This is a genomic window from Streptococcus nasisuis (genome assembly GCF_040836615.1).
In the GTDB taxonomy this organism is placed as follows: Bacteria; Bacillota; Bacilli; order Lactobacillales; family Streptococcaceae; genus Streptococcus; species Streptococcus suis_V.
The window spans coordinates 1,845,489-2,072,949 of record NZ_CP162268.1 but is presented as its reverse complement, the minus strand read 5'-3'; the positions used below and the strand labels follow the sequence as shown (position 1 = coordinate 2,072,949).

Genomic DNA, 227,461 nt, shown 5'->3' with positions numbered 1-227,461 from the left:
CGGCGGAAGTTGACTTGGTAGCTGGCTTAACCTACCAAAAACGATTTGGCGAGAAACATCAGCATAGTGTCCAAGTCACCCTGCTGGAGTTGACCAGTCCATCCCTCTATTCTGTCCGATTCTCATCTAATCGAGGCAAGGAAACGATGACCTATCAATTGACTCCTGTAGATGAGGGACATACCGGTATTCAGTATTCCTATGGAGTGGAAGCTGCGGATTTTTTTACCAAGGCTAATTATTTCCTGATGGAAAAATTGATGGCAAAAAGTTTAGAACGGCAGACAGAGGCACAATTAGATGCCTTGGTTCGTTATGCCACACAAGAAGCCGGATAATATTTTTCAGAAATCAAATCATTTGCCCACTAGTTTCATAGAGGTACGTTTTCTGCAAAAGACTATGTTTAGGAATGAATCATGATTTGATTTTCTTTGTCTACAAATTTGTCACAAAACCGTTTAAAGCGGAAGAAAAAAATAAAAAGGAGACAGATTATGTCAAATATTTCTGATAAGTTTATGGAAATATCTGGGAAAATCGGCTCGCAAAGGCATTTAGTTGCGATTCGAGATTCCTTTATTTCTATGATGCCAGTTACCATGGCCGGTTCAGTAGCAGTCTTGCTCAATGTTTTTCTGAGGGACATCCCAAATAATATGGGGTGGACTGGCTTGGCAGAGGCTATGCAACCACTGATAAATGTCAATGGTTATGTCTATTTTGGTACCATTGGTATAATGGCCCTCGTTTTCTCATTTGCCCTGGGCTACAATTTGTCGAATATGCACAAGGTCAACCCTTTAGCAGGTGGTTTGATTTCCTTTGCTTCTTTTATTTCTACTATGCCACAGAGCTTGACAATCTCCACAGCTCTCGATGGACTAGATAATTCAGTTATAACAGCTTTGAAAGACTTGGGGCTGACAATAGCAACAAATGATGGTGCATCTGTACTTGAAACAAGTGAATGGGGAGCCATTGCTTTGAAATATGCGGGAGCTACTGGTCTTTTCACCGCCCTCTTCATTGGCTTCCTATCAACATTTGTCTATGCCAGCCTGGTAAAACGGAATATTACTATCAAGTTACCAGATACAGTACCGCCTGCGGTAAACAAGGCCTTTGTAGCCATCATCCCTGGTACAGCAGCTATTTACGCATCTTCAATCTTGGCTTATGCAGTCTACGCTGCGACTGGTCAAGCCTTGAGTGATGTGATTTCAACCTATATCCAGATGCCATTGATGGGGCTATCTCAAGGTATTGGCTCAGTTATTTTGCTTACCTTCTTGGTTCAGCTTTTCTGGTTCTTTGGCTTACATGGTCACAACGTTTTGGCACCAGTTATGGATGGTATCTACGGGGTTGCCCTCAATGAGAATACTGCCGTTTATGAAGCGACAAGAAGCGCGGCAGACTTACCATGGTTATGGACTCGTGGTTCCTTTGATGCCTACGCTCAAATGGGTGGTTCAGGGGTTACATTGGCGCTCATCATTGCCATCTTCATTTTCTCTAAACGAGAAGAATATAAAACAGTAGCTCGTCTTTCAACACCAATGGGAATCTTTAATATCAACGAACCAATCACCTTTGGTATTCCGATGGTACTGAACCCACTCTTTGTTATTCCATGGTTGATTGTACCGCCTGTTTGTGCAACAATTGCTTATCTAGCGACCTCTATGGGCTTGATTCCGCCTGTCTTCTTAGCGGTTCCATGGATTACACCTCCAGGCTTGTATGCTTACTTGGCAACTGGTGGTAATGTGATGGCAGCCCTTGTATCACTCTTCAACCTCTTCATTGCCTTCCTGATCTGGACACCATTTGTTATTTCAGCAAACAAGGTGAAGGCTGCAACAGAGTAATGTTTAAGAAAAATAAACATCCATTTTTGCTCTCGGTTGGTTTCTTTCTCATTGCAGTGAGTCCACTGTATGGCAATCTCTATCTGAACATCGTTGCAGGATTAAGCCTGATTTTAATCAGCATTCTATGGAAATAACCAAAACTCCCTAGCTTCAATCTGGCTAGGGAGTATCTGTTTATTATAGCTTAGTTCTTAGACCTTATACAATTCCTGTTGTTTTAGGATGACTTCTTGCACTTGGGCGAATTTTTTCAACTGTTTGAGCTCGCTTGGGCTGGATACCAGGGTGATAACCAAGCCCTCCTTGCCCATACGACCGGTACGACCTGCGCGGTGGGTATAGGCCTCCTGGTCAAAGGGAACCTCGAAGTTAAGGACGCATTCCAGATTATCGATGTCAATCCCACGCGCTAGCATATCTGTAGCCAGCAAGAGGTTGATTTCATGGTTTTTGAACCGCTCGATGATAACCTTGCGGAACTTGACGTTGACATCAGATGCCAGCGAGACAGCATTGGCACCGTTGTAGAGCAACTTATCCTCGCTAGCGCCCAGGTCGGATAGGCTGTTGAAGAAGGCAAGGGCTCGGAAATCAGGGATATTGGCAAACTTGCGAAGGACTTCTAGACGATTTCGCTTGTCCACCATCATGTAGCAATGCTGGATATTGTCCAATTTCTTCTCGGACAGGTCCAAGGTCAGCACATCAGGACCAATCTTTTCCTGGTCAAACTTGGCTGTCGCACTCATATAGACCAACTGGTGGTCCCGAGGGACGTAGTTGATAATTTTTTCCACGAAATGGTACTGGGAATCGCTAAAAAGCTGGTCAAATTCATCCAGGATAATGGTGTTAACATTCATTATCTTGATTTTTCTCAGCTTGATGAGCTCAAAAATCCGACCGGGCGTACCGATAAGGATTTCAGGTCCTTTTTTCAGTCGCTCAATCTGGCGCTTTTGACTGGAGCCAGACAAAAAGAGCTGGGCAGTGAGGCCGATCGTCTCCGACCAGGTCTTGCAGACATCAAAAATTTGTCCAGCTAGTTCTGTATTTGGTGCTAAAATCAGCAATTGTTGGGCTTTTTTGGGCGTCAAGGCCAGCAAACTAGGCCAGAGATAGGCCAGGGTCTTGCCGGTGCCTGTTGGGCTGACAGCCAGCAGGGACTGTCCATTTTTGATAGGCTCGAAAGCCTGGGTTTGAACCGGAGTGAAGTCTTCAAATCCGGCCTGTGTCAGCTGGTCCAGCCAGCTAGTTGGAAAGTTGGTTTTCATATCGTATCCGCCTTAAAGGTGATTCCTGCGTCCTTGCGCATGGTGTAAAGGGTTTGGTGGACGGCCTGGGCCACATCCAGCCACTGGTCCGCCAGTTCATGGTTTTGCTCCCGGATGACCCGAGCAAAGTTGACCGCCTCCTCCAGCATGGGGTGCGGAGCTACTTGTACAGGCAGGGCAATTTGGCTACCGTCGTGTTTTTTGAAAATAGCAGAGCTGATCCGTTGGCAACCATCCATGACCAAGGTACCATCGGCTGTATAGATTTCGCTTGGCAGGTCACTGGTCACATTTTTTCCAGCCTGAATGGTCACGAAGAAGTCATCATAAATGAGTTGTCCACTACCGTTCAAATCCAAGCTGGATGGCAATTGCTGGGCTGTGTAGCGAGCAGACTTGGGAGTGCCAATCAAGCCGATAGCCGCATAGAGAGTATAGACACCTAAATCCATGAGGGCCCCACCTGAAAAATCTGTCGAGAAGATATTGGGTGTCTGGTCAGCCAGCAACTCAGGCATTTTTGATGAATACTTGGCATAGCCAAAGTAGCCACCCAAAATAGTCTGATCAGCCAGGAAGTCACGAATAATGGCAAATGCCTCTTCCTGGTAATTACGGGCCGCTTCAAAGAGAAAGATACCTTTTTCCTTGGCTATTTGTCTCAGCCTAGCCAATTCATCAGGCCGTGATACCATGGTTTTTTCGACAATGGCATGTTTACCAGCCTCCAGCACGGCCTTGGCCTGTTCAAAATGAAGGGAATTGGGACTGGCGATATAAACCAGGTCCAAGTCCGATGCCAGAAACTCTTGCATACCTGTGTATAAAATTACATTTTCATAAGGAGCAGAAAAATTTCTGGCGGTCTCGATATTTCTAGACAGGACGGCGCTTAGTTGATAGGCTTGACTTTTTTGAGCCGCTTTAATAAATTCATGAGAAATGGATGAAGTTCCAATAATTCCAAATTTAAGCATAAAATCTCATTTCTTTATGTGTTATTCTTTCCATTATAGCACATTTCGTGTTAAAATAGTATTGATAAGAGAAGGAGTTGATATGACACAGAAACCGATTATTATTGGCGTAACAGGTGGATCGGGCGGCGGCAAGACCAGTGTGTCTCGCGCGATCTTGGATAATTTTCCTGATGCACGAATTTCAATGATTGAACATGATTCTTACTATAAGAATCAATCTCACCTGACATTTGAAGAACGTATCTTAACCAATTACGACCATCCACTGGCTTTTGACACAGATCTCATGATTTATCATATAGGAGAACTGTTAGCAGGTCGAGCAGTGGACATTCCGATTTATGACTATACCCAACACACTCGTTCTGACAAAACCTATCGTCAAGACCCTCAAGATGTCTTTATTGTAGAAGGAATCTTGGTGCTTGAGGATCAGCGTCTTCGCGATTTGATGGATATTAAAATTTTTGTGGATACAGACGATGACATTCGCATTATTCGTCGGATCAAGAGAGACATGTTAGAACGCGGGCGAAGTTTGGATAGTATTATTGACCAATACACCTCGGTAGTGAAACCTATGTATCACCAATTTATCGAGCCAACCAAACGTTATGCGGACATTGTCATCCCTGAGGGGGTTTCCAATGTCGTGGCTATTGACTTGATAAATACCAAGGTGGAGAGTATTTTGAGAGAGCGTGGTTAAGATGCCGAAGCAGAGAGTGTTGCCCAATATCATTTTAGGGATTATGGCTTCCAGTGATAGTATGGTAACAGGAAAACAAATAACAGAGTTCGTCCAGCGTGATTTGGGAGAATTTTGGCAAGTAGCCCATAGTCAAGTCTATCCAGAGTTGAAGCGGATGACCAGCGACCAATGGATTACCTGTCATCCAGTACCTGGTAACGATAAGGAAAAGCAGTATGCGATGACTGAAGAGGGAATGAAAATCTTAGATGAGTGGTTGTCTGTCCCAAATGAAGACACACCACAGCAGAAAGATATTTTCTCTTTGAAATTGTTCTTCATTCGCAACCGCAATGATAAACGGATTCCAGTTTTATTGGAAGGCCAGATTGAGCTGGTTGACAAGCATTTGCGCCATCTAGAAGATCGGAAAAATCACCTGTTTTCTGATAAGGAAGCGATTCGCGAGAATTTCGGAAGATACTTGATTCTAAATCGAGCAATTGCTAGAAATCGTGCCCAACTGAATTGGTTGCAGGATACTTTAGACGATATCTAAAAGACGGTTCAGATTTTTTGAATCGTTTTTTTCTTGTCTCTATCAGGATAGTATGGTAAAGTTGAAGTAGTGATGCTCTGTGAAAATCATCTTCGATGTCAATCCAACTCGATGAATAAGAGCTTGGGCAGGATTGACCGTCGGCCAGATTGAATTTTATTGAGCGAAAGTAGAAAGAGAGAAAAATGGACAGTAAACAAGTTGTGGCCATGCTGTTGTTAGTGTGGAACCTGGTGGTCTTTCTGACTTACGGTATGGACAAGGGCAAGGCCAGAAAGGGTGCCTATCGGATTTCTGAAAAGACTCTGCTCTTGATGTCTTACCTGGGCGGTGGTCTGGGTGCCTGGGCAGGCGGCAATCGTTTCCGTCACAAGACCCAAAAATGGTATTTTAAATTGGCTTGGACAGTTGGGGTCCTGATTGACCTAGCTATCCTCTTGTGGGTGATGAAGTAGGCGCAAGCCTTTTTCTTTTTTACTTGGAACTATAAATGTTCTTCATTCTGTGCTATAATAATTCTATGAAAAATCAAGAAAAAATCGCACAGTATCAACTCTTGCTGGCTCAATTTGAAGCCCTCCTCGACGGAGAAACCAATGCGCTAGCTAATTTGTCCAATGCCTCGGCTCTGCTCAATCAAGCTTTGCCTCAATCTGTCTTTACAGGTTTTTACTTGTATGATGGGCAGGAATTGATTTTGGGGCCATTTCAGGGTGGCGTATCCTGCGTTCACATTGCCCTTGGAAAGGGTGTCTGTGGGGAATCGGCAGAGAAACGTCAGACCATTATCGTAGACGATGTCCGGACCCACGCTAACTACATCTCCTGCGATGCGGCAGCCATGTCCGAAATCGTGGTGCCTATGGTGAAAAACAGTCAGCTCTTGGGCGTTCTGGACTTGGATTCCAGACTGGTTGCGGATTATGATGCCATTGACCAAGAATACCTTGAGAAATTTGTCGCCCTCCTAGTGGACAAGACAAATTGGAATTTTGCTATGTTTGGAGAAAAGCGCTAATGTATCAAGCCTTATATCGGAAATACCGGAGCCAGACCTTTGAGGAAATGGTTGGGCAGGAAGTTGTGGCGACCACGCTCAAGCAGGCCATCGAACAGGAAAAAATCAGCCATGCCTACCTTTTCTCAGGCCCTCGGGGAACAGGAAAAACCTCCGCTGCTAAAATTTTTGCCAAGGCCATGAACTGTCCCAACCAAGTCAATGGCGAGCCCTGCAATGACTGCTATATCTGTCGGGCCATTACCGAAGGAAGTCTGGAGGATGTGATTGAGATTGACGCGGCATCCAATAATGGTGTCGATGAAATTCGTGATATTCGGGACAAATCGACCTACGCACCTAGCCTTGCGACCTATAAGGTCTATATCATCGACGAGGTGCACATGCTGTCGACTGGAGCCTTTAATGCCCTCTTGAAAACCTTGGAAGAACCGACCGAAAATGTGGTCTTTATCCTTGCAACGACGGAGTTGCACAAAATTCCAGCGACCATTTTGTCCCGGGTTCAACGGTTTGAATTTAAGTCTATCAAGGTGACCGACATTCAGGCGCATCTGGCGGCAATTTTGACCAAGGAAGGTCTTGCCTTTGACAGCCAAGCTCTGACTGTCATTGCCCGTCGGGCAGAAGGTGGGATGCGGGATGCCCTGTCAATCCTCGATCAGGCTCTCAGTCTCAGTCCCAATCAAGAAATCACCCTGGCTATCGCTGAGGAAATCACAGGCTCTATCAGTTTGAAGGCGTTGGATGATTATGTGACCAGCCTTCGTCAAGCAGATAGCCTAGAGGCCCTTAGTCACTTACAGACCTTGTTTGACCAAGGCAAGAGCATGAGCCGGTTCGCGACGGACTTGCTCCATTATCTGCGGGACATGCTCGTGGTTCAGACCGGTGGCGAGGATACGCACTTAACCGTAGGTTTTACGGAAAATTTGGCCCTGCCTCAAGCGCGGATTTTTGCCATGATTGAGCAGGTGACTAAGGGCTTGAGCGACATTAAGACCAGTCCCCAGCCCAAGATTTACGCAGAGATGATGACCATTCGCTTGGCTGAGGATAGTTCGTCTTTTTGGGAAATGGCAGAGCTACCAGACGATTTGGCCCAGCAATTGACCAAGCTCCAGCAGCAGGTGGCAGACTTGCAGCAACAATTGGCTAATTTATCTAGTCAGCCTGTCCAAGTCAAGTCGGTTTCCCGCAAGTCACAGGCACCTAAGAAATACAAATTAGACACCAGTAAGGTTCATGCTATTTTGCAAGAGGCCATGGAAAATCCAGCTCAGGCGCGTGAAAATTTGACCCGCCTACAAAATGCCTGGGGCGAGATTATCGAGAGTTTGTCCGGTGCAGACCGTGCCTTGCTAGTCGGTTCACAGCCGGTTGCGGCCAATGAAAATCACGCAATTTTAGCCTTTGAGTCCCCGCTTAATGCTGAACAAACCATGAAACGGGACAATCTCAATACCATGTTTGGCAATATTCTCAGCAAGGCTGCCGGATTTTCACCGCAAATCTTGGCCATCGCCCACGAAGATTGGTTGTCCATTCGGGCGGAATTTTCAGCCAAGGCCAAAGGAGCCAAGGCGCAAACTGTTGAGAAAGAAGAAAGCCCCGTGCCAGAGGAATTTGGATTTTTGGCAGACACAGTGGAAATTGTGGAGGATTAGAACTTCTCTGCTATATAAAAAAAATCAATCAAGGCAGTCTATCATTTTGTTGCCGTGATTGATTTTTGTTTCTTCTTACGATTTGGTTTTTACAAGTTTATCGTTTTCCATGATAAAGAGCTGAGAAGTTTCTTGGTTGTATAATTAATTGAAACAAGAGCAGGACAAAAGTGCCTCAAAAAAAGTATCGCAATTTGGCAATACTTTTCTGAGGTGTTTTTTAATTTGAGCCCATGTTTTCTCAATGGGATTATACTCAGGTGAGTAAGGAGGAGAGGAAGTGGTAAAAGTCTATGCCCCTGCTCCTTGCATTGTCCATAATGATAATAGATAGTCTATCTAAAGTGGGTAGTAAAAATGTTTTAAACCAAGCTTCGAAAAAGTCACTAGTCATGGTTTCTTTGTAGGTCATCGAGGCTATCATCTCACCGTTTATTAGACCTGCAACTAAAGATAGCAGCTGGAATCTTCTTCCAGAGACCTGACCAGTGATTAACTGACCTTTCAAAGATCAACCATATTCTCGATGAAAATATATCTCAAACCCCGTTTCATCAATATAAACAGGTGTCAAGTGACTTAAGTTATTAAATTCTTTAAGGAACTGATTTACTTTCTCAGGGTCTTGTTCATAGTAGGTACAGCTCTTTTTTTTCGAGTATATCCCATAGCTTTGATAGCGTAATGAATAGCTGTTGGATGACAGCCGAATTCAGAAGCTATTTCAGTCAAAAAAGCATCTGGATGAGCTTCAAGATAGTTCTTTAATTTTTCTCTATCAACTTTTCTTGGTTTGGTTCCCTTAACTTGGTGATGAAGCTCGCCTGTACTCTCCATTAATTTTAGCCATTGATAGATGGTGTTGCGTGAAATATCGAAAACAACAGATGCTTCAGTAATACTGCCAGTTTTCTGACAGTATGCGAGAACTTTTTTACGAAAATCTAATGAATATGCCATAAGTACATTATACCACAGATGTACTGTTTTTGTTTCATTGTGCTATAAAAATTCAATGTCGGGCTGTGCAAATTGGAGATTTTTGACATGAAAGATGTTTGTGACACAAAAATCAGCCATTGTCTGAATTTTTTGCTATAATCTATTGTATGAAACTATCACATTTTCTATTTTTAGCATTGACTACGATTTTAGCGACTTATTTTATGAATGCCTCGATTTTGGCTGGGGATTTTTTGATTGCGGGCATCTATGCCTTTATCGTCATCCGCAACCTTCATTTTGCCTATAAGGTTACGCAATTCATACGCCTCTTTAATGGTCCGTCCAAGAAGAAAGGCTGATTTCTCCGCTAGAAATCATTTTGGCCTTGCCATTGTCCAGTTGAATGACCAGGTTTCCAGTATCGGTAACGGCGATGGCTGTGCCCTTGAAAGTCACATTATTTTCGACAAAGCTCACTTGTTGGCCAACGACAAGTGATTTTTCTTTATAGAGGGCAATCAATTCCCGCTCATCTGTGTGGAAGAAGGCCTGCCAGATGGCTGTGATGAGTTGATTTCGGGTAAAGGGTGGTTGGTCCTCAAAGAGATTTCCTGCTGTTTCTTTCAACTCTTTTGGAAAATCATCAATATGCACGTTGATGCCAACGCCGATGATGACGTCTGTAATGGTCTGACTTTCCATGGAAGAAATGGCTTCTGTCAGGATGCCAGCGACTTTTTTCTTGCCCAGGTAAATATCATTGACCCACTTGATTTGTACGTCCAAGTCGCTCAATTCTTGGATAGCTTTTACAACCGCGGCTGCCACCAAGATGGTGTAGGGCTTGAATTCCAAGAAGGGAACATTGGGCGATAGTCTGAGAGACATATAGATGCCACCGGATTTTGAGGCGTAAAATGGGCGCCCGAACCGACCCTTGGCCTTGTTTTGATGGGGAGCCAGATAGAGGGCAGGGATGGGGTGACCGTTTTCGATACCTTGTTTGGCGTCCAATTGGGTAGAGTCGCTATCGGCCTTGATGTAGACAGGAATCTGCAAGGTCTCAGCAATCACATCCGGCAAGAGCAAATCGCCTTCCACCAGCTTGTAACCTCGATTGCGGGCAGCCTCGATGGTCAATCCATGCATTTCCAGCTGGCGGATCGCTTTCCAAACCGAAGTCCGAGAGACCCCCAATTCTTGAGCAATTTCTTCACCGCTGATATAATCCTGTCGCTCGACCAAAAGAAGATAAATTTTTTGATAGGTTTTCATGCTTTCATTATAGCAAAATAAATGGCTAAAAGTGGTATAATAGCCTTACAAACAGGAGGTTTCCATGCAAACAGTAGATTATATTGTAAAATTAACCAATACACCGTCGCCAACGGGCTTTACGACGGACATTATGAACTATATCAAGAGCGAGGTCGAGTCCTTCGGCTATCAAGCGACCAAGACTGCTAAAGGCGGCATTCTGGTTTCGGTGCTGGGGGAAAGTGACCAGCAACACCGCATTGTCACTGCTCATCTGGACACACTCGGAGCAATGGTTCGGGCTATTAAACCAGACGGTCGGATTAAAATGGATTTGGTGGGAGGATTTGGCTACCCTTCTATTGAAGGTGAAAACTGCCTGATTCACTGTGCGAAAAACGGCAAGTTCTTTACGGGGACCATTCTCATGCACCAGACTTCTGTCCATGTCTACCGCGATGCCAATACCGCCGAGCGCAATCAGACCAATATGGAAATCCGATTGGACGAAAAAGTAAGCTCTGCGGATGAGACGCGCGCTTTGGGTATTGAAGTCGGAGATTTCATTTCCTTTGATCCGCGTACGGTGGTTACAGAGACTGGCTTTATCAAGAGCCGCCATTTGGATGACAAGGTTTCGGCAGCCATTCTCATCAACCTGCTCAAGACCTACAAGGAAGAGGGTATCACCCTGCCTTACACCACCCATTTTTATTTTTCAAATAATGAAGAAATCGGCTACGGTGCTAATTCTAGCCTACCAGATAAGGTTGTAGAGTACCTAGCGGTTGATATGGGAGCGATGGGAGACGACCAGCAGACGGATGAATACACGGTTTCTATCTGTGTCAAAGATGGCTCCGGTCCTTATCATTATGAACTGCGTCAGCACCTCGTTTCCTTGGCTGAGAAGGAAAACATTCCTTACAAATTAGACATTTATCCTTACTATGGTTCAGATGCTTCTGCGGCTATGCGAGCAGGTGCAGATGTTAAACACGCCCTTCTGGGTGCAGGAATTGAGTCTAGCCATTCCTACGAGCGTACCCATTTGGACTCTGTGCAGGCGACTGAGCGTATGGTCGATGCCTATCTCAAGTCGCACATGGTAGACTAACATGAGTGAAACACGTTTTTTACAGCTCTTTAATGACTTGGATAAAATCTTGCGCAAGGTCTGCAAGGTTCCAGATGGTGAATACGCCGACGTAGCATCCATGCTTGCCAAGGCCAAGGAACTCAGCCCTCACAATCCAGTCGAGGCCAACTGGGACAAGCTTTATGTAGCTCGTCAGCTCCGTAATCTCTTGGTCCATGAAAATCGCACCAATTTGCAGGAGGTGGCCCAGCCTTCGCAGGAGTTGATTGCGGTTTTGGAAAAGGTCATCGCCCAGTACCAAGAACCCATGACGATTGGTAACTTTTTGCGCCAGATTGAGAAAGTCAAGCCTGTTACCTTTGAAGGCTCTGACAAGCTGATTAAGGCCTTGGAAGTAGTGGACAGGGAGCATTTTTCAAAATTTCCTATCTTCGCTCAAAATACCTATCAAGGCTTGGTTTCGGACAAGGGATTGACCAACTGGCTTGCCAAGGCTAGCAAGGAGACGGGCTCTATCCGAGAAAAATTGGAGCGGGCCAGCCTAGCGGATGTCCTAGCCTGTGAAGATGACAGTATTCGCGTGGTGCAAGTCTCTGCCAAAACCAGCCTTTATGAAGTGATGAGCCATTTTGAAAGCCGCAAGCGGACGACCATCTTGGTCAGTCGCCAAGGTCATGGCAATATTCAGTCTCCAGAAGATCTGATTGGCATTATCACGGCGCAGGATTTGGCGGAAATTTACCGGCTGTTGGATGAATAGAAAGGATATGTTATGTCAACAAATCGTCTAGCTTGGGATGAATATTTTGCGGCGCAGGCGCTTTTGATTGCCAATCGTGCTACCTGCAAGCGTGCCAAGGTCGGTGCGGTCTTGGTCAAGGACAATAAAGTAATTGCGACAGGCTATAATGGTTCGGTTTCTGGTACAGAGCATTGTTTGGAACAAGAATGCCTGATGATAGACGGTCACTGTGCCCGAACCCTCCACGCAGAAGTCAATGCGATTTTGCAAGGAGCAGAGCGAGGTATCCCCAAAGGATTTACTGCCTATGTGACACATTTCCCCTGCCTGAATTGCTCCAAACAGCTCCTGCAAGTGGGCTGCAAACGAGTGGTTTATATCAATGAGTACCGTATGGACGACTATGCCCACTATCTCTACAAGGAGAAGGGCTGTGAACTGGTTCATCTGCCACTAGAAGATGTCAAACAGGCCATTCAAGATGCAGAATTTATATAGAAGAGGAAGAGTTTGTAGACAAAGTCTCCTTTCGGACTTTCCTGAGGTGATGTCGGACGGTAGTAAACTTTCTTGTTTCTGGGTTTACTCCTCAAACAGTCTCCCAGACTGTTTGAGCTACCTTCAGAATTCCATACCTAGCATTTGAGCCTAAGGTCTCAAATACTCTGAGCAGTGAGAAAGTTTCACTTTCTTGATTTCCCACCTTAGACAGTCTCCCAGACTGTCTAAGCACAGCGGAAAGTCTCGGTTTAGACTCGCTCAGCTCGCAAAATAAATCAAATTTAATTTTTTCTTAGCAGAGCTACTCAGTTTATTTACTTAGAGTATAGTCTGTCTACGTTCTGAGAGTTGTAAGGATGCAACTCTTTTTTTACGATTTATTTGTTAAAAAGGTCATGTTTCGGTAAGAAATGTGCTATACTAGAGGGGTTATTAAGTCCCGAAAAGGCAGTCTGAACACTGGTCAATGATTTGTAGAAATGTAAATCATCTTCCTTGCCCGATTTCAAAGAAATCTCGCAAAGAACCAGTCGTAAACGACTGGTTCTTTGTAACTTTTTAACCCGCTAAGAAAATTTCTGTCGCAAGCTCCGTATTTTCTACGGAAACCACTATCCTGCGGTCTTCCTAAGCGGCTTACTAACTTTTCCAAGAAAATAATATCGATTTTCTCGGATTCGTGTCGTAACCCGCTAAGGAAATTTCGTTGAATATGCGACGAAGTCGCAAGGGGATAGTTTCCGCCGTGGTGAAAGTCATAGAATGTTTACATCCTATGACTAGGGCTTGGCAAGACTTAGGTTTGCCAAAAAGAAATGGAACTCCGCAGGAGATCGCTTTCGGCCTGCACCGCTTTAGGAAACTATCGGAAAACAGAAATTCTTAGCAAACAAGATTTATTTAAAAGGGGGACATTTTTATGTCAGAACGTAAGTTGTTTACGTCTGAGTCAGTTTCGGAGGGGCATCCGGATAAGATTGCTGACCAGATTTCAGATGCTATTTTGGATGCTATTTTAGCCCAGGATCCAGATGCCCACGTGGCAGCAGAGACAGCTGTTTACACAGGTTCTGTCCATGTGTTTGGCGAAATTTCGACCACAGCCTATGTGGACATTAACCGCGTGGTGCGCGATACCATTGCTGAGATTGGCTATACCAAGGGCGAATACGGTTTTGCTGCAGAATCAGTCGGGGTGCACCCGTCATTGGTGGAGCAATCACCGGATATTGCGCAAGGGGTTAATGAAGCCTTGGAGGCACGTCAAGATGCCAGTCAAGATCCACTCGATTTGATTGGGGCAGGTGACCAAGGGCTCATGTTTGGTTTTGCGGTAGATGAAACGCCGGAACTCATGCCTTTGCCAATTTCACTGAGTCATCAGTTGGTTCGTCGCTTGGCAGAGTTGAGAAAATCAGGCGAAATTGCTTATCTTCGTCCAGATGCCAAGTCTCAAGTAACTGTTGAGTATGATGAAAATAATCAGCCTGTTCGTGTTGATACAGTAGTTATTTCGACCCAGCACGACCCAGAAATCAGTCAAGAACAAATTCGTCAAGATGTGATTGAGCAGGTCGTTAAAACGATTATTCCGGCAAATTATCTGGATGATCAAACTAAGTTCTTTATCAATCCTACAGGGCGCTTTGTGATCGGTGGTCCGCAAGGTGACTCTGGTTTGACTGGTCGTAAAATCATTGTGGATACCTATGGCGGTTATGCTCGTCATGGTGGAGGTGCCTTTTCTGGTAAAGATGCGACCAAGGTTGACCGTTCAGCATCCTATGCAGCCCGTTATATTGCCAAAAATATTGTCGCGGCAGGATTTGCCAAGAAGGCAGAAGTCCAGCTAGCCTATGCTATCGGTGTGGCCCAGCCTGTTTCTGTCCGTATTGATACCTTTGGCACCAGCACTGTTTCTGAAAGCAAATTAGAGGCGGCTGTGCGTCAGATTTTCGACCTGCGCCCAGCGGGAATTATCCAAATGTTAGACCTAAAGCGTCCGATTTATAAGCAGACGGCGGCTTATGGACACATGGGACGGACAGACATTGACCTTCCGTGGGAACGACTGGATAAGGTGGATGCTTTGAAAGAGGCTTTGGCCTAGTTGATAGGGAGGTCTTGTGATGAAAAAAGCCCTGATTGTATTTGCTCATCCTCGAAAAGAAAGTTTTACCATGTCTTGGTGGCGCGGGTTGAGCAGGCTTTACGCAAAAATGGGATAGAAGTGACTGTGCGTGATTTGTATGCGCTGGGTTTTGATCCTGTATTGCGTGGAGAGGATGCCATCCATATTGAAAATGGTCAGTTTGTTCGCGATGCAGCTGCCTATCCAGCTGATGTTCAAGTTGAGATGGACTTGATTGCGGAGAGTGATTTGCTGGTTTACATTTTTCCGTCTTGGTGGAATGGGATGCCGGCTATCATGAAAGGCTACGTTGACCGTGTTTTTCAGCATGGATTTGCCTACAGCTTTGAATCCGATGAACTGCGCCAGCTATTTTCCACGAAAAAAGCCATGTTCTTTACTCCAACAGGGCAACCGCAGAATGCAGATGGCAGCTTGACACCGATTGACCAAGCCATGAAGTTTTTGACCTCTGATTGGCTCTTCAATAGCAATGACGCCCAAGTTCTTGGCCATGTTTTTTATGGCCGTGTGCCTTATTTGACACGGGATGAATTGGAAGTCTACTTGCAAGATGCAGAAGAGCGTATCCAGAGAATATTCGATTAAAGCAAAGGGGGCCTGCAAGGGCTACCCTTTTCATTTCAAATAACTAGCATTTTCACTAAGCTTGTGGTAAAATAAAACGTATGCCTTTTTGGGCAAAGTTAGAAATGAGAAATTCTAGTATGAGAAAAATTGTAATTCAGGGCGGGAAACCTTTAAAAGGGACTGTTACAGTCAGTGGTGCTAAGAACTCTGTTGTAGCATTGATTCCAGCCATTATTTTATCGGATGGGATTGTAACTCTGGATGGTGTGCCAGCTATTTCCGATGTAGATAGTTTGATTGATATAATGGAGACTATGGGAGCAACGGTCAAACGTGACGGCGAAACTCTTGAGATTGACCCGCGTGGTGTGCAGGATATGCCCATGCCTTTCGGGAAAATCAATAGTCTGCGGGCCTCTTATTATTTCTACGGTTCGCTGTTAGGTCGTTTTGGACGGGCAGTGGTTGGTCTACCAGGTGGTTGTGACCTGGGGCCCCGTCCCATTGATTTGCATCTGAAAGCATTTGCTGCTATGGGCGCTGAAACGACCTACGAGGGCGAATATATGCGTTTGGCGACGGATGGTTCTCGTATCCGTGGGGCTCATATCTTTATGGATGTTGTCAGTGTTGGCGCGACTATCAATACCATTTTGGCGGCTGTCAAGGCTGAAGGGCGGACAGTTATCGAAAATGCGGCGCGTGAGCCAGAAATCATTGATGTAGCAACTCTTTTGAACAACATGGGGGCCCATATTCGCGGTGCTGGTACAGACATCATTACCATCGAAGGTGTTGACCGCTTGAATGGTACCCGTCACCAAGTCATTCCTGATCGGATTGAAGCAGGTTCCTATATTGCACTTGCAGCAGCAGTTGGTGCAGGTATCCGCATTGACAATGTGCTCTACGAACATTTGGAAAGTTTCATTGCCAAATTGGAGGAAATGGGCGTTCGGATGACTGTTTCTGAGGATAGCATCTTTGTTGAAAAACAGGAGCAGCTTAAGGCAGTTAGCATAAAAACAGCGTCTTACCCAGGCTTTGCGACGGATTTGCAGCAACCCATTACCCCACTCTTGCTCAAGGCAAAGGGGACTGGGACAATTACCGATACAATCTACGAAAAACGTGTCGGACATGTTCAGGAATTGTCAAATATGGGTGCCAAAATCATGACCCGCAGCAATCACATTGCCTTTGAAGGTCCAAACAATTTGGTTGGAGCGCCTGTTAAAGCAACGGATTTACGTGCAGGTGCGGCCATGGTCATCGCTGGTTTGATGGCACAAGGGCGGACAGAGATCACCAATATTGAATTTATCCTTCGGGGCTATTCCAATATTATCGAAAAACTAACAGAACTGGGTGCGGACATCCAGCTAGTAGAAGAATAAAAGAAGGAGGCTGGAAGTCATTCCAGCCTCTCAAGATAGATGATGACTATATGGATGGGCTTGGCAGCGACTGCCAGATTTGAAACAGAACGCCTCATCTTACGGCCTTTTCGCTACGAAGATGGGGATGATTTTTACCAGATGGTTTCTAAGCCAGCAAACATGCCTTTCATTTTTCCGGCTTTGCCCGACAAGAACTTGGCAGTAGCGACCATGGTGGAGAAATTCATGCGCCAACCCTTGGGCAACTGGGCTTTGGTGGACAAGGTTTCCCAGCAGCTAATCGGTGCGCTCTGTTTTGAAAAAATGGACGAGAGCAAGCTGACTGCGGAGCTCAGCTATTTCCTTAAAAAAGAAAAATGGAGGCAGGGTCTGATGACAGAGGCCGTGCGCAACCTAGTCTTTTTGGCCTTTTATGAATTGGGCTTGCGTGAGCTGACCATCATCACCCATCTGGAAAATGCTGCTAGTCAGGCTGTGGCCAGAAAGGCTGGCTTTGTGCAGGTTGACCACTATCGCGGGAGTGACCGTTATAGTCACAAGACGCGGGACTACCTGAAATTTAGCTTGAAAAAAGCAGACTTTAGATTAGAATTCAATGAGGAGAACCAATGATTACCATTAAATCACAGCGTGAAATTGATGCCATGAATCGTGCAGGAGACGTCTTGGCTGGAGTGCATATCGGCTTGCGTGAGCTGATTAAGCCAGGCGTTGACATGTGGGAAGTAGAAGAATATGTCCGAAAGACTTGTAAGGAAAAGAATGTTTTGCCCCTTCAAATCGGTGTAGATGGCGAAATCATGGACTATCCTTATGCCACTTGTTGTGGTCTTAATGACGAGGTGGCTCATGCCTTTCCGCGTCATTACAAGCTCAAAGAAGGCGATTTGCTCAAGGTGGACATGGTTCTGAGTGAGCCATTGGACAAATCAGTTGTCGATGTGTCAAAGCTCAATTTTAACGATGTAGCAGCCATGAAGAAAATCACCCAAAGCTATCGCGGTGGTGTGGCGGATTCTTGCTGGGCTTACGCAGTTGGTCAGGTGTCCGAAGAAGTGTCTAAGCTGATGGAAGTGACTAAAGAATGTCTCTATCGTGGAATGGAGCAGGCTGTTGTTGGCAATCGGATTGGTGATATTGGCGCAGCGATTCAAGAATATGCCGAAGGTCTCGGCTACGGTGTAGTCCGTGACTTGGTTGGTCACGGGGTTGGTCCAACCTTCCACGAAGAACCAATGGTGCCTCACTACGGAACAAAAGGTCGTGGACTTCGCTTGCGTGAAGGTATGGTTTTGACTATCGAGCCTATGATCAATATAGGTACTTGGGAAATTGACACCGATATGAAAACAGGTTGGGCTCATAAAACTTTGGATGGCGGTTTATCTTGTCAATATGAGCATCAATTTGTGATTACAAAAGATGGTCCACTTATCTTGACTAGTCAAGGTGAAGAAGGAACTTATTAAACAGACTCATGCTATAAAAAAGGAGGAAAGAAGATGAAGAAGGAAACACTTTTTGAAAAGGTCAAGTCCTTTTTCGGGTCCTTCTTTGCTTTTTATCGATCAGCAGAGGTGGATTTGACCAGCGTGGCAGTGGCCTATTATTTGCTGATTTCAGGCTTTCCCATTTTGCTGACTCTGGCTAATCTTCTGCCCTACTTTCCCTTTGATGTGGAAGAAATCCTGGCCATTCTCAAAGAATTTATTCCAAGTCAGTTTTCTGGGACAGTTTTGCCAACGGTGCGGTTGCTCCTGACCCAACGTTCCTCTTCTTGGTTGGGAATTTCAATTATGACAACGCTCTGGACGGTCTCTAAGAGCATGATGATTTTGCAAAAGGCGGTCAACAAGGCCTACGGTGTCACAGACCACCGCAATGTGATTCTTGCACGGATTGTAGGTGTCTTGATGGGGCTTGGTCTCCAAACCATTCTCATTTTGTCCATTACGCTCTTGACCTTTGGCCAAGCCGTTGTCCAATTTATCCGGTCCAATCTGGGTATTGACAATGATTGGTTGCTGGGGATTTTTAGCCAGGTCCAGTGGATTGCTTATCTAGCCCTGGCGGTTAGTTTGATTATGTTTTACTATGTTTTACCCAATGTAAAAATTCCCAAGCTACGCTATGTTTTGCCAGGACCTGCTTTTGTTCTGGGAGTCTTTATTGGTCTAGGGAATATATTGGTGACCTATGTTCAGCGTTCGGCAGATAAGATGGTCGATGTCCGCCTGGTGACTAGTTTGGTCTTTCTGGTTGTCATGATTTGGTTCATTCTCTTGAGCCATCTTCTCATAGTGGGAGCAGTTCTCAATGCCACTGTCCAGAGCAGACAGGAGGGCGAATTTGAACAGCGGTCGGGAGATATGAAAGAAACCTGGAAGGCCCTGAAAAGATTTTTTACAAGAAAGCAGAGTACATGACCAGCGAGAGTTGGTCTTTTTTGGTGCGTTTTTCTGGATTTTATGAATAATTAGTGATATAGTTATAAAAAAGTTGGATACAGGAGGTTGATATGAAATTTAGCCGAATTTTATTTTTATCCTTGTTCAGTTTGATTCTTGTAGCCTGCGGGCTTAGTCAAGGTCAGAATTCTGCTCAATCATCAGATTCTGAAGCTGCTGTTACTGGGACTTCAAGCAGTGGAGCAGCTGAAACTTCTAGTCAATTGCCTTCAAAGCAAGCATTAGAGGCTGACCCCGCACCCTTGGATATTGCGAGTGTAGTCAATCCTACAAATTTGGGTCAGAATCTGTCAGACGGAGGCTATGTTTTTGTTTTTCGCTATACAGGGGCTGGCGGAGAGCTGACAGCAGTTCCGGAGAATCTACAAGGTCAGGTTATCGATGATGGCCAGCGGATTTCTGATTCTAGCGTAGAAAAGATGGGACTCTATGGGCAAAAATACCGGGATTTAGGGGTAGAAGCTGACCATATCCTTACTTCTGAATATTACTTCGTCTGGCAGCATGCCCAGGCTGCATTCGGGGATAATTTGGAAATCAATCGAGATTTGACAGGGTCCTTGAATTTTTCTGACGATCAGGAATTGGAGCAATCCTTACAAAACTTGCGGAATCGGACCATTCAAGTCCCTGAAGCTGGAAAATCAACGATTTTATTTACCCACCAGGGCAAGTTTGACAAGGCCTATGGCTACTATATTCCAGCAGGGACGACCCTGGTATTCAAGCCGGATGGCAGCAACCAACCCAAGCTCATTGCTGTTTTGACTTTTGAAGAGTTTTTGAATGTATAAATTAGATACTTAAAGCAAATAGGTTTGGACCCGCCAAACCTATTTTGTATGTACGACGGGCATGTCGTACATCTGAGGTGAAAGTCCTCCGTGGACACCCGCTACCGGTGAACCCCAAAGCGACTCCCAAGCCTGACTATCGTGAGGTAGCGGGGAGAGGAAGGGATAGCGAAATCGTGGCTCTACGAACAGAAACGTGATAACAAGGCGTATATAGGGGATGAGGGGGCATACAACTCTAAAGTCCAAAAAGGTAGTCGTAACCTATAGACGTAAATCACGAGAGTAAACGAGGAAAGATGTACGACTTATCCCGTGAGGTCTCATGAGCGTCAAAGACGTAGTAACAACGAATCATGAGAAGTCAGCCGAGGCCATAGTAGCGATGAAACTTCTGTAATAGAGGTGGAGCGAAGGGCTGAACAATTAACCGAAGTATACCTACTTCACTTGTGTCTGTAAAACTAGCGGTCTGATAGAACTGGGTGCGGTCACGTATTGACTAGAGGAAAGTTCACCAATATAAGACGTCCCTCAGACACCGAAACAAGAAAGGAATACGCACATGTCACAGTTACTAGATAATATCCTATCTCGGTCCAATATGCTTGAAGCCTACAATCAAGTTAGAGCCAATAAAGGTTCAGCAGGAATTGACGGCGTAACTATTGACGAAATAGATGACTATCTCCGCAAACACTGGCGTTCAACTAAAGAACTCATAAAGCAGAGGAAGTACAAACCTCAGCCAGTCTTACGAGTTGAAATTCCCAAACCTAACGGCGGAGACCGTCAGTTAGGTATCCCAACGGTCATGGATAGAATGATACAACAAGCTATTGTCCAAGTCATTAGTCCTATTTGTGAACCCTATTTCTCTGAGAGGAGTTACGGATTCAGACCCAATCGGTCATGCGAACAAGCTATTATCCAGTTATTAGAATACCTTAATGACGGTTATGAGTGGATAGTAGACATAGACCTGGAGAAGTTCTTTGATACCGTTCCTCAAGATAGACTGATGTCGCTTGTTCATAACATTATCCAAGATGGAGATACAGAATCTTTAATTCGTAAGTACCTTCATTCAGGTGTAGTCATCAACGGACAACGGTATAAAACACTAGTTGGAACTCCACAAGGAGGAAACCTATCACCGCTCCTGTCCAATATCATGCTTAATGAGCTAGATAAAGAGTTGGAAAATCGTGGACTTCGCTTCGTTCGCTACGCAGATGACTGCGTCATCACAGTCGGTAGTGATGCGGCGGCTAAACGTGTGATGCATTCAATTTGTCGTTATATTGAAAAACGATTAGGTTTGAAAGTCAACATGACCAAGACCAAGATTGTGAGACCGAGCAAATTAAAGTACCTAGGATTTGGGTTCTGGAAATCATCTGAGGGCTGGAAAAGTCGTCCGCATCAGGATAGCGCACAGAGTTTCAAGAGAAAACTCAAGAAACTAACGGCCCGTAAGTGGAGTATTGACTTAGACAGCCGAATTGAGCGACTAAACTGGGTCATCCGAGGTTGGATAAACTACTTTTCTATGACGAACATGAAATCAGTCATGGAAAGCATTGATGAACGACTAAGAACTCGAATAAGAGTTATTATCTGGAAACAATGGAAGAAGAAATCTAGGCGATTATGGGGACTTCTCAAATTAGGAGTACCGAAGTGGATAGCGGATAAAGTATCTGGCTGGGGAGACCATTATCAATTAGTGGCTCAGAGGTCTGTACTGAAACGTGCCATATCAAAACCAGTCCTCGCTAAACGTGGACTGGTTTATTGCCTAGATTATTATCTAAAACGACATGCGTTAAAAGTTAGTTGAACCGCCGTGTGCCGAACGGCACGCACGGTGGTGTGAGAGGGACTAGAAATTAGTCCCTACTCGATTTTTAAAAATAAATAATTTACTAAGGACATAGTTGAGGACGACGACCAAGACCTGCGAAAGAGCAGTTGCGATAGCATTGACTTTTTGAATGTCCTGTTGAACAAATTGGCCGATGATGTGAGGGAATTTTTCGACCAGGAAATAGGCTAGAGCCATATCGAGGGCCAGGGTAGAAATACGGGTACCGATAAATTTGACCAGCCGTCCCTGCCAACCATTTCTTTCCTGCTTGAAGACATAGCGGTCATTGGGCCAAAAGGCAAAGAGAATGGCAACTGTGTTGGCAATCAGAGTGACCATTAAAATCTTGGGCCAGATGTAAAAGAGGCTGGTTCGCGTGATGATATAGACCAGGGTTGCGGCGACGCCTGCGATTAGATAGAGGATGACTTCATTTTCTAAGAATGTTTTTACTAGTTTTTTCATAAGAACTAGTCTATCATTTTTTTGAAAATTATGCTATACTGGAAAATGTTGTAAATACAACCCTTGGGACTTGCTCACTTTACCCAAGCATATTTCAGGCGGTCAACCCGCTAAAGGAGAATTTTTTATGAAGACATCTACCTTTTCTGTCAGAGATCTGGCAGAGATTGCTATCGTTGCGGCCATTTATGTGGCTCTGACCCTCACACCACCCTTGAATGCTATATCCTTCGGTGCTGTTCAATTTCGGATTTCAGAAATGCTGAATTTTCTAGCCTTTTACAATCCTAAATACATCATCGGAGTGACTATCGGTTGCATGATTGCCAATCTGATTGGCTTTGGGGTCATTGATCTATTTGTTGGTGGTTTTTCAACTCTTATCTTCGTGACACTTGGTGTGAAATTATTTTCAAAATACAAGGACCAATATCTTTTCAATGGTTTGATCAATAAGGCTTTCCTCTATTTTTCCTTGTTTTTCTCATTTACCATGTTTACCATTGCTTTAGAGCTAAAGTTCTTGTACGATTTACCATTTTTCCTTACCTGGTTGACAACAGCGGCTGGGGAATTGCTTTCGCTCTTGGTCGGGGCAGTCATTATGGATAAATTGGCTAAGCGATTGAATTTGTAACAGAACGAGTTAATGTGAGCAGGGTCTGGACTGAAGTCCAGGCTCTTTTTGGATGTAAGATAGAATGAGCTCATTCAGTTAATTAAAGACAATACGATTTTCTGGACTATAGCAATAAAAATTGCTCCGCAGACCGAATCTTTGACTCTCTTTTTGAGCTGGTCATGCCTTTTTTCATGGTATAATAGAGCTTATGGAAGAAAAATACATGAAGATTGCCCAAGAATTGGGTGTAAGTTTGAAACAGATTGATACGGTATTGACCCTGACAGCTGAGGGCAATACCATCCCCTTCATCGCTCGTTACCGCAAGGAAGCAACGGGTAATTTGGACGAGGTTCTTATCAAGGCCATTATTGACCGAGATAAGGCTTTGACGGCTTTGGCTGACCGCAAGGCGTCGGTTCTGACCAAGATTGAAGAGCAGGGCAAGCTGACTGACCAGCTCCGTCAGGCCATTGAAGAGGCTGAAAAGTTGGCGGACGTCGAAGAGTTGTACCTGCCATATAAGGAAAAACGTCGGACCAAGGCGACGGTGGCGCGTGAGGCTGGTCTCTTTCCACTGGCACGCTTGATTTTGCAGTATGGTGCAGACTTAGAAACTCAGGCGGCAAGCTTTGTCACTGAAGGCTTCGATACGCCGACCGCTTGCTTGGTCGGTGCAGTGGACATTCTCGTGGAAGCTCTGGCTGAGGACGCCAAACTCCGTGCTTGGGTCTACCATGAAATCCTGACCAATTCCATACTTATATCAGAAGTCAAGGACCAGGACAGCGATGAGAAGGCTGTCTTTGAAATCTACTATGAATTTGCCGAGAAAATTGCGAAGATGCAAGGCTATCAGACTCTTGCCATCAACCGCGGTGAAAAATTAGGCATTCTCAAGGTCGGTTTCCAGCACAATCTGGACAAGATGATCCGCTTTTTTGAATTGCGCTTTCCGCAGCAAAATGCCTATATTCAAGAAGTTATCAGTCAGGCCCTGAAAAAGAAGATTATCCCAGCTATGGAGCGCCGTATTCGTACGGAATTGACTGAGCAGGCGGAAGAAGGGGCCATCCAACTCTTCTCGAAAAACCTCCGCAACCTGCTTTTGGTTTCACCCCTGAAGGGCAAGGTAGTCCTCGGCTTTGACCCTGCCTTTCGTACAGGGGCAAAACTAGCGGTCGTTGACCAGACAGGAAAACTCCTGACGACGCAGGTTATTCACCCCGTCAAGCCAGCCTCACAGGCTCAGATTGCCCAAGCCAAGAAGGATTTGGCGAATCTGATTGGTCAATACCAAGTCGAAATCATTGCCATCGGAAACGGTACGGCCAGCCGCGAATCAGAAAGCTTCGTTGCTGATTTGCTTAAGGACTTCCCACAGGTCTCCTACGTCATCGTCAATGAAAGCGGAGCCTCAGTCTACTCTGCCTCTGAACTGGCCCGTCAGGAATTTCCAGACCTAACTGTCGAAAAACGCTCTGCTATTTCCATCGCCCGCAGGCTCCAAGACCCGCTGGCTGAGCTGGTCAAGATTGACCCGAAGTCCATCGGTGTCGGCCAGTACCAGCACGATGTTAATCAGAAACTTCTGTCCGAGAGTCTGGATTTTGTCGTCGATACGGTGGTCAACCAAGTCGGTGTAAATGTCAATACGGCTAGTCCCGCCCTCCTTGCCCATGTGGCTGGTCTCAACAGGACCATTTCGGAGAATATCGTCAAGTACCGCGAGGAGCATGGCGCTCTGACCACCCGTCAAGAGCTCAAAAAGGTGCCGCGTTTGGGCGATAAGGCTTTCGAGCAGGCGGCTGGCTTCTTGCGTATTCCTAACGGCACTAATCTTTTGGATAATACTGGCGTGCATCCCGAGTCTTACAAGGCTGTCGAGAACTTGCTTGCACATCTAGCTATCGACTACTTTGACTCTGCTGCGCAGGAAAAATTAGCGACGGTGTCAGTTGCGGACATGGCTGAAACCTTGGGCATCGGTCAGGAAACTCTGAAAGATATTATCGCAGACTTGCTCAAACCGGGTCGGGATTTACGGGATGATTTCGAGGCCCCTGTTTTGCGTCAGGATGTCTTGGATGTCAAAGACTTGAAAGTCGGTCAAGAATTGCAGGGAACGGTCCGTAACATTGTGGATTTCGGTGCCTTTGTCGATATTGGTGTCCATGAAGATGGGCTTATTCACATTTCCCGCATGGTCAAACGTAAGCGTGACGGCAAAGGTCGTCTTATGGCGCAACCTCACCCGAGTGAAATCCTTGCGGTTGGTGAAATTGTCACTGTCTGGGTGACAGAAGTAGATATAAAACGCAACCGCATCGGTCTGAGCCTCTTGAAACCTCATGGACTTGACTAAGTACGTAGAGCTGGTGTCCAGAGAGGACTTCGGCAAGGAATTTCATCATGTAGCCATCTGGAATCGCCGTCTGCGCTCGACAGGCGGACGCTTTTTCCCGCAGGATGGGCACTTGGACTTCAATCCCAAGCATCTGGAAAAGTTTGGTTTAGAGGTCTTTCGGCAGATTGTCCGCCACGAGCTCTGCCATTACCATCTCTATTTTGAGAAAAAGGGCTATCGCCACGGGGATAGGGATTTTCAAGAACTCTTACAGGTTGTCGATGGACTTCGTTATGCACCTAAATTAGCACAAGCACAGAAACCAAATCCCCGCTACAGTTGCACGGCCTGTGGTCAAGTCTACATGAGAAAGCGCAGGATTGACCTCAAGAAATACAGGTGCGGCAAGTGCAGGGGGATGCTAAAACAGCTAAAAAACGAATCATGATAGTTTCGTCATCACGATTCGTTTTTCTTTTTATAGGGGTAAAATCAATTCTTCCTCTTCCTCTGTAGGTTCGCCCCCAACGGCCTTGATTTCAATCATGAGATTGTGGGGCAGGCAGACGGAGAGTTGACCGGGTTTGCTAATCCAGCCTGTCATGACGGCAATCTGGTCCGGGCTATTGTCTTCCTTGACCCGGATACTCTGACCGTCGACTTCGATGATATTGTATTGGCCAGGATTGGGATAATAGGTGATTTCCTGATGTTTGGTATCGGCAGCTAGTTCAAATTCATCCACGACCTCTCCGTTGATGCGGACATAAGCAATGATTTTTGCTTCTTGTCCCTGCTCTGATAGCTCTGCATAGGTGAGGATAGCAGGTGTGAAGGACAGAACCAGGGCCAGTCCGATGAGCAGGTAGTCGAATAGTTTTAGCTGCTTGAGAATAGTCTTGAACATCATAGCTCTATTGTATAGAAAAAATCCAGCTTTGTAAATTGCTGGATTGATTTTATTCTGGGGACAGCTTTATAACTGAGTAGCTGAATTGATGATACCTAATCCAACTCATTTTTCATATCCAGGTTTTGGGCCAGGATACTCCAGCTTGGGTTTTCTTGCCAGTTGGCTTCAGCGGTAATTTGGCTAGCCAGGCGCCTAGCTTCTTCTAGGATAGGATAGTCATCAATGATATTGGCAACCTGAAATTCTGGCAGACCGGATTGGCGGGTACCAAAGATTTCACCAGAGCCCCGCATTTTCAGGTCTGCTTCGGATAGGACAAATCCGTCCGTGGTTTCTGTCATCAGTTTCATCCGTTCCTTGCCGGACTCGGTTTTGGGATTGGCGACCAGGATGGCGTAGGATTGCTTGTCTCCCCGACCCACCCGGCCCCTCAGCTGGTGGAGCTGGCTGAGACCAAAACGATCCGCATCCATGATAACCATAATGCTGGCATTGGGAACATTGACACCAACCTCGATAACCGTTGTTGAGACCAGGATATCTGTTTTTCTTTCCTTGAAAGTCTGCATGATACTATCCTTTTCCTCGGAGGACATCTTACCATGTAGGAGGTCAATCGTGGCCTTCGAGCCGAAATAGTCCCTCAATTCCTCCGTTAAGGCAACCGCATTTTTCAAGTCCAGGGCTTCGGATTCCTCAATCAAGGGAGAAACGAAGTAGACCTGGCTTTCTTTTTTTAGCTCCTTTGTCATCCAATCCAGTACAACTGGTAGCTGCTGGTGTTTGACCCAGCGTGTGATAATGGGTTTTCGTCCGGCTGGAAGTTGGTTGATGATGGAGACGTCCATATCGCCAAAGGCTGTGATGGCTAATGTCCTTGGAATCGGTGTAGCCGTCATCATGAGAACATCTGGATTGCTCCCTTTTTGACGGAGGAGTTTTCGTTGCTTGACCCCAAACCGGTGTTGTTCGTCTGTGATGACTAAGCCTAATTTATGATAAGTGACTGCATCCTGAATCAAAGCATGGGTCCCGACGATCAAGTCGACCTGATTTTCCTCGATAGCCTTGAGCGCGGCCCGTCTAGGGGCAGCCTTCATTTTACCGGTTAACAGGGCTATGGACAAGTTGGGAAAGAGCCCCTGTAGGCTTTGATAATGTTGCTCGGCTAGAATTTCCGTTGGAACCATGAGGGCAGATTGAAAGCCAGCTGTGTGAGTGGCGTAGATGGCCAAGCCTGCCACAACCGTTTTTCCGGAACCGACATCACCTTGCAGTAGCCGATTCATATGGCGACTGGATTTCATATCTTCTAAGATATCCTCCAGGACCTGATTCTGAGCCTGGGTCAGAGAGAAGGGGAGGGCCTGGATGGCTTGCTGGACAGCTGGTTGGTTAAATGGAATGGCTAGTCCCTTAGATTGGTCACGGTTTTGCGCCTTGAGTTGCTGGAGCTGTAGCTGGAAATAGAAGAGTTCTTCAAATTTAATACGGCGCAGGGCTTGTCTATACTGGTCTAAGTCTTCTGGGAAATGCATGGCCCGAACAGCGTCGACCCGTCCCATGAGCTTGTAGCGTTCCAGTATAGGGCTGGGGAGATTCTCAGTCAGGAGGTCTAAATAGCCTAGGTCCACGGCGGACTTGACCAGTTTGACCAGCTGGGTCTGACTAATTCCTTGGGCGACATGATAGACAGGCTGCAAATCATCTGCTTGCTGGGACAAGATTTTCATTCCCGTCAAGCTAGCCTTGGCTTTATCCCATTTACCCCAAATGACTATATCTTGTCCTACTTCCACCTTGTCGGCCAGATAGGGTTGATTGAAAAAAGAAACGGCTACCACCACCTGGTCCTGCTTGATAGAAAAACGAAGGCGGTTGCGTTTGAAGCCATAATATTGCACATTGGCTGGAGTGACGACCTGCCCCATAATCACGGCCTTTTCGCCGTCCATAAGCTCTAAGATGGACTTTGTCTCGTAATCTTCGTAGCGGAAGGGATAGTAGCACAGGACATCTTCCACGCTATAGAGGTCTAGTTTTGTAAATTTCTCTGCTGACTTGGGCCCAACTCCAGGCAAGACAGACAGTGGATCCTTCAATTGTTTCATGCTTGTATTATAGCAAAAGTTTGACCAATTTCCCAAAACAAAAACACCCAGTGTCGAACTAGGTGTTTGCCATGGCTTGTTTAAGCCGTTTTCTGTAAATCAGGCTACTAGGTATGAGGACGAGAATGCTGCCAATCCAGGCTGCAGGATTAGCGGCCGCAACGCCGTTGAAGCCGAAATAGTGGAGGCCAACAATGGCCACGAGAGCCCGCATAATCAATTCTCCGAAACCAGCCAGCATAGGTACGGCACCATTTCCCAGCCCCTGGATGAAGCTCCTAAGGATAAAGAGGCTGGCCACAATCCAATAACAGGAGGCATTGATGATGTAGTAGGCCAGTGCCAAGTCAAGAACTGTCTCGCTGGCGTCTGCGATGAAGAGACCTGAGAAGAACCGATTTCCCCAGATAAGAACAAGGGCGAACAAGATAGACCAGGCCAAACTGATGTAGAGGGTCTTTTTGACCCCTTCCAAAATGCGGTCATATAGTTTAGCACCATAGTTTTGGGCCGTAAAGGTTGAGATAGCCAGTCCCAGATTCACCATGGGCAACATGGCCAATTGGTCCGTCCGTAGGGCAATAGATTGGGCAGCGATGGCATCGGTTCCCAACTGGTTCATCATGACCTGGAAGGTCAAGGCGCCAATTGCAATAACGCTGGCCTGTAATCCCATTGGAAAGCCAATATTGGCATGTTTGATTAACTCCTCTTTTTCAAGCTTCAAATCGCCTGGTTTTAAGTGGTAATGGGGAATTTTTCTCTTGATGTAAATGATGAGGAATATAACGGAGAAGGCCTGGGCCAAGACTGTTGCAAAGCCAGCTCCGAAGACGCCCCATTTCATGGTTAAAATAAAGAAAAAGTCAAGGCCGATATTGATGATGCAGGCGATGATGAGGGCGATAAGCGGAGTTCGCGAATCTCCCAGACTACGGATGGCACTGGACAAATAGTTATAAAAGATGGTAAAGGTCATTCCGCCATAGATAGCTAGAAGGAAGTCGTTGGCGTGCTCGATGATATCAGCAGGCGTCTGCATGAGTTCCAGGGTTGGGCGGAGAAAGAGAAGGGAGACCGTCGTCAGTACCAAACTAACGATGGCAGCATAGAAAAGTCCGTGAACAAAGCTTTTCTTGAGGCCAATCAAGTCCCCTGCACCAAAGCGTTGGGCACTAATAATGGTGAGGCCATTAGTTAAGCCTTGGGCAAAGCCTAGAATCAAAAATGTCAGTCCAACAGTGGCTCCTACACTTGCAAAGGCCGTGGTCCCAAGGGTATGGCCAACAATCATGCTATCAGCAAAATTGTAGGTTAATTGGAAAAAGGAGCCGATCAAGAGAGGGATAGCAAATTGTAAAATAACAGTTAAGGGTTTCCCCTTGGTCAAATCGTTCATATAATCTCCTTAAAATATGAATGATAAATCAGTCAAAATTTGTCACCTTATCCTGTGAACTCTTCAAAATGATCGACCGTGTTGTGATCCGTTACAGCCATAATGACCTCGTCTTCATTGAAAACATAGTCAGGCGATAACTGGATATTGAGTTCCTTGGTGGTTTTGAGGCGGTAGCCGATAATGTTCATCTTGTAGTTCTGACGCAGTTGCAACTCTGCCAAAGTCTTGCCCAGCCATTTTTTCGGCGGGTGAAACTCAACAATGGACACGTTGCCATCCAGCTGGACTAGGTCCGTCGTATTGCGGTGGAGGAGGTGCTTGGCCAGGGAAACTCCTGTTTCTCTTTCTGGTGAAATAATCTTATCAGCACCAATTTTTAAGAGGACCTCTTTAGCGTTCTTGCTCTTCACCTTTGCGATGACCTTTGGAACACCCAGTGCCTTACAGTGGAGGACGGCTAGGACGCTAGACTCCAGATTGTCACCTGTTGCGACGACGACGGTATCACAGCTGTCAATACCTGCGGCCCGCAAGAGGGATTTATCAGTGATATCTCCGACAATACCGCGGGACAGGATGGGCTCCAAATGGTTGATTTGATTTTCATGATTATCGACGGCGATAATATTGCAGTTGTAGGGATGTAGAGTCTTAGCGATAGTGGTGCCAAAAACGCCTAGACCTAAAATACCGATAGTAAATGATGACATGGATTCTCCTTTAAACAATCATGGTTGATTTTGCATATTGTAAATTATCCTTCTTGTCAGGTCTGTGACTAGATAGACTGACTAGAATGGAGATAGGGCCGATTCTGCCAAAGAACATCAGGAACATGATGATAACTTTTCCAGCCAAACTGAGGAAGGGGGTTAAATTGGCTGTCACACCGACCGTTGCCAGGGCTGACATGACCTCAAACATGAGGAAAATCAAAGGTTGCTTAGCATCTGTCACACTGAGTCCAGCCAAGCCTAAGATAAAGACAGACATAAAGACGATGAAGGTTGCAAATGCCTTGCGGATGGTCAGATGGTCAATGGTATGGTGGTTGAAATTAGTATGGGGAAGCCCCAGAATTTCGCTGCGTGCATAGAGTAAAAGCGTCAGGAAGGCTGTGATTTTAACACCTCCTGCCGTACCACCAGGGGCTCCTCCCAGCATCATCTGGAAGATATAGAGGAGGAGGGTGATAGGTTCGGCCTTGGTATAATCAATACTAGCAAAGCCTGCTGTCCGCATGGTCACCGTTTGGAAAAAGCTGGTCAATAGTTTGTTGCCCAGCGACATGGAGCCAATAGTGGCGGGATTATTGTATTCTGTGATAAAGGTTAAGACTGTCCCCGCTGCAAGAATGAGTACAGTCAGAGCCAGCACTACCTTGGTATGGAAATGGAGTTTTCTGTGGTGGAATTTCTTGCCTATTTGAGAACGTAAGTCAAACCAGACGGAAAATCCCAATCCGCCCATGATAATCAGAGCAGCCAAGGTTAGATTGATGAGGGAATTTTCAGCGTACTGGACGATGCTGCTGGCCCCTAAATTATCAAAACCAGCATTACAGAAGGCAGAGACAGCCACAAAGACAGAAGAAAATAGACCGTCCTTCCAGCCGTATTCTGGAACAAATTGAAAGGCCAGGAAGAAGGCGCCCAGGGCCTCGCTGGCAAAGGTAAAGGCAAAGACAGATTTGATAAAGCTGGAAAAATGCTTGGTGTCCGTTCGCGACAGGGCCTCCTGTAAGGTAGAAGCATTGACAAAACTCAATTTCCGTCCTCCTCGAAGGGAGAAGAGACCGATAAAACTAATTAAGCTCAATCCGCCGATTTGAATCAGGACCATACAAATCAATTGTCCAAACATGTTGTAGGTTTCAGCCACAGGCTTGGTAAATAACCCCGTCACGCAGACCATGGATACCGTAGTAAACAAATGGTCCAGGTAGCTAGCAGTAGAGCTAGCCTTTTGAGCAATTGGTAAACTGAGCAAAAATGAGCCAACCAGAATTACAGCTAGGAAACTGGCGATAATCCGTTGACTAGGTGAAAATTTCATTTTCAAAGCCCCATTCTATTCTATAAAATATGAAGCCATTTTAGCATAATTTTTCCAAAAAGTAAGGAAAGAAGTGGCGAGAAAGCAGAAGAACCAGCATTTTGGAAGAAATAATTCATTAAATTTTCAGAATATTTAATAAAATCCTTTACAAGTCCATGAAAATGGGTATAATAGGGAGTATAGAAAAAATTAGGAGGTTTAGGTATGAAGAAAAGTTTCATTCAGCAGCAAGAGGAGATTTCTTTCGTCAAGAATACATTTACCCAGTATTTGAAAGACAAGCTAGAAATCGTTGAAGTGCAGGGACCGATTTTGAGTCGTGTCGGGGATGGTATGCAGGATAATTTGTCTGGCGTGGAAAATGCCGTTACCGTTAATGTCAAATTGATTCCAGATGCGACCTACGAGGTAGTGCATTCCCTTGCAAAATGGAAGCGTCATACCTTGGCTCGTTTCGGTTTCAATGAAGGCGAGGGACTCTTTGTCCACATGAAGGCCCTCCGCCCGGATGAAGAAGATTTGGATGCCATCCACTCGGTCTATGTAGACCAGTGGGATTGGGAAAAGGTTATTCCAGCTGGTCGGAGAAATCTGGCTTATCTGAAGGAAACAGTTGAGCAGATTTACAAGGCCATCCGCCTGACGGAGTTGGCAGTTGAGGCGCGTTACGATATTGAGTCTGTCCTGCCCAAGAAAATCACCTTTATCCACACAGAAGATTTGGTCAAAAATTTCCCTGATTTGACACCTAAGGAACGTGAGAATGTTGTTGCCAAAGAATACGGCGCTGTTTTCCTCATCGGTATCGGTGGTGAATTGGCCGATGGCAAGCCACATGATGGTCGCGCACCTGACTACGATGACTGGACGACACCGTCAGAAGGTTCTTACAAGGGTCTCAACGGAGATATTTTGGTCTGGAATGAAGCTCTAGGTTCTGCCTTTGAATTGTCCTCAATGGGCATTCGGGTGGACCAAGATGCTCTCAAACGCCAAGTAGCTATTACCGGCGATGAGGCTCGTTTGGCCTATGATTGGCACCGTGCTCTCTTGGACGGCCAGTTTCCGCTATCTATCGGTGGTGGTATTGGACAATCGCGTCTGGCCATGTTTCTCCTTCGTAAAAAACATATCGGTGAGGTTCAATCCAGCGTCTGGCCACAAGAAGTCCGAGATAGATTTGAAAATATTTTGTAAGAGATTGGTGACAATCTCTTTTCTTTCGCTTTCATTGACTCATTGAAAACATTTACAACATGATTATCTGTGATTTTTGCGCCAAACTGTGATATACTTTTTTAGTTACATTAAATGATTTAGAGGATAATATGACAAAACTTAGAGAAGACATCCGTAACGTTGCTATTATTGCCCACGTTGACCACGGAAAAACAACCCTCGTTGATGAGCTTTTGAAGCAGTCACAAACCCTTGATGAACGTACGCAGTTGGATGAGCGTGCCATGGACTCAAACGATATCGAAAAAGAGCGTGGTATTACTATCCTTGCTAAAAACACTGCCGTAGCTTATAACGGTACTCGTATCAACATCATGGACACACCAGGACACGCGGACTTTGGTGGTGAGGTTGAGCGAATCATGAAAATGGTTGACGGTGTTGTCCTTGTCGTAGATGCCTACGAAGGGACCATGCCACAGACCCGTTTCGTATTGAAAAAAGCCCTTGAGCAAAACTTGACACCAATCGTGGTTGTGAACAAAATCGATAAACCATCTGCTCGTCCTGAAGAAGTGGTGGATGAAGTACTTGAACTCTTCATCGAACTCGGGGCAGACGACGATCAATTGGAATTCCCTGTTGTTTACGCGTCAGCGATTAATGGTACTTCTTCAATGTCTGACAATCCAGATGACCAAGAAGAAACAATGGCACCAATCTTTGATACCATCATCGAGCATATCCCTGCACCAGTCGATAACTCAGATGAGCCTTTGCAGTTCCAAGTATCCCTTTTGGACTACAATGAATTCGTAGGTCGTATTGGTATCGGTCGTGTCTTCCGTGGTACTGTTAAAGTTGGCGACCAAGTTACCCTTTCTAAACTAGATGGCACAACGAAAAACTTCCGCGTTACAAAACTCTTTGGTTTCTTCGGTCTTGAGCGTAAAGAAATCCAAGAAGCCAAAGCTGGTGATTTGATTGCCGTTTCTGGTATGGAAGACATCTTCGTAGGTGAGACAGTGACACCGACAGATGCAGTTGAGGCACTTCCAGTTCTTCGTATCGATGAGCCTACTCTTCAAATGACTTTCTTGGTGAACAACTCACCATTTGCGGGTCGTGAAGGGAAATGGGTAACTTCACGTAAGATTGAAGAGCGTCTCTTGGCTGAATTGCAGACAGACGTTTCTCTCCGTGTAGAAGCGACTGATTCACCTGACAAATGGACTGTTTCAGGTCGCGGTGAATTGCACTTGTCCATCTTGATTGAAACCATGCGTCGTGAAGGCTATGAACTTCAAGTTTCACGTCCAGAAGTTATCATCAAGGAAATCGATGGCGTGAAGATGGAGCCATTTGAGCGCGTGCAAATTGACACACCAGAAGAATACCAAGGTTCTGTTATCCAGTCCCTTTCAGAGCGTAAGGGCGATATGCTGGATATGATTTCAACTGGTAACGGTCAAACTCGATTGGTCTTCCTTGTACCAGCCCGTGGTTTGATTGGTTACTCTACAGAATTCCTTTCTATGACTCGTGGTTACGGCATCATGAACCATACTTTTGACCAATACTTGCCAGTTGTCCAAGGTGAAATTGGTGGTCGTCACCGTGGTGCCCTTGTTTCTATCGATCAAGGTAAGGCAACTACTTACTCTATCATGCGTATTGAAGAACGTGGTACCATCTTTGTCAACCCAGGTACTGAAGTGTACGAAGGAATGATTATCGGTGAAAACTCACGTGAAAATGACTTGACCGTTAACATCACGACCGCTAAACAGATGACAAACGTTCGTTCAGCTACCAAAGACCAAACGTCTGTAATTAAGACACCACGTATCTTGACCCTTGAAGAATCTCTTGAATTCTTGAATGACGATGAGTACATGGAAGTAACACCAGAATCTATCCGTTTGCGTAAGCAAGTTCTCAATAAGGCAGAACGTGATAAGGCTGCCAAGAAGAAAAAATTAGCAACTGAAGAATAGAAATCTCAAAGGGGATGGTCATGTTTTATCTGATACTAGCAATATTATTGGTGCTCTTTTATATCTTTTTAGCCCCCAATAATGTACGAGGGACTATCAACCTCATGGTAGCAGTTGTTGCCGTTGTAGCCCTCTTCATCTTTTTAATGCTAGCCTTCCTAAAAATCTTGCAGGTATCTTCAGATATTTGGGTAGGATTTATCGTCATCTTCATCGGCCTATGGGCCATGAGAGACATCTATTATTTAGATAAACCGAGTCGAAAAACAGTGAGAAAATAAGAAGAAGCAGGATTGGAAAGAGTCCTGCTTTTTTGTTATATTAAAAGCCCGACTTACTGTCGAGCTAAGATATTATTCTTTATCAATTTTCTTTTCTAATTTTTCCAATTGTTTGGCTGCGAAGTCACGACCACCGAGACCGAAGGCCAGGGCAAAGGCAACAGCCAAGGCTCCCAGAACAATCGTGAAGGTCGATTGAACGATATTCTGTGCGAATTTCAATTGGTCAAGAGCCATGAAGGCTGCAAAGACAATGAGGCCATAGCGGACAAGGCCAGCTAGGAAGGCATTGTTGGTCACCTTGCTCAAGAAACCAGATAGAATGTTGCCACCAATGACTGCCAAAACAAGAATGGCAATGGCACTAATCAGGGACGGAAGGTAGGCAAGAATGGCTGTACCAACAGCGTTAAAGACTTGCAGGTTAAGAACTTGGATAGCTTGAACAAAGAAGAATACAATAATGATGCCACGAACCAATTGAGCCAGGATAGAGGAAAGTTGGAAGTTGGCATCTTCTTTGTTTGTCAAATACTTAGAGTAGGCATTGATACCAGCAGTTTCAAGAAGATTTTCCAAGAGGTTGCCCAAGAGCTTGGCAATGAAGCTACCAAGAGCGACTAGGACAAGGGCTACCAGGATATTTGGAAGGAAGCCAATGACCTGGTTGAGAATGGTGACGATTGGTTGAGAAATGCTGGTGATACCCAGAGTTTCCAAGGCCAAGGTCAAGATTGGAATGAAGATAAGAACGTAAACGACTGTTGCTAAGACAGTGATGAGTTGTTTAGTGTCAAATGGCAATTTTTCTTGGCCAGTAAACTTGGTGTACCATTTGTCAATTTCCAGACGCTCCAAGAAGGCTTTCAGAAGACCCTTAATGAAGTTACAGAAGAAGGTTCCTACAAAGAGAATCAATCCAGCTGCAATCAAATTAGGAATGAAGGCAAAGAATTTTTGGAACATGCTCGAAATCGGGTCAACAGTACTGCTGATATTCAAGCCCGAAAGGATAAAAGGCAGGAAGAAGAGAATGACCAAGAAATAAACCAGTTGACCAAGGTTTTTAATGATGGTCTGTCCATTATCTTCCGGCTTGAGGACACCCCATTTTTGCAATTTTTGAGCAAATTGAATCTTGTTCAAACCAGCCAGGGTTAATTTACGCAGGAGACCTGCAAGGACAAAGGCAATGATCAAGAGAACGATCATGCGGACAACTCCTGGCAAGGCCGAAACCAAGGGCAGGAAGAGTGTATCGAAAATATTAGACATATAGATACTCCTTTAAAATATATTTCTATTTTAGTCTAACATTTTTATAGGTAGGGTGCAAAGAAAACGCTTTACAGTCTGCTTTTTGTGGGATAAAAGGTAGTATAGGAGGCGTTAGCTTGTTGCTATGGCTTGAAAAAGCTGGGCTTTCAAGGTAAAATAAAGTGTTAGAAAGTTGAGAGATAGGAATTGTAAGATGAAACAAATTGATAGTGTCAAAAATAAAAAGGTCCTGGTTCTGGGACTGGCTAAGTCAGGCGAGTCGGCAGCTCGCTTGCTCCACCAGCTCGGTGCCATTGTTACAGTCAATGACGGCAAGCCGTTTGAGGATAATCCCACAGCTCAATCTCTCCTGGAAGAGGGGATTCGTGTCATCTGTGGCAGCCACCCCCTAGAATTATTGGATGAAGAATTTGCCCTCATGGTGAAAAACCCAGGCATTCATTATCAAAATCCTATGGTAGAGAAGGCCTTGAAAAAAGGGATTCCAGTTTGGACAGAGGTGGAGCTGGCCTATTTGATTTCAGAAGCGTCGATAGTGGGTATCACAGGTTCAAATGGCAAGACCACGACTACGACCATGATTGCGGAAGTTCTCAATGCTGGCGATACATCTGCTAAACTGTGTGGGAATATCGGTTATCCAGCCTCATCAGTGGCTCAAACAGCGACAGAAGAGGACACCTTGGTCATGGAATTGTCTTCCTTCCAGCTCATGGGGACGGAGTCCTTCCGACCACACATTGCTGTGATTACCAACTTGATTGCCAGCCATATTGATTACCATGGGACCTTTGATGCTTATGTTGCTGCAAAATGGATGATTCAGCGTCAGATGACGGCTGACGATTTTATTGTGCTGAATTTTAATCAGCAGGAAGCCAAGGATTTGGCTGCTCAGACTTTAGCGACCGTGGTGCCTTTTTCTACGCTAGAGGTGGTTGATGGTGCTTATTTGGCAGAAGGCAAGCTGTATTTCAAGGGTGAATATATCATGGATGCTGATCAGATTGGTGTTCCCGGATCGCACAATGTTGAAAATGCCCTGGCGACGATTGCGGTTGCCAAGTTACTGGGAGTGGCGAATCAGGCTATCCAGGAAAGTTTGGCTGCCTTTGGTGGTGTCAAACATCGCTTGCAATTTGTAGGAACGATCAACGATATTTCCTTCTACAATGATAGTAAATCTACCAATATATTAGCCACCCAAAAAGCTCTATCAGGTTTTGACAATAGCAAAGTCATTTTGATTGCCGGTGGTTTGGATCGTGGCAATGAATTTGATGACTTGGTGCCAGATTTAGTTGGATTGAAACAGATAGTGATTCTCGGTCAATCTGCTGAGAGAGTCCAGCGGGCTGCAGACAAAGCGGGAGTGGATACCATTTCAGCGACAGATATTGCTGATGCCACTCGCAAGGCCTTTGAATTGGCTCAAGCAGGAGACGTCGTTCTCCTTAGTCCTGCCAATGCAAGCTGGGATATGTATGCCAATTTTGAAGTTCGAGGGGATGTTTTCCTCGACACCTTTGAGGAGTTGAAAAACAAATGAAAAAAATCGTATTTACGGGTGGGGGAACAGTCGGTCATGTGACTCTCAACCTCCTCCTAATCCCGCGTTTTTTGGAAGAAGGCTGGGAAGTTCACTATATTGGAGATGAAAAAGGGATTGAGCATGAACAGATTAGCCAGTCTGGTCTGGACGTGACCTTCCATTCCATTGCCACAGGTAAACTGCGCCGTTACTTTAGCTGGCAGAATATGCTGGACGTCTTTAAGGTTGCCTGGGGGATTGTCCAATCCTTAGTGATTATTGGCAAAATCCGTCCTCAAGCCCTCTTTTCAAAAGGTGGTTTTGTATCCGTTCCGCCTGTCATTGCTGCCAAGGCTCTCGGCGTGCCAGTTTACATTCACGAATCAGATTTGTCTATGGGACTGGCCAATCGCATTGCCTATAAATTCGCTACAACCATGTATAGCACTTTTGAGCAACCACTGTCACTGACAAAGGTTAAACATGTGGGGGCAGTGACCAAGGTAGGTCAGACCAAGAAGAAAGTCACCCCTATTCAACTGCCGGAAATTCTGAAACAGTTTGATAAAGAGCTGCCAACTTTACTTTTTGTTGGTGGTTCGGGCGGTGCCAAGGTTTTTAATGACCTGATTAGTCAGCATAAATCGGCCTTGACCGAGCGTTTTAACATTATCAATCTGACTGGAGATAGCAGTCTCGACAGTCTGGAACAGCACCTCTATCGTGTGGACTATGTGACGGAGCTCTATCAGCCCTTAATGGATTTGGCGGATGTGGTAGTGACTCGTGGTGGCTCCAATACCCTCTTTGAGTTGATTGCTATGAAAAAGCTGCATCTGATTGTCCCGCTTGGATTAAAGGCCAGTCGAGGAGACCAGATTGAGAATGCCAATTATGCGGTCAATAAGGGCTATTCACGAAAATTGGATGAAGAATCTTTGACGCTGGAGTCACTTTTTGATGAAGTGGGTTATTTGTTGACCAATAAAGACCAATTTGTCACACAAATGGAAAACTCCAATGAAATTCAGTCGGTAGATAGTTTCTATGCTATTTTGATGTCAGATATTGAGGGTGGAGGTGCCAATGGATCACAAAGATGAACAACTGATTTCTGATGAAAACGAAGAACTTGTAGAGGGCCAAGAGATGGAGGAAACTGAAGACCAGGAGGTAGAATCTGAGTCCTTTTCAGAAGAACAAAGTGATATAGAGCGAGCTGATGAACATTCGCATGAAGAAGGCGATGAGGAAAGTTCTTTTGAGGACGAAGAGACCGATGCTGAACCTATAGCATCGGAAGACTTGGATCCAGATGAAGCAAGCGAATTTTTCAGGAACTGGAAGGAAAAGTTCAAAGAGCACCAACAAATCCAGGAAGAGGAAATCAAGCAGGCAGAAGACCAGACAGAGACTGAAGAAACACCCGTTTCAAAAAGGTCATTCTTTCCATTTGGACGAAAAAAAGCAGGAGAAAAGAGTAAGAAAACAGAAGCTAGAATTCCTAAGGATGTCCTCCTTAAATCTATTCCACTTTATTTGGCTGGGCTCCTCATCATTCTCTCTTCTGCCTATCTGATTAGCCCTTTTGGTAAATTGAAAGATATTCAGGTAATAGGAAATGAGCATATTTCGGAAGAATTGGTAAAAGAGTACAGTAATATCCATGAAAAGGACTATGTCCTATCTGTCCTTCTCAACCGAAAATCCTACGCCAAGAATATCGTCAATAGAAGTAATCTAATCAAGGACGTATCTGTTCAATTCCAGCTGCCTAATCGCTTTTTGCTAGAATTAGAAGAATATAAAGAGCTTGGTTTTATCACAGAGAATAATCAATTCTACTCTATCTTATCTAGTGGCGAGGTTTCAGAGGTTCCTACTGAGGAAGAAAATATGCCTCTGAATGCAACAATGGTTCACACAACTGACAGGGAATTGTTGAAAAAAATAGCTTTACAGCTAGCTGAAATTGATGAGAATATTCGCGCCAATATCCTGACTATCGATTTGACGCCTACTAAAGCAACCAAGGATTTGTTGACCTTGACCATGGCTGATGGCAACGTCGTCTTGGTGCCAGTATCAGAACTAGATATCAAGCTTCCCTACTATCCAAAAATTGCTCGCCAGCTCATTTTGCCGAGTATGATAGATATGGAAGTTGGAGTTTACAGTTATGCTTTATAAAGCAAGGAAATGAGAAAAAATCTTTTAGAAATAAGCATGAAAAATAGCCATTTTAGAATGTTATATGGTATAATTAAGGATGAATAATTCTATTTATCTAAAAAATGGATGCTTTTTTAAAATGAGATGAAAGTAAGAGAGGACTGACAGAATGGCTAGAAACGGCTTTTTCACGGGATTAGATATTGGTACAAGCTCCGTTAAAGTCTTGGTTGCGGAATATATTGATAATGAAATGAACGTTATTGGAGTAAGTAACGTTAAGAGTGCTGGGGTCAAGGACGGGATTATCGTTAACATTGATGTTGCAGCCGCAGCAATTAAAAAGGCCTTAGAACAGGCTGAAGAAAAATCTGGGATTCGCATCGATAAGGTAAACGTCGGTTTACCAGCAAACCTTTTGCAAATCGAGCCTACTCAAGGGATGATTCCAGTCACAACAGATTCCCAAGAAATTACAGACTTGGACGTTGAAAATGTTGTTAAATCAGCCTTGACCAAGAGCATCACACCAGAGAGAGAAGTGATTTCCTTTATTCCAGAGGAATTTGTGGTGGATGGCTTCCAGGGAATCAAAGATCCCCGTGGAATGATGGGAATCCGTCTAGAGATGCGGGGTATGCTCTACACAGGTCCAAGAACTATTTTGCACAATCTACGTAAAACCGTTGAGAGAGCTGGAATCCAAGTTGAACATGTTGTGATTTCTCCTCTGGCCCTAACAAGGTCCGTTCTCAATGAAGGTGAACGTGAATTTGGTGCTACTGTGATTGACCTCGGTGGTGGTCAGACAACTGTTGCAGTTATGCGTGGCCAAGAGCTCCAATACACGAATATCTACCAAGAAGGTGGCGACTACATCACCAAGGATATCTCTAAAGTCCTTACTACATCTCAAAGTATTGCTGAAAATCTTAAATACAACTACGGTATCGCTTATCCAGCAGATGCAACTGAAAAAGAAACATTCACTGTTGAAGTGATTGGAGAAAGCAAGCCTGTTGAAGTAACAGAATTGTACTTGTCAGAAGTGATTGCTGCTCGTCTTCGCCAGATTTTCAATAAAATCAAGCAAGATTTGGAAAGAACACGAGCATTGGAATTACCAGGCGGTATCGTTCTTGTCGGTGGTGGAGCAATTCTTCCAGGTGTTGAAGAATTAGCAGAAGAAGTTTTTGGTGTAACGACAAAAATCTTCGTACCAAATCAAATTGGTATCCGCAATCCATCCTTCGCACATGTGATTAGCCTAGTTGAGTATGTCGGTCACCTGAGTGAAGTGGAAAAAATTGCACAATATGCTGTAAACGGTGAGGCTCAGCTACGTATCAAACCAGTTGATATTCAACCAACAAGTCGAGTTCAGGTTCAACAGCCTGTAAGAGATTTTGAAGATGAAATCGCTGATGAACCGGTATATGATACAACCGTAAAACCATACGGACAAGAAGAATATGGTCAAAACGAGGAACCAAAAGTTAAGTTGACCGATCGTATCCGTGGTCTCTTTGGAAGTATGTTTGAATAATGAATGAAGGAAAAGGTAAATAATCTATGACAATTTCATTTGAAACGGCAAATACTGGTGCTGTAATTAAAGTTATTGGTGTCGGCGGTGGTGGCGGAAATGCTATCAACCGAATGATTGAAGAAGGTGTAGCTGGCGTAGAATTTATTGCGGCTAACACAGATGTTCAAGCTTTGAGCAGTTCAAAAGCTGAAACAGTTATCCAATTGGGACCTAAGTTAACTCGTGGTCTTGGTGCTGGAGGTCAACCTGAAGTTGGTCGTAAGGCTGCTGAGGAAAGCGAAGAAACTCTGAAAGAAGTTCTTTCAGGTGCAGATATGGTCTTTATTACAGCTGGTATGGGTGGAGGCTCTGGTACAGGTGCTGCACCAGTTATCGCCCGTATCGCCAAAGAGTTGGGTGCCCTTACTGTAGCAGTTGTAACTCGCCCATTTGGTTTCGAAGGAAACAAGCGTGGTAACTTTGCTATCGAAGGTATTGATGGTCTGCGTGAGCAAGTAGATACTCTCTTGATTATTTCAAACAACAACCTCCTTGAGATTGTTGATAAGAAAACTCCGCTTTTGGAAGCCTTGAGTGAAGCAGACAATGTCCTTCGTCAAGGTGTTCAAGGGATCACAGACCTCATTACTAACCCAGGTTTGATCAACTTGGACTTTGCGGATGTGAAGACTGTGATGGAAAATAAAGGCAACGCCCTTATGGGTATTGGTATCGGTACTGGTGAGGACCGTGTCATTGAGGCGGCTCGCAAGGCGATTTATTCACCATTATTGGAAACAACTATCGATGGTGCTGACGATGTCATTGTCAACGTGACCGGTGGTTACGATATGACCTTGACAGAGGCAGAAGAAGCTTCAGAAATCGTTCATCAGGCAGCCGGTCAAGGTGTTAACATTTGGTTGGGTACATCAATCGATGAATCTATGAAAGACGAAATCCGCGTAACCGTTGTTGCGACAGGTGTTCGTCAGGATGGACCTTCTGCTAAAACATCGCCATCAGGTACAACCAAACATCACCGTCCTGAGGTCGTTTCTGCAGCCCGTTCTGCGGCTCGCTTTGACTACGCATCAACACCGGCACCAACTCCTTCTTCTGTTCAACAAGCAGAAGTTCCAAAAGCTTCAGCATTTGGTGAATGGGATTTACGTCGCGAGAATTTGTTGAAATCTTCTGAGCTTGAAGCACGTCCTAGTATTTCGGTTGAGAAATTTACAGTCGAAGAAGATGAAGATGAGTTAGACACTCCACCATTCTTCAGAAATCGCTAGTATGACCATAAAAGAAAACGTTGCAAGGGTGGGCCAAGCAGTTGAACAAGCCTGTTTGGAAGCTGGTCGCCCATTAGAATCGGTAAAGGTAATAGCTGTCACAAAGTATGTTGACAGCTCTATTACTAGAGAATTGATTGAAGCTGGTGTGACAGATATTGGGGAAAATCGGGTGGACAAGTTTCTCGATAAGTACCATGCCCTGCAAGACCAGGCAGTCAGCTGGCATCTGATTGGCACCCTGCAAAGAAGAAAAGTCAAGGATGTTATCAATTTTGTTGATTACTTCCATGCCTTAGACTCTCATAAGTTAGCTGAGGAAATTCAAAAACGGGCAACGAAACCAATCAACTGTTTTTTACAGGTCAATGTTTCTAAAGAAGAATCAAAACATGGTTTTTACGAGGAAGAGATTGAACCGGCATTGGTTGAATTGGCTAGGTTAGATAAGGTAAGATTGGTCGGTCTCATGACCATGGCACCTATCAATGCTGATAAAGAACAGCTCAGTCACATTTTTCATCAAACAAACGCAATCAGAGAAAGATTAGCAAATTTGAATCTCCCTAATATGCCTTTTACGGAATTAAGTATGGGAATGAGTGGAGATTTCAAGGAAGCAATTGAGGCGGGCTCGACTTTTGTTCGCATTGGGACAGCATTTTTTAGTAAGGGAGAGTAAAAGTGGCATTCAGAGATACATTTAAAAATTTTTTCACCTACTTTGAAGTGGATGATAGTGCTGAATTAGAAGATTCAACCGGCCATCAAATGCCCAATGAACAGCCCAAATTACAAGTTGCTAAGAAAGAAGTTACAAGAGAGCAGGCTTTACCATTGGAAAAAAGAAGAGGAACTGGGAGTCATTCTTCGGAATCCATTGCCAATATTCAACGGTTAAATGAACGGCAGCAAGAATTGCTCGCGATCAATGGTCCTGAGAGAGAGAAGAAGACAACCATCGACATTAAGTTTCCTAAGCGATACGAAGATGCACCTGAGATTGTGAATCTATTGTTAGAAAATGCAAGTATTTTAATTGATTTCCAATTTATGACAGAGCAGCAAGCTAGGAGATGTTTGGATTATCTGGATGGGGCACGGTCAGTCTTGGCCGGAAATCTTAAAAAGGTTTCCAATTCTATGTGGCTATTGACTCCGGTTAATGTTCGGGTAAATATTGATGAGTTGAGAAATGTGAACTCTAGCCAACATTTGGACGGGCAGTTCGATTTCGATATGAAGCGGTAAGACATCATGTGGTTACTAGTACAAATCCTGCTAAAGGCTATTGATGTCTATGCAAGCATTTTATTGATTTATGCTCTCATGACTTGGTTTCCAGCTCTTGTCCAATCTAGGATTGGTCAACTAATCAGATGGCTTGTTGAGCCCATTTTGATACCATTCAGAAGATTGAACCTACAATTTGGTGGATTCGATTTCACTATCTTGGTGGCCTATCTGTCTCTTCAAATCTTATCGAGAATTCTAATAGGATTGGTAATTTTATGAAGGATAGGCAAGTCATCCTGCAACACTATCAAAAGTCAGAGCAAGATTTTGTTGAGCGGATTTATGAATTGTGTCAATTTGTAGATAGGACTTCCATCAACAGGTTGACAGATTTTCTTAATCCAAGACAGGTCATGATTACTGAATCAATTGCCGGGAAGTTTAATCTCTTTGCTCATTCGAGTGGGCATCATCTTCCGACGGAATATTGCAGGGTCATTATTTCAACAAGCGATCAATTGCCAGAGTTTGCTGGCTACGAAATTTCGATTTTAGAAGTTGATTTTAACAGAAAGTTTCATCAGCTTAGTCATTCGCAGATTTTAGGAACACTCTTAAATCGTTTGGGTATTCAGCGTAAATTTCTGGGAGATATTTTTATCAATGATCAGGAAATTCTCCTGTTTATTGATGAAAAATTTAGCACCATTCTCTTAATGGATGTTGAAAGGATTGCCAAGGTTCCTGTAAAATGGAAGATGCGGACAGCTGAATCAGTGAGCTTGGAGCACCATATCCAGGTTGACAAGAAGGTCATTCTGGCCTCCAGTTTGCGATTGGATAAATTAGTAGCTGCTGCCTTTCAACTATCTCGTTCAGCAGTTGTGAAGCTAATTGAGTCAAACAAGGTCAAGGTTGACTATGCTGAAATTAGTCAGGTCTCAAAAACTCTTGAAATAGGTCAATTGGTTAGTGTGCGTGGCTTCGGAAGATTCCGATTGGTAGAACTGCTCGGAACATCCAAGCAGGGGAAATTTAAAATAGAAATAGAAGTGACAAAAGTATAGGGGGAAATATGGCCTTAACAACACTTGAATTAAAAGATAAGACATTTGGGACAAAATTCAGAGGCTATAATGCTGATGAAGTTGATGAGTTTTTGGACATTGTCACCAGAGATTATGAGGAATTGGTTCGTCTGAAGCAAGAACACGAAGCAGAATTGAAAGCCTTGCGCGAACGCCTCACTTACTTCGATCAGATGAAGGAATCGTTGAGCCAATCTGTCTTGATTGCCCAGGATACAGCTGATCGTGTAAAAGCAGCAGCGGAAGAGCGCGCCTTTAATATTAAGCAACAGGCTGAATATGATGCGCACAATCTTCTCAACGAAGCCAAAGAGAAGGCAAATGAAATCCTTCGTTTGGCGACAGACAATGCTAAGAAGGTTGCAGTAGAGACTGAGGAGTTGAAGAACAAGACACGTGTTTTCCATCAACGTCTTCGCTCTACTTTGGAAAGCCAGCTTGCCCTTGTAAATAACGCTGAGTGGGAAGAAATTCTCCAACCAACGGCGTCTTATTTGCAGACAAGTGACGAAGCTTTCCGTGAGGTCCTGGTTAAAGCGATTGATGAAGATGTGGAGTTGGAAGTGTTAAACCTTGATTATACTCGCCAGCTTACAGCTGAAGAAATTGCTGAACTCAATCGCCAGGCAGCTGCTATTGAAGCAGAATTGGAACAATCAGCAGACTAATTGCATACTGATGAAGCAAAAACACAACGAATATTGATAGGTTTAGCGAGCAGGTGACGGTGGAAGACCTGTACTCACTCAATAGGAGTTATCATTTTGCGTATTTTTCCTTGAACTCAAGTAGGGGAAAACGTCTGTTCACGTTACGAACGTAGAGGGACAGGGAAAACTCTGTCTAAACTAAGGTGGTACCACGAACTTTCGTCCTTATTGGCGGGAGTTTTTTTGATGCTTATGATACGATTAGAAGAAGTAACGAAAGAAAATTTTGATGCCGTGCTAGATTTAAGTCTGGCAGAGGAAGATAAGCGTAAAGTGGCTCCGGTGGAGTATTCGCTTGCTCAAGCTTGGCTTTATCGAGAGGAAGAGAGGCTCTATTCCCTGGCTGTTCGTCTTGGCAAAAGGATTGTCGGTTTTGTCCTCCTTTCGGTAGATAAGGACAGGCAAACGGTCTTGCTCTGGCGCTTGCTGATTGATAAATCCTATCAAAACAAGGGCTACGGCCAGGAGGTTATTCGACAGGTAATGGTCCTAGCTAGGCAAACATTTTCTTGCCACCAGCTAGTCACTAGCTACGTCATCGGCAATCATAAGATGCGGTACATCTTAGAAAAACTTGGTTTCCAGTCAGCTGGAATGACTGGACATGAAATAAAAATGGTAATTACCCTATAAAAAAGGAGAAATGATGAAGTTAAAAGAAACCCTAAACCTAGGTAAAACGGATTTTCCCATGCGTGCAGGTCTTCCGACCAAGGAACCTCAATGGCAAGCAGCTTGGGATGAGGCAAAATTATATGAGAAACGTCAGGAATTGAACGCAGGCAAGCCAGCCTTCTATTTGCATGATGGTCCTCCATATGCCAACGGAAATATCCACGTTGGACATGCTCTGAATAAGATTTCAAAAGATATTATTGTCCGTTCTAAGTCCATGTCAGGTTTCCGTGCTCCATATGTACCAGGTTGGGATACGCATGGTCTTCCTATCGAACAAGTTTTGGCAAAACAAGGTGTTAAGCGCAAGGAAATGGATTTAGTTGAATACCTTGAAATGTGTCGTGATTATGCTCTCAGCCAGGTTGATAAGCAACGTGATGATTTCAAGCGTTTGGGTGTATCTGCAGACTGGGAAAATCCATACATCACCTTGACTAAAGACTACGAAGCAGCTCAAATCCGTGTCTTTGGTGCTATGGCAGACAAGGGTTATATCTACCGCGGTGCCAAGCCTGTTTACTGGTCTTGGTCATCAGAATCTGCCCTTGCAGAAGCTGAAATCGAATACCATGACATTGACTCAACATCTCTTTACTATGCCAACAAGGTTAAAGATGGCAAGGGACTCTTGGATACAGATAGCTACATCGTTGTCTGGACAACCACTCCATTTACGGTAACGGCTTCTCGTGGTTTGACCATGGGAGCGGATATTGACTATGTCTTGGTTCAACCTGCTGGCTCTGACCGTAAGTATGTCTTGGCAGAAGCCTTGGTTGATAGCTTGGCAGCCAAATTTGGTTGGAAAGAATTTGAGATCATCTCACGCTACAAGGGTGCTGAGTTTGAATACATTGTGACCGAACATCCGTGGGATATAGAAGTAGATGAGCTTGTTATCTTAGGTGATCATGTCACAACAGATTCTGGTACTGGTATCGTCCATACCGCACCAGGATTCGGTGAAGACGACTATCATGTTGGTGTTAAATATGATCTTGAGGTTGCGGTAACGGTTGACAGTCGAGGTCTAATGATGGAAAATGCTGGTCCTGATTTTGAAGGTCAGTTCTACGATAAGGTGGTGCCAACAGTTGTTGACAAGCTAGGCGACTTACTCTTGGCTAAAGAAGTTATCACTCACTCTTATCCATTTGACTGGCGGACCAAAAAACCAATCATCTGGCGTGCCGTTCCACAATGGTTTGCATCGGTTTCTAAATTCCGTCAAGAAATTTTGGATGAAATTGACAAAACGCAATTCATCCCGGGTTGGGGTAAAACTCGTCTTTACAATATGATTCGCGACCGTGGCGACTGGGTTATCTCACGCCAACGTGCTTGGGGCGTGCCATTGCCAATCTTCTATGCCGAAGACGGAACTGCCATCATGACCAAGGAAGTGACAGATCACGTTGCCAGCCTCTTTGAAGAACATGGTTCTATCATCTGGTGGAAAGCAGAAACTAAAGACCTCTTGCCAGCTGGTTTCACGCATCCGGGTTCTCCAAATGGCGAATTTACAAAAGAAACAGACATCATGGACGTGTGGTTTGACTCAGGTTCATCATGGAATGGTGTCATGAATGCGCGTGAAAACCTTGCCTATCCAGCAGACCTTTATCTTGAAGGATCTGACCAATACCGTGGTTGGTTTAACTCATCCTTGATTACCTCTGTTGCTGTAAATGGTCATGCACCATACAAGGCTGTCTTGTCACAGGGCTTTGTATTGGACGGTAAAGGCATGAAGATGTCTAAATCTCTAGGAAATACCATTCTACCAAGTGATGTTGAGAAACAATTTGGTGCAGAAATTTTGCGTTTGTGGGTGACTTCAGTTGATACGTCAAATGATGTCCGTGTATCAATGGAAATTCTTGGACAGGTTTCGGAAACCTACCGTAAAATCCGTAATACTCTGCGCTTCTTGATTGCCAATACATCCGATTTCAATCCAGCAAGCGATGCGGTAGCTTATGACGAGCTTCGTTCAGTTGACCAATACCTCTTGGTGAAATTCAACAAACTGGTAGCACAAATTCGTGATGCCTACGATAGCTATGATTTCATGGCCATATACAAGTCTGTGGTAAACTTTGTCACGCTTGACTTGTCAGCCTTCTACTTGGATTTTGCCAAGGACGTGGTCTACATTGATGGTGCCAAATCCTTGTCTCGCCGTCAGATGCAAACTGTTTTCTATGACATCTTGGTGAAAATTACCAAGCTCTTGACACCAATTTTGCCACACACAGCAGAGGAAATCTGGTCTTACTTGGAACATGAGGCAGAGGAATTTGTCCAATTAGCAGAAATGCCAGAGGTGGAAACATTTGCGGATGAAGAACAGTTGTTGGCAGACTGGGAAGTCTTTATGACCTTCCGTACTCAGGCTCAGAAGGCACTTGAAGAGGCTCGTAATGAAAAAATCATTGGTAAGTCGCTGGAAGCGCATTTGACTGCTTATGTTTCAGCTGAAACTAAGGTGTTCTTGGATAGCTTGCATACTGATTTGGCGCAATTGCTGATTGTCTCTGATTTGACAGTAACCACTGAAACGGTACCAACTACAGCTCTTACTGTGGATGAAGTTGCCTTTACAGTTGAACGCGCTAAGGGAGAAGTCTGCGACCGTTGCCGTCGGATTGATACCAGCGTAGTAGACCGTAGCTACAGCGCCCACATCTGTGACCACTGTGCCAGTGTGGTAGAAGAAAACTTCGCTGAAGCAGTTGCAACTGGATTTGAGGCATAATGATATGATAAAGTCTATCGAAAGATAGGCTTTTTCGTATAAAAAAAAGAAACCGTTCTGGTTTCTTAGATTTCGCTGATGATTGGGAAGGACATCTCAATCAATTTATCTGTGTGGATTGTGCGGATGGTTGCTTTGTTTATCTTCCGTTCATCAATCTTGCGATGAAGGAAAAAATCACGGATTTTTTCAATTTCTGACTGTTGGACAGAGCGGTATTTATTGCTGATGAGGAGTTCGTAGTGGCGGGGAGCCTGAGTGAAGATAACATCAGTATTTCCCGCAGAATAAGTCTCTACCAAAAATGCATCCGTATTGGCAAGTTGATTTTGAACCAACTGGCTATGGCTATTGGTTGTATTTATAATTTTCATGCAAAACCTCCTCTAACTCTATGGCTTCATTATAGCACTATCAGCAAGATTTGACTAGTCTTTTATAGTGTTTTTTTGATCTAAAATCCATTGTTGCACGCCCCATTTATGGCTACCTCGTTTTAATTTTTCAAGGGCTTCTTGGATGGGAAACCAGGCAAGATGATTAAAATCTTCTAGTGGTTGTCCGATTTGATGATAGCTCTTAACCTGGTAGATGTAGGCAGGGTTGTGGAAGTGGGTATCTCGGTGGCTGGAATAAAAATATTCATCCGCCTGGCCATAATAATGCCCAATTTCAGCTGTAAATCCCAGTTCTTCCATCAATTCTCTTTCCAGGGCAATGAGGTGGTTTTCGCCTTTTTCAATTTCTCCACCCGGTAAAAACCAGGCGCCATTTGGTGCTTGAACCAGGATAATCTTATCATTTTCTTCATTTGGAATAACAGCATAGACTCCCTGGCGTAATTGATAGTCGACTCCTGCTTGTTTTTCTCCAAATACTGCAATCTGTTCCATATTTTCCTCGCTTAATGTTTAAGAGCTTGAATTGTTAACATTATACCATTTTTTCATTATTTTTCCTTATGGAAGATGTTATCAAGTGTAATAATTTCCAGGCTCTATAATGTGCTATACTTAGATTATAGAAAACGATTACAAAAGGAGGGGCTCATGAAGGAAATCTATCCAAATATTTATACTTTTCCCATTGTCTTGCCCAATAGTCCATTGAGAGAAATCCATGTTTACGTGATAAAAAGTCCGGAAAGGTCGGTCCTGATTGACACGGGCTACAATCATCCAGAATCTTTTGAAGCTATGTTAGCAGGATTGGCTGAATTAGGATTGGAAATGAAGGATGTTGACCTGGTTTTGACCCATCTCCATGCTGATCACACAGGGCTAGCGACAGAGTTTTATCAGGCTGGCGCTAAAATTTATGCTGGTCGTGTGGATGGGATTTTGATGAATGAGATGGCAACGGGTCCTTATTGGGACAAGATGAATGATTATCGTCAGCTATATGGTATCTCCAGGGATGAGATGGCTGTGGAGGACAACCCTGGTTTCAAGTTTCATCTACCTAGTCAGGTCCCTTTTGATATCCTTGAGATTGGCAAGTATTTCAAGGTTGGAGGCTTTAAATTTGAAATTATCAATCTCCAAGGCCATACACCAGGGCACATCGGTTTATTGGACCGTCAGAAACAGCTCTTAATTGGAGGAGATACAGTTCTGGATCCGATTACTCCTAATATTACCTTTTGGGGATGGGATTATCCCAATATCCTAGGAACCTATCTAGCAACCCTGGATAAATTAAGACGAACACCGCTGCGTTTAATCTTGCCTGGCCATCGTAAGCCTATTGAAAATCATTTGGAGCGGATTGGAGTTTTAGAAACCCATCATTTTGAACGTTTACAGGAAATTTTAGACAGCATTTCGGAGGGTGAAAAGGTCACTGTCAGGGATGTATCGGCACGGATTAGTTGGCGTATTAAGGCTGATAGTTGGGAGGCCTTTCCAAAGGCTCAGAAATGGTTTGCTAGCGGTGAGACCATGGCCCACCTGGATTATTTGGTGCATACGGAACATCTAACTATGACTATCGAAGATGGCGTTGCCCAGTTTGTCAAATTGCGTTCCAACATCACTCCTGTTGATTGATTTTTTCATCAGTTATAGGGTGGGCAAGGATGATTGGTTGCACATAGGCGCGCTTGCGATTATCTCGATGTTCGCGATGATTTAGTTTTTTCTCTTTCAAAACAGAACCTGTTCGTTTGAAACAGGCTCTGTTTTCTTTTTATAGATGAAACTAGACTGAGTATCCCTTTAGACTTCTTTGACTTTGGCGACGGTTTGCGCCTTAATCTGAATGTCTCCCTTGCTGGACATGACAGCGCGGAGATTTTTCTCCGTTGGATGTTCCAGATAGAAGTCCGTAATAGCATCTTCAATCTGGTCTTGAATGGTTCGGCGGAGCGGACGGGCACCCATTTTTGGATCATAGCCCAGGTCGACCAATTTTTCTTTGACCTTGTCTGTCACATGGAGGCTGATGCCGTTGGCAGACAAGCGCTTGTTGACATCTTCCAGCATGAGGCTGACAATTTCAAGCAGATTATCCTTACTAAGCGGCTGGAATTCGATGATACCGTCGAAACGGTTCATAAATTCTGGGCTGAAGAAGTTACCAAGCTGACCGAGGACTGATTGAGCCCGCCCTTCCATAGCAGCACCGAAACCGACAGAGGCCTCAACCTTGCCAGTACCGGCATTGGAGGTCATGATAATGATAGTATCTTTGAAGGAAACAGTCCGACCTTGACCGTCTGTCAAGCGACCGTCATCCAGGACCTGCAAGAACATGTGCATGACATCTGGATGGGCCTTTTCTACCTCATCCAGGAGAATGAGCGAGTAGGGATTGCGGCGCACTTTCTCAGTCAATTGCCCGGCCTCTTCATAGCCGACATAACCTGGAGGGGCACCGACCAATTTGGCAACGGCGTGTTTTTCCATGTACTCAGACATATCAAAGCGAATCATACTATCAGCTGAGCCGAAGAGCTCGATGGCCAGCTGTTTAGAAAGCTCGGTCTTACCGACACCGGTTGGACCAACGAAGAGGAAGGAACCGATTGGACGGTTGGGCGCACCCAATCCGACGCGATTGCGACGAATGGCCTTGGCAATCTTATCCACGGCATCGTCTTGGCCAATCACATGAGCCTTGAGGTCGCTAGCTAGGTTGATGAGTTGAGATTGTTCTTTCTCCTTCAAATCGCCGACAGGAATATTGGTTTTCTGCTCGATAATGGCCTCGATTTCCTTCTCAGTAATGAGTGGAATGTCCTCTTCACTGATTGTCGCCTGCTGCATTTCCTTGTATTTAGCAATCTGGTCGCGGAAGTAAGCAGCTTTTTCGTAGTCTTCATCACGAGTAGCTTGGGCTTTGCGATTTTCAGCATCGATCAGGCGTTGGTCAATCTCTTTCGGATCAATGAAATTGAGGGTCAGGTTCATCTTGGAACCCGCCTCATCCAAGAGGTCAATGGCCTTGTCAGGCAGGAATCGGTCCTGGATGTAGCGGTTGGAAAGGACAACTGCAGCTTCAATAGCCTGATCTGAATACTTAACGTGGTGGTAGTCCTGGTACTTAGCCTGGATGCCCTTGAGAATGGTAATGGTCTCTTCGACGCTTGGCTCCTCAACCTTGACAGGTTGCATGCGTCGTTCCAAGGCGGCGTCCTTCTCGATAATACGGTATTCATTGAGGGTGGTTGCTCCGACCAGTTGCATTTCGCCACGGGCAAGAGCTGGTTTGAGAATGTTGCCGGCATCCATGTTGCCGTCGCCAGCAGAACCTGCTCCGACAATTTCATGGATTTCGTCGATAAAGAGAATGACTTCCTTACGGTTGCGAATTTCCTCCATTAGTTTTTGCATGCGTTCTTCAAATTGTCCACGGATACCTGTTCCTTGCACTAAGCTAACAACGTCTAGGCGGATAACTTCCTTATTTTGGAGTTTATGTGGGACATCTCCGTCTACGATTTTCTGGGCCAGACCTTCGACAACGGCCGTTTTACCAACACCGGGCTCACCGATGAGGACGGGGTTGTTCTTGGTCCGGCGGTTGAGAATCTCAATTACGCGAGTGATTTCTTGGTCGCGTCCGATAACCGGGTCAATATCTCCACGACGAGCAATCTCGGTCACGTTAATACCAAATTCTTCCAAGAGGCCGTTTGGCTGTTGCGGTGCTTGCGGGATACCTCCGCCAGGCTGATTGGAGCGGCCGCCGCCTCGGTTCCCTCCTCCAGACTGGGTCGGAGGTGTCTGGTTGCGGTCACGTCCAGCTGGTGTGTTGTTAGGGTATCCTCCCAAATGATTGAAAAATTCACTGAAGGGATCCATGTTGTTAGGGTTGAAATCGCCTAGGCCACGGAGAATGGCGTTGTTGGGGTCAGTCTTCATGATTTGGTAGCAGTTGTGGCAGAGGTCGACCTGCTGTTGTTTGCCGTTGAGGTTGGTGTAGAGATGGATGGTTGCGTCATTGATGTTACAGTTTTTGCAGAGCATAATTCTACCTCTTTCTTTGAAAAAATGTGACCTTTGCTCGAATGGTCAATAAAGGTCAAATGTAATTTAATTATAACAAGTTTTAGGAAAAAAGCAAGAAATTGCTTTTTGCTAGTCTATTTGCAGAAAAATGTGCGGGTGTATGCAACAAAAATGTGTAAAAAAGAGACTTTTCAGTTACTTTGTGGTAAAATATACCTATACTAAGAAGAGGAGAAAGATTATGGAATCACACTTAGTGAGAATCATCAATCGTCTGGAAGCGATGGCGGGTGATGGTGGTACCCTCAAGCGTAATTTTGAGCGTGAAGGTGTTGTCGTTGCTGAAGTTGCCTACAGCTACGATGAAGAAAATGGTTCAGTATATACCTTGCGTGATGTTGCTGCTCGTGAAACCTATACGTTTGACAGCATCGACTTGATTGCAATGGAAATCTACGAATTGTTGTACTAATAAGTAGTAGAATGCACCTTCGGGTGCTTTTTAATTTAAATGATGAATATTTTAGATAGGGATGTTGCATATTTATTCACGACGTGGTATAGTAGTGAGTATATGAAAAAATGGAGTAGAGGATGAAATGAATTTTTCTTTTTTGAATGATTATATTGCTTATTTTAATTATGGGGCCTTGGTAACTCTCATCATTGCCAGCTTTGTCGTGCTTTTCGGGAGCATCATCGGTGTCTTGTTAGCCTTTGCCCAGCGGAGCAAGAATAAAATCTTGGCCTGGTTTGCCAATATCTATGTATGGATTTTCCGTGGTACGCCAATGGTAGTGCAGATTATGATTGGTTTTACCATGACCCACATTGCGGCACCGACCTTCCAGTTGGGGATTTTGTCTGTTGACTTGACCCGTCTTTTGCCAGGTATTATTATCCTATCGATGAACTCAGGTGCCTATGTGTCAGAGGTGGTTCGGGCAGGTATCAACGCGGTTCCTAAAGGGCAGCTGGAGGCGGCCTATTCTCTAGGGATTAGACCAAAACAGGCCATGCGTTATGTCATCATGCCACAGGCCATTAAGAATATCCTTCCAGCCTTGGGAAATGAGTTTGTGACCATTGTCAAAGATAGCTCACTCCTGTCTACGATTGGGGTTATGGAGCTTTGGAATGGGGCGACGACGGTTTCGTCTACGACCTATATTCCTTTGGAGCCACTGATTTTTGCAGCATTTTATTACTTGATTTTGACCAGCTTGCTGACGCTTGTCATCCAGCATTTTGAGAAGAAAATGAACAAGGGAGGCCATTAAGATGGCGGAAACAATTATTTCAATTAGAGATTTACACAAGTATTTCGGGGAAAATGAAGTTCTGAAAGGAATTGACTTGGATGTGGAGCAGGGAGAGGTAGTGGTAATTATCGGACCGTCAGGCTCTGGGAAATCGACTTTCTTGCGGACCATGAACCTACTTGAGGTACCAACCAAGGGGACGGTGACCTTTGAGGGCGTGGATATTACGGATAAGTCCAACGATATTTTCAAGATGCGAGAGAAGATGGGCATGGTCTTCCAGCAGTTTAATCTATTTCCCAATATGACTGTTCTGGAAAATATCACCCTTTCGCCTATTAAGACCAAGGGGATTGCTAAGGCAGAGGCTGAGAAAAAAGCCTTGGAATTGTTAGAAAAGGTTGGTTTGCCAGACAAGGCCCAGGCCTATCCACAAAGTCTCTCAGGTGGTCAGCAACAGCGGATTGCCATTGCGCGTGGTCTGGCTATGGACCCAGATGTGCTCCTCTTTGATGAGCCGACATCAGCCCTTGACCCTGAAATGGTTGGAGAGGTATTAGCGGTTATGAAGGATTTGGCCAAGGCTGGGATGACCATGGTTATCGTGACCCATGAGATGGGCTTTGCCAAGGAGGTCGCAGACCGAGTTATCTTCATGGATGGGGGCTATATCGTTGAGATGGGCAGTCCTGAAGCAGTCTTTGACCAGACCAAGGAAGAGCGAACCAAGGACTTCTTATCTAAGGTACTATAGACCAGTAACTCCGGCATTGTTCGGGGTTTTTCTTATTTTTTTGAAAAATAGCAGAGCAGGTTGGGAAATTGTCCCTGTTTTTTGTATAATGAAAGAAAACAATAAGGAGTTGGCATGACAATTATTGATGGTAAAGCCCTGGCGGCGAAATTGCAAACGGCCCTGGCAGACAAGGTCGCAGAAATGAAAGAAAAGACAGGCTTGGTTCCAGGTCTTGTGGTCATTTTGGTTGGTGAAGATCCTGCCAGCCAAGTCTATGTACGAAACAAGGAACGTTCGGCTTTGGCTGCTGGTTTTAAGAGTGACGTTGTTCGCCTTCCAGAGTCTATCTCAGAGAATGAATTATTGGACCTGATTGACAAGTACAATCAAGATGAGAATTGGCACGGTATCCTGGTCCAACTGCCTCTACCTATTCATATTGATGAAGAAAAGGTGCTCTTGGCTATTGATCCGGACAAGGATGTGGACGGGTTCCATCCGACCAATATGGGGAAACTCTGGTCTGGTCATGCAGTCATGATTCCTTCAACTCCTGCTGGAATTATGGAGATGTTTAAGGAATACCAGATTGACTTGGAAGGTAAATCAGCCCTAGTCATTGGCCGTTCAAATATTGTTGGTAAACCCATGGCCCAGCTCCTCTTGGATGCCAATGCGACTGTGACCATTGCCCATTCTCGGACCAAAAACTTGCCAGACTTGGCTCGTCAGGCGGATATTTTGGTGGTAGCTATCGGCCGTGGACATTTTGTCACTAAGGAATTTATCAAACCAGGTGCAGTTGTCATCGATGTGGGGATGAACCGTGATGAAAATGGCAAGCTGATTGGCGATGTCAAGTATGATGACGTTGCCGAACTTGCTAGTCATATTACCCCTGTTCCAGGTGGTGTCGGTCCGATGACCATTACCATGCTGATGGAGCAGACTTTTGAGGCTTTTAAGCGGTCATTATAGAGGATGGAAGGGCAGGTTATTCTGCTCTTTTATTACTGGTTAATATACATTTATAAATTCAGTCTCTAGACTGATTATAATTTATATGTAAAACATTACAATAAGGGTGTTCCTAGTAATAGGAACACCCTCTTACCCCAGGATTCAAGAATGCTTACAGTGGATTTCTTGAATTTTCCTAATCTCCTTTAGGTGTCGACTGAGGTCGGCACCTTTTCTGTCACAAAAAAGGGAGGGAGAAAGAACTCGACTAATGAAAAGAGAGTTCGTCAACAAGTCTTTATTTCTAGTTGTTGAGCTGAAACAGTCTATCCCCAGACTTCAATTTATGTGAGCTGACTGCCGTCAGCTTATATCTCCCACTTTAAAAGGTCTCCCAGACCTTTTAAACTCCCGCCCCCGCATAGCTCCAAAGGTTCGGGGAACCTTTGGAGGCTGGAGATATAGCGAACAAAGTTCGCATCAGTCGTTAAGTCAGAGCAGTGACTGTTGGAGCTTGGAAATTGAACGAACGGAGTTCGTATCATTCGTTAGGACTGGTTCGGAGCGTTAAACGCGAACGAAACTGCCAATCAACCCCTGCGTCAATATGTTTTTGCTAATCAAATAGCCAGAGGTTGGACTTTATGCCCAACCTTAACATCTTATGGATTTGGAACAGAGAAACTGTCAGCATGTGCCAGGTCTCCGTAGGTATAACCACGGTCAAACCAGCGTTTGCGCTGTTCGGATGTACCGTGAGTGAAACTGTCTGGGACAGTCCGGCCGTAGGCTTCTTTTTGCAGGGTATCGTCACCTACTGCATGGGCTGCCTGCATGGCCTCGTCGATGTCACCAGCATCTAGCATGCCTTGTCCATCGACAAATTTGGCCCAAGCACCAGCATAGTAGTCTGCCTGCAGTTCCAGACGAACATTGAGGGCGTTTCCTTCCTTGTCAGACAGACGGGCGCGCTCCTTATGGTAGGCACCGAGGACCTCTAGCTCGTTTTGAACATGGTGACCAACTTCGTGGGCAATGACGTAGGCCATGGCAAAGTCACCTTTAACCTTGTAGCGGTCCCCTAATTCTTGATAGAAAGAGGTATCGATATAAATTTTTCGGTCAGCAGAACAGTAGAAGGGACCGGCTTGGGCAGATCCCATTCCACATCCTGTGCTGGTTTGGTCAGTGTAGAAGACCAGAGTTGGAGCCTTGTAGGTCATGCCGTTTTTGTCAAATTCCTGGGTCCAGAAATCTTCTGTAGAGGCTAGGACCTTACTCATAAAGACAGCATCCTCATCGGAGACCTCAGTTCCTGCAGTTGATACCTGAGCGGATTGATAGGGATTGACTCCAGATGAACCGCCCAATAGACCTCCCAGTCCTGAACTACCACCAAAGAGTATGAGGACTAGGAAGAGGATGATTTTTCCCTTCCAGCCTAGTCGTGAAAAGAGTAGCCCCAAGAGCATGCCACCACCGGAAGAGCCACTTCGACTGGTTCCTCCAGGAAAGAAGGAGCCACCGTTGGACTGACCACGTCTGTCCTCTATATTTTTACTTTGTCGTTGATTGTCTAACTTCATATAAAACTCCTAAGTTTGTTCAAGTATATTATATAGTAAAATTTCTAAAAAGGCACAAGAAAGCAATTACAAATTTATTCTCTAATTCTGAATAATCTTGCGATTTTTGGTATAATGAAAGAGATATAGACAGAAGGAGCTGACATGGTTGACTATTTGTCGGTTAGTCATTTAACCAAGTATTTAAAATTAAAATTTGACCGTGATCCCTATCTAGAAAAGGTTTATTTGACAGGGCAGGTATCCAATTTCCGCAAGCGTCCGACCCACCAGTATTTTTCCCTCAAGGATGACAAGGCAGTTATCCAGGCGACCATGTGGGCAGGTATTTACAAAAATCTGGGCTTTGAGCTGGAAGAAGGTATGAAAATCAATGCGATTGGTCGGGTTCAGCTCTATGAGCCAAGTGGATCCTATTCGATCGTCATTGAAAAAGCTGAGCCAGACGGCATCGGAGCCTTGGCGATCAAGTTTGAGCAACTCAAGCAGTCCTTGACTGCAGAAGGCTTGTTCAAGCAGGAATTTAAGCAGCAACTGCCTCGCTTTACCCAGAAAATTGGTGTCATTACCAGTCCAAGCGGCGCGGTCATTCAGGACATTATCACGACAGTCAGTCGGCGTTTTCCTGGTGTGGAAATTGTTCTCTACCCGACCAAAGTGCAGGGTGAGGGAGCGGCTCAGGAAGTAGCTGCCAATATCCAGAAAGCCAATAGCAGGGAGGATTTGGATGTCTTGATTGTCGGTCGTGGTGGTGGGTCTATTGAGGACCTCTGGGCATTCAACGAGGAAATGGTGGTTCGAGCCATTTTTGAATCGCGAATTCCGATTATTTCTAGCGTAGGTCATGAGACGGACACGACCTTGGCGGATTTTGTGGCAGACAGACGGGCAGCGACCCCGACGGCAGCAGCAGAATTGGCGACACCGGTGACCAAGGCGGACCTCTTAGGCTATTTGAACCAGCAGGAAAACCGTTCCTACCAGGCTATGACCAATCGGATTAAGTTTCGGCAAAGCCAGCTGGACAAAATCAGTCAGTCGGTTATTTTCAGGCAGCCAGAACGGCTTTATGATGGCTATGTGCAAAAATTAGACCGGTTGACCAGCCAGCTACAGACTAGGATGAAAGAGATTTTCGGGGATAACAAGCAGGCCAGTGTCTTGCTCCAGCAACGCCTACAGGGCTTGCAATTGCTCCAGAAAGTCAGTCGTTATCAGGAGCAGGTCAGCCAGTTGCAACGCTTGCTCAAGAGCAATATGGCCAACATTTACGACAATAAAATGGCCAAGGCTGACAAGCTGATAGAGGCCATGACCATGCTGGATACCAGCCGCATCGTGGCGCGCGGTTATGCCATGCTGGAGCAGGCTGGTCGGGTCATTGATAGCGTAGAAAAGATTGAAAAAGATGAGCAGTTGACCATTGTCATGAAGGATGGTCGTGTGGATGTGGAGGTAAAGGATGTCCAAAAAAATGAAAACATTTGAAGAAAATTTAGCAGAACTTGAGGGAATTGTGACCCGCTTGGAGCAGGGAGATGTAGCCTTAGAAGAGGCTCTGGCTGAGTTCCAAAAGGGTATGGTCCTGTCCAAGGACTTGCAGAAAACCTTGGCTGATGCAGAAAAGACTCTGGTTAAGGTCATGCAGGCAGATGGTAGTGAAAGTGAGATGGTTTAAGTATGGATAAATTCATTCTCATAGGCTCAACCATTGAAAACTACTACAGAAACACCCACACCTGTGTTTCGGAAGAGTTGATTGAGTCGATTCTCTACTCAATAGAAGCAGGAGGGAAACGCCTTCGTCCCCTCATCTTGCTGGAGGTTTTGGAGGGATTTGGCAAGACAGTGACAGAAGCCCACTATCAAATTGCTGCTGCTTTGGAAATGATTCACACGGGAAGTCTTATACATGATGATTTACCTGCCATGGACAACGATGATTACCGTCGAGGTCGGTTGACGAACCACAAACAGTTTGACGAAGCTACAGCTATTTTGGCGGGGGATAGCCTTTTTCTGGATGCCTTTGATTTGGTAGCCCGTGCCGACTTACCATCACCCATTATTGTTCAGTTAGTTCAGTTCCTAGCCACTTCCTCAGGCACATTTGGTATGGTTGGGGGACAGATGTTGGATATGAAAGGGGAGGGGCAGATGCTGGAGGCTACGGAACTCTTCAAGATTCATGAGAACAAAACTGGTCGTCTCCTGACTTATCCTTTCTATGCAGCTGGTATTATCGCAGAGCAGTCAGAATATGTCCAAGGGAGATTGTGGCAATTGGGCTCGCTGATTGGGTATGCATTTCAGATTCGGGATGATATTTTGGATGTGACAGCAAGTTTTGAAGAATTAGGGAAAACGCCTAATAAGGATCTTGTGGCTGAGAAAGCAACTTTTCCAGCTTTGTTGGGCTTAGATGAATCTAAGAGTCTTCTTGAGGAAGCCTTGGATAAGTCTATAAAAATTCTTGAGGAATTGACTCAGGATTATGATTTCAAGCCTGATAATATCATTAAGATTATAGAAAGTTTACGAATCAATGAGTAAAGAACGAGTAGATGTGCTAGCCTACAAGCAGGGCCTTTTTGAGACTAGGGAGCAGGCCAAGCGAGGCGTCATGGCGGGCCTGGTGGTCAATGTCATCAATGGCGAGCGCTATGACAAACCGGGCGAGAAAATCGATGAAGGGACCGAGCTCAAGCTCAAGGGTGAGAAATTAAAATATGTCAGCCGTGGTGGCCTCAAATTAGAGAAGGCCTTACAGGTCTTTGGAATTTCTGTTGAAGAGCAGACAACCATTGATATTGGTGCTTCCACAGGCGGCTTTACGGATGTCATGCTCCAGTCTGGCGCCAAGCTGGTTTACGCCGTGGACGTTGGGACCAATCAATTGGCTTGGAAACTTCGGCAAGATGAGCGTGTAATTTCCATGGAGCAGTACAATTTCCGCTATGCTGAATTGGTTGATTTTGACCAGGGACAGCCAAGTTTTGCCTCTATTGATGTCAGCTTTATTTCGCTCAGTCTGATCTTGCCAGCCCTGCATAATATTTTGGCAGACGGCGGTCAGGTCGTAGCCCTGGTCAAGCCTCAGTTTGAAGCGGGACGGGAGCAGATTGGTAAAAATGGTATCGTTAAAGACAAGCAGGTTCATGTCAAAGTTTTGCAGGACGTGACCAAGATGGTCGTGGAGACTGGCTTTACCGTTAAGGCGCTCAGCTTTTCTCCGGTTCAGGGCGGTCAGGGCAATATCGAATTTTTGGCTCATTTGGAAAAATCTGACCAGCCAGAAAATATGGTTGTGGGTCAGATTGGTGACTTGGTTGAGCAAGCACACGAGGAATTTAAGAAAGATGAATAAACGAGAACGCTTAGAAGTAATAAAAGATTTGGTGGTCCGCTATCCGATCGATACCCAGGAAGAGATTGTGGAACGCTTGGAGGCTATGGGGGTCCATGCAACCCAGGCGACGGTTTCCCGGGATATCAAGGAGTTGGGTATCATCAAGGTGCCAGCAGCTGACAAGGGTTATATTTACGGTCTGCCTAAGGTGGGCCTGGCAAAGGTCCGCTCGAAAAATATCCTTGATTTTTCACATTCAGGTAACATGGTCAATATCAAACTGGTGCCTGGAAGTGCCATTGTTATCAAACGGCAGATTGTGGAACAATTTGAGGACCAGCTGTTCACCATCATTGCGGACGACGATAGTATCTTTTTAATCTTGAAGGACCAGGAAAAACTGCTTCAGTTGGAGCGCATGGTTAAAGGGTGGTAAGGGATGTTACTAGAAGTTTCGATTAAGAATTTTGCCATTATCGAGCAGGTCTCTCTTAACTTTGAAAAGGGTATGACCATTCTCTCTGGTGAGACGGGAGCTGGGAAGTCTATCATTATCGACGCCATGAACCTTATGCTGGGGGCGCGGGCGACTACTGATGTCATTCGCCACGGGGCTGTCAAGGCGGAGATTGAGGGGCTTTTCTCTTTTGAACATAGCAGAGCCTTGGAGCAGATTTTGGAGGAGCAGGGGATTGAAGTGGCTGACGAGCTGATTATCCGTCGGGAAATCCTGCAAAATGGTCGGTCGGTCAGCCGGGTCAACGGTCAAATGGTCAACCTGTCTGTCCTCAAGCAAATTGGTCAGCACTTGGTCGACATTCACGGTCAACATGACCAGGAAGAATTGATGAAGTCCCAGCACCATATCCGTCTGTTGGATAGCTTTGGAGAAGAGGATTTTTGGATCCTCAAGGACAACTACCAAGCGACTTTTGATGCCTACCGTAGCCTCCGCAAGCGCGTGCTTGAAAAGCAGAAAAACGAGCAGGAACACAAGGCTCGTATCGAGATGTTGGAGTATCAGATTGCGGAGATTGAATCCGCTGACCTCCAGCTTGGTGAGGATGTCCAGCTCAATCAGGAGCGGGATAAGCTACTCAATCATAAGCAGATTGCAGATACGCTGACCAATGCCTACGCCCTCCTGGACAATGAGGATTTCTCCAGCGTCAACAATATCCGCTCAGCCATGGGGGATTTGCAGAGTTTGGAAGAATTCGACCCAGAATACAAGGCCCTATCGACCAGCCTGACCGAGGCCTACTATGTGGTGGAGGATGTGGCCAAGCGTTTGGGTGATGTGGTGGACAATTTGGAGTTTGACGGCAACCGTCTCATGCAGCTGGAAAGTCGCTTAGACCTGCTCAACACCATGACCAAGAAATATGGTGGTTCGGTCGACGATGTCCTCGATTATTTGGCAAAAATCACTGAAGAGTACAATCTTTTGACCGGTAACGACCTGTCTGGTGATGACCTGGAAGTCCAGCTCAAGACCTTGGAGAAAGACTTGGTTAACTTGGCTGGTCAATTGAGTCAGGCTCGCCATGAGTTGGCCCAGATTTTAGAAGAGGTTATTCGCCAGGAATTGCAGGACTTGTATATGGAGAAAGCCAAGTTCCAGGTTCGATTTACTAAGGGTAAATTCAGCAAGGAGGGCCATGAAACGGTGGAATTTTATATTTCTGCCAATCCTGGAGAGGATTTCAAACCCCTGGTCAAGGTGGCATCAGGGGGGGAATTGTCTCGCCTCATGTTGGCCATTAAATCAGCCTTTGCCCGCAAGGAAGGCAAGACATCCATTGTATTTGATGAGGTGGACACGGGTGTATCTGGTCGCGTAGCCCAGGCCATTGCCCAGAAAATTTACAAAATCGGTCAATACGGTCAGGTCTTGGCGATTTCGCACCTGCCACAGGTGATTGCGATTGCGGATTACCAGTTTTTTATTGAGAAAGTATCGGACGAGCATTCGACCGTTTCTCGTGTGCGTCTCTTGACGACGGATGAACGGGTGGAAGAGATTGCCAAGATGTTGGCTGGTGACACAGTGACGGAGGCAGCCAGAACGCAGGCCAGAGAATTGGTGATGAAAGGCTGATGAGGGAGTGGTCAAACCTTAGCTGATTTAACAGGCTGGGACCAGTTTGAGGCTGTTATGAAATGTAGAATACAGCATATAAATCCTTTACAGAAAAACGGAAAACTGCTAAAATATATGGAAATAATTACTCTATATATAAAGTAGGTAGCTAGCATGAAACAGTATCTAGGTCGGTTTGTAGGTGTTTTATTGGTCTTGAGTTTATTCCTTCCCTTTGCCTTTACTCCCAATCTGAAGACTTTTGAGATTGTCACGATTTCTGGATGGGCCTATTTCAGCGGTAGTCTCTTTGCTCTCCCTTGTCTGGCTCTTGTGCTTGCCTTCTGTTTTAAGTTGGTGCTGTTTTCCAAGACCGTCAACCTGTTACTCTTTGCTGGTGCTGGGCTCACGACACTATATTTTTATAGTTTGCCGCTACAGGCAGTTGGCAGCTCATTTCTGACTCGATTGGATGAATTTCCTGTTGGCTACTTTCTCTGTGGTGTCTTCTTGGTACTTGGGCTTGGATTCACCTTTAAAGAATTGCTTTCTCAGTAAGTGTGACATATCTTACTTTTTATCAATAATGCTTGAAAGCAGTATAGGGCTAGGTTTTAGTGGTCTAGCCTTTTTTCGTTTCTAGCGTTTTATTTTTGAGGTGATTTTTGCTATAATAGTAGACATATTTGTAGAGAATTGTAGGATGAAATATGTCAAGGATTAAAATTGTAACAGATTCAAGCACCACTATCGAGCCACACTTGGTGGAAGAGCTGGGAATTACGGTTGTTCCTCTTTCGGTGATGATTGATGGAGTGGTCTATTCGGATAGCGACCTGACAGAGGGTCAATTTTTGCAACTGATGCGCAATGCTAAGAGCTTGCCGAAGACCAGCCAACCTCCAGTGGGGGTCTTTGCAGAAACCTTTACTGATTTGGCCAAGGACGGTAGTCAAGTGATTGCCATCGTCTTATCTCACGCTCTTTCGGGCACCGTTGAGGCTGCTCGTCAAGGGGCAACCCTGTCCGGCGTTGATGTGACGGTTATTGATTCAAGTTTCACAGACCAGGCTGCTAAATTCCAGGTGGTTGAGGCTGCTCGTCTGGCTCAAGCTGGGGCTAGCAAGGAGGAAATCTTGGCGGCCATCGAGCAGGTGCGAGAAAAAACAGAATTGTATATTGGCGTATCAACGCTTGAAAATCTGGTTAAGGGTGGCCGTATTGGTCGCGTTCAAGGGCTCTTAAGCAGCTTGCTCAATATCCGTGTCATTATGACCATGAAAAATCATCAGCTAGAGCCAATTGTGAAGGGCCGGGGCAATAAGACCTTCAAGAAATGGTTGGATGAGTTTATTGGTCAATTAGCCGATAAAAAGGTGGCTGAAATCGGCATTTCCTATTCAGGCGCAGCAGATTTTGCCCAGCAGATGAAAGAACAGTTACAGCCCTACCTAGCCAAGGATATCGCTGTTCTAGAAACCGGCTCTATCATCCAAACCCACACTGGTGAAGATGCCTGGGCTATCTTAGTACGCTATGAATAATCGAAAAGTTTTTCATGGGCTCTTTTATTTCTTTCTGTGCTTGATATTGGCTGTCTTTCTGTTTGACCGACTGATTCCAAAGGCTGCATCAAGGGTAACTCCTTCAGAAATCAGTCAGTCAGACGAGCGCCCCATCCTACACTATATTGCGATTGGTGATTCATTGACGGAAGGTGTGGGGGATACCACGGGCCAAGGTGGCTTTGTTCCGCTTCTGGCTCAAGATTTGGCCAACCAGCTCTCAGTGGATGTTGTCGATTCCAATTATGGCATTGCAGGCAATACCAGCAACCAGATTTTAAAAAGGATGAAGTCTGATAAGAAATTACAGGCAGATTTGAAGCGGGCGGATTTGATGACCTTGACGGTTGGTGGAAATGATTTGCGAAAGGTGATTATGAACAATATCACCGATTTAAAAGTATCTTCTTTCAATAAGCCATCCAAGGATTATGCCAAAAGACTGAAAGAGATTATTGACTACGCCCACAAGCAAAATAAGGATTTACCTATTTACGTTGTTGGTATTTACAATCCTTTCTTTTTAAGTTTTCCAGAGATGACCGAAATGCAGACTATCGTGGATAATTGGAATGAAGTGACTGCCAAGACGCTTGAAGAGCAAGACAAGGTTTACTTTGTTCCCATCAATGAATTGCTTTACAAGGGATTGGAAGAAGAGGTGGGTGTCAGTTCCACTGATGCAGGGACTAGAAATAATCTACTCTACAACGAAGATAGTTTTCATCCCAATAATACGGGCTATGAAATTATGAAGAAAGCAATCGTGGAGAAAATACATGAAACCCAAAGAGAATGGTAAGATAAAGATTTGGAAATGGTTGTTTTTGGCACTTCTAGCTTGTAATGTCGGTGCCTATATTGTCCTTATCAATCGTGTGCAGGATAAGCGTGAGGACTTGACGGTTTTCGTAAAAAATAATCCTGACGATGTCAAAATAGGGACATTTACGACCACAAGAGAACAGCTAAATCAGACACTTGAAAACTATCTCAAAGAATATCAAACCAAAGATTTTGAATATTCCATTGCCCTGACCAGCCAACAGATTGTTTTTGAGGGCAGTTACAAGTTATTTGGTGTGGAAATTCCCCTCTATCTCTATTTCCAGCCAAGCAAGATGAAGGATGGAAGTATCATGTTGCAAATAATGGAAGTTTCAGCAGGCAGTCTATCTTTACCCAAAGCAGAGGTTCTAAATTATTTGAAGAAAAATTATAAATTTCCAGACTATGTCCATGTGGATACGGAGGCATCTAGAGTGCAAGTCCAGCTCCAGGAAATGGAGAATAAGCTAGGGATTTATGCCAAAATGAATACGCTTGATTTATATAACGACCAATTTATTATTGATATTTACAAAGCAGAAATAAAATAACACTTTAAGCTTGACCAAAAGCTTAAAATTGGGTAAGATATTAGAGTGAGTAGTCACTCAGAAAATAATTGGAGGATTTAGCAAAATGGCTAATAAACAAGATTTGATCGCAAAAGTTGCAGAAGCAACTTCATTGACTAAAAAAGATTCTGCAGCAGCAGTTGATGCGGTATTCGCAGCAGTAGCTGACTACCTTGCAGCTGGTGAGAAAGTTCAATTGATTGGCTTCGGTAACTTCGAAGTGCGTGAGCGTTCAGCACGTACAGGTCGCAACCCTCAAACAGGTGCAGAAATCAAAATCGCAGCTTCTAAGGTTCCTGCTTTCAAAGCTGGTAAAGCACTCAAAGATGCTGTAAAATAATTTAGCATCAAAAAGCCCGTCATATCAAGCTTTCTAGCTTGTTCGACGGGCTTTTTTCTTGTTTAAGGGGCATTTTTGGGGCAAAAAATCAGTATTTCAGAACGTCGACAAACTGTATTCTGGATAAATAAACTGAGTAGCTTTGCTAAGAAAAAACGAAAATGTAGTTTATTTTGCGAGCGGAGCGAGCCCTAAGCCAGGACTTTCCGCTGTGATGAAAATGTGAAACGTTGTCGTCTCAAGCATTCGGAGTATTTAAGACCTTAGGCTCAAATACTGGTATGGAATTCCGAAGGTAGCTCAAACAGTCTGGGGGACTGTTTGAGGAGTAAACCTAGAAACAAGAAAGTTAACTACCGTCCGACATCACCTCAGGAAAGTCTGAAAAGAGACTTTGTCTACAAACTCAGGATTTTTCCTTAACTTTTGACTTCTAATCACAAATAAAACAACCACCTGCTTCAGATGGTTGTCTTCTTTCTATCTCGAACGTTGTTTACCAGCGTTGCGGTTTTTCTTTTTAGATGCTTTTTCTTCGATGATAGCTGATGCAGATGGGGTCACATCTTTGACCTTTCCTGGTGCAGCTTTCAAGGGTTTGTTCTTAAATTCTTCCTCTACCTGCTTGCGAATGCGTGGCTTGAGGATGAAGTTGGTGATGGCTTGTTGGATAAGACTAATCAGACCACCGACTACCCAGTAAAGGGTTACACCAGCAGGAGAGCCAAATGAGAACAACACAATCATGAGCGGATTCATCAGTGCCATGGTTTTCATTTGCTTTTTCTGTTCTTCATCCATACCGACCTGCATGAGGAGGGATTGTCCATAGTAGAGTACACCTGCAATAGCTGTTAAAAGCAGGCTGGATTTGCCCAGGTCGATACCGAGGAAACTAGCCTCAGCAATACCTGGAGTGTGGCGAGCCGCAAAGTAGATAGCCGAGAAGAAAGGCATCTGAATCAGGAGTGGTAAACAACCCATGCCTCCCAACATACTCACACCGTACTGTTTTTGCGTAGCGAAGTATTCTTGTTGGGCAGCCAGCTGTTCTTCCTGAGAACTTGCATTCTTCATACGTTCCTGGATTGGACCAAGAATTGGCTTGAGGTAGTTCATCTTTTCAGACTGGATAGCTGCCTTATAAGATTGGTAAATACCTAGTGGAAGGATAATCAAGCGGACAATCAGGGTCACGATGATAATGGCCAAACCATAGCCCAGTGCCTGGTTCTCAGCAAAGTATTCGATGAGATAAGACATTGGTTGCCCCAGATAGTTCCAGATGAAACCGGTCGGATTACCACTTTTATCTGTCTGCACACAGCCCGACAAGAAGAGTAGAGTTGCCAGTGACAAGCCTGACAATTTGATGAATCGTTTATTTTTCAATTTCAAACTTCCTTTTTTACAATATAGTCTCTATTGTACTTGTTTTGGTCAAAATTCTCAAGTCTTTCACTTACCAGCCTTAAAAATCCTTCTCAAGCCCTATCCATGATTGACTTTAAAATCGGTCATATCCGGGAAATTGGCCAAATTCACATCCAGATAGTTGACCCTGGCCATACGAGAAGGTCCTTTTCGTATTTCATGGATAAAATGGCTGAGCTTGTCAGCTTGATCCGACTGGGCCAGGATGGTGACTGTTCCATCGTCATTGTTCCAGACACGGCCGTAGACGTCACCGATTTCCAGAGCCAGAGCCTGGACTGACCAACGAAAACCAACTCCCTGGACACGACCAGAGGCAATCATTTTGACCTTTCTCATGGGGTTCTCCTTTTTGACAAGTAACTTACTTTATTATATCATGGACAATAAGAAATAAAAAGGAGCAGCTATGGACATTATCCGCTCAAAGGCCAATAATCTGGTCAAGCAAATCAAGAAATTGCAGCAGAAAAAATACCGGACCTCCTCCTATCTGATAGAGGGCTGGCACCTGCTAGAAGAGGCTGGTGCTGCTGGTGAGACTTTCGAGCATATCTTGGTCTTGGAAGAATACGCAGAGCGGGTTGCTGGTTTGCCCAATGTTAGTCTAGTGACACCTGACATCATGCGGGATCTGGCCGATTCCAAGTCTCCCCAGGGTGTCCTTGCCCAGCTGGCCCTTCCTAGACAAGACTTGCCAACAAGTCTTACCGGCAAATTCCTGGTCTTGGAAGATGTCCAGGACCCAGGCAATGTGGGCACCATGATTCGGACAGCAGACGCGGCTGGTTTTGACGGTATTTTTTTGACGGACAAGTCGGCTGATATTTACAATATTAAAGTTCTGCGGTCCATGCAGGGAAGTCATTTTCATCTGCCGATCTATCGTCTGCCTGTGGAGGAGCTTGTCAGATACCTACAGGCTCAAGGGTTGCCAATCTTAGCAACGACCCTGTCAAGCCAGTCGGTGGACTATAAGGACTTCCAACCTGGTCCTAGCTTTGCTATGGTTATGGGCAATGAAGGTCAAGGAATTTCAGCCTACATGGAGGAAGTGGCGGACCAGCTGGTCCACATCAGCATGCCGGGTCAGGCGGAAAGTCTTAATGTGGCCATAGCGGCCGGTATTCTTATGTTTAGTTTTATTTAAGGCTATCTTGGTAGATTATGCTATAATAGTCCTAGGAGGTCAAGATTTGACAGCTTACAAAAAAGATAAAGAGTATATGCGCTATGTGGGCCATCTGATTGCGACGCCCAAGGTGCAAAAATTGGGTACTATTCCCCACCATTACCATTCGACACGGCTGGAACATTCCATCAATGTGTCCTACACCAGCTATAAAATTGCCAAAAAATTTGGCTGGGATTCCAAATCGACAGCTAGAGGCGGTCTCTTGCATGATTTGTTTTTCTATGACTGGCGGGATACCAAATTTCAGAAGAGCCATGCCTGGGTCCACCCAAGGATTGCCAAGCGCAATGCCCAGAAATTGACCAAGCTCAATAAGGTCGAAGAGGATATTATCGTCAAACACATGTTCGGTGCCACCATTGCCCCTCCCCGCTACAAGGAATCTTGGATTGTCACCTGCGTGGACAAGTATTGGGCGGTTCGCGAATGGAGTCTGCCTTTGCAGTACAAGTGGAAGCATCGCAAAATTCTACGTTTTCAATAAATAAAGGAGTTTTCTATGAATAATGATTCAGTAGTTATCAACCAGGTGGACAATACCGCCCTCAACCGTTTCTTTGGTAGAGTTTACGGCGTTGTCGCTATGGGAATTGGCTTGTCGGCCTTGGTGTCGTTTTTGACAGTGACAGTTTTCAGAGACGCTTTATTCGCTCTCATGCGTGGCGGTTCCATGCTCATAATGATTATCATGATTGCCCAGATTGCCCTGGTCTTTGCGGCCTCAGCTATGGCGGCTAAAAATAGTCCGCTGGCTCTGCCTATGTTTTTGGGCTATTCAGTGACAAATGGTTTCACCCTGAGTGTCGTGCTGTTGGCCTATACAGGTGAAACAGTGGCCCTGGCCTTTGTATCAACTGCCCTCATGTTTGCGGTCATGGCTATTATCGGGATGACCACCAAGAAAAATCTGTCCGGCATGGCCCAGGCTCTTCGAGCAGCTCTCTGGGGAGTGATTATTGCCAGTGTTGTCAATATCTTTCTACGTAGCTCAGGTATCAGCTTCGCTATGTCTATCATCTCTGTCTTGATTTTCTCAGGTTTGATTGCCTATGATAATCAGCGCATCCGCACTGTTTTCGAGCAAACAGGCGGAAATGTCGGTCAAGGCTGGGTCGTTTCTATGGCCCTGCAGCTCTATCTTGACTTTATTAACTTGTTCCTGAACTTGCTCCGCATTTTCGGTAACTTAAATCGAGATTAAGACTTCCCACTCTCCGAGTGGGTTTTTCATTTTCTGAAAATGCCTTTCTATGCTATAATGGTTAGAAAATTGAGGAGAATGAGTTATGACCAAAATACCATTTATTGATAAGGAAACCCTTGCGACGATTACAGACCAATTTCCAACGCCTTTTCACTTGTACGATGAGAAGGGGATTCGTGAAAAAGCGCGTGCGCTCAATGCTGCCTTTGCTTGGAACCCAGGCTTTAAGGAATATTTTGCTGTTAAGGCGACACCGACACCAGCTATCTTGAAAATTTTGCAAGAAGAGGGCTGCGGTGTGGATTGTGCGACGGATGTGGAAGTGCTGATGAGTGCCAAAATGGGCTTTACGGACATTATGTTTACTTCCAATGATACCCAGGCGCAAGAATTTGTCTATGCACGCGAAGTTGGAGCGACCATTAACTTGGACGCCTATGAGCATATCGAGTTTTTGAAAAATGTAGCCGGTATTCCTGAGACAGTCTGCCTACGTTATAATCCGGGTGGCATCTTCTCGCTTGGTACAGACATCATGGACCATCCAGAAGAGTCCAAATTTGGCATGACCAAGGCCCAGCTCATGCAGGGTTACAAGGACTTGAAAGAATTGGGCGTTAAGGAATTTGGTATCCATGCCTTCTTGGCCTCCAACACTGTGACCAATGACTACTATCCAGAATTGGCGCGCCAGCTCTTCGAATTGGCCCTGGAAATCCGTGAGGAGACAGGTGTCACACTTGATTTTATCAACCTTTCAGGTGGTATTGGGGTCAATTACCGTCCAGACCAGGAGCCAAATGATATTGCCGTGATTGGCGAGGGTGTTCGCAAGGTTTACGAAGAAATTCTTACGCCTGCTGGCATGGGACATGTGAAAATCTTTACGGAGCTAGGACGCTTTATGCTGGCGCCACATGGGCATCTGATTACCAAGGTTCTCCACCGCAAGGAAACCTATCGGACTTATGTTGGTGTGGATGCCTCAGCAGCCAACCTAATGCGTCCAGCCTTCTATGGTGCCTACCACCATATCACCAATATCAGTCGACCAGACGCTCCGATTGAAGTAGTGGATGTGGCGGGCTCTCTCTGCGAAAACAACGATAAATTCGCAGTCAATCGTGAATTGCCACGCGCAGAAGTGGGGGACACCCTGGTCATCTATGATACGGGTGCTCACGGTTTCTCCATGGGCTATAACTACAACGGACGCCTGCGTTCAGCGGAGATTCTCTTGGAGGAAAATGGCGGAGCGCGTATGATTCGACGGGCTGAAACGCCAGAAGACTACTTTGCGACCTTGTACGGTTTCGAATTTGACAGGTAAGTCTTGGAAAAACAGTCTTAATTTGGTATAATAGTGTCAGTTGAGACAGGTTCTCGCTAAGTAGAAATGTATAAAGAAAAGTCAGGAGATTGACACATTATGTTAGTAAACATTGGAATTGTAATTTTATTGGTTGTCTTAGCACTTGCTGGTGGGGTTGCTCTCGGTATTTACCTATCACGCAAACAGGTTGAAAAAATGATTGCGGACAAGCCTATTTTGGATGAAAATGCTCTTCGTTTGATGATGAGCCAAATGGGTCAAAAACCAAGCGAGGCTAAGGTTCAGCAGGTATTGCGCCAAATCAAGAGCCAACAAAAAGTAGCAACTAACAAGAAAAAATAAGCAAGCACTGGGGCTGGGGATTCATTCCCAAGTCCTTTTGTTTGGAGAAAGTCCTAGGAAACTATATGGATAATCGACCAATCGGATTTTTAGATTCAGGTGTGGGTGGTCTGACGGTGGTTCGTGAACTCATGCGTCAACTACCCCACGAAGAAGTCGTCTATATCGGAGATTCGGCCAGGGCCCCTTACGGCCCAAGGCCAGCTCAACAAATCAGAGAGTATACCTGGCAGCTGGTCAATTTTCTCTTGACCAAGAATGTTAAAATGATTGTTTTCGCCTGCAATACAGCGACGGCTGTTGCCTGGGAAGAGGTTAAGGAAAAGTTGGATATTCCAGTTTTAGGTGTGATTTTGCCAGGGGCATCGGCTGCTATCAAGGCGACCCAGTCTGGCAAGGTGGGAGTGTTGGGCACAGCTATGACTATCCAGTCAGATATTTACCGGGAAAAAATTCAGGCCCTGTCGCCGGGAACTCAGGTTGAAAGCTTGGCATGCCCACGCTTTGTCCCTCTGGTGGAGTCCAATAGCCACCAGTCTAGCCTGGCCAAGAAGGTGGTCTACGAAACCCTCAAGCCCCTTATGGGGAGGGTGGATACCCTGGTGCTGGGCTGCACCCACTATCCCCTCCTGCGGGCTATCATTCAAAATGCCATGGGGCAGGATGTAAAACTGATTGACTCTGGGGCAGAAACAGCGCGGGATATCTCCGTTTTGCTCAATTATTTCCAGCTCAATCGCAGTCGGACGGAGGCCAATCTTCAACATCGATTTTATACAACAGCCAGCCCAGAGGCTTTTAAGGATATCGCAGAAAGCTGGTTGGGCATTGATATTCAAGTGGAGCATGTAGAACTATGACAGAAAAGATTTACGAATACAGGGACGAGCAGAATTGGTTTATTGGCAAGGCGAGCTTTGCCAATCTATTTGGGAGCTTTGGTGAGACTGGAAGAGAGCAGGAAATATATCAATTGGGGCATGCTTTCGATCAACTTATTGCCTCGAAATATGAAGATGACTACAACCAGTGCGTCCAGATTGAGATTATTCGATTGCATTCGGATTTCAAACTCATCCAGTTTGCTCTCGATGTCTTAAATGACCTCAATAACCGCCAATTCAAGGCTATCCAGCACCAGGGAGCTGTGCTGGTGACCGAAGGCGAAAAACTGCACCTGGTTTACTTGCCCAAGGAAGGGGTGTCCACAGAGGCTTTCTTTGGTCAGGAGCAAGGCTTGGCCGGTCTTGGAGACAGCATTCTGATTGCTACTAAAAATGAAGGCAAGACCAAGGAATTTCGTAAGTTCTTTGAGAAATTGGGCTATCAGGTCGAGAATCTCAACAACTATCCTGACCTGCCAGATTTGGCTGAGACGGGGACCACTTTTGAGGAGAATGCCCGGATCAAGGCGGAAACCATTGCAGAGCTGACAGGCAAGATGGTCCTGGCAGATGATTCGGGTCTCAAGGTAGATGTCCTCGGAGGTTTACCAGGAGTTTGGTCAGCTCGTTTTTCAGGTCCAGAGGCGACAGACAGCCGTAACAATGCCAAGTTGCTCCACGAATTAGCCATGGTTTTTGAGACCAAGGACCGCTCGGCCCAGTTCCATTGCACCTTGGTCATGGCAGCACCGGGTCGGGAAAGCCTGGTGGTTGAGGCAGATTGGGCAGGCTATATTGGCACAGAACCCAAGGGAGAAAATGGCTTTGGCTACGATCCGCTCTTTTTGGTCGGTGAGACTGGCAAGACGTCGGCTGAACTTAGTATAGAAGAGAAGAATAAGATTTCCCACCGGGCGCAAGCCTTAGAAAAATTGTTGGAGGCATTTCCAGTATGGCAGGAGCAAGCAAGACAATCCTAGTCATGAGTGATTCTCATGGAGACCGTAAGATTGTAGAGGAAATTAAGAACCGTTACCTTGGCAAGGTTGATGCAATCTTTCACAATGGAGATTCGGAGCTAGACAGCCAAGACCAGCTTTGGGAGGGAATGTACGTTGTCAATGGCAACTGTGACTACTTTGGTGGCTATCCAGATAGGCTGATTACCCAGTTGGAGGATGTGACCATTGCCCAGACCCACGGCCATCTATATGGCATAAATTATGGCTGGCAGCGGTTGGATTATTGGGCCCAAGAAGTGGAGGCGGATATCTGTCTCTACGGGCATCTCCATGTGCCCGATGCAGAGCTGCGGGGCAAGACCCTCTTTCTCAATCCTGGATCAGTCAGTCAGCCACGGGGCTTGGTCAGAGAGTGCCTCTATGCCCTGGTGACCATTACAGATAGTCACTTCCATGTTGAACATTACAATCGTCAGCACCAGATTTATCAGCCACTAACAAAGGACATTCCACGATGATTGCACGCGAATTTGAAGCATTTTTGCTGGCTCAAGAAGAGACTTTTTTGACTCCAGCTAATAAGCTGGCGGTCATTATTGATAGCCATAATATCGACCATGCCAAGCTCCTGCTCAGCCACATGTCCTATTCACGGGTACCTGTTGTGACCGAAGAAGGACAGTTTTTCGGCACCATTGGCCTGACGGAAATCAATCGTTACCAGGCTGAAAATGGCTTGAGCGATGATGAGCTTAATAGCGATATTTCCCTGATTGCAAAGACGGATGAGGAGACAGTTGGTCAAGATTACGACTTGACAGAAGTCATGCGAAAATTGGTAGACCAGTCCTTCCTTCCTGTCCTGGGTGAAAATGGGGAGTTCAAGGGGATTATTACTCGGAAATCCATTCTCAAGGCCATCAATGCCCTGCTCCACAACTTTCCCCTGCCGTCTAAAGAGGCAAAAAAATGAAAGATTGGATTGCAGCATTTATCAGGAGCAAGTCCATAAGCAGCAACAGTCAAAAGTCCTACACCTATGACCTACAGCAATTCATGGAGGTGACCCAGGGCCAGGTCAACCAGCAGACGATCTTAACCTACCAGCAGACGCTCTTGACTCTGAAGCCTGCTGCCCAGAAGCGCAAGTTGTCAGCAGTCAATCAGTTCCTCTATTTTCTCTACGAGGAGGGGCAGCTGGAGCGATTTTATAAGCTCAAGGCCCTGACCAGCCTTGCCTCTATCAAGCAGCGACCACAGGTGGAAGATTTGTCCCCCTTATGGATGGAGACAGCCTTTCTTGATGGGCAGACCATTGCTCTTTTGATTGGCTTTTTAGGGCTGACGCCTAGTGAAATAGCAGAGCTGACTGTGGATGACCTCAACCTAGATTTTCAGGTGTTGACTGTCCAGAAGGGTCAGACCAAGCGGGTCCTGGATATTCCTAAAGAAATCCTGCCCTACCTAGAAAATCGCTTGACCGGTGTCTATCTTTTTGACAAAAAAGGGCAACCCTATTCCCGCCAGTGGTTCTTTAATCGCTTGACTGAATTTGTTAGCTCCATTGGTCGGTCAGATTGGACCGCCCAGAAATTGAGAGAACAGTATATTCTGGGGCAAATCAAGCAAGGCAAGTCTCTGGACCAGCTGGTCAAACAATTGGGCTTGAAATCAAGCATGAGTTTGGAAAAATACAAGTAATGGATATTAAACTAAAAGATTTTGAAGGACCTCTGGACCTCTTGCTCCACCTGGTGTCCAAGTACCAGATGGACATCTACCAGGTGCCGATTACAGAGGTCATTGAGCAGTATCTAACCTATATTGCCACCTTGCAGGCCATGCGGCTGGAAGTGGCAGGTGAATACATGCTCATGGCCAGTCAGTTGGTGGTCATCAAGAGTCGGAGGCTCCTGCCCAAGGTAGTGGAGCAGACAGACCCAGAAGATGACCCAGAGCTGGAGCTCTTGGACCAATTGGAAGAGTACCGCAAATTCAAACTTCTCAGCGAGAAGCTGGGGGAGCAGCATGATGAGCGGGCCAAGAGTTTCTCCAAGCCCAAGGAAGAGCTGGTCTACGAAGATGTGCAACTAGTCCAGGACAAGACTGTTGTCGATTTGTTCCTGGCTTTTTCCAAAGTCATGGCTGAAAAGCAGGCCAGCCTGCGCCAATCGCATACGACCATTGCCAGAGATGAGTACAAGATTGAGGACATGATGGACCTGGTCCGTAGTCACTTTAAGGCTGGTTCGCGTCTGGAGTTGCGCCAGCTCTTTAAGGATAGTCAGGATATCAATGAGGTTATCACCATTTTCCTGGCCACTTTGGAGTTGGTCAAGGTCCATGAGATTAGCTTTGAACAAACGGAGGCTTTTGGGGACATTTACCTAGTAAGGAGGGAGCATGAGCCGATTAGCTGAAATAGAAGTCCTGCTATTTGTGGCAGGTGAGGAAGGCCTGACCTTGCGTAATCTAGCGGAGATGCTGGACATGCAGCCGACCGCCCTCATCCAGCAGTTGGAGAAATTATCTGAAAAGTACATGGCGGATAAGGATTCTGGTCTGGCACTCTTGGAATCATCCAACCGCTACAAGCTGGTAACCAAGAAGGAATTTGCCGAGCTCTTGCGGATTTATGCCAAGACACCGATAAACCAGACCATGTCCCGGGCCCTCTTGGAAACCCTGTCTATTGTTGCTTACAAGCAGCCCATTACACGGATAGAGGTGGATGACATACGTGGGGTCAATTCCAGCGGTGCTATTAGTAAGCTCCAGGCTTTTGATTTGATTCGGGAAAATGGCAAGAAGGAGGTGTTGGGCCGGCCAAATCTCTATGTGACCACTGATTATTTTTTGGACTACATGGGGATTAACAGCCTGGACCAATTGCCGGATGTATCAGATTTGGACCTGAAAGATGAGGAAACAGAGCTTTTCCTAGAAAGAAATGAGTTAGAAGATGAGAATTAACAAATATATTGCCCACGCAGGCATTGCCAGCCGACGCAAGGCTGAGGAATTGATCAAGCAGGGACTGGTGACTGTCAATGGTCAGGTGGTGCGTGAATTAGGAACTGTCATCAAGTCTGGTGACAGGGTTGAGGTAGAAGGCCAGCCTATTTACAATGAAGAGAAGGTCTATTACCTGCTCAATAAGCCTCGTGGAGTGATTTCCAGCGTATCGGACGACAAGGGTAGAAAGACGGTCGTAGACCTTTTGCCTACGGTCAAGGAACGGATTTATCCAGTGGGTCGTCTGGACTGGGATACATCAGGTGTCCTGATTTTGACCAACGATGGAGATTTCACAGACGAGATGATTCACCCGCGCAATGAGATTGATAAGGTCTATCTGGCGCGTGTCAAGGGGGTTGCCAATAAGGACGTTCTTCGTCCCTTGACCCGTGGAGTGGTCATTGACGGTAAGAAAACCAAGCCAGCTGTCTATGAGATTATCGAGGTGGACCCTGTCAAGAACCGTTCGGTGGTCGAATTGACTATCCATGAGGGGCGCAATCACCAGGTTAAGAAGATGTTTGAAGCGGTTGGTCTACAGGTGGACAAGCTGTCTCGGACTCGTTTTGGTAATCTAGACTTGACAGGTCTGCGTCCAGGTGAGTACCGTAAGCTCAATAAGAAGGACATCAGCAAGCTCCATACCATGGCTGTTACCAAGCCAGCTAAGAAGAAATGACCAGGCTCATCATCGGCCTGGTCCGGCTGTACCAACGATTTATCTCGCCCCTCTTTCCACCGTCTTGCCGTTATCGACCTACCTGCTCGGCCTATATGATTGTGGCCTTGCAGAAGCACGGCTCAAAGGGATTCTTGATGGGCCTGGCCCGTATTGGGCGCTGTCATCCCTTTGTGGAAGGTGGTGAAGATCCAGTACCTGACCATTTTAGCCTGAGAAGAAATAAAGTATGAAAAGGTGTAAAAAAATGGCGAAAAATGGTGATTTTTGGGAATAAATCCTTGACAGAGGCATCAACTGAGCGGTATAATAGTAACACGATTTCATTGATTTAACTCAAACCTGTTGTGAGTTAAGTGAATGAATCATCATTCACCATGCTGTTTGCTGAGCTTGACTCCGGGCAGTGTGGCATTTTTTTTACTTGAAATGAGATGAAAGATAATGAATATCGAAGAATTGCACTACAAAGAAGAAACAGCTAAAAACCATGTCGTTCTGTTTGAGCCACAAATTCCCCAGAATACGGGCAATATCGCCCGGACCTGTGCTGCGACCAACAGTCCTCTACACATTATAAAGCCCATGGGCTTCCCTATTGATGATAGCAAGATGAAACGAGCTGGTCTTGATTACTGGGACAAGCTGGACGTCCGTTTTTATGAAAATTTAGATGAATTTATGACCTACGCCAGCCAGCATGGCCAGGTACATCTGGTGTCAAAATTCGCTGATAAGACCTATTCCAACCAGTCCTATCAGGAGGGAATCCATTATTTTCTTTTTGGACGTGAGGACAAGGGCCTGCCAGAAGAATTCATGCGCCAGCATCCAGAAAAGGCTATCCGCATTCCCATGAACGATGAGCATGTCCGTAGCCTCAATGTATCCAATACAGTCTGCATGATTGTCTATGAAGCCCTGCGTCAGCAGGAATTTGCAGGCCTTGACCTGGTCCATACCTATGAAGGGGACAAACTCAAATAATGTGACATCATTACCAAAGTCTTGCAGAAGCAAGGCTTTTTTGGTATCATTAAATAGTCTTCAGGGCAGGGTGAAATTCCCGACCGGCAGTGATTTTATTAAGATAGTTTCTCTATTTTGAAAATTTTTCTTTGGGGGCGGCAGCAGGAGCGACCGACGGTCGCAAGTCCGACGCTTGTCGCCGTGGTGAAAGTCATCCTATTTTTGAATAGGATGACAGGGGATTTTCGAGACCTTAGGCTCGAAAATAAGTCATGAGACCGAAGGTTTGCTGACGTCCCCACCACCTTAGATAAGTGTCAAACAAGAAATTATCTAGTAAATAAGTCTGCGAGCGCAAGTTGATGTGGTGCAATTCCACAACCGACAGTACAGTCTGGATGGGAGAAGACGAAGTAGTTGGCCTCGGCCTGCTCTTTTGGCCTTCTTCAATTTTCAAAAATTGGAGGAACCTTTATGACAAACACACGCAAAATGACGATCATCGCCATTCTCTCAGCAGTATCTTTTCTGCTCATGTACTTGAAATTTCCGCTGATTCCAACAGCTAATTTCCTGGAAGTGGACTTTTCAATCGTACCCATTCTCTTTGGTCTCTTGATGCTGGATCTGAAATCAAGCTTTGCGATTCTTTTCATCCGGACCTTGCTCAAGTTGATTTTGAACAACCAAGGTGCATCGACCATTATTGGTCTGCCAATGAATATTGCAGCTATGTCAGTCTTCATTCTAGCTGTGGCCTATATTTGGAAAAAAGACCAGACAGTGAAAAATTATGTGAAAACAGCAGCTGTGGCAACTATTGCATCGACCTTGGTCATGCTGGTCATGAACTATGTTTATGCTGTGCCAGTCTATGCGACCTTTGCAGGCTTCGATATCAAACAAATTCTAGGACTTGGCAACTATCTCTTTGCCATGGTCCTTCCCTTCAACCTCTTGCAGGGAATCGTTCTGTCGCTGGCTTTCTATGTATGTTACAAGTCAGCTCAGCCAATTTTAAAGAAAGTTTAACCATTCTATGGTAAACTAAATACATGAAAAATAAACAAACACATTTACGAAACGCATCTTTTTTGGCCCTGGCCTTTGTTATTCTAGGCTATACGGTCAAATTTTATCCAGAGGTAGTCGCAGGCTTTGACACGACAATTCAGACACTTGTCCGTGGCAATCTACCTAGCACTGCCAGCCAGTTTTGGACCTCGATTACTGTTCTTGGAAATACAGTGATTATTCTGACTATTTCCTTGCTCCTTGTAGCTTTCTTCTATTTCTATAAAAAGTGGAAGATGGAGGCTTACTTGATTCTTGCTAGTTTTGCGGTTATGGGGGTGGCATCAACAGCCCTGAAATATGTCTACCAACGGCCGCGCCCTAGTATTGAATGGTTAATCGATACGATTGGTTATTCCTATCCTAGCTGGCACACGGCCTCGACCATGATGATTGCAGGAGCGGTGGTTATCATTATCCAGCAACGAATGAAGAAGGGAGCACTAAAGCTCTTGCTTCAAGCTGGTCTGCTCATTTTAGCGGCTCTAGTTGCGATTTCAAGGATTTACATCGGCGTTCATTTTCCAACAGACATTATCGGTGGTTGGCTGTTAGCAGGCTTTCTGCTGTCAGTCCTCTATCCTTTCTATGATCAAAAACGCTTCGAATGGCGTTTTCAGAGTAAACAAAAATAATAAGCGAGGCTCCTGCCTCGCTTATTTGCTTTCAACAATGGTCTTATTTATTCTTAATCGGTCCGTTTTCTGCTTCTTTTAGAGCTTCTTGAACCGTTTGGGCAAAGAGTTGTCCACCTTCATTGATGGTGCTTGGTTCGCTACCAAAATGAATATTATCTGTGCCGGCCCAAATCTGAGGATTTTGCTTGGCAACGGCATTCCAATCAGCCACGGTGATAAAGTCATAATCCTTGGCTAATTGACGAATGTAACGCGCATGTTTTTCAGCTATTGGGTCATCGTACGTAGCAGAGTTACCATCGTAGGGGGTCACTAGAATCAAGCGGTAACCATTCGGCAGGATATCAACCATTTTCTTCAGCTCTTCCTGGTAATTGGTGACCACATTGGCACCGGTTGCTACCACAACATTTTTCAAGAGTGTTCCATTGTCAATATTGGTCTGCAGGATTTCGTTAGCCTGGATGGTATTCCGGCTCTTCTCCGCATCAATCATAGCATCAGGCAGGGCTGCTTGTAGGTGCTCGCTTGCTCGAAGTGTCACAGAATCCCCGATAATGGTCACTCCGTCTGTGATATCAAAACGGCTGGCTTTTCCCTTTTCGGCAAAGTTTTTGGTCTGTGTCATGCGGGTATCTGCCTGCTTGAGGCTTTCCACCATAAGCGAATGGTCTAAATCACCGAGTTTTGGAACAAACAAACTAATGCCCAAGGTAAGCAAGCTGAGAACACCGAACGTTATAGTCAACCATTTGGTATAGGGAACTAAATCAATTTCCAGACCAAAGAGTTTTCCCGTCCTGCCTGCAATGTAAGGCTCTAGCACATAGTAGGATAGGCTAGCCATCAGCAGTGTCACAAGCAAGGTCAGTCCAAGGGTCAGAAGGTGGTTGGAAATCAGTTGATTGAAGATAATGTAAAGGGGCCAGTGGAAAAGATAGATACCGTAGGAAATATCCGCCAGAAACTGGATAGCTGCCGGCTCCTTCACGTTTGCTGTCTTTTCGTGTAAGATTCTAGCCGCAAGAATCATGGCACAGGTTGCCAGACTTGAGAGGAAGAAACCGAAAAGATAGGTGAAAATAGAATCAAACCGTAGGAAGAAGAGGAGGAGGGCTTCTAAGCCCAGACCACCTGAGAAAACCAATAGGGTCTTCCGTAAATCCCATTGTTGCACCATTTTCTGGAAACCGGTAGTAGTGTGCTTGATGCCTACGATGGTCGCAAGCAGGCTACCCAGAAAGAAGGGGAAGGAGTGAGCTAGGGTAGAGAAGTAAATCCTAGAATAGCTTGTGACAAAGAAGCTAGAAATAAACATTCCAAAGAAGCTAAGGACAAATAGGAGGCCTGAACTGAGGAAAATAGTTCCTCTAAGTTGTCCTACAGACCTGGCTTGCCGCGTTATCCACCAGAGGGCTAGCCCCCAGATGATGTAGAATTGGACTTCAATTGCAAGGGTCCAGGTGTGAACAAAGAGATGGGGGGTAAATTGATTTTCGTATCCACCACCGGCCAAAATTTCATAGATGTTGGTCATAAAGCCCAGAGCAGCTGTGATTTGCCGTCCGATATTGGCTGTAAAATCATTACGAATTAGGAGAGCTAGGGGTGTGACGGTCAGAACCAGCAGGACCAAAGGTGGGAAAATACGGTACAAGCGCCGTTTTAGAAAGGCCTTGAAATCGAACTCCTTGTCGGCATGAAATTGGTCAATAATCAGGGCAGTCGTCAGATAGCCGGATAGGGTGAAGAAGAGGTCAACTCCGACAAAGCCTCCAGAGAAGTATTTGATGTAAAAATGATAGAGCAGGACCATTACCAGTCCTAGCACTCGAATTGTTGAAAACCATTTAATCCTCATGTTGATAAATCCCCTGCTTAAACGTTCCTTCGTAGACTGATTTTGCCTTGGTTGTTAGCTTACCTTTTCCATCAGCCAGGCCATTGACAAATCGTCCTGAATAGCTCCAACCATCCTTTGAAGTGAAGGTTCCCTGACCATTGAAACTGCCATTTTTAAACTGTCCTTCATAGGTATCTCCATTTTCAAAGGTCAGCTTGCCCTTACCGTCCATTTTATTGGCCAAGACGGTGCCGCTATACTTGATTTTACCGTCATCTAGGGTCAAGGTTCGTTGGCTGGGAATGCGTCCGATAAAGACGGAAATCAGGCAGATCAGGATAAATAGGAGTGTCAACCGTTCGATATTTTGCCTTGTGAGGAAGGCCTTCCAATCTTCTGGAAGCGAATAATGCATGCTTTTCATGTCTTGTCCCTTACTAGAATAGATTCGCCTACTATTTTACCATTTTTTCTCATATATTACAAAAATGTTACGTAATTCCTCTGCTTATTTTAGCCGTTCCAACCAATCCTTGCAGCCCTGGCTGACCATTTGATAGGTTTCCTCGAAATCCCCTGTGTACCAGGGGTCGGGAACGGATCTATCGGCAAATTGGTAGATTTTATCTTGGGCAGAAGGAGGAGCCATCTTTTTTAAGTCACGGACATTATTGCTGTCCATGCCGATGATATAGTCAAATTCCTCAAAATCCGCTGCTGAAATCTGCTGAGATGTCTTGCTACTACTGTAGGGAATCTGGTATTTTTTGAAAATCTTCTGGGTTCCCGGATAGATAGGATTGCCGTGTTCCCAACCTGATGTGGCACGGCTTTCGATGTGGTAGTCGTCGGTCAAGTCTTTCATGATAAATTCAGCCATGGGACTGCGACAGATATTTCCAAGACAGACAAATGCAATTTTTTTCATGATTTTCCTTTCACTTCACAAGAAAAGGCAACCGAAGTTACCTTAGCATGTTTATTTTTCGTCCTTGTCAAAGGCGTTTTTGATACCGTTGACAGCACCTTCGAGGCCGTCTTTAGCATCTTCTACAAAGCCCTTGGCATCTTCGACCAACTCTTTAGCTTTGCCGAGCCCTTTTTCAACAAGACCTTCCGCTTCAAGCTCTTTATTACCTGTCAATTTGCCCAAGCCCTCTTTGACAGAACCAGTCAATTGATCTAATTTAGCACCGAATTTTTCTTCTGACATATGAACCTCCAATAGATGTTATAGGGAGTGATGGGAGAAATTCCCATGTGTTGACTATCTATAGAATACCTTAAATATCCTCATTTTGCAAGCGCTTTGCTTGTCTAAAAATGGACTTCTCACTAGATGGTAATTAGTTGCACATTTATTAAAATAACATTATAATAAATATAAATAAAAGAAAGAAGGTTCCTTTTATGAAAAAAGAAATATTGAAGCCATCAGCTGAAGCTCCTAGTCTGTCTCTGGGGAAATCTCTGAACTATCAGGATACCAAGGCTGTTCTCAATCAGGCTGTCGCAGACCTGTCAGTGGCTCATTCTATCTTGCATCAGGTTCATTGGTACATGCGTGGTGCCGGATTTATGATTTGGCATCCAAAAATGGATGAATACATGGATGAGTTGGATGGTTACCTAGATGAGATGAGTGAGCGTTTAATCACCTTAGGTGGGGCACCATTTTCTACCCTTACAGAGTTTAGTGAAAATAGTCAGCTCAAGGAAGTTCCGGGAAGCTACAGCTTGACCTTGGAACAGCAGTTAGCGCGTGTGGTAGAAGTGTTTCGTACATTGGCTACCCTCTTCCAGGAAGGTTTTGACATTAGCGACGAAGAAGGCGACAGCGTGACCAATGATATTTTCAACGTTGCCAAGGCCAGCCTTGATAAGCATATTTAGATGCTGCAGGCAGAATTGGGACAAGCACCAGGGATTTAAACTGATTTTACAACTATAAACATGACAGGTTGGACCTTGTGTCCAGCCTTTTTGTCTGTACGACGGGCATGTCGTACATCTGAGGTGAAAGTCCTCCGTGGACACCCGCTACCGGTGAACCCCAAAGCGACTCCCAAGCCTGACTATCGTGAGGTAGCGGGGAGAGGAAGGGATAGCGAAATCGTGGCTCTACGAACAGAAACGTGATAACAAGGCGTATATAGGGGATGAGGGGGCATACAACTCTAAAGTCCAAAAAGGTAGTCGTAACCTATAGACGTAAATCACGAGAGTAAACGAGGAAAGATGTACGACTTATCCCGTGAGGTCTCATGAGCGTCAAAGACGTAGTAACAACGAATCATGAGAAGTCAGCCGAGGCCATAGTAGCGATGAAACTTCTGTAATAGAGGTGGAGCGAAGGGCTGAACAATTAACCGAAGTATACCTACTTCACTTGTGTCTGTAAAACTAGCGGTCTGATAGAACTGGGTGCGGTCACGTATTGACTAGAGGAAAGTTCACCAATATAAGACGTCCCTCAGACACCGAAACAAGAAAGGAATACGCACATGTCACAGTTACTAGATAATATCCTATCTCGGTCCAATATGCTTGAAGCCTACAATCAAGTTAGAGCCAATAAAGGTTCAGCAGGAATTGACGGCGTAACTATTGACGAAATAGATGACTATCTCCGCAAACACTGGCGTTCAACTAAAGAACTCATAAAGCAGAGGAAGTACAAACCTCAGCCAGTCTTACGAGTTGAAATTCCCAAACCTAACGGCGGAGACCGTCAGTTAGGTATCCCAACGGTCATGGATAGAATGATACAACAAGCTATTGTCCAAGTCATTAGTCCTATTTGTGAGCCCTATTTCTCTGAGAGGAGTTACGGATTCAGACCCAATCGGTCATGCGAACAAGCTATTATCCAGTTATTAGAATACCTTAATGACGGTTATGAGTGGATAGTAGACATAGACCTGGAGAAGTTCTTTGATACCGTTCCTCAAGATAGACTGATGTCGCTTGTTCATAACATTATCCAAGATGGAGATACAGAATCTTTAATTCGTAAGTACCTTCATTCCGGTGTAGTCATCAACGGACAACGGTATAAAACACTAGTTGGAACTCCACAGGAGGAAACCTATCACCGCTCCTGTCCAATATCATGCTTAATGAGCTAGATAAAGAGTTGGAAAATCGTGGACTTCGCTTCGTTCGCTACGCAGATGACTGCGTCATCACAGTTGGTAGTGAGGCGGCGGCTAAACGTGTGATGCATTCAATTAGTCGTTATATTGAAAAACGATTAGGTTTGAAAGTCAACATGACCAAGACCAAGATTGTGAGACCGAGCAAATTAAAGTACCTAGGATTTGGGTTCTGGAAATCATCTGAGGGCTGGAAAAGTCGTCCGCATCAGGATAGCGTACAGAGTTTCAAGAGAAAACTCAAGAAACTAACGGCCCGTAAGTGGAGTATTGACTTAGACAGCCGAATTGAGCGACTAAACTGGGTCATCCGAGGTTGGATAAACTACTTTTCTATGACGAACATGAAATCAGTCATGGAAAGCATTGATGAACGACTAAGAACTCGAATAAGAGTTATTATCTGGAAACAATGGAAGAAGAAATCTAGGCGATTATGGGGACTTCTCAAATTAGGAGTACCGAAGTGGATAGCGGATAAAGTATCTGGCTGGGGAGACCATTATCAATTAGTGGCTCAGAGGTCTGTACTGAAACGTGCCATATCAAAACCAGTCCTCGCTAAACGTGGACTGGTTTCTTGCCTAGATTATTATCTAAAACGACATGCGTTAAAAGTTAGTTGAACCGCCGTGTGCCGAACGGCACGCACGGTGGTGTGAGAGGGACTAGAAATTAGTCCCTACTCGATACCAATGATGACATTTGTCATCTTAGCAGGTGACAAGCCATTCTATCCTTGAGGTTTAGAAAGATATAAAATAGAGACAAAGAGAAAGGAGACTAGTTATGATTCGGGCAGAGAATGTAGATAAACTCATCAAGGGGCGGACAATCTTGTCTGACATTTCCTTTGAGGTAGCAAGCGGTGATTGTGTGGCTTTGATTGGGCCAAATGGTGCTGGAAAAACCACGCTCATGTCCTGTTTGTTGGGGGATAGGAAGGCGACGAACGGCCAGGTTTTGTTGGACGGTCTGGCTCCACAGGCTCAGTCTAATAAGGAAAAGGTGGCAGTCTTACCACAAGAAAATGCCATTCCGACAGACCTAAAGGTTAAGGAATTGCTCCGCTTTTTCCAAGCCATCTACAAGGATAGTCTGACAGATGTGGAAATCGACAGTCTGCTCTGCTTTTCCCCAGAGCAAAAAAATCAACTAGCCGGCAAGCTATCGGGTGGTCAGAAGCGGCTCTTGGCCTTTGTCATCTGCCTGATAGGCAAGCCCAAGTTGCTTTTCTTGGACGAGCCGACGGCGGGTATGGATACTTCGACCCGCCAGCGTTTTTGGGAGATTGTCCATGAGCTTAAGGATCAGGGTGTGACTATTTTTTATACCAGCCACTATATCGAGGAAGTGGAGCATACGGCGGAGCGGATTTTGGTCTTGCACCAGGGGCGGTTACTACGAGATACCACACCATTTGCTATGCGGAGTGAGGAGCAAGAAAAAGAAGTGACTCTGCCGATTGCCTTTGCGGCGGCGGTGGAGAGCTTGGTTGAAATCAATGAAATCAGCTATAAACAAGACACGGTCAGCTTCAAGACCCGAGCTATTGAGCAGGTTTGGGCTAGTTTGCAGGAGGCAGGCTGTCGGATTTCAGACCTGGAAGTGCAGAATAAGACCCTGCTCAACAGCCTATTTGACAAGACGAGGGAGGAAGAATCATGAAAGCATTAGTTCAAGTAGAGGCGGTAAAATTATCCAGAAGTTTGGGAGTATTTCTCCTGTCTATCGGTATGCCCGTCATCTTTTTCCTGATCTTTTCATCAACGGTCCAGTTTGACGATGCAGCCATGCAAAAGGCCTTTATCCAGTCCTATATGCTGACTATGACAGGATTTTCCATGTCGGGCTTTGCCCTCTTCACCTTTCCCATGATGCTGGCAGAGGACAGGAAAAATAACTGGTTGACCTTTATCCAGCATTCGCCCCTGCCAATCTGGCATTACTACCTGTCCAAACTGGTGCGGGTCTTGCTCTGCTTTGTGTCTTCTATTGCCATTGTTTTTGCGGTGGGTGGCTTGGTCAAGGGAGTAGACTTGTCAGCTCAGGAATGGGTCGTGTCCGCACTCATACTCCTTGTAACCTCTATCGTATTTTTAGCTACCGGCTTGCTTTTGGTGCAAATCCAGTCTGAACAGGCCATGTCGGTGGTGGCAAACTTACTCTACTTTGTTCTGGCTATCATGGGAGGCTCTTGGATGCCCGTTTCCCTCTTTCCAGATTGGGTGCAGCGGATTTGTAAACTTATGCCTAGTTACCATGTCAACCAGCTGGTGACCACCTATGCCCAAGAGGGAGATTTTCTCTGGAAATCCTTGCTAATTGTCCTAGGCTATGCGATAATTTTCTTAGGAATTGCTCTGATACTGAATAGAAAATCGGAGCAGCAGTGAGGTGACAGATGATATTTGAAAAAAGAAAGGTACCACTCATGTTCTTCGTGGGCATGGTCTTTCTCTATTTTCCCTTTTACTATGCCCAGTATAGTCCCAATCCGACGGCAGTTGTCCTAGCGACCATTCTCTTTGCCGTGGTCTATTGTTCCCTCTTTTACACCGACCACAAGCTCTATTCCATGCTGGCTTGGTTTTACCTGATTGGCTATATCGCCGTCATGAGCTTTTGGGGCAATCTGCAATTTTCCCTCTTCATCTTTAACCTGTCCAATATGCTGGGCTGGTATTATAAAGAGAATCGACCGACCTATCGGACGGTGTCCTATGGGATCTTGTTGCTGGCTATTATTCTTTGGGCTCTGTTTGGTCCAGTTCCTTTTGAGATGAGAGCCTTTGCACTTGTTATCCACTTTTTCGGCTTGGCCTTGCTGATTTTCAGCTGGATTGAGACCAAGCGGGAAGCCCTTCAGCAACGGATTCAGGAGCAAAATGCGTCCATCAATCTCCTGCTGGCTGAGAATGAGCGCAACCGTATCGGTCAGGACTTGCACGATACGCTGGGTCATGTCTTTGCAATGCTGTCTGTCAAGGCTGAGCTGGTCCAGACACTTTTAGACCACGACCAGATTGACCAGGCCAAGAAGGAGGTGGCAGACCTTCAGACCTTGGCCAAGGACTCCATGCAGGAGGTCCGCCAGATTGTCCAGTCCCTCAAGCAGCACACAGTGACAGAGGAACTCCAGATTTTGCAGCAGATGTTAGACTTGGCAGGAGTGGATTTGGTCGTCTTGGGCGGGGAAATAGCAGAGCAGCTCAGCTTGCCCGTCCAGAACAAGCTGGCTATGGTGCTGAGAGAGTTGGCCAATAACCTACTCAAGCACAGCCAGGCTAGCAAGTGCCGCTTGATGTTTGAAAAAGACCAGCAAGAATTGGTCTTGCACTACGAAGACAACGGTGTGGGCTTTACCCAGTTAACTGGTCAGGAATTACATACTATAAAGGACAGGTTGGTAACGGTGAAAGGAAGTTTGGAATTTCTTTCTCTGGCCAAGCCCACCCGTCTGTCCATCCGAATTCCGTTTGAGGAGGTGGTAGAATGAGAATCTTAGTCGCAGAAGACCAGGCCATGCTGCGGGACGCCCTCTGTCAGCTCTTGGTTTTTCAAGATGCGGTTGAGGCTGTTTTACAGGCAGAAAATGGCAGTCAGGCCATTGCTCTTTTGGAAAAAGAGCCAGTAGATGTGGTGATACTAGATATAGAAATGCCTGAAAAGACAGGCCTAGATGTCTTGGAATGGGTGCGGGAGCAAGCCCTGCCTGTCAAAGTTGTCATCATGACCACCTTCAAGCGACCAGGCTATTTCGAGCGGGCGGTCAAGGCTGATGTGGATGCCTACGTACTCAAGGAACGCTCCATCGCAGACCTTATGCGGACCATTGAGACGGTCTTGGCGGGGCGGAAGGAGTACTCGCCAGAGTTAATGGATATTTTATTTACCCAGTCCAATCCCTTGACCTCACAAGAAGTACAGGTCCTGGGTCTAGTGGCAGAAGGTCTGTCCAATAAAGAGATTGCTGGTCAACTCCATTTCTCGGATGGGACGGTGCGAAATTATATGACGGTCATTTTGTCTAAGTTAGGCGCTGACAATCGAACGGCTGCTGTCAAAATTGCCCAGGAAAAGGGCTATATATAGCTAGAACCTCTATTCACAGGAAAAGGCTTGCACTCGGCAGGTCTTTTTCTAGTCGAATTTTGCTTTAACCTTCATTTCTCTATTGAAAATATCCCTATATTTTGCTAGAATTTTCTTATGAAACGACTTTACGATGTGCAGCAGTTACTCAAACGTTTTGGTATCATTGTGTATATGGGAAATCGTTTGTATGATATTGAAATGATGCAGATTGAGCTCAATCGGGTTTACCAGGCTGGAGTTCTGGATAGGCTGGAATACATGGAGGCTGAGTTGGTTTTACGCCGGGAACATCGTTTGGAATTAGAGTACCAGAGATTGAAGGAGAAGTAGATGGAAACCTTGTGGACACTTTTATTATTTGTAGCCCTATTGGGTGCCTGGATGGGCTTTAATTATTGGAGATTGCGCCGTGCAGCCCAGGTCATTGACAATGCGGAATTTGCGCAGAAAATCCATGGTGGTCAGCTGATTGACCTGCGCGAGCCAGGCGAGTATAACCGCAAGCACATTTTGGGTGCGCGGAATATTCCCTACCAGCAGCTCAAGCAAAGTACTAATGCCCTTCGCAAGGACAAGCCTGTTTTGATTTATGAAAATGACCGTGGTCAATTGGTTACCCCAGCAGCTCTTTATTTGAAAAAGCAAGGGTTTAATGACATCTATATCTTGAGCTATGGTTTGAATGGCTGGGATGGCAAGGTGAAGACCGCAAAATAAGTAGATTTTTCATTACGAGTGTAGAATGTTAGTATGAGGAAACGAAAATGAATCAAAAAGATGAAAAATTATCCTTGGATGAAATTGGCATGATTGCAGGTATCGTGTTGATTTTATCCATTAGTTTATTGGCAATTTGGTTCAATGGCTCAACTGCAACAAAAGAGACTAGGGCTGAGCAGTCTGAAACGGTTGATACCAGTCTCTCTTCGGCTGAAAAAGCTGTGAAAAAATTGGAAAATTCTTCCAGTGAGGCTGACTTGAAAGCTGCCCAGGCTGCTGTGGATAAGTTACAGGCTACGACTGCAAAAGAGAGCCTTCAGAAGCGAATCGATACGGTCAAGCAAGCGATTACTAAGCAGAAAGAAGCAGAAACACAGGCAAAATTAAAGGCTGAAAAGATTCGGGCAGAAGAAACCCGCAAATATGTTGAGGAGCACCAGAAAGACCAGGTGGTAGACAATCAAACCGAACCAAGCCAGGCTGAACCGGCTCCTTCACCAGAAGTAGTGGTAGAGGAATATTATGAAGTACCAGCGGTTGTAGAGGTTCCTGTGGAGCCTTCTGTAGCACCGCCGGCTGAACCAGCCCCAGAGGAAGTTGCACCTACAGCTCCTACAGCAGAGGTTCCAGCATCAGAAACACTGGCCACAGAAGGTCAGTAATTGAACTTAATTTGAAAGAGGAGGTTGGGCATAAAGTCCAACCTCTAGTTCTTTGATTAACAAAATTACATTAGCGCAGGGGTTGATTGTTCAAAAGGTTCGGGGAACTGTGAAAGGTGGGAAACAGGGATTGTGAAACAATCCTCGATAGTTCAAGTTTTACGCTCCAAACTAGACCTAACGAATGGTGCGAACTCCGTTCGCTCTATTTTCAATCTTTAACTGTCTTCTACAGCTTTTTGGATGAGTCTGGGCAGAAAGTCCAGCCTCGCTTCTCAGAGTTCGTGTCAACATCTCAGCGCAGTGGTTGATTGGGTTTAACAGTCCAGTGGACTGTTAAAGGTTGGAGATAAGATTTGCGAAGCAAATCTCAGCAATTCGTGTTTCACACTCCAAATCTCTGACCTATACGACTGATGCGAACAGAGTTCGCTTCATCTCCAAGCTCAAATTGTCTCCCAGACAGTTTGAGCTGTGCGGGGGTGGGAGTGAAACAGTCTGGGGATAGACTGTTTCAGCTCAACAACTAGAAATAAAGACTTGTTGACGAACTCTTTTTCTACCATTTGTCAAGTCCATCAAGGTATTTGACGAAAAATATTTTGAGTTCAATAGTCAAAATAAGGAAATTGTTTTCTTTTGGACTAAAGTTTAGTGAAAAAAGTGTATACAAAACCAACACCTTATGTTGAAATTTTTTGATAAGGTGTTACAATGATAGAGCATAAACAGTTTTATCGATTTTGGGTTGAAGCGTAATCGTAAAGTTTGTTATGCATAATGAGGTAATACATTGTCCGAATGAGTCGATGTATGGAGGCAATCGTGTGTGGCTTGGTTGAAGTCGTTTGCGATTGTCTTTTTCGTTTCTCATAAAAGTCTGCGATATGGCAAGGATTAGTGTGACTAGCTGAAGCGATATTGTGAATGCACTTGAACAGAATCTTTCTAGCGTAGGGATTGCCACGCTTGGTAATGTGCTCCTTAGCGAGGAAGCTTCCAGATTCATAGTGTCTTAGGTCAATACCGATAAAGGCATTGATTTGATTGGCAGACTGAAAACGGCGAATATCTCCCAGTTCGCCAATAATACTTGTTGCAGTCGTCTCAGCGATACCAGGAATAGAAAGCAGAATCTCATATTCTGGTAATGGCTGAGCTAGTTCCACCATTTCGTCTAAGACAGTTTGTCTCTGTTCAGAAAGTCTAAGCAATTCTTTTGCATAGTAACGCACCTCTTCCATGATCGGAGAGGTTTTCTTAACGGCACAATAAGATTGATTAGCTAGTGCTGTCAGCTTCTCAACTAAGTAAGCCACACGCTTGTCAGAAATCCGTTTTGAAGTGGACAGACGGATGCTCTTTGAGAGTTCATCCTTGCTTAACTCAAGCACGAAGTCCTTGCAAGGAAAAGCTATAACTAAGTTCCAGTATTGTTCCCCAGTTGGTGTTGACAAGATAGTTTCCAATTCAGGAAAGTGACCTGTAAGACCTTGTGCAGGCGGTTTTTAGCTCGAACGATGTCCTCAGTTAAGTTCTGATAGAATCGACTGAGATCCCGCAAGTTTTGGTAGACTTCTTCTTGGACATACGTCGATTTACGATTCAGTACAAACTGAGATTGAGCTAGTTTTTCGGCGTCAATTTGATCTGTTTTTCTCACACGCAAGCTATCCAGTTGCTTCTTGGCTTCTAAGGGATTGAGTCGTGTATAAGCGTAGCTATGTTCATCCAGAAAAGCTTGAAGACGACGAGAATAGACGCCTGTTGCTTCAAAGATGATTTCTGGCTTGTGGACGGTTTTCAAATCGCCAAGTAGCCGAGAAAAGCCAATGGCATCATTGGACATGGTGTAGTTATGAACCTTCTCGCCGTTGACTAGAATGGCTACTTCTGAACTTACCTTACTCACGTCAATCCCAAATACTACTCGCATGATATTACCTCTTTGTCTTGAATGATTCCTTGTTTTAGTGATGTCATTTTCAATACTCGACGTCTGGCGTCCCACATACTTTGATAACATTCTTTCTAAAACAGGTGCCTTGCCAGTTTTTGATGCGACGTCTAGCGTCAAAAGAGTTCTCGACTTAACAAGACACCTCTACTTTATCATAAAGAAAAAGTAGTGAGTACTTTCTCCCGTCGGAGATTTCCTCACTACTAATCTTAGTATGTTTTTAACTAGTCGAGTTCTTTCCCACTCCCTATCTATTCTATATTATTCCTTTCTAATGATGGTTTAGTTGCTTTTCATTTTAGGTCATATGGGACTTTTTTTCTACACTCAAAAAGGCTCCAACATCTTCAGAGGGGATTTACCCACTACAGTCTTATAGAGCCCAGTTTTGTGGGTGGTTTTTTGGTGTGTAGTAACGGGATGTCAATTTATTCATTCAGAAAATATAGAGCGTTTTCATTTTTTGTGATATAATAATCATAGTAAAAAGTGAGGAAAAGCCAATGACAGAGATTGATTATGGAAAAGTTACCGGTCTAGTTCATTCTACCGAAAGTTTTGGTTCAGTTGATGGACCTGGTGTTCGCTTTGTGGTCTTCATGCAAGGCTGTCACATGCGTTGCCAGTATTGTCACAATCCTGATACCTGGGATTTGGTTAACCCGGCAGCAACCGAGCGTACTGCTGAGGATGTCCTAAAAGAAGCTCTGCGTTTTCGGATGTTCTGGGGCAAGGAAGGTGGGATTACGGTGTCTGGTGGTGAAGCGACCATTCAGATTGATTTCTTGATTGCTCTCTTTACCCTTGCAAAAGAAAAAGGCATCCACACGACCCTGGATACCTGTGCTCTGACCTTCCGTTCTACCGAGCGGTATTTGGAAAAATACAATCGTTTGATGGCAGTAACAGACTTGGTGCTCTTAGATATCAAGGAAATCAATCCTGACCAGCATCGTATTGTTACAGGTCATAGTAATAAAACTATTTTAGAGTGTGCTCGTTACCTATCGGATATTGGAAAACCAGTTTGGATTCGTCATGTCTTGGTACCTGGATTGACAGACCGAGATGAGGACCTGGTTGAGTTGGGCAAATTTGTCAAATCCTTGAACAATGTCGAGCGCTTTGAAGTTCTGCCTTATCACAATTTAGGTGAATTTAAGTGGAGAGAGTTGGGAAGACCTTACCCGCTGGAGGGGACAAAACCGCCGACTAGGGCGCGTGTGGAAAATGCAAAGACCTTGATGGAGACGGAGTCTTATCAGGATTATTTGAATCGGATTAAAGGATGATTGAGAAAGATAGATTTATTCAGAACAAAGAAAACTTCGCTATATTTTCTGTGGTTAGCCTTCTTTTGATGATCTTGCTGAGTGGTTGGATTGTTTTTGATAAGATGGAATCCCCAGCTGTTGATAGCGGTCTGACACAGAAGCAGAGGACTATCAATCAAATGATGGAAGGTATGACCATAGAGGATAAGATTGGTCAATTATTTTTAGGGCATATTCCTGAGCAAGAGGCTGAACAGATTGTTGGGGCCTACTATCTAGGAGGTTATATGCTGGAATCCAAAGATGTAGAAGGAAAGTCGCTGAGTCAGCTAAAAAAAGACTTGGCAAGCTATCAAAAAGCCTCCAATATCCCCTTGCTTTTGGCTTCCAATGAGGAGGGAGGAGCTGTTAGTCAAATTAGTCCAATCTTGAAAGAACCTTTTGCATCACCGATGGAATTGTATGATGAGGGAGGTTTGGATGCTGTCCTGGAGGGAGCAAAATCCAAGGTTTCGATTCTAAAGGATTTAGGTATTTCAGCGGGCTTTTTCCCGATTGCTGATGTTGTAACCAATCCTAGTTCACCCATTTATGAACGGACACTAGGCCAGGATGCCATGACAACCTCTGACTACGTTCGTGAGGTCGTCACATTGCTCAAGGATGAAAATTTCCTATCTACCTTGAAGCATTTCCCTGGTTCGAGTGAGACGGGTGATGCGATAACGGGGCTGGTCTATGATGACCGTCCTGTAGATGAATTGAGAAAGCAGGATTTCTTACCGTTTGAGGCAGGGATTGAAGCAGGGGCGGACTCAGTCATGGTCAGTCACATTATTCTGACTGCTGTTTCGGACCAACCGTCCTCTATATCACCTGAGGTGATGGCTATTTTACGTCAGGAGCTGGGCTTTGAAGGGGTTATTTTGACAGATGATTTTGATAAATTGGGTTTGTCAGAATTTCCTGATCAAAATGAAGCAGCCCTTCAAGCAATCGAGGCGGGAGCGGATATGATTTTGTCTTCCAACTTTACGAGTCAGATTCCCTATCTTTTGGACCAGGTAAAAAGAGGAAAACTAAGCGAGGACCGCATTGAGCAATCAGTGGAACGGATTTTGGGGATGAAATACGATTTAGGTTTGGTAAAATAAAAGAGGTTAGGTATTGAACTGCACCCCAAAAGTTAGACACAAAATCTAACGATTGGGGTGTTTTTCTTATGAAATTAAGTTATGAAGATAAACTAGAAATATAGGCTCTTTGTCAACTGTAGTGGGTAGATGAAAAGCTAACACCTAGAGAGGACGAACTTCGTTCTCTCTTTCTTTATGTTCAAAGCAATCAAAATTCGTTTTTTAAAGTTTTCAAAGTTCCTGAAACCAAAGGCATTTCTCTTAATGACTTTGATGAGATTATTGGTAGCTTCCAGTTTGGCGTTGGAATAAGGCAATTCTAGGGCATTCAAAACCTTGTCTTTATCCTTTAGAAATGTCTTAAATACCGTCTGGAAAATAGGATTAACAGTGGCTATTTCCTGTTCGATGAGACTGAAGAAATGATCTGAGTTTTTCTCTTGGAAATGGAACAAGAGAAATTGATAGAGTTGATAGTGTTGTCGTAGTTCCTCTGAAAAAGACAGTAGTTTTTCTAGGATTTCCTTATTAGTCAAATGCATGCGAAACATAGGGCGATAAAATCGTTTATCATTGATTTTACGGCTATCTTGTTGTATCAATTTCCAGTAGCGTTTCAAAGCACGGTATTCGTGCGATTTTCTGTCGAATTGATTCATAATTTGAATACGGACACGGTTCATAGCACGGCTAAGGTGTTGTACGATATGAAAGCGATCAAGGACGATTTTGGCATGCGGAAAAAGCTGTTTAGCCAATTGGTAGTATGGGCTATACATGTCCATAGTGATGACTTTAACGCGGTTTCTAACCTTTCTAGGATAGCGTAGAAAGTGGTTTCGGATGGTTGCTTGAGTTCTTCCGTCAAGGATAGTAATGACGTTTAGGGAGTTGAAATCTTGTGCGATAAAGCTCATCTTCCCCTTCTTAAAGCCATATTCATCCCAGCTCATCACCTCAGGTAAGATATTCCAATCTGTTTCAAACTTGAACTCATTAAGCTTTCGACTAACTGATGATGTTGAGATAGATAGCCTGTGTGCAATATGTGTCATTGCTTGATTTTCGATGAGTAACTGGGCGATTTTCTGGTTAACAGCGACAGAGATTTGGTGGTTCTTCTTGACAAGAGGAGTTTCAGCGACAGCCATTTTTCCGCAATCTTTACACTTGAACCGACGCTTTTTAAGGCGGATGAGGAGTGGATAACCAGCAGTTTCTAGGTAGGGGATTTTGGAGGCTTTTTGGAAATCGTATTTAGCCATTTGTCCCTTACAAGAAGGACATTTAGGGGCTGTGTAATCCAAGTGACCATGTAGTTCTAAGTGAGTTCCCATATCATATTCATCAGTGATAAGGATATTTTTGTCTTTAATTCTGAGAAAATTTGTGATAAAATTTAGTTGTTCCATATGAGCCTTTCTAATGTGAGTTTGGTTGCTTTTCATTATAGGTCATATGGGACTTTTTGTATATACTTAAAAAGCTCCATAATCTCCACGGTGGTTTTACCCACTACAGAAATTATAGAGCCGAAATATATGAGTTGAGAAAGAGTGGTGTGTCGTGGGTCAACCTTAGCCAGATATACAAGGTTACTATTGCCAATCTCACATACATGATAAAACTCATGGATCGATATGGCGTGGAAATCGTTGAAAAAGGTAAAAATCGGTATTATTCACCTGAATTAAAACAGGAAATAATGGATAAGGTCTTGATTCATGGGTGTTCTCAACTCTCAGTTTCCCTTGATTATGCCTTGCCAAATCGAGGAATGCTTCCCAATTGGATAGCACAATACAAGAAAAACGGGTATACTATTCTTGAAAAACCAAGAGGGAGACCGAGCAAGATGGGACGTAAACGCAAGAAAACCTGGGAAGATATGACAGAAGTTGAACGTCTTCAGAAGGAATTAGAATACCTTAGAGCGGAGAATGCTGTGCTAAAAAAGCTGAGAGAATACCGCCTGAGGGACGAAGCAAAGCGCAAAGAGCAACAGAAATCATTCAAGCATTGACGCATCAGTTTTCCCTAGGGACTCTACTTGAAATCCTTGATTTATCACGCTCCACCTATTACTATCAAGTGAAGCGACTAGCTAAGCCAGATAAGGAGAAAACTATCAAGGATGAAATACAATCTATTTATGATTACCATAAAGGTAATTACGGCTATCGTCGGATTCATTTAGAATTACGAAATCGTGGTTTTATCATCAACCACAAGAAGGTGCAGCGTTTGATGAAAGAGTTGGGCTTGACCGCTCGTATTCGTCGTAAACGCAAGTATGCTTCTTACAAAGGTGAGGTTGGTAAGAAGGCTGATAATCTGATTAAACGTCAGTTTGAAGGCTCTAAGCCTTATGAAAAGTGTTATACCGATGTGACGGAGTTTGCTTTGCCGGAGGGTAAACTTTACTTATCACCTGTTCTTGATGGCTATAATAGTGAGATTATTGATTTTACCCTGTCTCGGTCACCTGACTTGAAACAGGTTCAAACCATGCTTGCGAAGGCTTTTCCAGCAGATTTATACAGTGGGACTATTCTCCACAGCGATCAAGGTTGGCAATACCAGCACCAGTCTTACCATTACTTTTTGGAAACCAAAGGCATTCGTCCGTCCATGTCCCGCAAGGGAAATAGTCCAGATAATGGCATGATGGAATCCTTCTTTGGGATACCCAAATCAGAGATGTTCTATGGATTTGAGACATCTTACCAGTCACTTGATGAGCTTGAGCAAGCCATTACAGACTATATTTTTTACTACAACAACAAACGCATCAAAGCAAAATTAAAAGGACTTAGTCCTGTCCAATACAGAACTAAATCCTTTCAATAATTATTTGTCCAACTTTTGGGGGTCAGTACATATCTGTCTAACCTCTTATTTCGTTTGGTAGACCAATCCGGTCCTGATGCCGTCCACATCGACAAAGGCGACTTCTTGGGTGGCAAGGTGCAGGTCAAGTCCTGCGGTCTGGGCACGTTTAATGGTGGCTTGGAAGGCTTGGATGTCTGTATAGACTAGAGTGTAGTAGGCTAGGCCCGGCATGCCTTCTTTTCGTGTGGCCAGCAGTTTTCTACTCCATTCGTTGACAGCTAGGTGATGGTGGTAGTCGCCTGAAGCTAGCCAAGTGGCGGAGGACATGGAAAATTTCTCCTTGACCTGTAAGATATCCTGGTAAAAGCGACTAGAAGCGGCGCTTTCTCGGACGGAAAGGTGGACATGACCCATGCGACTGCCAGTCGGCATCTGATAGACTGCGTCAGCTTTTTTCCCTAAAGCATAAATTGTCTCTGCATCCATAGGCTCGGTCTTGCCAATGATACGACCGTCAGAGCGGACATCCCAAGTGTCTTGCGGGAGGTCGCGGTAAATCTCGATACCATTGCCTTCGGTGTCAGCTAGGTAAATGGCTTCGCTGTAACCGTGGTCGCTAGCGCCTTGGAGGGGAACTTTGTTGTCGATAAAGTGGCGGAAAATGGCACCTAGATCTTCACGGCTAGGAAGGACAATGGCCAAGTGGTATAGCCCGTAGCTCTGGCTGACATCTCCGTCTTGTGCTGTTTGGATGAGGCGAACTAAGGTGGTCTGACCGACACCGAGGTCGATTTGGTTTTGACTTTCCGTCAAAATTTGCAGGCCCAGTACCTGTTGGTAAAATAGACTTTGAAGTTCGAGATTGCGGACGTTGAGGGCAACTAGGCCCAGTTCAAATTGGGAATTGTACATAGGAATACCTGGCTTTCTGATACAATTTATAGGAATTTTCGAGTTACTTAGTATCTTTTGGCGAAGTAATGTGTGACGAATAGACTTTTGAAAATTGATTTTTATCTCATAGCTTTCTCAACAAGTGCGCTATCTACGATTTGGATAAAGTGTGTAATTCTATTTTCAGCATTAAAATCGTAAATATGGACAAAGTCTGCTTGAAAGGATTTCTCAGTAAGGTTGTAGGTCCCCTTGTAGTAGCCATAAACCATGACACGGTTTCCTGAAAAGGCGTAATCAACAGGTGTGGCACTATAATTGGTCCATTCAGAACCTAGTCTTGCATGGACGTTTTCAATCACTGCATCTGGACCGATATAGGTACCAGCATAGGGAAAGCCTGCAGCTTCTGTCCAAGAGATATCAGTAGCCAAATGGCTTTTGAAATCTTCTATTCGACCTTGAGCAGTAGCTAGATAAGTCTCTTCTAAAATATTTTTATATAATTGATTTTTTGACATAGGTATTTTCTTTTCTATTGAGCAACTGCCTCTTGGAATTTTTTTTCCAAATCGTCTACTGTGCGAACTTGGTTAATAAGATTAAAGAAGTTCCCGTCTTTTTCAAGTAACAAGGTTGGGAAAGAGGTTACCCCCATTTCATAAGCCTTGATAAAGTCTGGGTGTAGACTTTCTGGTTGTTTCAAGTTGCTTGATAGTTCTTCCATAGCCTTTGTAGGTAACTGATAGCTACCGATTAGGCTGGTGTAACTATCTGCTTGATTGAGGTCTAATCCATCGTCAAAAAATAAGGCTTGAATATCTAATGTTAGCTGAGCATGGTTAGGTGTCTCAACATAGTTTTTCAAGACTGAGTAGGCTCTAGCAGGACCAAAGGAGTCCATGGTAAAGTCCTTATCCTTAAACAATTGATTGTAGTTATCGCCAAAAGACATTTGGTAATAGCTTTCGATTTGTTTGTTGATGGTCTGTGCCTGCTGGAAATCAACCATTTTCTTTTTATTATCGCCGGCAAACAATCCTCCGTTAATGACCTCTATTTCTATGTCAGGATGGACTTGCATGAATTTTGTGAAAATGTGGTTAAAGCCGTAGGTCCAACCACAATAAGCATCGATAATGTAATATAGTTTCATATTAATTTTCTTTCATCTTATTTTCTTGGTTTTTGATTAGAAATTACCATTGCAATTGGAAGTTTTGGAATCTTTTTCGATTGGCACAACAACATCCCAGAGTTCTGCAATTTTATCATCTTCAACTCGATAAAGGTTATAGACGGATGTATATTGACCTGTAGAATCTAAGCTTCTAACAAAGCTTGAGCTTGCGCTTGCATACCAGCGATGGCTTCTTCTGACAATACTAACTGTCCAGTTCCCCATGCTTCTGGGTTTACAGTTGTCCCTGTAAATTCACCAACCACTTGCATCCGAACAAACGGTAGAAGAGCATGGTAGCTAGCGAACATTTGGTCATATCCAGCATTGGCAACAGATGATACAGTAACAATTTTGTCTTGTAGTGCAGATGGGCCACGTGTTTCTGACAAGTCTAGGGCACGGCTGAGCCAGTCAATCAAGTTTTTCACTGTGCCTGGAATAGCAAAGTTGTAAACTGGTGAGAAAATCCAGATAGCATCTGCAGCTATAATCGCATCGCGTGCAGCTTGGACAGCTGGCAAGACTGGTGTTTCAAGGTCTTGGTTCATAAGCGGGATTTCTTTATAGTTAAGATAAGATACAGTTGCTTGACCTTCTAAGATGCTTTCAGCCTGTTTAGCCATTTGGTGGTTGAATGAACCTTCACGTAGTGAACCGACGATAAATAGAATGTTTTTCATGATGTTATACCTCTAAAAATTTTTTCTTTTCTGCTTTCGCAGTTTATGGTATTATTGTAACAGGTACTAAAAATATTACAAGTACGATTTTTTTGAATAGTCACTATCTTTTTGTGAAGTAATGTGTAATATCAAGGGAAAATAAAGGAGAAATTATGGCAACTTTCACACAACATACGGTTCCGGAGTGTCCTTATGTGACCACTCAGAGTGTCTTATCTGGGAAATGGAGTATCTTATTACTACATCATATCGAAGAAGGTCCCATTCGGTTTAATGAAATGCACCGTCGATTGACAGGGATTTCCCAAGCAACCCTTACGAAGCAGTTGCGTCAGCTGGAAGATGATGGTTTAATCACTCGGAAGGTTTATGCACAGGTTCCGCCAAAAGTGGAATATGAACTGAGCGAGATTGGTCAGGAGTTTAAGTTGGTTTTGGAGCAAATTGAAGTTTTTGGGGATAAGTACATCGAATTTGTCAAAGCAAAAAAATCTGAATGAGTTTGAATCTCATTCAGATTTTTGTCTTTTATAGTTCGTCATCCTTGACTGCATCTAACCAATCAGCAGCAGCCTTGGCTGTGCTTTCAAGGGCACCTTCTTTGAACGGTGATTGGAGGTTTGCAGCTTCGACCACCTGCAGGAAGGACTTGGTACCGCCCAAATCACAGATACGGATGTAGTCTTCCCAAGCTGTCTCATCGTGATCCACCTGCGTGCGTTTCCAGAATTGGAGGGCACAAACTTGGGCTAAGGTATAGTCGATGTAGTAGAATGGGCTAGCAAAGATATGACCTTGACGATACCAGAAGATACCGCGGTTGAGGGCTTCTGACTCGGAATAGTCACGGTCTGGCAAGTAGAGGTCTTGGAGTTTTTTCCAAGTTGCCTTGCGTTCTGCTGGTGTCATTTCTGGGTGTTCATAGACTTCGTGCTGGAAGTGATCTACCAAGACACCGTAAGGTAAGAAGAGAAGGGCACTTGCCAAGTGGGTAAATTTATATTTATCAACTTGTTCTTTGAAGAATCGGTCCATCCAAGGCCAGGTCATAAATTCCATAGACATGGAATGGATTTCACAGGTTTCGTAGGTCGGCCAGACCACCTCTGGACTTTGGATCCAGCGTGAGCGGAAAACCTGGAAGGCATGACCAGCCTCGTGGGTCAAGACATCAATGTCTGCGCTAGTGCCGTTGAAGTTTGAGAAGATAAATGGACTCTTGTAATCAGGAATGTAGGTACAGTAGCCACCGCTGTTTTTGCCTGGTTTTGCGACCAAATCTAAGAGTTCATGATCAATCATGAAGTCGAAGAACTCGCCTGTTTCTGCGGACAATTCGCGGTACATGTCTTGGGCCTGGCTGACGATAAAATCAGGGTCACCTTGTGGTACCGCATTTCCGTCCAAGAACTCAAGGTTGAGGTCGTAGTATTTCAGGCTTGGCACCTGCAAGCGATTGGCTTGGCGTTGACGTAGATCTTGCACAATCGGTACGATATGCTTGAGGATTTCCTCACGATAAACCTTGACCATGTCACGATTGTAATCGAAACGGTTCATCTTGAGGTAGCCGTATTCCACATAGTCTTTGAAGCCGAGTTTGTGGGCGATTTCCGTGCGGACCTTGACCAATTCATCGTAGACACGATCAAAATCAGCTTCCTTGCTTTCAAAGAAGGCAGTTGTGGCAGCAGAAGCAGCCTTGCGGACTTCACGGTCGGTTGATTGACCGAATGGCCCCATTTGGGCCAAGTTGTAGGTCTGACCTTGGAAATCAATCTCTGCACCTGCAATCAGTTTGCTGTATTCATCGGTCAATTCATTTTCCTTTTGGAATAAGGGAATGACAGCTGATGAGAAGGTTTTGAGCTTGTTTTCTGCCTGCATGAAGAATGTTTTAGGCAAGATGTCTGACAACTCTTCCTTGTAAGGTGTCTGGACAATGACACGGTAGTAGTTGGTGGTCAATTCTTCAAAAAGTGGCGAATATTCATTCCAAAACTTGGTTTCTTCATTGTAGAACTTATCGTTCATGTCGATAGTGTGACGGATCATCCAGAGATTGTACTGGGTGTCAACCAAGTTGAGCAATTTGGTAATGGCGGCAACCAGTGTGCGTGTGGTTTCGAGGCTACTTGCCTGAGCCAACTGGTCTGTCAGGTCAGAAAATTGAGCCTTGATAGCTTCATAATCTGGACGAACATAGGTATAGTCTGAAAATTTCATATCTTTCTCCTTTTGTATTGCTACCTTCTATCTTACTCTTTTTGAAAACGTTTGGCAAATCTAGTCAACGATTGTTTGTTTAAATATGCTTTCTTTTTTCTCTTGATCTATAGCATGAAAGTATGCGTAGAGAATATCTAACATGATCAGTAACGGGATTTGTGGTGAAATACGATTGCCATAATTTAGATTACGAACAGAGGCAACAGGGATTATCGTTTCAATTGGTGTTGTTTCAAATTTTCTAGTTGTTAGAAGAGCTGTCTGAATGCCACGACTTGCCGCCAAAGTCAAATGATTGATGATATCTTCTGTGTGACCCGACAAAGAAAGTCCGATGACAAGACAGTTGGGGTCTAAGATATTTGTCGTCCATATGAGATTATTGCGGTCAGTTATGGCATCACAGACAACACCAAGTCGCATAAAGCGAGATTTTATCTCCATAGCAACAAGACCTGAACTTCCAGTCCCATAAAAATAAACCCGCTTGCTTTGGTCAATCAGGTGGGCGATTTCTTGCAGTTTTTCCTCGTCCACCAGCTGGCTGGTTGCAGTTAGAATTTCGTCGTAATCCACCAGGACCTTCTTGGTCAGGTTGTTTTGGACATGTTCAAATTGCTTGTCTAGCTGTTGTTGCTGGTTTTGAAAGGCAAAGACAAATTCCCGATAGCCTGAAAATCCGCATTTCTTAGCAAAGCGGGTCAGGGCAGAAGGAGAAATATGCAGTTCCTGGGTGACGATTTCCAAGCTCAAATCCATGGTCTTGGAGTCCAGGCTTGTAAAGTAGGCCGCAATTTCCCTTTCCAGCTTGGTCATCTGTTCCAGATTGCTGTCGATGATGGCAATGATATTCTGTTCAGCTTTCATAGTAGTTCCCTGTAATAATATAGTGTATTTCTATTATACCATAAAAAAGAATCTTTCTGCCATTTGTGATATAATGTTAAGTAGTAAAGGGAATGTATGACCATGTATATTGAAATGATTGATGAAACAGGGCAGGTTTCTGCTCAGATGCAAGAGCAGATTACAGACTTACTCCAATTTGCGGCGGAGAAAATCGGCAAGCAAAACAAGGAAATGGCTGTGACCTTTGTGGACAATGCGCGTGTCCATGAAGTGAATTTAGAGTACCGGGGAATTGACCGTCCGACGGATGTAGTCAGCCTAGAGTACAAGCCGGAGCAGGAGATTGTCTTTGATGAGGAAGATTTGCTGGACAATCCTGAATTGGCTGAGATGATGGAAGATTTTGATGCCTACATCGGTGAGCTCTTTATTTCCATTGACAAGGCGCGTGAGCAGGCAGAGGACTACGGCCATAGTTTTGACCGCGAAATGGGCTTTTTGGCTGTGCACGGCTTCCTCCATATCAACGGCTATGATCACTACACGCCTGAGGAAGAGGCGGAGATGTTTGGTTTGCAAGAAGAGATTTTGACGGCTTATGGACTTACGAGAGAATAATTCAAAGAAACGCTGGAAGAATCAGAACCTGGTAGCCAGTATGGATTTTGCGGTTTCCGGCTTGATAACGGCCTTTAAGGAAGAGCGCAATATGAAAAAGCATGCGGCAACGGCCTTTTTGGTGGTCTTGGCCGGCTTGATTTTCCAGGTATCGGCTACAGAATGGCTCTTTCTCCTGCTCAGCATTAGCCTGGTGATTGCCTTTGAAATCATGAATTCGGCTATTGAAAGCGTGGTGGATTTGGCCTCGGACTATCATTTTCACATTTTGGCCAAGAATGCCAAGGATATGGCGGCAGGAGCGGTCCTTTTTGTCTCAGGCTTTGCCCTTTTGACAGGATTGATTATTTTTATCCCTAAGATTTGGGATTTGATTTTTTAGGAAAATAAGGAGAATTTATGACTTTCAAGTCAGGTTTTGTGGCGATTTTGGGTCGTCCAAATGTGGGGAAATCAACTTTTCTCAACTATGTAATGGGGCAAAAGATTGCCATCATGAGCGACAAGGCTCAGACAACCCGTAACAAGATTATGGGGATTTACACAACGGACGAGGAACAAATTGTCTTTATCGACACGCCAGGTATTCACAAGCCAAAGACGGCCTTGGGAGACTTCATGGTTGAGTCTGCTTACAGCACCTTGCGTGAGGTGGATACGGTCATCTTCATGGTGCCTGCCGATGAAAAACGGGGCAAGGGTGATGATATGATTATGGAGCGTCTGCGTCAGGCCAAGGTGCCGGTTATTTTGGTGGTCAACAAGATTGACAAGGTCCATCCGGACCAGCTTTTGGAACAGATTGATGATTTCCGCCAGCAGATGGATTTCAAGGAAATTGTGCCTATTTCTGCAACCCAAGGCAATAATGTCAATCGCTTGATGGAAATTCTCAAGGAAAATTTGGATGAAGGTTTCCAATATTTCCCAGCAGACCAGATTACCGATCATCCAGAGCGCTTCTTGGTGTCCGAGATGATTCGCGAGAAGGTCCTGCACCTAACTCGCGAGGAAATTCCGCATTCGGTGGCAGTGGTTATCGAGTCCATGAAACGGGATGAATTTACAGACAAGGTTCATATCCGCGCGACCATCATGGTCGAACGCGATAGCCAAAAAGGCATTATCATTGGCAAACAAGGAGCCATGCTCAAGAAAATCGGCTCTATGGCCCGACGCGATATTGAGCTCATGCTGGGGGACAAGGTCTTTCTGGAAACCTGGGTCAAAGTCAAGAAAAACTGGCGTGACAAAAAACTCGACCTCGCCGATTTTGGCTATAATGAGAAAGAGTATTAAAAACGTCCGGGGGACGTTTTTAACCCGAGCCAAGAAATTGGAGAGCGAGGAAGCCTGGGGATAGGCTCTATAGAAAACTTGCTCGCAAGTTCTCATTTCTAGCCTACAACAGTCTACTAGACTGTTGTAGCCTGCCAATCTTGAAACAAGAAAGAGGCGGAAAATGTTCAGTGGACGTGATAGACGTTTCTCACATCATTCGACCATAATGATGTAAAAAACTAGTAAGTCGCCTAGGCAATTCTGGGGGAGTGAAACAGTCTGGGAATAGACTGTTTCGGCTGGTCACCTAGAAAAATGAAAGCGACCATGTGAAAACCCAAGCTTGAAAACTAGAAAGCGAGATAAGTACGTTTATGACAAAAGAGATAGAATATAGGCGAATCAGCAAAAAACTTGAATGGTTATCAATAGCCTATCTTATTAGTCTGGTTGTATTTCTTTTTATGGTCTATCACTGGATGGGCGGCTTAATAATTTGGATCAGTATATACTTTTTTGGAATTCCACTAATGTATGTATTACTCCCATTCCTAGGTTTGTTAATGTTTATGTTGAGAAGCAAGGTACGAATTGTACTGAGTTTTTTGATAAGTTTGACACCACTTTATTATTTGATCCCTGCGTTACAATCCTTTCCATTCACTGTTCAAACTACTGCTGCTGGTCATATAGATTCAATATCAGTACCTTTAACCATAGGCATACTGTTCAGTGCATGCTTATTTTTCTTAATATCTATGATTTCTTTGTGGTATTGCCTAAAAGCATATCGTTTGAAAATTCATATCACTTAACTGCAGAGGCAGACACCATTTTCTTGAAAATCAATCAGAAGAGAAGGTGCCTCTTTTCTATTTTATCTAGAAAGGAAAGTCGATTAGGCGTTGTCTTGAACTCGCCTACGACTCTTTGAAAAAAGACAACCGTGACCTAGGTGCCGAAGCACCGTCGGTCAGGTTTCTATTTTTCTTTGAGTCGCTTAACGGCTTAGTATCTTAGTATGCCCGAACTTCCAGAGGTTGAGACGGTTCGTCGTGGGCTCAATCGTCTTGTCAAAGGTAAGAAAATTGAACGTGTCCGGGTGGACTATCCTCGTATGATTGTGACTGGTGCGGACAGCTTTCGTGAGCAGTTGGTTGGTCAAACCATCATGGAGGTGGACCGTCGGGGTAAATATTTGCTCCTCTATCTGACAGATTTTGTGCTGATTTCCCATCTGCGTATGGAGGGCAAGTACAATCTCTTCCATGATGTGGTGCCTATCAACAAGCACTTTCATGTCTTTTTTGCATTGTCAGATGGTTCTACCTTGGTTTACCAAGATGTCCGCAAGTTTGGCACCATGGAATTGTTGCAGGAAGTGGACTTGGATGCCTATTTCTTGTCTAAAAAATTAGGTCCTGAGCCGACGGAAGAAGACTTTGATGTGACTGTTTTTCAGACCAAATTAGCTAAGTCCAAAAAGCCAATCAAGTCGCACCTGCTGGACCAAACCCTAGTGGCTGGTCTGGGCAATATCTATGTCGATGAGGTGCTTTTCCGAGCACAGGTTCATCCTGCTCAGGGAAGTTCAACCTTGACAGCAGAACAGGTGGCGGGCCTTCGCCAAGCCATCATTGATGTTTTGGCTCTGGGAGTTGAAAAGGGCGGTTCGACCATTCGGACCTACAAAAATGCCTTAGGCATGGATGGGACCATGCAGGATTATTTACAAGTTTATGGAAAGCAGGGGCAGGCCTGTCCGCGTTGCCAGACGGAGATTGTCAAAATCCAGCTGGGCGGTCGGGGCACGCATTTCTGTCCCCAGTGTCAGGTGGAGCATGGCTAAGGTAATCGGATTAACAGGTGGTATCGCATCGGGCAAGTCAACAGTGACGGCTTTTTTACGAGAGAAGGGCTATCAGGTTATCGACGCGGACGCGGAGGTTCATGATTTGCAAAAAAAGGGCGGACGGCTCTATCAGGTCTTGCTGGAGGAGTTTGGTCCGGCAATTCTAGCAGCTGATGGTCAATTGGACCGAGTAAAATTGGGTCAGCAGGTCTTTGCGGATAGCCAGTTGCGGGCCCGCTTATCTGAACTGCAGGACCAGATTATTCGGCAAGAACTGTTGGCACGACGGGATTTGCTATCACAGACAGAAGAAGTGGTTTTCATGGATATTCCCCTGCTCTACGAGTTGGATTATAGCGGGGAGGTCGATGAGGTCTGGCTGGTCTATGTCGATGAGCGCCAGCAGTTGGCACGGCTCATGGCTCGCAACGGCTATAGCCTGCAGGAGGCGGAGAATCGCTTAGCAGCGCAGCTTTCTTTAGAAAAGAAAAAAGAACGGACAGATAAGGTGATTGATAACAGTGGGTCGCTGGAGGCGACCTTGGCGCAGGTAGCGTCTTTGGTGGAGGAGATTGGAAATGGACGAGGGTAGTAGTTACTGGAAGCCGAATTTGAAGGTGGCCTGGATTGGGAATTTTTTGACGGGGGTTAGTTTTACCTTGGTCATGCCTTTTATCTCGGTCTTTGTGGAGGAGTTGGGAGTGACTGGCAGTCAGGTGGAGTATTTTGCTGGTCTGGCTGTGTCGACCAATGCCCTGACGGCAGCTATTATGGCGCCGATTTGGGGGAGTTTAGCGGACCGTTATGGTCGCAAGCCCATGATGGTGCGGGCGGCTTTTGCTATGATTTTCACCATGGGTGGGATGGCTTTTGTGCCAAATGTTTTTTGGCTGATTGTCCTGCGTGTGCTGAATGGGATTTTTACCGGCTATATTCCCAATGCGACGGCTCTAGTGGCCAGTCAGGTGCCCAAGGACAAGACAGGCTATGCTCTGGGAACCTTGTCAACAGGGGCTGTGGCGGGTAACTTGATTGGCCCGACTCTGGGTGGTTTTTTGGCGGAAATAGTGGGGATTCACAATGTCTTTCTGCTGGTCGGTTTGCTCTATCTCTTGGTGGTGATTTTAACAGTTTTATATATTCGTGAAGATTTCAAGCCGATGAAAAAGGGGCAGCAGATGATGATTGCAGAGCTCTTTCATCAAATCAAGGACAAGCAGATGATGGTGGGGCTTTTTATCACTTCCATGATTATCATTGCGGCAGCTCAGGCTATCGTGCCGATTTTGACTCTTTATGTGCGGCATCTGGGTCAGACGGACAATCTGCTTTTTGTAGCAGGATTAATTATTTCCCTGCCGGGCATGGCCTCGCTGGTGACTTCAGGTCCTTTGGGGAAATTGGGGGACCGAATTGGCAATCACAGGTTGCTGCTCATGGCCTTGGCCTACAGTCTCTTGATCAATGTCCTCTGCGTCTTTGCCCAAAGTCCTTTCCAGCTAGGTGTACTGCGCTTTCTCTATGGTTTTGGTACGGGAGCTCTATTGCCGTCGGTCAATTCCCTCTTGACCAAGTTAACGCCCAAAGAAGGGATTTCGCGCATTTTCTCCTACAATCAGATTTTTAATAATCTAGGTTCGGTTGTGGGACCCATGATTGGGTCAACGACTGCTGCTCATCTAGGCTATGCTTGGGTGTTTTATGTGTCTAGCGCTCTGGTTTTGTTTAATCTGATTTGGTCCTTGGTGAATTTTAGAAACTACTTGAAAGTAAGGGAAGTCTAGTGAGAGTAAAAATCAATTTGCAATGTTCTGAATGTGGCAGTAAGAATTATTTGACTAGCAAGAATGCCAAGACCCATCCGGATAAAATCCAGGTCTTGAAATACTGCCCCAAGGAGAGAAAAGTAACCCTCCACCTTGAAACGAAATAGATTTTGTGGTATAATAGCAGGAGTTATTTAAGAAAGTGAAAAAAGTATGTATCAAGTATTATTAACCATTCTGTTGATTTTATCTGTTATTCTTGTGGCGGTGATTTTTATTCAGCCAGCTAAAAACCAATCAAGTAATGTCTTTGATGCTTCTAGTGGCGCTCTTTTTGAGCGGACAAAGGCGCGTGGGTTTGAGGCAGTGATGCAGCGTTTTACAGCCATTCTAGTTGCCCTTTGGTTGCTCAATGCGCTGGTTCTGGTTATCATTTCAAGTAATTAATAGAATCAAATGTAGACTGGGGCAATGCTCTTGGTCTATTTTTTTGGGAGTGGGACAGAACTTAACTAATCAAAAGAAGTTCAACTGAACTCTCGTGTTTCTAGGTTCAGGCTAAAACGGTCTATTCCCAGATCATTTTACTCACACCCTGTACAGTTGATTAGGAAATTTTGGAGCATAAAATGCGAACAAAATTTCCAATCAATCACTGCGCTGAAATGATGACGCAAATTTAGAAAAGTAGAGCTAGGGATATTCCTAGCACTTTGGTAAAGACAAATGAAAAATGATATTTTAAACTATATTACAGAAGCAGGTCCTGTGACCATGGACCAATTAGCGGACCACTTGCAGGCTAGTTCAGCCAAGGCGTTTACTGACTTGGTCAAGCTGGTTTCGAGCATGGAAGGCCGTCAGGAACTGGTCTTTGATCAGGCTGGACGGATTGCCCTCCCTGCTCCAAAAATCTCTAAAAACAAGGTGACCTTACAGGGTATTTTCCGTGCCCACAAGTCTGGTTTTGGCTTTGTGACCATTGACGAGGAAGAAGACGACCTCTTTGTCAGCCGTGACGATGTCAACTTCGCCATCGAGGGAGATCGAGTGGAAGTGGCCATTAAGAAAGTGGCGGACAGGCTCAAGGGAACGGCTGCGGAAGCGGAAGTCATTGATATTTTGGAACATAGCTTGAAAACAGCGGTGGGCTTGATTGTTTTTGACGAAGAAAAGCCAGAATATGCAGGCTATATCAAGTCTAAAAACCAGAAAATTGCTCAGAAGATTTACATTAAGAAGTCACCTCTGGTATTGACCGGAACGGAAATTCTCAAAGTTGATATCGAGGCTTATCCCAATAAGAAACGGGACCACTTTGTTGCGACCATTCGGGACGTGGTGGGTCACAAGGATGATGTGGGCATCGATGTCTTGGAAGTTTTGGAGTCCATGGATATCGTGTCGGAGTTTCCAGATGAAGTCTTGGCGGAGGCTAATCGAGTACCAGAAAGTCCGTCTGAGAAGGACTTTGAAGGACGCTTGGACCTGCGAGATGAAATCATCTTCACTATTGATGGTGCGGATGCCAAGGACCTGGATGATGCGGTCCACATCAGGCAACTCAAGAACGGCAATCTGGAGTTGGGTGTCCATATCGCTGATGTCAGCTACTATGTGACGGAAGGCTCAGCCTTGGATCAGGAAGCTGTCAAACGTGGAACCTCTGTCTATGTGACCGACCGTGTGGTGCCAATGTTGCCAGAACGTTTGTCAAATGGTATTTGTTCCCTTAATCCAAATGTGGATCGCCTAACCCAGTCGGCTATTATGGAAATTGACCGCAAGGGCAAGGTGGTCAAGCACTGGATTGGCCAGACAGTTATTAAAACCACCTTCCGCATGACCTATTCCGATGTCAATGACATGATTGCGGGCAATCAGGAAAAACTGGCTACATACAAGGCTATCGTGCCAAGTGTGGAGCTCATGGTCAAACTCCATGAAACCCTGGAAACCATGCGCTATAAGCGTGGGGCTCTCAACTTTGACACGACAGAAGCCAAAATCATCGTCAACAAGGACGGTCTGCCAGTCGATATCCAGCTGCGTCAACGGGGCATTGCCGAGCGGATGATTGAGTCCTTCATGCTAGCTGCCAACGAGTGCGTTGCCGAGCATTTTGCCAAGCTGGACCTGCCTTTCATCTATCGGATCCACGAGGAGCCTAAGTCAGACAAGTTGCAGAAGTTCATCGACTATGCGACCAGCTTTGGTCTGACGGTGTATGGTACGGCCAGCTCTATCAGCCAGGACGCCCTGCAGGACCTCATGGAGCGGGTCAAGGATCAGCCTTATGCCGATGTCCTCAACATGATGTTGCTTCGTTCCATGCAGCAGGCACGCTACTCGGAGCATAACCACGGCCACTATGGACTGGGTGCGGAGTTCTACACTCACTTCACCAGTCCTATCCGCCGCTATCCCGACCTGCTGGTTCACCGTATGGTACGGGACTATGGTCACAATCCTGCGGAAAAAGCAGAGCATTTTGAGCAGGTCATTCCTGAGCTTGCCAAGTCTTCGTCCAGTTTAGAACGCCGTGCCATTGAGGCAGAGCGGGAAGTCGAAGCCATGAAGAAGGCAGAATTCATGCAAGAATTTGTCGGGCAAGAGTTTGACGGTGTCGTGTCTAGTGTAGTCAAGTTTGGGCTTTTTGTCGAGTTACCAAACACAGTTGAAGGCTTGATCCATGTCACCAACCTCAACGAATACTACCAGTTCCACGAGCGGACTTTGACCTTACAGGGTGAGAAATCTGGTCGTGTCTTCCGTGTCGGTCAGCCAATCCGTATCAAGCTAACGCGGGCGGACAAGCTGACAGGGGAAATCGATTTTGCCCACGTGCCGTCCGAGCTGGATATCGTGGAAAAAGCTCTGAAAGCCAAGCGGAGAACTGCTAGCCATTCCAACCGTGACCGTGATGATCGGTCAGGGCGAGGACGGGGCAAGCACCACAAACAAGAAGCTGCTGGTCGCGACAGCAAACATCACAAGTCTGGGAAAGACCACAAGTCTAAGTCTGGCAAGCCAGACAAGAAAAAGAAACCATTTTACAAAGAAGTAGTGAAGAAAACTAAGAAAAGGAGATAGGCATGGCCAAGGGTGAGGGCAATGTGATTGCACAGAATAAAAAAGCCCGCCACGACTATACCATTGTCGATACAGTGGAGGCGGGGATGGTTCTGACGGGGACGGAGATTAAGTCCATTCGTGCAGGGCGGATCAACCTCAAGGACGGCTTTGCCCAAATCAAGCAGGGCGAGGCTTGGCTGGTCAATGTCCATATCGCTCCCTACGATGAGGGCAATATCTGGAACCAGGACCCAACACGGACCCGCAAGCTCCTCTTGCGGAAGAAGCAGATTGAATCTCTGGGTAATGAGGTCAAGGGAACAGGGATGACCCTGGTGCCGCTCAAGGTCTATATCAAGGACGGCTTTGCCAAGGTCCTGATAGGGCTTGCCAAAGGGAAGCACGACTACGACAAGCGGGAGTCGCTTAAACGCCGTGAGCAGGACCGTGATATCAAGCGGACCATGAAGGCTATCAATAGTCGCTAAGACTGGGAGAAATAGGCTCTTTGTCAACTGTAGTGGGTAGATGAAAAGCTAACACCTAGAGAGGACGAACTTCGTTCTCTCTTTCTTTATGTTCAAAGCAATCAAAATTCGTTTTTTAAAGTTTTCAAAGTTCCTGAAACCAAAGGCATTTCTCTTAATGACTTTGATGAGATTATTGGTAGCTTCCAGTTTGGCGTTGGAATAAGGCAATTCTAGGGCATTCAAAACCTTGTCTTTATCCTTTAGAAATGTCTTAAATACCGTCTGGAAAATAGGATTAACAGTGGCTATTTCCTGTTCGATGAGACTGAAGAAATGATCTGAGTTTTTCTCTTGGAAATGGAACAAGAGAAATTGATAGAGTTGATAGTGTTGTCGTAGTTCCTCTGAAAAAGACAGTAGTTTTTCTAGGATTTCCTTATTAGTCAAATGCATGCGAAACATAGGGCGATAAAATCGTTTATCATTGATTTTACGGCTATCTTGTTGTATCAATTTCCAGTAGCGTTTCAAAGCACGGTATTCGTGCGATTTTCTGTCGAATTGATTCATAATTTGAATACGGACACGGTTCATAGCACGGCTAAGGTGTTGTACGATATGAAAGCGATCAAGGACGATTTTGGCATGCGGAAAAAGCTGTTTAGCCAATTGGTAGTATGGGCTATACATGTCCATAGTGATGACTTTAACGCGGTTTCTAACCTTTCTAGGATAGCGTAGAAAGTGGTTTCGGATGGTTGCTTGAGTTCTTCCGTCAAGGATAGTAATGACGTTTAGGGAGTTGAAATCTTGTGCGATAAAGCTCATCTTCCCCTTCTTAAAGCCATATTCATCCCAGCTCATCACCTCAGGTAAGATATTCCAATCTGTTTCAAACTTGAACTCATTAAGCTTTCGACTAACTGATGATGTTGAGATAGATAGCCTGTGTGCAATATGTGTCATTGCTTGATTTTCGATGAGTAACTGGGCGATTTTCTGGTTAACAGCGACAGAGATTTGGTGGTTCTTCTTGACAAGAGGAGTTTCAGCGACAGCCATTTTTCCGCAATCTTTACACTTGAACCGACGCTTTTTAAGGCGGATGAGGAGTGGATAACCAGCAGTTTCTAGGTAGGGGATTTTGGAGGCTTTTTGGAAATCGTATTTAGCCATTTGTCCCTTACAAGAAGGACATTTAGGGGCTGTGTAATCCAAGTGACCATGTAGTTCTAAGTGAGTTCCCATATCATATTCATCAGTGATAAGGATATTTTTGTCTTTAATTCTGAGAAAATTTGTGATAAAATTTAGTTGTTCCATATGAGCCTTTCTAATGTGAGTTTGGTTGCTTTTCATTATAGGTCATATGGGACTTTTTGTATATACTTAAAAAGCTCCATAATCTCCACGGTGGTTTTACCCACTACAGAAATTATAGAGCCGAGAAATCCTGGTCTTTTTGTTTTAGGAAAATGAAATACAGACTGTGTGACCGTAATGTTCGGAGAAAAAATTGTGCGAATGTTGTTAATATTGATAAGGTGTGTAGCTTTTTTTATACTTCTAGTAAACATCCTGAAGATCTCTATTTGTGCTTTTTACACGACAAGTCAAGTTAACAAGGTAATACTGAACATTGTTGGACAGTAAGTTAGACAGCAATTTGTCAAATAAAAAACAAACTTGAAAAGTTCCAATAAAAAATAGCAAACATCCACTATGTTATTATAATACCCTGTTGTTTACTTATTTGTTTTGTGTTATAATTAATGTGTAATTTTGGTATTTACTATTTGAAAAAGCTAAGAATAAAAACTTTTATTTAATAGTTTGGGATTGGAAAAAGTATTTAATGATAATGTGATACCCTGTTTGTACTGTCTGCAAAAATTGGAGGAATACTGATGAAAAAAATATTTATTTCAATATTTCTAACATGCATGTTGACGATGCTCGGAGCATGTGTTTCAAATTCTGATTCAGATTACTATTATATAGATAGATTTTTTATAGAAGGCGATGAAACAAAATTACGATCTAGTGTAGATCAAATGTCTAAAGACATGTATAACTGGTATCAGAGCATTGAAGGCAAGGATGGAGTTTACATTTTAAACTCTGTTCATTATTCAACCAAGCTATTGAGAGAATGGCGTGATAGTCATTATAATATACATGCACCTGATATGGATTTATGGTATTTTACGGTATCACCAAATTATCTCATAGATACTGGGTTAGATTTACCTGAAAAACTGATAGATCAAGCAAAAAATGGAACTAGATTGTATTTACTACCGGATATATATAGTGAAGAAGATAAGAATAAGATAATAAGTTTTCTTACCACTGATGCATTAAATGGATTAGATGGAAATAATTTATTAGAAACAAGGTTTCAAAATGAACGAACAATTGTGTTTGAAACTTATCATTATGATGGTGGATTAGATTCGCTGACTCAAGGAGAAATAAAAAATCCAATAATATATGTTGCAACCACACAAAACATGAAATTTATTGAGTCTGAAAGTCTTATTGCAACTGGGATAGAAGATGGGTATATCAAATTAACAGAAGAAGCTTACACTAAATATGTTAGAAAACAATTCCCAGAGAATTTGAAGAAGAATCAAGTTACGTTTATTAAACACTAAGTCTTAAAAATAAATTTGTCAATAAGAACCACTGGTGAAAGAAACAAAACATGTAGCGTTACAATAGATGTGAGACTTCTAGAAGTCAAAAAGAAGATTCCCTGATATGATAAGAGTACCACCTACTCATCAAAAAGGAAATCTTCTCATGACTAGTATACCACAAAATCTTCGCTATTTGCCACACACTCTGGAAACACGCTACCACGCTGTTAAAACCTATCGAAATGGAGCTTCTGTCACCTTCATCTGTCGACGCTACAAGGTCTCAAAAGCCTCTCTCATGCGGTGGAACAAGCGATTCGACGGCACCAAAGAATCGCTGAAAGACCGGTCGCATCGACCTCTAACACCTCATCCAAAAGCTCATACCGAACAGGAGCTTACCTGGATTAAAAATTGCATCCGAAGAAATCCACAGGCAACCCTCATCGAAATATTCTACAAGCTCAAAACTAATAAGGGCTATGACCGCCATCCCTGCTCTCTCTTTCGAATCTTGAGAAAACTTGATTTCTTCAAATCCCCTAAAACTAAGCAGAAAACCTATGTGCCTAGGCCTTACCATACCCCAACTGAACTCGGTATCAAGTGGCAAATGGACGTCAAATATGTACCGACTCACTGCTACACAGGCAAGCTACCTGACAAATTCTATCAATATACCGTCATTGATGAGGCCAGCAGGGAACGTTTTATCTTCCCTTTCAAAGAGCAATCTTCTCACTCAACTGTTCAGTTTGTCAAAATGGCTATGAGATACTTTGGATACAAACCCAAAATTATTCAAACGGATAATGGTTTTGAGTTTACCCATTTCAAAGAGACCAAGCAAATTCACCCCCTAGACCTACTTTGTCAGGAACTTGGTATTGAGCACAAACTAATTCGTCCTCGAACACCCAGACATAATGGCAAGGTTGAGCGCAGTCATCGAAATGATAACCGACGTTTCTACCAGCACTTGACCTTTTACTCCTATGACGATCTGATCAAGCAGATGAAAACCTATCTTTATCGTTCTAATCGACTCCCTATGCAAACTTTAGGCTGGAAATCTCCTATCGATATCAGAAAAGCTTTACTAGAAGCTAGCTCCTAGTAAAGCTTAACAAATGGATAACTTCAAAATCACCTTTTTGGTCTCACATCATTGACAAAGGTACAAACCACTGGTGAAAGAAACAAAACAACATTCACAACCTATTTTACAATTGATACGCAGTCAAGATAGTTGTCTTGTTATTTATTGCCTAGTTCATTGCAAATGAATCTATTCGCCATGTCGTTTCTAGCAGATATTAGCTACCAATTTTTTCATAGCAACTGCTTTAATTTTTTTGTAGACAATGCTTTGAATGATTATTGTCATTTAGTTGAATTTAATTAATTTAATCAACTCAGTGAATATAAGGATTTGAAATATATAATAAAATAAAAGTAATTAATTTGTGAATCAACTGGATGCTCTATTGGAACAGGAATTCTGTTGCACATTATCGTTGCTCTGGTCATTGGCGCCAATATCTTGCAGCTTTCTACCATAATCAGTTTTCTAACACATTTTGCTAGTCGTATTACTTCAGGTTTCGACACAATGCCCGTTAGAAAAACTATATCCCAAAACCAGATCCAAAACTGAATCTAAGAGGTCTTTCAAAATACAATCCTTTTTAGAAATGACTGTGTTTTGAATAGATAATAATGATATTGAGTGGATTGATACAATCAGAGTGATAATCTGATATGTAGACTGCTTACACCTTTCTAGTAGTGGAAATGCCCTAATGATAGATAAACAAACCCTCACCACGATTTCTAGGTAGGTGAGGGATTTTACTTTTCTGTGTAATAAGTGATTCAAACTTGGAGATTATTACTAGATACTCTTGAATTTTTTAACCATGTTTGGCACCTTAATCCACCGTCACCATTGCTTTAATAGTTTTGCGGTTGGCCATGTCTTTGTAGGCTTGGTCGATATTGTCCAAGCTGTAGGTCTGAGTAAAGACACGGCCTGGGTTGATGTCGCCTTTGAGAACAGCATCTAGTAAGATGTCTTTGACATAGGTTGTCACGGAAGCTGCCCCGCCACCGATGATAATGTTGATCGAGAAGGTTGAGCCGAGGGCATGGTTGCTGTAATGCGGTACACCGACAAAGCCGATACGACCACCATTATGAAGGACACCGAGGGCTTGGTCAATGGAGGCTTCTGTTCCGACATATTCGAGGGCAGCACCAGCTCCACCACCTAGGATTTCACGGACCTTGGCAATACCTTCTTCACCCCGTTCCGCTACAATAGCAGTAGCACCAGATTCTAAAGCCATTTGCTGGCGGTCCGCATGGCGGCTCATCATGACAATTTGCGAAGCTCCGCGCATTTTTGCAGCAATGACGGCGCATTGGCCCACGGCTCCATCACCGATGACAACTACCTTGTTACCAGGCTTGACATCTGCTACGCGAGCCGCATGGTAGCCTGTAGGCATAACATCTGCCAAGGTCAAGAGGGATTTAATCATCTCTTCTGAATAATCGCTCGGCTGACCAGGCGCCTTGATCAAGGCCCAGTTTCTGTAATGGAAACGGATGTATTGTGACTGGTAATTAATTCCAAAATTTTGTAGACCTGGATGGTTGTCACAGGTACCATCGAAACCAGCACGGCAGGCATCACATTGTTCGCAACCGTGTGTAAAGGGTACAATTACGAAATCACCAGGAACAAGTGTCGTAATGTCCTCGCCAACTTCCTCTACAATCCCGATTGCCTCATGACCAGAGTTAGTATCACCATGTTCATGTGGTACATTTTCATCATACCGCCAGAGGTCTGACCCACAGACACAGGCCCGAACGACCTTGATAATCACATCATCCTTGGCTTTTCAATTTCTGCAACAGTCATCTTATCGGCTTTTTCATAAATAGCTGTTTTCATATTTACTATACACCTACATTTATTAGTAAGTAACCTTTCTAGTTTTCTATATAATACACCTTGGAGTTCACTCCAAGTTAAGAAAAAAACGGATTGAAGGGGAGATTTCTTTGTGATAAACTAGGTGTATTAGAAAGAGGGAGAAGTCATGACAGTTTTAGTTCCTTATAAACGCATGCCCATTTGGAATCAGGAGACCGTTCCTCAGCACTTTTTACAGCGACACAATACCAAGGTCGGAACTTGGGGGAAGATTAAGGTCTTGAAAGGTCAACTGAGATTTGAACTGATGGATGAAAGTGATTTAAGTATTGCGACTTTCGTCTATGGTCCGACAGATGATGTTCCTTTTGTAGAGCCACAGGTGTGGCATAAGGTGGCCTTGTTGACAGAGGATACGGAGTTTTTCTTGGAATTTTTCTGTCAGCCGGAGGATTATTTTGCAAAAAAATATGACTACACGCGGACGCATTCGGAGGTCTTGGAGGCCTTGAATACTATCAAACCTTGTACGGTCTTGGATTTGGGCTGTGGCCGTGGTAGGAACAGTCTTTACTTGGCCCAGCAGGGTTTTGAGGTGACGGCAGTTGATAAGCATGTGCCGAGCCTTCAGACACTCTTGCAGGTCAAGGAAGCGGAGGATTTGGATTTACAGGCTGGGACCTATGACATCAACTCAGCCGGTTTGGAGCAGGATTACGACTGGATTATCTCAACCGTGGTTTTCATGTTCTTGGAGCGTGACCGTGTACCCGCCATTATTCGTAATATGCAGGAGCAGACACGACCTGGAGGTTATAACTTGATTGTAGCAGCCATGGATACGGAAGATGCTCCTTGTCCTATGAATTTCTCCTTTACCTTTGGAGCAGGGGAGTTGAAGGAATACTATCGTGACTGGGAATTTGTCAAGTACAATGAAGATTTTGGTCAACTTCATGAGCGGGATGAGAATGGCAATTTCCTCAAAATGCGGTTTGCGACCATGTTGGCAAGAAAAAAGTCGTGATATCATATTTTGATTAGAACCAAGTTTACCAGAGAAAAGGCAGCACCATTTTTTCAAACTATGCTATAATAGAAGGGATAAAAAGGAGAATCTATGTTTTACGCTTATTTACGAACATTACTATCATTTTTACTCTGGGCTGTCAATGGCAATATTCACTACCATGATAAGGAAAATATCCTGCCCAAGGAAGAGAATTATATTCTGATTGCTCCTCACAAGACCTTCTGGGACCCTGTTTTCATGGGCTATGCGGCGGCACCAAAGCAATTTATCTTTATGGCCAAAAAGGAACTCTTCAAGGACCGTGGCTTTGGTTGGTGGATTCGCAAGTGTGGAGCCTTTCCTATTGACCGTGAAAATCCTGGTATGGCAGCCATCAAGTATCCAGTTAACATGTTAAAAAAAAGCGACCGCTCCCTGGTCATGTTCCCGTCTGGCAGCCGTCACTCGTCCGAGCTCAAGGGAGGGGTCGCGGTCATTGCCAAGTCGGCCAAGGTTAAACTTATGCCTGCGACCTATGTCGGTCCTCTGACCCTCAAGGGCTTGTTGGCTGGTGAGCGGATTGATGTGGCTTTTGGAAATCCTATCGATGTTTCAGACATCAAGCGCATGGACGATGCAGGTACAGCAGAAGTGACCCGTCGCATCGAGGTAGAATTCAAGCGTCTGGACGACTACGCTGGCTCTTTCCAAACCAAGAAAAAACCAAATGTCTTGACCTATATCTACCGTATTCCGATACTTTTGCTGGTGGCCTTGATTTTGGCACTGACCTATGTATTTAGCTACCTGGCTAGTTTCGTCTGGAATCCATCGGTTGAATTGGACAAGAAATAAGGAGATAAAAAACTCGCAAATTTTGTGAGTTTTTTCTGTTCTTTTACGCACTTACTAGTTGGAGGTAGTAAAATGAACAATATCCATTCTTATATCGAAATATTGAAAAACTATAAGTGGCAGATTGGTCTGCCGGCTGCGGCAGGGGTCATTTTGACCAGCTTTCTGCTCTTTAGCCAACCCGCCAAATCCGTTGACCAAACAGGTCTAGCTGACTTAACCAGGACAGAGCAGACAAGCTCTGCATCATCTGAGGACCAAACGAAAACAGCATCTAGCTCAACTGAAGTGAGCAGCCAGTTAGTGGTCGATGTCAAGGGAGCGGTGAAAAAGCCGGGGCTCTATACCCTTGAACATGGCAGCCGGGTCAACGATGCCCTGCTGGCTGCGGGTGGATTTTCCCAGGAGGCAGATCAGAAGTCGGTCAATCTGGCTCAGAAGCTGAGCGACGAAGCGGTGGTCTATGTGGCTAGTCAAGGTGAGAATATCTCGGTGGTGGCAAGCAGCAATCCCAGCTCTGCTATGTCCCAAAACCAAGACGACGAGCAAGGTCTAGTCAATCTCAATACGGCGACCGAGGCGGAGTTGCAGACCATTTCAGGCGTCGGGGCCAAGCGGGCGGCGGACATTATCGCCTATCGGGAGGCCAATGGTGGTTTCAAGAGCGTCGACGACCTCAATAATGTGTCAGGTATCGGCGACAAGACCCTGGAGAACATCCGGCCTTATGTCACGGTTTAAGCTCCCTTGCCAGCCTATCCACCTGGCCCTTTTAGTCGTCTCCCTATATTTTGTGGTTCATCGCTTTTCACTTTTGGCAATAGGCCTACTCAGTTTTCTCTTGGTAGTCTTCTGCTTGCAGCAGGGGCAGAAGGCTTTAATCAGACTGCTGGCGCTTTTAGGCCTATTTGGTCTCTTCTTCGGAATTCAGTTGTATCAATGGACCAGGGCAGACCAGTCAGCCCCTGAGCAGGTGACGACCCTACTGGTCATTCCAGATACCATTGACATCAACGGAGACAGCCTGTCCTTTCGCGGTCGGGCTGACGGGCGAGTTTACCAAGCCTTCTACAAATTGACCAGCCAAGAGGAGCAGGAAGCTTTTCAAAATCTGTCGGACCTGGTTGAGCTGACGGTAGAGGCTGAGGTGAGCCGGCCAGCCGGTCAGCGTAATTTCAATGGTTTTGATTATGCTGCCTATTTGCGGACTCAGGGCATTTATCGGACGGTCAAGGTTGCAGCTATTCATAAGGTTGACAAGGTTGTGAGCTGGCATCCTCTGGACTGGCTATCTAGCCTGCGCAGAAAGGCTCTGGTCTATGTGAAAACCAATTTCCCTACTCCCATGAGCCATTATATGACGGGGCTTTTGTTTGGGGAGTTGGATAGCGATTTTGACCAGATGAGTGAGCTCTATTCCAGTCTGGGCATTATCCACCTCTTTGCCCTGTCTGGTATGCAGGTTGGCTTTTTTGTGGACAAGTTTCGTTGGATTCTCCTGCGGCTGGGTCTGACCAAGGAGACGGTGGACAAGGTTCAAATTCCCTTTTCACTTGTTTATGCTGGTCTGACAGGCTGGTCGGTTTCTGTCGTCCGGTCTTTAGTACAGAAAATTCTAGGCAATTTGGGGTTTCGGAAGTTGGATAACTTTGCGGTGACGGTCTTTGTCTGCCTGCTCATTATGCCACGCTTTTTGCTGACAGCAGGAGGTGTCCTGACCTTTACCTACGCTTTCTTGCTGACAGTTTTTGACTTCGAGGACTTGGGCTGGTTTAAGAAAATTGCGGTGGAAAGTTTGGCTATTTCTGCTGGGATTTTACCTATTCTAATCGGCTATTTTTATTCTTTCCAGCCCCTGTCCATTCTGCTGACCTTTGCTTTTTCCTTTGTATTCGATGTCTTGCTCCTACCAGGTCTATCCTTGATTTTCCTGCTGTCACCCTTGGTCAAAATTACTTGGGTCAATGGATTTTTTGTCCTCTTGGAGAAAATCGTTGTCTGGGTGGCGGATTTGGGGTTGCGTCCGTGGATTTTTGGCAAGCCATCACCTCTGGTCTTGCTGGTTTTGCTGGTCGGTCTTTTCTTGCTCTATGATTTTCACAGGCGAAAAAAATGGCTGATTGGTCTCAGCCTGGTCCTCGCTCTGCTATTTTTCATGACAAAACATCCCCTGGAAAACGAAGTGACCATGGTGGACGTGGGGCAGGGAGATAGCCTTTTCCTGCGGGATTGGCGGGGGCGGACGGTGCTCATTGATGTGGGTGGGCGCGTGGATTTTGCAGCCAAGGAGGCCTGGCAGGAGCGGTCGCGCAAGGCCAATGCAGAGCAGACCTTGATTCCTTACCTTCATAGTCGAGGTGTGGGTAGGATTGACAGTTTGGTCTTGACCCATACCGATGCAGACCATGTGGGCGACCTCTTGGCTGTAGCCAAGGCTGTGGAGATTGGAACTATCTATGTGTCCCCGGGAAGTGTGACCGATGCGGACTTTGTGGAGAAGTTGAGGGCTGTCAATGCGCCTGTCAGAGTGGTGCAGGTTGGAGATAGATTGCCGATTTTTGATTCTCATCTGGAGGTGCTTTATCCCAAGCTCACAGGTGATGGTGGCAATGATGATTCTATCGTGCTTTACGGCAGGCTCTTGCAGGCCAATTTCCTCTTTACGGGGGATTTGGAGCAGAGTGAGCTGGAGCTGGTGGAGACCTATCCCACTCTGCCGGTCGATGTCTTAAAAGCGGGACATCATGGGTCCAAAGGCTCCTCTTATCCTGAATTTTTGGACCATATCAAGGCCAAGATTGCCCTGGTATCGGCTGGGGTAAATAACCGCTACAAGCACCCTCATCAAGAAACCTTGGAGCGATTTGCACATGAAAAAATGGATGTTTATCGGACGGACCAACAGGGAGCAGTGCGGTTTAGGGGCTGGCAGCAGTGGCGGATTGAAACGGTGAAATACGATGGGCTAAGCAGACCAAGATGTTTCAGTTTTGTCGTGAATATGAAGCGATTTCATGATATACTAATGATAGACAGATTTCGTTTATCCTAAGGAGGAGTATGTATGAAACGGCGTATTTTTCGGCTCATCCTTGGTATTCTGACGGTGATTTTCTTTTTCGGCAATGGGCCTGTGACCCTGGCCAATCAAGTGGACTACCAGGGCTTGCAATTACTTCCTTTTACAGGTCAGAAGCAGTTGGTTCTTGGAGAATTTGACCATCTCAGGCGTGCGACATTTGCCCATATTCAATTGCAGGATAAGGATGAACCCAAGAAGCAGAGGGAGCCTCGGATAAAATACAATCCTGTAGGCTGGCACAATTACAAACTGACCTATAACAAGGGTGGGAAGAAGGCCTATCTCTTCAATCGTGGCCACCTAATCGGCTACCAGTTTAGCGGCTTGACCGACCAGGGTGAAAATTTGGTTCCTCTGACTGCCTGGACCAATAGTGGTCATTACAAAGGGACCAAGGATACCAACATTGAAGGCATGCTTTTTTATGAAAATCGGCTGGATTCTTGGCTGGCAACCCATCCTAACTATTGGTTGGATTATCGGGTAACTCCGATTTATAGAGGCGATGAATTGGTGCCACGCCAGATTGAGCTCCAATACGTAGGCATAGATCAGGCTGGGAATCTACTGGAGATTCGGCTGGGTAGTGAAAAAGAGATAGTCGATGCCTATGGCATTACGCGGGTCGTTTTGGAGAATTATTCTAAGAATGCGGAGATTGACTACTTGACGGGGACAGCCAAGCCTATTCTGGTACCAACTGAAATGGCAAGTAGCTCGACGACAGCATCTGCATCCAGCCAGCAAGCGACTAATCCAAGCACGGAAGCAAGTCAGGAATTGGCTCCGGTCGTCTATATTGCCCGTAATGGAAAGGCGGATGTTTATTGGTATTCCAAGGATAATATGCCTAAGAATACCAATTGGTCAAAAGTGATTAGCATGTCGGAGCAAGAAGCTAAGGACCTTGGCAAGCGACATACGAGTAAGGAAGAATGATAACGAATGACAGCAGGCTTGTTGATGATAAGCCTGCTTTTTGTTTGCTCAAACCCAGCAAAATTCACTCTAACCATTCTGAAAGAGGGGGAGACCTCTAGAGAAAATCTTTGGAAATCTCTAGAGGCGAATAGACATCTTAGCTAGGTTTTAATAAAAACAATCTTATATATGTTTTTGTCTATTAAGAAAACGAACCTATATCCACTCTTTTTGAATTTGACTGAGTATAGAAAGCTAACTGTGAGCGCCGTATTATTTTTATGTATTAGTTGGCCTACTAGTTGCTATAAAAAACTCTAAGTTGCATTTAGAGCATGACAGCTTGAAATCGAAAACTCTCTATAATAAGATAAGAATTGTAGGTAGACTGTCCCACTTGTCTAACCTGACGGTCCAGGAATTGACCGAATTCTTATAAGGAGGAATCTTATGTCCCAATACGATATGATCAATCAGTGGTTTGAGGCTCAAAAGAAAATGGCTGAGCAGTGGCAAAGTCTGATACCAAAACAGGCTGAAGATGGCCCAAAAGGTATGGCAGATATTTTGACCGCCCAGCAGCAATTCTTCACTGACTATCTCAAATCCTTGAATCCGACCAATGGATTTACCATGCCCTTCCAAACTGGGATGACCAATCCTGCCCTGGATTCTTGGAACAAACTTCAGTCTAACTGGATAGAACAGATTCAAAAGGCCTACCAAGAAGGACCTCTGGGCAACTACATTTCCCAATTTCCAGATATGAATACCTATTTGGAATTTTACCGCAACCAGTTCAATCCATCCCGTCTCTATGATGCCCTTGATTCGGATTCTTATGCAACCTTGGTCAAAATGATGGATGCCAACAAGCATTTTGTTAGTTTTTATCGCTATTTTGACAACCTTCGTGACCTCTATTCGAAGCCATTTGAAGAAGATGGTAAGGAATGGGTCAACAAGTGGATGTCAGATGGCCAGCAATTTTATGCTGATTTTGTCCAACCCTATATTCCTGCCCAGCTGCGCTCAATCCTAGAAGCGCCTTATAAGCTGACCGGCGCGCTCAAGGATAACTGGTCTCAATTCTTGGGGCCGTGGGCTGAATCCTTCTTTGACCTCAGTCGTCTCTATGTCGAGGGTGCCAACGGAGATCCAGACAAGCTGGCTGGTTTCTTTGACCAGTGGAAGAGCCAGTATGAGCAGACAGTAGCGCCGCTCTTGCGCATTCCGGGCATGGGCAACAATACGGAAAAGATAGAGGCTCAGAATGCCTTTATTGACAATAGTATTCAGTTAATCCTAACAAGTGTAGAGTTCCAGCAAAAACTAACCCAAGTAACCAAAAATCGGGCTAAAACTTTAATGGAAGAATTTGCTGAATTGGTTAAAAAGGGTGAGCAACCGCAAACATACAAGGAATTTTATCATCATTGGTCTAATGAAGTAGAAAAAACCTTACAAGAATATTTCTACTCAGATGAATTTTCTCAACTCTTGGCCAAATTTGGTACCGCCAATGCGCAGTTTGTCATTGCTCGCAATAAACTCTTGGAATTAGTCCTGAAAGGCCTGCCGATTGTCCTAGAAAGTGATGCGCGCAGCCTGTATAAAAAGGTTCAAGAGTTGAAACGCGAAGTGACCAAGCTCAAGCGCGAACTCAAGGACATCAAGCAAGGCGCAGAGGCCAAGCCTGCCAAGACCAAGCCCAGCAAGAAAGCTGACAGCAAATAAGTAAGAAGGGAGATGGCCTATGTTTGAGGAATTATTTACCATACCGAAGAAAAATATCCAGGATGCCCTGGAATCCCAACAACGCTTGATTAAGGGCATTGAAACCTTGACCAAGCTGGAACGACCAAAAGGTGGCGTATCGGAAAAAGAAGTCATCTACGCAGAGGATAAGTTGGTCCTCTATCATTTCAAACCAAAAGTAAAACGACCGCTCAAGACGCCGACCCTGATTTCTTATGCCCTGGTCAATAAATACTACATGCTAGACCTGCAGGAGGGCAATAGCTTTGTGGAAGATATGCTCAATGCGGGGGCGGATCTCTATGTCATCGACTGGGGGTATCCGACCAAGGATGACATGTATATCACTATGGAAGACTATATCCAGGGCTATATGCGCAACTGTGTGGAGGCTGTTTTGGACCATTCTGGTGCCGATAAAATCAACTTTTTCGGCATTTGCCAGGGAGCCAATTTCGCGACTATCTTTACAGCCCTCAATCCTGACTTGGTCAAGAATCTGGTGACTGTTGTGGCGCCGATTGATTTCTCTCCGTGTGATAAGTTGCTCTTCCAGTGGGGCAAATATATGGATGCAGACAGTATGGTCGAAGCCTATGGCAACCTGTCTGGAGAAGTCATGAACAACGGTTTCTTGCTCTTATCGCCTATCAAATTAACCACCAATAAATATTTGGATTTAATTGATAAATTGGACAATGAAAAAGCCATGACCAATTTCTTGGCCCTAGAAAGCTGGATTTTTGATAGCCCTGCCCAGGCTGGAGCGACCATTCGTCAGTTTACCAATGACATGTACCATGATAATAAGCTGGTCAAGGGCGAACTCAAAATCGGTGATGAAACGGTCAATCTCAAGAATATCAAGCAGCCATTGCTCAATATCATTGCCAATCGGGATGACCAAGTGCCGACTCTGGCTTCTGAACCATTACCGAAATTGGTTGGCTCAAAAGATACGGAGACTGTCTATTATGATTCCGGCCATATCGGCCTCTTTGTCAGCAAGAGGTCCCGCCAACAAGTAATACCAAAACTCATGGATTTCTATAAAACCCATGATGAGTAAAAAGGGCTGGGCTTAAGCCCAGCTCCTTGTCTATAATAGGGAAAGTTACCAATGTGGCTTGTTCGCTAGAGGAGATGTTTTCTTAGAATGTCTGCTAGCTGATTAGGTTGGTCTGTCTGGATAGAGTGACCAGCATCCATGACATAGAGCTGGGCCTGTTGCTTCAAGGTCTGATAGGTCAGAAGAGCAGAGTCCATACGAACAACCTTGTCCTTGTCCCCGTGGATAATGATGACCGGACAGGTGACATCTTGAATCCGGTTGGTTCCGGCGACCAGGCCGTTTGTCTGATTGGTCATATTGAAGGTGAAGAGGTTGATAAAGATGTCAGAGTAGTTTTGCTGCTGGCACATGGCATCCATATAGGTCTGGTAATCCTGCTCAGAAATCGGGTAGAGTTGGTAGAGGGGATCCATTATTTTCTTGAGGATACGCTGGTCACGGTTTTGTAAGGCCAACTCGACCTTCTGCAGGACGGGATTCCACTTGGCCATGGCCCGATTGGTCTGGATGAGGAGCGGCAGCAGGCCTAATTGAGGTCGATTGATATCGCTAGGAGACAGGTAGCCCTGTATGCCGATGGATGCGAGGAGAAATACCTGCTCAACGGCTTGTGGTTTTAGCGCAGCCATTTCCAAGGCAACCCCACCGCCTGTGGACCAACCAAGGATAGCATAGCTAGGGATTGCCAGCGCATCCATGAGCTCCACCAAGTCCAGAGCCAATTCCTGCAGGGAATGGACAGGCTGCTGGTAGCTGGAATGCCCGAAGCCACGCATGTCTGGAAGAATTAGCTGAAAGTCTCCCTCCAGAGCCTCTGCCAGCTGGTAGAAATGAACCGACGAACTCAGGTTGCCATGCAGGAGAATCAAGGTTGGGCCAGTAGTCCCAGTTCTTGAATAGGCTAGGCGCTCACCATTTTTCAGTGTATGGTAGTGGATAGGATATGATTTCATATAATAACCCTTTCTTTGACCCCATTATAGTAAAAAATAATAAAAAATCAACTAATACTCTTCGAAAATCAAAACCATCCCTTGTCAAGAGCCTTTCAGCCTGTCGCCTTGAAATAAGTTAGTGATAGAGTTCTGCTGGTGGCTAGATTGATTTTCATTGAGGATAAATAAAATGACGAAAAGGAGTAGTACAATGACAAAAGTATTTGAAATTGGGCAGACGGGTCAGTTTGCTAAGACCATTACAGAGGCAGATGTGATCCTTTTTGCAGGGATTTCAGGTGATTTGAATCCTGCCCATGTCAACGAAGTTGAGGCTTCACAGGGCATGTTCAAGAAGCGGATTGCCCATGGCATGTTGGGTGCTTCCTTGATTTCAACCGTCTTGGGCATGTATCTGCCTGGTCCTGGCACCATCTATCTGGGGCAGGAGTTGAAATTCCTCAAACCCGTTGGAATCGGGGATACCTTGACTGCGACCGCAACCATTACAGCCATTGATGACAAGGGCTGGTTGACCTTGGAGACTATCGTGACCAATCAGGATGGTGTCAAGGTCATAGCTGGTCAGGCCAATGTTATCCCGCCAAAATAGGCTAGTCCAGACACATTACAATTTGTTATGGTTGACATAAGATTTTGTAATAGAAGAAGGATTGAAAAGGGTTTCAATATTTGGTATGATTGTGACAAAGATAACGAAACAGGAGGAACATGCAAGATGAATCGTGTTACAGAATTGTTGGGTATCCAGTATCCCGTTTTCCAAGGAGCCATGGCTCAGATTTCTCGTCACCAATTGGTCAGCGCTGTCTCAAACGCTGGTGGTCTGGGTATTCTTGCCTCAGGTGGCATGACGGCAGATGAGGTCCGAGAGGAAATTCGGAAGACCAAGGCCCTGACGGATAAGCCGTTTGCGGTCAATCTGATGTTGATGATGGACAATGTGGCAGAGATTGTGGAAGTCCTGATTGAAGAAGGGGTTAAGGTCGTGACCACAGGTGCAGGTACACCGAAACCCTATATGCCTCGTCTCAAGGAAGCTGGCATCAAGGTGGTCCCAGTTATTCCAAGTGTCAAGCTGGCCCTCAAAATGCAGGAATTGGGCTGTGATGCTGTAGTGGCTGAAGGGATGGAAGCAGGTGGTCACATCGGCGAAATGGCTTCCATGCCCCTGACGAGACAGGTGGCTGCTGCTCTAGATATTCCTGTGATTTGTGCAGGTGGTGTGGCAGATGGCCATGGTGTGGTCGCTGCCTTTGCCCTGGGAGCAGAAGGGGTGCAGATGGGGACCGTATTCCTCGCGGCAGAAGAATGCCCGATACCAGATAGCTACAAGCAGGCTGTGCTGGATGCGGTAGACACTTCAACTGTCGTGACTGGTCGCAAATTTAAGGCGCCGGTACGCTGTATCCGCAATGCTATGACAGACAAATATCTGGAAATAGAGGCTCAAGCTACTTCCCGTCATGATCTGGAAGAAATCACCATGGGGGCTCTTGCCAAGGCAGTCAAGGAGGGAGATGCTGAAAACGGCTCTCTCATGGCTGGACAAATTGCTGGTCTGGTCAATGACATCAAGCCTGCCAAGGCCATTATCGAGACAATCTTTACAGAAGCAGAGCATGTCTTGAAGAAACTCCACCTCTAATTTTTAAGACACTGCCAATTTCCTCTTTGGCAGGCTGGATTCAGAATCCGGTCTGCTTTTTTCTTCACAAACTTTCCGTTCTTCCTATTTTTATGCTTTCCAAAGTTAGCAATGGTAAGGATTCTTGTGTTTTCCTACTTTGTGAAATTCTATAATCTTCACTTATAGTCGTATTAATTTTTATTAAGTAGATTTTTATGTAATTTCGTTATATTATAATGTTGTCAACAAAATGTAAACGCTTTACACAAAGCAAAAAATACAAAAAGGAGTCTATTACCATGTCAGTTAAAGAATTAGCTAGAGAGTTGTACCCAGAAGATTTGTTCGGTTATGCCGAAAAATTGACGGAGGGTGAACTGAAAGTCTTGCAACACTTGCGCCAAGAATTAGAAGCACGTGTTCGTCCAGTCTTGATTGACAGCTATGAAAAAGCCCTGCTTCCACGTGAAGAAATCCTGGGAGCATTTGCAGCAGCCAAAATTATGACTCACCCAGATTTGTTCGTTGGTCGCGAAGGATCTTGGAAGGCTGGTGAGCTTTACAACGCCTTCCTCTACCTGGAAATGGCTCGCTTCGATCCGTCTGTTGCAACCTTCTACACAGTGCATGGCGGACTTGGTTACAATACGATTCTCATTGGTGGTAGCCAGGAGCAGATTGAGCGCTTTGGTACACCAGTTCGTAATTTTGAAGCACAGACCTGTTTCGGTTTGACAGAGCCTGACCATGGTTCTGACATTGCAGGTGGTCTTGCAACAACAGCTGAGCGTAAGGGTGATGTCTGGGTATTGAACGGCGAAAAACGCTGGATTGGTGGTGCTAAGACAGCAGACTTTATTCCAATCTTTGCCCGCGATGTGGAAACCAAGAAAATCAAATGTTTCATGGTGAAACAAGGTAGCCCAGGTCTTTCTGTGGAAAACGTGGAGCACAAGATTTCCCTCCGTATCGTAAACAATGGTCACATTACACTCAAAGATGTGGAAGTTCCTGAAGCAGACCGTCTTGTCAATATCAACGGCTATGGCGATGTAGCGAAAATCTTCGTTCGCACACGCGCAGACGTTGCTTACATTGCCATGGGTACAGCGGCTGGTGCCTTCAATGCAGCTCTGCGCTTGACCACAACTCGTGAACAATTTGGCCGCAAACTCGGTGGCTTCCAATTGGTACAGGAAAAATTGGCTCGTATGCAGGCAAATGTGCAGGCAGCCATTGCTTACTCCGCACGAATTGCCGAAATCCAAGAATCTGGCACAGAAGAAATGCTCAACTCTTCACTGGCTAAGCTCCACAACTCTCTCCGCATGAGAGAAACAGTAGCCCTGGCTCGTGAAGTCTGCGGCGGTAACGGTATTACCTACGAAACAGAAGTTGCTCGCTTCTTCACAGATGCGGAAGCTATTTACACCTATGAAGGAACACACGAAATCAATGCCATGATTGTGGCGCGTGAATTGACTGGAATCGGTGCCTTCGTCTAAAACTCACTGAAAATCCATCTCTCAGCTCAAGGCGACAAGCCGCAAACCTCCACTGGAGATTTGCTGGTCAAGGCATTTGAAAAGAGAAATGATTTTCTAAGTGTAAGCAATTTATCCGGGAGTGGGGAATCTCCTGCTCCCAGGATATTGGCTCTAGGGCGAAAGGAAAGGAAAAAGTATAATGGAAATTAAAAATGTTATGGTCATTGGGTCTGGTCAAATGGGCAGCGGGATTGCTCAGGTTTTTGCCCAATCAGGCTTCACTGTCTATCTCAATGATATTAAATTAGAATTTGTTGAACGTGGTCTAGCAGGTATTAAGAAACAATTTGATCGTGCTGTTGGAAAAGAAAAAATGACCCAAGAAGAAGCAGACGCAGCCTATGCACGATTGATCCCGTCGACAGATTACCAGGATGCCAAACATGTGCAATTGGTGGTGGAAGCAGCGACTGAAAACCGCGATATCAAGCTGAGCATCTTTAAACAATTAAACGAGATTACAGCTCCAGAAACCATCCTGGCATCCAATACCTCCTCCCTGTCTGTGACCGATATTGCTGCCGCTTCAGGTCGTCCGGACAAGGTGCTAGGTATGCACTTCTTTAACCCAGCTCCTCTTATGAAATTGGTCGAAGTTATTCGTGCCATTCAAACCTCTCCAGAAACAGCTGCTGCGGTAGAAGAAGTCACTGCAAAAATCAATAAAACAGCAGTGCGCGTGGCGGATTCCTATGGCTTTGTGGTCAACCGTATCCTGATTCCAATGATCAACGAAGCAATCTTTGTCTTGGGAGAAGGCGTTGCCAGTGCAGAAGAAATTGACACAGCCATGAAACTGGGTGCCAACCATCCGATTGGACCGCTTGCCTTGGCAGATTTGATTGGTCTGGATGTGGTGCTGGCTATTATGAATGTCTTGAGCAATGGCTTCGCGGATCCAAAATACCGTCCAGCTCCACTTCTTAAAAAAATGGTGGAATCTGGTAAACTTGGTCGTAAGACTGGTCAAGGATTCTTTACGTATTAGGAAGGGAGAAAAAAATGAGAGAAGCAGTAATTGTAGCAGCTGTTCGAACACCAATTGGCAGTTACGGTGGAAGTTTAAAAGATATATCTGCTGTTGATTTGGGAGTAACTGCTGTCAAAGGCGCACTCGAAAAAATTAACCTTGATCCTACTTTGGTGGATGAAGTGATTTTTGGTAATGTACTTGGTGCAGGTCTTGGACAAAACGTCGCACGTCAAGTTAGTATCAAATCTGGCTTGCCTGTAACGACTCCTTCCTTCACCATTAATAAGGTCTGCGGTTCTGGTCTGAAAACCATCAGCCTAGCAGCTCAAGCTATCCTTTTGGGAGATGCAGATGTTGTCATTGCAGGTGGTACGGAAAATATGAGCCAGACGCCGTATGTTATTCAAAATCAGCGCTGGGGTTCCCGCATGGGTGATAGCAAAGTGATTGATACCATGCTAAAAGATGGACTTACGGATGCCTTCGAGCCAATCCATATGGGGATTACTGCGGAGAATGTCGCAGACAAGTACAATATTACCCGTGAAGATCAGGATAGCTTTGCGGTTCGTTCCCAGGAAAAGGCTGTCGCTGCTATCAAGGCAGGTAAATTCAAAGACGAAATCGTACCAGTCCTGATTCCGCAACGCAAGGGCGATCCACTCGTCTTTGACACAGACGAATATCCACGTGAAAATGCCAGCATGGAAGGCATGGCTAAATTGCGCCCAGCATTCAAGAATGACGGTACTGTTACTGCCGGAAATGCCTCTGGTATCAATGACGGAGCAGCGGCTATCATTATGATGAGCAGTGAAAAAGCTGCACAATTGGGTCTGCCAGTCCTTGCTACTATCAAATCTTATGCAAGTGCAGGTCTAGATCCAACTATTATGGGTTGCGGTCCTATCTACGCATCCCGTAAGGCCCTGGATAAGGCAGGCTTGTCTGTCAGTGACCTAGATTTGGTTGAAGCCAACGAAGCCTTTGCGTCCCAAGCCTGCGCAGTCAATCGTGAACTAGGACTCAATCCAGATATTGTCAATGTAAACGGTGGTGCCATTGCCCTCGGTCACCCAATCGGAGCGTCAGGCGCCCGTATCTTTGTCACACTTCTACATGAAATGCAAAAACGTGATGCCAAATGCGGTTTAGCAACTCTCTGTATCGGTGGTGGTATGGGGATAGCCGTTATCGTGAGCAGATAGTACTCTTCGAAAATCAAACGCAGACGTTGTTGACTCGACTTGATATGTGAAAAGCTCAGGGTGTGCTTTTCAGCCCGTCGCCATAAAACCATAAGCGTCAGAGTTCTCCGCGTCTTCCTGATTTTCATTGAGTAACTTTCACCATTTGTAGATTATGTGAGGAAAGATTATGAAAAAAACACCAAATCGTTGGGTCATTTTGGCGGCGGCCATCTTGACCAACCTCTCCTTGGGAGCGGGCTATGCCTGGTCCGTTTTCCAAAAAGCTCTCTTGGAAGCCAATGCCGACCAAGGATGGGTACAGGCCCAGACCTCACTGGCCTTTAGTATCTCCTTTGCCATGGTTCCGGTCGGAATGATTATTTTCGGCCCCAAGGTTGATGCCCTCGGTCCTAAGAAATTTGTATTCTTAGGTGGTATCCTCTTTGGTTTAGGCATGTTTGCCACAGGCTTTGCAACCAGCTTGCCGGTTCTCTATCTGACCTACGGTGTCATCCTGGGTCTAGGTATCGGGTCTGCCTACGGTGCTGCCACTTCGGTCGCTTCCAAATGGTTCCCTGATAAAAAAGGTCTGGCTGGTGGTTTGACAGCGGCAGGCTTTGGTCTTGGTCCCCTGATTATCGGGCCAGTTGCTAAAGGCATGATTGGCGCCATGGGTGTTTACCGGACCTTCAATGTACTGGGTATTGCCCTCTTGGTGGTTATCTGTGCGTCTTCCCTGGTCATGGAAAAGGCTCCAGCAGCTGCTCCGACACCAGGTGCTGCAGCTCCGACTGGTAAGACCCATAAGGAAATGTTGCGTGAAGGCAATTTCTGGCTACTCTGGTTGATTTACATCCTCGGTGCGACCGGTGGTATGATGATTATCGGTGGTGCCGCATCCATCTCTGACCAATACAAGCTGGTCAGTGAAGCGACATTCTTTGTCATGCTGGTTTCCATCGCCAATACCTTTGGCCGGATTTTCTGGGGAGCCGTGTCTGATAAAATTGGTCGCTACCCGACCGTTGTTGCCATGTTTGCCGCAGTAGCAGGAGGGCTCTTCCTGACAGCGACCTTTAAAGGTGAAGGCAGTGTCCTGGCTATCATCGGTGTCATGCTGGTTGCCCTGTCCTTCGGTGGTTTCCTCGGTTCCTTCCCAGGTATCACGGCTGATAACTGGGGTGTGGCCAATGTAGGTACCAACTACGGCTGGATGTTTACGGCTTACGGTGTGGCTGCTATTGCAGGACCACAGCTGGGTGCTCGTCTGGCTCAAGCCAACAATGGAGACTACTCTATGGCCTTCTATATCGTCATCGGCATGGCCGTGGTCGGAATCTTGCTCCAGCTTTACTACATTGCTAAATCTAAAAAAGCTTCCTAACCTCTAGTGCCCGGAGAAATCTGGGTGCTTTTTTACTTTTTGGGAAAGCGTTCTTGATTACTTTTTGATGGTTGAACAACCTCAATAAATAAGTTAGTTTTCGCACAATTTCTATAAGTCCACCTAATACGACTATTAAAATTTCTTAAGTAGACGAATATGTAAATAGTTGATAAACTAATAATGTAAGCGTTTTACATTTTGTCAATAGATTGGTTGCATTGTTGACCCTAGGTGACCAATCACATCACACATTAGGAGAATGTTTATGAACAAAACTGTATTGTTGGACGTCAAAGATGGCATCGGTTATATCACCATCAATCGTCCAGAAGCATTGAATGCCCTCAGCTCACAAGTCTTGAAAGACTTGAATGAAGTATTGGATGTAGTGGAAACCAGTACAGAAATTGGTGTAGTCATCGTTACAGGTGCAGGTGAGAAATCATTTGTAGCCGGCGCAGACATCAAGGAAATGGATAAGATGACGCCGACACAAGCCTTCGAATACATGACCTATGCCAATGATACTTTCTCCAGACTAGAACATCTTCGCCAGCCATCCATCGCAGCAATTAACGGATATGCTTTGGGAGGTGGTATGGAATTGGCTCTGTCAACAGACATTCGTCTGGGCCATGAGAAAGTGTTGTTGGGCTTCCCTGAAGTGACACTTGGAATTATACCAGGATTTGCAGGAACCCAACGGATGCCACGCCTCATCGGCATCAGCAAGGCCAAGGAACTCATTTTCACGGCTCGAAATGTAAAAGGACCAGAAGCAGTCGAACTCGGCATACTCAATCGCCTGGTCCCAGCAGAGGAATTGATGCAGGAAGCTGAAAATCTAGCAAAATCTATTTTGAAGAATGCTCCGTTGGCTGTCGAAAAAGCCAAACATGTCATCAGCGTGGGAACAGAATTACCACTGCAAAGTGCCATCCGCTTGGAAACAGAAGCAGAAGCACTCCTCTTCTCAACAGAGGATAAAAAAGAAGGCATGGGCGCTTTTGTTGAAAAACGAAAAGCAGTCTTTACACGGAAATAAGTAGCTTTGACGAGGAGAAAAAAATGGCAAAAATTGTAACGCTCAAAGAAGCAGTATCGCTGGTACAACCGGGACACATCGTGGGAATCTCAGGCTTCCTCGGTGTCGGTGAACCCTTTGAATTGATCGATGGCTTGGTGGAACAAGGCACAAAAAACCTGACTCTGACATCTGTCGTAACCTCCCATCCTGGTAAGGAAGTCGGAGTAGGTCGCCTCTGCGAAAACCACCAAGTATCCAAATACATAGCAGCCCACGTCGGAACCTCACCAGGTGCCCAAAAAGCCTACTTCAGCGGTGAGATGGAAGTTGAATTCACACCGATGGGTACAGTGGTTGAACGCCTCCACGCTGCAGGTGCAGGTCTAGGTGCCGTATTGACACCGACAGGCGTTGGAACCATCCTAGAAGAAAAACAAGAAAAAGTTGTCCGCAACGGCCGTGAGTACCTAGTCTATGATCCATTGAAAATTGACGTAGCCCTAATCAAGGCCAGCAAGGCAGACAAGTACGGAAACCTTTACATTGAAGGAACCACTAAAAACATTTCATTGCAACTGGCCCTGGCTGCCGACACAGTCATCGTTGAGACCAATGAGGTGGTAGAAATCGGAGAAATCAAGCCGGATGATGTCTATATTCCTGGTATTTTAGTAGATTATGTCGTCCAAGGTTTGACAGCACAAGAACACCATGAAATGATGGGTGCTCTCTGGACAGAAACGAAGAAACTAGCAGGGGTGTAAAAATATGAAAGCAAAAGAAGTTATTGCACGTCGTGTCGCTTTAGAATTCCATGACGGAGACGTTGTCAACCTGGGATTCGGTATTCCAAACGCATCTGCTGACTATATCCCAGCTGGAGTGAGCGTTATTCTCCAAGCTGAAAATGGAGCCCTTCGTTTCGGTGAAACCCCAGGCAAGGACAACTACCATCCAAATATTGCCAACTCAGGTGGTGCTCCCATCACCCTTATGCCAGGAGCTTCAACCTTTGATATCCAAACATCCTTTGCCATCATCCGTGGTGGTCACGTGGATGCGACTGTGCTTGGAGCCCTTGAAGTTAGCCAGGACGCCAGCATTGCCAACTGGATTATTCCAGGAAAATTCGCGCCAGGCATGGGCGGCGCCATGGACCTCTTGGTTGGTGCCAAGCGCGTGATTGTGGCCCTGCAACATGTCGATAAAAACGGTGAATCCAAGATCCTCAAAGAATGCACCCTGCCACTGTCTGCCAAAGGAGTGGTATCCATGGTCATCACCGAATTAGCCGTATTTGAATTCCAAGATGGCAAATACCTGCTCAAGGAAGTAGCTCCTGGAGTGACGGTAGAAGAAGTCCTAGAAAAAACAGCAGGTGATGTGGTCGTTGCTGACAATGTCATCACCATGCCAATCTAGGAAAGCATTTCCGCAAACCTGACTTTACTAGCTACACTTACTAGCAACAAGACAATGGGACGGTTCTTGAGGTCGGTTTGATAGATGTTAAGTACAAGAAATATCCCAGTAGTCAATTTGCTGGGATTTATTTGTGAAATTCGAGCAGATTTATTTAAAAATATTCAGTAACATGATATAATAAATCGAGGAATTTATCGTTGTCTACTAAAAAACACATTGAAACTTTAGTTACCAGATTTTTTAGGGCAAAACGATAAACAAAACATGAAAAAACATCACCTAGCTATCAGTTCAGATAGGTGAGACAAGATTATATGAAAAACGCTTGTCCAAAAGGACAAAGGAGGATATGCTATGGGAATGGATATTGTTCAAATGGGGTATTTTATCAATATTGTTGAGAACAACTGTAATCTATCTCTAGCCGCTAAGAAGATTCATATCAGCCAGTCAGCTCTCAGCCAGTTCATCACCCAGTTTGAGACCAATGAAGGGCTCCAGCTCTTCCATCGGAAAAATGGTCGCCTGGAAAAACTGACCGAGGCAGGTGAGCGTGTCTACCGCTTTGCCACCGAAATTGTCGAGAAATACGAAGATATGCAAAGCATGATTCAGACCGAGTCTACCAAGCAGAAGGGCACCATCCGTCTGGGTATTCCGTCTTTGATATTGCGGGTCTATTTTGCCAATATCCTGCCGGACTTCCTGCTCAAACACCCAAATATTGATATCCAGATTACCGAAGGAGGAGGAGTGGACCTCAACCGCATGTTCCTGGCTGAGGACCTCAACTTTGTCGTGGTCATTGAGCCGACCTCCCTGGATAGCCAAAAATACGAGCAGCACATCATCCAGATGGACGAATACGTGGCTTTTATGGACAAGAATCATCCCTTGGCCAGCAAGGACCTGCTTGAGTGGAAGGACATTGAACCCTATCAAGTCGCCACCTTTAACAAGTCCTACACCACCTACCACCTCCTCAAGGACAAGTTCAAAAAAGAAAAAATCAAGCCTAAGCTCAGCTTCCTAGCCTACTCTTGGGACTACCTAATCGAAGTCACATCTGGCAATAATATCATCACCCTCCTGCCCCGGCCAATCGAAGATTTGGTGGACAAGGACAAGCACACCATGGTCCGCTTCAGAGACTTTTTACCTTTTAATATCTGGTTCTGCCGACCGTACAAGTCCAAGACCAATGAAATCGAGTCCTTTGTCTACGAAGAATTCCTGAAATTATACTACACGCCTGTCGAATAAAGTAGGTGAATCATGCAATACGACCAAGAAAAGTTAGACCAGATTAGCGACTATATCCAGGCTGAGATAGTTGGCCAAGCAGCCCACTATGATGAGCACAAGCTCTTTCCGCTCCTCTTTATCAATCGGCTGGTCACAGACCACAAGATTTTCCACCTGCTCCACCAAACTGTGGACAGAGACAGCGGGCTCAGGACCTTTCTAGAGGTCATTCGCCTCCTGTCCATCGAGTTTTCCTCCTTGGCAGCCATCCTCATGACCCAGGCCTTCTATGCCATCTGGCTCTTGGAGCATTTTGGCAGTCCTGAGCAGAAGGAGCGCTATCTGGATGATTTGCTCAACTTCAAAAAAATCGGTGCCTTTGCCTTTTCCGAGGAAGATATCAATCTGGACAAGCAATTTCCCGAAACCATGGCCAGACAGACCGACAAGGGCTGGATTATCAACGGTCGCAAGCAGATGGTCTCCAATGCGCCTATGGCAGATGTCCTCTTTGTCCTCTGCCAGACCGTGGACCAGTACGGCAAGAAGGACATGGCTATCTTTGTCCTCGACAGCAAGACTCCCGGTGTCCAGGTTGGTCCCAACATTGACAAGGTCGGTGTCCGCTCTATGCCGCTGGCGCCTATTAGTTTTGAAAATGTCCAGCTGACCACCGACCAGCTGTTGGGCCACCAGATTGCCGGCAAGCAACAGTACACCCAGTCTATGATTAAGATGCGGCTGGCCATCAGTGCTCAATCCCTGGGCATTGCAGAAGGTGCCTTCAAGAAAGGTCTGGCCTATTCACAGATTCGCCGGGGCTTTGGCAAGCGTCCTATCGACGTGTCTATCAATCAACTCCGCATCGTCGACCTGAAAACGACCCTGGTTGCCTGCGAAGCCTATTACCATGACTACCTGCGGACCGATATGTCAGACGAACGGGAGGTCTCCATGCTGAAAATCATCACCTCCAGACTGTCCTCGACCATTTCTGAGGAAGTAGTTCGTATAACTGGAGCTTATAGCTTCATCGGAAACGATGATATCGAGCGTTATGTTCACGATGCAAATATTACCAAGGAATACGGCGGAAAAACAGACCGACTCAAGAAAAAAATTGCAGAAATGTGGCTGTAAAACTCAAGTGAAATGAGGAGAATATGAAAATATGAAACTACAAACCTACCAATTTGGCCAGATGACCCTGACCTGGCTGAGAGGGGCAGACAAGTACACGGATGCAGGAACCATCTTCGGACCTGTGCCCAAGGCTGTCTGGTCCCGCTATTACCCGACCAATGAACAGGGGCTTATCCATGACCTGACAGACCCCATCCTCATCAGCTACCAGGGCAAGCATTACCTTATTGATACCAGCCTGGGAACGGAAAAGCTCAGTGACAAACTCCGGAGAAATCTCGGCGTCATCTCAGAAAACCGTGTCCTAGAAAGCCTGGACCAGCTGGGCCTCAGCCCTGAGGATATCGATGTGGTCCTCATGACCCACATGCACAATGACCATGCCGGTGGCCTGACCAGGCTAGTCGATGGCGAGCTGGTTCCCACCTTCCCAAATGCCACCATCTACATCAATGACATCGAGTGGGAAGAAGTGCGCTATCCCAATCCCCGTACCAGGGCTACCTACCTGCCTGAAAACTGGCAGGCCATCCAAGACCAAGTCCAGACCTTTGGCTCAGAGCTCAAGCTGGTCGACGGCATTGAGATGCACCACACAGGCGGTCACAGCCGTGGCCACAGCATCATCCTGCTCAAGCAAGAAGGGGAGACCCTGATACACATGGCCGACACCCTCCTGACCCATGCCCACTTCAATCCCCTCTGGGTGGCAGCAGTAGACGACTACCCCATGGACAGCATCAAGGCCAAGGAAAAGTGGATCAAGCAAGCCTACAGTCAAGGCTACACCTTCCTCTTTTACCATGACCCTTACTATACCCTGCTCAAGTTTAACCAGGATGGTAGCCAAGTGGTCTCCTGCCTGGAAAGACTGCGCCCACCAGTCCTGCCCTTTACGGACAAGGAGGACAAGCGCCTGGTCGTAGCGGAGGAAACCAAGCTACCGATCACATACTAATACATATATATAATTCTATCTTATCAATAATATTTGTGTAAATTTCATAAACTAGTCATTGTCCCTTGCAAAAATGATATACTCCCCATATAGTGGACAGTGAAAAAACAAAAATTTTCACTAGAAACTAAGACCTGGAACTATTCCTGTCTACCCACATTCAAATAACCCTGAACAAACCATTCCATTGGAACCAAGTCCAGATGGAGGTTATGAGCTTCCGCCTGTACCAAGCAAGCCAGGTGAAGACACTGTTATCAAGTACATTCCACAAGACGCTAGCGTGACCGTTCGCTATGTGGATGACAAGGGAAATGATTTGATTCCAAGCAAGTCCATTCCAGGTCAGGTTGGTGATGATTACACGACCACCCCTGAGATCATCAAGGGCTATCTGCTCAAGGAAATACCAAGCAATGCTTCTGGTAAGATTGCAGCAGGCGGTACAAGTGTTGTCTACACTTATGTACCAATTGGAAGCTATGTGCCAAACATTCCAGGTCAGCCATCCACTCCGATTCCATATCCGAATCATCCGACTGACCCAGGCAAACCAGGTACAGATCTACCATCAATTCCGTATGTTCCGGGTTATATCCCTGTCGGCCCAGGAGGAGTACCATTGCAGCCAGCAGATCCAAGTGATCCAACCAAGGGCTATATTGCGCCTCCTATCCCAGGAAATCCAAGTCAAGATACACCAATCAACTACATTCCGAGCCCACCAGCTCGACCAAGTAGACCGATTGTTGTGACACCTGTCAAGCCTGAGACTCCAGTTGAGCCAGAAGTTCCAACAACTCCAGCTCAACCGAGACCAGCAGGACCCGCACAACCAGCTAGCCCTGGTACGGCTCAATTGCCAAATACTGGTACCAGCGATTCACATGCAGTGACTGCAACTGGTGCTAGCCTCTTCCTAGCTGCCCTTGCCATAGCAGGCACAGCTCGCAGAAGAGAAGAGTAATCCTTATGCTTTCCAACTATCCTACATGGTCTTTATCTGGACCTACATTCCCACCACAAGTCGAATGATTGGTTTATATTGCATCTTCCCAACTCCCATTTGTAGGCCAGATAGCAGACCTGTTTGGTAGTAGAAAATAGATAGGCACCCAGAATCTGGGTGCCTTGTCTATTCTTATAACTAGGAAATCGGGTTGTTTTACGAATAATTAAGTGAGGGCTCTTGCCTATAACTTATTTAGGAGGAAATATGACCAGAAGACGTCAGAAAACCAGTTCGACGGCGGATATTGTCGCAAAAAATCTGGGTTCGTCCAAATTCAAGCACACAAAATCTATTCAGATAAAAGCAGCAGTCCTAGGTATTCAAGAACCTAGGACTTTTTGAGTAAAAAAAGCCTATCTCCTGAGAAATAGACTTAGAACCTGTATTTGCAGCTCAGCATATTTAGCTTGTGAATACAGGTTCTTGTTGTAGGGAGACTTGCGAATTAGTTAATTGCAGCGAGAACTGCGTCAACTTGTTTAGCCAATTGTTCTTCATCAACTGGAGCGCCGTTTGTTGCAAGTGTCAATTCATCTACGAAGTTTGTGCGGATGAATGGAAGAAGTGCACGGTATTGAACAGCTGCATCTTCTTGGTGTGCAAATGAAGTGATAGATACTGTTGCCACTTTTTCATGAAGAGCAGAAGCACCACGTGGATCTGACAAATCAAGTGCACGACTGAGCCAATCGAGAACGTTTTTCACTGAACCAGGGATAGCAGCGTTGTAAACTGGTGAGAAAATCCAGATAGCGTCAGCAGCAACAACTGCTTCACGCGCAGCTTTTACAGATGCAGGAGCATCAGCTTCCAAATCTTGTGAGAATACAGGAATTTCTTTCCAATCAAGGTAAGATACAGTTGCTTTACCTTCAAGTGCATTTTCAGCAGCTTGAGCCAATTGAGCAGTGAATGAACCTTCACGAAGAGAACCCAACTAAAAATAAAATGTTTGACATAATGTTACTCCTTAATTACTTGATGTGACTATCATAACACATAAATCACTAATTAGCAACATTTTTATCCATAAATTTGAATCTTTTTAGTAAATCGGCCAATAAATCCTGTTCTTCCTGGCTCAAAACAGAGAAAATTTTTCCAACATGAGCATAGTGTTCCGGCAAAACCTTCTCAATCGTTTCCCGACCGAAAGGAGTCAAACCAATCAAGGAAGCCCGCTTATCACTTTCATCCTGGGTCTTGAAGATATAGCCATCACGGACCATATTCCGAATGACCACCGTCATGTTGCCAGAAGTGCTGAGCAGCTTATCAATCAAATCCTGGATGCGCAAATTCCCCTTATTGTAAAGTGCTTCCATCACGCCGAATTGGCCAACGGTTAACCCATGTTTTCTGATGATATCTGTCTCCTGTCTGCTAATAGTATTGGCAGCGCGACGAAAGACAACTAAACTATGTAGGGCATGCTGATTTTCTTTTAGAGAGTTTTCTACTTTATTCATAAGTATATTTTATCAATAACTAGTTCCTTTGGCAAGAAATTTGATGGTTGAAAAAGCTGATTCTGACAAGATTTTGAGCGCATTTTCCCATATCGAATTTTAGCTGAAGTTTTTTTGCAGAATTTTCGGATTCAATTAGCAATATGTGGCAACTTATAGTATAATATTCCTATTATGGCGAAAACATCACGTGAACCTTGGATTAGCCTGACCTTAGGTCAACAATTCTTGATTGGTTCAGCAGTTATCCTGACGGTTTTGACATTTTCTATACTCCTGATTTTGGAAATGGCCAGCAGTCCCTATGCCCAGGCAAGTGAGAGGGCGGAGAATCTGGCCCGTCAAGCAGTCCAGTTGGAAACCATTGAAAAGATTAGTTCCTACCGAGGTGTGGATGACTTTCATACCGTCTTAGGGGCGGATTCTGATGGACAAGAGCTGGCAATCCTAGTGTCAGACCAAACCTCCCAAGTTTATGTTTACAAACTATCTGACGGCGTTACCCAAGCCCAGGCTGAGGCCATTGCCCAAGAGCAGGGAGCCGGCCAGATTGACCGAGCGATTATCGGCATGCGGGAGGGCAAGCCTATTTGGGAAATCAAGTCAGGGACGGCTTATTATAACATTGATTTTAAAACTGGAGACTTTATCAAAAAGGAGGGCTTATGAGTAAGCTATCAAACCGCGTTTTGGAAATGGAAGAAAGTGTGACCTTGGCTGCTGGTGCCCGTGCCAAGGCCTTGAAAGCGCAGGGACGCGATATTTTGGAGTTGACCTTGGGAGAGCCAGATTTTTTCACTCCTAAGAATATCCAAGAGGCTGCGATTTCTTCTATTGAAAATGGCAAGGCTAGCTTTTATACGGTGGCATCTGGTTTGCCAGAGTTGAAAGATGCGGTCAATACGTATTTTGAGCGATTTTACGGCTACTCCATTGAGCGCAATCAGGTTGTGCTGGGAACGGGTGCTAAGTTTATCCTCTATGCCTTTTTTGCGGCGGTTATCAATCCGGGTGATGAGGTTCTGATTCCAACGCCTTATTGGGTGTCTTATGCTGACCAGATCAAGATGAACGAAGGAGTGCCAGTCTTTGTCACTGCGACGGAAGAACACAATTTCAAGGTGGCAGTTGACCAGCTAGAAGCAGCTCGGACAGACAAGACCAAGATTCTCTTGCTCAACAGTCCGTCCAATCCGACAGGTATGATTTACAGTCGTGAGGAGTTGGAAGCCATTGGAAACTGGGCTGTGGAGCACGATATTCTTATCTTGGCAGACGATATTTACGGTCGCCTGGTCTATAATGGCAATACCTTTACACCGATTTCCAGTATTTCAGAAAGCATTCGCCAGCAGACTATTGTGGTCAATGGTGTGGCCAAGGCCTATGCTATGACAGGCTGGCGAGTTGGCTTTGCGGTTGGCAATCCTGAGATTATTGCGGCTATGAGTAAGATTATCGGACAAACGACCTCAAACTTAACAACCGTTGCTCAGTATGCGGCCATTGAAGCCTTTACAGGTCCGCAAGATACGGTCGAAACCATGCGTCAGGCTTTTGAAGAGCGGCTTAATACCATCCATCCCTTACTAGCAGAAGTACCAGGTTTTGAGGTCATTAAGCCAGAAGGAGCCTTCTATCTCTTCCCTAATGTTAAAAAAGCTATGGAAATGAAGGGCTACACAGATGTAACTGAATTTACCACAGCCATTTTGGAAGAAGTCGGCGTGGCCTTAGTGACCGGTGCAGGTTTTGGAGCTCCTGAGAATATCCGCCTCAGCTATGCGACGGACATGGATACGCTCAAAGAAGCGGTGGCTCGACTACACACATTTATGAAAAAATAAAAAGAGGAACAATAATGTCTAGAAAATTGATTACGATTAACCAAGTGAAAGATTATGTCGGTCAAGAAGTGACCATCGGTGCCTGGGTTGCCAACAAATCAGGCAAGGGCAAGTTGGCTTTCCTGCAATTGCGTGACGGAACAGCCTTCTTCCAAGCAGTAGCCTTCAAACCAAACTTCATCGAAAAATTCGGTGAAGAAGCTGGTACAGAAAAATTTGATGTAGCAAAACGTCTCAGTCAAGAAACTTCAGTCTATGTGACAGGGATTGTCAAGGAAGACGAGCGTTCTAAGTTTGGTTATGAGTTGGATGTAACAGACCTTGAAGTGATCGGTGAGTCTCAAGATTATCCAATTAGGCCTAAAGAACATGGTACAGACTTCCTTATGGATAACCGTCACCTTTGGTTGCGTTCTCGTAAACAGGTTGCTATCCAGCAAATCCGTAATGCCATCATCTATGTAACCTATGAATTCTTTGAAAAAAATGGCTTTATCAAATTTGATAGCCCAATCTTGTCAGGAAATGCGGCAGAAGATTCGACAGAATTGTTTGAAACAGACTACTTTGGTCAACCTGCTTACTTGAGCCAATCAGGCCAGCTTTACCTTGAAGCTGGTGCCATGGCTCTTGGTCGTGTCTTTGACTTTGGTCCTGTTTTCCGTGCAGAAAAATCAAAAACTCGCCGTCACTTGACAGAATTCTGGATGATGGATGCGGAATACTCATTCCTATCACACGATGAATCGCTTGATTTGCAAGAGGCCTATGTTAAGTTCTTGATTCAAGGTGTAATTGACCGTGCGCCACAGGCTCTTGAAACGCTGGAGCGTGATGTGGATGCTCTCAAACGCTACATTGCAGAGCCCTTTAAACGTGTGGCTTACGACGATGCTATCTCGCTCTTGCAAGAACATGAGGCTGATGAAGATACGGACTACGAACACATCGAACACGGGGATGACTTCGGATCACCTCATGAAACTTGGATTTCAAACTACTTTGGCGTACCGACCTTTGTGGTCAACTATCCAGCAAGCTTCAAGGCTTTCTACATGAAACCAGTTCCTGGAAATCCTGAGCGCGTGCTCTGTGCGGACTTGTTGGCTCCAGAGGGCTACGGGGAAATCATCGGTGGCTCTATGCGTGAGGATGACTACGATGCCTTGGTAGCTAAGATGGACGAACTCGGTATGGACAAGTCAGAATACGAATTCTACCTTGACCTGCGTAAATACGGTTCAGTGCCACACGGTGGTTTCGGTATCGGTATCGAGCGGATGGTGACCTTCGTGGCAGGTACCAAGCATATTCGCGAAGCCATTCCATTCCCACGTATGTTGCACCGCTTGCACCCGTAATGAAGATGAGAAGTTGACTTTGTGTTAGCTTCTTTTTTTCAGTATAATCATTTCAAAAGGAGGCGATAGTGATGATTATTAAACCCATGCAGACGGACGAGGAAAAGATGGGCAAGGCCTATGTTCATTGGAAGGCTTGGCAGGAGGCATATGCAGACCTATTGCCGCAGGATTTTCTGCAAAATACCTATTCGCTGGAACACCGTCAAGACTTTGCTTTTCGCTATCCGGAGAGGATTTTTGTGGCTCTTGAAAATGACCAGGTAGTAGGCTTTTCCTGCTATGGTCAGTCCATGTCGGAGGATTTGGAAAATGCTGGCGAACTATACGCCCTCTATGTGCTGGCGGATGTCTACGGTCAGAAAGTCGGCTACCGACTGCTCCAAGCTGCGCTGGAAAAAATGCAAGACTACGATAGAGTTTGCCTCTGGGTGCTGGAAGGAAATGCGCGTGCTATTTCTTTCTATGAAAAAGTCGGCTTTCGCTTTGATGGGGTGAGCAAACAGGTCCATCTAGGCCAAGAACGGACAGAATATCGGATGATTTTGGAAAAGTAGGGTAGGCTATTGTTTTAGGTGTATACTTAATATATAATTATGTTATAAAATATTCACGGAGGTTCTTATGATCTACCTTACCAATCATCGCCTGCGAGTGGAGATTGCTGAGCCTGGCGAGCGGCCCAATGATACTTTTCGCTTTGACCGAGCTGGTTTCATCTCTAATGTCATTTTGGACGGAGATACGCATTTCTGTGCCAATGAACCCATGAACCTGAGACACTTGTCATCGGGCGGCCGCGGTCTGTGTTGTGAGTTTTCGGGTGATTTTTCACAAGGTGCTGCAGTCGGAAACTATTTTCCAAAGCTAGGAGTGGGTCTGATCAAGCAAGACAGCGACCTGGGCTACCTGTTTGAACACAAGTATGAGGAGGTTGTGCCCTATCCTGTGACTTTTAGCCATACGGAGACCAGTGCGGACTTTGTGACGGATGCGGTGCCTTGTTTGGGCATTGCGGCTCAGGTGCGTAAGACCATTCGGATAGAGGACAATCACCTGATTTTGGAGGCGACCATCACTAATGTTGGCGAGCGGGAGATTGTGACTGAGGAATATTGCCATAATTTCCTCAGTATCGATGGGATGGCTATTTCGCCTGACTACCGCCTGGAGCTGCCGGACATGTATGATTTGGGCGACCAGCGCCTGGAGGGATTTGGTGGCTACGAGCATAATAATTTTATAGCAAACGGCAAGGCTATTGCCTTTGACAAGTGTGAGACCGATGTGTCTTTGAGTGTGCTTTCTACGGAAAATGCTCCGCTCCGAGATGAGTTTTCATGGAAACTCTTGCACAAGGGTGCTAAGGCTAGCGTGACTGGGACGGACAGCGTCACTCCAACCAGTCTCCTCCTATGGGCAACGGACCATATCGTCAGCCCAGAAATCATCCAAACCATTTCTATCCAGCCAGGTCAGAGCCATTCCTGGACCCGAAAATGGACCTTTGAAGCAGAACCACGTTGGTAAGAAATTAACAAAGCCGAGGGATTTCCTTGGCTTTTGTGGTATAATGAGGGATATATTATAAAAGGAGTGAACTATGTCCCGTAAGCAAACCGTTACCCTGACCAATATGTGCCTCATTGAAGACAAGGATGGAAATGTGGTGGTACAAATCCGCGACCCCGATCGTTATCGTTGGTCCGGCGTTGCATTCCCAGGGGGCCACATTGAGGAAAATGAGCCATTTTATGATTCGGTCGTCCGTGAGGTCTATGAAGAAACCGGTCTGACAATTCAGAATGCCCAGCTGGTTGGGACCAAGCACTGGCCTGATAAGGAGGGGCATCGTTACATTGTCTTTCTCTACAAGGCGACAGCATTTACCGGTCAACTCCACTCGACGGAAGAAGGAGAAGTTCGTTGGGTTAAAAAATCGGATTTACCCCAAATGGATTTGGCCTATGACTTGCTGGAAATTCTCAAGGTCATGGATGATCCAAATCTGTCTGAATTTTTCTATACAAGGAAAGACCAGGACGGAGAATGGGATAGAAATTATAGATAGGAGCAAAGTTGAACAAGGATGTTCGGCTTTTTTTCCTGTTTATCATTGAATATTTTCTTGAATAGTAATATAATAATAATTAGTGATAATTGTGATAAAGGAGGAGAAGTATGTATAAGATACTACTAGGCTATGTTGGTAACTATAAGCGACCCTCGATTTTGGCATCCTTGGCGATGACGATTGAAGTGCTGTTCGAGCTATCCATTCCCTTTTTGATGGCGGCGATTATCGATCAAGGGATCAATCGGAGCGACTTGAACAGTATTCTGATTTACGGTAGTATGATGCTGGTCAGTGCCCTCTGTTCCTTGTTTTTGGGGCGGGCCTCTAGTAAATTCGCCGGTATTGCATCGGCTGGATTTGCCAAAAATCTCCGCAAGGCCATGTTTGAGAAAATACAGGGCTTTTCATTTGAGAATATTGACCAATTTTCATCTGCCAGTCTGGTGACTCGGATGATGACGGATGTGACCAATGTGCAGAATGCCTACCAGATGATTATTCGTGTCTGTGTCCGGGCACCGCTCAATCTGATTGTCGCCATTTCCATTGCATTTTTTATTAACAGGGAAATTGCCTCTATCTTCGTCTATGTGGCCCTATTCCTGGGCATTGTCCTATTCTTAGCCCTACGCTATGGTCATCCAACTTTTAGAAAGGTCTTCCGGGCCTATGATGGATTGACAGCGGCCATTCAAGAAAATATTACCAATATCCGGGTGGTTAAGTCCTATGTCAAGGAGGAGCATGAGATTGCCAAGTTCAACCGTGCGACCCAGAAAATTTACGATCTGTTTCTGAAAGCGATTCGGATTATCCTGGTCAATAACCCAGCCATGATGCTGTCCATGTACGCATCCATTATTGGGATTTCCTGGCTGGGAGCAAGGCTGATTGTCGCAGGAGAATTTACGACTGGTGAGTTGACGTCTATGTTCTCCTACACCATGACGATTCTCATGTCTCTCATGATGTTTACCACGATTTTTGTCATGCTTAGCCTGTCCATTGCTTCGGTTGAGCGGATTGTGGAGGTTTTGGAGACGGAGTCCAGCATCCATTCACCGGAAAATCCTGTGCTAGAAGTAGCGGACGGTTCTATTCAATACAAAAATGTCACTTTTGGCTATCAATCAGCTGAAGACGGTGCAGTATTGAAAGACATCAATCTTACCATTGAAGCTGGGCAAATGATTGGGATTATCGGTGGAACTGGCTCAGGCAAATCCAGTCTTATCCAGCTTTTACCACGAATGTACGACGTTCAGTCTGGTCAAGTCCTGGTCGGCGGAGTCAACGTCAAAGACTATGATTTGGACATTCTTCGTCGGAATGTTGCCATGGTCTTGCAGACCAATACCCTATTTTCTGGTAGCATAAGTGAAAATCTCCGCTGGGGCAATAAAGATGCCAGCATGGAAGAGCTGATTGGAGCGGCTAAAATTGCCCAGGCCCATTACTTTATCTCTGAGTTTGAAAAAGGCTACGATACCATGCTTGAGCGTGGGGGAGCCAATCTATCTGGCGGACAAAAACAACGTCTCTGCATTGCCAGAGCCCTGTTGACCAAGCCAAAAATCTTGATTTTAGACGATTCCACATCAGCTGTTGATACCAAGACAGATGCCTATATTCGCAAAGGCTTGGCTGAGAATTTGGAAGGAGTGACTACGCTCATCATTTCCCAACGGATTTCCTCCATACAAGATGCGGATAAGATTATTGTCTTGGATGATGGACAGATTTCTGGTTTTGGTAGCCACCAAGAACTCTTAGTCAGCAATGCCATCTATCAAGATATTTACCAAAGCCAAACCAAGGGAGGTAGTGACCATGTCTAAGTCAGGAAAAAAAGCCAGCTGGTCATCCATCAGCAGAATTTTGGCTTATATTTGGAAGAATCATCCCTTAAAATTGAGCCTGGCCCTGGTCTTGATTGTGGCTGCTTCTCTGGTGACCGTCTACATTACGTCCTCTATCCGAGTCTTAATTGACCAATTCATCCTGCCCCTATTGGCAGCGGAGGAAAAAGATTTCGGTCCTCTGGCCAGTTTCTTGCTCAATCTCGGTTTGATTGGGATTTTTGGTGCGTTTGCCAACTATCTCTTCAATTTCATGTTGGCTATTATTTCCCAGGATACCCTACGGGGTCTGCGCAATCAGGTATTTGCCAAAATGCAGGGGCTTCCGGTCAAGTATTTTGACAGCCATGCCCATGGGGACATCATGTCCGTCTATACCAATGATATTGACAGCTTGCGACAGGCTATTGAGCAATCCATTCCGCAGTTTTTGGTCTCTATCATTACCATTAGCGGTGTGACCGTGTCCATGCTGCGTATCAGTCCTCAACTCTTTCTTCTGGTCTTTCTGATGTTGGTCATCATGTTCTTCACTGCCCGCGCCATTACCAAGAAGGCCAAAGTTTACTTTAAGAATCAGCAGGCCAATCTTGGTGCGGAAAATGGTTATATCGAGGAAATGATTGCTGGGCAAAAGGTGGTTAAGGCCTTCGTTCATGAAGAAGAAGTCATGACAGACTTTGAGCGTTATAACCAGGCCCTGTTTGAATCCTCATCCAAGGCCAATTCTTACGGAAATATTCTCTTCCCAACGATTGGGAATCTGGGAAATGTCTCCTATGTCCTGATTGCGGTTCTGGGTGGTTATTTTAGCGTAACAGGTATGGCTGGTATTACCATCGGAGGCTTGGTGACCTTCCTCCAACTCAATCGTTCATTGGTCCAACCCATTGCCAATGTGACCCAGCAACTCAACTTTGTCCTCATGGCCTTGGCCGGTGGGGATCGGATATTTGACCTGCTGGACCAAGAAGATGAAGTCAATGAAGGCCAGGTGACTCTTGTCAATTATAAACAAGTAGACCAGCAGCTGGTCGAAACCACTGAGAAAACTGGGCTCTGGGCCTGGAAACACCCTCAAACAGATGGTAGCTTTAGCTTGATTCCTCTGGTGGGGAAAGTTGTGTTTGAAAATGTTAATTTTGCCTATGATGCGGACCACCAGGTGCTGTTTGATATTGATCTCTATGCTGAGCAGGGGCAGAAGATTGCCTTTGTTGGAGCGACAGGAGCTGGGAAAACGACTATTACCAATCTCATTAACCGTTTTTACGAGATCCAGTCAGGCATGATTACCTACGACGGCATTGACATTCGTTTGATTGATAAGGCTTCTCTGAGGAAATCCCTGGGCATTGTCTTGCAGGATACCCACCTCTTTACAGGGACCATTGCGGAAAATATCGCCTATGGCAATGAAGCTGCCAGTCGAGATGAGATACTGGCTGCGGCAAAATTATCTAATGTTGACCGCTTTGTCAAACATTTGGAAAATGGCTACGACGCCCAGATTAGCGGTGATGGGGCTGGCTTGTCAAATGGTCAACGTCAGCTGATTGCTATTGCCAGGGCAGCCCTAGCCAATGCTCCGGTCCTGATTTTAGATGAGGCGACTTCCTCTATCGACTCCTTGACCGAGAAAATGGTCCAAGAGGGTATGGACAAGCTCATGCAGGGCCGGACCGTCTTTGTCATAGCCCACCGCTTGTCAACGATTGTCAACTCTGATGTCATTATGGTTATGGACCATGGACGCATTGTCGAACGTGGTAACCACGCAGAGCTCATGGAGAAAAAAGGCGTCTACTACAGACTGTATACAGGCGGCTTAGAAATTGATTAAAACTGATATCTGGAACACTCTGGCAACAGGGTGTTTTTTCAACATTTTTCATTTTTTCAAGAAAGTGTATAAAAATTCGTATTTTATGGTTGACAATTGCATAATTATGGTATAAAATAGCATAAACATACGAAATGTATGGTATAAAAATAGTGTCTATTGCATAAAAAGGAGATTATCATGAAATTAAAAAAAGTTTATACATTTGCGACAGTTTGCTTTGCTAGTTTTGCTTTGGCTGCATGTGGTTCATCAAACAGCGACCAAACCACACTTGAAAAAATCGAAGACAAGGGGACCCTGGTCGTTGCCCTCAACCCAGAATTCCCGCCCTTTGAATACAAGCAATTGATTGACGGTAAGGATACCATCGTAGGGGCAGATATCGAGTTGGCCAAGGCCATCGGTGAAGAATTGGGCGTGGAAGTAGAGTTCTCACCAATGAGCTTCTCTAACGTATTGGCAAGTGTCCAAAAAGGTACGGCGGACGTTGGTATTTCAGGGATTTCTGCCACAGAAGAACGCGCCAAAACCTACGACTTCTCAGAAGCCTACTACCAGTCGGTCAATAAGATGATTGTCAAAAAGGATGACGCAGCTAAATACAGCAAGGCTAAAGATTTCGCATCAGTAACCATCGGTACCCAGAAAGGTTCTATCCAAGAATCCGTTGCCAAGGAGGCTTTTGCTGACTCCTCCATCCTCAGTCTTGAGAAGAATGGCGACCTGATCCAGCAATTAAAATCTGGCCAATTGGACGGCGTAATCTTTGAAGAACCGATTGCTAAGGCTTATGTGGGTAGCAACCCAGACCTGCAAATTGTGGACATGGACATTGAGACAACCATCTCGGACTCTTATGCTGTTGCCATGCCAAAAGGAAGCGCAGAGCTGAAAGCTAAGATTGACAAGGTCGTGAAAGAGCTGGTTGAGTCAGGCAAGATGTCAGACTTTGTTGAAGAAGCCTACCAACAGTCAATCAGTAAATAAAGAATAAATATTCAAAGCACTCCCGTTGACAAATGAATAAAAATGCCATATAATAGGTCATATTGTTTCAGAATATCTGAAAACATAAGCAATAAAGAAGGAAATTATCATGAAATTTAACAAAATTTTAACTCTTGCAGCAACTGTTGTAGCTGGTCTTACCTTGGCAGCTTGTTCATCGTCAACGACGGAGTCAAGCAAGTCAACTTTGGATGCTATCAAGGAAAAAGGTACCTTGGTCGCAGCTACTAGCCCAGACTATGCACCTTTTGAATTCCAAGCACTTGTAGACGGCAAAAACGAAGTCGTTGGTGCGGACATCATGTTGGCACAGAAAATTGCTGATGAATTGGGCGTAAAATTGGAAATCTCTCCAATGAACTTTGACAACGTCTTGACCAGCGTGCAAAATGGCAAGGCAGATATCGCCATTGCGGGTATTTCTTACTCAGAAGAACGTGCAAAAACATTTGATTTCTCTGAAGAATATTACCTGATTTCAGATGTTCTCTTGGTCAACAAGGACAAGGCAGAGCAGATTAAAGATACCGACGCTCTTGCAGGTCTTAACTTGGCCGTTCAAAAAGGTTCTACTCAAGAAACGTATGCTAAAGAAAACTTGAGCAGCGCTAAGATTGTTTCTCTCACTTTGATGGGCGAAGCGGTCAACGAATTGAAGGCTGGTAAGGTTGATGCAGTCTTGATGGACTCGCCAGTGGCAGCAGGTTATGTTTCACAAAATGCTGACTTGGCAATCGCCAAAGCTGAGTTCCCAAAAATTGATGAAAATTCAAAAGTCATTGCTCTTCCAAAAGGCAGCGCAGACCTCAAGGCAGAAATCGACAAGGTTATCGCTGATGTCAAAGCAAAAGGTGAATTTGACGCCTTCCTTGAGAAAGCAGCAACTTACACAGCAGTTGAATAGAATACATAGGTCAGTCATCTAAACGGTGGCTGGCTTTTTTGTGTGGAATTTTTCCTCAAATGCACAGAAAAAAATCTTGCACCAAAGGCACAAGATTTTATCGCTATTTCACTCGCTCCAGATAGAAGGACGTCAACCTTGGAACGGTAATCTTGGCTCCATTTTCATCCGGATAGAGGCTGAAGGATTCCATTGGAATGGCATTGGATGAGAAGACCAGTTTGTATTCAGAATCTGTTGGCAGGGCCAGGTGCACATCGAAGACCTCCTGATCATTGAAGTTATGAACAGTTAGAATTTCCTGGTTATCACTCTTGCGGACAAAGGCGTAGACGCTGGCCTCTTCATCGATTGTTATCCAATCAAAGCCCTTTTCATAGGCTTGATGGTCGTATTTCCAAAAGGCATCATTGTCCCGATAGAAGTTAGACAGGGTTTTCATCATCTGGTAGAAGGACTCGTGGTTTGGATAAAGGCGCAATCCCCAGTCCATCTCTGTATATTCATGCCATTCGCGGATGTGGCCCCATTCATTGCCCATAAAGAGAAGTTTTTTGCCAGGATGGGCATAGTAGAAGCTGTAGTAAACACGGGCCAGGTGGAATTTATCCTCATAGTCTCCATTCATCTTATCAATGATAGAGTGTTTCCCATGGACAACTTCGTCGTGGGACAGGGGTAGAAGGAAGCGCTCATTTTGATTGTAATACATGCCAAAGGTGATTTCCTTGGAATGGTATTTACGACACACAGCCGGACGCTCGACAAATTTCAGGGTATCATTCATCCAGCCCAAGTCCCATTTGAGGTCAAAGCCAATACCGCCGTCTTCCAGTGCATGGGTGACTTTTGGATAGCTTGAGGAATCCTCGGCAATCATGAGAACGCCCTTGTAATCGGTGTGAACCATGGCATTGACCCGCTTGATAAAGTCAATTGCGGCATGGTTGATTTTGTCCTCTTCGGTTTCTCCGCGCCAATAGAGGAGATAGGAGAGGGCATCGACCCGAATGCCGTCAAAATGGAAGTTGTCTAGCCAGTATTTAAGGTTAGAGAGGAGGAAGGACCGCGTAATGCCCTTACCCAGGTCAAAGTTAGCCGTACCCCACTGTCTATTTTCACGGTCATTTTCATGGAAATATTCATAGAGCCAGGAGCCGTCAAACTGATAGAGACCATGGGCATCCTTACAGAAGTGGAGGGGAACCCAGTCCAAGATGACTCCAATCCCAGCCTGGTGGCACTGGTCTACCAGGTATTTTAATTCATCAGGCTTGCCATAGCGGCTGGTCGGACTGTAATAGCCAGTGACCTGATAGCCCCAAGAGGCGTCCAGAGGATGCTCGGTGATGGGCATCAGCTCGATGTGGGTGAATTTGTTTTCCTTGACATAGTCAATCAAGAGAGGGGCGATTTCCTTATAGGAATAGAAGGATTCAAGCGGGGCGCCAGCCTGGTTTTGATTGACAACCTTTTGTTTCCAAGAACCCAGATGAACCTCGTAAATGGACACAGGTTCTTCCTTGAAATCGTAAGAAACCCGGTCATACATCCAGATATTGTCCTTAAACTTATAGCGACTGTTATAGGTCGTGGAGGCAGTATTGGGCCGGACCTGGCTGAAAAAGGCATAGGGGTCCGCCTTATAAATTTCCCGACCGTCGTGGCTGATAATCAGGTACTTGTAGTCTTCCAGTGATTTCAAATCAGGCACATAGAGCTCAAAGACCCCGTCAATTTCCCGATTCATGGGATGACTGCGATCCCAGTTATTGAAATCACCAACTAAAAAGATTTCTCTCGCATTTGGAGCATAGACACGAAATTGGGTGCCAAGAATTTTATTACGCTCCTTGATGATATGAGCCCCCATCTTCTCATAGAGAGTGGTATGCTCACCAGATTTCATATAATATAAATCTAATTCTGTAAATTCTGTCATTGCAATCTCCATTTGTGAAAAGGGAGTGGATCAGGTTCCACTCCCGCTATTGTTTTACAGTTTCTACATTTAGCCTGCAATTTCCCGATAGAGCCAGATGTATTTCTCTGCTGAAGAGGTCCAGCTGAAGTCTTCTTCCATGGCTTGCTTGACCATGGCATTCCAGTCTTCTGGTCGGTCGTAGTAGGTCTGTAGGGCCAGGTCATAGACCTGTTTCATACTGTAGGCATCACGGCCGCCGAAGCTAAAGCCAGTTCCTTGAGCTGTTTCGATGTGGTATGGCTTGACGGTGTCCACCAATCCCCCTGTCTCACGGACAAGCGGCAGGGTCCCATAGTGCATGGAAATCAGCTGGCTAATACCACAGGGCTCAAACATGGATGGCATGAGGAAAAGGTCACTGGCTGCATAAATTTGGTGGGCCAACGGTTCATTATAGCCGCGATAGAAGGCAAATTTTTCCGGATAGGCATGCTTGAAATGGTTGAAGGCATTTTCGATATCTGCTTCGCCATTGCCCAGGATAATAAATTGGACATGGGCTTGGAGCAGGTGGCCCAAGACCTCCGTCAGCAGGTAAAATCCTTTCTGCCATGTTAGGCGAGATACGATACCTACCATGATGACATTCTCATCCTGCGGCAAGCCAAATTGAGCTTGGAGGGTAAGTTTATTGGCCTTTTTATCAGCAAGAGTGTCGAATGAATAATTTTTCACCAAGTATGGGTCTGTCTGGCTATCCCAGCTATCATAGTCGATGCCGTTGACAATGCCTGTCAAATCATGCTTGCGCAGTTCTAAGACATGCTGCATATTCTCACCAAATTCTTCAGTAAGGATTTCTCTGGCGTAGGTATCAGAAACAGTCGTTACTTTGTCAGCATAGAGTATACCTAGCTTCATAAAGCTGATACACTCGTCGTGGAAACGTGCAATACCATCCAGATAGTAGCTGTAGTCCATCCCCAGGGCAGACCAGAGGGCTTGCTTGTTGAAAATCCCTTGGAAAGCCAGGTTATGAATGGTAAAGACATGCTTGATATTACGGAATTCCTCCCGGTAGCTGTAGAAGGTCCGACAGAGGAAGGGCATGACCGCCGCATGCCAGTCGTGGGAATGAATGACATCTGGGAAGAAGTTGAGAGCCTCAAGCAGACGGCAGGTCGCATGCTGGAAGAACCCAAACCGCATGGAGTCATCATCGTAGCCATAGAGCTCGTCGCGCTCAAAGAAATCACGATGTTCGATGAAGTAGAAGGTCACACCATCGACGATCTGGCTGTAGACATTGGCCATGGACTGGATATCGCCTGCTCGCACATCGTAGCTGGATACATAATCAAAATCAGCATGGTTGTTGATGGCGATTTTCTTGTAAAGTGGCAGCACCACCCGAACATCCATCCCCTGTTTGACCAATTCTTTTGGCAGAGAGCCGATAACATCGGCCAAGCCGCCAGTTTTGATGAATGGAAGTCCCTCAGATGCTACAAAGAGTACAGATTTTTTTGTCATGTTTACTCCTAGATGATTTGATGTGCCTTGATATAGGCTGGATTACTTGCTGTTCCTTTAATATCCGTAGAATGAACAATCTTGGTCGCCTTATCGATAATGGCATTTTCAATAGTGACACCGTTGCGCACCGTTACGCCATTTAAAATAATAGAGTTCTTAATGGTCACCCCGTCTTCGATAATGACATCTCGGTCAATAATAGAATTTTCAACCTGACCATTGATATTGGCACCGTTGGCAATCAGGCAGCGTTTGACATCTGCCAGCGGTCCGTAAAGAGTAGGAGATGAATCGCTGGTCTGGGTATGGATAGGCCAGTCATTTTTGAAGAGCAATTTGCGCGTATCACGCTGCAAGAGGTCCAGCTGAGTATTGAAATAGCTATCAATGCTGTTGATGCAGGCAACGAAGTCACGGTGGGCGTAGCCACGGATGACATACTGGTCAGCCACATCGCGCAGGATATCCTTGAGCCAGTAGAGCGAGGAAACCTTGTTGGCACGGCGGATGAGCTCGATAAAGGTGGTCCGCTTCATGATGTAGGCTTCAAGTGAAACAGGACGATTCTTGTATTTACCGTGGTTTTCTTCAAAGGCCACGACCCGCTTGTCATCATCGAATTTCAAGGTTTGGCAGCCGATAAAATGCTCCTTGGCGTCCATAACATTTTTGTAGAGAACGGTGATGTCAGCTCCAGTTTCCTGATGCTCTGCTATGACCTTTGTGAAATCTTGGCTGTAGAGGAAGTAAGATGGCGCAATCAGCACATATTCCTTGGTCGAACTTTCAATGTAATGAAGGTTTTCTGAAAAGGCATTGATGTCATGCTGGTAGACAGAATTAGGGTCGGTCACGCCGTTCAAGAGACGGAGCGAACCACGCTTACTGTTAATGTTGTAGTGCTTACCAGTTCCGACGTGCTGGATGGTTGAGCGCATCTTGGCAGGCATGTAGACCTGAAATTCCGTAATGCCAGAGTTGGACATATTGGACAAGACAAAGTCAATCAAGCGGTAGCGGCCAAGGAAACCAAAGGCTTGCACACCACGGTGGTCCATGACATTACCGAAGTGAACATTATTCCCTTCAATATTTACAATTCCTAGAGTATTTCTTAACATAATCGACCTTTCTTACTTGTTCACATTCTTATCAATCAAGAGGATATTGTCTGGTTCGCCAGCTAATTTGACACCGTCCGCAATCTTGACATTTTCAGCCACGATAACATAGTCCAATTCAACGCCCTCACCGATGACAGCACCAGGCAGGAGGACAGAATTTTTGACAACAGCATCGACATTAACTTGCACATCATTTGAGATAACAGAGTGCTCGATAGCACCATCAATAATGGCTCCCTTGTCGATATAGGCAGACTTGACAGAGGCAGTAGCACTGATTACTTGAGCAGGAGAGCCCTTGTCTTCAGAGTAGATTCTCCATGAACGGTCAGACAGGTCTAGCTCATCCGCATGGTCAATCAGGTCCATGTTAGATTCCCAGAGACTATTAACCGTACCCACGTCCTTCCAGTAGCCACGGAATGGATGTGCGATCAGAGTGCGACCGTCTGCCAGGTATTTTGGAATGATATCGTGGCCGAAGTCGTGTGATGAGGTTTCTGATTTGTCGTCTTCCAGGAGGTATTTCTTGAGCGTTTTCCATGTAAAAATATAGATACCCATTGAGGCAAGATTGCTCTTAGGATTGGCTGGTTTTTCCTCAAATTCTTCGATGCGGTACTCATCATCTGTGTTCATGATACCAAAGCGCGACGCTTCCTTGATAGGCACTTCGATAACCGCAATAGTCGCATCAGCCTTCTTAGAAATGTGGGTATCCAAGAGCTTGTCATAATTCATCTTGTAGATGTGGTCACCAGACAGGATGAGGACATACTCAGGCTCGTTCAAATCAATGAAGTCGATATTTTGAGTGATGGCGTCAGCCGTGCCCTTATAGAGACCAAAACCTTCGATTTTCTCACTTGGTGGCAGGACAAAAATACCAGAACCTTGGACATCCAACCCCCAACGCTGTGATTGGGCAACGTATGAGTTGAGCAAGACCGGTTCGTACTGGGTCAAGACACCGACAATATCGATACCAGAGTTGGCACAGTTACTGAGAGGGAAATCGATGATTCGGTATTTTCCACCGAAGGCAACGGCAGGTTTGGCCACCTTTTTTGTTAAACCTTCAAGACGGGTTCCCCGTCCACCTGCAAGAATCATAGCTAACATTTTATTTTGAGCCATCTCATCACTCCTTAAAATTTATTATAGAAGTATTATAGCATAAAAAACAAAAAAATGAAAGCGGTTCCCGTGGTTTTGTTGAAATATTTCCAACATCACTTTCAACTGCTTTCATGATAGCATTACAACATATATTGATAGAAAAAATCTATTTAAATATATCATTATTTTTTATCGAATTTTACTTCATCCAGGAGATAGGCAATGAATTTTTCCCCCATGTCGGATAGGACAGCTTTCTCATGTTTGATGTAGATGAGCTCGATTTCATCGTCATAATCCAGCGGGATGGAGACGATATTGTCCCCATTTAGGTTGGAGTTCAAGATACCAGTCGCAACCGTATAGCCGTTTAGCCCAATCAGGAGATTGAAGAGGGTGGCCCTATCGGATACGACGATGGATTTCTTGTGGTGGACTTGGGAGAGAATTTCCTCGGCAAAGTAGAAGGAATTGTGAATTCCTTGCTCATAGCTGAGGTAGGGATAGTCAGCTAAGTCGTCTAGGCTAATACTTTTCTTTTGTGCCAGTGGATTGGTCTTGCTGACGAAAACATGAGGCTTGGCAGTGAAAAGATGCGTATGGGAGAGCCTGTGGTCATCCAGCAACTTGAGCAGGACTTCACGGTTGTAGTTATTAAGGAAGAGGACGCCGATTTCTGAGCGGAAATTATTGACGTCATCGATGATTTCCCAGGTCCGGGTTTCCCGCAGGAAGAGCTCGTAGTCTTCCATTTCAGTCTCCTTGAGCAGGGAGACAAAGGCATTGACCACAAAGGCGTAGTGCTGGGAGGATACGCTGAAGAGTTGGCGCTTGGCATTGGGATTTTTATAGCGGCCTTCCAGCAGCTCAGTCTGCTCGACAATCTGGCGGGCATAGGATAGAAACTCAATCCCGTCCTTGGTCAGGGTAATGCCTTTGGGATTACGAAAAAAAATCTTGATATTGAGCTCTTTTTCCAGGTCGCGGATAGCATTGGACAGGCTTGGTTGGGTAATGAAAAGCTGTTTTGCAGCCTCGTTCATACTCCCTGTTTCTGCAATTTTTATAACATAATATAATTGTTGGATTCTCATAGCTCTATTGTATCATGAAATAGGAAAGAAATGAAGAAAAGTCTATTTTTGAGGGTGGGAAAGCAGCGGAACTTATGAAATTGTTGAATGTTTTTATTTGTGTCTTCTTAGTTTTGAGAGTTTAAAAATTGTATCCTATTTACAAATATCAAACTAAAAACTTGTTGCAAAAATTATAATGAGGATATATACTTATATCAAGAGGTAGCGTTGCTTATGTTGGATGATAAAACAACGATTGTTTACTGATATTTTGTCATAGGTTCCTCCTTATTTTTCAGGGAATAGTTTCTTTGGAAAATGAAAAAAATTGAGAATAGGCAGGTGTTTCATTTGATTCATCTGCCTATTTATATGTAAAAAAATAAAGCAGTAATTTCTGAAAATATTCCTATACAATTCCCAATCCCCCTTCCTTGTCACGATTCCTGTTTTATGATAGACTGACAGATGAAAGAGGTGTTATATGAAGAAAAAACTATCCCTAATCGGCTTACTGGTTATTATCGTTCTGATGGTGGTCTTGTCTTTGGCTAACCAACAGGTTGTCAAGGTCAATTATATCTTTGGTTATTTCCGTCTGCCCTTGATTTTGGTCATTCTCGGCTCTGTATTTCTTGGCTTGGTCATCCAATATTTGCTTGGAATGGCAAAAAATATGGGCTTGAAGAGTGAGATTAAGAGTCTGAAAAAGCAGGCGCGTGAGCAGGCTGAGTTGGAGGAAGGGAGACTGGCCCAGGCAGCCGACAAATCACTAGAAGGTTAGGAATTCATTCTTGCAATTTGAACCATATCTTGCTATGATTAGCAATATCGTTTTAGAAAGAGGATAACAGATGTTTAATAAAGAATTGGGCCTTATGCTCTATGTAGATGATGTGGCGGCAGAAAAAAGTTTTTGGTCAGCGGCAGGTTTTGTCATTGAAAATGAAGCGAAGATGATGGGCTTTGAGACCTTTGACATGAAGTCTCATGCGGATGCGACGACTACGATTACGGTTTATGCCAAGGAATTTATCGCTCAAGTATCGCCAGAGGTGTTGGACAATGTACCGAGCGTCTTGTTTGAAACATCCGATATTGCAGGCCTTCAGGAGCGTATCGCTGGTTTGACAGATACCTGCAGCCCAGTCAATGAACAGCCCTTCCCTAACTTTAACTTTGCCTGCCCAAGCGGGATCTATTTCGCAGTTAAGGGTGTATAATTTTAGAACCTGTATTCACAATTCGGCACCTGAGCTAAGGCAAGTTTCGTTCGTTTTTTCTCGAAATACAGTCCGTATTCCATTAAAAAACTTAAAGTACCTTACTTGTGAATCTAGTTTCTAACAAATCAGTGGTCGTTGATCACTGATTTTCATTTCTTTTCATAAGATATTGAAATCGTTTTCGTTTTTTGCTATAATAGGTGTAGAAAATATCGAGGAGGAAGTTCCATGTCCGTTAAAGATTTTATGACCCGTAAGGTTGTTTACATTTCACCAGATACAACGATCGCCCATGCTGCAGACATCATGCGTGAGCAGGATTTGCACCGCTTGCCGGTCATTGAAAATGATAAATTGGTCGGTTTGGTGACAGAAGGTACCATAGCAGAAGCTAGTCCGTCAAAGGCGACCAGCCTGTCTATCTACGAAATGAACTACCTGCTCAACAAGACCAAGGTCAAGGATGTCATGATTAAGGACGTCATCACAGTTTCAGGCTATGCCAGCTTGGAGGATGCGGTCTACCTCATGTATAAAAACAAGGTCGGCATCCTGCCGGTTGTGGACAATGGTCAGCTCTACGGTGTCATCACAGACCGCGATATCTTTGCTGCCTTCCTCCACGTTTCAGGCTATGGAGAAGAGGGCGTGCGGGCTCGTTTCCTAGTTGAAAATAAGGCTGGTGAGCTTGCGAAGATTATCAAGATTATTTCTGACAAGGGCTACAATATCATTAGCACCGTTCAATTACAGACTAAAAAAGGCAATGTGGTCATCGAGGTTCAAATCGAAGGCCGCATCGCTGTAGAGGAATTGGAGAACCTGTTTGCCACCTCTGGCATTTCCATTGACAGCATCCAAGCAACCCAGGCCAAGGCCTTCTAAAAAGTTGGGGAAACCCGGCTTTTTTCTTTGGTAAATTTTTCATAGATGAGGAGGAATATGATATAATATAATGGAAAAATGAGGAAAACGTATGGGTAAAAAACGCTATAAAAAAGATGATGGTTGGGGCTCTATCCTTGCCCTGTTCATAGTCTTGGGGATTTTGATAAATTTTTGGTATATTATTTTGCCTCTGGGACTGGTTTATCTCTATGTAAAGAATCGTCCTGCGGTTCATCGGATGCTCAACCGTTCATCTATCCAGCGCTTGGAAAATCTGGTATGGTCCATCAGTGCGGGATTTTCCAAGCACCAGCAGCTCTTGGCTGAAAATGGGGAGGACAAGGCGGTTCTGCAATTGCGGGGACGCTTGCTGGCAGAACTCTTTGAGCTGGACCAAGTCTATCAAAAGGTTGGTAAGTACCTGGATGCCTATAAGAGTAAGGAAGTCGTGGACACCCTCCAGCTCAAGTATCAGCTCAAACTTCCTGAAAAGTCAGCAGAGCCTGTCAAGGAGGCAGAGCCTTTCGTTCAAGCCAAGCAGGAGCTGACGGAGCAGGAGTGGATTGCGGACCTGACGCCGGAAATTCTTGAGACCTACTGCAATATCCAACGGGATCATCTAGTTATTTTAGAGAAATTAGAGGCGACAACGGATAAGAAGGAAGAGCTGACGGCCATTCATGAGGCCAATATGCAGCGTTTCCAGGATATATTGCAGGGGTATATGAAAATCAAGCAGTCTCCCAAGGATTATTTCAATGCGGAAGAACGTTTGGCCCAGGCAAAATCTGCCATGGAGACCTTTGATAGTGACTTGGATAATACCATTCGCCAGTTTAACGAAGCCGATATGCAGGATTTTGAAGTCAGCCTGCGTATGATGAAACGTGACAAGAAAGTAGAGGAATAAGATGTCAGGATTTAATTTTGATATAGATGCCATTGCCAGCAACGGCTTGAACCAGAAGGACAAGACAACGGAAATCATCCAGGCTACGCCCATTGGTGACAGTCAGAAAGTATCCTTCCTTGCCCAATTGACACCTGAACAGCAGGCCGGGATCCAGGCCAAGGCACCGCAGTTGGTGGATAATTTTGTATCTAACCAGAACGCCCTCCTGGACTTTGGCAAGGAGGCGGTTGAGGAGGTCAATGCAACAGTCAACCACATCTTGAGTGAGCAGAAGAAGATTGAAATTCCGCAGGTGGATGAGCTTTTGGCCAATACCAACCGTGAACTTAACGGCTTTGTGGCCAAGTATAAGGACATTTCAAGCACGGCTGAATTGGAGAAGAAACCTGGTTTCTTCCAGCGTCTTTTCAAGCAGACCAAGAACGACTTGCAGGAATTTTACTTCGATTCCCAGACCATCGAAAAGAAAATGGACACTATGGCAGCTAGCGTGGTCAAGCAGGAAGAAGTACTCTCGCGCAATATCGTTTCTGCCGAGCTCTTGATTGAAAACAATACCAAGTCTATCGAGAATCTGGTCGGTGTCATTGCCTTTATCGAGGCGACAGGTCAAGAGGCCGCTCAGCGAGCAAGAGCAGAGCAGGAAAGACTGGCTAGCCTAGTTCCGACCACTGTTGACTATCAGGTAGCCTCTGAAAAGCTGGCGCGGATCACAGAAGTGGCCAATATTTTAGAGCAGCAGCATTCTGAATACCTGAACCGTCTCTATGTGGCCTGGACAACGACACCGCAGATGCGGAATCTGGTCAAGGTATCGTCCGATATGAAACAGCGTTTGAGCATGCTCCGTCGCAATACCATTCCGACCATGAAGTTATCCATCGCACAGTTAGGTATTTTGCAACAATCTATCAAGTCCAGCCAGACGGCTGATGCCATCGTCAATGCCAATAATGCTGCTCTTCAGATGCTGGCAGATACGTCTAAGGAAGCCATTCCGATGATGGAACGCACCGCTCAAAATCCGACCCTGGCTGTTCAGTCGGTGACAAAATTGGCTGAAAGTCTGGTAGCCCAGAACAACGGCATCATCGCCGCTATTGATGAAGGGCGTCAGAAACGCCGTGAGTTGGAGGCGGCTATTATCCACTCAGCTGAGACCATCAACGATTCCGTCAAACTGCGTGACCAGAAGATTATTGCAGCTCTCCTTGATGAAGGCAAGCAGGCTCAATATCAAGCAGAGCAACCAGTATCAGAATAACTTAAAACCTGCAGGTCAGCTGACTTGCAGGTTTTGAGCTGTTTATCACTCATAAAAATCCACTGAGTAGTCTAGTAAGTTATCTCCGTCATAGCGGAAACAGGCGGAGAAGAAGGGCTTGTTTTCTAAGAGCCATTCTTGGAAATGCCGATCGCCTTCCCAGGTGGGCTTGGATAGGACCTGGTCATAGGGAACCCACTCCAAATCTCCTTCGTTACAGTCGATTAGGTTGCCTTCAAACTCGGTAATCTTGAAGACATAGGTGTACCAATCCATATTGGGGGTGAAGTCAGGGAAGGTAATAATGCCTTTCAGAGCCAACTTGGTGGCCGTAAGGCCTGTCTCTTCCAAGACTTCACGGGCTGCGCAGGCCTGAGGGGTTTCACCGGCTTCTAATTTTCCGCCGACGCCAATCCACTTGCCGCGATGCACATCATTTTCTTTCTTGTTGCGGTGAAGTAATAAAAATTCCTTGCCATTGTCAATATAGCAAATCGTCGCTAACTGGACGGGTTTCTTGGTCATGTGGCGCTCTCCTTACAATTCTTTGTTTTATTATATCACAAAGGGGAGTAAGACTTTTCCTAGGAGTCTTTTTAGGGTATAATAAGAACATTAAACAAGGGGATGTATTATGTCAAAGCAAGAGAAAATTGAACAAACCATTTACCAATTGTTGGAATTATTGGGCGAGGACCCTAACCGTGAGGGACTACTGGATACGCCTAAGCGTGTGGCCAAGATGTACCAGGAGATGTTTTCTGGTCTCAATGAAGCCCCTAAGGATCAGTTTACGGCGGTCTTTTCGGAGGGGCATGAGGAAGTGGTCTTGGTCAAGGATATTCCCTTTCACTCCATGTGTGAGCATCATTTGGTGCCTTTTTATGGGGTGGCGCATGTGGCCTATCTACCTAGCAAGGGTCGTGTGACAGGCCTCAGCAAATTGGCGCGTGCGGTGGAAGTGGCTAGTCGCCGTCCACAATTGCAGGAGCGCTTGACTCACCAGGTAGCCCATGCCCTGCAGGACGCCTTGGAGCCAGAAGGCGTCTATGTTATGGTGGAGGCGGAACACATGTGTATGAGTATGCGTGGTGTTCGCAAGCCAGGCAGCAAGACAGTGACCACAGTTGCTCTTGGAAAATACAAGGAAGATGCTGTTTTGCGTCGTGAATTGCTGTCCATGATTCACAAATAGGAGGAGCTATGTCGATTGACAACTTACACCAGCAAGTGTCCATCATGGGCATTCTCAATGTCACGCCGGATTCTTTTTCTGACGGTGGAAAATTTAATGAAGTAGAGGCTGCCCTAGCTCAGGCTGAAGAGCTTTTGGCAGCAGGTGCCCAGGTCATCGATGTTGGTGGCGAGTCTACCCGACCGGGGGCGGAATTTGTTTCCCAAGAGGAGGAAATCGCCCGTGTGGTACCGATTATTCGTGCTATAAAGGAGCGTTTTGACTGCCTAGTTTCTATCGACACCTATAAAACTGGGACAGCGCGTGCGGCTCTGGAGGCTGGTGCAGACATTCTCAATGATGTCTGGGCAGGTCTCTATGACGGAGAAATGCTGGCCCTGGCAGCGGAGTATCAGGTACCCATTATCCTCATGCACAATCAAACAGAGGAAGTCTACGAGGATATTGTGCAAGAAGTGCGAGATTTTCTAGCGGAGCGGGCTCAGGCAGCCCTAGCAGCTGGTATTTCGGCTGACAAGATTTGGCTGGATCCTGGGTTTGGATTTGCCAAAAATGCCCAGCACAATCTGGATCTTCTCCAAGGCTTGGAGCAGATTACTGGGCTTGGTTATCCAGTTCTTTTTGGGATTTCCCGTAAGCGGGTGGTTGACCATCTTTTGGGTGGCAATACCTTGGCAACTGACCGGGATCAGGCAACGGCAGCCCTGTCTGCTTGGGCTATTTCCAAGGGCTGTAAAATGGTCCGAGTCCACAATGTCCAAGCCAATCGAGATCTGGTTACTGTCTGGGACCAATTAGTGAATGGGAGCAAGAATGGATAAGATTTCACTCAAACAATGCAAATTTTACGGCTACCACGGCGCCTTCAAGGAAGAGCAGACCCTGGGGCAAATTTTTACGGTGGACTGCGATTTGTTTCTGGATTTAACCGCTGCCTCTTTGTCGGATAATTTGGAAGATACAGTTCATTATGGCCTTGTTTTCGAGGCTATGAAAAAAGTGGTCGAAGGCAAACCCTATATTCTGATTGAAAAAGTGGCAGGGCTGATTTGTCAGGAGATTTTTGACCAATTTCCCAAAGTAGAGAAGATCAGGCTGGCCATCCACAAGGAAAATCCGCCTATCGCTGGCCACTATGATTCAGTTGGTATTGAGTTGGAGCGTGAACGCCCATGAAACACACAGCTTATCTGAGCATTGGTGGCAATATGGGGGACCGTGAGGCCTATTTGCAGGCTGCCTTGGAGAGTTTGGATAATCATCCTGCCTGTCAGCTGGGAGCCGTATCAGCTCTTTATGAGACACCAGCTTGGGGCAAGACGGACCAGGCTGACTTTCTCAATCTAGCCTGTCGGGTCTTTACAGATTTGGAGCCTCTGGCATTTTTGGAAATCTGTCAAAAAATCGAACTGGACTTGGACCGTGTGCGTATTGAAAAATGGGGACAGAGGACCATTGACCTGGATATTATTTTCTGGGACCAGGAAATCATCCAGTCCGAACGGCTGACGGTGCCCCATCCCTATGCCCATAAGCGGGCCTTTGTCCTACAGCCTCTGGCTGATATTGCGGCTGATTATGTCCATCCAATTCTAGAGCAGACAGTGGTCCAGCTGCTGGCAAAGGTTCAAGGGAAAGAGGACATTCGGCAGTATAGGTAAAAATTCAGAGGGAGCAATCCCTCTTTTCATTAAAGGAGAACTATGACAATTTTAGGAGTAGTAGGGGTATTTTTGGCGATTGTGGCCATTATCTATTGGACCACAAAGAATCTAAACGTGATGGTTGCGGCCCCCTTGGCGAGCTTGATCGTGGCTTTGACCAATCAAATGCCTATTTTAGAGACCATGTTGGGCAAGGAGCAGTCTTATATGACTGGCCTGGCTGGTTTTTTAATCAATAACTTTGCGATTTTTATGCTGGGCTCCATACTGGCCAAGTATATGGAAGCAAGTGGTGCTACCCAGACCATTGCTAATAGTATTTTGCGAGTGGTTGGTAAGGAAAGCCCTTATAAGGTATTGCTGGCTATTGCCCTGATTGCCTCCTTGTTGACCTATGGGGGTGTCAGCCTTTTTGTGGTTATTTTCACCCTCTTGCCCTTGTCGAGACCGCTCTTTAAGGAGCTGAATATCAATTGGGAACTATTTCCAATTCCAGTTTTTTTAGGTGTCAGCACCCTGACCATGTCCAGTTTGCCAGGGACGCCGTCCATTCATAATGCGGTTCCAACCAAGGTTTTGGGGACTACTTTGACCGCCGCACCGCTCTTGAGCCTGGTTTCAAGCTTAATTTTAGTCGTTTTTGGTTTGACCTATATGCGGTTTGCCTTGAAGAAAAGTATGGCGAGAAATGAGGGGTATACTGAGCGTGATGAGGAAATTGTGACTACAGATAACGCAAATCTTCCTAATCTAGTTTTGGCAAGCCTGCCCATGTTGAGCTTGGTTGCAACTATTTACATCTTTCAGAAAACGCCTTATATCTTGGTTGTGGGGCTAACGGTGGCCATACTGGTGTCAGGTCTTCTCTTCCGTAAGAATCTGGTCAATCAGCAAACTCTCTTAAATGAAGGGACAACGGCATCTGTTCTACCTGCATTTGCGACTTCTAGCACAGTGGCTTTCGGAACGGTCTTGGCCATGTCCTCAGGCTTCTTGCTTATCCAAGACTGGATTGGACAGATTTCTGGTTCGCCCCTGATTAGTCTTTCGGTGTCGACTGCCCTAATCGGTGGTATCATTGGCTCTTCGTCTGGTGCGGTAGGGATTGCTGCCAGCAATTTCTTGCCTGCCTACCTTGATTCGGGTATCGATCCCCAGGTCTTACACAGGGTGACGGTTATTGCCTCGGCGGTGCTGACAGTTGTTCCCCAATCGGGAGTTATGATTACCTTCCATAATCTGGCCAAATTGAGCATGAAGCGGGGCTTGAAGCATTCCTTTATCGTTGTCAATATTGGTCATCTGCTGGCCCTGATTGCGGTTTTGATTTTGGCACAATTACTTTATTAGATAGACAAACAACCCTGAAGCTTGAGTTTCAGGGTCGTTTTGTGCGTCAGGTGATTTTGAACATGAGAAAACCACCAGCAATGCTGATGGATCCTTGATTTACTTCTTTATTCAGCCCAGAATTTGGCTGCAATGTCTTGACCTTGTTTGATTTTCGCCCATTGTTGTGGGATAGCAAGCTCATTGCCAGAGTCACATGATGCAAAACCGCACTGATGTGACAGATAGAGGCGTTCTTTTGGAATGATTTTGCTGGCCTCTTCTAGGAGTTTGTAAACACGCTCTTCGTCGTCGAGTTCAGAAGTCTTACTTGAAAGCAGACCCAGAACAATTTCGACATCCGAATCTTTCAAGCTTTCCAAAGCTTTCAAATCGCCGGCACGCTCATCATCCCATTCCAGGAAGAAACGGCTGTAACGCTGGTTTTTCAAGAATTTCTCAGCGATAGCCTCGTAAGTACCACCAGCTGCAGAGCGGCTTTCATAGTTACCACGGCAGTTGTGGGTCCAGACTGTCAAGCCAATTTCATGACCGTAGTCAGCAACGGCATTGTTGATAGCGATAAATTCATCTGCAAGAGCAGCCAAAGCTTCTGGGTCATCCTGCGGCAAGAATGGCACAGGATTTGATGGGTCGAAGAGTTCCCAGAGACAGTCGTCAAATTGAACAATCTGACCACCAGCAGCCTTATACTGGTCCAAGAATTCCTTGTAGGCAGCAATGAGGCCTTCTTTCAAGTCTTCACGGGTCTTGTAGACTTGATCTGGTCCAACCTGACCGTTGAAAATAATCAATTCATTGAAGGCATGAGCTGGTCCGTAGATAGTCTGCTTGGTTGTCGTGTCCCCAGCTAATTCCTTTACTTGCTTGTAAATATCGATGAAGTGGTGATTTTTAGAAGAAAGTGGAGCGGTAATGCGAAGACCGATGTCCTTACGAGTTTCATAAGGCTGGCCATCGTGGTCTTTAAATGGATAGCCGTGATCAGAAATGTAACGCTCGATACCCTCAAAGCCCCAGAGGAAGTCCAGGTGCCACATAGAGCGACCAAATTCGCCATCAGTCACGATGTCGAGACCATTTTCTTTTTGTTCCGCAACGATTTTCTCGATGAGTTCAGTTTCAGTCTCCTTGTAGCCGTCGAAGGCATCGTAAAATGGGTACTTTATGTCATCACGCGCTTCGATTTGGCGCTTGTATTCTCCAAGGGCTGAAGGGCGGAGGAGGGAGCCAACTAGTTGGAATCTTGATTGTGTCATGTTAAATTTTCTCGCTTTCGTTTGGTATGTTTGTATTCTAACGCAAATTTTCCCATTTGAAAAATAGTTATTTAATGGGAAATGATATAGCTTAAAACTATAACCAGAAATAAAACAGAATCACTTTCTATCATTTGTCAAGTATGGTATAATCATACATGCTGAAATCCGAACGTTTGAGAAAGGATAACTATCACGATATGAAAAAACAATCGCTATTTATGGTAGCTGGCATTATTATGCTGGGTGTGGTTATGCGGGCTCCCTTTACAGCTCTGCCTGCCATTTTGACGGACATCGCAACTGGCTTGGGGGTACAAGTCAGCTCGCTGGGGGTTCTGACCTCTATTCCGCTGATTATGTTTGCCCTCTGCTCATCCTTGGCACCGCGCTTGGCTGGCAAGCTAGGCTTGGAAAAGTTGATGGCGCTGGTGCTCTTCATCATGACTATTGGCTCAGGAATGCGGGCTAGCGGTCTAGTGGGCTTGTTTGCAGGAACCGTTTTGCTGGGCGGGACCATTGCCTTTATCAATGTCCTGCTGCCAAGTATTGTGACAGCCAATTTTCCTAAGAAAATCGGGCTTTATACCACTATTTATGTGACCCTGATGGGGGTGGCTGGAACTACGGCCTCTATGGCAGCAGTACCTGTGGTTACGGCGACTTCATGGCAGACCTTTATCTATCTGGTCACGGCCGTAATCTTTTTGGCCCTTTTGATTTGGCTGCCAAATGTCCGCCACAATCATCGTTTTGAAAGTAATCAGGAAAAGTCATCTGGTCAATTCCTTTGGAAAAATAAGGCTGCGCTTGCCTTTCTGATTTTCGGTGGTCTCCAGTCGGTGCTCTTCTATACAGAGATTACCTGGCTCCCAACAATTGCTCAGTCCATTGGCTTTAGCAAGGCTGAGGCTGGGTTCATGTCCGGCATGTACAATCTCATTGCCATTCCCATGTCTATGGTGACACCGGCTATTCTTTCTCGTCAGACCAAGGATGGGCGTAAGAGGATAATGTTAATCATCTCCGCTGTTTCTCTAGTTGGTCTCGCTCTCATGGCCTTAGCGCCTGTAAATCTTGCCATTTGGACCGCCATTCATTTAATTTTGAGCTTTACCAATAGTGCATTGTTCCCTTATATGATGCTGGGCTTTACCCTGAAAACCAGCAACCCACAGGCGACTGCCCAATTATCCGGTATGGTGCAGACGGGCGGCTATCTGATTGCTGCCTTTGGTCCAGGTCTCCTGGGCTATAGTTTTCCAGTATTTGGGTCATGGCTACCGCTTATTTTGGCACTAGCAGTGGTGACCCTGGTCATGATGTGGACCATTGTCTTGATTGAGAAGGAAGAGATTATTTTGTAGGAAAATGCTGAAGTCAACAGTCCGTTTTGGGCTGTTTTTCTGTTGCTGCCAAAAGAAAAAAGCTGGACGTTCATCCAACTTTTCCTTAGCGTGACACGCGACGGCGTGCTGCTTTTTTACGATTTTCTTCAATGAAGGCTTCTTTCTTTTCTTCTGGTTCGATAATTGTTTTATGAACGGTGAAGATAGCACCTGCTGCCACAGCAACGGTAGAAAGAACTCCTGTCAAGAAACCTTTGCCAAAACCTTTAGCCATAGTGAATTCTCCTTTACTTGTGTTATAATAGATTTTAGCGAAAAAACAAAAAATTTTCAAGGAAAAAGATGAAAACTAAGGTAATTGTGGTCTTGGGACCGACAGCGGTAGGAAAAACAGCGCTGGGAATTGAGCTGGCCAAGCGCTATAAGGGCGAAATTATCAGCGGAGACAGCCAACAGGTCTACCGCAAGCTGGATATTGGGACAGCCAAGGCCAGTCCAGAGGAGCAGGCGGCAGCAGTTCATCATTTGATTGATGTCCGAGAGGTGACCGAGGGCTATTCGGCTTATGAATTTGTAGATGAAGCCAAAGTTCTCATTACAGAAATCCAGAAGCGTGGAAAGTTGCCTATTATCGTTGGAGGAACTGGACTTTACATTCAAAGTCTGCTAGAGGGTTACCATCTGGGCGGGCAGGTTGACCAGGAGCAAGTTCTTGCTTATCGGGCAGAACTCGATAGCTTGTCTGACGAGGTTTTGGAAACAATGGCAGAGCAGGTAGGTTTGACAATCGAGGGAAACAGCCGACGTAGAATCATTCGTGGGTTAGAGTTGAAAAAATTTGGCAAAAATTTGGAAAATAATGAGTCAGACTATGAGCCTCTTTACATTTGCTTGACGGATGACAGACAGGTTCTTTATGACCGCATCAATCAGCGAGTGGATGAGATGATGGCAGCGGGCTTACTGGATGAAGTTAGCTGGCTCTACCAAGAACATCCTCAAGCCCAAGCCGCCATGGGCATCGGCTATAAGGAGTTTTTCCCCTATCTGGCTGGTGAGATTTCGCTGGAAGAGGCTATCGATAAGGTTAAGCAGAACAGTCGCCGCTTTGCCAAGCGCCAGTTGACTTGGTTCAGAAATCGCATGCAGGTTCCCTTTTATTCAGTTGGCGAGTCAGATTACAAGTCACAGATTTTCACCGCCGTGGAGGAATTTTTAAATGATTGAAACGCAGAAAGAACAAGAACGCGCCCTCCTAGTGGGGGTCGAATTGCAGCAGACGGAAAACTTTGATATGTCCATGGAGGAGTTGGCAAGCCTTGCTAAGACGGCTGGCGCTCTGGTCAAGGGCATCTACACCCAAAAACGGGAAAAATACGACAGTAAGACCTTCGTTGGCTCTGGTAAGTTGGACGAGATTGCGCAAATGGTCGAAGCTGATGAGATTGATACCGTCATTGTCAATAACCGGCTGACACCCCGTCAGAATGTCAACTTAGAAGAAATTCTCGGTGTAAAGGTCATCGACCGGATGCAGTTGATTTTGGACATTTTTGCTATGCGGGCTAGGAGCCACGAGGGGAAATTGCAGGTTCATCTGGCCCAGTTAAAATACATGTTGCCCCGTCTAGTTGGTCAGGGGATTATGCTCAGCCGTCAGGCAGGGGGAATTGGTTCTCGCGGTCCGGGTGAAAGCCAGTTGGAGCTCAATCGCCGGAGCATCCGCAATCAAATTCATGACATTGAGCGCCAGCTTAAAGTTGTGGAGAAAAACCGAGCGACAGTCCGTGAACGTCGCTTGCAGTCGGGTATTTTTAAAATCGGTCTGATTGGCTATACCAATGCTGGTAAGTCCACCATTATGAATGCCATGACCGACAAGAGACAGTACGAGGCAGATGAACTTTTTGCCACACTTGATGCCACGACTAAGCAGATTAACTTGGCGGACAAATTTAATGTTACCTTGACCGATACGGTTGGTTTCATTCAGGATCTGCCGACCGAGTTGATTTCCGCCTTCAAATCCACCTTGGAGGAGTCCATGAACGTGGACCTCTTGCTCCATGTCATCGACGCCTCTGACCCTAATCACAGTGATCAGGAGCAGGTGGTCTTAGACATTCTCAAGGACTTGGATATGCTGGACATTCCCCGTCTGGCTCTCTATAACAAGCTGGACAAGACCGATGATAGCTTTACTCCAAGTCAGTTTCCTCATGTCATGTTGTCCGCTAAGGATGAAAATGCCAAAGGCCATATTCAGATGATGGTCTTGGCTAAGATTAAGACCATGTTTGAACGATTTGAGGTCAGGGTACCACTTGCTGAATCTTATAAATTGCATGATTTAGCAACTCTTGCCCTGATTGAACATCGGATCTACGAAGAGGATGTGGAAGTGGTATCAGGCTATATCGCTTCCAGCAATAAATGGAAGTTGGAAGAATTTTATGACAGATTATCTTGATTTGGCAATCAAATACGGTGGCTTTACCAGTCTGGACAAGGTCTATCTGGCTAAGAAATTAGCTGGTTTGACGGACCAACAAAAACTAGATTTCATCACGCCACCACCTTCGGTCATCAATGCCTATTTTGCGGAAATCTACCAAAAAAAAGGACCAGAAGAGGCGACTGCTTATTATTTGGAACTGTCTCAGCAGCTCAGCCTATTTTCCAAAGAACCTAGCTTTGCGGAAGAAAAGCCCTTTGTCCGCTTGAATTTATCAGGCAAGGCTTTCGGTTTTGCCTATGTGGATGGGACCGGACTGGCGCAGGTCTTTGCCGAGCAGGACGTTGAGGTTGCAGAGAATTTGCTGTTTGAGATTGCGCAAATTTTCCCTCACTATGTAGTCTTTGAGCAAGCAGGCAAGGTATGGATGAAAGGCAATGATTTTGATGAGACTATCTTGGTGGCAGAAGAGACAGAATTTCTTCTGACGGATGTGGCTGTTAGCGACCAATTTGTCAAAATAAGTGGTCTCAATCAAGAAGAAGTCCTGCAAGCGGCAGAAAAGTATGACGGTCAACGGTATGTTGCTTGGTCAGGTCGCACTGCAATTTTATATATAAAAGATTAGAAAGTAAATAATGCAAATTCAATTTTTAGGTACGGGGGCGGGTCAGCCCTCCAAGGCAAGAAACGTGTCCAGCTTGGCCTTGAAACTCTTGGACGAAATCAATGAGGTCTGGCTCTTTGATTGTGGCGAAGGAACGCAAAATCAAATCCTTGAAACAACCATTCGTCCGCGCAAGGTGGCTAAGATTTTCATTACTCACCTGCATGGCGATCATATTTTTGGTTTGCCCGGGTTCTTGTCCAGCCGTTCTTTCCAATCTAGTGAGGAGCAGACGGATATTGAAATTTATGGTCCGACGGGCATTCGTTCCTTTGTCTTGGCCAGTCTGAAAGTGTCAGGTTCCCGCTTGCCTTACCGCATTCATTTTCATGAGTTTGACGTAGAGACAGTTGGTAAGGTTCTTGAGACGGACAAATTCACGGTATTCGCAGACAAGCTGGATCACACGGTGCCATGTGTCGGCTACCGCGTCATGCAAAAGGATTTGGAGGGAACGCTGGATGCGGATGCTCTCCGTGCGGCCGGTGTACCCTTTGGTCCCCTCTTTGGAAAAATCAAAAATGGCGAGAACGTTACCCTAGAGGACGGTCGTGAAATCATTGCCAGTGATTATCTATCGCCACCACGTCCGGGTAAGGTTGTGACAATCTTGGGAGACACACGCAAATGCCATACCAGTGTGCGACTTGCGGTCAATGCGGATGTCTTGGTCCATGAGGCGACCTATGGTAAGGGCGATGAAAAGATGGCGCGTCGGCATGGACATTCGACCAATATGGAGGCGGCAGAAGTGGCGCGTGAGGCGGGAGCCAAGCGACTTTTGCTCAATCATATCAGTCCGCGTTTCTTGGCCAAGGATGTTAGTCAGCTACGACGCGATGCTAAGACCATTTTTGAAGAAGTTCATGTGGTCAAGGACTTGGAGGAAATTGAACTATGAGAACCATTTTGATAACAGGCGCATCAGGTGGTTTGGTGCAGGAAATGGTTCCCCTCTTGGCAGATGATTTTCTGATTCTGCTGGGTCGCGACGTGGACAAAATCGAACAACTTTACGCCTATCATGAGAAAAAGGCTGTGTTTGATGTGGATATTCGTGACGAGGCGACTCTGACAGCTTTCTTTGAGGAGCTAGATAGCCAGTATGGGCAAATTGATATTCTGGTCAATAATGCTGGCTATGCGATTTACGATGATTTTGAGAATTTCTCTAGCCAGCAGGTCCAAGCTATGTTTGACATCAATACCTTTGCCCTCATGACTCTCTGTCGACTGGTTGGCAAGCGGATGAAGGCTAGAAAGTCTGGTCAGATCATCAATATTGTCTCCATGTCTGGTCTAGTAGCAACGGCCAAATCATCCGTTTATTCAGCAACCAAGTTTGCCGCTATTGGTTTTTCAAATACGATACGGCTAGAGTTAGCCAAGTATGGCGTTGCGGTGACGACAGTCAATCCAGGTCCTATTGCGACAGGCTTTTTTGACCAGGCGGACCCGGATGGTTCTTATCAGGAGAGTGTCAAGGCCTTTCTCCTGCAACCCGATTACGTTGCCAAGAAAATTGTCGCGGCTATGGGAACCAAGAAACGTGAGGTCAACCTGCCTTGGTCGCTAGCTCTCGCTCATAAACTTTATACCCTTTTTCCATGTCTGTCGGATTACTTAGCTAGTACTGTTTTTAATTTGAAATGAGCAGATTTTGATAAACTGTATAACCTAGTTGGATTCACTCCCATTCTAGTTTTTTTTGATTTAATCGGTTGACATTTTGTGACTACAAGTGTAAACTATAATTATAAATCGATTACAAATGTAGACAAAAAATAGGAGTTGCCTTATGAACCATTCAAAAGAAACTAAGCAGGAACACCAGCATGCGATGCATTCTGAGGAAGTTGGTCAGACCAGCCATCATTCTCATCAGCAGGAGCATCCTCATGAAGAGGGGGTTCACGCCAATCATCATTCTGACCATCACGTCCATCACGACCATCACGACCATCATCATGTAGGGGCTCTGACGTCAGTCATCATTCTCATCATACTCATGATGCTCATCAGCATCACCAAGGGCATGACCATGACATGATGGAGCATGGTGGGCACATGATGCACATGGGGGATATGAATACAAAACTCAAAGTCGCAGTGGCAGTCATGATTCCCCTACTGGCCATTTCTCCCATTGCAGGTTTCACTCTCTTACGTTTTCCGGGTGTTGAACTTGTCCAGCTGATATTAGGCTCTATTATTTTCTTCTACTCAGGTACGCCTTTCTTTAACGGAGCTAGAGGGGAGTTGCAAGCTAAAAAACCTGCAATGATGACCCTGATTTCCATGGGGATTATTGTTTCCTATCTTTACTCCGTTTATGCAACAATTTTAGCGCTATTGGGACAAGAAAGCATGAACTTTTGGTTTGAGTTGTCTACGCTGATTGTCATTATGCTGATTGGGCATATCATTGAAATGAAGGCGGTTATGGGAGCAGGGGATGCCCTGAAAGACTTGGCCTCTCTCATTCCGAAAAAAGCCCATCTCAAGGATGGGACAGATGTTGCGATAGAGGACTTGCAGATTGGGGATTTCCTCCTAGTCAAGGAAAATGAAAAAATTCCGGCTGACGGTAAGATTTTGAGTGTTGCTCATATTGATGAATCCATGATTACTGGAGAATCTCGAGCCGTTAAAAAAGAGGCGGGAGATAGGGTATTCGGCGGTTCGCTCAATCAAAACACGCCCTTTGAAATGGAAGTGACCAGTCTTGGTAAGGACAGCTTTTTGGCGCAGGTGACCGAAATGGTCCGTCAAGCGCAAAACCAGAAATCCAAGCTTGAAAATATGGCTGACCGTGTAGCTTCTTGGCTCTTCTATGCAGCTTTAATTGTGGGGATTTTGGCCTTTATTTATTGGACCATGACGGCCAATCTTGCTTTTGCCTTGATGATGGCAGTTTCTGTCTTTGTCATTGCCTGTCCGCACGCCCTTGGTTTAGCCATTCCTCTTGTTGTGGCGCGCTTGACCACGATTTCTTCTAAAAACGGCCTTTTGGTTCAGAACCGAACAGCTCTTGAACAGGTTAACCAGATTCGGTTTGCTTTGATGGATAAGACCGGAACCTTGACCGACGGAAAATTTCAAGTTCGCCACAGCCAAGATTTGGTTGAGGGAGCGGATGCGCTGGTCAAAATGGCAGCCCTAGAAGTCCATTCAACCCACCCCATTGCCCTTTCCATTGTGGAGGCTGCAGGTCAACATTCCTATCAAGCAGAGCAGGTTGAGAATGTCCCTGGTAGTGGGATTCGAGGCGTCTTGGATGGAAGGGTTTATGAAATCATGTCCTACAAAGGTCTGCAGGAAATAGGTTTGTCAGTGGATCAGCACGTAATTGCTCCCTATCTTGATTTGGGTCTTACCTTGAGTTTTTTGGTGGCTGATCGTGTAGTCTTGGGATTTGTAGCCTTGGGAGACCAGATAAAAGAAGATGCTAAAGATTTTGTAGCAGGCTTGAAAGCGTGGGGTATTAGTCCTGTCATGTTAACGGGCGATAACCCAGCTACCGCACAAAAAGTGGCCAGTCAGTTGGGCATAGAGGATTACCGAGCTGAACTTAAACCAGAGGATAAGGCAAAGCTGGTCAAGGACTATCAGGCGCGTGGGGCAGTTCTTTTCATCGGCGATGGGGTCAATGATTCGCCTGCTCTAGCGACGGCAGATTTAGGCTTTGCCATTGGCGCAGGGACCTCTGTTGCCATCCACTCTGCAGATGTAGTCTTGGTTCAATCCAATCCATCAGCGGTCTTGGATATGTTGAGCATTGCCAAGACAACCATCCGCAAAATGAGGCAAAATCTCTGGTTTGGGGCAGGTTACAACATCATTGCCATTCCTTTAGCTGCTGGAATCCTTTATCCAAGCATGGGCATTATGGTGGATCCTTTATTGGCGGCTGTGCTCATGAGTCTATCGACGGTTATTGTCGCTATCAATGCTATGGGTTTACGTTACAAAGGTGACAGAGAGTAGCTTGATACAGCCTGTTCTTGGTATACATTACATGAAGTCAATTTTCTTGACAGGTTTTGTGTAAGGATTTACAATTCAAAGTATATAAGCTTCAGGAGGAAAAGTCATGCGAAAATATTTATTTCTTGTTTTCTGTTTGTTCCTCGTCTTTTTAGCAGCCTGTCAGGCAGAAAAAAGCCAAGAGGTGAACCTGGAACAGTACAAAACAGACTATGTTGGTGACAATAGCAAGATCATTCAGTTAGCTGCTTTACAGGATTATCCTGAAGGTTATACTTATGATCATATCGAAATCCAATCAGACAAGGTACCCTATCAATTAACAGTATTTTTGAAGGTAGAAAAAGCCTCTGACAAAGTGGCAGAGGAGCTCCAATCAAACAGTCAGTCCCTATTTGACCTGATTGGTAATCTAGAGCAGGTGGCTTTTGTAGATGCGATCAGCCAAGAAGAAATTGCTCATTTTACTAGGAAAGATTGATCAGTTAAGCTGGTCAATTTTTTTATGAAATTTTTTCAATTTCTTTCTTGACAAGTTGTAGATGAAGTTATATAATTATAACAATTCTAAATAAACTTTAGAATGATTACAATTTGAGAGGTATATAAGATGACAACGAAAGATTTTGGTAAAGCACCATTTGTAACAAATATTGAAGACGCAACCTTGGAAAATACAAACTACCGGACAGCCCTTTGGACTGGGGAACTCTTGCAGGTGACCCTCATGTCGATTCCAGTTGGTGGGGATATTGGCGCGGAAGTGCATGCTGAAAATGATCAATTCTTGCGCGTGGAGCAAGGGAAGGGACGGGTTATCATGGGAACAGATGCGGATAACATTACCCTTGATACAGAAGTAGTTCCAGAATTTGCCATTTTCATTCCAAAAGATACCTACCACAATGTTATCAACATTGGCGATGAGGACTTGAAACTCTATTCTATCTATGGTCCTGCTCACCATGCGCATGGCACTATTCACGAGACTCAGGCTATTGCAATGGCTGCGGAAGAGGCAGAGGAGGCAGGTCGCTAATGCCGATTTTTCAGCTAAATCACGTCGGCTTAGTTCATGCAGACACGACCATTTTGGAGGATGTGACGCTCAGTATAGATGCTGGTCAGCGCCTGACCTTGGTTGGTCCGTCCGGGTCGGGTAAGAGTTCGATTTTAAAACTGCTGGCAGGGTTGACTTCTCCAAGTCAAGGACAAGTCCTCTACCAGTCTCAGGATTTGGCACAGATGGATATGCCTCTCTACCGCAGAGAGGTTTCCTATTGTTTCCAGCAGCCAGTTCTCTTTGGGCAAACGGTGCGGGACAATCTTGCTTTTCCCTTTAACATTCGTCAGCTGGATGTTGATGAAGAACGCGTGGTTCAAGCCCTTGCCAAGGTGGATTTACCAGCGACATTTTTAGACAAGAAAATCTCTGAACTGTCGGGCGGTGAAAAACAGCGCGTGGCTCTGGTCCGCAATCTTCTCTTTGAGCCCCATGTGCTTTTACTGGACGAAGTGACGGCGGGATTAGACGCGACAACCAAAGCCTTGGTGCATGAATTGATTGCCGATTACCACAAGGCAGGACACACCATTGTCGAAGTCACGCATGATGTGGAGGAAATAGCAGCAGCCAGCACCATTATCCAGGTAGAGAAGGGGAGGATTGTCCAATGAACCAAGTAAATGTAAGCAATCTTTCTCTGGCCTTGGTCTTTGGTCTGGTCTTGATTGCGCTTAGCATCAGCCAAAAGGAAAAACTGGGAATTACCAAAGACATTGTGATGGCTGTCTTGCGGACGGTGGTCCAACTCTTTTTGGTCGGCTATGTCTTGAAGTTTGTCTTTCAAGTATCTAATGGCTGGTTGAGCTTGGTCATGGTCCTAGTCATTCTCTACAATGCTAGTCGTCAGGCCAATAAGCGTAACCCTGTCGTCAACAAGTCCTTCTGGCATCCCTTCTTTGCCCTTCTGATTTCTACTGGATTGACCTTGAGCATTTTGATTTGGTCGGGGGCTATTAAGTTCATTCCCTCGCAGGTCATTCCTATTTCTGGTATGCTAGCTAGCAATGCCATGTCAGCCATCGGTCTGTCCTATCGGGCTATGTATCGTCTCTTTACGGATAATCGCCAGCAGGTCTTGGAGAAATTGAGTTTGGGCGCGTCTGCCAAATTGGCTTCGCAGGACATTTTGCGCGAAAGTATCAAAACGGGAATGCAACCGACCATTGACTCAGCCAAGACAGTTGGTCTGGTCAGCCTGCCCGGCATGATGTCTGGTCTGATTTTTGCAGGTGTTGACCCTGTAGCTGCCATTCGTTACCAGATTATGGTCATGTTCATGCTCCTGTCGGCTACCAGTCTGGCCTCTGTTATCGCATCATACGCAGCCTACAAGTCTTATTTTACGGACAAGACGCAATTGGAATTTGAATAAGAATAAACTGATCTTGGAAAAGGTCAGTTTTTTTTAGGCTCTTTGTCAACTGTAGTGGGTAGATGAAAAGCTAACACCTAGAGAGGACGAACTTCGTTCTCTCTTTCTTTATGTTCAAAGCAATCAAAATGCGTTTTTTAAAGTTCTCAAAGTTCCTGAAACCAAAGGCATTTCTTTTAATGACTTTGATGAGATTATTGGTAGCTTCCAGTTTGGCGTTGGAATAAGGCAATTCTAGGGCATTCAAAACCTTGTCTTTATCCTTTAGAAATGTCTTAAATACCGTCTGGAAAATAGGATTAACAGTGGTTATTTCTTGTTCAATTAGGTCAAAGAAATGGTCTGAGTTCTTCTCTTGGAAATGGAATAAGAGAAGCTGATAGAGTTCATAGTGCTGTCGTAGTTCCTCAGAGAAAGACAAGAGTTTTTCCAGGATTTCCTTGTTAGTCAAATGCATTCGAAACATAGGGCGATAAAATCGTTTATCATTGATTTTACGGCTATCTTGTTGTATCAATTTCCAGTAGCGTTTCAAAGCACGGTATTCCTGCGATTTTCTGTCGAATTGATTCATGATTTGAATACGGACACGGTTCATAGCACGGCTAAGGTGTTGAACAATATGAAAGCGGTCGAGTACAATTTTTGCATTCGGAAAAAGCTGTTTAGCAAGTTGATAATAGGGACTAAACATATCCATGGTAATCACTTTGACTCGATTTCTAACCTTTCTAGGATAGCGTAGAAAGTGGTTTCGGATGGTTGCTTGAGTTCTTCCGTCGAGAATGGTGATGACATTTAGGGAGTCGAAATCTTGAGCGATGAAGCTCATTTTCCCCTTCTTGAAGGCATACTCGTCCCAACTCATCACCTCAGGTAGGGTATTCCAATCCGTTTCAAACTTGAACTCATTGAGCTTTCTCATAACTGATGATGTTGAGATAGCTAGCCTGTGTGCAATATGTGTCATTGCTTGATTTTCGATGAGTAACTGGGCGATCTTCTGACTAACAGCGACAGATATTTGATGGTTTTTCTTAACAAGAGGAGTTTCAGCGACAGCCATTTTCCCACATTCTTTACACTTGAAACGACGCTTTTTAAGGCGGATAAGGAGTGGGTAACCAGCAGTTTCTAGGTAAGGGATTTTTGATGCTTTCTGGTAGTCGTACTTAGCCATTTGTCCCTTGCATTCTGGACATTTAGGAGCCATGTAATCCAAGTAACCGTGGAGTTCTAAGTGAGTTCCCATATCATATTCATCAGTGATAGTAATATTTTTGTCTTTAATTCTGAGAAAATTAGTGATAAGATTTAGTTGTTCCATATGAGTCTTTCTAAAATGATAGTTTGAGCACTTTTCATTATAGGTCATATGGGACTTTTTGTATATACTCAAAAAGGCTCCATAATTTCCATGGTGGTTTTACCCACTACAGAAATTATAGAGCCTTTTTTTATATCTGCATGATAAATTATGATAAAATAGACTTACATTTACATTGCAAAGGAGACAGTATGACAATCAATTTTAGAGCAGAAGTAGACAAACGCAAGGATGAATTCATGGCGGATTTATTCGACCTCTTGCGCATCAATTCGGAGCGCGACGATAGCCAAGCGGATGCCCAGCACCCATTCGGACCGGGTCCTGTCCGTGCCTTGGATAAATTTCTAGAAATTGCTGAGCGTGACGGCTATCCGACCAAAAATGTTGACAATTATGCTGGACATTTTGAGTTCGGTGAAGGCGATGAGGTGCTTGGTATCTTCGGGCATTTGGATGTAGTTCCTGCTGGTAGTGGCTGGAATACAGACCCCTACGAGCCACAAATCATCGATGGGAAGCTCTTTGCGCGCGGTTCGTCCGACGACAAGGGGCCGACTATGGCTTGCTACTACGGTTTGAAAATCATCAAAGAATTGGGCTTGCCAATCTCTAAGAAAGTCCGCTTCATCGTAGGTACCGACGAAGAGTCGGGTTGGGCGGACATGGATTATTACTTCGCAAACGTTGGTCTCCCTCTGCCAGATTTCGGATTTTCTCCTGATGCCGAGTTCCCGATTATCAACGGCGAAAAGGGCAACATCACAGCTTATTTGCATTTTGCTGGGGAAAATAGCGGGGCTGCTCAGTTGCATAGCTTTACAGGCGGTCTCCGTGAGAACATGGTACCTGAGTCCGCGACAGCAGTCATCTCAGGTCAGTTAGATAGTCTTGAGGATAAATTGGCAGCCTTCTCAGCGGAATACGGCGTGTCAGCTAGCGCGGAAAACCTGTCTGACGGTCGTGTCCAAGTGACCATCATCGGAAAATCAGCCCACGGTGCCCACCCAGAAAATGGGGTCAATGGGGCGACCTACTTGGCTAAATTCCTCAACCAGTTTGCCTTTGAAGGTGCAGCCAAGGCTTATTTGGAACTTGCCGGAGAAACTCTATTTGAGGACCACGATGCGAAAAAATTAGGCGTAGCTATCTACGATCAGCAAATGGGTGCCCTGTCCATGAACGCTGGTGTCTTCAAGTTTGATGCAGGCGCAGCAGACAACACCATTGCCCTCAATTTCCGCTATCCAAAAAACACCAGTCCTGAAGTCATCAAGGCTGGCTTGGAGAAATTTGAGGTAGAAAGCGTCAGCCTGTCAGACCACGGTCACACACCGCATTATTGCCCAATTGACGACCCAATGGTAGCCGTTCTCCTGTCTGTTTATGAGAAACACACAGGACTGAAAGGTCACGAGCAAGTCATCGGTGGCGGAACCTTTGGTCGCCTGCTAGAGCGTGGTGTTGCCTATGGAGCTATGTTCCCAGGCTACACAGATACCATGCACCAGGCCAATGAATTTGCGGATGTAGAAGACCTCTACCGCGCCGCGGCAATTTACGCAGAGGCCATTTACGAGTTGATTAAATAAGAGATGAAAAGACGGGATTTCCGTCTTTTTTAGGAGACACAATATGCAGCTATCCTCCATTCGTCGGGCTATTATGTCTGACCCTGCCAATCAAGTTTTTACACGTCAAGGGATTGAACCGCTCTTTCAGGCGCCTGAGACTGCTCGCATTCTGATTATCGGGCAGGCGCCGGGTTTGAAAACACAAGAAAAAGGTCAACTTTTTGATGATGCTAGTGGCGATAATCTTCGAAATTGGTTGGGGGTGGACCGAGAAACCTTTTATGACTCAGGTTTGTTTGCTATTCTTCCTATGGATTTTTATTATCCTGGTAAGGGGAAGACAGGTGATTTGCCACCGCGCAAGGACTTCGCTAACAAGTGGCATCCGCTCATCTTGCAACATTTGCCTCATATTGATTTGACGCTTTTAGTTGGGAGCTATGCTCAGGAAGCTATTTTTGGGAAATCCCAGAGGAACTTGACCGAAAGGGTCCGACATTTTGAGGATTATTTGCCCAGTTATTTTCCTCTGCCCCATCCTTCTCCTAGAAATAATATCTGGAAGGCCAAGCATCCCTGGTTCAAGGAACGTGTCTTACCCAGATTGCAGAGGGACATAAAAAATATTGTTCAACAGTACACAATATGATATAATTGTATATAGAAAATAGATGATTTCTTGTCTTTTTGTGCCGAAGGAGGTGTTGAGATGAGAAAGTATGTGGTATGGCTAGGAGGAATCTTGGTCAGTCTCCTAGTTTTGCTGGCCTTATTTCCGCCAATTGTTAGAGCGGACCAGTTGCCAGATCGACCGCTGGATACGACGGTAGTAGACCAACAAGGCTACCTATCAGCTGATACGATCGCCAGTATTGACCAAAAGAATCAAGAATGGGAGCGTACCGGTCAAAAATTGCAGGTGGGGGTCTATGTGACGGACCATTTGAATGATGACTTAGAAAGTTTTTCCAATGAGCTCTTTCGTCACTGGCAGGTGGGATTTTCCGGGACGGATAACGGGATTTTGCTGGTCATTGCCATAGATGATAGGCAGTTTCGGATAGAGACCTCGGACAATGCAGCCACCGTCATCACGGATATAGAGGCCAAAGATATTTTAGATTCCTCCAGGGAGTTTTTTCGCCAGGAGGACTATGATGCTGGTGTCACCTACATTGTCAATTCCATCGGCGACCGCTTTTACGGGACTGACCTGGGAGCCCAGCAGCTGGCTAGCTTAGAAAGTCAAGAAACTTATAGTGACGATGATGTCGGTTCATTTTTCATCCTCATTATTGTTCTGGCTATTATTTTTATCATTATTGATAAGTCCAGTCGTGGTGGCCGCGGAGGCGGTCCAGGTAGCCTTCTTTGGATGTGGGTCGACGATTATCATTACCATCATCACCATCATTCTGACCATTCCTCATCTAGCTTTGGCGGCGGAGGTGGTTGGTCCGGTGGCGGAGGCGGCGGAGGCGGCGCCTCATCTGGTTGGTAAGAAAAAGAAAGGAAATAGTATGAATAAAAAATGGTTAACCTTCCTCATCCCCCTAGTAGCTTTGCTAGTTTTGGGAATAGGAGCCATCGGTCAGTACAATGGTCTGGTGGACAGCCACGCCGAAGTGGAGAACGCCCAGGCCAATGTCCAGACCCAGCTCCAGCGACGTTATGATCTGATTCCCAACGTTGTATCGGCCGTCAAGGGGGCCATGGAGCATGAGAAGGATATTTTTACAGCTATCGCGGATGCGCGTGCCAAGATTGGTTCCAGCCAGCAAGGTTCCGCAGAGTACAATCAGGCTCAGACTCAGCTAGATTCAGCAGTTTCTCGCCTTTTGGTAGTGGCGGAAAATTATCCACAAATCACAGCCAACCAGCAGGTATCGGACTTAATTACCGAGCTTGAAGGCACAGAAAATCGGATTTTAGTGGCCCGCAAGGATTATAATACGGTGGCAACAGCCTACAATAAAAAAATCGGGAAGTTCCCGACTTCTATCTACGCCAATCTTTTTGGCTATGAGAAAGTTGACCTCTTCCAAGCGACTAACGATGCCACAACAACAGTACCAAGCGTTGATCTACAAGATAAAGAATAGAAGTGAAAAGGAACTCGAGCGAGTTCCTTTTTCTTAGGGGGTAAGCCAGACACCAGCTACATATTCAGATGGCAGGCTTGTCTGCTTGAGAATTTCAGAATGTTTGAAATTATAAATGATGACTTGATTATCCTTTGTGAACAGTAATCGTTCTTGATCCAACAGTTGAATATGTTTGATTGGGCTGTCGCTATCAGATAAGTTAGGAAAGGCATGGTAGCTCTCTTCTTGAGTTTCTAAGTTATAGAGGGTGAAATGAGGATATTTGCTAATATAACTATTATGTTCAATCAATAGGAGATGCTTGTCTCCCAGATTGTGAATGGTAGAGGGATGCGGATGAGAAAGCTGGATTTTTCCGATTTCTTTTGTTTTAGGATTGAAGGTCTGCACATCATAAGAGGTTTCCTGTTGCCCATCACCATGATAATAGGTCAAAATCGGGTGATAGACAAGACCATTTTTCAGGATGCCTTGGCGGACTTGATGACTAAGTGGTACCTCAATCTCGTCTACAATTTTCTCAGATTTCTTGTCAAAAATCAGATAGTAAGCACGGGTTTCTTCAGGTTTATCAATTACATACCTGTGACCGTACAGAACAAGCAAATCGCCAGAATCGGTCATGATGCTAGTCAGGGTAGAAAAATCTTCAGGCAGAGTAAGTTGTCCAGCCTCTTTGCCACTCGTATCAAACCAAGTCAGGTGCCTTCCAGCCATATAAAGATGGTGCTCGTCGCTCCCTGCAATGTAATCATGAAACTTGGTGGCTTTCTGGGAAATCGTACCTGTTTGAAAATCCAGCGAAGTGACATTTTCTGCGTAGGATTTTGGGGCGCTGCTTGAGAGCATCAGATAACGATTTTGGAGCTTGTGGCTATTTCCGAGAGGGAAATCAATGCCTCCCATCTCTTGTCGATTCAAGAGCTTGAGGTCATTTCCTTCTAGTTGATAGGCCTCAATCTGATTAGGATAAATAATATACATTGAAGCTGAATCTTGGAGTTCAAACTTGGCATGACCAGAGGCTAATAGTTTCCAGCTGATGACACCTAGCACAAGGAGAAAAACGGTAGATAGCAGAATGATAATTTTTTTCATGACCAGCCCTCATTTATGACATTATTATAACAAATATTTTGTAAAAAAACAATCAAAACAAAAATGAAAAAAGCAAGAATAAAAAAGAAAAATCCATGTAAATAATTTGCATTACATGAATAGGGATTACTTGCTTATTTGCCTGAATAAATGCCACTAGACTGCTGTTTAGTCAAGCATTTTTCTAGGATGAGCGTTGTGAAAGTGCCATGGAAGCCTTTCAGCTCTTCAGTAAGCACGATCTCCACACCTAAATTTCCTTACTTTCCTAGACAGAATTGGCTGAAGAGTTGGGTGATGAGTTCGTCTGGAGCGGCATCACCTGTGATTTCTCCCAATATTTGCCAGCAGCGGGTCAAGTCAACCTGTAGCAGATCAACAGGCATGCCCATTTCCAATCCGTCTTTGACAGCCTGGAGACTCTGGACTGCTTTTTCAATCAAAGAAATGTGGCGAGAGTTTGATAGGTAGGTGGCATCTTGCTCTACTAGACCAGCATTTTCAAAGAAGAGCTGGTTGATTTTCTCTTCGATTTGGTCGATGTTCTGGTTTTGCAAGACGGAAATACGAATGACATCCTCAGGCAGTTGGTCTGCCTCAATTTGTTCTTCCAGGTCTGTCTTGTTGAGCAGGATGATGCGGTTGGCGTTTTCTGATACAGCAAGCAGAGTTCTATCTTGCTCGGTCAGGGGCTCAGATGCGTTGAGGACAAGCAGGACCAAGTCGGCCTCTTCAAGGGCTTTCTTGGAGCGTTCGACACCGATTTTTTCAACGATGTCATCCGTTTCACGGATACCGGCAGTATCAATCAGCTTAAGGGGGACGCCTTTGATGTTAACATATTCCTCGATGATGTCGCGAGTGGTTCCCTCAATGTCGGTTACGATGGCTTTTTCCTCGCGGAGGAGGTTATTGAGTAGGCTGGATTTGCCGACATTTGGTCGGCCAATGATAGCTGTCGCAATTCCTTCTCGCAAAATCTTACCTCTGCGAGCAGTGGCTAGGAGATTTTCCAGCAAGGCCTGGAATTGGAGAGTCTTTTCACGGACTAACTCGGTGGTTGCCTCCTCGACATCGTCATACTCAGGATAATCGATGTTGACCTCGACCTGGGCTAGAGTTGTCAGGATTTCCTGGCGGGTGTCATTGATGAGCTGCGAGAGGGAGCCGTCCAGCTGGCGGACAGCATTGTGCATGGCCTTGTCGGTCTTGGCCCGAATCACGTCCATGACTGCCTCGGCCTGGGTCAAGTCCACTCGACCGTTGAGAAAGGCCCGCTTGGTAAATTCACCCGGATCGGCCATTCGAGCCCCCTGGCGGATGAGGAGCTGGAGGATTTCATTGGTAACGGCGATGCCACCGTGGGTATTGATTTCGATGACATCCTCACGAGTAAAGGTGCGGGGAGAACGCATAGCGCCAACCATGACCTCGTCCAAGACCTGGTCAGTATCAGGGTCGATGATGTGACCGTAGTTGAGGGTGTGGCTGGCAACGGAGCCTAAGTCCTTGCCCTTGAAAACCTTGCTGGCGATAGCAAAAGCTTCGGTTCCTGATAGGCGGACAATGCCGATAGCGCCCTCACCCAAGGGAGTCGATATGGCGGTAATGGTGTCAAATTCTTTTGTAATCATAATCTTTACTTTCTAAGAAACTGTATTCACAAGTAAGGTGAACTTATATAAAAGTGCCAAGCTCTGAATGCAGCTTCTAACATTTCTTATGTATCAGTTTATCATGGAAAGCAAAAAATCGCACGAAATTGGAACATCTATCCGATTTCTAGTGTAACATAAAGTAGACAATGGCGATATACTGCAGGGTTGAGGCTAGGAGAATAAACAAGTGCCAAATCATGTGAAAATAGGGTCGTTTCTTGGCATAAAAGAGAGCACCGATTGAATAAGACAATCCCCCTGCCAACATGAGGAGCCCGAAAGTCAGATTGGTCTGTTGGAAAATGGCCGGCAGGATAAAAATGATGAACCAGCCCATAATCAGATAGAGTGCCAAACTAAATTTTTCATTGATTTCTTTGGCAAATATTTTGTAGAGAATGCCGAAAATCGTAATGCCCCACTGCAAGCTGATAATCAGATAGCCCAACCAACCACCGACTAAGGAGAGAGCAACAGGTGTGTAGCTGCCCGCAATGGCGATGTAAATCATACTATGGTCAATCATCCGCAAAACATACTTATGGACCGAAGTATAGGGCATGGAATGATAGATAGAAGAAGAGAGGAACATCAGGAACAGACTGCTGACAAAAATGGACATTCCAACCACAGCAGTGACATTGTAATCCTTAAAGGCATGCACAGCGGTAATGGGCAGTAGAGCCAGCATCAGAAGGGCACCAATAGCATGCGTGACGCTGTTAGCGACTTCTTCGCCGAATGTTAGGGGAATACTGAGTTTCATTTTGTAATCCATGACTAGCCTCTTTCTAATTCTAAAGCCAACTGATGCGTCTTGTGGTAGAGTTTCAAGGTCTGGCAAGCATAACGAATGATTTCAGGAGCTGTCTCCATCTCATTTTCGTTCATACAATCCACAAAATAATTGTAGAGCCTATCTGAAGAGTAGTGGGATTGTAAGATATTCAGGGTCTGGCTGATTTCTTGGATGGAAAATACATTCTTCAAATAAGTCAGCGCAATCAGTCGAGCCAATTGGTGTTTCTGGTATTTCTTTTTGATAGGCTTTTCCAAATGCTTGTGTTTGACATAATTGTTCACCATAGATGCAGTCAGACCCTTGTCCTCCTTAGACGGTGAAAACTGCGTCGCCTGATGGACATAGAGCAAGACCTGATCTAGATACAAATCAATCTCTGGCAAGTCTTCCCAATAGGGCAATTGATGATCGCTTTCGTTTTTGTATAATCTAGTATTCATAACTAGATTATATAATCATAGAAATAGTTTGTCAATTGAAAAGATAAAAATTCCTCCAGAACCATCTAGTCTGGAGGGATAATCTAGTTTAAGATAGCGTTAGGTCGCACCATTTTATAGAGAAAATAGGCACCGTCTAAGTTCTTTACATCGAAACCATGTTGTTTTAACAAACGTTCAGCAATATAAGAACGGAGACCGCTATGACAGCTGACGATGTAGCGCTCATTTTTATCTAATTCATTCATTCGGTTACGGAGTTGATCGAGTGGAATATGTATATAATCTTTAAAGTGACCTTTTCGCACTTCATTATGATTCCGGACATCCAATAAAATAGCACCATTTTCCAATTCTAGCTCTAATTGATGCCACTGGATATTCTCACTCAATCCTTCTGCGATATTGAGGGCTGCGTAGCCAATCATGTTGACCGGATCTTTAGCCGAGCCAAATGGAGGTGCGTAGGTCAACTCAAGTTCTGGTAAGTCAAAAATTGTCAAACCAGCCTTAATAGCTGTCGCAATTACATCAATGCGTTTATCAACCCCTTTTTGACCAACAGCCTGCGCCCCATAAATTTTGCCATCAACTGGTGAAAAAATCAACTTGAGGACAATATCGGTTGCACCCGGATAGTAACCGGCATGATCCTTGCCTGTTGTATGTACGACCGCATGGTTAAATCCAAGCGTCTGAACCGATCGTTCGTTTAGACCAGTGGATGCTGCGACTAAGTCAAATATTTTAACGATGGCTGTCCCGATAGACCCTTTATTGATACGTTTTAAACCAGCAATGACATCAGCAACTTGTCTACCTTGTCGATTGGCAGGAGAGGCTAGAGAAATCAAAGCGTCTTGCCCGGTTATCTCTTGCTTAACCACGATAGCATCACCTACCGCATAAATATTTGGTAGATTGGTCTGATAATTTTCATCAACCAAAATACCACCGCGAAGTCCCACTGCGATTCCTGCATCAGCAGCTAATGTTGAATCTGGCTGTACCCCGACAGATAAGATTGTCAAGTCAGAAGAAATTGTTTCCCCATTTGCTAAAGATAATACTTGTCCATTGTGGCTGAAACCTGTCACAGACTGACCCGTGAGGACACGAATTCCTTTCGATATTAGTTCAGCCTCAATAAAGCTAGCCATTTCTTCATCCAAAGGCGGCAAGACATGAGGAGCTTGTTCAATCAGTGTGACGTCCAGTCCCTTGAGTGCCAAATTTTCAGCCATTTCCAAACCAATAAAACCAGCACCGATGACAACTGCTTTCCCATTTTCTACTTTCTTCAGATGTGTCATGATGTTTTCCAAATCAGGTACATTTCGTAAAGTAAACAAATTGGTTGCATTTTCTATACCCTCTAGTGTAGGAATAAAGGGCTTTGCCCCTGGCGATACAATCAATTTATCATAAGTTTCTTCGACCTGCCCATTTGGAGTTTGGACAGTGACCGTTTGTTTGTCAGGGTGGATGTTAATGACTTCGTGAAAAGGCCGAACATCCAGATTAAATCGCTCTTGTAAACTTTCAGGTGTTTGGAGTAATAGACTACTTTGATCTGCAATTTCTCCAGAAACGTGATAGGGAAGTCCGCAATTAGCGAAGGAGACGTATGGACCTTTTTCAAATACGATAATTTCGGCATCCTCCATCAGACGACGGAGACGAGTAGCAGCGGACATTCCTCCCGCAACACCACCAATAATTAGAATTTTCATTTATTGATCTCCTTTGATAGGACCGCTCCAGGCATTCATTCCGCCACGAACATTCAGTGCATGGTATCCAAGACTAGTCAAATACTCAGTAGCTCGTTGACTGCGCATGCCTGATTGACAAATGACGAGATACTGTTTCGTTTTATCGCCTTTGAAGTTTTCAAGTTGACTCAGTGGGCTATTGATTGCTTGTGCAATATGTCCAGAATTAAATTCATTGACTTCTCTGACATCCAATAAGATAGTATTGAGTTCTTGTAAGGCTTGTTGCAGTTCTGCCACAGTAAGACTCTCGGAAGATGAAAAGATTCCTGATAAGATTTGTTTAAACATGTGTTCTTCTCCTATATACCCTATGGGGTATTTTAAATATAACAAAGATGAGGATAACTTGTCAAGTTTTTGAATTGACTTTTTTACAAACAATCGGTACCATATAGAATATGAAGATGGATAAAAAAGATATGATGAACCGATTAAAACGCGCAGAAGGTCAACTTCGCGGTATTCAAAAAATGGTTGAAGAAGAACAAGAATGTATAGATATTGTAACGCAGCTTAGTGCAGTCCGATCCAGTATTAATAGTATGATGGGAATTGCCATTGCACAAAAAGTTCAATCCTGTATTGAACATCCTTCTGATGACCCAGAGGAGCAAGAGAGACGATTGCAAGAGGCAATCAAATTGATTATTAAAAAATAGGAACAATAGAATAATCTAACAATATTTCAGAGAATTTCTTAAGAATTTGTTAGTCTCAGAATAAAAATGTTTCAAAATTTTCTATGAATTTCTTCGGAGATTTATTTTTTTTTACGAACAAATCAGGTAGAGAGGTAATTAATATGAATAATTTTGATATTTTTAAGTTGAAAAAGGCTGGTCTGACCAATCTCAATATTCACAAAATCTTGGTTTACCAAGAAAAGTACGATAAAAAGCTATCCTTGCGCAACATGGCTGTCGTATCTGAATGCAAAAATCCCATTCTCTTCATGGAAAATTATAAAAATTTGGACATCAAGGCCTGCCGTGAGGAGTTTAATCGCTTTCCATCCTTTTCGATTTTGGATGACATTTATCCCTTGGCCCTCAAGGAAATTTACAATCCGCCAGTCTTGCTCTTTTACCAAGGAGACCTTGACTTGCTAGATAAACCAAAGTTGGGCGTGGTTGGTACGCGAAATGCCAGTAAAAACGGCATCCAGTCAGTCCAGAAGATTATTAAGGAACTTCAGAATCGCTATGTCATTGTCAGCGGCCTGGCGCGTGGAATTGACACGGCGGCCCATATCGCCAGCCTAAAAAATGGTGGACAGACCATTGCGGTCATCGGTACAGGCTTGGATGTGCAGTATCCCAAGGAAAATAAAGATTTGCAGTCCTATATAGGCAAGCATCATCTGGTCTTAACAGAGTACGGGCCTGGTGAACAGCCGCTCAAGTTTCATTTCCCAGAGCGTAATAGGATTATCGCTGGTTTGGTCGGCGGACTGGTGGTCTGCGAGGCAAAAATGCGGTCGGGTAGCCTGATTACTTGTGAGCGTGCCCTGGAAGAAGGGCGGGAAATATTTGCCATTCCAGGCTCCATTTTAGACGGAAAATCTGACGGATGTCATCATTTGATTCAAGAGGGCGCAAAGTGCGTCACATCGGGCTTGGACATCATTTCTGACTATCAATTTTAAAATAAGTTTTCCTATAGGAAAATAAAAATCTTGACACTAGCTGAAAAATAGTATATTCTTTGTGAGTTAAAAATATTTGTAAGGAACGAGAATGTCTACAAAAACAGTTAGTAAGAAAAAAACAGCAAACAAGAAAAATCTGGTTATCGTAGAGTCGCCTGCCAAGGCCAAGACCATTGAGAAATATCTTGGTAAAAATTACAAGGTAGTTGCCTCGGTCGGACATATCCGTGATTTGAAAAAATCCAGCATGTCCATTGACTTTGACAATAACTACGCACCAGAATACATCAATATCCGTGGTAAAGGGCCGCTCATCAATTCTTTGAAAAAAGAGGCCAAGAATGCCAAACAAGTCTATCTGGCGAGTGACCCGGACCGGGAAGGAGAGGCGATTTCCTGGCATTTGGCCCACATTTTGGGCTTGGATGAGCAGGACAAAAACCGTGTGGTATTCAATGAAATCACCAAGGATGCGGTAAAAAATGCCTTCAAGGAGCCTCGTGCTATCAACCATGACTTGGTCGATGCCCAGCAGGCCCGTAGGGTCTTGGACCGTATCGTAGGGTATTCGATTTCGCCAATCTTATGGAAAAAGGTCAAGAAAGGCTTGTCGGCAGGGCGCGTGCAATCCGTTGCCCTCAAGCTCATCATTGACCGAGAAAATGAAATCAACAATTTCAAGCCGGAAGAATACTGGACCATTGACGCTACCTTCAAAAAAGGAACGAAAAAATTCCAGGCATCATTTTATGGCATGGACGGCAAGAAAGTCAAAATCGAAAACAATGACCAAGTCAAGGAAGTCTTGGATAGGCTAAAGGGTGATGATTTCTTGGTGGAGCAAGTCGAACGCAAGGAGCGGAGACGCAATGCGCCATTACCGTACACCACTTCCACCATGCAAATGGATGCGGCCAATAAAATCAATTTCCGTACGCGGAAGACCATGATGATTGCCCAGCAGCTTTACGAAGGGGTCAGTCTTGGAACAGGGGGAACGCAGGGTCTTATTACCTACATGCGTACCGATTCGACGCGGATTAGTCCAGTGGCCCAGGAGCAGGCTGCTGCCTTTATCACAGAGCGGTTTGGTCAAAACTATTCTAAGAATGGCAGCAAGGTCAAAAATACCAGTGGTGCCCAAGATGCCCACGAGGCTATTCGTCCGTCCAATGTCAATCTGACCCCAGAATCCATTGCCAAATATCTGGATAAGGACCAGCTCCGTCTTTATACACTGATTTGGAATCGTTTTGTAGCCAGCCAAATGGCTGCGGCTGTATTCGACACCATGAGCGTTCGTCTAGGGAAAAATGGCGTTCTTTTTGCGGCTAATGGTAGCCAAGTCAAGTTTGACGGTTATATGGCGGTTTACAACGACTCAGACAAGAATAAAATGTTGCCGGATATGGAGCAAGGAGATACGGTTACTCGGACCGCTACCAATCCTGAGCAGCACTTTACGCAGCCACCAGCTCGCTATTCTGAGGCGACACTAATCAAGACCTTGGAAGAAAATGGTGTTGGTCGTCCATCTACCTATGCACCGACCATTGAGACCATCCAAAAACGCTATTATGTTAAACTGGCTGCCAAGCGATTTGAGCCGACGGAGCTGGGTGAGATTGTCAATAAATTGATTGTTGAATTTTTCCCAGACATCGTTAATGTCAAATTTACAGCCGAAATGGAGCAGAAATTGGACGACGTTGAGGTTGGAAAAGAGCAGTGGCAGAAGATTATCGATAGCTTCTATCAGCCTTTCAAGATTGAGTTGACCAAGGCTGAGGAGCAAATGGAGAAAATCCAAATCAAGGATGAGCCAGCCGGATTTGACTGTGACGTTTGTGGTCATCCCATGGTCATCAAACTGGGTCGATTTGGTAAATTCTACGCATGTAGCAATTTCCCAGATTGCCGCAATACCAAGCAAATCACCAAGGAAATCGGCGTGACTTGTCCAGTCTGTCATCAGGGGCAGGTCATTGAGCGCAAGAGCAAACGCAATCGTCTTTTCTACGGTTGTGACCGTTATCCAGAATGTGAATTTACATCTTGGGATAAGCCGGTCGGTCGCGCCTGTCCAAAATGTGACCATTATCTAGTTGAGAAGAAGGTTCGTGGTGGAGGCAAGCAAGTCGTCTGCCCGAACGGTGATTATGAAGAAGAAAAGATTAAGTAAACTTTTGTAGAAATCAAATGGATGAGCCTGTCGACTTGGTGGTGAAAAGTCTCAAGCCAAGTCTGCATTTTGGTCGTCTATTCAAAGATAAAGCAAAAATCCTGTAGTTTTGATGATATACTCCCCATATAGTGGACAGTGAAAAAACAAAAATTTTCACTAGAAACTATGAGGGGAGTTTTATTATGTCCAAAAGAAGTCCAAAATCTATATCTGAGAAACTAGAAATTGTTCTACTTCACTTGGAAGAAGGGAAGTCACTTAATTAGTTAACTAGAAACCAAGGTATTTCTAAAGACACCCTATCGAACTGGGTGCGGAAGTACAAAGAAGCTGGTGTTAAAGGGCTAGAGGAAAGTCGTCAATGGAAGAAGTATAGTAAGGAACTAAAGGAACAAGCTGTTTCCGACTATCTTAATGGCTTGGGAAGTCTCAAAACTCTGACCACAAAATATGGAATTTCTGACCCTTATGTTCTCAGATTATGGATAAAACGTTATACTAGTGGTAAAGAACTGCAAGCTACTAGTAAAGGAATGAGACACATGGAACAAGGACGCAAGACAACATTTGACGAACGGGTTGAGATTGTGAATTTTACTCTTGCCCACGAGAAAGACTACCAAGGGGCTGTTGAGAAGTGATGGTCAGGACATTCGAAATATTTCCCGTCAATCCTACCGTAGTCAATTTGGTATGGTCTTGCAGGATGCTTGGCTCTACGAAGGGACCATCAAGGAAAAACTGCGTTTTGGTCGTCTGGATGCGACAGATGAGGAAATTGTGGAAGCTGCCAAAGCAGCAAACGTTGACCACTTTATTCGCACGCTTCCTGGAGGGTACAATATGGAAATGAACCAGGAATCCAGCAATATTTCCCAAGGTCAGAAGCAACTATTGACCATTGCGCGTGCCTTGTTGGCAGCCCCAGCTACTCTGATTCTTGATGAAGCGACTTCTTCAGTCGATACCCGTTTGGAACTCTTGATTCAAAAAGCCATGAAGCGATTGATGAAGGGTCGGACAAGTTTTGTCATCGCTCACCGTCTATCAACTATTCAAGAAGCTGATAAGATTTTGGTCTTGAAAGATGGACAGATTATCGAACAAGGTAATCATGACAGCCTTTTGGCAGACAAAGGTTTCTATTATAATCTGTATCAAAGCCAATTTAGTCAATCCAAATAAAATAACTCCCTTGTCAGTGAAGACAGGGGAGTTTAGTGTTTATACTCTTCAAAAATAAAAAGCAGACCTTGTTGATTAGATTTTATGGGTGAGAAGAGTCAAAGGATTTTTTAGTTCATATTTCCGAGAAGAAATTTCATCAAAAATATCGTTTCTGCTTTTTGTTCTGCTTTTCTTTTCAAGACGACAAAGGCAGTGAATCATAGTAACCGAAATCTAGCAAGGTGTGACTTTTTAAGCTGAAATTGAAAGAATTGATGTCATTAGATAATGTAAATGGGGAAATAAGAGCATTGCCAGGGGACCAAGTCAATATGAAGGATTTGTTAGAAGGCTAAAGTAGTTTATGGAAGTCTATAATTCAAATATAGTAATTGAATAAACAGTAGATGATTATTTAAAAATAGCAGAGTAAATCAGGTAAAAATTCACATAGTTATAGTTACTTGAATTGTATTTATAATAGTGATAATATATTTACATGAATAGATAATTAGGAGAACCCAAATGACAATGTTAGCAACTCGTTTAAAAAGTAGAAGATTAGAATTAGGTTTATCTCAGGCAGAGCTTGCTGAAGGAATTTGTGAACAAGGACAAATTAGTAGAATTGAAAAAGGGAAATATAATCCAGGAGCTGAATTACTATATAAATTATCACTGAAATTGAGTGTTCCAATGAATTATTTTTTTGATGAAAGTATTGTAAAAGAGGATAGTACAATTCAGAATTTTAGGATACTCTCTAATAAATTATTAGCTAATAGGGACTATGAATCGTTAAAGTATCTGTATGAATTAGAAATTGATAAGAAGCAAAAACTTCCTCTTTCTGATCAATTATTCTTGTCATGGATTGAATCTATTATTCTTTTTCATCAAGAAGATAAAAAAGATAAAGCTATTAAGAAATTAGAATCTGTCATTAGTAACGTGTCACAAAATGACAGTGATTATTTTAAGTTCATGAATAGTTTAAGTAACTTCTACTCACAAAATGGCAATAAATCTAGCAGTGAAGAATTGTATGATATTATTATTTCCAAAATTAGTACATCTAATATTAATAATATTGATAATCTAGAATTACTAATAAAAGTCAGATATAATCATTGTCGTTACCTATGGTTAGAGAATCGGACAGACGATGCGGTCTCCGAAATTATAGAGACTATTGGCATTTGTAAAACATTTAATCACACTTATTTATTAGCAGATTTATATTGTCTATTGGGTAATGTTTGTGAAAGTTTTTCTGAAAAGGAAGAAGTTAAAGAATATTTTTCATATTCTAAATTTCTCTATGATATATTTGATAATGAAAAAATGTCGTTAGTCATAGAGAACTACATAAAAAGGAATTTTTGAGAATTTTAAAAGAAAAACTTGTATGTTTATAAAAAGTTTAGATGAGGCTGGGTAAAACTAGTCTCTTTTAATAGGCATTAAGATCATTCAACAACAAATCACTATAATAAATAAAAATAAAATAGATAAAAAAAAACATTTTATTATTGACAAATAATCTTTTAAGTGATATATTTAAAACAAGAAAATGAAAGGGATTTCAGTAGTGAAAAAATTATTAAAACTTTGTTTTGTTGTCGTAGGTTTGATAGTTGTTACAGGGAGCTCAATAATTACTAGACCGAAGAGTAATGGAATAGATCCGGGGGTGGTCCATAGAGTCAAATGAGTTAAAAGGTTTTCTTGTTATAATTGGAAAATGTAAAAAGGACTTATATAATGTTTATATGTGTAAGGCGGAATATTTTACATTAAGCATAAAATATTTTATTTGGAGGTTTATTATGAAAATAAGAATCAAAATAAAGCATTAGTTTTACTAGCAACAAGTTTGTTAGTGTTTGGGCTATCTACTATACCTAGTGTCGTTAATGCAGAAGTTGCACATCCAGCTCCATCTCCAATAATAGATGAATGGCATTATGGTGTAAATGGTAACTATGGCTATTCTAATTATCTTGTTTATACTGAAAATATTGGCTCAAAATCTTCAGTAACTAATTTTTGGGGAACGGTTAAGGCTCATAGTTCTCAAAAATATGGATGGGCATTGTCAAGTGCAACAAAAAGCTGGAATGATGTTCGATTAAATGCACATTGGAATTACTTTTATTTTTAAAAATAGTTTATGAATTTTAGAGGCCCAAAAAATTGTATAGGGCCTTTATTATATAGGGGGGCGCTTATGAAATTAAAATTATGCGTTGTTGGATTCTTCTTTTGTTTAATTGCTGCCATTGGTCTGGTTAGCATTAGTGATACTCAAAAACCAATCCCCTTACCAATAGATGGTGCCTTCTCCATTCAAGGCAAAAGTAATCTGTCAAATGAAGAAGTGTATCAAACGATTAGTGACCTAGCCCAAGAACAAAATGTTACCATTTACAAGCCGATCGTTCAGGATTCAGGGAAGTTGATTTATATAAATTTCGATGATACCAGTTATGAACAATTAAAGTCTGCACCAATAACTGGGATGTATTATACCTTAGGGAATATAGGTTCAAATAGTTTAAAATCACTTATATCTACAGGTCTTCAAGCCGTATATATGGCTTACCCTTGGCAGATAGGGGGCATGATTCAATTTACTGGTCCGTTGAGATTATTACTAATGATTTCAATTTACTTAACTTTATTAGTTGTTCTATTTGTTGTTAGATCAAGGCATATAAAAGAAGGTGTGATAAGACGTTCTTTAGGGTTACCTGTATATAATATTAAAAAAGAATATTTTATTTCAGTTATTTTTGAGCTGATACTCGTAGCTGTATTGATGATGTTATACGGTTCTTTTTTGGGTAATGGCCTCTCTACATATAGTTCTAAGCTATTTTTCTCTCTACTTTTAACTAATTTTATTATTTTTCAAATAATTGACATCATTACTTTTGCGCTATTTTATCTGACAATCAAGGTTGAAAAACCTATTGAAATTATTAAAAATAAGGTCAAAAATAGTTTCATTTTTATAGTATGGCTTGCGGTTATTTCCAGCATAATAGTTGTTTCAGGAGTCTTATTACGAGAAACAAAGACAAGCCAATCAGAGATAGACATGCAGATAAAGCATTTAGAACCATGGAGTACAGTAAAAGATTGGAAAAGACCAGAGTTTTTGGGTATTGAAAATAAAACTGTTACGAACGGAGAAGAGATAAATGACTCTGGGGCTAAGTACATCGAGATTGCTAAAGCATTAAAAAAACTGGATTTTATATATATCAAATCATCTTCGGTTTATATTCCAGAATTTATGGCAGCTTCTGATGAAGCAGCAGTTTTTTCTAAGCAATTAAAAAGTGATGGGATAACGAACCCAGAGATTAATAAGGAACTGGTTTATATCAATCAAACAGGTGCTAAGGTACAAAACAAAGTTAGTGGAACGAACTATCAATCATTAGATAATAAAATAGCAACTATCTATATTCCAAATAAATTTAAAGAGAATAAAGCATCAATTGAGAATACAGTTGTAGCGGAACAATTTACTGGTACAAACTATACTAAAGATGACCTTACGGTGCAAGTTATTCCTGATGGGCAAGAATTTTTTTACTTCAACGAAAACGGTAATAGTGTTCATGATAATAAAGAAAATTTACCTTTGGAAAGTTTGACAGACAGTAACAGTAATATAGTGGTTGTATTAGATACGGATAAAATGGTAGAAAATAACGATGTTATTTTAGCAAGCAATATCCTATATAACTCACTTTTTAGTCCGGCAGCGATTAAAAAAATCAACGATTTGAGTGAAAGTTTGAATTTTTCAATCAATCCAGTTGAGGTTTACCAAACTGTGAAACTGAATATTCAATCCTTGGAACATCAAATCTTCCTTTCAAAAATACTGCAGATGATTATTTACGGTATTGTTTTTCTACTCATTTATCAATATGCTCAAATGTTTATTGCGCTAAAGCAGCATGATTTTGTCAAAAAAATAATTTTAGGTTTATCGAAAACAGGTATAGCAATTTCAAGTCTAAAGTATTTTATAATAACGATTACAATGGTTATTATCAGTACATTTATGATGACCAGACAGATAGAACTACTATATGTCGGTATTGCTTCTTTTACGGTTTTATTTGTTTCAACAATAGTGAGTTTTAAAAAACTATCTGAAAAATATACTCAAATTCTAAAGGGGGATGAATAATGGCAATTGAAATGTTGAATGTTACCAAACAATTCGGCTCCAAAAAGATATTTACAGATTTGAATTTAACTTTTGAAGCTGGGAAAAGCTACGCCTTGATTGGAGGATCAGGCTCAGGTAAAAGTACCTTGCTAAACATTATAGGAAGACTGGAAAAAATTGACAGTGGAAATGTTTTAGTTGATGAACAGGATATCTGGAAAATCAAAGAAAGAGCCTATTTTAAAAATATTATAGGCTATGTTTTCCAGAATTATTCTCTGATAGAAAACAAAACAGTCTATGATAACTTAAAACTCCTCAATAAAGACAAAAAGATCCTATCTGAAGCACTTGAAAAAGTAGGTCTTTCCAATGACTATTTAAATCATAAAATATATGAATTGTCCGGGGGACAGGCCCAGCGGATATCTATTGCAAGAATGCTGATGAAACCACGTAAAATTATTTTAGCAGATGAACCTACAGGTGCTTTGGATAGTGAGATTGGAAATGACATTATTAATTTATTATTAAATGAAGCAACAGAAAATAAATATGTCATAATAGCAACACATGACCCAGCTGTATATAGTAAAGTTGATGTTATCATTGATATAAAGGATATCGGGAGTCAGGCATGAAAAAGAAATTTCATATTACGTTGATTTTAGTCGCTGGAATACTGGCAATTTTCTTCATAGGAAAACAACTAATAAAAAATGATAGTCCAATTAAGCCTACAGTAGATTTCACCGTCTATACTAGATTTTCTGACGATACAGAAAGATGGAATCAAGTAAGACAAGTTGAAACAGTAGAAGCGATATATAATATAAGAGTAAAAGAAGTGGAATCTTCAGAAGCAATCTTTTCAAATTTAATTGAAGATGGTGTTGCTATAGGTTTTGGAGTAAGTGAAGACGAAGTGAATCAATTTAATAATAATTTAGGAACTACTGTGGAAGATAGTAAAAATAATAAATTGATTGGGATGGAATTTCTCACTTTCTCTACTGGTGATGAGGGAATTGTATTTGCAAATTTTGATTACGGTAAAAAGGAGATTAACGATCAGAAAAAAGGGGCGGAAGAGCTCTATAAAAAACTATACGAAGCGTTTAAAAAATAGACTATAATAGTTTTGTAAAAGTTTTAGATATGTAGTTGGTCAGTTTAATGATAATGAGTTGGTGTTAGAGACACTTCGTAAAGCCCGAAAAGCTAATCCTGATGCGACACCATTGATTCACAGCGACCGAGGCTCGTAGTATACTTCGAAAGAATATTACCGTTTAACTACCCAGTATTAGATGACCCGCTCCATGTCTCGTGTTGGTAAGTGTATTGACAATGCACCAATTGAGAGTTTCTTTGGGCACTTTAAGACGGAGTGCTATGATTTGAAGAAGTATAAGACTTTTGAGGAGCTAGTTTCAGATATTGATGCCTACATCTATTTTTACAATCATCAACGTTTTCGAGCGCAACAACGGCCTTGCCCCTCTTGAAATGAGGAACAAGGCCGTCGTCTAATATTTTATTATTTCATTGTCTACTTGACAGGGAGCTGTTCATGAGAACCACAGGATTTTTCATTTTATTCAGGAGAATAAATTTGGACGAGTTGACCAATTGGTCTGATGTCGTCGTCCTCAGACAAGGGGATATCATCATAGTCGGGATTAAGGGATTCGAGATAGGTTCCCTTATTTTTTTTGACAAAATTTTCGCCGTTGACCGAAAAAATACCTACAGTATTGAGCTCGACTTGGTGAGAGAGACGGATAAAGAGATAGTCACCGTTGGCAATGTAGGGCGCCATTGAATCTCCGACCACCTCAGCAATAGCATCGTACTCCTGTGGAGCAGGAATAGTATCAGCAGAAAAAGTGACTAGGTTATCAAAGTCGCTGTCCTGCCAATAACCGCTACCAGCAGACACCTTGCCTTGGACAGGAAGTTGGACGGTCTCTAAGTAGTCAGACAGCTTGATAACCTCGCCTGACGGTGCATCTGAATCTGCCATGTTAGCTACCTGCTCAAAGCCAAAGTGAATCCATTTATCACGGTAGTCACCTACCAATATTTGGTCTAGTTCTTGCACCTGATTTGACATTTTGTAATGGAATTGGGCAAATTGTCCAGGTGTCAGGGTCAGGGCAATATTCTGGTCCTGATCCAATTGGGCAATCAGTTCATGCACTGGGATGCCCATCCCAATCGCAATCTTTTCCAGAGTTTCCATGGTTGGTAGAAGGGGTTTCTTAGTCTTTGGATGCTGATTTTTTTCCAGCATAGAAATGTAACCCTTGGTTAGGCCGGATTTTTCCGCAAATTTATCCATTGATAGTTTTTCGTTTGTCCGGTAGTTTTTTAAAACGTCACCTAGAATCATGGCTTTCCTCCTTGATTGTTTAACTTATTTTACCATATCTTGAAAAAAATATCAATTTTTATGTTTAACGTGTTTGACAAAATTCAAAAATGATGGTAAGATAATGAAAACAGAAGGATTGGAGGATAGACAAATGGAAGTTCGGAGGACTGAGATTCAGTGGGAAACCTTGTATCGGGAGTGGGAGAATTATGCTGAGCATTTTGGACTAGATGCGGGTGATGTGTGTGTTGACAGCTTGTCTGAGGGTACAGCTGGTCTCATGACCATGCGCTTGCTGGCTAAATACCAGGGGAATCCAGAGGTGAGGGCTGCGATTTGGTTAGCTTCCTTTTGCCGAGATGTAATGCAGGATTATTCCTATTTGTTAAATAGCAGAGCCTATCAGTTAGTCAATCAGATATATTTTCTTGCCTTTGATTTATTCAAAGAGGATGGGCTTGCCTGGAGCAGTCATCTGAGTCGCTTGCAGCCAAAATTATTTATATCTTATCGGATATTAGAAGGGCTTGATTTGACAAACTACCAGTCAATTGTGGAGTTGGCCATGTTGCAGGCCAGTTTAACCAATCAATTTTACAATCGTTCTCTGTTGAGTCGTGTATAAGGAGAAATCAAATGAAACATCAGACTGAGTACCAGTGGGTATTGAAAAGCATGGTTGAGTATGAGAGGCGCTATGGTATTACTATCTTGCAGGAGCTGTGGTCTATGGGAGTTCGAGATGGTGAGGAAGTCAGTCGTTTGGTGGATGGTGTCATGGAAGCAACTCGAACTAAGGAAATGGTTTTGGATGTATCAGCCTTGGTCGGGCAATTTCGCTTGCAGATTGAACGGATGCGCTATCTTTATCAGACCAATCTTGGGCAGGAGGAAAGATTGGCAAGCTAGTTGGATATAAAAAGCACCTGAGAGTGCGTCCTCAAGTGCCTTGTAGGTGAATCCTATTCTGCCAGGAATCTATTTTCTTTTCTGTCAAATTTGTGCCCGCAGTACCGACAGTAGTAGTAGGTTCGGTCAGCTTCGTAGAGGGTAGCAAACCAAGCTCCTTGACTACCATTCAATAGATGTCCCATCATAGCGGCAATTCGAGAGTAGCGCTTTCTAGCCGGCTTGTAGGCTTGAATAGATGTGGACGAACATTCTGGACATCGGTTGGGCAGGTGGTGCTTATCATCTTCTGTCGTCGGGTGGAGCCTCCTGTATATACTGTAGGCAATGATTAGGGTAATAAGTCCAATAGGACCAATGTATTCTAGGATATTTTTCATGTATCTTAAAATGTCTTTCTAGGATTAGATTTGGCTGGGTGGTCATTCTAAGTGCGCAACTGCCTTAAATATTGGTCATACTTTTCCAGAAGCACTACACCTAAGAGGCAGAGTGTTCCAATTAAGATTCCATGAAGCAGTTGCTGCTGGTCTCCTTTGGACAGCCAAACAGTGACCAATGCCGCTAACAATAGCAGAGGAAGGGAGAGGAGTTTTCGCCAAGGCTTTAGTTGAAAGAATGTTGGAGGAGGAGTATCTTTTTTAGAGAAACGGACACCGTAACCAATTAAGATTCCTAAACTAATTGAGATGGAAATATACAATGAGTAGGGCATTAAGTAGATGGCTATGAAACTGTGCACTAGAAAAAGGAATAGGAGCTGACTCCAAATAGGTATGGTCAGCAATAATTTTTTCATAGTTACCCGTCCTTCCATAATGATTGACCATCACATTTTGTGTAGAAATATGTCATAGTTTTATATGATAGTGACATTGTTTAAGAGGGTTCAAGTATAAACAAGGCTGATAGGTTATCCAGTCTTGAAATTGACTATATCATTCTCCAGAATTATTAGTTATTTGCCTTTTTGTAGGCATGAAAATGTGGGTTTCACTAAGATAAGTATAGCAAAAAAATGCTTGTTTTTCAAGGTAAATCTGGTCGAATCTCCTTTGAGGATTTAGTATAAAACCATAAGAAATTGTTATAGGATTATATGTCGTTTACCAGACATTTTTTTAGATTTATGTTAATATAGATTTGGAAGAGGATGTTATGCAAAGATGATATTCTTTTGCAAAATATAGAAAGGGGGCAAAATATGAGCAATCGTAAAGAACAAGAGGAACTCAAGTACCTCGAATCTAAGAAAGTTCTATTAGAGGCCCAGCTAGAGAACCTTCGTGACCGTAAAGGTCAGGTGGGTAAAGAAATTTCTCTGGTCTCTTCCAAACTTAATTCAGTCAATCAGAGGATCCAGGCATTGAAAGGCCGAAGCGATTTGATTGTTTCGGAACATGCAATGCTGCGTTATTTGGAGCGAGTTGAGCAGCTTGATGTCGCTATCTTGAATCGAATAATAGCTGAAGATGAGGAATTACAGAGCGTTGTAAAAACCCTTGGAAATGGGATTTTCCCAGTCAAGGGTAGGGGATTTAAACTTGTCATACAAGACAACGTAGTTGAAACAATTACCCTTGATGATTAGTTGACTGAAATAGGTATTACCCGATAATCCATGATTATTGGGTATTTTTTCTTGTTTCTTTGAATGATATAGTCTATAACTATAGCCTTGGATTAAAAATTTCTATTGGTCAAGCCTGTGAAAATAGAGTACAATGTTCAAAAAGAACAAAGGAGATCCCTTATGACTAGAGAATTTTCGTTTGAGACCTTGCAATTGCATGCGGGGCAGGAAGTAGATGCGGCTTCAAAATCTCGTGCTGTACCAATCTATCAAACAACCTCTTATGTATTTGATGATGCCCAGGAGGCGGAAGACTTATTTGCTCTTCGCAAATTGGGAAATATCTATACTCGAATTACTAACCCTACAGTAGCAACCTTTGAGAATCGGATTGCAGCGCTAGAAGGTGGTGTTGGAGCTCTGGCTACTTCATCTGGTATGGCGGCTATCACCTATACTATCTTAGCTTTGGCTCATGCTGGTGATCATATCGTAGCAGCAACAACTCTCTATGGTGGTACCTTTAATCTTTTCAAAGAAACCTTGCCACGCTATGGAATCACAACCACCTTTGTTGATATTGATGACTTCGAGGCAGTAGAAGCAGCTATTCAAGATAACACCAAACTAGTTTTTATTGAGACCTTGGGTAATCCGGTTATCAATGTTCCTGACCTTGAAAAATTGGCGGACATTGCACATAGAAATCAGATTCCATTGGTATCGGATAATACGTTTGCAACGCCTTATCTCATCAATGTCTTCTCACATGGTGTAGATATTGCAGTACATTCAGCGACTAAATTTATCGGTGGACATGGTACAACAATTGGTGGTGTCATTGTTGACTCTGGTAAATTTGACTGGGCAGCATCTGGGAAGTTCCCGCAATTTGTTGAGGAAGATCCTAGCTATCACAATATCAGCTATACCCGTGATTTGGGTGCAGCAGCCTTCATTGTGGCGGTTCGTGTTCAATTGCTCCGTGACACGGGTGCAGCCCTAGCTCCATTCAACGCCTTCTTGTTGTTGCAAGGGTTAGAAACTCTTTCTCTTCGCGTTGAGCGTCATGTGTCCAATGCAGAAAAAGTCGTTGATTTCTTGCTCAATCATCCTAAGGTAGAATCCGTCAATTATCCTTCGCTGGACAATAGCCCTTACAAGGCACTGGCGGATAAGTATTTGCCAAAAGGAGTGGGGTCCATCTTCTCCTTCCAGGTAAAAGGCGGAGCCGAAGAAGCGCGTAAAGTCATTGATAGTTTGGAAATCTTCTCTAATTTGGCGAACGTTGCTGATGCTAAATCTTTGGTGGTCCACCCAGCTACTACCACACATGCTCAATTGCCAGAAGAAGCTCAGCTCGCAGCAGGTGTCACGCCAAATCAAATCCGTCTTTCAATTGGTCTCGAGAATGTAAACGACTTGATTGAAGACTTGAAGATAGCCCTAGACAGCTTATCATAAAATAGAATCGACTTGGACAATGGTTCAAGTCTTTTTTCGTAGCAAAATTCTGCCAAAATGCTTTCTTTTTGCTAGAATAAAGACAAGTAAATAATGTTTAGGAGTAATCTAGTGGAACAATTTGATTTGTTAGTTATCGGTTTTGGAAAGGCGGGTAAGACCTTGGCAGGTAAGCTGTCAGCAGCTGGGAAGTAGGTTGCCTTGGTTGAGGAAAATCCTGCTATGTTTGGTAGAACCTGTATCAATATCGGTTGTATTCCAACCATAAACCTCTTGGTAGCAGTGGATAAAAACTGGACCTTTGAGTATGTCATGGAGCAAAAAGAAACTGTGACCACTCGCTTGCAGAATAAAAATGAAGTGGTCTTGAAAGTCAGTGGTGCCCATCTTAATCAAGGACACGCACGTTTTGTAGCTGACAAGGTTGTGGAGGTAGTTGCTGGAGAAGAAAGCCTCCAGTTAACTGCGGAAATCATTATCATTAACACAGGTGCCAAGTCACGTATTCTTCCAATTCCAGGTTTGTTGGATACGCCAAACGTTTATAACAGTACAGGCATTCCGAACTTGGAGGTTCGTCCTGGCAAGTAGGCAATTAACGGCGTTGGTTTATTCTAATCAGATTGAACAGAAAAAATCCGCTCGCTTGGGCGGATTTTTTCTGTTACTCTGTTAACTGATCAACTGTTCGATAGGCAAGAAGTCCCAGCAAGACACTAGCCATCGGAAGCAGGGTTGTCAAAATACCCGTATGCAATGGGGAGTTGAAGAAGAAGTGCAGACCGATACTCGCTGCAATCCAAAATAGACCTTGAACTTTTGATATAGCTGCTTGTTTGGTAAAAAGTGCCACCATGCCAATAGCAAAGAGCATGGTAAATACCCAGTGGGTCCAACCAGCCTGTCCAACACGACCGATAATGGTCTCAAACCCATCTAGTTTACCAATAAACATATCACGGAAGGTGAACATGATATCTTCAACGATTTGGAAACTAAGACCAGCTATGATACCACTGACCAAGGCATGTTTGAGAGTCATTTTTCTTGCAATTAGTAAAACTAAGACAACAACCAGAGCCTTGCCAAATTCTTCTGCAAACGGGCCAGAAACAGCAGCCCCCCAGTCATAACGAAAATCATCGCTGACCTTGACAATCTCCAGCAAAAAGTAGCCAATAGCTGTGTGTCCATAGTCTGAAAAAGCTACTCCGGCAGTCAGGCCCAAAATCCAACTTAAATGACTGACTTTTTTGGAAATAGCATAGCTGTTTTCCAAGTAGCGGATTAAATAGACCAGGGGAATGATATAAAGGGCAGCAACAGAGATAGTTAGTAAAAACAAGGGATACTTGGCTTCCATGCCATTTGGTTTGGCCAATTCTTCAAAGATAATCTGACAGCCTTTTACAAAGCCAAAGCTGGCGAGAATAAGGGCAAACTGACTTTTATAGGTATTCCATAGGTGTTTCATAAGATTCCTTTCGTATGCTTAGTAAAGAAGATAAGACAAGACTGTCAGACCGATGACATCAGCCAGACTATGAGCAAAAAAGAAGGGCAGTAGATTACGGGGCTGGCGTTTTTGATAGAGAAAATGAAAGAGAAGCCCCACAACCAAGCCAAGACCAATTCCAGCCACCAGACCTTGATAGGTGTGAAAACTAGCCCGAACCAGGAGCGAGAAGGGAAGAATCCACTTACTCTCCTCGGGTTTGATCATAAAACATAGCCCCAGAAAAAAGATTTCCTCGTAAAAGCCATTGAGGAGGGAGTAGGCTAGCAGGGTGATGTCAATGTGTGGCAGAAGGTTGAACATGGAGGGCATGACTGGACTTGTCAACTGATAGGTCAACAAGTGAAAAATATCCATACAGAAGGCCGTCAATCCGAAAATCAGCAGAGCTTGTAAGGGAACCCAAGGTGTCCAGAATATTCGTTTTGCCAACTGAAAAATATCCACCTTCCGCCAGATAAGATAGGCGAGAGCTAAGCTGAGCCAGACCAACTGGATCAGCAAGGCCTTGATATTGTCTAAAGCCGTAAAGGTCAAATTTTCCGCTAGGCTGGTTTGCTGAGTGAAGAGGCCGATACATTGTAAGGTCGAGTTGAAGATTCCCTCACCGAATAAAATAACAGCCACAACTAGCAAATCCACGGAGGAAATATACTTCTTCTTTTCTTTTAACATAAGTATCCTTTCTAGTTTCTATCCCCAGTTTAGCAAATCCAACTATTCTCACCCTACCTGTCATCTGTTTTTTATCTGTTTTTTTGTAGCGATTGTCAAAAATTAGTTGAGCCCTCGTACAAATAAGCCTATAATGGAGAGAGAAGAGAAAGGAAAGTGAGCGACTATGGCACGCATTTTGGTACTGGAAGACGACCCTGTTATCAACCAGGTTGTCTGTGAATTTTTGAAGGAAGAGGGGCACGAAGTCCTGAGTTTTGTCAATGGCAGAGCAGCTTATCAAGCTAGTCAGGAAAGCCGGTTTGACCTCCTTATTCTAGACATCATGGTCCCTGAGATGACCGGCTTGGAAGTCTTGCAGGAAGTTCGGAAAACCTCCGATATGCCTGTGCTCATGCTGACAGCCTTGGGGGACGAATGCACTCAGCTCCTGTCTTTTAATCAGCAGATTAGCGACTATGTTACCAAGCCCTTTTATCCACTTATCCTGATGAAACGGGTTGAGAATATTCTCCGTCAGGAATGTCAAACGGATCAACTGGTGGTTGGAACCATCAGCCTATCTGAAAAAACAGGTATGGTTTATGACCAGGGCAAGCTAGTTTCCTTGACCCAGAAGGAGTATGGCATTCTACACTATCTGATCAAGCACAAGGGCCAGATTGTCAGTCGAGACGGTATGATGTTGGATATCTGGGGCTATACAGAATTGGATAGTCGCATTCTTGACAACCACATCAAAAATCTGAGAAAGAAATTACCAGACCTTCCCCTAAAAACGGTCATTGGCCGTGGTTATCAGTTGGAGACCTAAGATGAAACTAGCCAAAAAACAATTCCTCATCGTAACTCTAATGGTCAGCCTGACCTCACTTATCTTGCTTGGTCTACTCTACCATGCCATGCCTATCTATTACAATCAGGCCAAGAAAGACCAACTCAAGCAGGAATATAACCAAGTTCTTAGTACCCTAGAGGGTCAGGATCAGGGAAGTATTCTCGCCAGTTTGACCGCCTACGACCAAGATTCCCCCGACCTACTTTTGACCCTCCATTCTGCCGATCAGGAGATTATCTATCCTTCGCAGGAAGAGAGCAGTCAGGAGCGGGGAAGTAGTTATCTGGAGCAAGGTCAGTACGATGAGATCGGCTCTTGGTCGGCTCTTGTCACTACAAAAGAAGGCAAGGAGTTGGTTCTCACAGCCGAATATGGCTTCTATACCCTATCAGGAGTCAGTCAAACTCTCTTGACCTTCTATCCCTTTGTGCTCCTCTTGATTATTGCCCTATCCGTGACCTCGGCCTTTATTTATAGCCGCTTCTCAACTCGTAGGATCACCCATCTCTCTGTGACGACACGGCAAATGCAGAGTTTACAAGCAGGTCTGGTCTGTCAAGTGACGGGGCGTGATGAGATTGCTACTTTGGCTCAGGATATTAACCATCTTTATGGAAAATTGCAGAGCAGCATAGAAGAGTTGCGGGAAGAAAACGAGCGTAGCCTAGTGCGTGAGAAGGAGAAATCTGACTTTCTCCGTATGACCTCACATGAACTCAAAACGCCCATTGCCAGCATGACCGGTCTGGTCGAGGGCATGCTTTATAATGTCGGGGAGTTCAAGGACCATCAGACCTACCTAGCTAAGTGTCGTGATATCCTAGCTGAGCAAGCAGCCCTCGTTCAGTCTATCTTAGAAGCTACCACAGTGGATATGGCTATAAAAAACAAGGGAGAAGAAATAGCCCTTCACAGCCTGCTTGAAGAAATCCTACCTTCCTATGTTGACTGGGCATTGTTAGAAGGCTATCCGTTTCAAACTGACTTGGAAGAAGTCTTTATTCATGGGAATCCGATCTATCTAACCAAGGCTCTAAAAAATATCCTGGACAATGCCTTTCGTTATACCAGCCCGCAGGCAAGCATCAAACTCAAACTCCAGGCCAATCAGCTTTTGATAGATAATCAGGTTTCTCATTTGCTCAGCCAGGAAGAACTTGACCAAGTCTTTCAGCCTTTCTACCGACCAGATTACAGTCGTAGCAAGGAGGACGGAGGGACAGGTATTGGACTCTACCTGGTCAAGCAGATTTTGGACAGTCACCAGTTTTCTTATGAATTTTTCCCGCTTGATCATCATACCATGCGGTTCGTCATTCGGTTTTAAGACATGAAATCCCTTATTTTTCAAGGGATTTTTTGTTATCCGTAGCAAAATTCTGCCAAAATGCTTTTTTTTTTTGCTAGAATGAAGATAAGTAAATAATGTTAGGAGTGATCTCGTGGAACAATTTGATTTGTTGGTTATCGGATTTGGTAAGGCAGGTAAGACCCTGGCTGGGAAGATGGCCTCACTTGGTAAAAAGGTAGCTCTTGTCGAGGAAAATCCTGCCATGTTTGGTGGAACCTGTATCAATATTGGCTGCATCCCAACCAAGACCCTCTTGGTAGCAGCAGACAAGAACTGGACTTTTGACCAGGTCATGGAGCAGAAGGAAACTATCACAACTCGTCTGCGCAATAAGAACGAGATGGTGCTGAAAGGCAGCGGTACGACTCTTATCCAAGGTTCTGCGCGTTTTACGGCTGATAAGGTGGTTGAGGTTGTGGCTGGTGATGAGCGTTTGGAAGTGACAGCTGAGACTATTGTCATTAATACTGGTGCAACATCACGTGTCCTTCCAATTCCTGGTTTGACGGAAACTGCCCATGTCTACGATAGTACGGGCATCCAGAATCTGGAAACTCGTCCTGAAACCTTGGCAGTAATCGGCGGTGGCAACATCGGTCTGGAATTTGCAGGGCTTTACAACAAACTGGGCTCCAGCGTGACGGTATTTGAAGCTGGCTCTGCTATTCTTTCAAGAGATGAGGAAGGGGTGGCAACTATGGCCAAGGGCTACATGGAAGAGGCAGGCATCCGCTTTATGTTGGACGCAAAAATCGAGCAGGTAGCTAGCCAGGGCGAGCAAGTGGCTCTCACGGTCAACGGTGAAACCCAGGTCTTTGATGCGGTTCTCTATGCGACAGGGCGCGTGCCAAATACGGCTGATCTGGGCTTGGAAAATACGGCCATTGAGACCTTGCCAAATGGTGCTGTCAAGGTGGATGACTTCTGTGAAACTACGGTTCCCGGTGTCTATGCCGTGGGCGATGTCAATGGCGGTCCACAATTCACTTACACTTCGCTAGACGACTTCCGTATCGTCTTTGGCAAGTTGACAGGGACTGGCACCTACAGCCTCAGTCAGCGCAAGTCAGTACCGACTAGCATCTTTATCGACCCAGTCCTTTCGCGTGTCGGTCTGACGGAGAAGGAGGCTCTGGCAGCAGGTTTTGAAGTGGTTGCCAATGAATTGCCAGTAGCCAATATGCCACGTGGCCACGTCAATAACGACCTCAAAGGTATCTTCAAGGTTATCGTGGATAAGGAAAGTAAGCTTGTTCTGGGGGCGACTCTCTTTGGTCGCAACTCAGAGGAGCTGATTAACTTGATTGCTATGGCGATTGACAATAATATTCCTTATACCTACTTCAAAACACAAATCTTCACTCACCCGACTATGGCTGAGAATTTGAATGATGTCTTTAATTTTTAATAGAGTACTGACCGTCCGACAGGGCGGTTTTTTGTCGGTAAGCACTTGCAAATATGGTATAATGAATGGTAAGAATAGACTAGGAGAGCATGTATGATAAGAAAGGAACACAATGAGTTTACGAGGGTGCAAATACCTGCTGCTTTACATTTGACCAGACTCGGTTATGACTATCTTTCGGCTACTAGTAAAGAAGTTAAAGAACGAGATCCGGATACAAATATCTTACTATCCATTTTTAAACAACAGTTCCTTAAATTGAACAATTATGCAAGTGAAGCTGATTTTGAACAAGAATTTGAAAATATTCGCCTGGAATTAGAACAAGATGATTTGGGACGAAGTTTCTTCAAACGTATTCATGCTGATTCTGGCTATACCTATATCAATTGGAAGAATCTTGAGGCAAATACATTTCATATAGCTTTGGAAGTCACTTGTCAAAATGGTGAGGACGAGTTCCGACCAGATATTACGATATTTATAAATGGTTTGCCACTTAGTTATATAGAAGTCAAACAACCAAATGCTATTCGAGATGGGAAGACAGGTATTCAGTCTGAAAAGGATCGGACCAAGTTTCGATTTGAAAATAAAAAGTTCAGACGGTTTAACAATATCGCACAGTTGATTGCTTTTTCAGACAATCTTCCCTATGATGATAGCCAAGGACAACAGTTGCAAGGTTCTTATTACTGCACCAATGCTTCATCTGGTACCAAATTTAACTCATTCAAGGAAGAAGAACCAGAGCAATTAGTTCTATCTCCATTGGAAGAAGAAATGATTGATTTGGTTCTTACAGATGTTAATCGTTTTGCCCTCAAGTCGCAAGTTGAATTCCGAACCAACTTGGATCCTGCAAGTCCTTGCAATTCCTTTTTAACTTCCCTTTATCAGAAAGAACGGCTCTTTTTCATGCTCCGCTATGGTCTAGTCTATGTGGAAGAACGAGATGAGCATGACCAGATTCAACTACAAAAACACGCCATGCGTTATCCCCAATATTTTGCGACCAAGGCAATTGAAAGAGGATTGAAAAATGGTTTGAAGAAAGGTGTCGTTTGGCATACACAAGGCTCCGGTAAAACAGCTCTTGCTTTCTTCAATATCCGCTATTTGCGTGACTATTATGCTGATAAGGGTATGGTGCCAAGTTTTTATTTTTTGGTAGATCGGTTGGATTTGGCTGATCAGGCCTTTAAAGAATTTAGCAAACGTGGTCTAACAGTTAATCGAATAAATAAGCCCAGTGAGTTAAATCAAGTCCCAGCCAAGTGTCACGTTTCGGTGGTTAATATTCAAAAATTTAAGGATACATCCGACTTGACGGACCATTCTGGTTATAACTTAAATCGGCAGAATATCTATTTTATCGATGAAGCCCATCGTTCCTACAACGAAAAAGGGTCCTATCTACCAAATCTGTATAATGCTGATAAGCAAGCTATCAAGATTGCGCTGACAGGTACTCCATTGATTGCTCCGAAAGCAGATGGTAAATCCAAGGAAACGGCTATAACCACTCGTGATATTTTTGGAGACTATATTCATAAGTACTACTATAATCAATCCATTGCGGATGGTTTTACGTTGAGACTAATGCGTGAGGATATCGAAACATCCTATAAAGAGAACCTGAAAGCCATACATGAAGAGATTCAAAAAGGTTCGATTGATAAAAAAGAAATTTTTGCTCACCCTCGTTATGTCAGTCCTATGTTGGATTTCATTTTAGAAGATTTTACAAGAGCTCGAAATATACTGTTTGATGATCAATCCATTGGAGGAATGATTGTCTGTGATTCTTCCGAACAAGCTCGGGAATTGCATAAGCAATTAGAAGAACGGCGACTAGCAGGTCATACAAGTTTCACCTCTACCTTGATTTTGCATGATGCAGGAGATAAGGATTACAAGAAAGAAGAAGTAGAAAAGTTTAAGAAAGGTCAAACTGACTTTGTTATCGTCTACTCTATGCTCTTGACAGGTTTTGATGCACCACGTTTGAAACGACTCTATCTTGGACGGAAAATCAAGGCTCATAACCTCTTACAAACCCTGACCCGTGTCAATCGTCCATACAAGGATTATACATTTGGCTATGTAGTTGATTTTGCGGATATTTCTAAAGAATTCGACAAGACCAATAAAGCCTACTTGGAAGAACTCAATCGCGAATACCAATCAGCTTTAACTGATGAGGATGGGGAAAATCCGTTTGGAGCTATATTTGTCACACCAGAAGAAGTCAAAGACCAGTTAGAAAAATCGCAAGGGGTTTTGATGAACTATCCAACAGATAACTTGGAATATTTTGAAAAAGCAATTGACCAAGTGAAGGATAGGAAGGAATTAATCCAACTGAGGAAGTCGCTTGAGACCATTCGGCAGTACTACAACATGGCGCGCCTCCATGGCTATCACGAAGTCATCGAGCAGGTCAATATGGGAGAAATAGCCAGCCTATTAAATATGTTATCTCGCCGACTATTGACCTTGAGTTTGATTGATAAACCAGATAGTTTTTCTAGCCAACAACTCTTAAATCTTGCCATGTCTGAAACTAGCTTTAGCTTTACAAAGATCAAAGAAGAGGAGTTGCGCCTTGCGGCCAATGATCTAGATGACATCCGTCGTCGTGTGGCCAGTGGTATCAATCTACGCAGGGACGAGAAAGATCCAGAGTGGGTGAGCCTATTTGAAGAGTTCCAACGTGTTCTAAACAAACACATGACACAGGAAGTTGAAGGATATAGCTTGGAACGTATCAAGGAGACCAAACAGGCCTACCAAAGCTTGTTCGACTCTGTAGAGGATTACAAATCACGGATGAATCGTTTGGCTATGAACTTTGGTGGGGATAGCATGTCAGCCCGTACTTTTAAACGAGTTACTCAATCCACGGTAGTGAGTGATTATCCAGCTATTTATCAAGTATTAAAAGGTGCCAAGCCGTTGATTGACTATCAAATCGGACTCAACCAAGGAATCCTTGACAACGAAGCCTATTTGGAAGGGGAGATCAAGCGCCTAGCCCGTGAAGAAATGAAGAAAACAGAAGTAGGGAAGCAACTCAAACGAGTCGATTATGATAAGTTGATTCGTTCCCTGATGGAAGTCTATGAAGGAGAATACTAACCAAATGGAAGACAATTATATCGTACAGGTACAAAGCCAAGTAAAAGGCTTGGTAGATGAACTCAATGCAGTATTAACCAATGCAGGATTATGGGGTGAAGCAGGAGGGTATAAACTCTTGACCCAGTCCTTCCTATATAAGTTTTTAAATGATAAGTTTCTCTACGAAGCCTTAGTCGTTGGCAATAACTATGATTATCAAGGTCTTTTGGACCTTTCTGAAGAGGATTATGACTGGTTTTTAGACGATATTGGGACTAAAACTGCTCATCTAAAACCTGAACAATTGATTGAAAGCTTACACCGTCAACAGAACCAAGCAGATTTTTCTGAGATTTTTGAACAAACGCTCAATCAGATTGCCATTGACAACAATGCTATTTTCTCAGTTCATACGGATGGTGGAACAGATATTCGCCTCTTTGATCAACGCTTGATTACGGATACCATTTCTGATGCCAGCAAGCGAAATGAAGTGGCGGCTTCTATTATCAATCTCTTGGCGCGTGTTAAATTTGACCAGCAGATTTTTTCACAGGGCTTTGACTTTTTCTCCACCTTGTTTGAGTACATAATTAAGGACTACAACAAGGATAGTGGAAAGTATGCGGAATACTACACACCTCACTCTGTTGCCAAAATCATCGCGGCCATTTTGGTGGGCAATGACCAACCTAGTAATGTCAAAATCTATGATCCTTCTGCTGGTTCGGGGACTCTCTTGATGAACCTGGCCAGTCAGATTGGAACTGACCGTACCAGTGTGTACAGTCAAGATATTTCACAAAAGTCTTCAAATCTCTTGCGTCTGAACTTGATTCTCAATGGCTTGCAGCATTCCATTCACAATATCGTGCAGGGAAATACAATTCTCAACAATCGCCATGTGGAGAAGATGGACTATATCGTGTCCAATCCTCCTTTCAAACTTGATTTTTCTGAGTGGCGAGATCAGGTAGAAAGCCTACCAAATAGCAGTGAACGATTTTTTGCTGGTGTGCCAAAGATTCCCAACAAGAAAAAAGATAGTATGGCCATTTACCAACTCTTTATCCAGCATATTATCTATAGTTTGAAGGAAGATGGTCAGGCAGCCATTGTCTTGCCGACAGGATTTATCACAGCTCAGTCAGGTATTGACAAGAAAATCCGTCAGCACCTGGTCGATGAGAAGATGTTGGCAGGTGTTGTCTCCATGCCGTCCAATATCTTTGCGACAACAGGAACCAACGTCTCTATCCTCTTTATTGATAAGAAAAATAAGGATGATGTGGTCTTGATTGACGCTTCTAATCTTGGCACCAAGGTCAAGGAAGGCAAGAACCAAAAGACAGTCCTTAGTCCTGATGAAGAAAGCCAAATCATTCAGACCTTTATTAACAAAGAAGTTGTCGAAGACTTCTCTGTCAAGGTTAGCTATGAAGAGATTAAGGATAAGAACTACTCCCTCAGTGCAGGTCAGTACTTTGACATCAAGATTGACTACGTTGATATTAGCCCAGAAGAATTTGAAGAAAAAATGCAAGGCTACCAAGACCGCCTAGCCCACCTCTTTGCCCAATCGCATGAATTGGAAAAGGAAATAGCGGAGCAGCTGAGGAGGGTGAGATATGAGTGAGGTGAAATTAGGAGACATTGGAAAAATTTCAATGTGTAAGCGGATATTAAAATCTCAAACTAATGAAGTATCAGGTATTCCTTTTTATAAAATTTCAACTTTTGGTGGAATTGCAGATGTTTTTATTGATGAAGCTATTTTTCATGAATATAAGTCAAAGTATTCCTATCCTAAAAAGGGTGACATCCTAATTTCAGCAGCTGGTACAGTTGGTAAGACTGTAATATATACTGGAGAGGATGCGTATTTTCAGGATTCAAATATTGTATGGATTGATAACAATGAAAAGATTGTAACTAATCAATATTTATACTATTTTTATCAAACTAATCCATTTGTTTCGACGAATGGTAGCACAATAAAAAGGCTTTATAATGATAATATTAGAGAAACTAAGATAAAAAATGTTCCTTCAATTGAAGCTCAAAATAAAGTTACAAAAGTTCTTGAATATTTAGACCAAAAAATTGCTCTCAATAACCAAATCAACGAAGAGTTGGAGGCGATGGCTAAGACGCTTTATGATTATTGGTTTGTGCAGTTTGATTTCCCTGATGAAAATGGTAAGCCCTACAAGTCCTCTGGTGGTAAAATGGTCTATAATGACCAACTCAAACGAGAAATCCCAGAAGGGTGGGGAGTGAAACAGTTGGGGGAGGTATCTATCTGTCATGATTCTAGGAGAGTCCCTTTATCTAGTAAAGATAGAGAAAATAAAAATGGTATCATTCCTTACTATGGTGCGACGGGTATCATGGATTATATTGATGATTTTATTTTTGAAGGTGATTATATTTTAATGGCAGAAGATGGCTCTGTTATGACAAGCGAAGGAAAACCAATCTTACAGCGTATTACAGGAAAAACATGGGTAAATAATCATGCTCATGTATTAGAACCCACTAATGAATATAGCTGTAAATTACTATTACTTTCTTTGAAAGATATTTCGGTCTTACAGATTAAAACAGGCTCTATTCAAATGAAAATTACTCAAGAAAATATGAACAAAATTTTATTGCCAGACATTGGTAGAGATTTATTGTCGAAAATCAATGAAGTATTATTGCCAATTGATGAAAAACAATTAAAATTACTTAAACAAAACCAAGAACTGACCCAACTGCGTGATTGGCTCTTGCCAATGCTGATGAATGGACAGGTGAGGGTGGAATGATATTTAAGATGGAGGAATAGATGAAAGAGAAGTTGATTGAAGGAGTAAAGAATTTAGTTGATAAGGTTAATCAAATTAGCATCATTTCGTATACATCAAATGATTCTGAAATATTCGAAAGTTTAAAAAGTAATTTTAATCAAATATGTTCTAATTTTATGTACGAAATTGAAGATAGCAATATTGATTTCTTTTATAATGGTGAACAAATAAACGTTTACTTTGAAGAAGTTTATAATGAAATTAATTCATCTCTTCAAAATTCACTTGAACATTTGAATAGTTACAACTTTCCTGATTCCGTAGGTGATTTAGTTACATTTAAGTCGATAATAGACCAGGCGAGCAGTATTTTCGAGAACATTCGATATACTTTATTGAAATATGAAAACATACCTTTGCTCAACGAACTAATTAGCGAATCACAAACCGTTATATTGGTTGGGAAGAATGGAGTTGGAAAATCAACACTTATTGATGATTTAAAAACCGATAAATTTCATAACCTTTTTTGTATTCCTGCTCAAAAATACCTTTATGTTACAGATTTGTCCAATGTGAGAGTAGATAACATTGATGGGATTCATCAATTATTTACTAACAGCCCCCTAAAAGTAAAAACAACTTTTTCCTACATCGGAGCAGTTGGAGATCCCTATAAAATCTTTAGTTTAATTCTCAATTTTGTCATGCGAGAGCATCAAATGTCTAAATCAGATTACAATTCTCCTACAAAATCAAAATTAGATACAATTATTTCTTTATTTTCATCAATTTTTGAAAATATTAGCTTACGAACGGACTCAATGAATGGAACCATTGAAGCAGAGAAATTTAGCAGGTATAGTATCAATTCTCTGAGTGATGGCGAAAAAAGTGCTCTTTTCTATATTTCATGTGCCGTTCTTGCAAAAGAAAACACGGTTTTTGTGATTGATGAGCCAGAAACCCATTTAAACATTGCAATTTGTAACAAACTGTGGGATTTGATTTTAGATTATCGCCATGATTGCAAGTTTGTTTTTGTTTCTCACAATAGTGATTTTATTTCCGGTCGAGTAAATCCGCGAATTGTTTGGTGCAAAAAATATGTAAATAATACTGATTTTGATTTACAACCATTAAATTACTTAGAGGTAGATTTTAGCAGACAGCTATTGATCGAACTAGTCGGTAGCCGTAAACCAATCTTATTTTGCGAAGGAACTATCGAAAGTATAGACTATCAACTGTTCAATATTCTATACTCAGATCGTTATTTGATAAAGCCTGTCGGAGGACACTTTGATGTTGTTAATAATGTAAGGGCACTAAATAAATTGACGCCACAGGGCATTGAGGGAATTGGAGTAATTGATCGTGATTTTCATACTGTTGAAAAATTGGAAAAATATAAAAATGAGAAAATTTTTTCTATTCCTGTCAATGAAATAGAAATGTTATTGATGCATGAGTCCGTTGTTAGAGCTGTACTGGATGATGCCAATACTGATATGACTTTTGAAGATGTTAAGAAGGCTTTGAAAAACAAACTATCTAGTAGACTTGATTTTATAACAGGTATTTCAATAAAAAATAAATTGGAGGAAATATTATCTATTGAAAATATAAAGAATAAAGAGGATGGGGAGGTTCAGATTAAACTTCTTATTAAAAAACTTTCCCCAATTGTGCAAGAATTTGATACAGAAAAAGAAAAAAATCAACAAATTCTTGATTCCGGAGATTATGCTAAATGGCTTTCTATCTGTAATTTGAAGAGTGAAGTAACAATTGGTTTAATGAATAGTTTTGAAAGTGACTATCAATTCAGAGCATTAAATAAGATAAAGAAGAATAATGATCTTCAACAAATACTAAAAGATTTCATTGCCTTACCAGAAATTGAGAAAACAGACTAGCAACCTCATTTTAATTTCGGCATTTTGAATTGTAAAATTTGAAAATTTGGTTTCCTGCTAAAAATTCCCCTAATCAAACGACTAGGGGGAATTTTTCTATCTTGTCTCCAACTCTTTTCCTTGTGGTAGACTTGTCACGATGTTTATGGAAGCAGTATTTGTTCCTGTTTGATTTTTCTGTCGCGTTCTTTCTGAAAAATCTTGACGAATGTCATTTAAGACTTGCAGGATAACTTTCTCTGGTGCCGTTGGGTCATAGCTTATTTTATTGACCAAGTGACTATAAAGTAGGGTGTACAGATTGAAGGCTGTTTTTCGGACTTCCAAGCTGTTTATCCTTTCGCGAGTGCTGGTGTCCTGACTTCTTTTCAGATAGAGACGATAAGTGCTTTCATGGCTTTCACGGAGATTGGCAACAGCTTCTTCTAACATCAGTAGGCTAACATCTTCTGAGTAGGGTGGCTTAGCCAGTCGGGCTAGCAAAGAATCAATCAAAGCAGATGATTCTTGCATATTGGTAGACCTTGTATTTTTGTAGAGTTTGATGAGCTCTTGTAGGCGGTGATAGGCTTGCAATTTCTCTGGTGTTCGAGTATTTTTAAAGAGTTTGAGTCCGTTGACGAAGGCAGAGTAGTCAGCCTTTCGATTTTTTAGAGCCTTGTTTAAGTCACTCGTCATGTCTGAGCCACGTTTTTGTTTGAGACTTTTTTTCAGTAAGGGCAAGGATTCTTCAAGCTGTTTGATTAAGTCCGTTACCATGGGGTCATTGGTGGATGAACTGTATTGTTTCAAGGTATCAACACTAGTGGTGATGAGTTGTGTAAATTCTGCTTGATTCAGATGTTGTGCATATAATGGAATTCGGATTTTCATTTGTGTACCTCACTATCTTTTTTTCCGGTCATCTATTTATTCGCAAATAGGTAGAAGAAAATAGAATTATTTAAAAAATTTTTTAAAACTTATCAAAACAGTACATTTACCTATAATAAAATTTTGTTTTTAAGGAATCGCATCAAAACACAAAGATATAAATGCACAAAAGTAGCAATCAAGTTTGTTTTGCTTATTTAAAAATTGTTTTTGCAATGAAATGATTGGTTTGGCTTGTTTTCAAATTGAAATGACATGATTTCAATTTGTTGTGAATGATAATGTTTTGCACTTTTTTGGTTTAGCTATTTGCTGGTAAGATAAGGAAAGATAATTTGGAAGTCTTACTTTGAAATGAACTAATCAGAAACATTAGAAGATAATTCGCTCATTTTGAGTGAGCGAATTATTAAGCGAAAAAGAGTAAGCTGTGCTTGAAAAGGTTTCTCAGATATTACATTACTGATTTTCATGGTACAATAAGGTATCAACCATTGGAGGTTTTATATGAAATGGAATAAAAAAATAGCACTCAGTGCCGTCTTAGTCGCAAGTTTGTTTACTTTATCAGCCTGTCAGTCGATTTCAAATTGGTGGAAAAATACCAAGGAAGAATGGATTGGCTTGGAAATGACAGTTCGGACATTTGATGAGAATTCTCAGCTAATAGATGAAATGTCTGGTAAGTCCTTATCGATTTCGCGGAATGAAGAATTCGACTCAGTGGATGCTGAAGGCTTTTCTAATGCGGATTCGTCTGTTTTGAAGGTGACACTAGGTAATTATGAAATTGACCACGTAGGCTCATCTTTGATTGCAGCAGAAGAAGGTTTGGAAGACTTGTATGCGAAGTATCAGACCACAGTAGATATTGCAAATTACGATCGTGCAATTCCGCTTGTTAACCGTATGGTATCTAGTCTCAAAAATGATTTTACAGGTAAGGCAAAGGTGGTTTTGATTCGTTCGCAAAATGGAACACCATTAGCGACCTATGTTGGTGATAAGGTATCCCTTTATGCTTCTGATGCGCCAAAAACATCTGAGCTCTTGATTGATGGTAAGCGTTTGATTATCTACCGTTGTGACTATACTATTTATGACAGAGAATTGTTGGAGAACTAGATGATAAACATTCGGTCAGCACAGATAGAGGATGCTGCAGATTTGGTGGCTATCTACGCTCCTTATGTTGAAACTACAGCCATTACTTTTGAGACAGAAGTGCCGACTGTGGCAGACTTTGTTAGTCGGATAAAAAAGACCTTGGAGAAATTTCCCTATCTTGTCGCAGAAGAAGAAGGTCGGGTTGTGGGATATGCGTATGCATCGACCTACTATGCCCGTGCTGCTTACGATTGGACAGTTGAGTTGTCTGTTTATGTCAGTAGAAAGGCACGTGGAAAAGGAATCGGAAGTCTCTTGTATGATGCCTTGGAAGAAGAATTGACGGCGCGTGGCTTTAAAAATTTTTTAGCCTGCATTGCTCTTCCTAATCCAGCTTCGCTTGCTCTTCATAAGAAGAGAGGGTATGAACAGGTAGCACATTTCAAAAACGTTGGTTATAAATTTGATACCTGGCACGATATTGTCTGGCTTCAGAAATCTCTTGTAGGTAAGCAAAATGAAGATTGACGAATTAGAAAAACGTTTGTTGGCTGTGGCGGATGCCAGTCAGGCCCAGCCTATGAAGACTTATATGAAAAACAATTTTGACTTTCTGGGTGTGCGAACTCCTGACCGCCGAAAAGTTGCTAGGCAATTTTTCAAAGAATCTAAGGCTCAGGGAATTGACTGGGAATTTGTTGAGGCTTGCTGGTCTAAGCCCTACCGTGAATTTCAATATATCGCCATTGATTATCTGGTTACCAAGAAAAAAGACTTGGTTCTAGCTGATTTACCCCGTTTGAAAAAACTGGCTCAAAGTAAGTCTTGGTGGGATAGTATTGATGGATTAGATAAACTAGTCGGTAAGATTGTTTTGGACAATCCAGAGGCCAAGCAGACAATCTTGGAATGGAGTTTGGATGATGATTTCTGGTTGAGACGGATTGCCATTGACCACCAGCTTCTCCAAAAAGAAAAGACGGATACGGAACTTCTTGAGAAGATTTTGGTCAACAATCTCAATCAGATTGAATTTTTCATTAACAAGGCGATTGGCTGGAGTTTGCGAGATTATTCCAAGACCAATCCTGACTGGGTACGGGCTTTTCTAAAAAAGTACAGTTCCCAAATGGCAGGATTATCCATTCGTGAAGCTAGTAAGTACATTATGGATATCTTATCTGAACTGCTGCACTTATCTTAAAATTTAAGCAGAATATGTGCATGGAAGTTTCTCTAAAAAATACTAGGTAATACTATTTTAAGATATATACATACCCGTGGTGCTAGTTAATTTCAAAATACAATAAAAAGCCCAAAAGGACTATACTGTAAGTGATGAAACATACAGGAGGTTAGTCCAAATGAGCCACTTACAGTATACAGCTAAATCTCATCATTTGCAATGGAATGTACGCCAATTATCACAAATTTGTCATCACTTCTACCAAAACTATTGTCCAGCTTCCTTCAAACATCGGCGGAATGTTGGCTTAGCCAAAGTTTCAGATGAATCGCTCCTTGTCTTGCTTTTGTTACAAGCTGAACTAGGAATGACATCACAACGCCATTTCTACAAGATCTGCCACCTCTTTCCTTGTGGTCAGTTACTAGAAAGAAGTCGTTTCAATCGTCGGTCAAAACAATTGATTTGGCTCGTCCAATTCATCCGAAAAGCTATGAGTGACATGCTTCCATCTGATAGAGTTGCCATTATAGATAGTTTTCCTTTGCCACTTTGTCAACCTGTTCGCAATCACAGAGTTGCCATTTTTAAAGGGTTAGCTGATATTGGCTATAACGCCTCTAAACATCTTTGCTTCTACGGTTTCAAGGTTCATATGTTAGTGACCTTATCTGGTTATATTCTGAACTATGTTGTCACGCCAGCCTCTGTCCACGATATCAAGGTGGTTTATGAGCTATTAGAAGGCTGTAAGCAATCGGTTATCCTAGGTGATTTAGGCTACCTGAGCAGTGAACTCAAAAAGGACTTGAAACGGGAAGGCTACCATCTATGGACGCCATTTCGACAAAATATGGCAGGGGCTAAAGAACATAACGATTGGAAAGTGATGGCCATGAGACGAACTATTGAAACACGTTTTTCTGAACTGTGTCGTCTTTTTGACATCGAACATACATTAGCTAGAGGTCTAGCCGGAATACAATTACGAATTGAACAAATTATTCTAGCTCATAACTTACGCTATTTTGAAATGAACTAGCACCACGGGTATATACATATATTTAATTAATAAATAAATAAATAAAAAATCAATGTAAACTATTTATCAAGAGATTGTGAAATATCTAATAGAAACTTGATGCAACTGAAATAAAATATCACAAGACATCAAACTATTTTATGTTTGTTTTTATAAAAAAAGGGCATTTTCAAAGTAGAAATGCTTTTTTTTTTAGCAACTGTGTTATAATTTTCTTAGGATTTTCCTAAAATAATTAGAAAGGAGTTTATTGAAAAAGATGGTATATTTCAAAACCGGATTTTTTGGTTATTCCCGCCGTCCAGTAGATGAGCATGTTAATCAACTGGAAAAACGGCTGGAGGAGACCAATCGTCGAAATCGTGAACAAGAAGACACGATTCGAGAATTGAAGGATACAGTTCGTAGTTTTCAACAGAGGCAGGGGCTTATCAGCGATGTCATGATGGACGCTCGTTTGATGTCTAAGAGTATCCTTTCTGAGACTCAAGAGAATGCCCAAGAAAAGGCGCAGGCTATCTTGGAAGAGGCGGAGGAGCGAATCGCTCAGATGGAAGAAACCATCCGTCATTACCAAGAGCTAGAGCGTCGCTTCACTCAGTTTGAGCAGACGATGAAGTCTGAGCTTAGAAAACAACTTGAAGGCTATCTACTTCAAATCGACAGCTTGACTTTCCCAGAGAGTCAGAAGATGAAAAAGGAGATAGTAGAAGAGATTCAGCAGGTGTCCCGCGAGATGGAATTGACAAAAAACATCGTCACATTCCCAAAAGCTCAGCCTCAAAAGATAGGTGGTGATATTCCAGTTTATGTTGTTCAATAATACGAGGGAGGAGTCTTATGAATACTGTCAATGCAGCTTTTCAGTCTCTGCTGAAGGAGAAAAAGTTTGCGATGAAGGCCACCGAGAAAGAACAGGAATGGATCTATCAAGGCCGACTGGCTCTTAGCGATGTTCATCTAGCACGCTTTTCAGTCTCACTCAGTAAAGACCCCCGCTATGCTATCGGGCAAATCACCTACCAGCAGATCGCCTATATGAAGTCCAGCGATGACCCTACTCAATGGTATGAGCTTGTCAATCAACTCAACCGTGATTTCGGGGTATTCTACTATTTTTGTCTGGATGAGGATGGTAGTCTCTTTGCCCGCTATGTTAGCGAAGTCTCACAGGACCTGGCTTA

At 44.2% G+C, this 227,461-nt stretch carries 228 protein-coding genes, 8 pseudogenes and 1 riboswitch (2 of these 237 only partly in view); of the genes and pseudogenes, 181 read left to right on the top strand and 55 right to left on the bottom strand.

The genetic code is table 11. From position 1 onward, the window contains the following. Window positions 1–338 carry the 3' portion of a DUF3284 domain-containing protein gene (locus AB1F57_RS10485; RefSeq protein WP_105137410.1) on the top strand. It extends 100 nt beyond the left edge of the window, so the window shows 338 of its 438 coding nt (coding positions 101–438); its start codon lies off the left edge, out of view; its stop codon occupies window positions 336–338. 159 nt (window positions 339–497) lie between these two features. After that, window positions 498–1,874, top strand: a complete 1,377-nt coding sequence (locus AB1F57_RS10480) for a PTS transporter subunit EIIC (RefSeq protein WP_105137411.1) — start codon at window positions 498–500, stop codon at window positions 1,872–1,874. A gap of 194 nt (window positions 1,875–2,068) precedes the next feature. On the opposite strand, the gene AB1F57_RS10475 is transcribed toward AB1F57_RS10480, so the two are convergent. Together AB1F57_RS10475 and AB1F57_RS10470 are read right to left on the bottom strand one after the other, a co-directional pair. Further along, the gene (locus AB1F57_RS10475) at window positions 2,069–3,151 is read right to left on the bottom strand and encodes a DEAD/DEAH box helicase (protein WP_367985725.1); all 1,083 of its coding nucleotides are present in this window, start codon (window positions 3,149–3,151) and stop codon (window positions 2,069–2,071) included. Next, window positions 3,148–4,128: a Gfo/Idh/MocA family protein gene (locus AB1F57_RS10470; protein WP_105137413.1), complete on the bottom strand. Its 981-nt coding sequence runs from the start codon at window positions 4,126–4,128 to the stop codon at window positions 3,148–3,150. Before AB1F57_RS10470 ends, AB1F57_RS10475 begins: the two co-directional genes overlap by 4 nt. An 82-nt stretch (window positions 4,129–4,210) precedes the next feature. Here AB1F57_RS10470 and udk point away from each other — a divergent pair, with 82 nt between their 5' ends. From udk to dnaX, 5 genes are all read left to right on the top strand, one after another. Beyond that, window positions 4,211–4,840 (top strand): uridine kinase, encoded by a 630-nt coding sequence (udk, locus tag AB1F57_RS10465; RefSeq protein ID WP_105123473.1) that lies wholly within the window; start codon window positions 4,211–4,213, stop codon window positions 4,838–4,840. Window position 4,841: 1 nt separating this feature from the next. Further along, complete coding sequence (locus AB1F57_RS10460; RefSeq protein WP_105111261.1) at window positions 4,842–5,381, top strand: PadR family transcriptional regulator; 540 nt, start codon at window positions 4,842–4,844, stop codon at window positions 5,379–5,381. Window positions 5,382–5,566: 185 nt separating this feature from the next. Further along, entirely contained in the window at window positions 5,567–5,836 is a 270-nt protein-coding gene (locus AB1F57_RS10455; protein WP_105111262.1) for a DUF1294 domain-containing protein, read from the top strand. A gap of 65 nt (window positions 5,837–5,901) precedes the next feature. After that, on the top strand, window positions 5,902–6,399 hold the full coding sequence (locus AB1F57_RS10450) for a GAF domain-containing protein (protein WP_105137417.1): 498 nt from the start codon (window positions 5,902–5,904) through the stop codon (window positions 6,397–6,399). Continuing rightward, window positions 6,399–8,066 carry a DNA polymerase III subunit gamma/tau gene (gene dnaX / locus AB1F57_RS10445; RefSeq protein WP_167785791.1) on the top strand — a complete coding sequence of 556 codons (1,668 nt, stop codon included), beginning with the start codon at window positions 6,399–6,401 and terminating at the stop codon, window positions 8,064–8,066. The genes AB1F57_RS10450 and dnaX overlap by 1 nt, the downstream gene beginning before the upstream one ends. 144 nt (window positions 8,067–8,210) lie before the next feature. Here the strand turns inward: dnaX and AB1F57_RS10440 are convergent. Then, window positions 8,211–9,026: pseudogene (locus tag AB1F57_RS10440) on the bottom strand (IS630 family transposase). 149 nt (window positions 9,027–9,175) lie between these two features. Between AB1F57_RS10440 and AB1F57_RS10435 the strand changes: the two are divergent. Beyond that, window positions 9,176–9,370 (top strand): DUF3272 family protein, encoded by a 195-nt coding sequence (locus AB1F57_RS10435; protein ID WP_105123476.1) that lies wholly within the window; start codon window positions 9,176–9,178, stop codon window positions 9,368–9,370. Here AB1F57_RS10435 and birA read toward each other — a convergent pair. After that, window positions 9,342–10,286, bottom strand: a complete 945-nt coding sequence (gene birA / locus AB1F57_RS10430; protein ID WP_367985724.1) for a bifunctional biotin--[acetyl-CoA-carboxylase] ligase/biotin operon repressor BirA — start codon at window positions 10,284–10,286, stop codon at window positions 9,342–9,344. The two genes, AB1F57_RS10435 and birA, sit on opposite strands and share 29 nt — an antisense overlap. Before the next feature lie 64 nt (window positions 10,287–10,350). Here birA and AB1F57_RS10425 point away from each other — a divergent pair, with 64 nt between their 5' ends. The 11 genes from AB1F57_RS10425 (at window position 10,351) to ltrA (AB1F57_RS10375) (ending at window position 21,837) form a co-directional block, all read left to right on the top strand. After that, the gene (locus AB1F57_RS10425; RefSeq protein WP_167785962.1) at window positions 10,351–11,385 is read left to right on the top strand and encodes a M42 family metallopeptidase; all 1,035 of its coding nucleotides are present in this window, start codon (window positions 10,351–10,353) and stop codon (window positions 11,383–11,385) included. Window position 11,386: 1 nt separating this feature from the next. After that, the gene (locus AB1F57_RS10420) at window positions 11,387–12,127 is read left to right on the top strand and encodes a CBS domain-containing protein (protein WP_105111268.1); all 741 of its coding nucleotides are present in this window, start codon (window positions 11,387–11,389) and stop codon (window positions 12,125–12,127) included. Between the two features lie 12 nt (window positions 12,128–12,139). Next, window positions 12,140–12,607, top strand: a complete 468-nt coding sequence (locus tag AB1F57_RS10415) for a cytidine/deoxycytidylate deaminase family protein (RefSeq protein ID WP_170238738.1) — start codon at window positions 12,140–12,142, stop codon at window positions 12,605–12,607. 922 nt (window positions 12,608–13,529) lie between these two features. Beyond that, window positions 13,530–14,720 carry a methionine adenosyltransferase gene (gene metK / locus AB1F57_RS10410; RefSeq protein ID WP_167785959.1) on the top strand — a complete coding sequence of 397 codons (1,191 nt, stop codon included), beginning with the start codon at window positions 13,530–13,532 and terminating at the stop codon, window positions 14,718–14,720. A 78-nt stretch (window positions 14,721–14,798) separates the two neighbouring features. Next, a complete protein-coding gene (locus tag AB1F57_RS10405; RefSeq protein ID WP_367985723.1) occupies window positions 14,799–15,350 on the top strand; it encodes an NAD(P)H-dependent oxidoreductase in 552 nt (183 codons plus the stop codon). 119 nt (window positions 15,351–15,469) lie between these two features. Next, window positions 15,470–16,729, top strand: a complete 1,260-nt coding sequence (locus AB1F57_RS10400; RefSeq protein ID WP_367985722.1) for a UDP-N-acetylglucosamine 1-carboxyvinyltransferase — start codon at window positions 15,470–15,472, stop codon at window positions 16,727–16,729. 42 nt (window positions 16,730–16,771) lie between these two features. Continuing rightward, the gene (locus AB1F57_RS10395) at window positions 16,772–17,344 is read left to right on the top strand and encodes a GNAT family N-acetyltransferase (protein ID WP_170238743.1); all 573 of its coding nucleotides are present in this window, start codon (window positions 16,772–16,774) and stop codon (window positions 17,342–17,344) included. After that, complete coding sequence (locus tag AB1F57_RS10390; protein ID WP_367985721.1) at window positions 17,341–18,201, top strand: methionyl aminopeptidase; 861 nt, start codon at window positions 17,341–17,343, stop codon at window positions 18,199–18,201. Before AB1F57_RS10395 ends, AB1F57_RS10390 begins: the two co-directional genes overlap by 4 nt. A gap of 33 nt (window positions 18,202–18,234) precedes the next feature. Then, a complete protein-coding gene (locus AB1F57_RS10385) occupies window positions 18,235–19,158 on the top strand; it encodes a YihY/virulence factor BrkB family protein (RefSeq protein WP_367985720.1) in 924 nt (307 codons plus the stop codon). Between the two features lie 92 nt (window positions 19,159–19,250). Next, window positions 19,251–19,994 carry a hypothetical protein gene (locus tag AB1F57_RS10380; protein WP_167785957.1) on the top strand — a complete coding sequence of 248 codons (744 nt, stop codon included), beginning with the start codon at window positions 19,251–19,253 and terminating at the stop codon, window positions 19,992–19,994. A gap of 565 nt (window positions 19,995–20,559) precedes the next feature. Then, a complete protein-coding gene (ltrA, locus tag AB1F57_RS10375) occupies window positions 20,560–21,837 on the top strand; it encodes a group II intron reverse transcriptase/maturase (RefSeq protein WP_367985719.1) in 1,278 nt (425 codons plus the stop codon). Window positions 21,838–21,879: 42 nt separating this feature from the next. Here the strand turns inward: ltrA (AB1F57_RS10375) and AB1F57_RS10370 are convergent, their stop codons facing one another. Continuing rightward, complete coding sequence (locus AB1F57_RS10370; protein ID WP_367985718.1) at window positions 21,880–22,329, bottom strand: GtrA family protein; 450 nt, start codon at window positions 22,327–22,329, stop codon at window positions 21,880–21,882. A 29-nt stretch (window positions 22,330–22,358) separates the two neighbouring features. Further along, window positions 22,359–22,456: riboswitch (PreQ1 riboswitch) on the top strand. Here AB1F57_RS10370 and AB1F57_RS10365 point away from each other — a divergent pair. The 3 genes from AB1F57_RS10365 (at window position 22,457) to AB1F57_RS10355 (ending at window position 25,746) form a co-directional block, all read left to right on the top strand. Continuing rightward, window positions 22,457–22,966, top strand: coding sequence for a QueT transporter family protein (locus AB1F57_RS10365; protein ID WP_167786293.1), 510 nt, complete (start codon window positions 22,457–22,459; stop codon window positions 22,964–22,966). A 193-nt stretch (window positions 22,967–23,159) separates the two neighbouring features. After that, the gene (locus AB1F57_RS10360; protein ID WP_367985717.1) at window positions 23,160–25,316 is read left to right on the top strand and encodes a Tex family protein; all 2,157 of its coding nucleotides are present in this window, start codon (window positions 23,160–23,162) and stop codon (window positions 25,314–25,316) included. Next, the gene (locus AB1F57_RS10355) at window positions 25,303–25,746 is read left to right on the top strand and encodes a SprT family protein (protein ID WP_367985716.1); all 444 of its coding nucleotides are present in this window, start codon (window positions 25,303–25,305) and stop codon (window positions 25,744–25,746) included. Before AB1F57_RS10360 ends, AB1F57_RS10355 begins: the two co-directional genes overlap by 14 nt. Window positions 25,747–25,776: 30 nt before the next feature. Here the strand turns inward: AB1F57_RS10355 and AB1F57_RS10350 are convergent, their stop codons facing one another. From AB1F57_RS10350 to AB1F57_RS10330, 5 genes are all read right to left on the bottom strand, one after another. Then, window positions 25,777–26,208, bottom strand: a complete 432-nt coding sequence (locus AB1F57_RS10350) for a NusG domain II-containing protein (RefSeq protein ID WP_105136813.1) — start codon at window positions 26,206–26,208, stop codon at window positions 25,777–25,779. A gap of 95 nt (window positions 26,209–26,303) precedes the next feature. After that, a complete protein-coding gene (recG, locus tag AB1F57_RS10345) occupies window positions 26,304–28,322 on the bottom strand; it encodes an ATP-dependent DNA helicase RecG (protein WP_170239187.1) in 2,019 nt (672 codons plus the stop codon). 58 nt (window positions 28,323–28,380) lie between these two features. Beyond that, entirely contained in the window at window positions 28,381–29,721 is a 1,341-nt protein-coding gene (locus tag AB1F57_RS10340; protein ID WP_170239186.1) for an MATE family efflux transporter, read from the bottom strand. Between the two features lie 47 nt (window positions 29,722–29,768). Beyond that, a complete protein-coding gene (locus AB1F57_RS10335) occupies window positions 29,769–30,434 on the bottom strand; it encodes a TrkA family potassium uptake protein (RefSeq protein ID WP_367985715.1) in 666 nt (221 codons plus the stop codon). 10 nt (window positions 30,435–30,444) lie between these two features. Next, window positions 30,445–31,779 carry a TrkH family potassium uptake protein gene (locus AB1F57_RS10330; RefSeq protein WP_367986353.1) on the bottom strand — a complete coding sequence of 445 codons (1,335 nt, stop codon included), beginning with the start codon at window positions 31,777–31,779 and terminating at the stop codon, window positions 30,445–30,447. A 207-nt stretch (window positions 31,780–31,986) separates the two neighbouring features. On the opposite strand from AB1F57_RS10330, the gene asnA reads away from it, so the two are divergent. The 3 genes from asnA to AB1F57_RS10315 all read left to right on the top strand — a co-directional run bounded on the left by asnA (window position 31,987) and on the right by AB1F57_RS10315 (window position 35,239). Next, window positions 31,987–32,979, top strand: a complete 993-nt coding sequence (gene asnA, locus AB1F57_RS10325) for an aspartate--ammonia ligase (protein WP_125265339.1) — start codon at window positions 31,987–31,989, stop codon at window positions 32,977–32,979. 131 nt (window positions 32,980–33,110) lie between these two features. Continuing rightward, window positions 33,111–34,958 (top strand): translational GTPase TypA, encoded by a 1,848-nt coding sequence (gene typA / locus AB1F57_RS10320; protein WP_367985714.1) that lies wholly within the window; start codon window positions 33,111–33,113, stop codon window positions 34,956–34,958. Between the two features lie 20 nt (window positions 34,959–34,978). Beyond that, a complete protein-coding gene (locus AB1F57_RS10315) occupies window positions 34,979–35,239 on the top strand; it encodes a DUF3165 family protein (RefSeq protein ID WP_105110211.1) in 261 nt (86 codons plus the stop codon). A gap of 72 nt (window positions 35,240–35,311) precedes the next feature. On the opposite strand, the gene AB1F57_RS10310 is transcribed toward AB1F57_RS10315, so the two are convergent. Further along, on the bottom strand, window positions 35,312–36,514 hold the full coding sequence (locus AB1F57_RS10310) for a mechanosensitive ion channel (protein ID WP_367985713.1): 1,203 nt from the start codon (window positions 36,512–36,514) through the stop codon (window positions 35,312–35,314). A 196-nt stretch (window positions 36,515–36,710) separates the two neighbouring features. Between AB1F57_RS10310 and murD the strand changes: the two genes are divergently transcribed. The 12 genes from murD to ileS all read left to right on the top strand — a co-directional run bounded on the left by murD (window position 36,711) and on the right by ileS (window position 49,513). Next, entirely contained in the window at window positions 36,711–38,066 is a 1,356-nt protein-coding gene (gene murD, locus AB1F57_RS10305; RefSeq protein WP_367985712.1) for a UDP-N-acetylmuramoyl-L-alanine--D-glutamate ligase, read from the top strand. Beyond that, the gene (locus AB1F57_RS10300; protein WP_367985711.1) at window positions 38,063–39,151 is read left to right on the top strand and encodes a UDP-N-acetylglucosamine--N-acetylmuramyl-(pentapeptide) pyrophosphoryl-undecaprenol N-acetylglucosamine transferase; all 1,089 of its coding nucleotides are present in this window, start codon (window positions 38,063–38,065) and stop codon (window positions 39,149–39,151) included. The genes murD and AB1F57_RS10300 overlap by 4 nt, the downstream gene beginning before the upstream one ends. Then, complete coding sequence (locus AB1F57_RS10295) at window positions 39,135–40,238, top strand: FtsQ-type POTRA domain-containing protein (protein ID WP_174853200.1); 1,104 nt, start codon at window positions 39,135–39,137, stop codon at window positions 40,236–40,238. Before AB1F57_RS10300 ends, AB1F57_RS10295 begins: the two co-directional genes overlap by 17 nt. Before the next feature lie 151 nt (window positions 40,239–40,389). After that, a complete protein-coding gene (gene ftsA, locus AB1F57_RS10290; protein ID WP_105110206.1) occupies window positions 40,390–41,766 on the top strand; it encodes a cell division protein FtsA in 1,377 nt (458 codons plus the stop codon). Between the two features lie 26 nt (window positions 41,767–41,792). Next, entirely contained in the window at window positions 41,793–43,043 is a 1,251-nt protein-coding gene (ftsZ, locus tag AB1F57_RS10285) for a cell division protein FtsZ (protein WP_167786305.1), read from the top strand. 1 nt (window position 43,044) lies between these two features. Further along, complete coding sequence (locus AB1F57_RS10280) at window positions 43,045–43,725, top strand: YggS family pyridoxal phosphate-dependent enzyme (protein ID WP_167786306.1); 681 nt, start codon at window positions 43,045–43,047, stop codon at window positions 43,723–43,725. 2 nt (window positions 43,726–43,727) lie between these two features. After that, a complete protein-coding gene (locus tag AB1F57_RS10275) occupies window positions 43,728–44,294 on the top strand; it encodes a cell division protein SepF (RefSeq protein WP_367985710.1) in 567 nt (188 codons plus the stop codon). Window positions 44,295–44,300: 6 nt separating this feature from the next. After that, window positions 44,301–44,558, top strand: coding sequence for a YggT family protein (locus tag AB1F57_RS10270; protein ID WP_105110203.1), 258 nt, complete (start codon window positions 44,301–44,303; stop codon window positions 44,556–44,558). Next, window positions 44,555–45,346 carry a YlmH/Sll1252 family protein gene (locus AB1F57_RS10265; protein ID WP_167786307.1) on the top strand — a complete coding sequence of 264 codons (792 nt, stop codon included), beginning with the start codon at window positions 44,555–44,557 and terminating at the stop codon, window positions 45,344–45,346. The genes AB1F57_RS10270 and AB1F57_RS10265 overlap by 4 nt, the downstream gene beginning before the upstream one ends. 8 nt (window positions 45,347–45,354) lie before the next feature. Further along, window positions 45,355–46,035, top strand: a complete 681-nt coding sequence (locus AB1F57_RS10260) for a DivIVA domain-containing protein (RefSeq protein ID WP_367985709.1) — start codon at window positions 45,355–45,357, stop codon at window positions 46,033–46,035. Window positions 46,036–46,269: 234 nt separating this feature from the next. Beyond that, a complete protein-coding gene (locus AB1F57_RS10255; protein WP_367985708.1) occupies window positions 46,270–46,710 on the top strand; it encodes a GNAT family N-acetyltransferase in 441 nt (146 codons plus the stop codon). Between the two features lie 13 nt (window positions 46,711–46,723). After that, on the top strand, window positions 46,724–49,513 hold the full coding sequence (gene ileS / locus AB1F57_RS10250) for an isoleucine--tRNA ligase (RefSeq protein WP_167786322.1): 2,790 nt from the start codon (window positions 46,724–46,726) through the stop codon (window positions 49,511–49,513). A gap of 65 nt (window positions 49,514–49,578) precedes the next feature. On the opposite strand, the gene AB1F57_RS10245 is transcribed toward ileS, so the two are convergent. Continuing rightward, window positions 49,579–49,887, bottom strand: coding sequence for a DUF1827 family protein (locus tag AB1F57_RS10245; RefSeq protein WP_167786308.1), 309 nt, complete (start codon window positions 49,885–49,887; stop codon window positions 49,579–49,581). A 54-nt stretch (window positions 49,888–49,941) separates the two neighbouring features. Further along, entirely contained in the window at window positions 49,942–50,406 is a 465-nt protein-coding gene (locus AB1F57_RS10240) for an NUDIX hydrolase (RefSeq protein ID WP_105136829.1), read from the bottom strand. A gap of 156 nt (window positions 50,407–50,562) precedes the next feature. On the opposite strand from AB1F57_RS10240, the gene AB1F57_RS10235 reads away from it, so the two are divergent. Next, window positions 50,563–51,561, top strand: a complete 999-nt coding sequence (locus AB1F57_RS10235; RefSeq protein ID WP_167786309.1) for an MBL fold metallo-hydrolase — start codon at window positions 50,563–50,565, stop codon at window positions 51,559–51,561. A gap of 168 nt (window positions 51,562–51,729) precedes the next feature. On the opposite strand, the gene AB1F57_RS10230 is transcribed toward AB1F57_RS10235, so the two are convergent. Next, a complete protein-coding gene (locus AB1F57_RS10230; protein WP_367985707.1) occupies window positions 51,730–53,982 on the bottom strand; it encodes an AAA family ATPase in 2,253 nt (750 codons plus the stop codon). A gap of 223 nt (window positions 53,983–54,205) precedes the next feature. Here AB1F57_RS10230 and AB1F57_RS10225 point away from each other — a divergent pair, with 223 nt between their 5' ends. From AB1F57_RS10225 to AB1F57_RS10210, 4 genes are all read left to right on the top strand, one after another. Next, window positions 54,206–54,436, top strand: coding sequence for a DUF1797 family protein (locus tag AB1F57_RS10225; RefSeq protein WP_105123499.1), 231 nt, complete (start codon window positions 54,206–54,208; stop codon window positions 54,434–54,436). Window positions 54,437–54,563: 127 nt separating this feature from the next. Continuing rightward, window positions 54,564–55,244: an amino acid ABC transporter permease gene (locus AB1F57_RS10220; RefSeq protein WP_105136832.1), complete on the top strand. Its 681-nt coding sequence runs from the start codon at window positions 54,564–54,566 to the stop codon at window positions 55,242–55,244. A gap of 1 nt (window position 55,245) precedes the next feature. Then, the gene (locus tag AB1F57_RS10215) at window positions 55,246–55,980 is read left to right on the top strand and encodes an amino acid ABC transporter ATP-binding protein (protein ID WP_105110193.1); all 735 of its coding nucleotides are present in this window, start codon (window positions 55,246–55,248) and stop codon (window positions 55,978–55,980) included. A gap of 114 nt (window positions 55,981–56,094) precedes the next feature. Continuing rightward, on the top strand, window positions 56,095–56,940 hold the full coding sequence (locus AB1F57_RS10210; RefSeq protein ID WP_367985706.1) for a bifunctional methylenetetrahydrofolate dehydrogenase/methenyltetrahydrofolate cyclohydrolase: 846 nt from the start codon (window positions 56,095–56,097) through the stop codon (window positions 56,938–56,940). A gap of 644 nt (window positions 56,941–57,584) precedes the next feature. Here the strand turns inward: AB1F57_RS10210 and AB1F57_RS10205 are convergent. After that, a complete protein-coding gene (locus tag AB1F57_RS10205; RefSeq protein ID WP_367985705.1) occupies window positions 57,585–58,508 on the bottom strand; it encodes a neutral zinc metallopeptidase in 924 nt (307 codons plus the stop codon). 144 nt (window positions 58,509–58,652) lie between these two features. Here AB1F57_RS10205 and xseA point away from each other — a divergent pair, with 144 nt between their 5' ends. The 11 genes from xseA to AB1F57_RS10150 all read left to right on the top strand — a co-directional run bounded on the left by xseA (window position 58,653) and on the right by AB1F57_RS10150 (window position 67,245). Continuing rightward, the gene (gene xseA, locus AB1F57_RS10200; RefSeq protein ID WP_170239391.1) at window positions 58,653–59,996 is read left to right on the top strand and encodes an exodeoxyribonuclease VII large subunit; all 1,344 of its coding nucleotides are present in this window, start codon (window positions 58,653–58,655) and stop codon (window positions 59,994–59,996) included. Beyond that, window positions 59,971–60,186 carry an exodeoxyribonuclease VII small subunit gene (locus tag AB1F57_RS10195; RefSeq protein WP_105123503.1) on the top strand — a complete coding sequence of 72 codons (216 nt, stop codon included), beginning with the start codon at window positions 59,971–59,973 and terminating at the stop codon, window positions 60,184–60,186. The genes xseA and AB1F57_RS10195 overlap by 26 nt, the downstream gene beginning before the upstream one ends. 2 nt (window positions 60,187–60,188) lie before the next feature. Next, complete coding sequence (locus AB1F57_RS10190; RefSeq protein WP_167786313.1) at window positions 60,189–61,061, top strand: polyprenyl synthetase family protein; 873 nt, start codon at window positions 60,189–60,191, stop codon at window positions 61,059–61,061. Continuing rightward, window positions 61,054–61,875 (top strand): TlyA family RNA methyltransferase, encoded by an 822-nt coding sequence (locus tag AB1F57_RS10185; protein WP_170239390.1) that lies wholly within the window; start codon window positions 61,054–61,056, stop codon window positions 61,873–61,875. The genes AB1F57_RS10190 and AB1F57_RS10185 overlap by 8 nt, the downstream gene beginning before the upstream one ends. Then, a complete protein-coding gene (locus AB1F57_RS10180; protein ID WP_170239389.1) occupies window positions 61,868–62,293 on the top strand; it encodes an arginine repressor in 426 nt (141 codons plus the stop codon). The genes AB1F57_RS10185 and AB1F57_RS10180 overlap by 8 nt, the downstream gene beginning before the upstream one ends. 3 nt (window positions 62,294–62,296) lie before the next feature. Further along, entirely contained in the window at window positions 62,297–63,958 is a 1,662-nt protein-coding gene (gene recN, locus AB1F57_RS10175; RefSeq protein WP_170239388.1) for a DNA repair protein RecN, read from the top strand. Between the two features lie 156 nt (window positions 63,959–64,114). Next, window positions 64,115–64,498, top strand: coding sequence for a hypothetical protein (locus AB1F57_RS10170; RefSeq protein ID WP_105136840.1), 384 nt, complete (start codon window positions 64,115–64,117; stop codon window positions 64,496–64,498). A 152-nt stretch (window positions 64,499–64,650) separates the two neighbouring features. Continuing rightward, window positions 64,651–65,484, top strand: a complete 834-nt coding sequence (locus tag AB1F57_RS10165; protein ID WP_105136841.1) for a DegV family protein — start codon at window positions 64,651–64,653, stop codon at window positions 65,482–65,484. After that, on the top strand, window positions 65,477–66,307 hold the full coding sequence (locus AB1F57_RS10160) for an SGNH/GDSL hydrolase family protein (protein ID WP_167786315.1): 831 nt from the start codon (window positions 65,477–65,479) through the stop codon (window positions 66,305–66,307). The genes AB1F57_RS10165 and AB1F57_RS10160 overlap by 8 nt, the downstream gene beginning before the upstream one ends. Next, on the top strand, window positions 66,285–66,884 hold the full coding sequence (locus tag AB1F57_RS10155; RefSeq protein WP_105136843.1) for a YpmS family protein: 600 nt from the start codon (window positions 66,285–66,287) through the stop codon (window positions 66,882–66,884). The genes AB1F57_RS10160 and AB1F57_RS10155 overlap by 23 nt, the downstream gene beginning before the upstream one ends. An 85-nt stretch (window positions 66,885–66,969) precedes the next feature. Then, window positions 66,970–67,245, top strand: coding sequence for an HU family DNA-binding protein (locus AB1F57_RS10150; RefSeq protein WP_105106668.1), 276 nt, complete (start codon window positions 66,970–66,972; stop codon window positions 67,243–67,245). Between the two features lie 480 nt (window positions 67,246–67,725). Here AB1F57_RS10150 and yidC read toward each other — a convergent pair whose 3' ends face one another. Further along, the gene (gene yidC / locus AB1F57_RS10145; protein WP_105136844.1) at window positions 67,726–68,637 is read right to left on the bottom strand and encodes a membrane protein insertase YidC; all 912 of its coding nucleotides are present in this window, start codon (window positions 68,635–68,637) and stop codon (window positions 67,726–67,728) included. A gap of 99 nt (window positions 68,638–68,736) precedes the next feature. Further along, window positions 68,737–69,018 (bottom strand): acylphosphatase, encoded by a 282-nt coding sequence (locus AB1F57_RS10140; RefSeq protein WP_105111918.1) that lies wholly within the window; start codon window positions 69,016–69,018, stop codon window positions 68,737–68,739. A gap of 70 nt (window positions 69,019–69,088) precedes the next feature. Between AB1F57_RS10140 and AB1F57_RS10135 the strand changes: the two genes are divergently transcribed. From AB1F57_RS10135 to AB1F57_RS10055, 17 genes are all read left to right on the top strand, one after another. Next, the gene (locus AB1F57_RS10135; RefSeq protein WP_367985704.1) at window positions 69,089–69,829 is read left to right on the top strand and encodes a TrmH family RNA methyltransferase; all 741 of its coding nucleotides are present in this window, start codon (window positions 69,089–69,091) and stop codon (window positions 69,827–69,829) included. Window positions 69,830–69,875: 46 nt separating this feature from the next. Then, window positions 69,876–70,358, top strand: coding sequence for an HD domain-containing protein (locus tag AB1F57_RS10130; RefSeq protein WP_105136847.1), 483 nt, complete (start codon window positions 69,876–69,878; stop codon window positions 70,356–70,358). Between the two features lie 15 nt (window positions 70,359–70,373). Continuing rightward, window positions 70,374–71,075 carry a Bax inhibitor-1/YccA family protein gene (locus AB1F57_RS10125; protein ID WP_170238870.1) on the top strand — a complete coding sequence of 234 codons (702 nt, stop codon included), beginning with the start codon at window positions 70,374–70,376 and terminating at the stop codon, window positions 71,073–71,075. 85 nt (window positions 71,076–71,160) lie between these two features. Beyond that, window positions 71,161–72,408 (top strand): diaminopimelate decarboxylase, encoded by a 1,248-nt coding sequence (locus tag AB1F57_RS10120; RefSeq protein ID WP_170238869.1) that lies wholly within the window; start codon window positions 71,161–71,163, stop codon window positions 72,406–72,408. A 99-nt stretch (window positions 72,409–72,507) separates the two neighbouring features. Then, window positions 72,508–72,753 carry a YneF family protein gene (locus tag AB1F57_RS10115; RefSeq protein ID WP_105136850.1) on the top strand — a complete coding sequence of 82 codons (246 nt, stop codon included), beginning with the start codon at window positions 72,508–72,510 and terminating at the stop codon, window positions 72,751–72,753. 65 nt (window positions 72,754–72,818) lie between these two features. Further along, on the top strand, window positions 72,819–73,613 hold the full coding sequence (gene racE / locus AB1F57_RS10110) for a glutamate racemase (protein WP_105136851.1): 795 nt from the start codon (window positions 72,819–72,821) through the stop codon (window positions 73,611–73,613). Then, complete coding sequence (locus tag AB1F57_RS10105; RefSeq protein WP_367985703.1) at window positions 73,610–74,617, top strand: nucleoside-triphosphate diphosphatase; 1,008 nt, start codon at window positions 73,610–73,612, stop codon at window positions 74,615–74,617. The genes racE and AB1F57_RS10105 overlap by 4 nt, the downstream gene beginning before the upstream one ends. Beyond that, a complete protein-coding gene (locus AB1F57_RS10100; protein ID WP_105136853.1) occupies window positions 74,590–75,117 on the top strand; it encodes a metallophosphoesterase in 528 nt (175 codons plus the stop codon). Before AB1F57_RS10105 ends, AB1F57_RS10100 begins: the two co-directional genes overlap by 28 nt. Beyond that, window positions 75,114–75,572: a cyclic-di-AMP-binding protein CbpB gene (cbpB, locus tag AB1F57_RS10095; protein ID WP_105111926.1), complete on the top strand. Its 459-nt coding sequence runs from the start codon at window positions 75,114–75,116 to the stop codon at window positions 75,570–75,572. Before AB1F57_RS10100 ends, cbpB begins: the two co-directional genes overlap by 4 nt. Then, window positions 75,569–76,300 carry a site-specific tyrosine recombinase XerD gene (xerD, locus tag AB1F57_RS10090; RefSeq protein WP_167786319.1) on the top strand — a complete coding sequence of 244 codons (732 nt, stop codon included), beginning with the start codon at window positions 75,569–75,571 and terminating at the stop codon, window positions 76,298–76,300. The genes cbpB and xerD overlap by 4 nt, the downstream gene beginning before the upstream one ends. After that, window positions 76,300–77,019, top strand: coding sequence for a segregation/condensation protein A (locus AB1F57_RS10085; protein ID WP_105160616.1), 720 nt, complete (start codon window positions 76,300–76,302; stop codon window positions 77,017–77,019). The genes xerD and AB1F57_RS10085 overlap by 1 nt, the downstream gene beginning before the upstream one ends. Continuing rightward, a complete protein-coding gene (gene scpB, locus AB1F57_RS10080; RefSeq protein ID WP_105111929.1) occupies window positions 77,003–77,572 on the top strand; it encodes an SMC-Scp complex subunit ScpB in 570 nt (189 codons plus the stop codon). The genes AB1F57_RS10085 and scpB overlap by 17 nt, the downstream gene beginning before the upstream one ends. Then, the gene (locus tag AB1F57_RS10075; protein WP_105111930.1) at window positions 77,562–78,296 is read left to right on the top strand and encodes a pseudouridine synthase; all 735 of its coding nucleotides are present in this window, start codon (window positions 77,562–77,564) and stop codon (window positions 78,294–78,296) included. The genes scpB and AB1F57_RS10075 overlap by 11 nt, the downstream gene beginning before the upstream one ends. Further along, window positions 78,293–78,529, top strand: a complete 237-nt coding sequence (gene yidD, locus AB1F57_RS10070) for a membrane protein insertion efficiency factor YidD (protein WP_105111931.1) — start codon at window positions 78,293–78,295, stop codon at window positions 78,527–78,529. Before AB1F57_RS10075 ends, yidD begins: the two co-directional genes overlap by 4 nt. A 211-nt stretch (window positions 78,530–78,740) precedes the next feature. Then, window positions 78,741–79,283 (top strand): tRNA (cytidine(34)-2'-O)-methyltransferase, encoded by a 543-nt coding sequence (locus AB1F57_RS10065; RefSeq protein WP_105111932.1) that lies wholly within the window; start codon window positions 78,741–78,743, stop codon window positions 79,281–79,283. 456 nt (window positions 79,284–79,739) lie between these two features. Continuing rightward, window positions 79,740–80,297, top strand: a complete 558-nt coding sequence (locus AB1F57_RS10060) for an ECF transporter S component (RefSeq protein WP_105136859.1) — start codon at window positions 79,740–79,742, stop codon at window positions 80,295–80,297. Window positions 80,298–80,320: 23 nt separating this feature from the next. Beyond that, window positions 80,321–80,974: a phosphatase PAP2 family protein gene (locus tag AB1F57_RS10055; protein ID WP_105136860.1), complete on the top strand. Its 654-nt coding sequence runs from the start codon at window positions 80,321–80,323 to the stop codon at window positions 80,972–80,974. Window positions 80,975–81,017: 43 nt separating this feature from the next. Here the strand turns inward: AB1F57_RS10055 and AB1F57_RS10050 are convergent, their stop codons facing one another. The 4 genes from AB1F57_RS10050 to AB1F57_RS10035 all read right to left on the bottom strand — a co-directional run bounded on the left by AB1F57_RS10050 (window position 81,018) and on the right by AB1F57_RS10035 (window position 84,033). Beyond that, window positions 81,018–82,838, bottom strand: coding sequence for an acyltransferase family protein (locus AB1F57_RS10050; RefSeq protein ID WP_367985702.1), 1,821 nt, complete (start codon window positions 82,836–82,838; stop codon window positions 81,018–81,020). Beyond that, window positions 82,828–83,244: a hypothetical protein gene (locus AB1F57_RS10045; protein WP_105136862.1), complete on the bottom strand. Its 417-nt coding sequence runs from the start codon at window positions 83,242–83,244 to the stop codon at window positions 82,828–82,830. The genes AB1F57_RS10050 and AB1F57_RS10045 overlap by 11 nt, the downstream gene beginning before the upstream one ends. A gap of 84 nt (window positions 83,245–83,328) precedes the next feature. After that, window positions 83,329–83,748 (bottom strand): low molecular weight protein-tyrosine-phosphatase, encoded by a 420-nt coding sequence (locus AB1F57_RS10040; protein WP_167786390.1) that lies wholly within the window; start codon window positions 83,746–83,748, stop codon window positions 83,329–83,331. A gap of 51 nt (window positions 83,749–83,799) precedes the next feature. Next, window positions 83,800–84,033: a CsbD family protein gene (locus AB1F57_RS10035; protein WP_167786389.1), complete on the bottom strand. Its 234-nt coding sequence runs from the start codon at window positions 84,031–84,033 to the stop codon at window positions 83,800–83,802. A gap of 197 nt (window positions 84,034–84,230) precedes the next feature. Between AB1F57_RS10035 and AB1F57_RS10030 the strand changes: the two genes are divergently transcribed. The 9 genes and pseudogenes from AB1F57_RS10030 to AB1F57_RS09990 all read left to right on the top strand — a co-directional run bounded on the left by AB1F57_RS10030 (window position 84,231) and on the right by AB1F57_RS09990 (window position 91,455). Further along, complete coding sequence (locus AB1F57_RS10030) at window positions 84,231–84,713, top strand: Dps family protein (RefSeq protein ID WP_167786388.1); 483 nt, start codon at window positions 84,231–84,233, stop codon at window positions 84,711–84,713. Window positions 84,714–85,324: 611 nt separating this feature from the next. Continuing rightward, window positions 85,325–86,601 (top strand): annotated as a pseudogene (gene ltrA, locus AB1F57_RS10025) (group II intron reverse transcriptase/maturase). A gap of 163 nt (window positions 86,602–86,764) precedes the next feature. Continuing rightward, complete coding sequence (locus tag AB1F57_RS10020; RefSeq protein ID WP_167786387.1) at window positions 86,765–87,643, top strand: ABC transporter ATP-binding protein; 879 nt, start codon at window positions 86,765–86,767, stop codon at window positions 87,641–87,643. Next, the gene (locus AB1F57_RS10015; RefSeq protein ID WP_367985701.1) at window positions 87,640–88,371 is read left to right on the top strand and encodes an ABC transporter permease; all 732 of its coding nucleotides are present in this window, start codon (window positions 87,640–87,642) and stop codon (window positions 88,369–88,371) included. Before AB1F57_RS10020 ends, AB1F57_RS10015 begins: the two co-directional genes overlap by 4 nt. Before the next feature lie 8 nt (window positions 88,372–88,379). Beyond that, a complete protein-coding gene (locus AB1F57_RS10010; protein WP_167786385.1) occupies window positions 88,380–89,474 on the top strand; it encodes a sensor histidine kinase in 1,095 nt (364 codons plus the stop codon). Beyond that, on the top strand, window positions 89,471–90,070 hold the full coding sequence (locus AB1F57_RS10005) for a response regulator transcription factor (protein WP_105136868.1): 600 nt from the start codon (window positions 89,471–89,473) through the stop codon (window positions 90,068–90,070). Before AB1F57_RS10010 ends, AB1F57_RS10005 begins: the two co-directional genes overlap by 4 nt. Before the next feature lie 117 nt (window positions 90,071–90,187). After that, window positions 90,188–90,403 carry a YqgQ family protein gene (locus tag AB1F57_RS10000; RefSeq protein ID WP_167786383.1) on the top strand — a complete coding sequence of 72 codons (216 nt, stop codon included), beginning with the start codon at window positions 90,188–90,190 and terminating at the stop codon, window positions 90,401–90,403. Next, on the top strand, window positions 90,404–90,790 hold the full coding sequence (locus AB1F57_RS09995; protein WP_105123528.1) for a rhodanese-like domain-containing protein: 387 nt from the start codon (window positions 90,404–90,406) through the stop codon (window positions 90,788–90,790). A 47-nt stretch (window positions 90,791–90,837) separates the two neighbouring features. After that, window positions 90,838–91,455, top strand: a complete 618-nt coding sequence (locus AB1F57_RS09990) for a hypothetical protein (RefSeq protein ID WP_167786382.1) — start codon at window positions 90,838–90,840, stop codon at window positions 91,453–91,455. Window positions 91,456–92,189: 734 nt separating this feature from the next. On the opposite strand, the pseudogene AB1F57_RS09985 reads toward AB1F57_RS09990, so the two are convergent. Further along, window positions 92,190–93,391 (bottom strand): annotated as a pseudogene (locus AB1F57_RS09985) (IS110 family transposase). Window positions 93,392–93,918: 527 nt separating this feature from the next. On the opposite strand from AB1F57_RS09985, the gene pflA reads away from it, so the two are divergent. Together pflA and AB1F57_RS09975 are read left to right on the top strand one after the other, a co-directional pair. Beyond that, window positions 93,919–94,707, top strand: a complete 789-nt coding sequence (pflA, locus tag AB1F57_RS09980; RefSeq protein ID WP_367985700.1) for a pyruvate formate-lyase-activating protein — start codon at window positions 93,919–93,921, stop codon at window positions 94,705–94,707. Between the two features lie 68 nt (window positions 94,708–94,775). Continuing rightward, entirely contained in the window at window positions 94,776–95,843 is a 1,068-nt protein-coding gene (locus AB1F57_RS09975) for a glycoside hydrolase family 3 N-terminal domain-containing protein (RefSeq protein ID WP_367985699.1), read from the top strand. 137 nt (window positions 95,844–95,980) lie between these two features. Here the strand turns inward: AB1F57_RS09975 and AB1F57_RS09970 are convergent, their stop codons facing one another. Further along, on the bottom strand, window positions 95,981–97,237 hold the full coding sequence (locus AB1F57_RS09970; RefSeq protein ID WP_167785830.1) for an ISL3 family transposase: 1,257 nt from the start codon (window positions 97,235–97,237) through the stop codon (window positions 95,981–95,983). 62 nt (window positions 97,238–97,299) lie between these two features. Here AB1F57_RS09970 and AB1F57_RS09965 point away from each other — a divergent pair. Further along, window positions 97,300–98,675 (top strand): IS3 family transposase gene (locus AB1F57_RS09965; RefSeq protein ID WP_367986352.1). Its coding sequence is split into 2 segments (ribosomal slippage): window positions 97,300–97,783 and window positions 97,783–98,675, totalling 1,377 coding nucleotides; the frame shifts between segments, so codons are not numbered across the junction. A gap of 45 nt (window positions 98,676–98,720) precedes the next feature. On the opposite strand, the gene AB1F57_RS09960 is transcribed toward AB1F57_RS09965, so the two are convergent. From AB1F57_RS09960 to AB1F57_RS09945, 4 genes are all read right to left on the bottom strand, one after another. Continuing rightward, window positions 98,721–99,569 (bottom strand): VOC family protein, encoded by an 849-nt coding sequence (locus tag AB1F57_RS09960; protein WP_367985698.1) that lies wholly within the window; start codon window positions 99,567–99,569, stop codon window positions 98,721–98,723. 101 nt (window positions 99,570–99,670) lie between these two features. After that, complete coding sequence (locus AB1F57_RS09955) at window positions 99,671–100,072, bottom strand: nuclear transport factor 2 family protein (protein ID WP_170238539.1); 402 nt, start codon at window positions 100,070–100,072, stop codon at window positions 99,671–99,673. A 14-nt stretch (window positions 100,073–100,086) separates the two neighbouring features. Beyond that, a complete protein-coding gene (locus AB1F57_RS09950) occupies window positions 100,087–100,707 on the bottom strand; it encodes a thioredoxin (RefSeq protein WP_367985697.1) in 621 nt (206 codons plus the stop codon). A 167-nt stretch (window positions 100,708–100,874) separates the two neighbouring features. Then, complete coding sequence (locus AB1F57_RS09945; protein WP_367985696.1) at window positions 100,875–101,414, bottom strand: NADPH-dependent FMN reductase; 540 nt, start codon at window positions 101,412–101,414, stop codon at window positions 100,875–100,877. A gap of 155 nt (window positions 101,415–101,569) precedes the next feature. On the opposite strand from AB1F57_RS09945, the gene AB1F57_RS09940 reads away from it, so the two are divergent. Continuing rightward, window positions 101,570–101,917 carry a helix-turn-helix domain-containing protein gene (locus AB1F57_RS09940; protein WP_167786328.1) on the top strand — a complete coding sequence of 116 codons (348 nt, stop codon included), beginning with the start codon at window positions 101,570–101,572 and terminating at the stop codon, window positions 101,915–101,917. Between the two features lie 28 nt (window positions 101,918–101,945). On the opposite strand, the gene AB1F57_RS09935 is transcribed toward AB1F57_RS09940, so the two are convergent. Then, complete coding sequence (locus tag AB1F57_RS09935) at window positions 101,946–103,643, bottom strand: M3 family oligoendopeptidase (protein WP_170238537.1); 1,698 nt, start codon at window positions 103,641–103,643, stop codon at window positions 101,946–101,948. Window positions 103,644–103,703: 60 nt separating this feature from the next. Then, window positions 103,704–104,513 carry a MurR/RpiR family transcriptional regulator gene (locus AB1F57_RS09930; protein WP_367985695.1) on the bottom strand — a complete coding sequence of 270 codons (810 nt, stop codon included), beginning with the start codon at window positions 104,511–104,513 and terminating at the stop codon, window positions 103,704–103,706. Between the two features lie 102 nt (window positions 104,514–104,615). On the opposite strand from AB1F57_RS09930, the gene ybeY reads away from it, so the two are divergent. The 10 genes from ybeY to smpB all read left to right on the top strand — a co-directional run bounded on the left by ybeY (window position 104,616) and on the right by smpB (window position 113,575). Next, the gene (gene ybeY, locus AB1F57_RS09925) at window positions 104,616–105,113 is read left to right on the top strand and encodes an rRNA maturation RNase YbeY (RefSeq protein ID WP_105110662.1); all 498 of its coding nucleotides are present in this window, start codon (window positions 104,616–104,618) and stop codon (window positions 105,111–105,113) included. Then, window positions 105,094–105,495: a diacylglycerol kinase family protein gene (locus AB1F57_RS09920; RefSeq protein ID WP_105110652.1), complete on the top strand. Its 402-nt coding sequence runs from the start codon at window positions 105,094–105,096 to the stop codon at window positions 105,493–105,495. The genes ybeY and AB1F57_RS09920 overlap by 20 nt, the downstream gene beginning before the upstream one ends. A gap of 17 nt (window positions 105,496–105,512) precedes the next feature. After that, entirely contained in the window at window positions 105,513–106,412 is a 900-nt protein-coding gene (gene era, locus AB1F57_RS09915; RefSeq protein ID WP_105110653.1) for a GTPase Era, read from the top strand. Window positions 106,413–107,415: 1,003 nt separating this feature from the next. Further along, window positions 107,416–108,243 carry a DNA-formamidopyrimidine glycosylase gene (gene mutM, locus AB1F57_RS09910; RefSeq protein ID WP_105138191.1) on the top strand — a complete coding sequence of 276 codons (828 nt, stop codon included), beginning with the start codon at window positions 107,416–107,418 and terminating at the stop codon, window positions 108,241–108,243. Next, a complete protein-coding gene (coaE, locus tag AB1F57_RS09905; RefSeq protein WP_167786333.1) occupies window positions 108,236–108,838 on the top strand; it encodes a dephospho-CoA kinase in 603 nt (200 codons plus the stop codon). Before mutM ends, coaE begins: the two co-directional genes overlap by 8 nt. After that, window positions 108,825–110,030 carry a multidrug efflux MFS transporter gene (locus AB1F57_RS09900; protein ID WP_367985694.1) on the top strand — a complete coding sequence of 402 codons (1,206 nt, stop codon included), beginning with the start codon at window positions 108,825–108,827 and terminating at the stop codon, window positions 110,028–110,030. The genes coaE and AB1F57_RS09900 overlap by 14 nt, the downstream gene beginning before the upstream one ends. Further along, a complete protein-coding gene (rpmG, locus tag AB1F57_RS09895; protein ID WP_105122613.1) occupies window positions 110,030–110,179 on the top strand; it encodes a 50S ribosomal protein L33 in 150 nt (49 codons plus the stop codon). Before AB1F57_RS09900 ends, rpmG begins: the two co-directional genes overlap by 1 nt. Before the next feature lie 46 nt (window positions 110,180–110,225). Next, the gene (gene secG, locus AB1F57_RS09890; RefSeq protein ID WP_105110659.1) at window positions 110,226–110,459 is read left to right on the top strand and encodes a preprotein translocase subunit SecG; all 234 of its coding nucleotides are present in this window, start codon (window positions 110,226–110,228) and stop codon (window positions 110,457–110,459) included. A 279-nt stretch (window positions 110,460–110,738) separates the two neighbouring features. Next, window positions 110,739–113,105: a ribonuclease R gene (gene rnr / locus AB1F57_RS09885; protein WP_367985693.1), complete on the top strand. Its 2,367-nt coding sequence runs from the start codon at window positions 110,739–110,741 to the stop codon at window positions 113,103–113,105. 2 nt (window positions 113,106–113,107) lie between these two features. Next, window positions 113,108–113,575, top strand: a complete 468-nt coding sequence (smpB, locus tag AB1F57_RS09880) for an SsrA-binding protein SmpB (protein WP_105138187.1) — start codon at window positions 113,108–113,110, stop codon at window positions 113,573–113,575. Between the two features lie 48 nt (window positions 113,576–113,623). On the opposite strand, the gene AB1F57_RS09875 is transcribed toward smpB, so the two are convergent. Beyond that, the gene (locus tag AB1F57_RS09875; protein ID WP_167785830.1) at window positions 113,624–114,880 is read right to left on the bottom strand and encodes an ISL3 family transposase; all 1,257 of its coding nucleotides are present in this window, start codon (window positions 114,878–114,880) and stop codon (window positions 113,624–113,626) included. Between the two features lie 584 nt (window positions 114,881–115,464). Between AB1F57_RS09875 and AB1F57_RS09870 the strand changes: the two genes are divergently transcribed. Together AB1F57_RS09870 and AB1F57_RS09865 are read left to right on the top strand one after the other, a co-directional pair. Continuing rightward, window positions 115,465–116,217 (top strand): hypothetical protein, encoded by a 753-nt coding sequence (locus AB1F57_RS09870; RefSeq protein ID WP_105110519.1) that lies wholly within the window; start codon window positions 115,465–115,467, stop codon window positions 116,215–116,217. A gap of 148 nt (window positions 116,218–116,365) precedes the next feature. Beyond that, window positions 116,366–117,319, top strand: a complete 954-nt coding sequence (locus AB1F57_RS09865; RefSeq protein WP_032511809.1) for a DDE-type integrase/transposase/recombinase — start codon at window positions 116,366–116,368, stop codon at window positions 117,317–117,319. Between the two features lie 814 nt (window positions 117,320–118,133). On the opposite strand, the pseudogene AB1F57_RS09860 reads toward AB1F57_RS09865, so the two are convergent. After that, window positions 118,134–119,164: pseudogene (locus AB1F57_RS09860) on the bottom strand (alcohol dehydrogenase catalytic domain-containing protein). Window positions 119,165–119,312: 148 nt separating this feature from the next. On the opposite strand from AB1F57_RS09860, the gene tehB reads away from it, so the two are divergent. The 7 genes and pseudogenes from tehB (at window position 119,313) to phaC (ending at window position 127,843) form a co-directional block, all read left to right on the top strand. After that, complete coding sequence (tehB, locus tag AB1F57_RS09855; RefSeq protein WP_167785909.1) at window positions 119,313–120,173, top strand: SAM-dependent methyltransferase TehB; 861 nt, start codon at window positions 119,313–119,315, stop codon at window positions 120,171–120,173. 93 nt (window positions 120,174–120,266) lie between these two features. Continuing rightward, window positions 120,267–121,013, top strand: coding sequence for a 1-acyl-sn-glycerol-3-phosphate acyltransferase (locus AB1F57_RS09850; RefSeq protein WP_167785910.1), 747 nt, complete (start codon window positions 120,267–120,269; stop codon window positions 121,011–121,013). A 72-nt stretch (window positions 121,014–121,085) separates the two neighbouring features. Continuing rightward, a complete protein-coding gene (locus AB1F57_RS09845) occupies window positions 121,086–121,754 on the top strand; it encodes a helix-hairpin-helix domain-containing protein (protein ID WP_167785911.1) in 669 nt (222 codons plus the stop codon). Further along, window positions 121,741–123,969, top strand: a pseudogene (locus AB1F57_RS09840) (DNA internalization-related competence protein ComEC/Rec2); the annotation flags it as partial. The gene AB1F57_RS09845 and the pseudogene AB1F57_RS09840, both read left to right, overlap by 14 nt. Window positions 123,970–124,077: 108 nt before the next feature. After that, window positions 124,078–125,034, top strand: coding sequence for a DNA/RNA non-specific endonuclease (locus tag AB1F57_RS09835; RefSeq protein ID WP_367985692.1), 957 nt, complete (start codon window positions 124,078–124,080; stop codon window positions 125,032–125,034). A gap of 432 nt (window positions 125,035–125,466) precedes the next feature. Then, window positions 125,467–126,753, top strand: coding sequence for a poly(R)-hydroxyalkanoic acid synthase subunit PhaE (locus tag AB1F57_RS09830; protein WP_167785913.1), 1,287 nt, complete (start codon window positions 125,467–125,469; stop codon window positions 126,751–126,753). A gap of 19 nt (window positions 126,754–126,772) precedes the next feature. After that, window positions 126,773–127,843 (top strand): class III poly(R)-hydroxyalkanoic acid synthase subunit PhaC, encoded by a 1,071-nt coding sequence (gene phaC, locus AB1F57_RS09825; RefSeq protein WP_105110511.1) that lies wholly within the window; start codon window positions 126,773–126,775, stop codon window positions 127,841–127,843. 65 nt (window positions 127,844–127,908) lie between these two features. Here the strand turns inward: phaC and AB1F57_RS09820 are convergent, their stop codons facing one another. After that, the gene (locus tag AB1F57_RS09820; protein ID WP_105138178.1) at window positions 127,909–128,799 is read right to left on the bottom strand and encodes an alpha/beta fold hydrolase; all 891 of its coding nucleotides are present in this window, start codon (window positions 128,797–128,799) and stop codon (window positions 127,909–127,911) included. A 193-nt stretch (window positions 128,800–128,992) separates the two neighbouring features. Between AB1F57_RS09820 and AB1F57_RS09815 the strand changes: the two genes are divergently transcribed. From AB1F57_RS09815 to AB1F57_RS09750, 14 genes are all read left to right on the top strand, one after another. Beyond that, window positions 128,993–129,394 carry a MaoC family dehydratase gene (locus AB1F57_RS09815; RefSeq protein ID WP_105138177.1) on the top strand — a complete coding sequence of 134 codons (402 nt, stop codon included), beginning with the start codon at window positions 128,993–128,995 and terminating at the stop codon, window positions 129,392–129,394. Between the two features lie 126 nt (window positions 129,395–129,520). Further along, window positions 129,521–130,450 (top strand): nitronate monooxygenase, encoded by a 930-nt coding sequence (locus AB1F57_RS09810; protein WP_167785916.1) that lies wholly within the window; start codon window positions 129,521–129,523, stop codon window positions 130,448–130,450. Between the two features lie 281 nt (window positions 130,451–130,731). Then, the gene (locus AB1F57_RS09805; RefSeq protein WP_105138176.1) at window positions 130,732–131,937 is read left to right on the top strand and encodes an acyl-CoA dehydrogenase family protein; all 1,206 of its coding nucleotides are present in this window, start codon (window positions 130,732–130,734) and stop codon (window positions 131,935–131,937) included. Between the two features lie 181 nt (window positions 131,938–132,118). Beyond that, complete coding sequence (locus AB1F57_RS09800) at window positions 132,119–132,967, top strand: 3-hydroxybutyryl-CoA dehydrogenase (RefSeq protein ID WP_105110506.1); 849 nt, start codon at window positions 132,119–132,121, stop codon at window positions 132,965–132,967. Between the two features lie 14 nt (window positions 132,968–132,981). Continuing rightward, window positions 132,982–134,160, top strand: a complete 1,179-nt coding sequence (locus AB1F57_RS09795) for an acetyl-CoA C-acetyltransferase (RefSeq protein ID WP_367985691.1) — start codon at window positions 132,982–132,984, stop codon at window positions 134,158–134,160. Window positions 134,161–134,329: 169 nt separating this feature from the next. Continuing rightward, a complete protein-coding gene (locus tag AB1F57_RS09790) occupies window positions 134,330–135,526 on the top strand; it encodes an OFA family MFS transporter (RefSeq protein WP_170238533.1) in 1,197 nt (398 codons plus the stop codon). A gap of 268 nt (window positions 135,527–135,794) precedes the next feature. Continuing rightward, window positions 135,795–136,574 (top strand): enoyl-CoA hydratase/isomerase family protein, encoded by a 780-nt coding sequence (locus tag AB1F57_RS09785; protein ID WP_105110503.1) that lies wholly within the window; start codon window positions 135,795–135,797, stop codon window positions 136,572–136,574. Between the two features lie 23 nt (window positions 136,575–136,597). Beyond that, complete coding sequence (locus AB1F57_RS09780) at window positions 136,598–137,320, top strand: CoA transferase subunit A (RefSeq protein WP_105110502.1); 723 nt, start codon at window positions 136,598–136,600, stop codon at window positions 137,318–137,320. A gap of 4 nt (window positions 137,321–137,324) precedes the next feature. Next, window positions 137,325–137,978 (top strand): 3-oxoacid CoA-transferase subunit B, encoded by a 654-nt coding sequence (locus tag AB1F57_RS09775; protein ID WP_105110501.1) that lies wholly within the window; start codon window positions 137,325–137,327, stop codon window positions 137,976–137,978. Between the two features lie 363 nt (window positions 137,979–138,341). Next, the gene (locus AB1F57_RS09770; protein WP_367986351.1) at window positions 138,342–139,244 is read left to right on the top strand and encodes a LysR family transcriptional regulator; all 903 of its coding nucleotides are present in this window, start codon (window positions 138,342–138,344) and stop codon (window positions 139,242–139,244) included. A gap of 12 nt (window positions 139,245–139,256) precedes the next feature. Beyond that, the gene (locus AB1F57_RS09765) at window positions 139,257–140,366 is read left to right on the top strand and encodes an acyl-CoA dehydrogenase family protein (protein ID WP_367985690.1); all 1,110 of its coding nucleotides are present in this window, start codon (window positions 139,257–139,259) and stop codon (window positions 140,364–140,366) included. Between the two features lie 31 nt (window positions 140,367–140,397). Beyond that, complete coding sequence (locus AB1F57_RS09760) at window positions 140,398–141,327, top strand: MBL fold metallo-hydrolase (RefSeq protein ID WP_105138171.1); 930 nt, start codon at window positions 140,398–140,400, stop codon at window positions 141,325–141,327. Between the two features lie 187 nt (window positions 141,328–141,514). After that, window positions 141,515–142,294 (top strand): MucBP domain-containing protein, encoded by a 780-nt coding sequence (locus tag AB1F57_RS09755; RefSeq protein WP_167784976.1) that lies wholly within the window; start codon window positions 141,515–141,517, stop codon window positions 142,292–142,294. A gap of 249 nt (window positions 142,295–142,543) precedes the next feature. Then, a complete protein-coding gene (locus AB1F57_RS09750; RefSeq protein ID WP_161498030.1) occupies window positions 142,544–142,681 on the top strand; it encodes a hypothetical protein in 138 nt (45 codons plus the stop codon). A gap of 103 nt (window positions 142,682–142,784) precedes the next feature. Here AB1F57_RS09750 and AB1F57_RS09745 read toward each other — a convergent pair whose 3' ends face one another. Together AB1F57_RS09745 and AB1F57_RS09740 are read right to left on the bottom strand one after the other, a co-directional pair. Further along, a complete protein-coding gene (locus AB1F57_RS09745) occupies window positions 142,785–143,276 on the bottom strand; it encodes an NADPH-dependent FMN reductase (RefSeq protein WP_170243815.1) in 492 nt (163 codons plus the stop codon). A gap of 70 nt (window positions 143,277–143,346) precedes the next feature. Then, the gene (locus AB1F57_RS09740; protein WP_105138166.1) at window positions 143,347–143,808 is read right to left on the bottom strand and encodes a MarR family transcriptional regulator; all 462 of its coding nucleotides are present in this window, start codon (window positions 143,806–143,808) and stop codon (window positions 143,347–143,349) included. A 174-nt stretch (window positions 143,809–143,982) separates the two neighbouring features. On the opposite strand from AB1F57_RS09740, the gene AB1F57_RS09735 reads away from it, so the two are divergent. From AB1F57_RS09735 to AB1F57_RS09690, 10 genes are all read left to right on the top strand, one after another. Beyond that, window positions 143,983–144,477 (top strand): PepSY domain-containing protein, encoded by a 495-nt coding sequence (locus AB1F57_RS09735; protein ID WP_167784977.1) that lies wholly within the window; start codon window positions 143,983–143,985, stop codon window positions 144,475–144,477. Beyond that, window positions 144,474–145,655: a pyridoxal phosphate-dependent aminotransferase gene (locus AB1F57_RS09730; protein ID WP_367985689.1), complete on the top strand. Its 1,182-nt coding sequence runs from the start codon at window positions 144,474–144,476 to the stop codon at window positions 145,653–145,655. Before AB1F57_RS09735 ends, AB1F57_RS09730 begins: the two co-directional genes overlap by 4 nt. A 14-nt stretch (window positions 145,656–145,669) precedes the next feature. Further along, on the top strand, window positions 145,670–147,016 hold the full coding sequence (asnS, locus tag AB1F57_RS09725) for an asparagine--tRNA ligase (protein WP_367985688.1): 1,347 nt from the start codon (window positions 145,670–145,672) through the stop codon (window positions 147,014–147,016). A 71-nt stretch (window positions 147,017–147,087) separates the two neighbouring features. After that, window positions 147,088–147,573: an N-acetyltransferase family protein gene (locus tag AB1F57_RS09720; protein ID WP_367986350.1), complete on the top strand. Its 486-nt coding sequence runs from the start codon at window positions 147,088–147,090 to the stop codon at window positions 147,571–147,573. Window positions 147,574–147,640: 67 nt separating this feature from the next. Beyond that, window positions 147,641–148,546 carry a hypothetical protein gene (locus AB1F57_RS09715; protein WP_367985687.1) on the top strand — a complete coding sequence of 302 codons (906 nt, stop codon included), beginning with the start codon at window positions 147,641–147,643 and terminating at the stop codon, window positions 148,544–148,546. A gap of 73 nt (window positions 148,547–148,619) precedes the next feature. Next, on the top strand, window positions 148,620–149,087 hold the full coding sequence (locus AB1F57_RS09710; RefSeq protein WP_105138132.1) for an 8-oxo-dGTP diphosphatase: 468 nt from the start codon (window positions 148,620–148,622) through the stop codon (window positions 149,085–149,087). A gap of 110 nt (window positions 149,088–149,197) precedes the next feature. Beyond that, window positions 149,198–150,931 carry an ABC transporter ATP-binding protein gene (locus AB1F57_RS09705; RefSeq protein ID WP_105138131.1) on the top strand — a complete coding sequence of 578 codons (1,734 nt, stop codon included), beginning with the start codon at window positions 149,198–149,200 and terminating at the stop codon, window positions 150,929–150,931. Further along, window positions 150,924–152,795, top strand: coding sequence for an ABC transporter ATP-binding protein (locus AB1F57_RS09700; protein WP_217468981.1), 1,872 nt, complete (start codon window positions 150,924–150,926; stop codon window positions 152,793–152,795). The genes AB1F57_RS09705 and AB1F57_RS09700 overlap by 8 nt, the downstream gene beginning before the upstream one ends. Before the next feature lie 180 nt (window positions 152,796–152,975). Next, entirely contained in the window at window positions 152,976–153,785 is an 810-nt protein-coding gene (locus AB1F57_RS09695) for a transporter substrate-binding domain-containing protein (RefSeq protein ID WP_170238522.1), read from the top strand. A 109-nt stretch (window positions 153,786–153,894) separates the two neighbouring features. Beyond that, entirely contained in the window at window positions 153,895–154,710 is an 816-nt protein-coding gene (locus AB1F57_RS09690) for a transporter substrate-binding domain-containing protein (RefSeq protein WP_170238521.1), read from the top strand. A 103-nt stretch (window positions 154,711–154,813) separates the two neighbouring features. Here AB1F57_RS09690 and glgB read toward each other — a convergent pair whose 3' ends face one another. The 5 genes from glgB to AB1F57_RS09665 form a co-directional block, all read right to left on the bottom strand. Then, on the bottom strand, window positions 154,814–156,652 hold the full coding sequence (glgB, locus tag AB1F57_RS09685) for a 1,4-alpha-glucan branching protein GlgB (RefSeq protein WP_367985686.1): 1,839 nt from the start codon (window positions 156,650–156,652) through the stop codon (window positions 154,814–154,816). A gap of 69 nt (window positions 156,653–156,721) precedes the next feature. Further along, window positions 156,722–158,167: a glycogen synthase GlgA gene (glgA, locus tag AB1F57_RS09680; RefSeq protein WP_367985685.1), complete on the bottom strand. Its 1,446-nt coding sequence runs from the start codon at window positions 158,165–158,167 to the stop codon at window positions 156,722–156,724. Window positions 158,168–158,175: 8 nt separating this feature from the next. Further along, window positions 158,176–159,291, bottom strand: coding sequence for a glucose-1-phosphate adenylyltransferase subunit GlgD (gene glgD / locus AB1F57_RS09675; RefSeq protein WP_105138125.1), 1,116 nt, complete (start codon window positions 159,289–159,291; stop codon window positions 158,176–158,178). A 12-nt stretch (window positions 159,292–159,303) separates the two neighbouring features. After that, window positions 159,304–160,431: a glucose-1-phosphate adenylyltransferase gene (locus AB1F57_RS09670; RefSeq protein ID WP_167784987.1), complete on the bottom strand. Its 1,128-nt coding sequence runs from the start codon at window positions 160,429–160,431 to the stop codon at window positions 159,304–159,306. A gap of 164 nt (window positions 160,432–160,595) precedes the next feature. After that, the gene (locus tag AB1F57_RS09665) at window positions 160,596–161,507 is read right to left on the bottom strand and encodes a LysR family transcriptional regulator (RefSeq protein ID WP_167784988.1); all 912 of its coding nucleotides are present in this window, start codon (window positions 161,505–161,507) and stop codon (window positions 160,596–160,598) included. 466 nt (window positions 161,508–161,973) lie between these two features. On the opposite strand from AB1F57_RS09665, the gene AB1F57_RS09660 reads away from it, so the two are divergent. From AB1F57_RS09660 to AB1F57_RS09640, 5 genes are all read left to right on the top strand, one after another. After that, a complete protein-coding gene (locus tag AB1F57_RS09660; RefSeq protein ID WP_367985684.1) occupies window positions 161,974–162,273 on the top strand; it encodes a lipopolysaccharide assembly LapA domain-containing protein in 300 nt (99 codons plus the stop codon). Between the two features lie 70 nt (window positions 162,274–162,343). Next, the gene (locus AB1F57_RS09655) at window positions 162,344–162,712 is read left to right on the top strand and encodes a glyoxalase (protein WP_105138122.1); all 369 of its coding nucleotides are present in this window, start codon (window positions 162,344–162,346) and stop codon (window positions 162,710–162,712) included. Window positions 162,713–162,943: 231 nt separating this feature from the next. Next, window positions 162,944–163,600: a CBS and ACT domain-containing protein gene (locus AB1F57_RS09650; RefSeq protein ID WP_105138121.1), complete on the top strand. Its 657-nt coding sequence runs from the start codon at window positions 162,944–162,946 to the stop codon at window positions 163,598–163,600. Between the two features lie 91 nt (window positions 163,601–163,691). Then, window positions 163,692–164,513 carry a hypothetical protein gene (locus AB1F57_RS09645; RefSeq protein WP_170238517.1) on the top strand — a complete coding sequence of 274 codons (822 nt, stop codon included), beginning with the start codon at window positions 163,692–163,694 and terminating at the stop codon, window positions 164,511–164,513. A 1-nt stretch (window position 164,514) separates the two neighbouring features. Further along, the gene (locus AB1F57_RS09640; RefSeq protein WP_367985683.1) at window positions 164,515–165,780 is read left to right on the top strand and encodes a toxic anion resistance protein; all 1,266 of its coding nucleotides are present in this window, start codon (window positions 164,515–164,517) and stop codon (window positions 165,778–165,780) included. A gap of 45 nt (window positions 165,781–165,825) precedes the next feature. Here AB1F57_RS09640 and AB1F57_RS09635 read toward each other — a convergent pair whose 3' ends face one another. Further along, a complete protein-coding gene (locus tag AB1F57_RS09635) occupies window positions 165,826–166,305 on the bottom strand; it encodes an 8-oxo-dGTP diphosphatase (RefSeq protein ID WP_105110478.1) in 480 nt (159 codons plus the stop codon). A gap of 109 nt (window positions 166,306–166,414) precedes the next feature. On the opposite strand from AB1F57_RS09635, the gene folE reads away from it, so the two are divergent. From folE to AB1F57_RS09610, 5 genes are read left to right on the top strand one after another with little or no spacing between them, the layout of a single operon-like run. Beyond that, window positions 166,415–166,975 carry a GTP cyclohydrolase I FolE gene (gene folE, locus AB1F57_RS09630; RefSeq protein WP_105138118.1) on the top strand — a complete coding sequence of 187 codons (561 nt, stop codon included), beginning with the start codon at window positions 166,415–166,417 and terminating at the stop codon, window positions 166,973–166,975. Between the two features lie 8 nt (window positions 166,976–166,983). Beyond that, the gene (gene folP, locus AB1F57_RS09625) at window positions 166,984–167,796 is read left to right on the top strand and encodes a dihydropteroate synthase (RefSeq protein ID WP_105138117.1); all 813 of its coding nucleotides are present in this window, start codon (window positions 166,984–166,986) and stop codon (window positions 167,794–167,796) included. Further along, window positions 167,789–168,151, top strand: a complete 363-nt coding sequence (folB, locus tag AB1F57_RS09620) for a dihydroneopterin aldolase (protein ID WP_105122762.1) — start codon at window positions 167,789–167,791, stop codon at window positions 168,149–168,151. The genes folP and folB overlap by 8 nt, the downstream gene beginning before the upstream one ends. After that, window positions 168,148–168,636, top strand: a complete 489-nt coding sequence (folK, locus tag AB1F57_RS09615; RefSeq protein ID WP_167784992.1) for a 2-amino-4-hydroxy-6-hydroxymethyldihydropteridine diphosphokinase — start codon at window positions 168,148–168,150, stop codon at window positions 168,634–168,636. The genes folB and folK overlap by 4 nt, the downstream gene beginning before the upstream one ends. 42 nt (window positions 168,637–168,678) lie before the next feature. Beyond that, entirely contained in the window at window positions 168,679–169,989 is a 1,311-nt protein-coding gene (locus AB1F57_RS09610; protein ID WP_167784993.1) for a GntP family permease, read from the top strand. Between the two features lie 107 nt (window positions 169,990–170,096). Here the strand turns inward: AB1F57_RS09610 and AB1F57_RS09605 are convergent, their stop codons facing one another. Next, the gene (locus AB1F57_RS09605; protein ID WP_167784994.1) at window positions 170,097–171,248 is read right to left on the bottom strand and encodes a cobalamin-independent methionine synthase II family protein; all 1,152 of its coding nucleotides are present in this window, start codon (window positions 171,246–171,248) and stop codon (window positions 170,097–170,099) included. A 200-nt stretch (window positions 171,249–171,448) separates the two neighbouring features. On the opposite strand from AB1F57_RS09605, the gene AB1F57_RS09600 reads away from it, so the two are divergent. Then, a complete protein-coding gene (locus tag AB1F57_RS09600) occupies window positions 171,449–172,615 on the top strand; it encodes an MFS transporter (protein WP_167784995.1) in 1,167 nt (388 codons plus the stop codon). 85 nt (window positions 172,616–172,700) lie between these two features. Here AB1F57_RS09600 and AB1F57_RS09595 read toward each other — a convergent pair whose 3' ends face one another. Then, window positions 172,701–172,871, bottom strand: a complete 171-nt coding sequence (locus tag AB1F57_RS09595) for a DUF3042 family protein (RefSeq protein ID WP_105122767.1) — start codon at window positions 172,869–172,871, stop codon at window positions 172,701–172,703. Window positions 172,872–172,939: 68 nt separating this feature from the next. Here AB1F57_RS09595 and miaA point away from each other — a divergent pair, with 68 nt between their 5' ends. From miaA to fetB, 11 genes are all read left to right on the top strand, one after another. Beyond that, window positions 172,940–173,824: a tRNA (adenosine(37)-N6)-dimethylallyltransferase MiaA gene (gene miaA, locus AB1F57_RS09590; RefSeq protein ID WP_167784996.1), complete on the top strand. Its 885-nt coding sequence runs from the start codon at window positions 172,940–172,942 to the stop codon at window positions 173,822–173,824. Then, on the top strand, window positions 173,817–175,067 hold the full coding sequence (gene hflX, locus AB1F57_RS09585; protein WP_167784997.1) for a GTPase HflX: 1,251 nt from the start codon (window positions 173,817–173,819) through the stop codon (window positions 175,065–175,067). The genes miaA and hflX overlap by 8 nt, the downstream gene beginning before the upstream one ends. Further along, entirely contained in the window at window positions 175,051–175,680 is a 630-nt protein-coding gene (locus tag AB1F57_RS09580) for a cystathionine beta-lyase (RefSeq protein ID WP_105138110.1), read from the top strand. Before hflX ends, AB1F57_RS09580 begins: the two co-directional genes overlap by 17 nt. Window positions 175,681–175,690: 10 nt before the next feature. Beyond that, window positions 175,691–176,620, top strand: coding sequence for a ribonuclease Z (gene rnz / locus AB1F57_RS09575; RefSeq protein WP_105138109.1), 930 nt, complete (start codon window positions 175,691–175,693; stop codon window positions 176,618–176,620). Then, window positions 176,617–177,372, top strand: coding sequence for an SDR family oxidoreductase (locus AB1F57_RS09570; RefSeq protein ID WP_105138108.1), 756 nt, complete (start codon window positions 176,617–176,619; stop codon window positions 177,370–177,372). Before rnz ends, AB1F57_RS09570 begins: the two co-directional genes overlap by 4 nt. A 145-nt stretch (window positions 177,373–177,517) precedes the next feature. Next, a complete protein-coding gene (locus AB1F57_RS09565; protein WP_367985682.1) occupies window positions 177,518–177,769 on the top strand; it encodes a hypothetical protein in 252 nt (83 codons plus the stop codon). Continuing rightward, the gene (locus AB1F57_RS09560; protein WP_367985681.1) at window positions 177,766–179,706 is read left to right on the top strand and encodes a copper-translocating P-type ATPase; all 1,941 of its coding nucleotides are present in this window, start codon (window positions 177,766–177,768) and stop codon (window positions 179,704–179,706) included. Before AB1F57_RS09565 ends, AB1F57_RS09560 begins: the two co-directional genes overlap by 4 nt. A 106-nt stretch (window positions 179,707–179,812) precedes the next feature. After that, entirely contained in the window at window positions 179,813–180,187 is a 375-nt protein-coding gene (locus AB1F57_RS09555) for a DUF4825 domain-containing protein (protein ID WP_167785000.1), read from the top strand. A gap of 129 nt (window positions 180,188–180,316) precedes the next feature. Further along, complete coding sequence (locus tag AB1F57_RS09550) at window positions 180,317–180,745, top strand: cupin domain-containing protein (RefSeq protein WP_105122775.1); 429 nt, start codon at window positions 180,317–180,319, stop codon at window positions 180,743–180,745. Next, on the top strand, window positions 180,745–181,383 hold the full coding sequence (locus tag AB1F57_RS09545; protein ID WP_105138106.1) for an ATP-binding cassette domain-containing protein: 639 nt from the start codon (window positions 180,745–180,747) through the stop codon (window positions 181,381–181,383). Before AB1F57_RS09550 ends, AB1F57_RS09545 begins: the two co-directional genes overlap by 1 nt. Then, on the top strand, window positions 181,380–182,144 hold the full coding sequence (fetB, locus tag AB1F57_RS09540; RefSeq protein ID WP_367985680.1) for an iron export ABC transporter permease subunit FetB: 765 nt from the start codon (window positions 181,380–181,382) through the stop codon (window positions 182,142–182,144). The genes AB1F57_RS09545 and fetB overlap by 4 nt, the downstream gene beginning before the upstream one ends. Window positions 182,145–182,214: 70 nt before the next feature. On the opposite strand, the gene AB1F57_RS09535 is transcribed toward fetB, so the two are convergent. Further along, window positions 182,215–183,471: an ISL3 family transposase gene (locus tag AB1F57_RS09535; RefSeq protein ID WP_174853283.1), complete on the bottom strand. Its 1,257-nt coding sequence runs from the start codon at window positions 183,469–183,471 to the stop codon at window positions 182,215–182,217. A 191-nt stretch (window positions 183,472–183,662) separates the two neighbouring features. Here AB1F57_RS09535 and pepV point away from each other — a divergent pair, with 191 nt between their 5' ends. From pepV to AB1F57_RS09515, 4 genes are read left to right on the top strand one after another with little or no spacing between them, the layout of a single operon-like run. Continuing rightward, complete coding sequence (gene pepV, locus AB1F57_RS09530) at window positions 183,663–185,063, top strand: dipeptidase PepV (protein WP_174853274.1); 1,401 nt, start codon at window positions 183,663–183,665, stop codon at window positions 185,061–185,063. 43 nt (window positions 185,064–185,106) lie between these two features. After that, complete coding sequence (locus tag AB1F57_RS09525) at window positions 185,107–185,694, top strand: uracil-DNA glycosylase family protein (protein ID WP_167785004.1); 588 nt, start codon at window positions 185,107–185,109, stop codon at window positions 185,692–185,694. A gap of 60 nt (window positions 185,695–185,754) precedes the next feature. Further along, the gene (locus AB1F57_RS09520) at window positions 185,755–186,546 is read left to right on the top strand and encodes a TPM domain-containing protein (protein ID WP_105138102.1); all 792 of its coding nucleotides are present in this window, start codon (window positions 185,755–185,757) and stop codon (window positions 186,544–186,546) included. Between the two features lie 19 nt (window positions 186,547–186,565). Continuing rightward, window positions 186,566–187,147 (top strand): LemA family protein, encoded by a 582-nt coding sequence (locus AB1F57_RS09515; protein WP_105138101.1) that lies wholly within the window; start codon window positions 186,566–186,568, stop codon window positions 187,145–187,147. Between the two features lie 33 nt (window positions 187,148–187,180). On the opposite strand, the gene AB1F57_RS09510 is transcribed toward AB1F57_RS09515, so the two are convergent. From AB1F57_RS09510 to AB1F57_RS09485, 6 genes are all read right to left on the bottom strand, one after another. Continuing rightward, on the bottom strand, window positions 187,181–188,248 hold the full coding sequence (locus AB1F57_RS09510; RefSeq protein WP_367985679.1) for a hypothetical protein: 1,068 nt from the start codon (window positions 188,246–188,248) through the stop codon (window positions 187,181–187,183). 260 nt (window positions 188,249–188,508) lie between these two features. Continuing rightward, window positions 188,509–189,882 (bottom strand): tRNA uridine-5-carboxymethylaminomethyl(34) synthesis GTPase MnmE, encoded by a 1,374-nt coding sequence (gene mnmE / locus AB1F57_RS09505; RefSeq protein ID WP_170238500.1) that lies wholly within the window; start codon window positions 189,880–189,882, stop codon window positions 188,509–188,511. 148 nt (window positions 189,883–190,030) lie between these two features. Beyond that, the gene (locus AB1F57_RS09500) at window positions 190,031–190,684 is read right to left on the bottom strand and encodes a hemolysin III family protein (RefSeq protein WP_170238499.1); all 654 of its coding nucleotides are present in this window, start codon (window positions 190,682–190,684) and stop codon (window positions 190,031–190,033) included. Between the two features lie 2 nt (window positions 190,685–190,686). After that, complete coding sequence (locus tag AB1F57_RS09495) at window positions 190,687–191,148, bottom strand: DUF1836 domain-containing protein (RefSeq protein WP_105137554.1); 462 nt, start codon at window positions 191,146–191,148, stop codon at window positions 190,687–190,689. Window positions 191,149–191,231: 83 nt separating this feature from the next. Next, the gene (locus AB1F57_RS09490) at window positions 191,232–192,881 is read right to left on the bottom strand and encodes an FAD-dependent oxidoreductase (protein WP_367985678.1); all 1,650 of its coding nucleotides are present in this window, start codon (window positions 192,879–192,881) and stop codon (window positions 191,232–191,234) included. Then, window positions 192,882–193,214, bottom strand: coding sequence for a rhodanese-like domain-containing protein (locus AB1F57_RS09485; protein ID WP_167785010.1), 333 nt, complete (start codon window positions 193,212–193,214; stop codon window positions 192,882–192,884). Window positions 193,215–193,324: 110 nt separating this feature from the next. Here AB1F57_RS09485 and AB1F57_RS09480 point away from each other — a divergent pair, with 110 nt between their 5' ends. From AB1F57_RS09480 to AB1F57_RS09430, 11 genes and pseudogenes are all read left to right on the top strand, one after another. Next, entirely contained in the window at window positions 193,325–193,585 is a 261-nt protein-coding gene (locus AB1F57_RS09480) for a metal-sensitive transcriptional regulator (protein ID WP_167785011.1), read from the top strand. 143 nt (window positions 193,586–193,728) lie between these two features. After that, window positions 193,729–194,571, top strand: coding sequence for a DNA-processing protein DprA (dprA, locus tag AB1F57_RS09475; RefSeq protein ID WP_105110582.1), 843 nt, complete (start codon window positions 193,729–193,731; stop codon window positions 194,569–194,571). A 91-nt stretch (window positions 194,572–194,662) separates the two neighbouring features. Further along, on the top strand, window positions 194,663–196,756 hold the full coding sequence (topA, locus tag AB1F57_RS09470) for a type I DNA topoisomerase (RefSeq protein ID WP_367985677.1): 2,094 nt from the start codon (window positions 194,663–194,665) through the stop codon (window positions 196,754–196,756). 185 nt (window positions 196,757–196,941) lie between these two features. After that, window positions 196,942–197,397: pseudogene (locus AB1F57_RS09465) on the top strand (helix-turn-helix domain-containing protein); the annotation flags it as partial. Continuing rightward, window positions 197,390–197,944: pseudogene (locus AB1F57_RS09460) on the top strand (ABC transporter ATP-binding protein); the annotation flags it as partial. The pseudogenes AB1F57_RS09465 and AB1F57_RS09460, both read left to right, overlap by 8 nt. Before the next feature lie 507 nt (window positions 197,945–198,451). Next, window positions 198,452–199,312 (top strand): helix-turn-helix domain-containing protein, encoded by an 861-nt coding sequence (locus AB1F57_RS09455; RefSeq protein ID WP_167785014.1) that lies wholly within the window; start codon window positions 198,452–198,454, stop codon window positions 199,310–199,312. Between the two features lie 430 nt (window positions 199,313–199,742). Further along, window positions 199,743–200,090 carry a hypothetical protein gene (locus tag AB1F57_RS09450; RefSeq protein ID WP_367985676.1) on the top strand — a complete coding sequence of 116 codons (348 nt, stop codon included), beginning with the start codon at window positions 199,743–199,745 and terminating at the stop codon, window positions 200,088–200,090. A 66-nt stretch (window positions 200,091–200,156) separates the two neighbouring features. Then, complete coding sequence (locus AB1F57_RS09445) at window positions 200,157–202,139, top strand: ABC transporter permease (protein WP_367985675.1); 1,983 nt, start codon at window positions 200,157–200,159, stop codon at window positions 202,137–202,139. Beyond that, complete coding sequence (locus AB1F57_RS09440; RefSeq protein ID WP_105137546.1) at window positions 202,139–202,762, top strand: ATP-binding cassette domain-containing protein; 624 nt, start codon at window positions 202,139–202,141, stop codon at window positions 202,760–202,762. The genes AB1F57_RS09445 and AB1F57_RS09440 overlap by 1 nt, the downstream gene beginning before the upstream one ends. Further along, the gene (locus AB1F57_RS09435) at window positions 202,759–203,250 is read left to right on the top strand and encodes a hypothetical protein (RefSeq protein ID WP_105137545.1); all 492 of its coding nucleotides are present in this window, start codon (window positions 202,759–202,761) and stop codon (window positions 203,248–203,250) included. Before AB1F57_RS09440 ends, AB1F57_RS09435 begins: the two co-directional genes overlap by 4 nt. 28 nt (window positions 203,251–203,278) lie before the next feature. Continuing rightward, window positions 203,279–203,654: pseudogene (locus tag AB1F57_RS09430) on the top strand (transposase); the annotation flags it as partial. Between the two features lie 64 nt (window positions 203,655–203,718). Here the strand turns inward: AB1F57_RS09430 and AB1F57_RS09425 are convergent. Beyond that, complete coding sequence (locus AB1F57_RS09425; RefSeq protein ID WP_167785017.1) at window positions 203,719–204,516, bottom strand: XRE family transcriptional regulator; 798 nt, start codon at window positions 204,514–204,516, stop codon at window positions 203,719–203,721. A gap of 103 nt (window positions 204,517–204,619) precedes the next feature. Between AB1F57_RS09425 and AB1F57_RS09420 the strand changes: the two genes are divergently transcribed. Beyond that, window positions 204,620–205,123, top strand: a complete 504-nt coding sequence (locus AB1F57_RS09420) for a hypothetical protein (protein ID WP_367985674.1) — start codon at window positions 204,620–204,622, stop codon at window positions 205,121–205,123. 11 nt (window positions 205,124–205,134) lie between these two features. Next, window positions 205,135–205,407, top strand: a complete 273-nt coding sequence (locus AB1F57_RS09415) for a hypothetical protein (RefSeq protein WP_105110579.1) — start codon at window positions 205,135–205,137, stop codon at window positions 205,405–205,407. A gap of 53 nt (window positions 205,408–205,460) precedes the next feature. Here AB1F57_RS09415 and AB1F57_RS09410 read toward each other — a convergent pair whose 3' ends face one another. Together AB1F57_RS09410 and AB1F57_RS09405 are read right to left on the bottom strand one after the other, a co-directional pair. Beyond that, on the bottom strand, window positions 205,461–205,787 hold the full coding sequence (locus AB1F57_RS09410) for a hypothetical protein (protein WP_367985673.1): 327 nt from the start codon (window positions 205,785–205,787) through the stop codon (window positions 205,461–205,463). Between the two features lie 47 nt (window positions 205,788–205,834). Beyond that, the gene (locus AB1F57_RS09405) at window positions 205,835–206,206 is read right to left on the bottom strand and encodes a hypothetical protein (RefSeq protein ID WP_367985672.1); all 372 of its coding nucleotides are present in this window, start codon (window positions 206,204–206,206) and stop codon (window positions 205,835–205,837) included. A gap of 405 nt (window positions 206,207–206,611) precedes the next feature. Here AB1F57_RS09405 and AB1F57_RS09400 point away from each other — a divergent pair, with 405 nt between their 5' ends. The 3 genes from AB1F57_RS09400 to AB1F57_RS09390 all read left to right on the top strand — a co-directional run bounded on the left by AB1F57_RS09400 (window position 206,612) and on the right by AB1F57_RS09390 (window position 209,035). Next, window positions 206,612–206,998, top strand: coding sequence for a hypothetical protein (locus AB1F57_RS09400; protein ID WP_367985671.1), 387 nt, complete (start codon window positions 206,612–206,614; stop codon window positions 206,996–206,998). Between the two features lie 162 nt (window positions 206,999–207,160). Continuing rightward, window positions 207,161–208,444: an O-acetylhomoserine aminocarboxypropyltransferase/cysteine synthase family protein gene (locus AB1F57_RS09395; protein WP_170242505.1), complete on the top strand. Its 1,284-nt coding sequence runs from the start codon at window positions 207,161–207,163 to the stop codon at window positions 208,442–208,444. 201 nt (window positions 208,445–208,645) lie between these two features. Continuing rightward, window positions 208,646–209,035 (top strand): FAD-dependent oxidoreductase, encoded by a 390-nt coding sequence (locus AB1F57_RS09390; protein WP_302479669.1) that lies wholly within the window; start codon window positions 208,646–208,648, stop codon window positions 209,033–209,035. A 73-nt stretch (window positions 209,036–209,108) separates the two neighbouring features. Here AB1F57_RS09390 and AB1F57_RS09385 read toward each other — a convergent pair whose 3' ends face one another. After that, the gene (locus tag AB1F57_RS09385) at window positions 209,109–209,918 is read right to left on the bottom strand and encodes a PrsW family glutamic-type intramembrane protease (RefSeq protein ID WP_167785020.1); all 810 of its coding nucleotides are present in this window, start codon (window positions 209,916–209,918) and stop codon (window positions 209,109–209,111) included. 18 nt (window positions 209,919–209,936) lie between these two features. Beyond that, entirely contained in the window at window positions 209,937–210,635 is a 699-nt protein-coding gene (locus tag AB1F57_RS09380; protein WP_167785021.1) for a CPBP family glutamic-type intramembrane protease, read from the bottom strand. 166 nt (window positions 210,636–210,801) lie between these two features. Here AB1F57_RS09380 and AB1F57_RS09375 point away from each other — a divergent pair, with 166 nt between their 5' ends. The 7 genes from AB1F57_RS09375 to AB1F57_RS09345 all read left to right on the top strand — a co-directional run bounded on the left by AB1F57_RS09375 (window position 210,802) and on the right by AB1F57_RS09345 (window position 222,069). After that, window positions 210,802–211,449, top strand: a complete 648-nt coding sequence (locus AB1F57_RS09375) for a response regulator transcription factor (RefSeq protein ID WP_167785022.1) — start codon at window positions 210,802–210,804, stop codon at window positions 211,447–211,449. Between the two features lies 1 nt (window position 211,450). Beyond that, entirely contained in the window at window positions 211,451–212,800 is a 1,350-nt protein-coding gene (locus AB1F57_RS09370) for an ATP-binding protein (RefSeq protein ID WP_367985670.1), read from the top strand. A 115-nt stretch (window positions 212,801–212,915) separates the two neighbouring features. Then, on the top strand, window positions 212,916–214,232 hold the full coding sequence (locus AB1F57_RS09365) for an FAD-containing oxidoreductase (protein ID WP_367985669.1): 1,317 nt from the start codon (window positions 212,916–212,918) through the stop codon (window positions 214,230–214,232). 93 nt (window positions 214,233–214,325) lie between these two features. Beyond that, the gene (locus tag AB1F57_RS09360) at window positions 214,326–217,373 is read left to right on the top strand and encodes a type I restriction endonuclease (RefSeq protein WP_367985668.1); all 3,048 of its coding nucleotides are present in this window, start codon (window positions 214,326–214,328) and stop codon (window positions 217,371–217,373) included. A 4-nt stretch (window positions 217,374–217,377) separates the two neighbouring features. Continuing rightward, entirely contained in the window at window positions 217,378–218,991 is a 1,614-nt protein-coding gene (locus AB1F57_RS09355) for an N-6 DNA methylase (protein WP_367985667.1), read from the top strand. Next, complete coding sequence (locus AB1F57_RS09350) at window positions 218,984–220,168, top strand: restriction endonuclease subunit S (protein ID WP_367985666.1); 1,185 nt, start codon at window positions 218,984–218,986, stop codon at window positions 220,166–220,168. Before AB1F57_RS09355 ends, AB1F57_RS09350 begins: the two co-directional genes overlap by 8 nt. Before the next feature lie 20 nt (window positions 220,169–220,188). After that, window positions 220,189–222,069, top strand: coding sequence for an AAA family ATPase (locus AB1F57_RS09345; RefSeq protein ID WP_174853229.1), 1,881 nt, complete (start codon window positions 220,189–220,191; stop codon window positions 222,067–222,069). A gap of 96 nt (window positions 222,070–222,165) precedes the next feature. On the opposite strand, the gene AB1F57_RS09340 is transcribed toward AB1F57_RS09345, so the two are convergent. Further along, window positions 222,166–222,942, bottom strand: coding sequence for a DUF6261 family protein (locus tag AB1F57_RS09340; protein WP_367985665.1), 777 nt, complete (start codon window positions 222,940–222,942; stop codon window positions 222,166–222,168). A gap of 507 nt (window positions 222,943–223,449) precedes the next feature. On the opposite strand from AB1F57_RS09340, the gene AB1F57_RS09335 reads away from it, so the two are divergent. The 6 genes from AB1F57_RS09335 to AB1F57_RS09310 all read left to right on the top strand — a co-directional run. Next, window positions 223,450–224,067 (top strand): DUF5052 family protein, encoded by a 618-nt coding sequence (locus AB1F57_RS09335; protein ID WP_105108009.1) that lies wholly within the window; start codon window positions 223,450–223,452, stop codon window positions 224,065–224,067. Next, window positions 224,068–224,577: a GNAT family N-acetyltransferase gene (locus AB1F57_RS09330; protein ID WP_170238486.1), complete on the top strand. Its 510-nt coding sequence runs from the start codon at window positions 224,068–224,070 to the stop codon at window positions 224,575–224,577. It begins immediately after the preceding gene. Further along, window positions 224,567–225,253, top strand: coding sequence for a DNA alkylation repair protein (locus tag AB1F57_RS09325; protein WP_367985664.1), 687 nt, complete (start codon window positions 224,567–224,569; stop codon window positions 225,251–225,253). The genes AB1F57_RS09330 and AB1F57_RS09325 overlap by 11 nt, the downstream gene beginning before the upstream one ends. Window positions 225,254–225,413: 160 nt before the next feature. Continuing rightward, window positions 225,414–226,277, top strand: coding sequence for an IS982 family transposase (locus AB1F57_RS09320; protein ID WP_174853233.1), 864 nt, complete (start codon window positions 225,414–225,416; stop codon window positions 226,275–226,277). 259 nt (window positions 226,278–226,536) lie between these two features. Continuing rightward, window positions 226,537–227,100, top strand: coding sequence for a DivIVA domain-containing protein (locus AB1F57_RS09315; RefSeq protein ID WP_170239463.1), 564 nt, complete (start codon window positions 226,537–226,539; stop codon window positions 227,098–227,100). Between the two features lie 17 nt (window positions 227,101–227,117). After that, window positions 227,118–227,461: the 5' portion of a hypothetical protein gene (locus AB1F57_RS09310; RefSeq protein WP_367985663.1), read on the top strand. Its footprint extends 94 nt past the window's final position; 344 of the gene's 438 nt are visible here — the first part of the coding sequence; its start codon is at window positions 227,118–227,120; the stop codon falls past the right edge of the window.

What these genes read in the sequence shown, in the direction of transcription:
- AB1F57_RS10480 (WP_105137411.1), top strand. Translation starts at nt 498, where the DNA reads ATGTCAAATATTTCTGATAAGTTTATGGAAATATCTGGGAAAATCGGC.
- AB1F57_RS10475 (WP_367985725.1), bottom strand. Translation starts at nt 3,151, where the DNA reads ATGAAAACCAACTTTCCAACTAGCTGGCTGGACCAGCTGACACAGGCC.
- AB1F57_RS10470 (WP_105137413.1), bottom strand. Translation starts at nt 4,128, where the DNA reads ATGCTTAAATTTGGAATTATTGGAACTTCATCCATTTCTCATGAATTT.
- udk (WP_105123473.1), top strand. Translation starts at nt 4,211, where the DNA reads ATGACACAGAAACCGATTATTATTGGCGTAACAGGTGGATCGGGCGGC.
- AB1F57_RS10460 (WP_105111261.1), top strand. Translation starts at nt 4,842, where the DNA reads ATGCCGAAGCAGAGAGTGTTGCCCAATATCATTTTAGGGATTATGGCT.
- AB1F57_RS10455 (WP_105111262.1), top strand. Translation starts at nt 5,567, where the DNA reads ATGGACAGTAAACAAGTTGTGGCCATGCTGTTGTTAGTGTGGAACCTG.
- AB1F57_RS10450 (WP_105137417.1), top strand. Translation starts at nt 5,902, where the DNA reads ATGAAAAATCAAGAAAAAATCGCACAGTATCAACTCTTGCTGGCTCAA.
- dnaX (WP_167785791.1), top strand. Translation starts at nt 6,399, where the DNA reads ATGTATCAAGCCTTATATCGGAAATACCGGAGCCAGACCTTTGAGGAA.
- AB1F57_RS10435 (WP_105123476.1), top strand. Translation starts at nt 9,176, where the DNA reads ATGAAACTATCACATTTTCTATTTTTAGCATTGACTACGATTTTAGCG.
- birA (WP_367985724.1), bottom strand. Translation starts at nt 10,286, where the DNA reads ATGAAAACCTATCAAAAAATTTATCTTCTTTTGGTCGAGCGACAGGAT.
- AB1F57_RS10425 (WP_167785962.1), top strand. Translation starts at nt 10,351, where the DNA reads ATGCAAACAGTAGATTATATTGTAAAATTAACCAATACACCGTCGCCA.
- AB1F57_RS10420 (WP_105111268.1), top strand. Translation starts at nt 11,387, where the DNA reads ATGAGTGAAACACGTTTTTTACAGCTCTTTAATGACTTGGATAAAATC.
- AB1F57_RS10415 (WP_170238738.1), top strand. Translation starts at nt 12,140, where the DNA reads ATGTCAACAAATCGTCTAGCTTGGGATGAATATTTTGCGGCGCAGGCG.
- metK (WP_167785959.1), top strand. Translation starts at nt 13,530, where the DNA reads ATGTCAGAACGTAAGTTGTTTACGTCTGAGTCAGTTTCGGAGGGGCAT.
- AB1F57_RS10400 (WP_367985722.1), top strand. Translation starts at nt 15,470, where the DNA reads ATGAGAAAAATTGTAATTCAGGGCGGGAAACCTTTAAAAGGGACTGTT.
- AB1F57_RS10395 (WP_170238743.1), top strand. Translation starts at nt 16,772, where the DNA reads ATGACTATATGGATGGGCTTGGCAGCGACTGCCAGATTTGAAACAGAA.
- AB1F57_RS10390 (WP_367985721.1), top strand. Translation starts at nt 17,341, where the DNA reads ATGATTACCATTAAATCACAGCGTGAAATTGATGCCATGAATCGTGCA.
- AB1F57_RS10385 (WP_367985720.1), top strand. Translation starts at nt 18,235, where the DNA reads ATGAAGAAGGAAACACTTTTTGAAAAGGTCAAGTCCTTTTTCGGGTCC.
- AB1F57_RS10380 (WP_167785957.1), top strand. Translation starts at nt 19,251, where the DNA reads ATGAAATTTAGCCGAATTTTATTTTTATCCTTGTTCAGTTTGATTCTT.
- ltrA (WP_367985719.1), top strand. Translation starts at nt 20,560, where the DNA reads ATGTCACAGTTACTAGATAATATCCTATCTCGGTCCAATATGCTTGAA.
- AB1F57_RS10370 (WP_367985718.1), bottom strand. Translation starts at nt 22,329, where the DNA reads ATGAAAAAACTAGTAAAAACATTCTTAGAAAATGAAGTCATCCTCTAT.
- AB1F57_RS10365 (WP_167786293.1), top strand. Translation starts at nt 22,457, where the DNA reads ATGAAGACATCTACCTTTTCTGTCAGAGATCTGGCAGAGATTGCTATC.
- AB1F57_RS10360 (WP_367985717.1), top strand. Translation starts at nt 23,160, where the DNA reads ATGGAAGAAAAATACATGAAGATTGCCCAAGAATTGGGTGTAAGTTTG.
- AB1F57_RS10355 (WP_367985716.1), top strand. Translation starts at nt 25,303, where the DNA reads ATGGACTTGACTAAGTACGTAGAGCTGGTGTCCAGAGAGGACTTCGGC.
- AB1F57_RS10350 (WP_105136813.1), bottom strand. Translation starts at nt 26,208, where the DNA reads ATGATGTTCAAGACTATTCTCAAGCAGCTAAAACTATTCGACTACCTG.
- recG (WP_170239187.1), bottom strand. Translation starts at nt 28,322, where the DNA reads ATGAAACAATTGAAGGATCCACTGTCTGTCTTGCCTGGAGTTGGGCCC.
- AB1F57_RS10340 (WP_170239186.1), bottom strand. Translation starts at nt 29,721, where the DNA reads ATGAACGATTTGACCAAGGGGAAACCCTTAACTGTTATTTTACAATTT.
- AB1F57_RS10335 (WP_367985715.1), bottom strand. Translation starts at nt 30,434, where the DNA reads ATGTCATCATTTACTATCGGTATTTTAGGTCTAGGCGTTTTTGGCACC.
- AB1F57_RS10330 (WP_367986353.1), bottom strand. Translation starts at nt 31,779, where the DNA reads ATGAAATTTTCACCTAGTCAACGGATTATCGCCAGTTTCCTAGCTGTA.
- asnA (WP_125265339.1), top strand. Translation starts at nt 31,987, where the DNA reads ATGAAGAAAAGTTTCATTCAGCAGCAAGAGGAGATTTCTTTCGTCAAG.
- typA (WP_367985714.1), top strand. Translation starts at nt 33,111, where the DNA reads ATGACAAAACTTAGAGAAGACATCCGTAACGTTGCTATTATTGCCCAC.
- AB1F57_RS10315 (WP_105110211.1), top strand. Translation starts at nt 34,979, where the DNA reads ATGTTTTATCTGATACTAGCAATATTATTGGTGCTCTTTTATATCTTT.
- AB1F57_RS10310 (WP_367985713.1), bottom strand. Translation starts at nt 36,514, where the DNA reads ATGTCTAATATTTTCGATACACTCTTCCTGCCCTTGGTTTCGGCCTTG.
- murD (WP_367985712.1), top strand. Translation starts at nt 36,711, where the DNA reads ATGAAACAAATTGATAGTGTCAAAAATAAAAAGGTCCTGGTTCTGGGA.
- AB1F57_RS10300 (WP_367985711.1), top strand. Translation starts at nt 38,063, where the DNA reads ATGAAAAAAATCGTATTTACGGGTGGGGGAACAGTCGGTCATGTGACT.
- AB1F57_RS10295 (WP_174853200.1), top strand. Translation starts at nt 39,135, where the DNA reads ATGGATCACAAAGATGAACAACTGATTTCTGATGAAAACGAAGAACTT.
- ftsA (WP_105110206.1), top strand. Translation starts at nt 40,390, where the DNA reads ATGGCTAGAAACGGCTTTTTCACGGGATTAGATATTGGTACAAGCTCC.
- ftsZ (WP_167786305.1), top strand. Translation starts at nt 41,793, where the DNA reads ATGACAATTTCATTTGAAACGGCAAATACTGGTGCTGTAATTAAAGTT.
- AB1F57_RS10280 (WP_167786306.1), top strand. Translation starts at nt 43,045, where the DNA reads ATGACCATAAAAGAAAACGTTGCAAGGGTGGGCCAAGCAGTTGAACAA.
- AB1F57_RS10270 (WP_105110203.1), top strand. Translation starts at nt 44,301, where the DNA reads ATGTGGTTACTAGTACAAATCCTGCTAAAGGCTATTGATGTCTATGCA.
- AB1F57_RS10265 (WP_167786307.1), top strand. Translation starts at nt 44,555, where the DNA reads ATGAAGGATAGGCAAGTCATCCTGCAACACTATCAAAAGTCAGAGCAA.
- AB1F57_RS10260 (WP_367985709.1), top strand. Translation starts at nt 45,355, where the DNA reads ATGGCCTTAACAACACTTGAATTAAAAGATAAGACATTTGGGACAAAA.
- AB1F57_RS10255 (WP_367985708.1), top strand. Translation starts at nt 46,270, where the DNA reads ATGATACGATTAGAAGAAGTAACGAAAGAAAATTTTGATGCCGTGCTA.
- ileS (WP_167786322.1), top strand. Translation starts at nt 46,724, where the DNA reads ATGAAGTTAAAAGAAACCCTAAACCTAGGTAAAACGGATTTTCCCATG.
- AB1F57_RS10245 (WP_167786308.1), bottom strand. Translation starts at nt 49,887, where the DNA reads ATGAAAATTATAAATACAACCAATAGCCATAGCCAGTTGGTTCAAAAT.
- AB1F57_RS10240 (WP_105136829.1), bottom strand. Translation starts at nt 50,406, where the DNA reads ATGGAACAGATTGCAGTATTTGGAGAAAAACAAGCAGGAGTCGACTAT.
- AB1F57_RS10235 (WP_167786309.1), top strand. Translation starts at nt 50,563, where the DNA reads ATGAAGGAAATCTATCCAAATATTTATACTTTTCCCATTGTCTTGCCC.
- AB1F57_RS10230 (WP_367985707.1), bottom strand. Translation starts at nt 53,982, where the DNA reads ATGCTCTGCAAAAACTGTAACATCAATGACGCAACCATCCATCTCTAC.
- AB1F57_RS10225 (WP_105123499.1), top strand. Translation starts at nt 54,206, where the DNA reads ATGGAATCACACTTAGTGAGAATCATCAATCGTCTGGAAGCGATGGCG.
- AB1F57_RS10220 (WP_105136832.1), top strand. Translation starts at nt 54,564, where the DNA reads ATGAATTTTTCTTTTTTGAATGATTATATTGCTTATTTTAATTATGGG.
- AB1F57_RS10215 (WP_105110193.1), top strand. Translation starts at nt 55,246, where the DNA reads ATGGCGGAAACAATTATTTCAATTAGAGATTTACACAAGTATTTCGGG.
- AB1F57_RS10210 (WP_367985706.1), top strand. Translation starts at nt 56,095, where the DNA reads ATGACAATTATTGATGGTAAAGCCCTGGCGGCGAAATTGCAAACGGCC.
- AB1F57_RS10205 (WP_367985705.1), bottom strand. Translation starts at nt 58,508, where the DNA reads ATGAAGTTAGACAATCAACGACAAAGTAAAAATATAGAGGACAGACGT.
- xseA (WP_170239391.1), top strand. Translation starts at nt 58,653, where the DNA reads ATGGTTGACTATTTGTCGGTTAGTCATTTAACCAAGTATTTAAAATTA.
- AB1F57_RS10195 (WP_105123503.1), top strand. Translation starts at nt 59,971, where the DNA reads ATGTCCAAAAAAATGAAAACATTTGAAGAAAATTTAGCAGAACTTGAG.
- AB1F57_RS10190 (WP_167786313.1), top strand. Translation starts at nt 60,189, where the DNA reads ATGGATAAATTCATTCTCATAGGCTCAACCATTGAAAACTACTACAGA.
- AB1F57_RS10185 (WP_170239390.1), top strand. Translation starts at nt 61,054, where the DNA reads ATGAGTAAAGAACGAGTAGATGTGCTAGCCTACAAGCAGGGCCTTTTT.
- AB1F57_RS10180 (WP_170239389.1), top strand. Translation starts at nt 61,868, where the DNA reads ATGAATAAACGAGAACGCTTAGAAGTAATAAAAGATTTGGTGGTCCGC.
- recN (WP_170239388.1), top strand. Translation starts at nt 62,297, where the DNA reads ATGTTACTAGAAGTTTCGATTAAGAATTTTGCCATTATCGAGCAGGTC.
- AB1F57_RS10170 (WP_105136840.1), top strand. Translation starts at nt 64,115, where the DNA reads ATGAAACAGTATCTAGGTCGGTTTGTAGGTGTTTTATTGGTCTTGAGT.
- AB1F57_RS10165 (WP_105136841.1), top strand. Translation starts at nt 64,651, where the DNA reads ATGTCAAGGATTAAAATTGTAACAGATTCAAGCACCACTATCGAGCCA.
- AB1F57_RS10160 (WP_167786315.1), top strand. Translation starts at nt 65,477, where the DNA reads ATGAATAATCGAAAAGTTTTTCATGGGCTCTTTTATTTCTTTCTGTGC.
- AB1F57_RS10155 (WP_105136843.1), top strand. Translation starts at nt 66,285, where the DNA reads ATGAAACCCAAAGAGAATGGTAAGATAAAGATTTGGAAATGGTTGTTT.
- AB1F57_RS10150 (WP_105106668.1), top strand. Translation starts at nt 66,970, where the DNA reads ATGGCTAATAAACAAGATTTGATCGCAAAAGTTGCAGAAGCAACTTCA.
- AB1F57_RS10140 (WP_105111918.1), bottom strand. Translation starts at nt 69,018, where the DNA reads ATGAGAAAGGTCAAAATGATTGCCTCTGGTCGTGTCCAGGGAGTTGGT.
- AB1F57_RS10135 (WP_367985704.1), top strand. Translation starts at nt 69,089, where the DNA reads ATGGACATTATCCGCTCAAAGGCCAATAATCTGGTCAAGCAAATCAAG.
- AB1F57_RS10125 (WP_170238870.1), top strand. Translation starts at nt 70,374, where the DNA reads ATGAATAATGATTCAGTAGTTATCAACCAGGTGGACAATACCGCCCTC.
- AB1F57_RS10120 (WP_170238869.1), top strand. Translation starts at nt 71,161, where the DNA reads ATGACCAAAATACCATTTATTGATAAGGAAACCCTTGCGACGATTACA.
- AB1F57_RS10115 (WP_105136850.1), top strand. Translation starts at nt 72,508, where the DNA reads ATGTTAGTAAACATTGGAATTGTAATTTTATTGGTTGTCTTAGCACTT.
- racE (WP_105136851.1), top strand. Translation starts at nt 72,819, where the DNA reads ATGGATAATCGACCAATCGGATTTTTAGATTCAGGTGTGGGTGGTCTG.
- AB1F57_RS10105 (WP_367985703.1), top strand. Translation starts at nt 73,610, where the DNA reads ATGACAGAAAAGATTTACGAATACAGGGACGAGCAGAATTGGTTTATT.
- AB1F57_RS10100 (WP_105136853.1), top strand. Translation starts at nt 74,590, where the DNA reads ATGGCAGGAGCAAGCAAGACAATCCTAGTCATGAGTGATTCTCATGGA.
- cbpB (WP_105111926.1), top strand. Translation starts at nt 75,114, where the DNA reads ATGATTGCACGCGAATTTGAAGCATTTTTGCTGGCTCAAGAAGAGACT.
- xerD (WP_167786319.1), top strand. Translation starts at nt 75,569, where the DNA reads ATGAAAGATTGGATTGCAGCATTTATCAGGAGCAAGTCCATAAGCAGC.
- AB1F57_RS10085 (WP_105160616.1), top strand. Translation starts at nt 76,300, where the DNA reads ATGGATATTAAACTAAAAGATTTTGAAGGACCTCTGGACCTCTTGCTC.
- scpB (WP_105111929.1), top strand. Translation starts at nt 77,003, where the DNA reads ATGAGCCGATTAGCTGAAATAGAAGTCCTGCTATTTGTGGCAGGTGAG.
- AB1F57_RS10075 (WP_105111930.1), top strand. Translation starts at nt 77,562, where the DNA reads ATGAGAATTAACAAATATATTGCCCACGCAGGCATTGCCAGCCGACGC.
- yidD (WP_105111931.1), top strand. Translation starts at nt 78,293, where the DNA reads ATGACCAGGCTCATCATCGGCCTGGTCCGGCTGTACCAACGATTTATC.
- AB1F57_RS10065 (WP_105111932.1), top strand. Translation starts at nt 78,741, where the DNA reads ATGAATATCGAAGAATTGCACTACAAAGAAGAAACAGCTAAAAACCAT.
- AB1F57_RS10060 (WP_105136859.1), top strand. Translation starts at nt 79,740, where the DNA reads ATGACAAACACACGCAAAATGACGATCATCGCCATTCTCTCAGCAGTA.
- AB1F57_RS10055 (WP_105136860.1), top strand. Translation starts at nt 80,321, where the DNA reads ATGAAAAATAAACAAACACATTTACGAAACGCATCTTTTTTGGCCCTG.
- AB1F57_RS10050 (WP_367985702.1), bottom strand. Translation starts at nt 82,838, where the DNA reads ATGAGGATTAAATGGTTTTCAACAATTCGAGTGCTAGGACTGGTAATG.
- AB1F57_RS10045 (WP_105136862.1), bottom strand. Translation starts at nt 83,244, where the DNA reads ATGAAAAGCATGCATTATTCGCTTCCAGAAGATTGGAAGGCCTTCCTC.
- AB1F57_RS10040 (WP_167786390.1), bottom strand. Translation starts at nt 83,748, where the DNA reads ATGAAAAAAATTGCATTTGTCTGTCTTGGAAATATCTGTCGCAGTCCC.
- AB1F57_RS10035 (WP_167786389.1), bottom strand. Translation starts at nt 84,033, where the DNA reads ATGTCAGAAGAAAAATTCGGTGCTAAATTAGATCAATTGACTGGTTCT.
- AB1F57_RS10030 (WP_167786388.1), top strand. Translation starts at nt 84,231, where the DNA reads ATGAAAAAAGAAATATTGAAGCCATCAGCTGAAGCTCCTAGTCTGTCT.
- AB1F57_RS10020 (WP_167786387.1), top strand. Translation starts at nt 86,765, where the DNA reads ATGATTCGGGCAGAGAATGTAGATAAACTCATCAAGGGGCGGACAATC.
- AB1F57_RS10015 (WP_367985701.1), top strand. Translation starts at nt 87,640, where the DNA reads ATGAAAGCATTAGTTCAAGTAGAGGCGGTAAAATTATCCAGAAGTTTG.
- AB1F57_RS10010 (WP_167786385.1), top strand. Translation starts at nt 88,380, where the DNA reads ATGATATTTGAAAAAAGAAAGGTACCACTCATGTTCTTCGTGGGCATG.
- AB1F57_RS10005 (WP_105136868.1), top strand. Translation starts at nt 89,471, where the DNA reads ATGAGAATCTTAGTCGCAGAAGACCAGGCCATGCTGCGGGACGCCCTC.
- AB1F57_RS10000 (WP_167786383.1), top strand. Translation starts at nt 90,188, where the DNA reads ATGAAACGACTTTACGATGTGCAGCAGTTACTCAAACGTTTTGGTATC.
- AB1F57_RS09995 (WP_105123528.1), top strand. Translation starts at nt 90,404, where the DNA reads ATGGAAACCTTGTGGACACTTTTATTATTTGTAGCCCTATTGGGTGCC.
- AB1F57_RS09990 (WP_167786382.1), top strand. Translation starts at nt 90,838, where the DNA reads ATGAATCAAAAAGATGAAAAATTATCCTTGGATGAAATTGGCATGATT.
- pflA (WP_367985700.1), top strand. Translation starts at nt 93,919, where the DNA reads ATGACAGAGATTGATTATGGAAAAGTTACCGGTCTAGTTCATTCTACC.
- AB1F57_RS09975 (WP_367985699.1), top strand. Translation starts at nt 94,776, where the DNA reads ATGATCTTGCTGAGTGGTTGGATTGTTTTTGATAAGATGGAATCCCCA.
- AB1F57_RS09970 (WP_167785830.1), bottom strand. Translation starts at nt 97,237, where the DNA reads ATGGAACAACTAAATTTTATCACAAATTTTCTCAGAATTAAAGACAAA.
- AB1F57_RS09960 (WP_367985698.1), bottom strand. Translation starts at nt 99,569, where the DNA reads ATGTACAATTCCCAATTTGAACTGGGCCTAGTTGCCCTCAACGTCCGC.
- AB1F57_RS09955 (WP_170238539.1), bottom strand. Translation starts at nt 100,072, where the DNA reads ATGTCAAAAAATCAATTATATAAAAATATTTTAGAAGAGACTTATCTA.
- AB1F57_RS09950 (WP_367985697.1), bottom strand. Translation starts at nt 100,707, where the DNA reads ATGAAACTATATTACATTATCGATGCTTATTGTGGTTGGACCTACGGC.
- AB1F57_RS09945 (WP_367985696.1), bottom strand. Translation starts at nt 101,414, where the DNA reads ATGAAAAACATTCTATTTATCGTCGGTTCACTACGTGAAGGTTCATTC.
- AB1F57_RS09940 (WP_167786328.1), top strand. Translation starts at nt 101,570, where the DNA reads ATGGCAACTTTCACACAACATACGGTTCCGGAGTGTCCTTATGTGACC.
- AB1F57_RS09935 (WP_170238537.1), bottom strand. Translation starts at nt 103,643, where the DNA reads ATGAAATTTTCAGACTATACCTATGTTCGTCCAGATTATGAAGCTATC.
- AB1F57_RS09930 (WP_367985695.1), bottom strand. Translation starts at nt 104,513, where the DNA reads ATGAAAGCTGAACAGAATATCATTGCCATCATCGACAGCAATCTGGAA.
- ybeY (WP_105110662.1), top strand. Translation starts at nt 104,616, where the DNA reads ATGTATATTGAAATGATTGATGAAACAGGGCAGGTTTCTGCTCAGATG.
- AB1F57_RS09920 (WP_105110652.1), top strand. Translation starts at nt 105,094, where the DNA reads ATGGACTTACGAGAGAATAATTCAAAGAAACGCTGGAAGAATCAGAAC.
- era (WP_105110653.1), top strand. Translation starts at nt 105,513, where the DNA reads ATGACTTTCAAGTCAGGTTTTGTGGCGATTTTGGGTCGTCCAAATGTG.
- mutM (WP_105138191.1), top strand. Translation starts at nt 107,416, where the DNA reads ATGCCCGAACTTCCAGAGGTTGAGACGGTTCGTCGTGGGCTCAATCGT.
- coaE (WP_167786333.1), top strand. Translation starts at nt 108,236, where the DNA reads ATGGCTAAGGTAATCGGATTAACAGGTGGTATCGCATCGGGCAAGTCA.
- AB1F57_RS09900 (WP_367985694.1), top strand. Translation starts at nt 108,825, where the DNA reads ATGGACGAGGGTAGTAGTTACTGGAAGCCGAATTTGAAGGTGGCCTGG.
- secG (WP_105110659.1), top strand. Translation starts at nt 110,226, where the DNA reads ATGTATCAAGTATTATTAACCATTCTGTTGATTTTATCTGTTATTCTT.
- rnr (WP_367985693.1), top strand. Translation starts at nt 110,739, where the DNA reads ATGAAAAATGATATTTTAAACTATATTACAGAAGCAGGTCCTGTGACC.
- smpB (WP_105138187.1), top strand. Translation starts at nt 113,108, where the DNA reads ATGGCCAAGGGTGAGGGCAATGTGATTGCACAGAATAAAAAAGCCCGC.
- AB1F57_RS09875 (WP_167785830.1), bottom strand. Translation starts at nt 114,880, where the DNA reads ATGGAACAACTAAATTTTATCACAAATTTTCTCAGAATTAAAGACAAA.
- AB1F57_RS09870 (WP_105110519.1), top strand. Translation starts at nt 115,465, where the DNA reads ATGAAAAAAATATTTATTTCAATATTTCTAACATGCATGTTGACGATG.
- AB1F57_RS09865 (WP_032511809.1), top strand. Translation starts at nt 116,366, where the DNA reads ATGACTAGTATACCACAAAATCTTCGCTATTTGCCACACACTCTGGAA.
- tehB (WP_167785909.1), top strand. Translation starts at nt 119,313, where the DNA reads ATGACAGTTTTAGTTCCTTATAAACGCATGCCCATTTGGAATCAGGAG.
- AB1F57_RS09850 (WP_167785910.1), top strand. Translation starts at nt 120,267, where the DNA reads ATGTTTTACGCTTATTTACGAACATTACTATCATTTTTACTCTGGGCT.
- AB1F57_RS09845 (WP_167785911.1), top strand. Translation starts at nt 121,086, where the DNA reads ATGAACAATATCCATTCTTATATCGAAATATTGAAAAACTATAAGTGG.
- AB1F57_RS09835 (WP_367985692.1), top strand. Translation starts at nt 124,078, where the DNA reads ATGAAACGGCGTATTTTTCGGCTCATCCTTGGTATTCTGACGGTGATT.
- AB1F57_RS09830 (WP_167785913.1), top strand. Translation starts at nt 125,467, where the DNA reads ATGTCCCAATACGATATGATCAATCAGTGGTTTGAGGCTCAAAAGAAA.
- phaC (WP_105110511.1), top strand. Translation starts at nt 126,773, where the DNA reads ATGTTTGAGGAATTATTTACCATACCGAAGAAAAATATCCAGGATGCC.
- AB1F57_RS09820 (WP_105138178.1), bottom strand. Translation starts at nt 128,799, where the DNA reads ATGAAATCATATCCTATCCACTACCATACACTGAAAAATGGTGAGCGC.
- AB1F57_RS09815 (WP_105138177.1), top strand. Translation starts at nt 128,993, where the DNA reads ATGACAAAAGTATTTGAAATTGGGCAGACGGGTCAGTTTGCTAAGACC.
- AB1F57_RS09810 (WP_167785916.1), top strand. Translation starts at nt 129,521, where the DNA reads ATGAATCGTGTTACAGAATTGTTGGGTATCCAGTATCCCGTTTTCCAA.
- AB1F57_RS09805 (WP_105138176.1), top strand. Translation starts at nt 130,732, where the DNA reads ATGTCAGTTAAAGAATTAGCTAGAGAGTTGTACCCAGAAGATTTGTTC.
- AB1F57_RS09800 (WP_105110506.1), top strand. Translation starts at nt 132,119, where the DNA reads ATGGAAATTAAAAATGTTATGGTCATTGGGTCTGGTCAAATGGGCAGC.
- AB1F57_RS09795 (WP_367985691.1), top strand. Translation starts at nt 132,982, where the DNA reads ATGAGAGAAGCAGTAATTGTAGCAGCTGTTCGAACACCAATTGGCAGT.
- AB1F57_RS09790 (WP_170238533.1), top strand. Translation starts at nt 134,330, where the DNA reads ATGAAAAAAACACCAAATCGTTGGGTCATTTTGGCGGCGGCCATCTTG.
- AB1F57_RS09785 (WP_105110503.1), top strand. Translation starts at nt 135,795, where the DNA reads ATGAACAAAACTGTATTGTTGGACGTCAAAGATGGCATCGGTTATATC.
- AB1F57_RS09780 (WP_105110502.1), top strand. Translation starts at nt 136,598, where the DNA reads ATGGCAAAAATTGTAACGCTCAAAGAAGCAGTATCGCTGGTACAACCG.
- AB1F57_RS09775 (WP_105110501.1), top strand. Translation starts at nt 137,325, where the DNA reads ATGAAAGCAAAAGAAGTTATTGCACGTCGTGTCGCTTTAGAATTCCAT.
- AB1F57_RS09770 (WP_367986351.1), top strand. Translation starts at nt 138,342, where the DNA reads ATGGATATTGTTCAAATGGGGTATTTTATCAATATTGTTGAGAACAAC.
- AB1F57_RS09765 (WP_367985690.1), top strand. Translation starts at nt 139,257, where the DNA reads ATGCAATACGACCAAGAAAAGTTAGACCAGATTAGCGACTATATCCAG.
- AB1F57_RS09760 (WP_105138171.1), top strand. Translation starts at nt 140,398, where the DNA reads ATGAAACTACAAACCTACCAATTTGGCCAGATGACCCTGACCTGGCTG.
- AB1F57_RS09750 (WP_161498030.1), top strand. Translation starts at nt 142,544, where the DNA reads ATGACCAGAAGACGTCAGAAAACCAGTTCGACGGCGGATATTGTCGCA.
- AB1F57_RS09740 (WP_105138166.1), bottom strand. Translation starts at nt 143,808, where the DNA reads ATGAATAAAGTAGAAAACTCTCTAAAAGAAAATCAGCATGCCCTACAT.
- AB1F57_RS09735 (WP_167784977.1), top strand. Translation starts at nt 143,983, where the DNA reads ATGGCGAAAACATCACGTGAACCTTGGATTAGCCTGACCTTAGGTCAA.
- AB1F57_RS09730 (WP_367985689.1), top strand. Translation starts at nt 144,474, where the DNA reads ATGAGTAAGCTATCAAACCGCGTTTTGGAAATGGAAGAAAGTGTGACC.
- asnS (WP_367985688.1), top strand. Translation starts at nt 145,670, where the DNA reads ATGTCTAGAAAATTGATTACGATTAACCAAGTGAAAGATTATGTCGGT.
- AB1F57_RS09720 (WP_367986350.1), top strand. Translation starts at nt 147,088, where the DNA reads ATGATTATTAAACCCATGCAGACGGACGAGGAAAAGATGGGCAAGGCC.
- AB1F57_RS09715 (WP_367985687.1), top strand. Translation starts at nt 147,641, where the DNA reads ATGATCTACCTTACCAATCATCGCCTGCGAGTGGAGATTGCTGAGCCT.
- AB1F57_RS09710 (WP_105138132.1), top strand. Translation starts at nt 148,620, where the DNA reads ATGTCCCGTAAGCAAACCGTTACCCTGACCAATATGTGCCTCATTGAA.
- AB1F57_RS09705 (WP_105138131.1), top strand. Translation starts at nt 149,198, where the DNA reads ATGTATAAGATACTACTAGGCTATGTTGGTAACTATAAGCGACCCTCG.
- AB1F57_RS09700 (WP_217468981.1), top strand. Translation starts at nt 150,924, where the DNA reads ATGTCTAAGTCAGGAAAAAAAGCCAGCTGGTCATCCATCAGCAGAATT.
- AB1F57_RS09695 (WP_170238522.1), top strand. Translation starts at nt 152,976, where the DNA reads ATGAAATTAAAAAAAGTTTATACATTTGCGACAGTTTGCTTTGCTAGT.
- AB1F57_RS09690 (WP_170238521.1), top strand. Translation starts at nt 153,895, where the DNA reads ATGAAATTTAACAAAATTTTAACTCTTGCAGCAACTGTTGTAGCTGGT.
- glgB (WP_367985686.1), bottom strand. Translation starts at nt 156,652, where the DNA reads ATGACAGAATTTACAGAATTAGATTTATATTATATGAAATCTGGTGAG.
- glgA (WP_367985685.1), bottom strand. Translation starts at nt 158,167, where the DNA reads ATGACAAAAAAATCTGTACTCTTTGTAGCATCTGAGGGACTTCCATTC.
- glgD (WP_105138125.1), bottom strand. Translation starts at nt 159,291, where the DNA reads ATGTTAAGAAATACTCTAGGAATTGTAAATATTGAAGGGAATAATGTT.
- AB1F57_RS09670 (WP_167784987.1), bottom strand. Translation starts at nt 160,431, where the DNA reads ATGGCTCAAAATAAAATGTTAGCTATGATTCTTGCAGGTGGACGGGGA.
- AB1F57_RS09665 (WP_167784988.1), bottom strand. Translation starts at nt 161,507, where the DNA reads ATGAGAATCCAACAATTATATTATGTTATAAAAATTGCAGAAACAGGG.
- AB1F57_RS09660 (WP_367985684.1), top strand. Translation starts at nt 161,974, where the DNA reads ATGAAGAAAAAACTATCCCTAATCGGCTTACTGGTTATTATCGTTCTG.
- AB1F57_RS09655 (WP_105138122.1), top strand. Translation starts at nt 162,344, where the DNA reads ATGTTTAATAAAGAATTGGGCCTTATGCTCTATGTAGATGATGTGGCG.
- AB1F57_RS09650 (WP_105138121.1), top strand. Translation starts at nt 162,944, where the DNA reads ATGTCCGTTAAAGATTTTATGACCCGTAAGGTTGTTTACATTTCACCA.
- AB1F57_RS09645 (WP_170238517.1), top strand. Translation starts at nt 163,692, where the DNA reads ATGGGTAAAAAACGCTATAAAAAAGATGATGGTTGGGGCTCTATCCTT.
- AB1F57_RS09640 (WP_367985683.1), top strand. Translation starts at nt 164,515, where the DNA reads ATGTCAGGATTTAATTTTGATATAGATGCCATTGCCAGCAACGGCTTG.
- AB1F57_RS09635 (WP_105110478.1), bottom strand. Translation starts at nt 166,305, where the DNA reads ATGACCAAGAAACCCGTCCAGTTAGCGACGATTTGCTATATTGACAAT.
- folE (WP_105138118.1), top strand. Translation starts at nt 166,415, where the DNA reads ATGTCAAAGCAAGAGAAAATTGAACAAACCATTTACCAATTGTTGGAA.
- folP (WP_105138117.1), top strand. Translation starts at nt 166,984, where the DNA reads ATGTCGATTGACAACTTACACCAGCAAGTGTCCATCATGGGCATTCTC.
- folB (WP_105122762.1), top strand. Translation starts at nt 167,789, where the DNA reads ATGGATAAGATTTCACTCAAACAATGCAAATTTTACGGCTACCACGGC.
- folK (WP_167784992.1), top strand. Translation starts at nt 168,148, where the DNA reads ATGAAACACACAGCTTATCTGAGCATTGGTGGCAATATGGGGGACCGT.
- AB1F57_RS09610 (WP_167784993.1), top strand. Translation starts at nt 168,679, where the DNA reads ATGACAATTTTAGGAGTAGTAGGGGTATTTTTGGCGATTGTGGCCATT.
- AB1F57_RS09605 (WP_167784994.1), bottom strand. Translation starts at nt 171,248, where the DNA reads ATGACACAATCAAGATTCCAACTAGTTGGCTCCCTCCTCCGCCCTTCA.
- AB1F57_RS09600 (WP_167784995.1), top strand. Translation starts at nt 171,449, where the DNA reads ATGAAAAAACAATCGCTATTTATGGTAGCTGGCATTATTATGCTGGGT.
- AB1F57_RS09595 (WP_105122767.1), bottom strand. Translation starts at nt 172,871, where the DNA reads ATGGCTAAAGGTTTTGGCAAAGGTTTCTTGACAGGAGTTCTTTCTACC.
- miaA (WP_167784996.1), top strand. Translation starts at nt 172,940, where the DNA reads ATGAAAACTAAGGTAATTGTGGTCTTGGGACCGACAGCGGTAGGAAAA.
- hflX (WP_167784997.1), top strand. Translation starts at nt 173,817, where the DNA reads ATGATTGAAACGCAGAAAGAACAAGAACGCGCCCTCCTAGTGGGGGTC.
- AB1F57_RS09580 (WP_105138110.1), top strand. Translation starts at nt 175,051, where the DNA reads ATGACAGATTATCTTGATTTGGCAATCAAATACGGTGGCTTTACCAGT.
- rnz (WP_105138109.1), top strand. Translation starts at nt 175,691, where the DNA reads ATGCAAATTCAATTTTTAGGTACGGGGGCGGGTCAGCCCTCCAAGGCA.
- AB1F57_RS09570 (WP_105138108.1), top strand. Translation starts at nt 176,617, where the DNA reads ATGAGAACCATTTTGATAACAGGCGCATCAGGTGGTTTGGTGCAGGAA.
- AB1F57_RS09565 (WP_367985682.1), top strand. Translation starts at nt 177,518, where the DNA reads ATGAACCATTCAAAAGAAACTAAGCAGGAACACCAGCATGCGATGCAT.
- AB1F57_RS09560 (WP_367985681.1), top strand. Translation starts at nt 177,766, where the DNA reads ATGATGGAGCATGGTGGGCACATGATGCACATGGGGGATATGAATACA.
- AB1F57_RS09555 (WP_167785000.1), top strand. Translation starts at nt 179,813, where the DNA reads ATGCGAAAATATTTATTTCTTGTTTTCTGTTTGTTCCTCGTCTTTTTA.
- AB1F57_RS09550 (WP_105122775.1), top strand. Translation starts at nt 180,317, where the DNA reads ATGACAACGAAAGATTTTGGTAAAGCACCATTTGTAACAAATATTGAA.
- AB1F57_RS09545 (WP_105138106.1), top strand. Translation starts at nt 180,745, where the DNA reads ATGCCGATTTTTCAGCTAAATCACGTCGGCTTAGTTCATGCAGACACG.
- fetB (WP_367985680.1), top strand. Translation starts at nt 181,380, where the DNA reads ATGAACCAAGTAAATGTAAGCAATCTTTCTCTGGCCTTGGTCTTTGGT.
- AB1F57_RS09535 (WP_174853283.1), bottom strand. Translation starts at nt 183,471, where the DNA reads ATGGAACAACTAAATCTTATCACTAATTTTCTCAGAATTAAAGACAAA.
- pepV (WP_174853274.1), top strand. Translation starts at nt 183,663, where the DNA reads ATGACAATCAATTTTAGAGCAGAAGTAGACAAACGCAAGGATGAATTC.
- AB1F57_RS09525 (WP_167785004.1), top strand. Translation starts at nt 185,107, where the DNA reads ATGCAGCTATCCTCCATTCGTCGGGCTATTATGTCTGACCCTGCCAAT.
- AB1F57_RS09520 (WP_105138102.1), top strand. Translation starts at nt 185,755, where the DNA reads ATGAGAAAGTATGTGGTATGGCTAGGAGGAATCTTGGTCAGTCTCCTA.
- AB1F57_RS09515 (WP_105138101.1), top strand. Translation starts at nt 186,566, where the DNA reads ATGAATAAAAAATGGTTAACCTTCCTCATCCCCCTAGTAGCTTTGCTA.
- AB1F57_RS09510 (WP_367985679.1), bottom strand. Translation starts at nt 188,248, where the DNA reads ATGAAAAAAATTATCATTCTGCTATCTACCGTTTTTCTCCTTGTGCTA.
- mnmE (WP_170238500.1), bottom strand. Translation starts at nt 189,882, where the DNA reads ATGATTACAAAAGAATTTGACACCATTACCGCCATATCGACTCCCTTG.
- AB1F57_RS09500 (WP_170238499.1), bottom strand. Translation starts at nt 190,684, where the DNA reads ATGGATTACAAAATGAAACTCAGTATTCCCCTAACATTCGGCGAAGAA.
- AB1F57_RS09495 (WP_105137554.1), bottom strand. Translation starts at nt 191,148, where the DNA reads ATGAATACTAGATTATACAAAAACGAAAGCGATCATCAATTGCCCTAT.
- AB1F57_RS09490 (WP_367985678.1), bottom strand. Translation starts at nt 192,881, where the DNA reads ATGAAAATTCTAATTATTGGTGGTGTTGCGGGAGGAATGTCCGCTGCT.
- AB1F57_RS09485 (WP_167785010.1), bottom strand. Translation starts at nt 193,214, where the DNA reads ATGTTTAAACAAATCTTATCAGGAATCTTTTCATCTTCCGAGAGTCTT.
- AB1F57_RS09480 (WP_167785011.1), top strand. Translation starts at nt 193,325, where the DNA reads ATGAAGATGGATAAAAAAGATATGATGAACCGATTAAAACGCGCAGAA.
- dprA (WP_105110582.1), top strand. Translation starts at nt 193,729, where the DNA reads ATGAATAATTTTGATATTTTTAAGTTGAAAAAGGCTGGTCTGACCAAT.
- topA (WP_367985677.1), top strand. Translation starts at nt 194,663, where the DNA reads ATGTCTACAAAAACAGTTAGTAAGAAAAAAACAGCAAACAAGAAAAAT.
- AB1F57_RS09455 (WP_167785014.1), top strand. Translation starts at nt 198,452, where the DNA reads ATGACAATGTTAGCAACTCGTTTAAAAAGTAGAAGATTAGAATTAGGT.
- AB1F57_RS09445 (WP_367985675.1), top strand. Translation starts at nt 200,157, where the DNA reads ATGAAATTAAAATTATGCGTTGTTGGATTCTTCTTTTGTTTAATTGCT.
- AB1F57_RS09440 (WP_105137546.1), top strand. Translation starts at nt 202,139, where the DNA reads ATGGCAATTGAAATGTTGAATGTTACCAAACAATTCGGCTCCAAAAAG.
- AB1F57_RS09435 (WP_105137545.1), top strand. Translation starts at nt 202,759, where the DNA reads ATGAAAAAGAAATTTCATATTACGTTGATTTTAGTCGCTGGAATACTG.
- AB1F57_RS09425 (WP_167785017.1), bottom strand. Translation starts at nt 204,516, where the DNA reads ATGATTCTAGGTGACGTTTTAAAAAACTACCGGACAAACGAAAAACTA.
- AB1F57_RS09420 (WP_367985674.1), top strand. Translation starts at nt 204,620, where the DNA reads ATGAAAACAGAAGGATTGGAGGATAGACAAATGGAAGTTCGGAGGACT.
- AB1F57_RS09415 (WP_105110579.1), top strand. Translation starts at nt 205,135, where the DNA reads ATGAAACATCAGACTGAGTACCAGTGGGTATTGAAAAGCATGGTTGAG.
- AB1F57_RS09410 (WP_367985673.1), bottom strand. Translation starts at nt 205,787, where the DNA reads ATGAAAAATATCCTAGAATACATTGGTCCTATTGGACTTATTACCCTA.
- AB1F57_RS09405 (WP_367985672.1), bottom strand. Translation starts at nt 206,206, where the DNA reads ATGAAAAAATTATTGCTGACCATACCTATTTGGAGTCAGCTCCTATTC.
- AB1F57_RS09400 (WP_367985671.1), top strand. Translation starts at nt 206,612, where the DNA reads ATGAGCAATCGTAAAGAACAAGAGGAACTCAAGTACCTCGAATCTAAG.
- AB1F57_RS09395 (WP_170242505.1), top strand. Translation starts at nt 207,161, where the DNA reads ATGACTAGAGAATTTTCGTTTGAGACCTTGCAATTGCATGCGGGGCAG.
- AB1F57_RS09385 (WP_167785020.1), bottom strand. Translation starts at nt 209,918, where the DNA reads ATGAAACACCTATGGAATACCTATAAAAGTCAGTTTGCCCTTATTCTC.
- AB1F57_RS09380 (WP_167785021.1), bottom strand. Translation starts at nt 210,635, where the DNA reads ATGTTAAAAGAAAAGAAGAAGTATATTTCCTCCGTGGATTTGCTAGTT.
- AB1F57_RS09375 (WP_167785022.1), top strand. Translation starts at nt 210,802, where the DNA reads ATGGCACGCATTTTGGTACTGGAAGACGACCCTGTTATCAACCAGGTT.
- AB1F57_RS09370 (WP_367985670.1), top strand. Translation starts at nt 211,451, where the DNA reads ATGAAACTAGCCAAAAAACAATTCCTCATCGTAACTCTAATGGTCAGC.
- AB1F57_RS09360 (WP_367985668.1), top strand. Translation starts at nt 214,326, where the DNA reads ATGATAAGAAAGGAACACAATGAGTTTACGAGGGTGCAAATACCTGCT.
- AB1F57_RS09355 (WP_367985667.1), top strand. Translation starts at nt 217,378, where the DNA reads ATGGAAGACAATTATATCGTACAGGTACAAAGCCAAGTAAAAGGCTTG.
- AB1F57_RS09350 (WP_367985666.1), top strand. Translation starts at nt 218,984, where the DNA reads ATGAGTGAGGTGAAATTAGGAGACATTGGAAAAATTTCAATGTGTAAG.
- AB1F57_RS09345 (WP_174853229.1), top strand. Translation starts at nt 220,189, where the DNA reads ATGAAAGAGAAGTTGATTGAAGGAGTAAAGAATTTAGTTGATAAGGTT.
- AB1F57_RS09340 (WP_367985665.1), bottom strand. Translation starts at nt 222,942, where the DNA reads ATGAAAATCCGAATTCCATTATATGCACAACATCTGAATCAAGCAGAA.
- AB1F57_RS09335 (WP_105108009.1), top strand. Translation starts at nt 223,450, where the DNA reads ATGAAATGGAATAAAAAAATAGCACTCAGTGCCGTCTTAGTCGCAAGT.
- AB1F57_RS09330 (WP_170238486.1), top strand. Translation starts at nt 224,068, where the DNA reads ATGATAAACATTCGGTCAGCACAGATAGAGGATGCTGCAGATTTGGTG.
- AB1F57_RS09325 (WP_367985664.1), top strand. Translation starts at nt 224,567, where the DNA reads ATGAAGATTGACGAATTAGAAAAACGTTTGTTGGCTGTGGCGGATGCC.
- AB1F57_RS09320 (WP_174853233.1), top strand. Translation starts at nt 225,414, where the DNA reads ATGAGCCACTTACAGTATACAGCTAAATCTCATCATTTGCAATGGAAT.
- AB1F57_RS09315 (WP_170239463.1), top strand. Translation starts at nt 226,537, where the DNA reads ATGGTATATTTCAAAACCGGATTTTTTGGTTATTCCCGCCGTCCAGTA.